Origin of the sequence: Marinagarivorans cellulosilyticus, from assembly GCF_021655555.1 — a bacterium.
Taxonomy (GTDB): domain Bacteria; phylum Pseudomonadota; class Gammaproteobacteria; order Pseudomonadales; family Cellvibrionaceae; genus Marinagarivorans; species Marinagarivorans cellulosilyticus.
Genome location: NZ_AP023086.1, coordinates 2,298,530 through 2,529,215, shown reverse-complemented (window position 1 = coordinate 2,529,215; position 230,686 = coordinate 2,298,530). Strand labels below are relative to the sequence as shown.

Sequence of the window (230,686 nt, the reverse complement as noted above, 5' to 3'; positions counted from 1 at the left end):
CAGGAATGGATAATCCCTCGATGGTTTTTCAGAATGTGGAATCGGCTAGAGACTGGACGGTATCGGTAGTCGGGGAGCGAGAAGTGTCAATGTGTAAAGAGTGTGATCGATTAAAGACAACAATGGGTCAAGGGCTTCGTCTGAAACTTGTTGAAGAGAAAGACGAAATCAGCTCTAAGATGAATAGTGTCTTAAATAGTGCCAACCCCTCGCTTGAAGAACTTAATTCCGTAAGCGTGCCATCTATGGGCTTTGTGATGACAGATTACATGGTTCGATCAATCAAACGCTTAGAAGATTACGAGCGCGAAATATTTACACAAAAGTTGATTAGTGACATTTCAATGATGTCAGTTATCTCAAAAGCATTGACCGCAAGAGATATTCTAAAAGTAGGAATGCAGGAGCCTAACGTTATGGCCAACGAAGAAGCGATGACTAGCCTGCGAGATGCCAAAGGTGTACTCGATGATGAAATTAATAACATCATGTTCGAAAGCGAGGTCCGTAAAAAGCTAATGAGCCAAACCGCGCTCAATCTTAATCAGCTCACAAGCGCAAGGAAAAGCACCCCAGAGCTTCATGAAATTCGAAATCCCACGACGGAGTTAAATGGACTTAAAGCTGGAGCAATGAAAGATGAATAACGTACGGCGCTTAAAAAGCATAAAGTGGTTGATATATGGGATTATTGCGCTACTGACGGCATTAGTTATTTCATTCGGCATTGTAGCTCCAGAGAGCGTAAAAGCCATCTCTGCATTCAACGCCAACCAGTCACTTGCTTTCGTGTTACTACGCCTAGGGCTTTATATTGGGCTTTATGTTAAATGGAAAAGCATTGTGAAATCATTTAAAACTGATGTACCAGAGCATCGAATTGTGCAATCAAGAAAGTCGATGCTAAGTATCATTGTGATCTATGAAATATTGGTTGGGTTCAATATCTTTAAATTGATGGGAGCCTAACAATGCCCGTTGGAAGCATAATTGAGCTGTATACCACAATGCTCGGATGGTATATGTACGATGCACTGTGGGGACTGTTAACCGGCACAGGATTGGTATTAGCGCCGTTCGCCGTTGCTATCATTCAAACACTGATTAAAGGGTCAGAACGGGAAGAGCATAAAACCGGTGATTTTGTTAAAGCGCTCGAAATCCGCATCTACACAATGCTGGCAGTGATGATTATTGCCGCTCAGCCACTGGTAACCCTACAACCGACAAAAATGGTATTTAATGATGTTTACTGCGAGCCTGCCGGAACAGACATTAACCTCATCGATAAAAAGACAGAAGAAACCATCTTTGATGATGCAGGCAACACAGCAGGTAACGCATCAAACCGTTTCATGAGCACAATCAACGGCAGTGTTATTAATATTCCATTATGGTGGTACGTGGTTTCCAATCTATCAAATGCCGTGGCCTACAGTTTAAAGATGGAACTTCCCTGCAATCCCGACTTTAGATTGATGACTTCAGGAATATCAAACGCAAAAATCAAAGACCCCAAGCTTCTACGTGAATTAGAACAGTTTCAGGATGACTGCTGGAAAAAAGCGGTCGTCACGTATTTGAAGGACAGCAAGGACCCAAGCTTCACGATACCTAACACCATCAGTAACGTTGAGCAGGACATAAGCTGGCTAGGCTCTAGGTTATTTTTAACGCAGGCGCAGTATTATCCCAGTGAGCGTTCATCGACACCCAACGAGCATCTCTTTTGGAGGGAGACAGTTGATGGACCAGCGGCTTCCAAAGAGCAAACCGGAGACCGCTGGATTCCTTTCTGTCACGAATGGTGGTCAGAGCAGTACTCAGCTAGTGGTATTGAGAACGGGCTTCGTGAGCGAACTCTTGATCACATCAAAACGGAAGAAAATAGCGATTGGCTTAAATGGCTAGAATACTGGGCTGCGAACGCGACAGGAATGACCTCTACCGCAAGTCTTGATGACTACATACTCCTGCTAGCCTTAAAGAACGATGCCAAGCTCACAAATGGACTCAGTAAAAATTACGAACAACAGAAAAGCTTTATGAATCAAAGCCTTGATACGCTCTCAGACATCGTCGCCTATGGGGGAATCTTCTTCAAGTCTATACCGAACAGAGCCGAGGCCAATACCTATCGCGCAGCAGCACCCGTAATCCAGGCATTGATCATCATGTTATTTGTCATGTTCTTGCCATTACTCATGAACTTTATGCTTTTTGATATTGGAAAGGTACTGGGAATAACGGTGATACTTTTTTCAGTGATTTTTTGGGGCTACTTATTTGAGTTAGCAGAGTACATCGACAACTACTTGATAAGCTCGTTAATCTCTGGGTTTTCCGACACAAGCTTAAACGAAGATGCGCTAGCAGCTGCAAATGGGATCAGCAGCTTAGGAAGTAATATGTCGAGTGATGATAGTCTTGCATTAAGTGTTTTGAAATGGATTTCAAGGATGAGCTACATACTAATCCCTGCTGTATTTACTGGCCTTTTGGGAATGGTAGGGTTCAATTTTTCATCAGCGATCACTGGGGCAATTGGCAACATGGGCAGAGGGAGCGCTAACGCAGCCTCGAGCGGCGCAAGCCAGGCTCAATCGATAGTATCAGGAGGAGTTAGGAAAGCGGGGCGTCGTTGAAGTGAGCATGCCAAAGAGCCCATTAAAAGTGGCTCTTTGGTATAAATATAGTGTAGCTTAAAGCTTATCGTAAGAGTCAAATTTCATGGGGGACTTTTCGCCTGTACGCATATTAACAAAAAGCGTACCGTCCTCATCCGACTCATCGTCGCTAGACTCTTCATTTTCAGAAGCTGCCCCCAAAGATAATACTTTTCCAACAACAATTACCGCAGAGAAAGTCACCGCTATAGCTCCCCAGATAATCCTGAGGGATAACATGGAATATTTATCCCAATCAATGCGTTTCAATAAAGTATATAGACTCAAAAATCTTGAGGTTACAGCCGAAAGCAGAGCTGCAGACGTTTTCATAGTCCCCGTCCTTTCTTTAATTACTAAAAGAATCAAATCCCAAAGCCCAGATTAGCTGCAAATGACATTAATGACAACAACATGATCAAATTTCACCCAAAACAACACCAAAGAGCCTTGCCGTGCATTAATTTATCTCCATAGCGATTTCGACAGAAATCGTATCGAGCTGACTTAAATAAGGCGCTAGAAGGTCTAAAGTGGCCAAGTGTTCGCTTGCGTCAGGATACGAGTAGAACCTTGGCTCAATGAACATATCGTACTGCTCAATAAAACGCTGCCTGATAGATTCGACTTCGGATAATGCATTCTCTAGATAACGATCAGCAACTGTGGAGGCGCCGTAGTCATTATGTATATTGATTATGACCGGCTTCACTTGAACAATAAAAGAGTCCATTTTCTCTATATAATATTTAGCCCACAAATCAACGAGTTCTAGCTCGGTTCGATCTGGAGAATCAGGGATTCTATTAGCATGATCCTCGAAAGATTGAAGGTAAAAGACGTGGCTTTTTTCAAGCGTTACGGCCATCTGCTGGTGCGCAAATGAATCGTAATTTTCCTCATCCCAAACCCAAACTTGTGGGTTTTCACCCACACACTCTTCGTAAGTACCGCCGCAGGACTTCAACGCATCATCAACTGTTCCTGGCACTCCACCTGCACTATCGCCCCCACCGCTACCACAAGCTGTTAATGAACCCGCAATTAAAGCTAGAGCTATCAAATTAACCTTTTTCATGTTTATATCCAAATAATAGAGTGTCAGAATAAAATCTACTTAATTAACGAATTTAACCGGAGCATACCCCGTATCCATAGGGCCAACCAGAGCCCCTGGTGCCACTATCCTCCAGAGAGCGCCGCTTATTGTAACGACCAATACAATATGTCACGAAGCACTCTCAACAAGTTCTTGATCACAGCTTAAACAGGCCAACCTTAACCCTGGCTTACCCCATACATTCGAACTACAACCTTCACAAGAGTACCTTGACTTAACCTTGCCTTTTGCGGGCTTAACATCAGCAAAGACTTCTTCACCAACAACCTGATCAAGTGACGACGAAAGGCGATCCAATGATTCAGGCTCCAACTCCAAAGAATTGATGTAAGACGCGCCCTCCTCGCTCAAAACTGGCGTATAGCTTTCCGCCTGCCGATCTACCCAGGGCAAACCAAAGCCACCTTTCACCAAGACGTCGCACTCACGAATAAAGGCGCCTCCTTTCAGAGGGTAATCATTCATCTTTTGTCCCGTCCGAGCGCCACCGGGCAAGCCTGTAGTAGAGGGCATTAACCCTATGGACTCCATATGATCTGCCCACTCTTTATTGTGATACGCAGTTCTACTGGGGTTGCCATAGCAATGCTGAAAACAGTGCGCCATCTCGTGACAAAGGGTTTGAAACACCTCTAATAGCGCCGCCCTGGCGATATACGCGGGATTGATAGCAATTTCATGGCATCGATCACCGCCAACTGAGGTCCAACGCTCGAGACTAAAATATCCCATTACATTTTTTTGGCGCTGAACAGTAAAAAGTACCTTGGGTAACTTACCCTCAAACAATGTTGCATTAAAATGGTTGTACGCGTGCTCAATAGCACCATATAACGCACTTGTAGGACCTTCATTCATTTCGACACCAACGATCTAGTTAACACAGTAATTATTGTATCGTACGATACAATTTGCAACAACAAAACAAGGCAAATTTGAGAAAGCCGCACGATAAAGGCATTTCAGCCTTACCAGCAGACTCAACTGAATTACCACTAAAAATGAAATATTTACCAGCAAATAGGGCTGCATTACCAGAGATTTCGAGAGCATTACCAAAGAAATCAACAGGATGGTAAGGCTACAGTAAAAACAATTGCTTTTGACCACTACAAAATATGTATCGTACGATACAAATAGAATATAAAAAGAAGCGCTCAACATGAGCGCTTAAAAGTTGAAACCCGAGCAAAGAAACATCACATTGAACTACCTGTCGCAGAAGCAATCGTTGCACAGAAGCTTTCAATGACCGCCTTCTTCGGCGAAGACACACCACCGGATAGCGCGTAACTTAGAGATATCCTTGTACCAGTCTCGGCATTAGGCTCAAAGATGATATTGAGCGGGGCTGTCTTACCCTTACCGTACGATACCGTTTGCGACGCGGTGAGAACACCAGCCTCTTTGTCAGATGAAACAATATTCCATCCATCTTTAGCAATGTGTCGATAGACGCTAGAGTGCGCATCACCTACGGTCACGCCCTCAATATTTGCCCAGGTCTTGAAGGTAGTCCCCTTAAAGAACCCTCCCTCCTTGGTGAAGTTAGTCTCGCATTGGTCAGCGGCGAATACTGGTAACGCCGTGACAACCAAACCCACCATCATCACTATATTTTTCATAACACTTCCTTTTTGTATTTTGGGTATCCAGACAAAGAAAATAAGGCCCTAGAAGCCTCTTCAATGCTATCTGGAAGCTTCTCGAACTCATCCTGCCCATAATCTATATAAACGATGTCAATCAATTCATTCTTAAATAAAGGCTCAATCAGGCCGCCAACAATTTCATCGGCACGGGTATCTTTATAAGAGCACCACTGAGGTACAACTCTAAATAAACCATCACTTAGAAATAACGAACAGTCTAGCGTCGCTTTTACCGCTGAATTCTGATCTGTACGCCTGCCTATATAGATACAATCAATGTCCGCTTTAGAAAGCTTGTCCAAGATAACGTAAAAATCAGGATCTGAAGTATGTTCAATGGCCTCGACACTACCTCCACTCTCCCTAAGCAATCGATTTATTTGATTCGCGAAACCTCTAGGCTGTAGACGCCTTGCAACACTGACTACACCTGCAAACTCTAGACTACAAGACTCCCCTCGAGTATCTATCTCACCAAACAAAACATCTTTTTTTACACCTTTCATAGACTTTCCTTACTTTGTGGAATTATTTTCTTTCAAGCGTTGCTCCGCTCATATTTCAATTTTTTTCAGACACAGACCGCTTTTACCAGCATACCTAGACAGTTCGTTTGGCGCTGTTGTCCCCATCATTGACAATTCAGAGTCTTTAACGAAATCAAAAGACCCATTAAAAGATGAATTGCTAGGTGAGGAAAATGCCACAGGCCAACTCTCCAAATATAGGTGATCAGAATCTTTTGGCTTGATCTTTATTTTCATATCAACTCCAGGTTGACCTGAAAAAAGACCGGACTTCCCCTCTTTGAAAAACATAAAAGTTATTGAGCCATCTTCACTGACATTAGATGGCTTGCTCTCCAAGGGGAACACCCCGCCACCAGACATTTTTGAATTTAATCTTGCCGTATAACTACTGGCGCCATCAGCGCTTGGAAATATAGTAATTATTTCGTTATCCCCATCGAGAACCTCGCAACCCTCTCCTTTTGTTGCCTCAAAAGAACCCGAGTAATCGTACGTTTTTGAGCAGGATGGCAGAGCCATCACCGATATTGCAGCAAGGATTAACTTAAATTTCATTGGATTCTCCTGATTTTACGTGAATATGAATGCCTGCCCATCAAGCTAATTGTGATATTGCGCTAACGATCAGCCTCTCTTTATTCGTTAGCGGCCTGCCTCATTCTTTCAGCTCGTAGCTGAAGCTGCATATCCGCCAAACCATCAAGCGTACTGATAAAACCCTCGCTTATATATATTTTGCTATAGCTCCTTCCATGTCCACCTGCTCCGAGGAAGGGTTTTTGATTGCGTCTAGCGCACGCTCTAGAGTTGCAACAACATGCGCAATATCTTTCTTTATTATCTCTTCGGCCTGCTCGGTTGATATCGGCAACTTCATAGTTTTCCCCTGGTAGCTCGCATCACCTACTTATTTAACACAGGCAACACCTTCAAGCCTTGCCATTGCTGATTGAACGGACTCGAATATATCCCTGTCAAATGATTTACGATCTTGAAACCGCTTAGCAGCAGCGAATGCTTTGCCCTCCTCAAGCTCAAAAGCAACTGACTTCACACCTTCTCCATCCGAACTCCAAGACAATTCGATTGGAAAAAAACCATCTTTCAAACTAAGAACAGTGACTTGCGGAAATCCAGGAAGCGACGAGAGGTTAACTTGAAGGTCGTGGATTATGGCTAACGATACCGCCCCGCCAATTTGGCAGCTAGAGAGACCTTGCTTGGCATAAAAAATAGACATACGACTTATTCTCCTTAATTTAAAAATGACCCATAACTTCGATCGCTTTCTTAAGGTCCAACACGTCAACCCCGACGACGTCAGCGACTTTTCTTTGGATGTCGGCGTCACAGTTATGTAAAAATAGAATGGCTTGGAATTTATCGCAGTCTAATAACGTATCAAGTTTTTCATCAAGATAAGCTTCCGCATACCCCTTACTCACAAAGGCTTCATAAATATGGTAAGCAGCGTAATTTAGGTTTTCTATTTTCCTTTCCTTGTTCATGACTTTTCACCCAAAGAAATAGCGCCTACAATATTTTTCAGAGCGCTTGGGTTATCGCAAAGAAAGTCTGCAACCGTCTGCCTGCGAGCGCCAATTGGAATCTTACTCTCATGCGAGAAATAGAATTCGTGCGCTTTAACTAAGGCAATAGCATCAGCCCTCATAACATCAAGGCCTTTTAGCGTTTCGAGCTCAGGCTTTACAGCAAGGGCGCGAGTGATCCCGCCGTCAATAATAGATTCATCCACAGTATCAACCATCAATATTTGCTCCTAACAATAATAATGAAATTTCACCCATTTTTACTTGCAAGACTTTACACCTGCTTGCGCAATCTCTTAGCTTCTTTAGAAGCCCGCCATGTAGGCTTGGCGAACCCACCTCAAACCGCGCCGCCTACTCACTCTCCTAGCACCTGTTTACCGTACCCCCTTAACTCGCCGTCTGGCCCAACATAGCGATACAGCGTCTGCCTAGAAACACCAAGCTCTCGACATAACTCGCTAGCATTGGTGTTACTGCTACGCATTGAGGCCTGGGCCAAGCGAACCTGGCTCTTAGATAGTTGAAATTTTCGACCACCTTTCCGCCCCCTGGCTCTCGCCGATTTTAATCCAGCGATCGTTCTTTCTCGAATAAGCTCTCTTTCAAATTCGGCCAAAGCCGCAAAGATTCCAAAAACCAATTTGCCGGAGGCTGTCGATGTATCGATATCGGCGCCCTGCCCTGCAATCACTTTAAAGCCTATATTACGCTCAGCTAAATTCTGCACTGTATTAATCAAATGCCTTAAGTCTCGCCCCAAGCGGTCAAGCTTCCAGACCAGCAATGTATCGCCGTCACGTAAAGCCTTCAAGCAAGAGTCAAGACCTGGCCTATCATCTTTCTTACCGGAAGCCCGATCTTGATAAATACTACCCTTATCAACACCAGCCTCAACAAGTGCATCCACCTGCAAATCGAGAAGCTGACTACCGTCAGCCTTAGATACCCGCGCATAGCCTAGCTTCATTATTTAATATTACCCACCATACCTTTACAGCTCCACAGCTCCACAAACGTTCGTTTATGGAGCGGCTGACAACTTTACATAATAAATTCTAAATTGCGCTCCTTAATCCGTAAACTATTCAATGATCCACAAATGTCAGTAATGGCACTTATGGAACCCTATTGACACCAAGAGCCAAGAGATTGACAAAGGTTGAATCAATTGATTGAATTACCTAGTGCTCTTTGCTTTGCAAAAGCCTTTAAAAAAGCTGATCAATAAACCTGAAATTCAGCGCAGTGAAAACTGGGTTTACACATTTTCTACCCATCGGGGCATTTCCCCGACGGGGCTAGTGCCCTCCTTAAATACGGAATTATCTGGAGGCTCTATGCTCACCTTTCAATCACATGATGAAGTTGTTGCCGAAGCGATACGTTTTATTGAACAATCACTTCGACAAAAAACCCAATCAATCACCTGTCACACAAGCGCAAAAAGACTTTTTTTCCAGCTTTTCAATTTAACACTAGGAAGTCTTGAGCATGAGGAAATGCATGTTGCGCTATTGGATGGCCAAAACAAGCTAATAGATACCGTCTGCGTTGGCCGAGGGACCCTTGACCACTGCGCAGTCTACACGCGAGAAATAGCAAAATTGGTTCTAATGAGCAATGCAAAAGGAATCATACTTGCTCATAACCATCCTTCAGGCTTTGAAAAACCAAGCCCTGAAGATATTGCGGTGACAAAACGGATTCAGGAAGCGCTGTCACTTATTGATGCTTATGTATGCGACCACATTATTGTGACTCGCTCGTTTGCAACAACATACAGCATGACTGAAAACGCTGACTTTTAATTCAAGCAATGCGTTCACTAGTAAAACCTTGCGATCAACAGCAGCAAGGTTTTAACCTGAAATTCTCTGCTTACTATTACCGATCTGCAGGAGCTCGCTTGCTTGCTCACCAACTAAAGCAAGGATGCAACTGGGCAGCAAAATGTATGGCCAATGAAATGGTCAAACTTTTGCCCGAGAACGGCATACTTATACCGATCCCGAGTCGAACCGGTAAAGCAACGTCGAACTTGCTTATCGCAAGGCACCTATCAAGCCAAACCGGCCTTCCAGTGTGCAATGTGATAACAGGGAACTCAAGAGAGTCAATCTACCAATTGAAAAAGCAAGGCACTGCCGTGCAGCGCGACTTCTTCGGTTACAGATTAAGCTCAAGGGCAGCAGGTAATATCATCCTGATTGATGGTGTTTGCGCAACAGGAATAACCGCTGGCGCAGCAGCATCTTTGTTTTCAGTACGCCCAACACTGGTCGTTCATTCAATATTATGAAACACCGAGAAAGCGTGCGCACACTGGTCCTGAGAGATTTCCCTCTAGGGCCAGCCTTACCTCAAGCTTCGACTAATAACCTACTTTTTAATCAAGCTGTAAACGACCACGCCCAAAATTCATCAGATATTTCGTTACGATTATAAGAGGATGCAATCGGCGCTTCGCTGGCTTTAAGATCAAATCAATATTCCTATTTTTTACAGGAGTTTAATTGCTTACGGAATACCCTTTCTTCGGTAGAGTTCATCTTTAGCGATGGGTATTCCTTTAAAACTGTTTGCCACAATTCCAAATATTCGCAACGAAATGACTGATTTGGAGGCATCCATTCATTTGGCCCTTTCGCCCCTTTCGCTTGGTTTAATCCGTCGTCCACAGCAAGTAAATTCCTAGGATCGTTGGCAAACCGCTCCTTTTTATTGCGCGGCCAGTCGGCGCCGCCGTGATCATGAGCCCACTTCAATGGGACGATATGGTCAACGTCGAGATCACTGGCGCGATGCAGTGTTTTACCGCTAAATGGGTCTAACCACGTTCCGACAGAGACATAACAACCATCAGGCGATTTTTTTACCTGTCCATCAGCCTGTGCTAAGAGGATTTCGTGACGGGTGTTCATGCAATCACCATCGAAATCAGACCAATGTTGCCAATCGTCTCGATTATAAATATACGAGAATTCTAGCTTTTGGTTTACGGCCTCCTCCACTGCTTCAGTTGATTTATTTTGAACGCTAAAACAAGGCTCCCGGTGGCAATGATAGCCGCCGTTCTTGCGGTCGTTGTGCCCACCATTTGAATCTAGTCCACCACCATGACCAAAAGCAGTAGAAGACAAAATCAGCAGGAGCAATAAACTAACTTTCATTTCCAACCTCGTATTTTCCTATCTATGCATTTTCTCTATAAAATCCACGAAGCAGTGGCTGTGATTCGTAATCTAAATCCAAAACTGATTCATCAACATCAACCACATATTGACCATTAATAACCCCTAGTGCCCGAGAATCAATGACATATTCTGAGCCAGATTCTTCGCGCAAGAGTCGAACCAAGTCTGGTAAAACGGCTAATTTCCAAAGAACTCTGGAAGGAGGACCACTTCCATATTTTTTTCCTTCGCCGTTTAGTGCTGGGCGACCCTCTGCATTAGCTGTGAACATGTGCTGCTTCAAAGTCTTTGCTACGAGGCCCCTGGGTGGTTTTGGGCTAAGGTAATCACCTAGGCGACCAGGGCCGTTGTTATCGAAGCTTTCTGGGCACATGGCGGTATCGGTAGTACTTCCATCTCGAATGATCGACCCACACTCTCTGACAACTACTTTATACAATTTGGTCATTTCCAATGTTCCCCTCTAAGCTTCTGGTTGCTTTTGTAACCACTTCCTCGCAAATAGCGGCGCGAAACCGTAAGAAAGTCCGGCTAGGATGCAAAAGCTCATCGATATTATAAGGAAGGTTGTACCGTGCGTTTTGAAAAAATAGATACTGGTAATCAAAGCTATGCCAGCAAAGATCCACCATAAATTCAGCAATAGCTTACTCATAATTTTTTCCTTTAGTATTTTTGGTATCCAGACATTTTCCATATTCCAATCATCAACTATAAATACGTAAAAAGTCCATCCACAATTGAGTAGACTTTTCGAGGAGATAGCCACAATGCCCCAAAGACGATGTCAACTTAATCGTTCGAAAGTGAACCCCCAAAACCTTTAACTGAATCGACACTGAGATGAGGATGGATACTTTCGAGGAACACCGATAGGGAATACCGTCGCTATGTCACTATCAAAAGTTAAAGACTATTTTGGCAGGCAGATAGCGTAACTCATTTCAAAAAGATATATCGCAGGCACAACAAAAACTGAACGAGTTCTATACTCATTGGTAGCCTTCGCGCTTCAATCCTATTAGCGCGTCGATAATAAAAACCGCTCGAAGTGACATCTGGGAGTAAATGCCACCAAATAACCTTTGAGCCGTGAACCAAAAATGGAACGAGTATGACTATAAATCTTGGGGCGCTTACTCTGCCTCGAAAAGCGCTTCCCCTATTTTTTCGCCCCGCAGTTTGCCTGAGCATAGCAATTACGCCGTGGGCTAATGCAGGCCTTACAGAAGGTAAATATAGCGCCAATCAGAGATCCGGCCGGTAAAAGCGCTGGATTTAGCCACTTCAAGCATAAGTGGTTGATATAATTTAACATTATGGCACTTTTGCTTAACCGGCCGTTGGCTGTATAACGATGATGGTAACCCCTACCAATGCGACCAAAGCCCCCGCCATGTCCCAACGGGTGAGCGCCACTCCGTCAACAATACACAACCAGAAGAGAGCAGCGACCAGATATATGCCCGCATAAGCAGCATAAGTGCGACCTGCCGCCGTTGGGTGAAGCGTCAACAGCCATGCAAATAACGCCAACGAGAGCGCAGCTGGAATTAACAACCACACCGACTTGTTCTGTTTCAGTACTAGCCACGGCAGGTAACAACCTACAATTTCAGCAACCGCAGTAATTACAAATAATGCGAAAATTGACAGCAGATTCATTGGCAAAAGATCCTTGATGTGAAGAAGCACAGAAGCTTCAAGTGGAAGAAATGACAAATTTGATGAGATTCCTCCATTAAGCTGCCGGCTACAGCGAACCCTGGAGCTGTTTAAATTGACCTTGGATCACGGCTTTTTCCTGAAGAATGACCTTATTCTCGTCGGTCAGAAGCGCTGCTTTATCCTGGGTGGTTTTCAATTCGGTTTTTGTGGTCTCCAGAGTTTGGGATAAGACGGCCACTTGCTTATCGACATCAGCTTTCTGAGTGGTAAGCACGGCCATGTTTTCCGCCAATTGATCATTTCTATGCTGGTATTCCCGGCACCTTGTCACGATTTCTTCAAGCTCGTGTTTCAGGTTCTGGATATCTTCTATCTTTCCCTTCAGGTCGCTGTTTAGCGCCGCATTGGCCTGTTTTAATTCATCGGCATGTCGTTGTAACTGCACATTGGCGTCAAACAGCTCTGACGCTCTCGACTCAGCATGGGTTAGCCGGTGTTGCAGATCCTGGATCTGATCCTTCAGCCCCTGGTTAACTGAACGGAATTGTTCGCGCTCCTGCTGGCGATCTTCGGCGGTGCGCTGCTGGTAATGTTCGAAATGATCGCGAATATCCCGGTTTTCTTGCTTGAGTTCACTGACACTCTCCTTCAAGTCGTTGGCTCGCGTAAGAGCGTCGTCCCGCTGAAACTCGGCCTTTGCCAGGCTGACACGTGCGCCTTCCAGGGACTTATCTTGCAGGCTTTTTTCCTCGGTAATTCTTGCTATCTGGTCGTCCAGATCCTGTTGGCGGGAAGTAAGTTGTGCGATGGTGTTGTTGGCATGGGTCAACTCTTTGCGGAGCTCTTCATTTAAAGTATCGAATTCCTGGCGAGCCTGTTCGATACGGTGGTCGGCCATCTGCTGTACCCGCTCATGCAGGGACATTACCATCTCGACGAGGTCGTTCGGCAGTCCACTGACATCGGCCGCCTCCCCATTGTCTGACCGCCAACGCTTGAGCAATGGCGCGATGGTGCTTTTGCTGCCGGTACCCAGGTGTTCGCGCACCCGATCCACCGTGGGTTCCTGGCCGTGTGTTTTAATGGCTTCAGCGGCTTTAGCGATATCGTGATAAGTGACTCCGGCACGGGCCATGGTGATTCCTCTCGGATTATTTAATACCGTATTACATAATACGTAATATAACATTATGTTAGTGTTTTTCAAGATTGTTTGAATTTAAATATCTAACCTACGATAATCATTGTTATCGTAGGTTAATGAATTGAGCCTTAAATTTTCGACCCGTAACATCGGTACATAGCTGCCTTTCCAGCGATTCCAATAGGATTCTTATTTATGAACAGTAAATCGCCAATAATGGTCACTGAACTATCGTTACGTAATGAGGACTCGAACCAGGTTACAGGCCAGGAAGCCGAGTCATTGCAGCAATACCTCCAGGCAGCCACCTCAGACAATACTCGCAAAGCGTATCAATCCGCCATCCGGCAGTTTGAAAAATGGGGTGGCCGCCTGCCCACGGATCGGGATACGGTGGTGCGTTACCTGCTGGCCAGAGCCGAATCACTTAACCCCCGAACCCTGGATCTGCACCTTACCGCAATTAGCCAATGGCATCATTACCAAAGGATCATCGATCCGGTAAGTAATCCGTTTGTGCGCAAAACCATGGAAGGCATTCGTCGTACCCATGGCCAACCCAAGCGCAAAGCCAAGGCATTGCGCTTGGAGCACGTCGCCCAAATGGTGAATCATTTGCGGCAATTGCCAGACACCAAAAAGAAACTGAGGGATATCGCGCTAGTGTTGACCGGTTTTTTTGGCGCCTTTCGTCGTAGCGAATTGGTGGCCATTAAAATTAGTGATCTAGTGTGGGAACCTGAAGGACTTCTCATACGGCTGCCTTGTTCGAAGACTGATCAACACGCCACCGGCTTAGTGCGAGCATTACCTTTCGGTGCACCAAACTGCTGTCCTGCTACGGCCATGAAGAACTGGATAGAATTGGCTGACATCAATGAAGGTCCGGTTTTTCGCCCCATTAATCGCTGGGATAAGATTCAGCCTAAAACGTTGAATCCCGGTGCCGTTAATGAATTACTCAAGACTCTGGGAAGCGCCTGTCAGTTCAATTTCGTACCGGACTTGAGTAGCCATAGCTTTCGGCGTGGTTTATCCACATCGGCAGCCCGAGAGCGAGTCGATTTTGAGTTGATCAAAAAACAAGGTGGATGGAAGAGCGATGCCACCGTCTGGGAGTATATTGAGGAAGGACAGCAACTCTCCAATAACGCTACCCATATATTGATGGAGAAAATGGCGGTTCTTATAGATACCGTTAGGGTAAAAGAGGTATGAACATGACAAGAACTATCAGTAACGTTGCCAAAGAACTGGCTATCAATATAGAAACGGTTCGCTTTTATGAGCGTCGTGGATTAATAGAGCAACCGCCAAAACCCGAGTTGGGCTACCGCCATTATCCCGATGAAACGGTTAATCGCATTCGCTTCATAAAGCGGGCGCAAGAGTTGGGGTTTACCCTGGAAGAGATCGCCAACCTGTTAAGCTTGAATGACCGCCCATGTGCTCAGGTTCAGGAATTGGCTGAATATAAACTTAGCTCCGTCATGGAAAAAATTGACGATCTGACGCGACTCGAAAGTGCACTTAGGGCATTACTGACGCAATGTAAGAGTAATAACGATGACGGACATTGTCCCATTATTGACTCCCTGCAACCTTAATTAGTTTTACACGGATATCACAAAAACGCTTGACTCCGTACATCGGTACGGAGTTTACACTTGCTCCATACGCTGAAATAAGAGGAGTAAGTCGTGTCCCAGAAAGAAACCAATCTACCCCTTATTGGCGGCGTGATTGCCGCTGTTGGCGCTGGCCTGTGCTGCGCTGGTCCTTTCGTCTTGTTGCTGTTAGGAGTGAGTGGCTCCTGGATTGGTAATTTAACCTTGTTAGAACCGTACCGCCCCATTTTTATCCTGCTGGTTTTAGCCTTATTTGGATTTGCTGGCTGGAAGGTCTATCGCCCCGTTGAGCCGTGCGAGCCAGGCACCGCCTGTGCAGTTCCTCAAGTGAGAAAACGACGGCAGGTGATCTTTTGGTTAACGGCGCTGACTGCGTTGGTGTTAGTCACCAGTAATTATTGGATTGTTTGGTTTACCTGAACACTTTCTTACCGCTCACTTTTATTAATGACTTATTACGTTACTGGAGAAAATTATGAAGAAAATTGCCTTGTTGTTTTTGCTAGCTCTGACCAGCCTGACCGCTTTTGCTGCGCCGAAAACAGTTACTTTGGAAGTCCCAACCATGAACTGTGTGACCTGCCCATTTACGGTCAAAAAGGCCTTAAAAAAAGTTGAGGGTGTGAGTAAAGCTGAAGTCACCTTTGAAACAAAATTGGCAGTAGTCACTTTTGACGACGAAAAAACCACGGTAAAAGCACTGACCGAAGCCACCACTAACGCGGGTTATCCGTCAACGCTCAAAGAGTAAAACATGGAAATGCTAATACAGTTACTGACCCGTTTCGGCGATAAAATTAGCTCATTGGGCGCGCTGGTTTCTGCTATGGGATGCGCCATGTGTTTCCCGGCCATCGCCAGCCTGGGCGCTGCGGTCGGGTTGGGTTTTCTGAGCCAATGGGAAGGTTTGTTTGTTAACACACTACTACCACTGTTTGCCTGGATAGCCCTGGTACTCAATGGGCTTGGCTGGTTCAGCCACCGGCAATGGCACCGCAGTGTGCTCGGTATGATCGGCCCGATATTACTACTTCTGTCGCTTTACCCCTGGTTTCAATACGGTTGGAGCAGCTATGTCACCTATTCAGCATTAGGCCTGATGGTTGCCGTATCGATTTGGGATATTTTTTCACCGGCGAATAAACGCTGTGATGATGACAGCTGTGCGGTTTAACACGACGCAATGCCTGACTACTATTTGAGGAAAACGAATGATCTTACTATCGATAGAAGGGATGACCTGTCCAAGTTGCGTCGCCCACGTTAAAGAAGCTCTCGATGCGATCGAAGGCGTGATTAAGGTTGAAATATCTTATGAAAACGCCAGCGCAGCGATCACCGCAAAGGATGGGGTCAGTGTAACCGATCTCATCCGAGCAATTGAATATCTCGGTTATATCGCAAAAGAATCCGCTGACATTGCAAAAGAAAATACTTCACCGAACGACTGCTGTGACAACGAAAATGCAAGCAACACTGAAAGCAACCAAACTCAACACGTGGCGATTATCGGTACGGGTTCCGGCGCTTTTGCCTGTGCTATCAAAGCCGCTGAAGGTGGTGCCAAGGTCACCCTCATCGAAGGCGCCGATGTCATTGGTGGTTGTTGTGTCAATGTCGGCTGCGTGCCCTCAAAAATTCTCATCCGCGCCGCTCAATTGGCTCAGCAGCAACGCATTAATCCTTTTGCCGGACTGGAAAATCATGCGCCCCAATTGAGTCGAGCCTTGTTGACTCAGCAGCAGACCGCTCGGGTCGAAGAGCTGCGCGCGGCAAAGTACCAGAATATTCTGGAGACAAATCCTGCGCTTAGTTTACTTAAAGGTTGGGCGCAATTTAAAAATGCCAGCACCTTGATAGTCAGAAAAAATGATGGAACCGAGCAGGAAGTTCACGCCGATAAAATCCTGATCGCTACGGGCTCCACGCCAACTATTCCTCCTATTGATGGTTTAACTGAAACTCCTTATTGGACGTCTACCGAATCTCTGTTTGCTCAGGAATTGCCGCAGCACTTGGTGGTGATTGGCTCGTCGGTCGTTGCGCTGGAAATTGCCCAGGCTTATCGGCGTTTAGGCAGCGAAGTGACCGTATTGGCAAGGCATACCTTGCTTTATCGGGAAGATCCCTTGCTCGGTGAAAAGCTCACTGGCTGTTTTGAAAAAGAAGGCATTCGAGTATTAAACAATACGCAAGCTACCAAGGTGACCCACGATGGAAGCCAATTTACATTGGAAACTAACGCTGGCGATCTACGCTGCGATCGTTTGCTGGTAAGCACCGGGCGACACGCCAATACCCGCCAACTCAATCTGGACGCGGTGGGTGTCACGACCAACAAAAAGGGAGAAATCGTTGTTAACGAACGCATGGAAACGAATGTGCCCGGTATTTTCGCCGCCGGAGACTGCTGCAACATGTCACAATTCGTCTATGTCGCCGCGGCCGCCGGAAGCCGTGCCGGTATTAATATGACGGGTGGAGACGCCAAACTGGACTTGTCCACCATGCCGGCAGTGATCTTTACCGATCCTCAAGTGGCCACCGTTGGACTCACGGAAGAACAAGCGAAAGCTCAAGGCATTGCAACTGACAGCCGCGTGTTGGAGATGGAAAATGTACCGCGCGCCTTGGCCAATTTCGAAACCGATGGTTTTATCAAACTGGTGGTTGAAAAGGCTAGTGGGCGCCTGATCGGTGCACGGATCCTGGCCCACGAAGGCGGCGAACTGATCCAGAGTGCAGCTTTAGCCATCGGGAACCGTATGACGGTGACCGAATTAGCCGACCAACTTTTCCCTTACCTGACCATGGTGGAAGGCTTAAAACTCTGCGCGCAAACCTTTAACAAGGATGTTAAAGAGTTGTCCTGCTGCGCCGGATAAGTGAGTAAACCATGGGAACGTTACCCGCCGTGCATTCACTGAAAGCCCCAACGGTCATTGCGTTGGCGGATGGATTGAGCAAGGTTGAAATCGTTCCTTCGGCGTGGCCAGCCGATGCAAAAATGACGGAAGCGCTGCGACCAAGCCGCAGTGTATGAAACGAACGGAGACAAACCCATGTCAAAAGCCGCCGTGTCAAAAGATGTGTCACGATACTTTGAGGTGATCCCCGACTTAGCGGCATTCATGGATGCCGATGGGCTGGCACTTGAATTTCCCCTGACGATCTCGCAACTGGCGAAAGCCGCGCTAACCACAGTGCATACCGTCAGGAATTACGTCTTGGAAAATTTGGTACTTTGCCCCGAGCATTCCGCCGGTGGTTTCGGTTTATACGATCAATGCGCTTTAAACCGGCTGCGCTTCATTCGCGCAGCGCGTGCGGCGGGCCTTCTGATCCTAGATATAAAACCCTTGCTCTACGCCATCAACGAAGGCGACCAGCAAGCCTGTAAAGCGGCCATGCGCGAACTGCAATCCAAAATTGATGAACGCCAGGCTTACTTGCAGGCATTGGATTCACAGCTATCGGAGCTGCGTCAACTGGCCTGATCGCCATAACAAAGGAGTATACGATGTCAGAAAAATGTGAAACCGACCCCCACGACTGGGTAGCCAATAAAGGCCGATTTATTCTCACCTGGGTATTGCCAGCGATACTCATAGTGATTACCGGCGTGATGCAACTTGCACCGTGGATAACCGGCAGTATCTGGGCGATCGCTTTAAGTTGGATGGGATATGCCTGTTTAAGAAATGCGCGTCAATGTGGCCGAATGCATTGTTTTTTCAGCGGGCCATTTTTTCTGGGTTCCGCCATGTTGGCATTGGGTGTTGGGATGCAGTGGATACACTGGCCCACCTTTAACGGACTAGGACTCTTTTTACTGATCGGTACACCTCTGGTTTGCGTGTTACCGGAGATGTTCTGGGGAACTTACAAAGTTGCGACACACGGCAAAGAAGAATGAATGCGATAGCGGAGCGCGCGACAAACTCTATAAAACGCCTCTGGTCACTTGTGGTGTATGCATTTCAATCGCCTGCTCAGGATTCTCACTCAAAACGGCGTACCGCGATCCTCTTTAGTCTAGCACTGGTCGTCCACTTGATTGTCCTACCAGCGCATGTTCTGGGTTCCGATATTGGTTTGCGTTCTTTTGCACATCTTAATCTGAGTATTGCACTATTTGCGTTTCTGTTCGCAACACTGGAGAGCGTGCTCATCAATTTATGGGTTCAACTGATAAGCCAGAAGACCCATTGCAGAACGGCACCAGCGGCGGGCGGCATGTTGATCGGGCTCGTGAGCCCACTCTTGTGTTGTACTCCGCTGCTGCCGACCATATTAAGTTTTGTCGCCATACTGTTTCCTTCTGCTGTTTCTGGTATGGGTCTCAAAATTCAGTATGCTGTCAATGTGTATCAAACGGAACTGTTGCTGCTGGCGTTGGTATTACTGCTGTTTGCGATTGCTCAAAATGCTTGGTATCTCAAATCAAGCCACACGATGGCAGGCCATCACAAGGAATAAAGCGATGAAAGCTTGTTGCGGCCAATCCTGGAATACCCAAATGACGACTAAAAACCTGATAACTATAAGGCGATGCTTTTGCCCAATAATGCATCTGTCAGAGAAGATTTAAGTCGATGGCCGCTATCTATCAGACAGCTTATCCACGAATTAAATCTGATATCACGGAAGATGAGTTAGGGGATGTCTATACACCTACGTCGGAAGATAAAAAGTTTGCACTGCGTCACTGTAAACGAACCAGCGCATCCTTTTTGGGGCTCCTGATTCAGCTAAAAATCACACAGCGATTGGGCCGGTTTGTGAACCTGGGTGAAATACCAAAGGTGATCATCACGCACATTAAAAATCAGTGCCGTTCGCGGGTGACACTGAAGGATCTCCAAACCTATTACACATCGGGCGCGAAGGATCGTCACGTAAAGCTGATTCGACGCCATCTTAATATAAAAGCCTACGATGCGGCCAAGACCTCCGAGTTGGCGCAGATTTGGGCATTGGAGGCAGCGACTACCAAAGAAGCATTACCGGATATCGTCAATGTCACGTTGGAATATTTGGTCAAAGAGCGATACGAGTTACCGGCGTTCAGCGTACTTGAGCGGATATGTCAGGCGGCCAGGGCCGAAGTCAACACTCGGTATTACGATCAATTGTGTGGCTTTTTAGAGTCTGAAAGTCGCCAATGTATCAACGACATTCTTCGATCCAGCACAGGGCTGAATGGTTTTGGTTGGAGCACGCTGAAAAATGAACCCAAACGCCCGACCCCTCGTAATATCCACGCGTATATCCAATACCTGGAATGGCTGACGTCCCTGCAAGCACTTTTGCCCACGGATTTGGGTTTGCCTCCAATAAAACACCAGCAGTTTATCAACGAGGCCAAGGCCCTGGATTACGCCGAATTGATGAAACTAAAGCTGAGCAAGCGACTCGCACTCGTCATCGTTTTAATCCGGCACCAATACGCACAAACACTGGATAACGCCGCCGATATTTTTATCAAGTTGCTGTTAAAAATGGATCGCTCGGCGCAGAAGCTGCTGGAGAAATACCTGGCAGACCATCAAAAGCAAACCGATCATTTGATTTCTGTCTTATCTGGGACGGTCAAGGTGTATCTGGATAAACCGGATTCGGTGACGGCTTTTGATCCGGTACTGGGAAAGAACAGTGATCAGTTGCTGCAAATGTGCGAAAAATATATGGCCTTCGCAGGCAATAACTATTTGCCTTTCATGGTACAACTCTACAAAAAGCAACGATCCACTTTATTCCGCACGATTGAAATACTCAACCTGGCATCGGCCACGGAAGACAAGGACTTGCTCAATGCGTTCCAGTTTATTTTGAAGCACAAAAAGCGTCGCACGGAGTTCCTGTCCATTCAAAGCGAACCGGACGATCCATCTTCCAGAAATGTCATTAATATTCGCTGGATTCGCGAAAGCTGGTGGAAATTAGTTACGGGAAAATCAACCAAATCAGCACAGGTGACGGAGGTTAATAAAACCTGTTTTGAGCTGTGTGTGTTTGAACGGATCGCTGAAGAGCTAAGTACCGGTGACTTGTTCATTCCCTACAGTGAAACCTTCGATGATTACCGGGAGCAGATGATCACCTGGGAAGAATACGAAGCGCAGTTGCCTACCTATTGCGAGGAGGTAGGACTCGTCGCAGGTGATACTGAATTTACAACAACGCTGAAGAAGTCCATGGAAACGAGCTGCCGGAAAGCTGACAGCCAATTCCCGGAGGACGAACTGGTTCGTATTGAAAACGGGAATCTGATTATCGGTAAACCAAAGCCTGATCAACCCTTACCTGAAGTCGAAGAAATTGGAGCGCTTTTGCGCGATCGGTTGGACAAAATCAACCTGCTTGATGTGATTATCAATGTCGAAAAGTGGCTGAACCTGAATAAACATTTTGGCCCGTTGTCGGGCTTCGAATCACGTATCAGCGACCCGGAGTTACGTTTTGTCCTGACCGTGTTTTGTTACGGTACCAACATTGGCCCCACCGAAACCGTGCGATCTGTGCAGGGCGTTTCTCGCAAGCAAGTCGCCTGGCTTAACTTAAAACGCACGACCGAAGCCCGTCTCGATAAAGCTATTGCGAAGATTAATAGCGAGTACAAGAAATACCGGCTCATTGAGTGTTGGGGGTCGGGCAACAGTGTGTCCGCTGATGGAAAACTTTGGGATCTCTACGAAGATAATTTGCTATCTGAATACCATATTCGGTATGGCAGCTATGGCGGCATTGCCTATTACCACGTCTCGGACACCTATATTGCATTGTTCAGCCGGTTTATTCCCTGCGGTGTCTACGAGGCGATTTATATCTTGGACGGCCTACTCAACGATGAATCTGATTTTAATCCGGACACCGTTCACGGCGATACACAGGCGCAATCCACACCCGTCTTTGGGCTGGCGTACTTGCTGGGCATAAAGCTCATGCCCCGTATCCGAAATATCAAAGATCTCAGCTTTTATAAGCCTGATCGGTCCATGGTACTCAAGCATATTCAGTCCTTGTTCAAGGAGCCGATCAAGTGGAATCTCATTGAAAAGCACTATGCGGATATGATGCGAACGGCCATGTCAGTTAAAGCAGGGAAAATCACCGCTTCGACAATCCTGCGCCGGTTCGGCACCAAGAACCGGAAAAACAAGCTGTACTTTGCGTTCCGTGAACTCGGGCGAGTGGTCAGAACCATGTTCCTGCTCGAATACATCACCGACGTTGATCTGCGCAAAACAATCCAGGCAGCGACCTGTAAGAGCGAAGAGTTCAATGAGTTTGCCCGGTGGTTGTTTTTTGCTAATGGCGGGAAAATTCCTGCAAACTTGAGACACGAACAAAGCAAAATCGTTAAATACAATCATTTGCTGGCCAACTTCGCTATCTTATACAACGTAAACGCGATGACCGAAGTGTTCAATCAATTGAAGTCGGAAGGGTACAATATTACCCGCGACATTATGGCCGAATTCTCACCGTATCATTCCGAGCATTTGGGGCGGCTAGGAAGTTTTGAGCTGGATCTAACCAAGCAGGTTAAGCCCATGACTTTTGAATTGCTGGTTGATTAATCCATAATATTCAATCGGTTACGTTAGAAGTGGCTAAATTCAACGCTTTTACCGGCCGGACCTCGTCTACCCTTATGAAAGAGACAAGGAAAAGAGTATTTCTATTCTAACCCCTGCAGGATCAGCATTGATTGGATTATCCGTAGGCCAACGTATCGAGTGGTCACTCACACAAAACAGTGCCCCCACCACAGTCACCGTCAAATCGGTCAGCAACTAAGCTGGTGTCGTGCAATAAGCTGAATAATAGAGTGCAGGCCCCTTTTTAACTCAGGGCAGGCAGGGCTATCTATTTTGGTTACCCTGCCTGCTCCGACCCTATGTACATATTTTGAGACCTGAAAATTATGGTTCTGCGGCCTTCGCAATGTTAAAACCCTGTTCGGTGACTATTGCCACGGCTTCATTCTCAAATTTGCGAGTCACAGATTCGAATTGTTCGGCTCGCAGTCATTTCAACACCTGAATAAAGCGAGAGCATTACCTATCATCGACGCCTCCGCTCGCATTAAACACCCCACACAAGCACGCTTTATCATTTCACCCTAGTGGTAGTAAGCCGCCGTAGTGTCGAGCTTCTCATGGCCCGCAAAGCGCTGGACATCCAAAAGCCCTAAGCTCCTTTTAACAAGGTGAGTGATCCGAGTATGCCTGAGACTGTGGGGCGTTAAATGAGACCATTCAGAATAGAATACCTCACCTGCAAGAAGTTCATCACCATCACTTTGCAGTGACACGACAATATCGCGAACGAATCTCTTAAACTGTTCTTGCCAAGTCGAATCAGCGATCGATGACTCGTTAATAGTGCATGCCTTTTTGCTACCTCGGCCACGATAGTTTCCAAAGGGTGCGTGAGGGCGGGCCTACACCAAAGTTCTTTCCTTCTTCGTTTAATATGGCTTCACCTTCTTCATTTGTGGTGTACATGTATCTCTTAAGCGTCTTTGCAACTTTTCCACGCTTTGGTAGCGGAGTAAGATACTCCCCCAAAAGGCCGTACCCATTATCATCAAAGTCGTCTGGAGACATCGCCGTGTTGAAGTTGTCACCGCAGCGAATTATTTTTCCATCTAGATTAGTAACGACCCTATAGCCGTTCTCTAAAGTATCCGCCATATTCCAACCTCAGTTTGTACTAGCTAGCGACTCTGACTTCCCCGCAAAAAATTTAGTCTTTATTCGCAAAATAAATCACGGCGCCCAGAAAAGAGCACCACAAGCGAACCTATAGCAATTTTATAATCACTGGGGATGAATTGGAGCGGCTCTGAAGCCTCGATAACAGTCACGGGTCATTTTACAAGCTCACAATGATGGTGTATTACTAGGCGAACGAGACGGCTTCGCCTTTTGCTTTTCGTAATCATCTTGCCATGCGCTGGCGCGCTTGGAAAATGCAATTAACTTATCACGCTGTTTCTCTAGGTCAGTTATTTCAACTGCCAATGAGAATATTTCTTGTCGATCATTAGACGCTACTTTGCGAAGCTTTTTGTCTTCGATAAGCGTATTGATTTCATCTATTGTCATTTTCAATGATCCTCTATCTGTGAGTCCGATGTGTTCATCTTAGGCGATTGAATGTTCTGGCGTTTATATACCAACCCCCTGCGAGGGTCATGTGAGGGGTTAGGTATTGGCTTCTTAGTCACTAGTTTTGCATTGCACAACTTGGATAGCACTGGCTTGGAAGTACCTAGGGATAATTGATTAACCCATCTATCAGATGGGATCTTCTCCAACACCTCTCTTTCACGTATTGTTAATTCAATCATAGTGGTCTAATTTTTTCGCTTTTTATAACAAATGCCAGTATTTACATCGGGTCATATTCAACCACGATGTTCGTGAGCTACATATTACGGCTTGCTAATTCGATGAGGTATTCAAGGGCGGTTTCAGCGCGTAGCTTGTTTTGATCAAATAGACCATACACAGCACCATATCCGTTTAAATATTTTCCAATTGTGCATAGGCTCCCACCTTTGTAACCATAGTTTCTTAAATACCCAGTACACTCATCTGACCATTTTTCAATCCAAATGGATGGAAGGCCATAGCCATCTTCGTCAGACACGACTCCGAATTTATCCAAGTGGCATGCTACTTTTCGAATCTGATCAATATCCCAGTTGGACAAATACTCTAATGTAGTCATATTCTATTCTCGGAGGCGTTGTCGTTCACCGCTATTAGCGCATTATATTCGGGCGATATTCTAATCTTGCCTCAGGGGAGAGGCTCAATCAATCCGTTGGTTATGTGGCTTCTATTATGGCTGTCTATTAAAAACTTTCACGCCGGAAGGTATTTGATACCAATTTTGCTTTTCACTTACCCAGATGTGAATCGTCGGATTTATGATGCTTGTATCTGATAGATTGCTAGGTTTGAGCTTCAGTGTATCGGGCTCACTTGGATCAAAGTGATAGATTCTGTTACCACAGGTTGGGCAAAACATTGCTCCACTCGTATTGCCGCTGTCGGCAACTCTGCTCCAGCTCTTCATTTTACCCTGAAATTTAACGCTATCCGTTTTAACCATAGCAGTTATGCTAAATGCACTGGTAGATAATTTCTGACACTCTTTACAGTGGCAGGCAGCAAAGAAAAGCGGTGGTTCAAGCAACTCATACTTTATGTTTCCGCACTGGCATGATCCAGTAATTGGGTATTTCGCTTCACTCACGATATTCACCTAATATTCTTGAATAGTTTAACGCAGGTAGAATGCAACACTTTGGCATCTGGCTCCATTGCTTCGGCCTTTTTAGCCATATTCCAATCACTCTCCAAAGCTGGTTTGATAGTAGTATCTGAGCTTAACTCTATCCAGCATACGCAGCGGATCTTTAGGGGAATGCGCTAACAAGCTGTACCAAGTATTTATATTGGCTGTGTTGTTTGGAAAACTACTGAATAATGCATACATGGATTCATTAGGGATAGACTTTGGATGGTGAATATTTTGAATTATATAGTTAAGATTTTCTGTAAGATTCAATCGTGACATAACATGACCATCGATATTGCGCAGATGGTCATAAGCCATGGAGGATAGGATTATCCCATGAATATTTTTGTGATTTTTAAGAACTCCTTCCTTCTCAAATTTAATTCTCCATTCATCAAGCTCTTCTAAAGAACTCAATGAGAATAAGATAACATTCAAGTCACCAACAGTAGACACTTCATTAAACTTATCGGAGCAGCCTTTAAGAAATCCATCATCACCCGATATCTTTGCGATATCGTTTCCAGCCACACCAACATCAAGTCCTTCTGCAACCTTAGCTATAACATTATCAGCTTCTTTTTTACTCGGAAAAGTATCCTGAGTATATAAATTAAATTCACTTTCCTTTAGCCTTTGCAGCCTCTTGCTCGAATCAGGACACTTAATCTCAATGTTTATTTGTTGTTCGTTATATAGATATGAAATGTCAATATCTTTGCTATACTTGCCTTTTCTCCGAGGAAACCTTGGACTTGAAACTTGGCTTTCGGCGAAGTAGATAATCGGAGATAGCTCCGATACTCCTTGCAAATATTCCGAAATATTGGTGTTTTTTTTGGAAATCCTTAAGGAAATTCCTTTGAACTCCTGAGCGTCGACATGCTCTCGCAATTTCTCCAGTGCACTAGAAACCCACTGATCATATGTAGTGATTTCTTGGTTTATTTCCATGGTCAAAAATCCTAATTGAGAGAGCCAACAGAGCCTGTGCACAGCCGTTGTTTTTCGTAATCACTGCATTCAGCTTTCGATTTATTATCCATGATTGTCACCTTTGAAGCTCATAAAGATCCCACGCCATTCCTCATTCTCCAATACCCATTTTAATACCCAGTCGGATTCGCTATCTTTACGACCGACAGTAATTCCACCGAACTCAGGCTCAGGGAATGGAACGGTCATGACCTGCTCGACCTCATCATCAACAACGATCTTTGGAGGTATACCCCAATCAAATCCTTACCAGATTTCAGCTTCTTCCAAACCGCATTTAAGTTTTCTTGAGCAACTTTCACTTCCAATCACCTTATTAATTTTTCTCGGGTTTAAAACACAGCAACTAAAACTTACCGGTTACTCGTACGCCAAGACTGATCTACACCTCGGAAATGTTGAGCATCCCCAAAACTTTCGCCCCACATTAGCGCCTCTTTTTGACTCTCGAACCACCATCTCTGACCCGCACTTAGGGCAGCTATTTGTAAGTGTTGCCGTTGACTTCTCTTTAGACTGGACGATAGCGCTAACGTGGGCAACATGCTCTCTATTGGTGGTGATCCCGCGCTTAAGTCTTCCAGACTCAATTTCCTTAACAATCTCAATCACTAGCGATGGTTCTAACAGTTTAATGTTTTTCGACTTAATAAACGCTATACAACCCCGAGCAAAGGTGACATTTTCAGGCATCTCAGTTTTGAAGGTACTATCGCCAATAAAAACAATAACAGAGTGAATGTGTTCAGGGTCAAGCTTAAGGATGTCTTCAAGCGTTTTGGTGTGTTTATAGTTCTGATGCAGCGGGTTCTGGAACTTGCTAGTATGCTTGTATATCTTCTGCGTCCACATTTTTTGATTAATTGAGCCGAAAATCCACCCCTTCATGTTTTTAGTCTCAAGGACAAAAACCCCATATTTTGAAACTAGAATATGGTCAATTTGAGTTGTGCCGTCTTCAGTCCGCAACGTAACATCCTTCATCAGATGATAATCATCTTTAGGTAAGAATAGTTTAAGTAACAGATTGACTTGAAATTCACCAAAAAACCCCTTAAACCAAGCGCTTTTCACTACCCCAACTAAAATATAGATAGGGATTAAATACCAAAGTGAACTGTAAATCTGACTCAATATTGGTGATAAGTCCATACGGTTACTTTCTCATGCTTATTGTTTTAAAGCGCCCGTTTTCCGTTATTGGCACCATTTTCCAACCACACCTTATTTTCCCTGGGCAAATCTGACATTGTTCAATATTGAACAGCCGCCCATGGCGTACAGCCAATGGCTACGTAAGCTTAAAGAGTTTGTTGAAGCATGCGACCACATCGTTATAACCATGATCAGATGATTTGATTTTAGGGCCCGCTTTTTGCCCGTCTGGAAATACTGTAGTAATAGCAGCATCAGTATTTGCACTAAAAATCATGCCTGTTTCTAAACTATTGGAAGTCCAGACACCAATGTTTGAACCAAAAGATTCACTATTTACTTCTGCAGCAATAAAGTATAGGTTTTTAAAATTATCTGATTTAAAGGCTACTGATTTCTTCGCGTTGACTGTCGCATCAGGAAATCTTAAGCTAGAAGCTATAATTCCAGCAACTTCAGGCGCATAAATACACTCACTGGCTTGAGCCGAAGGTAAAGCATAAAATCCTAGCGTAGTGACTGCCATGGCATTTCGAATGATTTTATGCACGTTATATTTTTTCATAAAATGTCTTCCTACCTATTAGGATCAGAAAAGTTATCGTATTAAAATTTACTAATTATTTTCAAGAATTGTAACTTTTGTCACCACGTTTTTGGAGCAGTCATTTCCAACCTCGCATATTCCAATGTTGCCTGTGACTCACTTTTCAATAACCGCCGCTGGTTAAACTGTTGTACTCATCAGTTTGGAACTACCTGAAAAGCCAAAATGTTCATATAAGGCATGTGCATCATCGGTAGCTAAGAATTGAAATTTAGAGCACCAACGTGGATCATTATGAATTAGTTCGAACATCCATTTACCTATACCCTTATCGCGATGATCTGGATGGATTATTAGATCGGCGATGTAGGCTACAGTTGCAAAATCAGTTACTACTCTGGCAAACCCAACTTGCAACTCATCTGAGAATAGCGAAAAGCATATACTGTTCTCAATTGATACTTTTATAGTTTCAAGAGGCCTGTCACCGGCCCAGTACGACAGCCTCAAAAGCGACTCAACCTTATCCAGCTGAACATCATTTCGATCATCACTTACTCTGTAGCTTTTGCATTCGTAGATCATAACAGCATTAAAAAATTCGTTTAGTTGGATAGTTAATAGTCAACCATTTCTAGCCTTTCCCAATCACCCAAAGCTGGAGCACATTATATTTCTCGTTGGCGACTCAATCTCTTTTAGCCTCCGCCTTTTCTGGAGGATTAATTTGTCTAATTTGATGTAAATCATGCACTGCCAACATAAACCTGCTGCCCATCGACAAAGGCCCATTTGTACTCCATCGAACGGAAATTCCTTGGGATCGAAATGACCCCACTCTCAAGGTGAACAATAGGATCCCCGTGTACTCCTGTAGCATTCGCAGCAGGAAAGATACGCCAATTCTCATATCTACCCACATCCTTTTTTAGGTATGGTGGATGATATTTAAAGACTAACACATGCACTTTGGACTCACATTCTAACGACTCAATTACGCCAAAAACTATTTCATCTAGACCGTCATCATCCAAATCAACCTGAGCCAGAATGTATTGGTTTGATTCCTTTGGGAGACAAACCTCGCTGTCGGTGTCACTCCCAATATCAAAACTCGGGCTGAGATCAACCTTCTCTCCGTCGCTAAAATATACTTCAAGACGCAAGTTTGTTTGCTCGAAAAAAACACGAGCATATACCGGATAATTTGGCACTTTTTGACTTTTAAGCCTAAAACTCAATCCACTTGAGAACTTTGCAAAATCTCCCTCAATCGCATTCATTGGTCCCGAGCCACGGAGGTACTTAAAGCCCTGCTTTTGTAACCGATAGCTGTCCCACCACGGATGTATTTGATGCTGATAGATCGGTACAAAGCCTATAACAAGAAGTAAAAGAACTATGACCGGTTCGAAGTTCGCATCTGGAAAAATCACCCAGCCAATTGCTAAAAAAATTGCTAATGCTGAGAGTGTTGTTTCAATTGCTTCTTTCGTAAATTTCACCATGCCGACTCCGAGGGTAAAGTCCCAGCGATAACTCCAAAAGCCATCACTCAATGCGTTACTCTTATAATTTCAACTTCTATAGTGTAGAGGAGCGTCTTACGAGCCATAGACTTTTTACAAATAAATAAATATAATTCTCGGCCTATGACTTTGTTTCTATATTTTGATATTATTTAGAGCAAGGCAGGCCCTATTACCTTTGCTAATTAGGTACAAATTTTTGAATTGACACTTATCTTTCCAATTTGAAATATTCCCGCTGTCAGTGATAGTTTCAAAGTACTCTAACTTCACGCTACTCGAATCTTCGAATTGATAGACCTCAACTATTTCACCTTCCCATATTCCGGACCAACCGTCGATAGCCCCAACCATTTGGTACAGCTGTTGGTTTTCCTTTTTAAAACCATTTTTTTCTACATCGCTAATACTTAACCCCCCATCAGTGTTTGAACATGCTGCTGTTAGAGACATCAACAATACTGGCCCAATTAATTTCATATCATTTCCCTCAAAGATAATTTAAACGCTCCCGAATCATCTAAACGTTTCCGATTAGCCAGAAAATTTCTCACATTCCAACCTAACCCTCTGCAACAGCTCTCCGCCAGTAACTCTTCGACAATGTAGTCAAATCACGATCATAAACGCTCGGCTTTGCAATATTTTAGATATTCAGCAAGCCCGACCCAAGTACAGGGACAATGTTCTTCTGCTGCGCCCATAACGCCTTCACAAAATCCAGATTGACTGATCAGCTTCAATCGACTCTCGCTAAGCAAGGGGGCAAAAACGTAATGCTTTTCCGTCGGCTTACTATTTATATTTTTGTATGTCTTCTCGGTATGAAAAATAAATGAAAGGCCTGATCCGACATCGATTGTTTTTGGAAGAGTACTGATAGCCTTTTTTATCTCAGACTCACTTAGCTGCAACAACTTCGACGCCTCTCTTGCAATCTGCGCTTTATCTAGCCCCAAGAAAACCACCTCGTCGAAGCCGAGTTTGGCGCGACCTTCATTAATAATGGCGGCTAGCAACTCCCCGCTAACGACATGATCCTTATAATGATCGAATACTTTGTATAGTATTTGCATGTTCTAATATTCCTCGAGTTCAAAAATTCAGATCAAATAGTATGTTATCGCCCGACAATCTCTTCTTATGGCGAATACTTAGTTTACGTGCCACAGAATTATCCATGTAATCTATCCCCAGAGGAATTAGGCTGACATTCTGGATGCGTTCTATTTCATAAAGAGTTGAAGCTAACGTGAGATCGATTAAATGATCATCACTTTGCAACCAGCAATGCACCATATTTGTTGGTCGAACGACTCCTGACTTCCATTTTTTGATATCATCATCTGAAAAGTACCACTTCCGCTCCCCCTTGTATTCAATCCACCCAACACATAGCTCGATATCTTTACCGAGCGCCTCTCTTGCGGAATTAAGCATAGAATAACTAACAGTGGTGCAATTACCAGCCAACTTTCGACCGACTTGAGGTGTGTTTTCCGCTAATGACTTTGCTTGGAGATATAACGCTTTGTATTTATCGGCCACTGTTGTCATTTCCAATGATCCTCACTCTGTGAGTCCGATGTGTTCATCTTAGGCGATTGAGTGTTCTGGCGTTTATATACCAACCCCCTGCGAGGGTCATGTGAGGGGTTAGGTATTGGCTTCTTAGTCACTAGTTTTGCATTGCACAGCTTAGATAGTACTGGCTTGGAGGTGCCTAAGGATAACTGATTAACCCATCTGTCAGATGGAATCTTCTCCAGCACCTCTTTTTCACGCATTGTCAATTCAATCATGTTAGTCTCTTGGGGCCGGCATTTTTCTATATCGCACTCCAGCGCTTTAAGTCACACACTAGGCATTTCTATTACAGAAGATTGCGAGCATGGCAGTTAATTTCATTTGCTAACATCAACTGCTATCTCTTTCTTTTTGCCATCTTTATGATATCCAATGAAATATGTATCGTAGATTGGGCTGGTGCGAAATGCATTTGTTTTAGGGAAAGATAGCAGCATGAATTCAAAGCGGGCGCATTGACTCTCAAGTAATTTAATTTTATAGAAATCATACATTACTTGTTTATCCTTCTCGCTTCCAAGCCCTCTCTGAGGCACATCAGAATGAGATTCAAGAGTGCTGTGATCAGTCACTTCATACTTGCTTTTGCACTCTGGGCTAGAAGCTCTATGTCCGCCCCAAGAAATATGCTCTTCGTCGATGCGGAACGCATGAAATACGGCCATGCTATAAGTACTCGTTGCGGCCCACCTTCCAATATATCTTTTCACTTCTTCGGCAGTACATGCCGAAGAAAAATGACAAATCGAAGTAATCATGATAATTTTAAATGATATTTTCATCTAATTTCCTAGTAAGCTGAATACATCTTTGTCTAGGTACGCATATTCACTAAACACTCTTTGCTTGAGACTGTTTGCGCCTTATCGTCATATCCCAATACTCTTATTTCTGCCGGCAGTGATGATATCAATTGTGAACACTCTCGCTACGAGACAATGCATCGTCCTGCGCCCGCTTACCCAAGCCTGCTAATAATCTCCATTCTTATCAGCATGATCAGGAAAATAAGAAACCTTCAGTTCGCCCATGTGCGTTCCGTAATAACCCCTTCAGAACCTTTATATTCAACCTTTCGATGCTTGCGGACGTCCTAATTGACGCGACTTTCGAATTTTGGCTTTCTAGCTTCCAGGCTTCGGCAAAGTTTTACAGAGTACCTATGATTCATTACATCCTGAACGTTTATTTTTTCAGCTTCATTTATAAGTTCATTAACTCTTTGTATATATTGTTCAGCCATCATGCTTCCAATGCTGTCTGCATACAGGTATAACTTTTTGATATTTTCAGGATCAATATTGGAGGCCAAAGCTGACTGGAGATAATTCCAATAAACGAGTTTATCTCCTTTTTCATACCTACTTTGATACCGATCAAAGTGAGCTCTTCTTCTATTGTCTTCTTCGGAGAATCTAATTTCAATAAGCTTTTTTGATAGCTCGTTAAACATCAGCTCTAAAGACGCCTCTTCGAACTCCATCTTCTTGTAAAAGCTCTGCACTCGACTTTCATTTGCTAGATCTTTTATTTCCTCTTTTTGTAGCTCAAGCTGCTCCCTCTGAAGCTTCAATTCATTTCCTTGTTGCCTGTAGGTAAGAATCAACCAAAAGAAGGCCATTGGGGCACAAGCGCCAGCCAAGAAATCCCCTAGAGAGTTAAGGTCCAGCGTGCCAATATCTTTGATTATTGCATACACGGTTAATACAAAGAGCCATCCAGCCGTGACTATCATTCCATAAAAATTTGTCATAACTCCTCGTAACATTTCAATTTCCAACCTTTAAAACTTTAACTGCATACAGTTAATAGCACTTCTCGAAGGACGCTTATTTACCGATGGTTGCAGCTTGACTATCAGTAACATCTCAAGTGCTAGGCGATCGGCTGAGTTCCCTAGCTGACAAATTCGAATCCTGTCCACCTTTTTCCACCAATCTTTTTCGATATGCTTGCTGGTTGCATACCTAGCCCTCTTCCGCAAGCTTGTTCCAGTTTGCCCTACATATAAAACATCTGTATTGGATTCAAAAACATAAACACAGCCTGCGCCGGTGTCGTACTGCTTACTCTCCTTTTCAGCTTCATTGGTTTCAATAATTCTCTTGGGAACTTCAACTGCCTTATCATCAAAGAAAGAACTCGATTTGGAAAGACATCTTATTAAGGTATCACTCATTTTCCTGCCATTCCCATTTATACATTTATGCCCGCCTTATGAATTTTTAACCCTCTACTTCACTATATTCTATGAGACTAGCTGTTGATTTTTTATTGGCATTCTCGTCATTAGTTTAGAGCCTCGAATTCCACTCACCTTAAATCTAAACCTTTGGCAAAATAGGCGAAGTTCAGCAGGTGGTATGTTAGCAATCTCGCCTAACTCTCCTTACTATATGGCTGCAATATTAAAATTAACAATAGACTTAACCAGCTCACTTTTTTCTAGTATGTTGTCTGCACTTTTACTCCCAACCCCATCGAGATCAACTAATTGTTTTTTTGTTAGAAGGGCAACGTCCTCAGCTGCTTTATAACCCGACGCTATTAATGATTTTTCGATTCTAGCATTAACATCAAAAATCTGTTTTAAATACCCCTCGTCTCGATAGTGAAAAATCACGACATCCTCGAATGAATAACTAACATCGAGCATGAGAATGTCAATTATGGAAACATAATTACTGTAATATTGTAGTAGTTTATCTTCTATATATTTTAACTGTGGATGCTCTTTCTTGAAATCATCAATCAACTTTACACGCTCAAAAATATTGGTGCTCAGAGAATAAAGATCCTTTATCTCGCTTACAAATTTAATATAATCATCGCGATCAGCGCCATATGCATCTGATGCGCCAACATCATTTCTATCATCAAATAAATATTTACTATTTACTTTGGGTAGCCAAACCCCATGTTGTTGATCTTTGAGAAATTCAGGTATGTTTTCTTCTGCGTCTACACACATACCATTTGCTTTGAGTATTTCAGAGGGGGTTCTAAACAAAAACGTTGGTGAGAATTGTAACCCTTCAGTAATATCCTCGAATCCAGAAGCACTATATGAATTGCTAGCCTCACTCGGTTTAATAGATAACTCCTGAGTTTCGTTGTTACTCGAAGACCGATTACCATCAAATAGGCTTAAAATTTTTCTGAACATATTACCTCCAGTGTGAATCATTAAAAGAAGTCATTTTCCAACATTCTCCTTTCGGCCAAAAGCGGACATTAGACCTATAGTTTAACACCATGTAAAAACCAATTATTTCTTCGTTGCTCGCCCTCGCTACTAACGACATTAAAAAATCCTCTGCTAACATCATCAGAAAGATCAATGATGTCTTTTAACGCTGTAAGCGTCTTGAGTTGCTTGCTAGTTAAACCAGCTTTATCAAGCGATAATTGCTCGTCATTTACATCCTTTAAATAGGAACAATACTTTCCTAAAAAACCAGCAATAACATCGGATATTTGAACCGCCTCACAGTCATGGGATCTAACAAATACATGATTCTGAATTGGTACACCATTTTCTGAAAATAGAAATCCATTAACGTCTTCCTGAATACTCTTTTCTTCATCAAAGATATGCTTGGAGTTTTTAAATAGATACAGATTTCTTAAATAAAAAACCATAAAGCTGGAGATCAATTCTCGACCATGAAATCCTGATATGAACGGTAAGTCTTCGATTTTCAGGGATTCTTTAATCAGATCTTCGAGTACATTCGCTCGAAGATCAGGCAATATGCAACCGTGTATGCGTGTAAAATCGATAAGCCATAGGCAAAACTCATGAGCTTTTTCTTCTGGAACATCAGGATAGTTAAATTCGTGTAGAGCATTTAGGAAGACGCTAGGATTGCTATTTGCAAGCTCATAAAAATCGCTCTTAAGTGACATGTGATTTATGATATAAAAGGGATGATGCAGCTCCCCTATAATTGAATCAATAATGTCAATAACAGACCAGTATATGATATTGAGATTAAAATAATGGATGTAGAATTTGTTTTCGATGAGCCAGCTTAGAATAGTGAAAAGCTTATCAGATTTAAGCATATTCAAAAAATCACCCTTAGCAATATGCTTGAGCTTTAGCTCACGGGCACTTTTTTGAAGATTAAGATTTTTAAAGAGAGCTGAATAATCACTATCGGTACTTAACCCTTTATGTAGTATTCCCGCGAGAATGAAGTTATCTGTCTTGTCAACATTAAGGCCCGTATCTTTCAGATATAATTTTCGGATGTTATTCGTTTCATCATAATAAAATGTATAGACATCACCAGTATTTTTAAGACCATGATGCTGGATGAGAATATCTCTACTTTCATTGACATCCATTTAATTCCCCTTATTTAATTCTCAAAAGAAAGTCAATTTTAGCAATCCCCATAAAAATCACCAATTTCTAAAGTCGGTTCTGACTCATCCTGAATGATGGTTTTCGAACATAAAATAGCCATCTCGTAAAATGAGCTGCAAACAATCTCTCCATTCTTTTCAAACCAATGTGTTGTTTCTGGCAGCAGTTCCCGCTTTACAGGATACTTTGCATACGGGTTATGGAAGACTTCAAGTTCAGCACACCATGGCTCATAACCTAGAGGCCATAATGTCCGGTATTCTTGACTTGTAACATCAAGACAAAAAGGTATGCCTTTCAGAGCATTCGGTCTACGATCAAAAAACTCCCCAATACGAGTGTATTTTAAACTCTTTGTTAATGCACCTGCTGACACCCCAACACGATTGAACTTTGCTATTGAACAAGCATTGGTAAAAAGAATTGCTGATAATTCGCTATGTCGATTATCAGCAAACAGTCCTGCTGGGAATGCAGATTCCCCCAGCAAATTTTTTACAAATTCAGCACAGGCAAACTGTACGCCCGCTTCCGTCTTAACAACAGGGTATGCGCCATACAAATAGCAAATCAGTGCCTCACGGCTCCATGTCATTGAGGAAGGGGCATGAAAATCTGCTAAAGCAATAAGAAAAGGCTTCCCATTAACATGCTCCTGCTCGTGATAATTTCTTTTCAGTTTGTTCCCGATAGTTTTTGCAAACCTTTCTGCCGCGCTTCCCAATAGCCGTTCTTTCCGGTCTTTAGGTGGATCAATTGGAGTACTGTTTACATGGTTATAGCGTTTTTGAGGATTGGCTGTTACAGCCTCAACCCATACTTCACCACCATGCCTATTCTCTATAAAAAAGTCTGGTGATGGATAAGACTGGGAAACCATCAAGCCTTGCTCTCTAAAGCTAGCCAGTAGTTGCGCCTCCCATAAACGGGTATGGAAGTTTTCGGTCTGACAATCGCTAACCCAGTTTGCATCTGGGTTTGGCAGTGAAAGATACAATTGATTCAGCATCCATGCAGCCACATGATGAGTTGGCTGTAATAGAAGCCTAAAAATATCAGATGGTTTTCGGTTTCCTACATCATGTAAAAATGGTCGGGGTGCCGTATTAGGTAGAAGCGGCTCAGGAGGAGCTCCCTCTTTTAACAAAGCAGGAATATGAGTGTAAGCCTCCTCATATGAACAAAAGCTATCGTCACAAGATACTATTGCCCATGTTTGATCTATGCGACGCCTAGCTGCTAACAGACCAAATATTACTCTTGAATCATCATGAGTAATAACAGCATATGCCAAGCCATCATCACTTTGCCATGCCCTAATGGGTGGTGCGCTCCCAAAACCATGACCACGGGGTAAGGCAAGAGCATATACGTCAAATAGAGATTGCGGCAATTCTTTCATACACTAAAGACTTTCAATAAAAATAGACATTTACCTACGCTTTCCGAATATTTCATATTTCAGTAACTTGTACGGTGGCCCCACTGGATGAAATATGCTTTGTTAGTCGTTTCGACTGACTTTTGGGACACGCAAATACAAGTAGCTTTTGGGCACGAGAGGCCGCGACATAAAGCTCCCGAGCATCTTCCGCCATGCGATTATCTAGCTCCTCTTCCAAGTGCGTTAATATTCCTTTTGCTGTGGCTGTGGTTAAAACTACACAAACTCCTTGATACTGCTTCCCTTTGACTTCATGGATCGTCCGAGCACTAATGCCGGGAGCAGGCACTGCCCCAAGAATATCATCGAGTTTTGCTTGATTTTGAAGTTTTTGTGCGATGCTGCTTTCTCCTGTAGGCAGAAAAATACCCAATGAGTTTCGTGCACGAGTAATCCACTCAGCTCGTGTGTCTCCTGCTGCGGCATCAAAGCGAAGCTCCCGGATTATTTTTACGACTTGCCCACGCCAACTTAAGATGTCGATATTTTCTTCTGAAATGACTTGATGATAACTTCGGCCATTCAATTTTTCAGAAATCGCCATGGTTATTAGATGCACATCTGTTACCGCATAAAATTGATCCTTTGGATTATCAGAATAATGAAATTTCATGACCGAGTTAGCGAGTTTCAAACTCAGAGATTGTCCAATATTTCCAGTATATGCTCCAATTGCATTCAATCCGCTACTACGTGTTTTGGCAGTAACTCGGCAGTCTTTTGCGGCAATGCCGTTCTTGTTTGCAATATTTGTAAAAGCTGCGCCTATTTTTTTCGATACACCTTTTCCACCGTAGCTAAGAACATGAACATCTAAATCGTAGTCTTTCAACAAACCTAGAGCTTCGTCTTCAACGCCTCGCTGACGTGGTGCTCGAAGTGTATGCACCACCTTACAAATATTTTGAGATGACCTAAAGTTTCCCGTCAATGGTAACCTCTGATCTTCTGTAAAAGTATCAGCATACTTAAATAGTTCGTCAGATACACCGCCACGAAAACCATAGATAGATTGGTGAGGATCACACACGACCTTGATTGGAATCTTTGCCACATCCTTTAACCAATCGATGATCGACAAATCATCTGGGTTACAATCCTGCGCCTCATCTACAACAATCTCCCCGAAACGTGCACTCAAAATGTCACCTAGACGAGTACTGAACGCCTTGTCCGCAAGATTACTATTTGCTATCCGTCTAACATCGTCAAAATCCAATTGCCCATTTTCGAGCAACTGCGCCCGCAAACTCTGTGCAGCCGCTTCGTGTCGGGCAGGATCACGATTGAAACCCACTTTTCTAGCTTCTTCTGGAATAATTTTTCCGTTAGACCGTTCAAAGCAATCTAGTCGAAGACCTTGTGCTCCAGGAAAGGGAGTTACTATAAGTCCACCAGTGTCGGGAATAATCTTGAGAGATTTATCACATCCATCTAATCCGAATGGCTCCACCATATAGTGCCAAATGAAGCTATCAAATGTTCCAACAAAATGTGGAAAGACGTTAGATGAGAGAAGCCGGTCTTCTGTTAAACGTTCTTGTAACTCTGATATAGCAGCATTTGTAAAAGACAAAAAAGAGAGTCCCAGACAAGCACTTGGTTTTGAAAGCACTGCTCGCGCACGCTCTACAATACAGCGGGTTTTGCCAGCTCCTGGGCACGCAGAGATAAATGCTGAGCCTTCATGCCTAACAATAGCGAGTTGTTCATCTGTAAGTGACAATTCAGCCATCTATTTCTATTCCGCTGAAATCGACTTGATCGCATCTGAAAGATATTTCGGCACTTTGAAGTCTTTACCATCTTCGATTAGCTCGGCAAGGACTTGAGCAAAATCACCTTTTCGTGTTTCCTTAAAAAGAGCATGCATGCTTTCTGCAAGCTTATCGCCCTTATAGGAGACAGCGGTGTCCCATTTCTCTTCTGATTGCGGATGGCACACGATATATGCATCTTTGAGTACATCCTGATTCCCCACAGTCAATAGCTCCGTTTCGAGTGAATAATCATTGATGTAGGTTTCGCAAATTGTTGCGGCATTTGCACCTTTTGCGATTCCATCATAGATGCGTTTTCGGTTCTTGCCAGCAGTTAAACCACTATCAAGAGTCTTCGGTCCATCACCATCAGTAACAATCACAATCTTGTCTGCAATTCGAATGTCGTTTTGAGGTGTAATTAGAAGCTTTACATAAGGTTGAAAATCGACACCATCAATCGGCACAAATGTTGTTGATCTGAATCGGCGAAGAGCAGCCTCATCACCCTTCAACACAATTTTTTCGGCAAGAACCGGAAGGAGCAATGCTTCTGCGATTCCCTCAACAAGAAATATTCGTCCGCCAAACATGAAAGATGCCTTCGTCACATCTATGTATCTGTCGATCTTTCGCCGTTCTTTGTCATTTGTCAGAAGCTCAGCGAGAGAAATCGAGCGTGTTTCTCGACGCGATATTGGCGTTATGTTATCAGCTTCCTTTTCTTTCTCAGTAGCTTCAGTCTTGATGGTTGTGACTTCGTCTATGGTTGCAATATCACTCTTATCCCTAGCACCTAAATCAGCAACAGCGTCCGCTTCGAAAGTAACAGCGCGTAAAAAAACCATATTCTTACTTGGTACGCTAGCGGTCAAATTTGGCGAATGTGTCGCTACTACGACTTGAATTTCACCTCCAGGGGAACCGTCTTCTTTTGGAGTTTTTCTTGATTTGACCGCTTGCCCCTTCAAAAAGGCAAGTACAGCAGCCTGTAATTGCGGATGTAGGTGCGCCTCTGGTTCCTCCACTAGGAAAAGTGTTAAATCGGCGTTGCTGACATTTTCTAGTTCGACCGCAATCGTTGCCATATAAAGAAGATTGGCATAGCCATGACCTGAGTAACTGAGGTCTTCTGGTTCAATGCCGTGGTCAGCGAGACTAAATTTTAGGTCTCTTGCTATGTCGATTAGCTTCTCATCCTTTGAAAATCCTAATGATGCTGTTTGTTGCCGGACACCAGCAGTTAAAGCTTCAAGCCCAACATCAACAGAACCGCCTATCGTTTCCAAAATTTTATGATTAGTAGTGCGGGACAATGCCTTGATAAGGTCGGCAGGATCAGTGTCCTTTAGAAAGTGCCTCAGAAGTGCATAAATCCGCGTTGGATTTCCGGAAGCAAGTGCATATTTAGCATCTCGCAAAGCTGGAAGATAGACATGACGGATCATTTCATGGCTTCCTGCCTCGGGCGTCCGTCCCTCTCTGCCAGCCCAGAGTGCAGGGCGAGGAGGAAAACCACCCTTTGTTTCGTCATATGCTAGGCCAAATATGGCATCTGTCATCGTTTTATCAGAGGTAGCAGATACCAAGCGCCCCTGTTGAGCCTCATTTAAATCAGCGTATCGGGCAGACAACTCAAAGCCGGTTCCCGTATCAAAACGGATATCAGTGAGTTGACAGTAAATATCTCTACGACCGCTTAATGGTGGCGTAATAAGTCGTAGAGCATCTATTGCGTTACTCTTTCCGCTATTATTCTCGCCAACGAGAATTGTCAAATCGGATTGAAGCGAAACCATACTTGATTTGAATGAGCGGAAATTATTTAGCGTTAGTTCTTTCAAATACACGTCACGCTCTCCATTTTTTAGTTATGTTTCTCATCACAGAAAATATCTTTGATATTATTTTAATAGTTGGCAAAAATCTTTTTTCGAAAGGTTTGCTAATGTCTGCTTTGGGTCGAATGCAGACAAAATTATTTCAAGTTCTCAGGCATTTTTATGCCTTTCAAAATTGTTTGGTAAGCTTGCTCTATTCGCTTTTGCGAAGGATCAATATATTCAATCGTCATTTCAGGATCTTCATGGTTTAAAATGTACCGAATCAACTCCAAATCACAACCCTTTCTGTCAAGCCAAGTTGCAAGAGTGCGTCGTCCAGAGTGGCTGGACCCGCCCTGAATTCCAGCACCTTTCATAATTTCGCGCATTAGGTTTTCTAATGAACTGCATACCAATACCTCCTTGTCCTCTCCACTTTTCGTTTTGTACTTTTTCGCATTGAACGCGAATTTACGCCACGTTCCTTTTTTAGAAAGAAAAAGCGGGCTATCGCCCCTGAGATTTCCGTAGCTACCATCATCACTTAGCATGGCTTTTTCGTGAACTCGCTGCGCCATCCACTCGTTCAACGCTTGGCGCTGTTGAGCGGCCACAATGTAAGCCACCCGAGACTTGTTTGTCTTGGTGTACTTAGCTGGAATAATGAACGTCTTTTTCAACTCTCCATCAGGTCGGTAAACGTCCTTAACCCTTAGCTGGGCAACTTCATTTATTCGCATTCCAGCACCAAAAAGCATCCAAGTTATCGCGACATTCCTCCGCCCGAGCTCTCCTCTTGATGCGCGCCAAAGAACGTTTGTTAGCTCGCTCGGGCTTTCAACGACCTGTGCCTTTCCTTCGCCAGGCTCATACACATCAATAAGCCGCCTGACAGGCCTGCTTTTCGAAACCATTGGTTATGCGTTACTCTAGTGTTAGTGCCAAATTCCAATATAGCACTGAGCTGGACGCCAACTCTACCGAAAAGCGCGCCAATATTGACTTCATTGGAATGTTCCTCACGGCACCTCCATCACCCGTCTCCCAGACCTCAAACGAAGGCAATTGATCGGATACACCTTACCCGCAATGAAATAATGAACTACTATAGGCTGTACAAATAAACAGTACCAATATAGACCGATCACCCTATGATTATTCAGCCGCTCAACATCAACACTATCGAATCCAGCTTTACACTCCCGCTGGCACTAACGCGTTTGCGCTGCGGCTTCCCGAGCCCCGCCGACGATCATCTGGATGCCCCGCTAGACCTAATTGAGCACCTGATACAACACCCAGCGGCCACCTACTTTGCCCGCGCCGAAGGCGATTCCATGTCCGGCGTAGGGATTATGGATGGTGACCTGCTGATTGTTGATCGCTCGATAACCCCAAAGCACAAGGATATTGTCGTCGCGGCCGTTGATGGGCAACTGACCTGCAAAATACTGGACACCGCCCAACACCAATTATTAAGCGCCAATAACGCCTACCCGCCGATCCACATCGATACTGAACATGCCGACCTGATTATTGAAGGGGTCGTTATTCACGCGATTCATCACCTGCGCAACCAATGATTGCCCTGTGCGACCAGCGCGCTTTTTATGCCAGCTGTGAAAGCGTTTTTCGCCCGGATTTGCGCAGCAAACCTATTGCCGTGCTGAGCAACAACGACGGCTGTATTGTTGCGCTCAATAATGAAGCGAAAACCATCGGGCTACAAAAGTTTGCGCCCTACTTTCAACAACGGGCGATCGCAGAACAAGCCAACGCGCATATATTTTCAAGCAACTACGCGCTCTATGGCGAAATCTCTAAACGCATAATGGCAACCCTTAAAGCACTAACCCCGTGCATTGAGGTGTATTCCATTGACGAATGTTTTTGCGACCTCAGCGGCATACCGGTTAACCAACTAAAAGATTTAGGGCAAAGCTTGCGCTCAACCATCTGGCAACAACAACGCATCCAAATGGGCGTATCGATAGGGGCAACAAAAACGCTGGCTAAACTGGGGCAATTTGCGACCAAGATGCTCCCCTCGATTAATGGCGTTTGCATTCTGGAAAATGACCATCAAATTAGCTGGCTGGCAAAAAGAACGCCGGTGAGTGAAGTGTGGGGCGTGGGCCGCCGCCTAACCGAAACCCTACAAGCCCAAGGCATTACGCATGCCGAAGCACTGCGAAGGCTGCCACTGGGCCTGGCGCGAAAGCTTGGTCATCGGCCCCTGGAGCAAACAGTACGTGAGTTAAACGGCGAGCGGTGCATCCCGTTTGAGTCAACATCAGCCGATAGGCAATCCATTGTTTGCAGTCGCAGCTTTGGCGTAAAAATAGAAACACGCGAAGCCTTGGAGCAAGCATTATGTGAATTTGCCGCACGCGCCTGCGAGAAGCTGCGCAAACAGGGCAGCGTCTGCCGTGCAATCACTGTTTTTATTATGACCAGCCAGCATACAGAACACCGGCGAACAGCCATTGAATCGACACGCCTGCCCTGCCCTAGCGCGTGCTCGTCGACGATGATGAGTAGCGCCAAAGCCCTACTTCGCACACTGTATCGTTCAGGCTATCAATATGCGAAAGCCGGCATTGAACTCAAAGAGATATCACCTGCGGACACTTACCAAAGTGATTTTTGGGCTGGCGACAATACGCAAGTAAATGCACTCATGAAAACAATCGATACCATCAACCATAAGTTCGGAAAAGGCGCTGTCTTTTTGGCCGCACAAGGGGCAACAAAAACACACGCCATGAAACAGGCGCACCTAAGCCCCAAATATTTATCGCTATGGTCAGAAATCCCGCGTATTAAATGTTGATTTACACAAAACCTAAGGCCATCAATATTGAAATGCAAGGTGTCGATATTTGTACTTTTGACTCTCGTTGACGACAACTTACGCATCCATTACCAACGCTTTTAACCCGCTGAAGATTGATTTCACGATCCCAAAATTTACGGTAAGATGGAGTGTAATCCGCCCCGTAAACTTAAGGAATATCCATGAAACTGGAGTATCACAACGGCGTCAGAACAACCAAAATGTATCATGAACTATCACCTTTCGAGGCTGCAATTGCCAGATACGAGGAGATGGCCGAAAAGCACTTTGATAAAATCAAGATCAAAGGGAAATTGAATGCGAAGCAGGCCTCCGAGAAAGCGGAAGCTCTTGCATTTCTGGCCGAAGAACGGCGCAAGCTGGATACGATAGCATCGGTTCAGGGACAGCTGGAGGAGTATCGCGAACGCGGCCTCGATGCAACCAGAGGATATGGAGCAGAAAGAGTTAAGGCGGTGAGACTACTGCGTGAAGAAAAGCATCACCCAACGAAAGTTCTTGAGAAGCACATGTTCGCAGAAGGCCAAATAAAACCGAGTTCACTTCACACGGCACACCACATCGTTCCGGGAACAGGTAAGACAAAAGAGGTAAATGCGAGAACTCGCGCTTACCTCCACAGCTTCGGAATTCGCATTAATGACCCTGCCAATGGCGTCTTTTTACTCCATAAAGACGAATACGCCCCACACTGGTCAATGCCCGAATCGCGCGGACACCTGAAATACCACACGAAAGATTATGAACGCTGGGTTAGTCGCTCCATCAGAGTGTTAAGTCATATTGATACGATAAAAACGCAACTTCAAATCATTGGTAGACTCTTACAACAACATGAACCCAAAACAGTAATCCCAAAAGCCACCGGTGTTAAATAATGTCAAATGTCTACGCTATTCGCGATAATCTTGATGGCCTTAAGTCACTCAATCTCGACATTCTTGACGTTGTTGAGTCAGCGCCACGCGATGCAGACTTCGATCAACTTATGGCGTTTGAGCGCCACAACTTATCGATGAAAGCGTGGTGGCCAGGGTTTGATGTGGAACTATACAGTTCAGATGATTGTGATGATGATGCTAGCCCAGATATTCGAACCTGGGTTGGCCCTTCACTTTGTTTATCGCCGAAAGCGCTTCGACTACTGGCCCCGTCGCTTGAGGGACTTGGTGAGATCCTTCCAATTACTGTTAATGGTGAAGCTTGGGGAATCTTCAACTGCCTTACGATGGTGAATGCCGATCCGTCAAAAACCTATCGACCCCAAATCCTTCATGAGCTGGGCGCCGCTGAGAAAATTGGATTTTTTGATGATGCCGCTGAAAACCGGGTATTTAAATCACCCGACGAACCCTGCTTAACATTATTTTGTAATGATTGGTTCAAGGAGGTTGTTGAATCCAATGACTTAACGGGTATTAGCTTTAGTACAGAGCTGGTTGAGTTTCATAACTAATTGGACCGATGGCAGCAATGATACCTTTCCTTAGGTATCTCTAAGAGCCTTTGCCCTAGTTATCTAGCTTGCAACGCTCAGTCATTATTTTGTTTTTGTTGCCTTGAGTTTTTTCAATGCGGCTAGCTCTTTCGCACTCCCATTCACTTACAGGGTACATTTTGTCCCATCCAGCCATTAACTTTGCCTGTGAGCTACTTATCTTGAAACGCTCGTAAGCGTCCTGCATATATAAATATGTTCTCGCTATTCGACCCCGAGCATCAACAGGCGGCTCTAGTTTACGGTCTGAGATCTTCATATTACAACTGCCAGCCTTACCCCAACCAAGCTCTGATCATTAAGTGTGGAATACACTGCACACGCGCTTCAAGACAGAAAGACTAGCAGTTAAAAGTTAGTCTTTAATTTTAAATAAGTACTCATTTAAGAGCAGTTTACTATCATCTTCTCGAGCTATACCTATCATGAGCTGCGGCATGTCGGGTAGATTGCAACGCGAGATGTCTCTCGGCAGTGCAATAAGCTGACCTTCGCGCTCAACAGTGAGGCAGCCAAAAGACATAAATTTCACTCTATCGCTTTTGATCATATCTGCGCTGTTTCCTAGGTGATCAGTAACGACTACTTTCATGGAGTAAGTACTCCCCCGTTCCAACTGGGGTAACGCCTTTTCCAAAATAGCGCTTTCAATTAGGGGGTTGTCGTTCACCTGTTCGGCTATCTCAACTTCACCGTCAATTGGCTTGTTGTTGAGAAACAATGTCAGTTGGTATTCCTGTGCTGGGCCAGACAGGTCGAGGGTGCTCTCCCCATTACAGCCAATCAAAGCGTAAGTTACAATTAAAAGTCCTATAATACGAAACATTGTCTTCCCTCCAGTCCTAAATCTATCTCGATCGGCTTCATTTGAGCTTCTCTGCTTTTTATGCAGTCGTCTCTGACCGCATTTCTATACATTTTAACCGCTAAGTTGGCAAATCTTGATTCTAAATTGGATAAATTTTCTCTATTGCAGGATTTTATGACATCAAAGACTTGAGACCAGTCACTATCGGTTCCACAGCCGTTCTTGCTTAGTGCAGCGATCAAGTCCTCAGATATGTGGTATCGAGCCATAGCGTTCGCGCACACTTTTTCACTTGCCCAGCCCCAAAAATCAAGACTGGAATCTCTGCAGTCGCTTTCAATCTGCTCCCAGCTTCCATTTTTTTGTATATACGGATCAATGAAGTCTGGAATTACTAGATCGAGCCACTTGCAATTTTCCATTTCACATTTTAAATCGCAAGATTTTTCGGCGATGCATATTTGGTTTTCATGGAAGAGTCTAGTTGGATCGCCGGGCGACTTTTTAGGAAGGCTTTTGATTTCTTTAACGCTTTTACCGCAACCAAAAGTATCACTGTGCTGACACCGCTTAGTCATGATCGGATTGGGTGGCCATGGCGCCCAAACTTCGTTAACGGACCAGTGCTCATAAAAACACTGGGCTAAGCTTCCATTACCAATCAATTCATACTTAACATAACGAAATGTTTCGCTCGGAGCATCATCCCCAAAAACGACATCAGCATGTCCGGACCAAAAAAAATGTTGCTGCTCAATGGCTCCGTACCACTGGCAAAGCTCATCAGGATTGGAGCCTGCGTTTGAATAAGGGCCAAACCATCCTTCCTTTTCAAAGTCGTACCAAGCCCCATATATCGGAGGTGGCGCGTCGTAACTCTCATAGAACTCGGGATATGAAAAATTGTAAGCCATCTTCCATTGTTCCTCTTCTGCCGAAGTTGTCGTAACGATTAGTGACTGGAAAAGTAAAAATATGAGCGTGAGCCTGTAAAAGTTACTTCCGAACATCATAGAAACCTCCTGTTGTGATTCAATCCATTAACGATATTCTAAATTTTCTGTACACCTGAATTTCGTGAAACTTTTTCAAGCACGAGTTTTTGGGGGATAAATATTGGTGTCAGAAATGATAATTTGATGTGGGGCGGGGTTTTTCATCGTTCTGTCATCCTTTGACGTCCTGAAAGTAATATTTTACTTTTAATGAAAGTGGTGCTGACTGCGAGTCGATCAAAACAAAGGGATCTTAATGTAAAGAGTTAATGAGTTTTTTTCAAGGCGCATGTAAAGTTGGCGCTATAAGCCTGTCGGCTTTTTCGTTATGGTGACATATAGGGTTTTACTTTATCAATATTTATGCCTCTACTGAGTCGAACATTAGCCCGCCAAAACCATTTTTTAATACTTCGTTTTTGAAATGCTCGTTGCAATATAAATTCGAGCAGCTATCAAAGTTAGTCTTGCATACCGGGATTGAAAGTTCAGAGCTTGCTTCAAAGCAATCGAGGCGATGATCAGGTATTCGTCGTTAATCGACTTTTGCTCACGATTATCATTATCTACACCAACCATTCTTCAGCAATTGAACATATAATACTGGTCGTCTTCAATTGTAATTGGTAAAAACTCTCCAGCGTTCGAGAGCGGTTTCTTGAGCACACCATGAACTTTCTTCGAAGGTATTAAATAAAAACCGTTCCAAATTGTGATCTCAGGACGTGATGTACGATTCGTAAGTCATATATCGCTGAATTTTCCTTCCACATCAGTCCAGCCTGTTGATTATCGCCAAGCTTCCACTCATGTTTTGGGTCAGGCAGGAAAGTTAGGCGGACGAAAAAAATTACTTTATAGGGTTTATGAAGGGGTGAGTAATCATGAATTTGAATGGAGCGGCCCTGAAGCCTCGATAACGATCATATTACAACTTCAACCCCGTTTGGCTCGCAGTAGTTATTAATGCCGACTTCTCAACGCTGAGGTCAAGATTGAAACGCAATGGCACGGTTAATCTGCCCTCCTCACTGATAATGGCCGAGTAAATATCCCGACTCTCGCGCATGCTAATCGCGTTATCCGACAAGGCGAGCTTTATCATGTTCGTAGTATTATTGCTGGCGCCTGAACTCAAGATATAATTAAGTTGCGCATAGCTTTCAGCGCTGATCTCATCAAAATACATCACCTTAAAGTACCATACGGCGCAGATAGCGCACCCAACAATGAGCCCTAAGGGGAAGGAGAATTGACGGAGGAAAGTGGATCGTTTAAAGCTGTAGTCAGCCTTATCGAGTATTGTAACTGACATAGCTTAGCGTCCTTTTATTCTGCAGTCGGGTTTACTGCCCGCAAAAAACGAGCAAAGCGATAAACAAATTTTTTTCAGCTTGGTCGGGAGCGGTTAATGGTAATCCCATACATTGGAAATCCAAGCCCCTAATTTTTAGTTACGGTTTTTGTGTTTGCAGTGAAAAGAGCGTCATATAAAGCAATTATTACGCTTAAGACGGTTAAGCCCGCGAAACCTAGCACCCCAACGACAACAACCCAAAAAGCGGCCCCAGAGGTCCCAACGCCATCACCTCCAGAGGCTATTGTCGTAAGCAAGGAGACCACTAAAAGTAGCGCAGATATACGTGAAACCCAAGCCCTTCGATGGTTAGAAAAGCAATGAATGAGCGTAATAAATGCAACGACCAGGGCGATTACTGGATACGGCGTTTCAGACCAATTCATAGGATTTACCTTTAAGGTCGGGTGTCAATTCCATTAACGAATGCTCTACTTTTTCTTGCTCGGCAAGCCTGTAACGGCGTCTAAGTCTTTAGGTTTCGGGTTGTTTGCGACCCGACTCATTTGCCGCACGCTAATCTCCCAGCGAGACGCTATTTCTTCTAATAACCAGCCTCTATCCTTGGCCTTTTTATGGAACTCACTGTCTTTACCACTAGCCATATATGTCTAGTCCTTAAATTACACCAACAGGTCAAATATGTCTAGTAGAGTATCGCTTACCGCGCGCGATGTCACCCAAAAAAAAAGCGCTTCTATGAAGGCCTCAGCGCCAACCGCCGCCATTCAGCGCATGCACCCTGCCCTAACTTTTCCCCTAAGTCCTTATCTCACGCGGGCTGGTTGTAAGCAGCCTTCAATCGGTGTAACTTAGGGGAAATTGACCAGCAAGTGAGATTGAATGCCTACAGCTAGGGCCGTGCGCCGATATAGGGAGTCTTCAAAGAAGAAGGCTCCAGCGCTGACACCTAAACAGCTCAAACGATTACTCTATGTTGCCGGAGACACCAGAAACCCCGAAAGAAACCAATTGATTGTATGGCTGTTATTTGGCGCTGGACTGAGAATCAGTGAGGTGGCAGTCATTGAAATAAAAGATGTTCTATGGAAAAGCGGAAAGCTAAAAAATGAAATTATAATTCCTGCAAAATACTGCAAAAATAACAAAGCTGGCCATGTGTTTTTCTATCATAAAAAACTGCTTGAAGCATTAGAGCAATACATTGAGCATAGGGTTAGCAATAAACTTATGATGGGAGAGAACAGCGAGTTTCGCGGCTTGCGCAAAGACTCGAAACTTATTTTGAGTGAGAACAGGCGACCTTACTCACTAAAGAAAAAAGTTAGAGTTAATAAAGACAAGCAGGAAGAAATTTATTGGGCTTGTGACACCTTACAGAGTGTAGTCACCAAGTGGGGTAGAGAAGCTGGGATTGAGCGATTTACCACGCACAGCGGGAGAAGAACCTTAGCGACTCGAGCAGCAAGACGTGGCGCTAGCGAAAGCGAGTTGTGCGCCCTATTGCGTCATGAAACTGACGACCAACCATATGAATATATAGAGCCTGATCATGCAGGCATACGAGCCACCTTAGACGCACTGTATACGTCAGCTAAAGAAAGTATGAATAACGAGATACTATGACCAAAGATCCAAAACAAGACGCTCTGCGAACGCCACTTATGCGCGCTACTCTTACTGACACTGATCAGTGGGAGGGCTATTGATGGCAAAAGATGAAACCGATAAAGCTACGATAGATTTTCTTGCCAAACCCTCAAGGGGTGGATATAGGCCAGGTGCGGGGCGAAAAAAAGGCGACGCAAAGCCGAGAAAGCAGCCTGCATGGCGCGTTTCTGAAGAAGCTATCGAGACCATAAGGAATGCTGCTGAAGAATCAGGACACAAAGCCGGCGACGTACTTGATTGGGTAATGAAAAATCACAAAGAAATCCCCAAAGACATTTGATTTGCGCTTGCGCAAATCAATAATATGTTCGACAATATAAACCACATCAGTAAGGACGGATAACGGTATGAGTAGTGAAATTAGTTTATGGGCTAGAAGCTCGCTATCTGCGCTCATATTAATACTTAAAATATTGCCGATACTATTAGGACTATTTACCCTCTTTGTCACCAGTGCACACTGGGCCATTGATCAAGCGTTCGAGGGGAATACGACTTATGCTCTTTTGGTGCCTACCGCATGGATTTCATTTGGTATATTTTTGAATTTATTACGTCACTTTCGAGAGCAGCAATAGTAAGTAGTTTGAAAACTGTGTTCATTAAGGGGCAAATTATGTCAGAGGTAGTTAAGTATTTTTCTTGCGAAGACAGAGAGTCACGCACAGAGATTTTGTGGTCACTGGGTGCCGCCGAGGCTAACCCAAAACGCTCTCACGCTGGGTCTGTAGAGGCAAGCTTCACTAATGAATATGCATTGGTTGCCTGGGCTGGCACCCATAGAAAATTGTTTGGCTATGTTCCAAGCGAAGTTTAGGAGAAAGTTTATGAGTAAGTTATTGTTGAATTTATGGTGGATCTTTGCTGGCATAGCTTTGATTACCAATATCTATTTTTTCAAAACGGACGGTACAACCTTTCTTATTATATCGATTAGCTTTTGCATCCTAGCCGGACTTTCTTACGGTTTCGCGCCGCTATTTGCGAGAAAGTTGTAGTGGTCAACCCATCTGGTCACGAGTTTAGAGTTTTTTTGTAAATATTTTCTTTTTTAGCCGGTGTCAGGCCATCATTATGCTGGTGAGGTCTGACGCTATTGTAATAACGTAAAATATAATTGTTAACGGCATGCTTCGTCGACAAGAAGTCGGGCCATCCTTTCTTTGGCATGCACTCAGATTTTAAACTACGAAAGAATCGCTCCATAGGGGCATTGTCCCAGCAGTTTCCACGCCGACTCATGCTGTGCTTAATGCCGTAAGCCTTTAATTTTTTGCAGTAGGCTTTACTCGTAAAATGACACCCTTGGTCTGAATGCAGCATAAGATTGCGCGGTTTGCCACGAGCCGTATAAGCCATATTAAGTGCCTTGATCGTCAGGGCTGAATCTGGGCTGCTCGACAGTGCCCAGCCTACAGGTCGGCGCGCAAACAAATCTAAAACGACGGCTAAATAAGACCACCCATCCCCCGTCCAAATATAGGTCACATCTGTGCACCAAACCTTATCGGGTGCATCTACATCAAACTCACGATTAAGGTGGTTGCCCACTGTAACGTGCTCTTTCTTGCCCATCTTCCGTGGAGTCTTGGGTGGCTGACGGCTTTTTAATGACAGCTTATTCATGACTTTAGCGGCTCGATAACGCGATAAATCAAGCTCATCATTACTGACAATCCTAGCAATCGTGCGCGCGCCTGCAGAGCCATAACTCAGGTCAAAGGCTTCCTGAACAGCTTTCGCAAGTTGCGGGCAAAGTGTTTGCGAATGGCGCGTATTAGCCAGCCAGTAAGAGTAACTACTGCGATGCACACCAAAGGTTGAGCATAAAGTTTTAACCGGATAGCTCTCTTGCAAGTCAGTGATTACCGAAAATTTTTCAGTGATCCCGACAGCAAGAGAGCTGAAGCCTTTTTTAAAATTTCATTCTCTTCATTAATGCGGCGTATTTCTTTTTCCAGCTCACGGATTCGCTGCTGATCATTCCCGATTGGTACGCTCAGCTCGCCGGGCTTACTTTGCCGATTATTGCGTAACTGCCGGACCCATTTATCCACTGTGGATTTCCCCACACCCATCGCCTCGGCGGCCTCTCGAATACTATAATCTTGCTGTAACACCAAATTAGCGACTTTCAATCGGAATTCAGCATCATATCGGGGTCGTGTTTGCTTGCTCATGGCGCACCTTTTTAAGTAGTGAGGTGATTTTAACACCTCTTAATGGGTGACCAGATTTAGTGTGCCACTACAAGTGGCGACAAAAGCAACCAGAAACCTAGAAAGGAAAATCGTTCGATGTTGAGGAGTTAAACTAATGGAAGAGCAATTTATATATTCAGCTGGCGGACATAGGAGCCTTGAGGATTTCATTTTGAATTCAGCTAAAACGCTGATTGAAGATATGGGAAGCTATATCCTTGATGACGAATGCTCTATATCCGACGTTCACTCGGCGCTAGATCGCCTTATGGCATTAACAGATATTGGAGCAGCTGAAAATTCGTATTTGTCCGAGTCTGCGAAAAGGCAGTTAAGCATAATCAACCAAGATTCTATGGTGATGATTCGGAACTACAACGACAAGAACAATATATAAGGGGAATAATTAATGTCCCCAAATTTAATTTGTGTTGATTTATCCCATTACGAAGATTTTGATGTGAACGATGAAGATCAAATACTTGAAGTCCTTAATGAAAACATAGAAATAACAAGGGATGCTATAGATTTTAGCGTGATTGATGATAGAGGGTCACGCCATGAAGACACTGAAAGCTTTACAGGCATTGATCATGTTGGCGATAGAGTGCTTGCACGCTGGTCATTTGATTGGTCTGTGTACTCTCCTTGCCAGGATCATTGTTTCGACGGTATTTCTGAAGGTTCAGCTGAGATATGGATACGTAACACTAAACTACTCTTAAAGTCGTTTATATATCCAGAAAAACCATCCACATTTGATGAACTTTAAGTTAGGGGGAAAAAATTATGGACCATATAGAAAATGCTGAATTCAGCAGCAGTGATGCCAAACGATTGACTCACGCAATTGAGTCCGGCGTGTATATCGATGCAATGGGCGATAAGGAATTGATTAAGCCCCTACTGAGGCATCCCGATGTCGCTAAAGCGCTAGAATGCAAAGGCAATAGCTGAGGGAAAAAATGAATTATAAGCCACTCAAAGTATTCATCACCCCTATTCTAACACTGATGGCTGCCTTTATCATTGCGGGAGCGCTGGCAACACTCATTGGTAATTTATTAGCGACGAACCACAAAGAGATTTTGAGCGTTTTGGGAGAGCTAACCGGAATTGGCGCTGGCATTGCTACGATCATAGTTGCGATTTACGCAGGCAGCGCCATTAAACGATGGAAGCAGAAAAGCAACGAGAACTGCCTTCAGTTAATTTGGAGTGCGCGAAAAAATGTCGCCGCAATAAGAGATTACGCTCGGAGGGATATATGCCCAAATGATAATAATGATGTACCTGAGCGAGCTGAAGCATCGGACATTTTATTTGATAGAAAGGGTGGATTTCGCAACAACAGAATTTCCCGTGCAGTAAAGAATGTGATAGAGCTTGAAGACAATTTGATGATGCTTCAGGCCGGAGCAAACACCCCTGAAATACCAAAGGACTGGAACGATCTACATCCTGGGCGCCACCTATTAGATGAGATGATCATTGTAATAGAGATACAGGCTAAAGTTAACGAATATGATCTTTCTGAAATAGTCAAAAGACTAGGCGTGGAAGGTGACAAGGATCAACGATATTATAAGGGTAGCTCGGCCGGAAAAATTAATAAGATCATAGATAAAGTTGATACATTTCTTAATGACTATGAGAAGAATTTATTTTAGGGGAAAATTGTAATGAAAGATCTCTCGTTTGAACCAAAATATTTCGTCAAGTGTGACAACTCCGTTTGGACGTTCAACCAGGGCCAGAAGATTCCTTCAAGCAAGAGTAGTATTGGATCTGAGCTAGTGATCGCAGAAGCAAAACGCATCGAAATTGAAGGGCATTCAATACAGGTCGTCGATCACTGGCTTGAAGGTGGTCATAATGATTCGTTTTTAGAAAAGCTGAAAGAAAAACACTTGTAGGGGAAAAAATCGTGACCGAGACTACTGATGCACTACCTTTCGATGAAGGCGCTAAAGCGTACAAAGATCGGGAGAATCCAGAGTCAAACCCCTACCCAGAAGATGACCAGCGCAGAAAATCGGGTATTCAACCGGCAGCTTAGCGCTTGTGGATCATGAGGGGAAATGTATCATTGCTGCTCGAGAGTTTCGAATTGAAGCCCATATAGCTTTAGGTTTTCTAGTTTCTTTTTGAAGTTTTCGCTGCAGTAAAGGCTCGAGCAGTTGTCGAACTTTGTCTTGCAGACAGTATTTGTGAGCTCTGCGCTGCTCTCAAACCGAATTGACTTCAGTCCCAGATATTCACCATTAATTGTTTCTGTCTCGCTAGCGTTTTCGTCAACATTGACGATACGCCGGCAGTTGAACAGTTGGTATGTTGATCCCGCTAGTGTGATAGGCATAAATTCGCCAGCATCAGCGAGTATTGGATTCAGCTGACCAAAGGCTTCTGCTGACAGAATCAAGTAAATACCATTCCATATCGAAATGTCTGGAGCGCGTGCGCCTTTTGCAAGGCCGGTGTCGTTAAGCGTACCGCCGACGTCGGACCATGCAGAAGTCAGCTCAATATTACTTAACGCAGCGTTGTAAAAAGTATCCTCCCCCAGCTGTGTATCGATGGCATCTTCAACGGCGTATATGTCGATGTCTATATCGTAATAATGCTCAAAATCAGAAGTTAACCTATACATTGTCTTTACCATTCCAATTAGGGTCGGGCTTTTTGAGGACTTTTTCAGGCTGCAGGCCGTGCTTAAGCATCGTTCGAAAGAACGTCAACTTCGCACGTATCGTGAGCTCAGATCTTAGGCCTCGTAGGCCGAGAGAAACCCAACGCTCATAATTATGAGTATGTATTCGGCTGTGAGGGACAGCCTTTGGCATTGCCCAATGCCCTCTATCCGCCTCAGACATTGGCATCCAAACGCCATTGTCTGAATCGTTGATCCTGACGTCATGTCGAAACAGTTGAGCTCGAGCTAGCTTTGTTTCCGCGAGCTTACCTTGACCCTCTACGATATGATGAGCGGTATACCTTGGGCTGGGTTGTGCTCGCCCGGATGCTCGTAGGTTAGACTCTAACACTTCGGTTGGGTGGTGCCCTTCTCGCTCGTATTCGCGTTGGCGCTCTCGGCGTTGAAGGTGTTTAAACTCGTCGCGGTAGGCTTGGAGTTTTCCGTCTACCTGGGCCATTGTGTATAGCTTAAGATATTCTGTATCTAGGTGGGCTTTGGCCTTGCTGAGCTCAAGCAAGCGTTGGTCGCGCTCGGACGGCGTTTCGTTGGTTTTCTTGAGCTTACGGTAGTGATAGTCCTTACACTTGCGCTCATACTCTTGAATAGATAAGTCGAGAGGGCTGAGCTCCCATGTTAGCGGCGTCTGGCGCTCGCCTCTGAATACATCTACCATGTCAGGTAGCTCCTTGTATTACGGTAATCTGTAGCGCAAATATACCGCTCGGTTGCGTGAGTTGCAATTTTTTGCTTTTGAAGGGGCGTCTCAGTCTTTGTTGTTGGGACTATTTTTGAAACTCAATAAGTCCGGAGCTGAAGGTGACCCCTGTTAAGCCATGTGATTCAACCACTTATTTGAACCAATTTGCACAACAAGTAAAAACCTAAAGGAAAGTGCTAAGTAAGTACCCTGCCCTGAAGATGACTAGCGCAGAAAATAGAATATTCAACCGGCAGCTTAGAGCTTGTTGGGTCATACGGGGAAAAATCGTGACCGAAACCACTGATCCACTGCCTTTCGATGAAGGGGCTAAAGCGTACAAAGAACGGAAGACTCCAGAGTCAAACCCCTACCCAGAAGATCACTGGAAGCATAAAGAGTGGCACCTCGGCTGGTCTGATGCGGAAGAATGCGACGGCGAATCCTGGGACTGGACAAGACAAAGCTTCAAGGCTAATTAACGAGGAATAAAGCATGTCAATAAATATTGGGGAAGTAGTCTTCAGGAGTAATGGGTACTCTGTAAAAGAGATCTTTGATGTAGACCCTCAAGGTGAAGAAAAATTAAGCGGGTTCATCGTTACTGGACCTGACGGATATGAAGTGAAGTTCACGACTAAAGAAGAAGCCTGGTGTCATATTGAAAAAATTCTAGGAGACGACAACGATTCGTCCCCAGGGCCTTTTTGAAGGTGTTAGCGACTCTCTTATTATTGGCTTAGGCTTTATCGTGACATGCGTAACCAACTTCTAATTGCTAAGAAGTTGGTTAGAACTAAATCATAAGGGGAATAACCCATGCTTGACGATACGGACATAGATGATACAAGTCATCTTCCACCTAGTGATGAAATTATTGTCCAAGCTGCTAAAGATTTATGTGTTGGTAAGTATAACTGTGACCTAGAAAAACACGTATGGAGACCTGTATTTAACAAAATAATTTCGTCACATATGAAGCTTACAGTTAATCAAAATAAAGTTCACAAATTATGGCATGTTTCAGGTGGTCATCTGCGCAATAAGACCCGTGATGATGCTCTTCTAGCTAGTGTTCTCAGAATTTTATTACCAGGGTATACAGGAGATGGTTTGACCTTATTCAGAGGGGAGTGCCGATCCCTTTATGACTCAGGCCAAATTGGTTTCTGTTGGACGCCTGATATTGAGATCGCCAGATCATTTGCTTCAGGTGTTAACGCTATCAAATCTGGCGGTGGCGTACTATTAAAGGCATTTGCCCCCGGAAATTCTATTCTAGCGCCCCCAAATTCAAGCGGTAGAAGACGTAATGTTGCACAAGAGAATGAATACACTTGTGATCCAGCAGCGCTCGATAACATCACTGTGGTTTCTTATCATCCACATTCAGCTCGACAAGAGAAATAATAATGTCCGAAAATTTAATTTGTGTTGAATCCGGTTGCCCCTAAGGCGACCACAATGTTTGTTGCTATTCTGCCATGTCGGTGGAATAAGGCTTTATATAGACGTAAAAAAAGGGATCTAATAGATCCCTTTTGCGTCATGAAAATTTAATTGCTAGGCACTTGACCGTTATACACAACATCAAATGAATATGCCCAAGAGTCTGTACATCTATCATCATAATCAAGAGGATCAAGCCAAATAACAAGGGGAAGAATAAAAGATACGCTGAAGCGCTCATAAGCGCTGGCACCCAACACCTCTATTTCTTCTTCGTTTTCTGGATTATCGTAATAATTAATAATTTTAAGTGATACTCGTTTAGCGATAAATAGCGAAAACTTAAATGCAGTTAAACGCATCAACGCTATTACATTTGAGTACTTACTGCTCTTAAATTCAATTTCCATCGTATTCCTCCTAACCAAAAAATTATTTGGAATACGCCCCGTAGGGAGTGTATCCCACGGGTGACTTAAAGGTGCCATTTAAGCTTGGCGAGCTACAACTTAAGCGTAACCCAATATCCCTATCGTGACAATTAAAGAAGTAGTTTTCTCAAATGAAATGGCGCTTAATGCGTTCTCGCGTTAATTTCTAGCGATCCCTGGAGCTACCTCAGAATATTCAAATTTCATATAGTCAGGCCTGAAGCCAAAATTGTTAGTAAAGAAGTGGGGGATAGAATTTGACGAAGTGAATCCACCAAAGCCTTATGGCTTCGGTGGTTTTTTTGATTGGCGCCGTCCTGAGCACCAAAAACCAACTAATTGTCCTTGCCAAAACAATTACAGCCGGTGTCCATAACGTGCACAGTCAATTCTGCACAACGAGTCCACGTATTTGACAGCGCGCGCGGTCGCGCCAGGAAGAAAAGTGGCTCAAGAGCCTTACCAAAAACGACTAACTCAATCGATTTTAGTAAGGCGCTTAGTACAATGAGGCCACTTAACGAGAAAAGATTGAGCGAGCCTATAAATAGACTCACTCGCTCATTTGACTGCTTGCGCAGAGGACAAAGTTTCCAACTTTGGGGGAGCCAACAGCAAGAGATCTGAGGAGATCATGAACTAAACGAAAGAACTTGCTGACTACTCCGAGGAGCACTTGAGTAGCTGTTACGCTGCGTCAGTTTAAACTCAATCGAGACGCCAAACCCACAAGGGGCTTAAAGGTTCGCAGAGACAGCTGCGAGACTGGGAACCGTTTTAAAGCTAGACACCCCTTGAGATAACTAGATTTAAAGCGGCTCAAAGATAGGAAAACCTATCTTTGAGCGCCAATTATACACTATGCCGCTTGAACGCTGTTTTGTTTGCTCTTTTGGTACGCTGAGCGCCCAAAAGCCACATTCCAAACACCATTACCACGATCAACATAGCCTAAATGCGCCAAATCACGCTCTTTAACCGCGCGATTTGGGTCATCCTTAGCAACAGAGTACGTCGGCAACTGCCAACACTCTTCGTCACCGTTCCACTTATAACCATCATCTTTAAGATTTTGCTTAATCATCTCAAAATTAGGGTCATCCTTACGTAGCTCAACACGAATCGGCAAGTCCGTAGATTCTCCAGGAACCTCAATAGTAGGACCCTGACCGCTTTGATTGTTCACCGCCACCGTGCCGGCTGGAAGCTCCCAACAAAACTCATCTTTATTCCACTTATAACCATCATCTTTCAGTCTTTGCTTGATCACCTCAAAATGAGGATCACTTTTGCTCAACTTGATTTGACGAGGGCGCTCAGCGGACGATGGAACATGCTTAGCCTTGGATTGCGCTGGTATACCGTAATCCGTCGTTACCTGTGATTCCGACTTAGGCAATTTAATCTCACGATCTGCGACCTTAAGATACATAACCCGAATCAAATTCGACGAGTAATTAACACCCAGTTGACCAGCTTTGGGGCTAGTTTCTGGATACATAAAAGGCTCTGCTCGATACTTCGCAATACGAAGACCACAAAACACTTTTATGTCACGATTGTTAATCTCGTTCCCAAAGGGTTCTAGTATTTCTAACGCTTTGGGACAGCTAATTGTGCAGCTTACGTACAGACTATCGGCATTTGAGGCTTTACCCTCGATCATGCAAAATGTCACAACAGTAAAAGCACCGTTACGACCGTTGCGCTTTTCAAAACCACTCAAATAGCCCATGGCTTCTGTGTGAACATTGAAAAAACGGTCAATATTATTTGAAGTTGTCATAGTGAAGTCCTCTAATTTATAAAAAAAGGGGACGCACTAACCCCATTGGGATAGTTTGTCCCAATGGGTTAACAAGATAGGCACGCGCCTTACGGCGGATTATCAAATGTGCCTTTGGATAATCAATTTATAAAAGTCAGCGTAGAAAGACGCTGGGCTTACAGTGCCATTGTAGCAAAAGTGAACACTTAGAACATTATTTGCGGCGTAAATAGGTTTAAAATGGCGACGAGACTACAGGAATAACAGATGACAATAGAAAAGACCAAGATTGAAAAACGAGGCGGCGCAAGACCAGGGGCGGGTCGCCCACTCACCGGACGCGAACCCAAAAAACCGCTTCCGGCCAAAGTCACAGAGGAGTGCCGAAGCGACGTCAAAGCGTTATCCAAGAAATTAGGCACCTCTCAAGCTGAAGTCATTCAGCGTGCGGTCAAAATATATAAGGATCACATCGATTCAAACCCCTCAGGAAATGATTAAGTATTGCATATATTCAAAAAACGCCTACACTGACCAACACACGCTTTAAATTGAAATTAGCTGTCGTTCTATCGAGAGGAAGAGAAAATGGCTTACAGAGCTTTAGCGGTGGCAGAAAGTGCCGCGATCAATAAGTGGCTTGATCAGCAAGGCCTTTCATCAATTGTTCGATGCCAGATTTGGGAGGCATTTGAGTTCTTCGCAAAAAAAGAACGCAAAGCCGTAATCGATGTTTTCAACGAACGCTCACCAGCCATGTCGCGCAACAACGAAGAAAAAGTGGTCGCAAACGACCCCGATCACAATCTTGGACTCACGTACCTGGGCAGTTTAGAAAACGATGAGAGTAAAGGATTTATGGCCACGGTGTTTGACGGGGCCACAGAAAACGGAACACTTACAGCCATCGATGGCTATGCGCTGTATTTTGGTCCGTTTGAGGCCATCCCAACACACCTGCGCAGCGAACGCATAGAGTTCTTAAACTCATCAGTACGCCGAAAAGAGCTTCTTGCTTACCATCTCGAAAATGGTAGTTTAAAGGACTCTAACGACCTAGAAGAAGTCGCAAGCTTTCTTAAATCACAAGCAAAAAAAACCCAGTTAAGCATCGCTCAGCTGGGTCAACATTTTTAAAATGGGTATTTTTGATTAAGTAAATTAACCACGTTACCGTGATCATTTTCCTTCACAAAATCCACAGCCTCATTGTATTTTTCTAGTGTCAAAGCACAAGAAAAGACTGCATTAGTCCTGAGGTCTGTAACAGTCAAATGACAAGCAATATCAAATTTAACTTTTACTTCGTGGTATGTATTTGCCATAAATGTAACGTTCATTGCGATCTCCAAAATAAAAAAGGAGATCACAACCCAAAGGGAGGATTCTCCCAATGGGTTTCTAGACCAGGCTTAAACGCCTTACTGCGTTAAAGGTCTATCGAGCAGCCTAAATAAAAGGTCAGTGTAGAAAGACACTGGGCTTTGAACTGACAATAATAGCAGGAAAAGAATTGTTTAGTTAGTTCGACCAGTGTCGGGGATGGCGCAAAAAAACTATTGAACGAGAGAGACAAGCCATCCACTCGTATTGAAGATAAACAACCCCGCCAACCCCCCAATAGCCGAAACCACAATGAGTGCACGGATTCTGTCAGGCTCTTCGTGGCTGACCATAGAATCAAGTACACACGCGAGACAATACACACCGATTCCCAAAAAAACGGACAATGTAAAAATCAAAAGAGGCAACTGCCCTCCCCCGCTCGCTATAAACAGGCAAAATCGCATAGGGCCGCGCAGCGCCTAAAAAAACAGTGGCAGTTAAGAAAGTTAGTATGGACAACCATAAGCAAATATTTTCATGTCATATCCACTTCAAAGAGGTTGACGCTCAGAAGTAGAGCATTGCGCGGACCAAGCATCTGCAGCAAAGAACAAAGACTCTAGCTTAAGCTTAAATATCATTAATTGATTTGGCGGCATGCACACGTCGGCCGCCAGTAAACGATGGATATTATCACGAAGCCTGCCCATCTTATCAGCCTGCAGCTGCGCATCACTCTCTTCCAGGTAGCGCGTGAAGGCGATTTTTAATGCGTTCATGCGACGGACAGCGTGTGAAGCAGTCATTGGCACTCTCGGGACCACTGGGCACGCACAACCACGTGCACAGCTTTCTAAAATGTTCGACACGTGGGGCCGAATTAATGACTGCTTAATGTGCGCTGGGGAACCGACATTAAAACCCGCGAGATTAAGATTGTTCACCACATCATCGATGGATAGCGAAAAGAGAAAATCAAATACCTGGGAAGAACGGCCTTTGGCGTAACGTATTTTTTTGACGAGTGGATTAGTTACTATTGCTTGCTGGCTCATCATGGTCACCTAATTCAACGTTATTTTGAAGAACGATAAAGTCGACTTAACCCACGATTTAATCAGTGATGATAGCTTCTCAAGCTTATGCTTCAAGGCACCAATCATGCGGAAGTTTTTTACCCTCTGCCACACCGATTGAGATAGTTGAGAAAGTTCACGTTGAGCAGCATTAGCTTGACGCTGATAAATATCAAGCTGCACTAACGTAGACTTTGCAAGATTCGGTTTACAATATTTCGTAATGACATCGCGATATTGAGCCAAGCCAAATTCAAGGGTAAAAGTGTTTAGTGTACAATGTGAGTTAGCCATGTTCCGTCTCCAAAAGGTTGTATATGGTTAGTGCGAAAAGCGGTGTTCGAGCACCGTTTTTCGTACGCATTGCTTTATATGCCATGTCATCAGTGCGTCATGGTTCTTATTAAAAGCAGCGAGCCCAGTTTAATTAACACTTTGAATAAATGCAATACTTTTTCAAATAGGACATTATTAACTTTTATTTAACAACACTAGGGCGAAAAAAAGCCGGAGAAACCGGCTTGAGATGGGCAATAGTTATGACTTAGCCATCAATCTATTGCAGCGAGAATTAACGCTGCTTCGGCATGACCGAGCGCAAAATCACGCAACTTATGGTAATGATTGACACAACGCTGATCAGTATTTCCCATATGGCAATATACAAATAAGCATGCCACTATCGATAAAGCATCAGCACTGAGTTCAGCGCTAAAGTGATTTCCAAAAGGGACCTCTACTTTAAACACCTCATCTGTGCGTAACGATAAGTAAAAACCACCGCCTTCTATTTCATAAAAATCAAAAAAACCGCCACTGTAAGCTGACGCTATCGTATCGAGATATCGATAAACTAAACTCTCGACCTCAATAAAAGCGCTGCCGAAATGCCTATACAAAGCATTAGAGCGACGCCTTCCATCAACAAGCTTTGCTGCTGGGGCTTTCTGGATTTCTACTGATTCTGCAATACTCATATGTGACTCCTTAGATAATATGCAGGAGCCACATCCCTATGGATATGACTCCAAAGGGAAGTGAAAAAAACCAAATTTAGCTCACGGAGAACAGCCCTGTAGGCACACTAGGTGGCATTACAGGCTTGCGAACTAATGAAGACAAAGCCAAAACACATGCTTCGCGTGGCGTTAATAAGCAGTATTTAGCGTAAATATCGGCACCGGTAAAACCACCAAGCTCGAGCTCGGCGATCGTGGCTGAACGATTTTTAAGTTCTGTCGCAAAACACCCCAGCCACAGCACTTGCTCCATAACCTCATGCCAAAATTTAGCGGTTTGATGGATAAAGCTAAACTCCGCTTCGTATTGAGCAATCTCTGCAACCCAACGCTCAACCAAACTATCAAGGTCATAACCGTGATCTGGATATTGAACACGGTGTTTCTCATACGCTGATAGGAAGCTTGGTAAAACGAGCTGTACTCCACGATCGTTTTCGGTAGCGGGGAGATGCTGCATTAAACAATGCTCCACATCGCTCTCGGGCCACGACCATGACGGGGTATCGTAAGACGGTGAAGATTCACCGAAGAGCCATTGTTGCAGAACAACGATAGACTTTTGTAAGACAGTCACTGGATTTTTCATAGTTGATCTCCTCAGATCTTGAGCAAAAAAAAAGCCCAAGGAGATCGACTATCCCAATGGGAAAGTAAATCCCATTGGGCAGTGAGTGGTACGGCATTAACGCCTGTCGCTTAAAGTACCTTGGCGACATTTAAAGGTATTGAGCAGGGCTCAAAACGCGATAAAAGTTTAGCATAACGAAAATATTATCGGGCAGATTTATCAATCATCATCCCGCTTTTCGTTGAGGGTTTTTATGAAAATGGCGCACATCGTCGTCCCCCTCTATCCAATGACGATATTCGTCACCTGTAGCTTGAACATACTCGACAACAGGATTTTCGTAACCATTAACACCAAGTACTAATGCGCCATCTATTTCATCATGAATCACTCCACAAAAAGCCTCGGTAAAACCAAGCCGTTTCCAAAAAGACAGTGCGTCACTGCCACCTAACGTTACAGCTTTAAGCCGCACTCGTTTAATGTTTGAAGGCAGGCCGATCACCCACTTTCGAAACAGCTCACCACCGATGCCCCTACCGCGCTTATGCGGCGGCACGTACAACATATACACGTGCGCGACTTCACCGGTGGTAGGCTCGTCTGCATCGATGTAGGGCTCATCCTTATGAATGTCTTCATACCCTGCGATTGAATCAAACATACTGACCTCCTCATAAAGCAAAGAAAAACCTCCTTTTGGAGGTTTGAATAAAATGACTTCACACAAGATTTCGCGCTAATGCCATTTCAATACTGTCAGTTCGCTGATTGACCGCGTCCAAGCCCGACTCGGGTATATCACCTGATGTGGACTGAGAAACCGCAATCTTTTCAGACATCAATGCTAAGCACTGGCTCTGAGCTGATTTTTCATAACCAAGAAAAAGCACCTCAACATCGAGCTTTTGACCGATCCTCCATGACCGACGTGCCGCTTGCATAAGTGTGTAAACGTTGTAACCCGTTTGCATAAAAACAATCGAAGGAAACTCCAATAAATCCAAGCCCGTTTTAACCAGCTCGGGATTACAGATTAATACCTCGACGCCCTTATCCACCTGATCAGCAACCCACTCTTCACGTTTGCCAGTGGCCACCGTTGAACGCATAACAGCAACCTTCAGCCCTGCATTGACAAGCAGTTGCTTTAACCTGGCGCAAGTGTCGCGTTTACCGGTGTAGCTGGTATAAACGAGCACTCGACGATCAAGCTTTTGCTGTTCAATACAGTAATCTTTCAACCATGCCTCTTTTGGCATGACATCAGATTCTTCGTATAACGACGGCGTAAACGCCAACGTTGAACCACTGCGCGGATGCACAACGTTCTCCGGCCTAAAACACGTATCCGGCCACGCGAGAAGCGTGTTCAGCACAACCCCCATCAAACTATTATCTCCCCGCGCTAAAGACTCCCTAAGCTCTTTAGACAGGTTATGGCTCAGGCTGTCGTAGTGTTCACGCTGATGGGCATCCATAGCGATTTCAACATAACGTTCCTCATACGGGGGCAGTACTTTTTGCCCTATATCCTTAAGTTTTAAAAATACCGTAAAAGGCAAAATACACTGCGCGATCCCCAATGGACCAAAGCCTGGGGCCTTGGTTGTACTGACGGCCGCACGCTTGCCTTTGGACGTTCGGTGATTACCACCAGTTGTCACTTTATAAGTATCTTTAAGCACTCCGTGCTCGCGCATAAAGCTCATCGATGCCGAGGACATAGAACCACGTTCACTACAACGGTATCCCAGCTCAATCATTCGATTGGGCATGATCCTCCAGAGCAGAAAAAACAAATCCGACGCATAGCCCCCCATCAACGTACCGGTCAGCAACAGCGTTTTCTTAGCTTTTGCCGCTAGTACCCCCATGGCTTGTCCCTGGGCGCTGCCTTCGTTTTTGTACTCATGGCCCTCATCAACAATCAACAAATCGATAAAACCATTGGGTAAATAGCGTTTGATGAACTCCGTTGGCTGATAGCCGCCCTGACCAAAACCAAACTCAGTTACCGCCATCGCACGTTCAAGCCGTGTAGCTTGCCGATCCGAGAAAAACAAATCGCCCTGCTCATCCATAATATTAATAAACTCATAGATGTTATCGGCCAACATGTCCTCAAGCATTTTTGCCCCAAATAATGCGATTAAACGCTCCGCAGTCTTCGGGCCAATTGTGGGCAACTGACATAAGGCTTTTTTTACAACGCCGGAATAATCAGTCACTTTGCTTTTAGGTTTCATCAGCGTCCACAAGGGAGAGTCACATGCCTTACAGACCATTTGACGGGTTTCGCTGAGAAGTGCAGGCTCGGTTAAAAGCTCGCCATCAGGATCACGAACCCACTCACCACAATGACTACAAGACGGATGCCCCGTTGAAATTGCAATGCGCGGTGAATCACCATCCGTTTGATCTTCAAGCGCTAAACGACGGCGCTTGCGAATGCTGTATGCATGACGCCAGTGGTAACCCAATCGCATGCGAACACGACCAATAATGAAAAACTCCGGAACATTACCGGGCTCGATACGAAGTGCCTCTCGAATTTTTAATAGCTTTAATAAACTATCAGGACCATTGAGAACCCACACTCGAGCACCAGGTATCGTTTCTTGAATTTCACGACGCCATTTGTAAACCAAATGTGGCGGACTGATGACCATGCAGTGCTTCATCCCTTCCGCTTTAGCGATCGCAGCAAGAGATATGGACATCATGGTTTTACCGGTACCCATTTCTGCATTCAATACCGCAGCGCGCTCATTCTCATCGAATAACAACGCAGACAATGCTTGAACCGCGTCAGCTTGGGCGGGGAAAGGTTTTCGTATCAATCCGTCTAATACACGTCCACGCAGAGCATTTGGCGTATCGTTGTAAACAGGCGGGTTGTCACGTTCAACGGCAGCTAATAAATCACTGCCAAAATTACTGATAAAGTCATGCAAAGAAATAACGTTCGTTAAATCCTCGGCAATTTCTATTGCGTGATTTTCATCAGTTGGGTCTTGAGGTAATGTCGCTAAGGTATTCATATTTGCTCCTTAAAAAAACAGAAAGAAGCCCACGGAATACCCCAATGGGATAATCCCACTGGGCGAGTTTGATAAAATAAACAACAGCTTTCGCTGCGCTTCCTTGCATTGCTATGGGAAGCTTTTCTAAAGGTGCTATTACTAGCGGTGCCTTTCTTAATGCGCCTCAGCAAAGTCCATTAAGAAAGACCCCGAAGGGTCTAGAATAAAGCCAGCGATTCCTTAGGTTGATTATTAACAGCCTGATTAACCAAGGGCGTCAACGACAACTTTCCACTTCGTAAGCCATCAGTAATCAGCTGTTCAAACAACTCTATACACAGTGAGATCTTAAATGCTGTTACTGCAAAGCATTCAATTTCTACAACCCATTCTCGTTCCAATAAAATTGGCATGAGATAATCGCGCCAGTGTTCAAGCACAGGAACTTGACTCAAGTCCTGCACCTGGTTCCACATGCGATTCATTGTTTCCATTCGACTCTGATCAGGCAAACCAAAAACATATGCCTCACCTGTGGTTCGATTGGGTGAATGTAAAACTGCGTCAAAAATAAACACATGACACAACGGACCTAGAATCGTATTTGGTGGCGTTCGAGCCGTGATTTTTTTTAAATCAGCCGATTTAGGAATAGAAAGCCTGAAGCGCTCCCTACTATTACTCGATAGATTGAGCTCACGGATACCGAACTCACTGGCGGGCAACGTTAAGCGAGCAAAAAACTCTAGTAGCACAGTTTCATTACCCCAAAAGCTACCAAAAACAAAATCGCCTTCATCACCGATAAATGCATCGCAAAACATCGGTGCCGAAGCCTCATCTACTTTCAACAATGTCGTTTCAACCATAAAAAACACCTCATATAAATTATTAAAAAGGCCCCCGATTGGAGGCCAATCGGGAAATGGTTAAAAACCATCATTTAATAGTAAAGATTTCGCCATAGCTTTCGGTTCCCTCAGTAACATCAATCCCCTTAATAACTGGGACAAACCGATCAGTCGCACTATGGGTTTCGATAACTGCACCGTCGTCACCTTCCTGAAACGATGAACTCATCTCCTTGACCTTATGCGTTGAACCTTTCACCAACAGCTTCCTGCCATCGTTAGACGTCACCGTACCGGATAAATGGCCTGCGGCTAACATCAAGGCAAGGTGCCAATCTGAAAGCTTTCTGGCCGGCCTCCTGCGCTCACAAGACTTCTGTGAGAAATGGTTATTAAAGTCTGGCCAAAGGCATCCATGACGCTGTTTAACTTCAAGAACCGATTCAACCGTTGGCTTAACAGACCTAACTTCCAACGGTTTTACCTGTGGCAGTCCTTTTACAGTGTAAAACTGCTCGGGGACTTCCGGTAACTCAGGCGCTAATGAACGGTCCTCACCGACAGCTAACAAATGATTAACGACAGAGCTCATCCCCACCGTGTCACTTCTCCGCCGATAACCTGTGATCACAACTTGCTTAAACCTATCTTCGGGGAGTCGATAGATCGACAACGAATCAAGACTTCTGGCCAGCTGCTTTGACAGATTTTTATCCAAAATGGTATTTGGAATGATGTAGATTAAAAGGCCGCCGTAACACAACATCGGCATAGATCGGGTTAAAAAGTACTTTTCTAACCGATCCCTACCTTGCCTGTTGGCTTCCATATTGGTTTGATCAGTTACTCGATCACCATAAGGGGGATTTAAAAACAGAACATTGAATTGACCCGTTCCAACAACACAATCTTGCATATCAGCATGAACCACATGATCCAGTAATTTTTTTGAGTGCGCTGCGCGCTCCGCATCAAATTCAATACCGGCCGTATTCACCGCCATGCCAGATTCCCTAAAATAGTGAGCCAGCTCAGCTAACGCCGTGCCTTCACCACAACAAGGATCGATCATCTGAACAGTACCCTGTGTGGGTTCTAGCATATGCAAGATGCGCTCAATAGAAAGCTCATCCGTGGGAAAGTAACCATTTTTAATAAAGTTACGAGCCAACCGTGGAAATATTAATGCCATCAGTAGACCCTCCTAGTCTTTAACCCAATGTTGTTGAGCCACCCGAAAGCTGTAGCCATTGTCCTGCAAAAATTTCTTTTGCTGGCGTAAGCGTAAGCGTTCGATAGTTGAGTCCAACCTGACAACAGAACCAAGGGGCCAAAGTACACCAAATAAACAACCGCCATCATTTTCATCAGCGGCAGGTGTTAGGTTTGACGTCTCAGCTTTTGAGTCAACTTTTGCCGACGCCGCTGGAGCTTGAACATCTTTTACTGACTGACATTCCTGCTCTAGTGGGTCTTGTTCATAAGATTCGGGCTCTGAGGGCAAGCTCAATTCATCATCGAGCATAATGCCTTTAAGGCGAGCACGAACCTCCACAACCATGCGACCAGAGGCCACATACGAATCAGGCTTTATGGATTCGATGACAAAAGAACCGGTGTAAACCCCTTCCGAAAACTCATCAATGGCAGGGTCTTTAACCGAAAAAGAACCGATAGAACATTCCAATGTTCCAACGTTAAAGTCGCCAAAGCGACCAGAAATAGTCCGTATATTAATTTTACCAGGGACAGTGATCATAAGGATTCCTCGCAAGAAAAAGAAAACCAGCGAGGACCTATCCCAGCGGGTAGATTCCCGCTGGGTGAATGGATATGTAGACTAAAAGAAACCTATCCCAGACGGGTAGCTCCCTTCTGGGTGGATAATATAAAGATAAACCCGGCGATAGCCGTACTGACTTTCAGGTTTAGTGATCAGTTTTTTTAAAGGCCTTTGCTAAGCAAAGTACTTATTTAAAATTCAACCAGCAATGGATCAATCTGTCAACAAATAGTCGAAGGCCAATGTGTATGGTTTATGGCCGGATTTCGCCTTTCAAGATGCTCATCACTTGATCCAACAAAGCGACTTCCTCAATACCGAGGGCAGCAATTCCATGATCGTGCGCCTTTAAGACAGCTGCAGCTTGATCTTGTGAAAGCATTGCAAGATAAGACCCTCCGGACGTTAAACCACGGTAATAGTCTATGGGCTTAGGACTCATCATTGTAAACACCATTGCTAGCTCCAGAAGAGTTGTGAGCAGTAATATTAATGCAGCGCTCTGATGCGAAGACAAAGCTTTCACCATCATCAATACGTTCATTAACGCATAACCAGAAGGTCGCTGGCCTAACATTGTACTCGCACAGCGCCGGCTGAATGGCAAGCCGATCAACAACGACCATGCAAGCATTCTTTGCCTTTACCTCCTCATTTTCAGCTGCATGACTGGAAAACGGTAGAGCAGACATAATTAGGATCAATGGAAAATTAACTTTCACCGCAACGCCCTCATATTTACAGCATCGATAATTGAATCACTAGCATAGCGACCAGCGACAGCGCGCTAGCCCCCAAAGAAAAAGTGATGACCTTCTTTTTAAGCATAAACAACATCGCAGAGGGTCGGGAGCCTTCAGGCAGATTGTTCCCTAACCCATGATAAAATATGAGAGCAACTACAAAAAATCCCGTAGCTAGACAATTAATGACTAATAAACCTGTATTCATTTCAACTCCCCTTCCCAAACTCTTTGGCCATTTTCATAAAATAATTCAGAAATCACATTGATTCCCATTAGGACACGTTTACGCTCCTCGGCGCTTAAACCTTTATTTTCCCAGGCAAGCACATTAGAGTGCCTTAATAGAGCATCAACGTTTTGATGATGATGTACATCGACCAAGCCTCTCAATGGCAGCGGTCTAGATTGAACATTCTTACGTACGGCCATCATCACGATAACATTAACAGCAACAATGAACGGGAAAACCAAAGCAATACCCACAAGCATTCCCAACACCCTGTTGCCACGTATTGACTCTTCAATAACAAAAACGGCACCATTAATATAGAGCCAGACACATGAAACAGCGCCGACACCGATCAAAAGGTGCTTAACACTACGAATAAAAACACTTAACGAAGTTTTCGGATTAACCAGCATAAATTCTTCCAGTAATAGATTAGTCTTGAGCATTGTATTTTGAGACCATTACCGCAAACGCATGCTTTGCCTGTTCCCAATTTTCTTTGCTGCTAAAATTCAAGTAATAATCCTTAGTGGACTCTTTTTGGTCAGCAGTCAACGATATTCCCCAAAGCCCGTCCTTATAACGCTCTTCAAAACGAATATTTCTTATCGAAGAAGGATCAAGCATTACGCCATAGTCCTCCAAAACAAGTAACTTAACTTCTTCATCAGGGAGTCTAAAATTTGAATTCACTTTCTTGAATTCTGGCATTAACCCCTCGTGACAGAAATCAATGACCCATAAAGGTAAATCCCAATCGTTATCGTGGTAATTTAAAAAACTATCCAATCCCTTATCAATGAATTTTTCGCACCACTGATTCACCAATGGATCGATATCTTCTCGACACTGTTTAAACTGATATCGAGTCGTTTTAACATAATCCTGAAGGTGTGCTGTATACCGCTCATATTGATTAGCATAGGAGTTATACTGGTAATAATCTCGCTCCACCTCAGTGCTCAACAGGGCCGAACAATCAACTGGTTCCCCCTTTCGATCTTTATCTGCCCATGTCTCGAACTCACCCCATCCCGTATAAGGGTCTTCATCAAATACAAAAAGAGCAACCAAGAAGACTAGAAATAACGTAACTAGGATTGCGTGAAACGAGATAAAACCAAACTCTTTAGTATTCATCGAACTGAAACTCCAAAACGAGAGAGGGTTAAACTTGCAAAAAGAATGGATAATGCCAAGCCCTCAAATCCGTTTTTTTGATAAATCCTTTTCCAACAGTGATTGTGCGCTCTTCCTCACTACACGTTATCGGATTCGGGTTTTGCAAGGGGCTAACCATGGTCACAATCAAGTCGCCTTAGAGCTTTCAACAGGCTGCATTAAACCAACCGAAAAAGTACGCTTTTGTTTAACCACACCGGATAGCACTTTAAGCTCATTCAACTCAGTCGTGAGCTCGGCGATACTATCAGACAAAAGCCATTCCCGCTCAAACAGCTGCGCGATATTAAGTCGCTTCAATCTCCGTATTTTTCGTTCAAGTGATTTTTGCTCAGCAACAAGGGACTTTCTTTTGGCAGGCTTAGGTTTGGAATACTCAAGCTCCCCCAAGACTCTACCCAGTGCATGACTCAATTTATTACATTGGCGATGAAACTCGGCAACATCCATCACCAATGCGATATCACTTTTAACATCAGTGAGATCTTGTTGTTTATTCGCGATCGTTTTTTCAACTGACTTTATTGAGCACTCGAAGGGTACTTTATCCATTTTTAACCCGCCCACTTTTGTCGTTATCCAATGCGTATACCTCGCCCTCACTATCCGAAAGTTCCATCAAACCGGCTCCGAGGGCAATGTGGGCATTCGCAACATCTATCACTTGGTCACAGTCCTCTTTTTCGATCCTATGCTCCGTCCCTGCAGAGTCGATAAATTTCAGGATATAGGTAAATGGTTGATTTATAGCGTTCACTTGGATTGCTCTTCAGCCAAGTGCTTTCTTAGGATACGCTCAACACCCAAAGCTGTTGCATACCGGTCTTCGATATTTAGTTGCTGATTAGCTTCGGACTCGATGAGTTCCAGAATGTCATCAACAATTAAACTTAGCTCAACGGTATGGTTTTTTAAGCAAATTACTTGACTGTTTTGTTGCGGCGAATTAGACATAGGGCGAGCTCACTGTGGATTAGTCATAAAAAGTCTAGTGACCTACCGCAGTAATTTAAACGATTAAACCGTTATTGCCCCGCCCATAAAGGATTTAAAGATTTACTGAATTGTCGGCAATAACCGATCACCAAAACCTATCCATTGAAACAGGTCCTTCAAAAATATCGTTATCACTGTATTGATCAAAAAAGGCTTGGTACTTCTCGATATTGTCTTTACAAAACAACTCGAGTTCTGGCTTTGTAAGCCTTGGTGAATATACATGCGTATTGCCACTTTCAAACTCACACAGCATCATCGTTCCGTCCCCGAAATCGCGCAACGATGTGCCAGCCAAATCCATGGCCATAGTGATGTATTTATCATTGCTATTACCAAGCTGGATAATAATAGGCGCAGGCTCTGGCAATACACACGGCACTTCAAGTTTACCGTTTTCGTTTTCAAACGGCATATCGCAGACTAAATACGTCGCATGACCGTTAGAGATGTAATCCCCTTGGCTCAGGTTTTCAAGCGTAGCCTCAATCCACTCATCATGCTTAAAGACTTTAACCGTCATGGTTAGATCTCCCTAGGCTCAAACCATACTTCACGCGTGAGCTCATTCACTTGTAAATTCCACGCCTCACCTACAACAGTGATCAGTGCATCACGTAAACGTACAGGGCCAATATCGCGAACGACAACCGGCAATGACAATCTATTAAGTCGATCATTCTCAGCCATTTCTTTGTTCCACGTGTAACCTGATCCGACCAACAACTCATCGAGTGCTCGACCCACCGAATTTATGTGCTGTGAAAAACTAATTTCAACAATGCTTAACAACGGTGATATTTGCTCCGGTTGAGTCTCAATACTGACTAATGTGTATCGGTCAGTGCGAACATACGGCTCATCATCAATTTGCAATGTTTCCCCTATTGCCATTGCTGGTAACAACATGGCAACACCTAATACTCTTAATTTATACATAACGGTTCTAATCCTAATTAGTTAACCCACTGAAAATGTTTACACGTTGGAAAGGCACTGCATCCAACAAATTCTTTGCCGATAATATCACCGCCTTTCAACGCTTTAATGCTCAGAGTGCCTGACCGACAAGTCGTACATTGAGTCCCAGCTACAAAGCTCGACTTATCCATACCACTGTTCTTTTTCGCTGAACTGAACGCAACAACAGTACCCATCTTTTTTGCTCCACTTTTTTTCGATTTAGATTTAGGCTTTGCTTTCGGTTTTACCTGCCTCATTTTCTCACAGATCACCGTCGGCAACGCCAACGCTTCTAACGTAGAACTATCAAATTCAAGACTTGAATAAACAGCATCCACAACAGGCAGATAACTCATCTCGTGTTTGCGATCTGCAATTTGATCAAACAGTGATTCTAATTCAGCCGTGTATTCGTAATTTAAAAATGAATACTGCCCGTCAAGTACATCGATGACACATTCTCCTAGCGCAGTACTAGTGAGGTTTAATTTAGTATCACGTTCGATATAGCCTTGCTCATTGATTCGCTCAATGATTTGCGCGTAGGTCGCTGGGCGACCGATATTAAGTTTGTCCAGTTTCTCGACTAATGTTTTTTCGCTGAAGACACTGGGTGGCTTCGTGTGTTTTATTTCCAGCGTCGTTGATTCGACGATGGCGGCTTCGCCTTCGGCGAGCATTGGCAGCTTCGCTATTTTTTCTTCCCCCCCTCTTATTTTTTCAGATTCAATGCTGTCATCCTTTGACAGTTTCAGGCTGGCCCTCCAGCCTAATTCTTTTTGTACAGAGCCTTTGGCGATGAATACATCCTCAGTCCCATTTTTCAGAATCACTGTAGTCCGGTCATCAATTGCATTTGCCAGCTGCGACTGCAGCGTTGTAAGCCAGACCAATTGATAAACTTTCATTAACGACTGATCGACGAGCTCTGGTCGCGTATTCGCAATATCCGTCACACGAAGGCATTCATGCCCTTCTTGCGAACCTTGTTTCGCTTTAACCGTTCTTGCGGCTTCTGGCACTGGCAGCCCTTGCTGCCGCGCAAAGGCTCTCACAGCCTCCTGTGCGTCTTTTGACATAACAGGGCTATCAGTGCGATGGTAAGTAATTAAACCTTGCTCAAACAGCTTCTGAGCAGCGTCCATTGAAGCTTTTGTTGTAAGCCTTAGCTTTCCAGACATTAGCCTTACAAAGCTACTCGTTGTCAGCGGTTTGGGTGGCGCTATGGCCACCGCTTTTTTCTGCACCTGAAACACGGTTAACGTATCAGTTCTCGCGTTCACCGCTTCAGCTAATGCTCTGTCAGTGACAAGCCCAGATCCTTGTTTTTTTTCACCATCCTCTGTGCTCGCACAGCCATCATCATTGATGCCAGTTGCAGCCCACTGCGCTTTATAATCGACCCCGTCTTTCAAGCAATGCGCCGTCACACCGTAGTGCTCGACAGGCTTAAAATTTTTGATCGTTCGCTGACGCTCAACAATGAGCTTTAACGCAATCGTTTGAACGCGACCCGCGCTCAAAAAGTGAATTGCACTGACATGCTCTTTAAATTTGTTTGTCAGCACAGGAGACACGATGTAACCGACATAACGGTCAATAACCCGTCGAGCTTCTTGCGCGCGAACCAGCGCCCAATCAATTTGTCTTTTTTGTTTTATTGCATGCTCAATCGATTTTTTATTGACTTCGACATAGGTCACGCGATGAATCTTTGCCTTGTGTTTTTGCCCGAGCAAATTCGCAACATGTGCTGCGATCGCTTCGCCCTCACGGTCGGGATCGGTCGCCAGATAAATCACTGAAGCTTTATTCGCGGCAGCACGGAGATTTTTCTCAACATCCGCTTTGCCCTCCATCGTTACATACTCTGGCTCATGCTTTGGCGGCTCAGCGCCAATTCGATCAACAGGCAGATCACGAAAGTGACCCACCGTTGCGACGACTTTAAAATCAGGGAAATAGTTACGAATGCTCTTAGCTTTATTCGGTGATTCGACAACAAATAAAATGGACATTGGTCACTCCTTAATTGCCACCACTTCCTGGATTCTGACTTTCGCCGGCACTGGGGTGAATCATATCTTGATCAGGATAAGGTGCCTGGCTTGGCGCTACATACTCAGGTTGATTTTGTACTGGTGCCGGTTGATTAACTGGCTGATTCTCACCATTCGGTGCCGCACCATTGTCGCCACGGCCGCCGCTATTGCTGCCGCCCATCATTTGCATTTCATTACCAATGATTTCAGTTGTGTATCGATCAGCCCCGGCTTGATCTTGCCACTTACGGGTTCGCAATGGCCCCTCAATGTAGACTTGGCTGCCTTTGCGTAAATACTCCCCAGCGATTTCCGCAAGGCGATTAAAGAACACAACTCGATGCCACTCGGTACGCTCTTGTTGCTGCCCGCTTTGCTTATCTGTCCAAGTATCACTTGTAGCAACACTGATTGTTGTGACTGCATTGCCACCTTGAGTGTATTTAACGTCTGGGTCCTGACCTAGAAACCCAACTAGCGTCATTTTGTTTATTCCACGTGCCATTACAATTCTCCGGTATTTATGAGTGATGTGTGAATTCACCGGCAGCATGCACGCAGAGAAATATATCGGCGACAATCAAATGAATATTGATCGTGCATAAAAAAAGGGGCGCATGGCGCCCCTAAGGATTGGAAATCTAAACGGAACTTCCTGTGAGCGAAAAACCTGAGGAGATTCACTGCTCATTGCCTATTCTACGGAAAGTTCGTTTACGCTAAAGCGTTTAATCGTACTTAGCCTGAGCAACTTAAAATGTATTTTCAGACTCAATTTCATGCCAAATTTTACCGAGCACATCTTCAGAAATCTTTTGCGCTCGCGGTGAAATTTCACTTTGTTTTTCTGTGCGCTGGACGTGGTGATTCATATAACGCATTGCATTGGTCAATATGATGTGACGAATCGTCAGCTCCTGCGTCACATTATCAATCGCGCGATAGAATGCTCGAGCCTCGGCGCCCAGGCTCCTTAGTACTTGATCGATCACAATGTACTCGTCAGCATCAACACTAAACGGACGAAGACTGGCGGTACGTTTAATTGTGCCATTACTCAGCGCAGCTAAACGGCCGTTTGCTCGCCACTGGAACGAGCTTCCTCGGTTGTGTTTGAGATTAAACAGACCACCACCGTACTCATCGTTTTTTTCTCTCACGAGTTCGACAAGCGCGTCACCGGCTTTTTCAATTTTAAGCGCGGCCCGCTTATGCAACCGGATCATTTCTTCAATTGTCGAACTGCTCCGCCCCTTATCCCTTAAAAGGCCTTTTAAAGGATGATCCATTTTGGACAATTTTTGATCGTGGTTACGCGACAGTATCCCGCGTGGTATGGAGTCAGTGCCACTCACAATTTGTTGAATATCAATCGGGGTTATTATTGTCATCAGTCTCTACTCTCTGTGATCGTTTTCTTGCCTCAGCTTTGTATCTTTCTTTGCGCGCTTTCTTCGCTTCATCAGCTCGTATAGTCATTGGTTTAACAAGTTCTGACATATCCTTATTGGTAAAAGGTCCATTTGCATCCCAAATCTTCTGGCGCTCTGCTTCATTTTTGATGGGCGGGCAAACTTTGGGGCGTCGCTCACCGCTCATAATATCGTCTGGCACATTGGGCATCTCTCGATTGGCAAACCCGTAATGCTTGTACACCTTGGCAATCTTATGTGTCATACCTCTTTCAAACCAGTTGCGATCCATAGGCACAGGGATAAATGCATCCAATGATTGCAGGAATCCGCGAAAGGCCTTACCCACATCGTTAACCAGAATCTTCCAATCTTGATCACCGAGAAAGCCGATGTGTTTGGCCGTCAACGCTAAGCGAATTAGGTCATCGTATTTTTTCAGTAAAGCGCATGCTAGGTATCCCCAAGGGCACGAGAACCTGAGCTCATACGAAAACGGCTTATTGTTGTTCATTACGCCGATGCCATCGAATACGTTTTGGACATCGAGCAATTCTTTAAGAATGGCCGTAGATTCTTCTATCTTTCGGCTCGCCTTCTCGTAACGCTCCTCGACCAATATCAAATACATATCGGCCACTGGATTACTCATTGTTGCCTCGTTCCATGCCTTGCTTGCTTCTTTGGCAAAACGTAAGACACCAGGAATACCATCACGCACTTTTGCAGATGTTGGCTTACGTCCCTTCCACAAATTAACGGCTAGTTTGGTGTGAAGCGTTAATGATGCCTCCATAGACATGCTGGGTCCCACTCGAGCGCCACTACCACTCGCAGCCCAAGGGATAGCTGCACTGTCGAGCATCATTGTGGGGCGTCTAAACGAACTCCCAAACGAACTCCCAAACGAACTCCCAAACCCACTGGTGTTTAGATTCTTCGGTGAAGACTCAGCGCTTTTAACTTGCTCATCATTCGTATTTTTTATGTCGGTCATATTTCCGCCCTTAGTCAATTTGCTAATCCCTTTGCTTTAATAGTAACAATTGTTATCAAATCTGATAATCATCAAGTTGTAGCCAACCTGTTCGCTTAACTCTCGAAGTGCAATCACTGATTGCACCTTGCCACTGGCAGTGACTTAATTTTTGGTCTGTCACCAGTGGTGACAGGCTTACTGTCGAGGCCGATTTAACTCTCGAAGTGCAATCACTGATTGCACCTTGCCACTGGCAGTGACTTAATTTTTGGTCTGTCACCAGTGGTGACAGGCTTACTGTCGGGGCCTATTTAACTCTGGAAGTGTAATCAGTGATTACACTCTGCCATCGGATTCACTCAATTATGCAATTCTTTCCAACGCTCAAACTCAGCGCCGTAATTCTCGATCTCTTGTTTTTTCGCTCGAATCTCATGAGTATCGCAAATCATGGGGGGCGTCTTTTCGTGCAGTGACCGTATCAATTCACCGCAAAACGAGTCTGGAATAAACTCGCCGCTTTTAATTCGAGTACAAAGCTTCTTGATGTAACCAATAGGATTACTGACGTCCTCATGGTGCCAACCGTGGACATAAGCGGCCTTTCTCGCCATGTATTGCAGCAAAACATCTCGCCTTTCTAGGGGTTCAAGACCACCTATGGCGCGCGCGATCACCGGCATTTGAGGCTGTATTCCGAAAAAACCTATGCTCGAATACCGCGATAGAACGGGGTCGGATATTTCAGGAAAAAAGTAATCTAGCTGCGCCTGGAAGCCTCCAGAGTTGTGCGCGTTATCTGGGTCAATGCTCTGGTATTTCCGTACCCCACCGCCATGAGCCTGCGATGGTGCCGACAGTGATTTAATTTTTGTTGATTGGATTTCAAGGTGGCCGCTCTCCGATGTAACGATAGGTTCTACACCGGTTTCAAGCTGCTCAATTTCAACGTCGCTTAACATCCAGTCTGGTTTCTGCTTGGGCTGAGGGTCACCACGTTCGGAATAGCGCGGTAGCTGATCACTGGTGTAATCCTGCTTGTCGTGCAAGTTTTCGATCCAGTCGTCTATGTCAGCGGGTGTTGCTTCTGATATCGCGCGCGCATGTGTACGCGTTTTTATTACTTTGTTATTAATACTCCTACTCCAAAAACTACTACAAAAAACACCATCAGAAACCAGAGCAAAATTTTTGCTCTGGTTAGAATTGGTTATTTTTTGATCCGGAGCAAAATTTTTGCTCTGGTTAAAATCCGCTGTTTTGGCATCATTTGATGAATTAATAACCGCATTGGTTAAAAAGCCATCCGGAGCAAAATTCTTTCTCTGGTTGAAACCCTCGGGGTCAAGGCGTTCCTCTACACCGTAATTGTCGAGCCCTTGCTCGATACGCTCGCCCAAAGCCTGCGATTTAGTTGGTGGTGTTTGACGAACACCGAGGTGATCAATATCTCGCAACACCCGCCCAGCTTCCTTGCGAAGTCGTGATGACTTGTTACCTGACTTGGCCAACGCAACACAAAACTCCAAATAAGTGGAGTCCAGAGATAAAGTGTCTTCTATGCTGAGGGGCTCTTCATGAAGCAGGTACACTTCACCGAGAAACTTACCCTTGTGCCTGACAACGCTACAGAAAGTCATGTAGCGACTCAGACGCAACATTTGTCGAGCGGTTGTTATTGTCGGCGCTGAGCAATTGACCATAACGGCAAGCTCATCGCGGGTGGGGGCTGTTCCAGGTTGCTGGGGACTATTGATCGTTAATCGAATAGCTTGCCAACACACTTTATCAACAGGTGACAAAGTGTTGTTGAGGATCAAATTACGTGGAATAGAGTCATGCCAATTACCGGTGAACAGCACAGCGAAGTCATCCTGCGCTGCACCGGTCTCTTTGGCAAAAACGAGCTCTTGTTCGGCACGTTTAATTTGCCGCTGGAGGAGATCGATTGATGGAACATTCGACATGTTTAATTATCCGAATGTTGGTTCAGTGCAACCCAAGCGCTGTCTATCCTGACTTGCGTCCGATCATGCAGCTCCACTAATTTTGCCAGCGGATCACTGATGTCCTTCAACTTTTCCCACTCACGAATAACGAGGAATTCATCTTCCTCGTTCAACTGTTCAATGCGTCCTTTGGTATGCTCTTGCAACCCCAGACGCTTGCGTCGTTCGTCATACTCACGGCGAGAGGTTCCTTTGAGGGTTTCCAACTGCGATTGACGAATTCCGCCTTTAATGGCCTTGGACACCAGTGCATCCTCTGCGGTTTTTCCAGCAGCGTAATTGATAAATAACTCGATGTTACGCCGATCAATACTGATGCGAGCGAGGGGCGCTCTAAATTCGCCCGTACACGTAATCTCTTGCAACGTGAGTTGCTTAAGTTTCATTGCAAGTGCGTCAGTAAGACCATCTAAACCTAGCTCATTAAGTGTGTTGACGTCATCAGAACGCAGAGCCTCTGCAGCAACGATCAGCGCTTGTTGATTGATACTCGAAAATACATTGTTCATTGTTATCTCCTCAGGTTTTTAGGTGGCTGCTACTTTGGAAGTAGGCCTGCGTGATCGTTGATAACCAGCGCTGTATATTCGATTATTGCCTCGTTCCATCGCACTGCTGCTTCCGCATACTGTGTTAATTCCTCAAACGTCATGCCGTTAATGGTTGCCTTTCGGTTGCCTGTACGCTTAAGCGCTAATCCATACTGCACAGTGACCCGCGCATTCATGATCTTGCCTTGGACCGCCTGATATATCGGCATAAACTCGTCAGCACCTTCGTGAATCAAACACTCGCCAATATTCTTTTCCACTAATGGATTAATCACCCCGAAGTACTCTAGTGCCAACTCAAATGGGATTAAGTAGTAAAGCGTGTCTGGAGTAATGCGATGATAGTATTTGGTACTAAACTGAAAACACATCACGGGATCGTCTGTCGCTTCAACGACATCGTCGTCAAACCCAAAGACACGAAAAATGGCACGTAACCCTTCGATAACCTTCACCCGTTGAGCCTCTAAGGCTTCTTCGATGCCGCCATGCGAGTAATCGCGAGTCGAAGGGTATGCAGCCTGGTTCTGCTGAAGGACGGTTTCTGGCGCGGTAGTTAGTGCTGGCGATGGCGCTTGCTTTGCTGCGAGCTCATTGTGATGCTCAACCTGCGCGTCAAATCCGCCAGTGATTTGCGGCTCTTCCGCATAAGGATTGCCGGAGGGGGTATTGTTTCCTTCTGGTGTGGTTGTTTCAGCATATGAGACCGGCATTGGAGTTTCAGGCCTAGGCGGTGCTACTGGAGTCTGTGGCTCTTGGTCAGGATGTTGAGTAAACGCGTCTTTTGATGGACGCTGAGCTTCAATAGAACTGCCTGATTCGAGTCCTTGAACTTCCGCACGTACAGATGAAAGAGGAATACTCAGCCTCTCAGCCATGGCTTCCTCAAGGCGGTTACGCGCGATGTCAGGAGAAAAAGCTTCTTCTTCATCGAGCTCAACAAAAACTAACTGCCAAACTTCGTCAAAGTTTCCTTCGTCTGGTGTGGCAACGGCATCCCAATACTGCCTGCAAATATTGAGTAGACGTTTGGTACTATTAATGGCTGGACGCCCCATACCGTAATCCAGCGTGCTGGGTAGCCACGGGAGCAATGTTTCAAAGGCATAAATCATCAAAGAAAGATGCTGGTGTTTAAGTGACCAGCCAAGCTTAGTAATTTTTTCAGCGAGAACCCTAGAGCTAAGTGCCTCACCTCCTTCGTGTTCAAGATCCTCTTTAAGCCGCATAGCAGCCCTAGCTCGATCAATGAATGTCATCTTGCCGCGCATTTCGTTTTCGATAATGTGAGCGAGCAATACATCCCGTTCTGACACCCAAGGGTGGAACATGCAATCGATCGTGAAATAGCGAGGATCTTGTGTTTCCTGCCACAACTCCTTCAATGCCATCAGTCGCGTGTTCCCCCCATCTTTAATCATGTAGGGCTTGTCGGGGGACTCCCGCGTTACATTTGGCGGGTGATCAAGCCCGCGATACCGAATCGACTCTTTGATCGCGTCGTACTCGGGGTTCGCGGTTGTACGCGGGTTACCCGCGTAAGGCACCAAGTTATCAATGGTGACAGGTAAGCGAGTTGCTACCCGAGGGTCTGGTGGCAATGTATGGTCGCTCGCAACGATTGGCGCTGTATTGTCACCAAACAAAGCGTTTTCATAATCAATTTTTTTAGACATAGCTATTTCTTCCAGCTTGGCGATACGTCAATCAGTTTGGGTTCGAGTTCATGCACTAGCTTTTTCATAATCTGGAGTGCCGAAAGCGTTGGCCCACCACGGTGCCGCTCGTAACGATGTACAGGTGACTGCGCTGAAAAGGCTTCTTTGTAGCTTTTCAAGTCGGGAATTTGGGTATTGAGGACGGTTATGTGGTGGTCTGCTTCGGCATCGAACCGCTTCCGCAACTGCTTCACGACCCCTTCAGTCATGGTCGTTCTATCAGCCATGTTTATCAGTACCCGAAGTGGCGGTGGCGCAACACGCCCCGTCATATTTGGATATCCTGGCTTTGGAATCAGTTGGTTATAGGAAGCTAAGGTGCCATTTATGAATTCCCTTGCATCCAACCCATTCGGCTGTACAGGGCTCAAAACAACATCGGATGCGATTAAAACGGTCTCTTGTATGATCCCTTTAGAGCCCTGAGTATCAATAATTACGTAATCGTACTGATCACCCAGATTCTCAATCGCTTTTTTTAAGTTGAACGAGTTGTAAAAGCTCTCGCGTAAGAAGGTCGCGATAGCCGGGTCTTTGGAGGGGTCGTCATTTAGGACGATATCTAACCCATCGATCACAGTGCTACTGATACAACCTTCAGCACTTGCTGACTTGTACAGCTGCGTCAATCCAAATGGGGCGGTTTTAGATAGTGGGTACCAGCGGGATAGCGATTGCTGTGGATCACCGTCGATGAGTAATACTTTTTGGTGCATATCCGCAAGAATTGCACCTAAGTTAGCTGCTGTAGTAGACTTCCCGACCCCACCCTTTGTGCAGAATACACCGTATGTTTTTGACATTTTTATCTCCTCATACGGAGAAAAAACGACCTATTTTCCAATCAAAAATGATCCACTACACTCATAATGCTGGGGTCGGGAGTTCAAGTCTCCCCCTAGCCACCATCATGTTTCAAGGCTATATGTTTCGGGGTCAGTTTATCGATACCCGCTCTATGGCGGTTTGGTCCCTTCGCAACAGTTCGCTGCAAACCCCGCCAGGCCCGGAAGGGAGCAACGGTAGTAGTATGACTGTGTGCCGAGGTGCGGCTGAACCGCCACCCAATCTCTGTAATGTATTTTTGCGCTTTAGCAAGCAATCTTATTGTCCACATTTTTTATACATTATTGACCTATTATTTTTCATCCAAAACTAGACACCCACTTTTTAGCGACACTCAACTCAAACCGCAAACGCTCGCAACTATCTATGCTGACTATTCCCAGCGTATTCATTAGCTGTGGCGCGACGTTCTTGCTAGAATTCCCCAGCACAATACAGGAGGTGTACCTTGTCTGATTTTTCTATTCCCAGCGGCATTTGGGTTTTATTGTTGTTTGCAATGGGCGGCTGCTATGTTCATTTTCGCGGCAAAGTCCGCCACCGTTTTTCGCGACAGCTGTTTGATCACTCCACGATTATGTCGCCCATTAATTGCCTGCTATATGCGTTTTCTAAAGCGCCATCTACGCCCTACCACGACCCAAAAGATTACCCGGCACTCAAACTGCTGGAAGACAACTGGGAAATCATTCGCGATGAAGCTCTTGCTCTGCAATCGCAGCAGCGCATTGTTGCCTCACAAAATTTAGATGACGTAGGATTTAACTCGTTTTTCCGCACCGGCTGGAAACGTTTTTATTTAAAGTGGTACGGCAACGACTTAAATTCTGCCAACGATATGTGCCCTAAAACCGTAGCTTTACTCAAACAAGTGCCATCCATTAAAGCCGCAATGTTTGCATCGCTACCACCTGGAGCCAAACTGCAACAACACCGCGACCCTTATGCCGGCTCGCTGCGCTACCACTTAGCGTTAACCGCCCCAGGCGACGAAAAGTGCGCTATTTATGTCGATGGCGAACCTTACGTTTGGCACAATGGTGAATCTGTTATGTTTGATGAAACCTTCATTCACTACGCCAAAAACGATACCGAACAACAGCGCATTGTTTTATTTTGCGATGTCGTTCGCCCCATGTGGTTTGCACCTGCGTCTTGGATCAACGCGCTGTTTTCGCGAGTAGTGATGGGCGCAGCAGTTTCAAAAAATCAGCCGGGCGACAAGGTAGGTGCAATCAATAAGCTATTTGGTTATGTTTACGGGGTGCGTCTGCTAGGTAAAAAAATTAAGGCGAAAAACAAGCCTTTGTATTATCTGCTTAAGTATGTGCTTTTTGCTTTGATTATTTGGGCTTTATTCTTCTAAGATGGCTTGCCGTAATGCAGGCGCATTTTGCGTTTACATTACGGCAGCAATCAAAGCACGCAACCCTAAGAAGGCCCCGCCATTTTCGGCAATCTACTTTTCGCGATTAACAATGTAATGCGCAATAGCCGCCAATAGGTGTGCATCTGGGAATATCTCTAACGCTACCAAAGCCTGCGCGACCAGCTGCTTCGCCTTTTGCTGCGCCCCCTCCAAACCCAACAAACTGACATATGTGGGCTTATTATTTGCCGCATCGGCGCCTTGCTGCTTGCCAAGAACTTGGGTGTCTGCTGTTACATCAAGAATATCGTCCTGCACCTGAAACGCCAAACCGATAGCATTAGCGTATTCAGCCAAGGCATTCAATTGTGCGGGCGAAGCACCCGCCGACATGGCGCCCAGCTGCACACTTACCTCGATGAGCGCACCCGTTTTATGTTTGTGCATATGGCTCAACTGCTCAAGGCTCAGCTGCTGCGCCACTGCAGCAAGGTCAACAGCCTGACCAACAACCATACCGCGCGCACCAGCAGCCTTGGCAAGTGGCGCCACCATGGTTAGCGTTTCGGCCTGCTTGGATAAGCACTCAAAAGCAGAGCATTGAAGCGCATCGCCGGCCAATATGGCCGTAGCCTCATCAAAGGCAATGTGGCAAGTCGGTTTGCCACGACGTAAATCATCGTCATCCATCGCAGGCAAATCGTCGTGAATCAAGCTGTAGGCGTGTATATACTCTACCGCCACCACCGCTGGCCAAGTCGCGCTGCCAATGCCACCGCACGCTTGCGCTGCAGCCAAGGTTAAAATAGGCCGAATACGCTTGCCGCCATTAAGCAGGCTATAGGCCATGGCCTCGCGCAAACGCTCCCCCCCGTTTATAGGCGCAGGCAAGGCGGCCGCGAGATGCTGCTCAATTTCAGGCAGATAGCGGTCCACAAATAGTGTTAATGAGTCATTCACAAAAGCATTCTTTATTCAAAGGTTAAAAACCGCTTTAAGCGTCTGCAGGGCCAGCATCAAAGGGGACAGGTTCAGCAGCAGGACTATCACCGAGCAAAATAGAGACTTTTTGCTCAGCCTCATCCAGCGCCTGCTGGCACTCTTGCGTTAATTTGACACCCTTTTCGAAGGCTTTCAGTGCGTCATCTAAGCTAAGTTCGCCACTTTCCATATCATCAACAACTGACTCTAGGGCCTCCAAAGACTTCTCGAAATGTGCTGTTTTTTTACGCGCGACCATGCCGTCAACCTCGACCATTATAGAAGCGCGCACATTACCCAACTTACACAGACCGGTCAAACCACAAAGCAGCCACATGGTCACCGCTACCCGTAAACCCAACGGTTAAAACCAATAGTAAGTCGACTCCCATCAATTTCACGGAAGACCGGCTAAAACCATCTACACTCAAAGAATGAATAACTTATAACGCTGCAGTTGGAAAATTCAATCTTTAAGAGCACCGGCCGATAACCTAAAAAGCAGGTTTTAAGCGCCGACATTGCCAATTGAAAGCAGTACAGCAGCCGAAACAAGGGAGCACAGTGTGGATTTAGCATCGTTAGTCGGGATTGTGGGTGCGCTCGCCCTTATCGTCATCTCTATGTTGATGAGTGGCCAGTTAGGCATGTTCGTCAACATACCCTCAGTCGTTATCGTAGTTGGGGGTACCATTTTTGCGGTTATGGCCAAGTATGGGCTTGGGCAGTTTTTGGGCGCTATTAAGGTTGCAGGCAAAAGCTTTAAATTCAGCAGCACCGACCCTGTTGAGCTTATTAACGAAGTTGTTGGCCTAGCTGACGAAGCTCGCAAAGGCGGCCTTCTGTCACTAGAAGGCAAAGAAGTCAGTAATGACTTTTTAAAGCGTGGCATTCAGTTATTAGTCGACGGCCACGAACCCGACGTTGTTAAAACATTGCTGTCCAAAGACAAAAGTAAAGCCGAAGAACGCCACGCCGTTGGCGCCTCTATTTTTGCCAACATGGCGGAAATGGCACCAGCGATGGGAATGATAGGCACACTCATTGGCCTTGTGGCCATGCTGGCCAACATGGACGACCCTAAAGCCATCGGCCCTGCAATGGCCGTTGCCCTTCTTACAACGCTGTACGGCGCCATTATTGCCAACGCCATTTGCCAACCCATGGCCGATAAACTTGCCCTGCGCGCCGCGGAGGAAGCCATGATTAAAAGCTTAGTTATCGACGCGCTCATCGCTATTCAGAATGGGCAAAACCCTCGCGTAATCGACGGCATGTTGCGCAACTACCTTCCGGAGGGCAAGCGCGATCCCGGTGAAGAGTAATTCACCAGCGCTAACTCGCTATGAGTGATGAAGATGAGGATAAGTGCAAATGTAAGGCAGGCCTGCCGGCTTGGATGGGCACGTTTGCAGATTTGATGTCTTTGCTAATGTGCTTTTTCGTTTTGCTGTTGTCGTTCTCTGAAATGGACGCGATGAAGTTTAAGCGCTTAGCCGGCTCGATGGCGCAGGCTTTTGGCGTTCAAAACAAAGTGAATGTCACCGACCCACCAAAAGGCACCAGCATTATTGCACAAGAATTTAGCCCAGGAAGGCCAGAGCCAACCCCTATCAACGAGATATTCCAAACCACACAAGATGTGACCGAAATGTCACTCAAGGTTGAATGCTCTGAAGACTTTGATGTTGAACAAGGTGAAGAAGGCTACGATGCCGGCGTAAAAGCGCGTGTAAAAGAAGTGCTAGAAGAACTCGAAAAACAAACCGAGCAAATAGCCTACGAGCTAGCCGATGCGCTAAGCGCACAGATTTTAGCCGGTCAAATTGAAATTGAAACCGAAGGCCGAAAAATAATTATTCGCATTCGGGAAAAAGGCTCGTTCGGCTCTGGATCGGCCACACTCAAACCAGAATACCGCGACGTACTGCAAGAAGTGCAAGCAGTTTTAGCCCTTAAGCCCGGTCACGTTAAGGTCGAAGGGCATACAGACAACATCCCCATAAATACCGCACGTTTTCGCTCAAACTGGGAATTATCTTCCGCGCGGGCAGTATCCGTTGCTCACGAATTAATGCGTGGCAATGTTATTAATTCACGTCGTTTTGAGGTAAGCGGCATGGCAGATACCAAACCTCTAGCCAGCAACAACAGCGCTGATGATCGAGCGAAAAACCGCCGCGTAGAAATTTTAATTTTACAAAGCTTAGACGACGATTTATCCGAAGATGATAAAGCGGTTTTGCAGTCACCCGATGGCGCCGATATTTTGCGCGACTTAAAACTCGAACCCGACTACCTCTTTGAACTACAACCCGAAGAAATATTTTAGGAGCTTATAATGTCATCGGAACGTCGCCGCTATTTTCGTATTAACGATACCGTTAAATTAAGCTACCAAGTCGTTCACTCTAAACAAGAAAGTAGCGCAGACGACACCTTTGAATTAATTGCAGACCAAGACCGGCGCATGGAAATTTTAATTGCCGAGCAAAAGCATGTACATCCAGAGCTTATTGAATTAATCGCATTATTAAACCAAAAGATCGAACGTTTAACCCAAGTCGATAAACACACCAAAACAACACTCGCCTACCGCGCTCGCAAAGTGAATATGAGCGCTTGCGGGTTAGCTTTCGCCGAGGATTCCCCGCTAGATATTGGCGCCCACTTACGCCTATTTTTAGTATTAGACGACGAAGAAAAACTAGAAGTGGATGGCTTGCTTGTAGACTGCCATCAAGGCGAAAGTGATGAGTTTATTTGGCGAGTCGACTTTTTAAATTTACGCGAAGCTGTACAAGAAAAACTTATCCAACATGTGGTACGCCGCCAAAGTACATTATTAGCCGAGCGCCGCAACCAGCCAGCACCTTAATGTTTTGCGAAGCTATAAACCAAAAAAAACATTGCGTTGGCGCAGCTGTTCAATAGCCTGCATGCGTGAAATAGCAACAAAGCTAACCCTTTCACCGGGCCTGCATTGCGCTAAACGCCCGCCCCCAAAACGCGACAAACAACCCAACAACAGGTACCCCCCCATTGTTTGCCTGTCCTTCAATAACGCAATGGGTTGGCCATCAGGTGGCAATTGAATTGCACCATAGGGCATGCCTTGGCTAACGCATTGCGTACCGCCCTCGCCCACCCACTCAATGGCCTGCCCCTCTAGGCGGCAGCCCATGCGATTGGTCGCTGGGGTTACGGTGAAGTACGCGCCCGATAAGCACTTACTCACAGCAACCTTTTCCGCCGGCATAAAAGGAATGTTTTGGCCATGATATTCGGGAATGTAGTGCGCAGGGACAGATCGAATAGGATTAGTTTGATTAGGCACAGAGTAACCAATGCACTGCTTTACTTGCAGTTGACGACCATTAAAAGGGCCAAGCCCTTCGCGTTCACAAATGCTTGTACTGCCGCAAACCCGCTGTACTTTAAAGCCATTTTGAACGGCTAAATAATTAATCAAGCCAAATTTAGGTAACGATAAACGCAAAACATCGCCCGCGGCCACCCGAAAACTTTGCCAGCACGGAATAGGTTTGTCGTTTAAAAAAGCAGGTGTGCTTGCCCCGGTTAAAGCCGCCGTGGTTGCCGCAGTAAAAATTAAGCTTACCTGCCCCAAGGTAATCTCTAAGGTTGTGCTATTGGCCAAGCGATTTGCGACATTACCGACTAAAAAATTCGCCCATAAAAAGGCCATTTCATCAGCGGCGCCACTTTCACAAATACCTAAGTGCAACCAACCTTTGCGACCCAAATCTTGGGTTGTGATTTTACCGCTAGCTTTTAGTATTTGTAATAAACCAAACCCCGACACTACGCGCAGCCCCGCCTGCTAAATTTGTTATTCAAAGCAGCATAATCGCTGCGTGATACCGGCTCAAAACGCACCTTTTGCCCTACCGAAAAAATGCTCGCCTGTGATACTGGCCGCTGAATATCAAAACACACCAGCGGCGTACGACCAATAATATTCCAGCCACCAGGCGATGCGCTCGGATAAACCCCCGTTTGATTATCCGCTATACCAATTGAACCGGCCGCGACATTTTGCCTTGGTGTCGCTAAACGAGGCTTCGCAATGCGCGCATCAACAAAACCTAAATAAGGAAAGCCCGGCGCAAAACCCAAGGCACATACGGTATAAGTCGCTTGGCTGTGTACTGCAATAACCTCATCAATACCCAAGCCTGCGCAACTGGCTAACGCCGGTAAATCAGGCGCCATATCTCGGTGGTAACACACTGGAATAGTTAAAATATCGGTATCATTACTCGCTTTTTCAATAGACCCTAACGCACTATTTTTTAGGCTGTCTAAAATAGCCTTAGCCAGCAACTCAGGGGATTCTACTGAAAAATCAAAGACCAACATCAAGCCGTTATAGGCAGGAATAGTATCGATAACAGCGGCAGCAAACTGCTGCGATATAAGCTGTTGCGCGTAACCTATAACATCCGTTAACGCTATGCTTGGCACTACATTAAAAATAACACTAACTGTATTTTCATTATGCCAAACCAGTTCCAGACTTTGCTGATAAACCGCATAGGTTTGGTTAGTTTTTGGCGCTGTCATTAGTACTATTTTTTGTAGGCTCGGGCGGTGGATATAACTGCTCTAATTCGAGAGGAACTTGTTTATTTTCCGCACGCCCACTGGCATGCGCCTCAAATATTTTATCAACTTCCAACTTAGGTTCTTCCCAACTGCCCGTGACGTTGTAGCGCACGCTGGCTAGCTCATCGACCTGCTCTTTAAACAGTTTACCCACCACGTAAACCCCCACAGCGGCAGGCAAACCCGCAGTAAGTGCTGCTGCAACGGCAAGGTTACCTGCAATAGGTAGCGTCGCAACTAGCTGGCTATCAATCGTTTGCGAAGCTAAACCAATATCGCCCACCAACTGTAAATCGGCTGATGTCGTATCCACAATCAACGGTGTTTGCGCTTTAATTTTTACGGTTTCTTTTTCAAAATACAGTTTACCGCTAACGGAATCGTAACTAAGCCCTTCGGGGCGCAAGTCGGAAAAATCCAACCTCAGCCTGCGCACTAAAGTATCGAAATTTAATAGTGAAATAAGCTTTAATAACGAGCGATCGTCACCGGTTTCGCCCTGAATAAAATGGCCATTATTCAATTGCAATTCGACTGTGCCGGCAAGGCTGTTAAGATTTAACTGATCTGGGTGGCCGGGCCAATTTAAACTAACATCAAAAGTGGCTGTATCACTCACTAACGCGCGCGGGTAATCGAAGTTTTCCAGTACATCGCCAACATTGGCAGTATTAATAGCGCCGCTAAAACTACTTTCCCACTCATTTTCACTACGCTTATATATTGCGAGCGTACCATCGGTTGTTTTTAACCCTCGAATGTTACCGCGTATACGCTTGGCTACAAGGCCTCGGCGCTCTGGGCGATAATCAAATGCAATATGCCCCCAACCTTCCCCCCCAAAAGCTAGTTCATCAATACGTACATCCATCGGCTCTAAATGTTCGAGCGCAACATTCGCCAAAAAGCTTTGTTTTTCACGTTGTGGGTCAGTTTCTTCGCCGGTGCTCGGCAAATGTAAATACTCAAAATGCAACTGATCTGGGCGATCATCATTAAAACGCTGATAATTTGCCACCGCTTTTGGCGTTTCTAAATCGAAGTACCAAGAATCTTCTAACTCTCGCCCCCACAACGCAACATGGTCGACGACCAGCTCGCCCAAGGTCACTGTATTTGCGCGCAAGGCCATGGAGAAAATTGGCGCTTTAGCAGCCTTTGTATTTACCTGCGTTGCTGTGTCTGCTAATACTCCGCCAGGCGGCGATTGAGTTAAGGCATCGATGTATTCCAGTACAAAATCACTCCACGGGCCGGCATCTATATCACCTACATTACCGTGCAACCGAATACTGCCTTCACGCAAGCGATTTGGCTCAGAAAAACTAACATCCATAGCTTTAATAGCACCGCCTTCCATCATCATTTGTGACGATATATCAAAAGCAGAGCGAACAGAGATATAACTTAATGGCGAATGCCTAGGCGCTTCATACTCAACGGTTAATTCATGCGCTTGATGTGCAGGTTTGCTATAAGGTGCGGGGAAGTTAAGCTCGACCCCCTCTAATTGCGATGTTAACTCCAGTGCAACCCCTTGTGTCGGGTGATCAAATGGCAGTGTTAATTCGCCGCTTACATTCGCTTGACCGTGTATATAATTAAAAATGGGACGATTGAGCCAACCCTTTAAATCCACTACATCAGCAACACCTGAGAAAGCCAAATTGAGTACTCGCCCAGCCTCATCACTTTCGGTAATTAAATGCCCCTGTACCGGCTGCTGCCATAAAGTTGCCGTAATATCTTTTGCCGTGAGACCTTCCTTTGTATGGTAACGAATATCACCTTTAACAGCGTTAAAGGTTAAATCTAGCGCGGGCAATTGAAAAACGCCATCATCCAAACTCGCTTGAATATCTTGCCAGCCGTCATTTAAGCCGCCATCTAAAGGTATAAATAATTCCACACTTCCGTTGTACGAACCTGCGGCCTGAAACTGCGCTAAGGCTTCACCGGCGATATCCTGTACAGGGCTAGAGCGCAATAACGCCAAAGCACTTTTTGCATCGCCAGATGCATTACCGGTTATAGAAAGCGCCATTTTGTTATCATCCGATTCGACTAAGGCCACCCGGCCTCCGGTAAGGGTATTGCCTAGCAACTCTCCTTTATCAATGGTGACCGCCAAGCCTAAGTCGTCCACCAGCAATGAGGCATCAGCATTTTTTAGCACGGGCCACGCTGGGTCAAAGGCAAGCTCGCCGCTGTGAATTTTCATGCTCAACTGCAAACTGCGCGGGCGCATTGGTGCACCCAAAAGAGACCCCCGATAAATAAAACCGCCGTCGGTTAAATCGCCATCTTTAATACTTTGCCCTAACCAGTTATACAACGAATCGGGAATGGTGTAAGGCACATAAGCCTCATGATAACGGGCAACGCTTTCGCGCATGCCCACCACAAGCGTCATTTCTGGCTCGATATTATCTAAACGTTTTGTTGGCAAACTTAAATACAAATAACCAGCGCCTTCACCGCTTTCGCCTTTAAGGTTCAATAAGCCCGATGTGACATAAACCATCGACGACTCTAAATTAACAAACCAAGCAACCTCACCAGAGGCCTGATAAAAATCGAGCGGCTTTTTATACACAATGGGATAATGCATCACGAAGCCATCATTCGCATCAATCACCATTCGGCCCTTAAAGGCCGTTGATTCAACAAAGCCTGTGGCATGGCGTACTTGCGGCGCCCCTTGCCAGCTTTCTACTGCGGCATCAAAAACATTAGCCTGCAAATGAAAATAACCCTGCTCTGCAGTTGTTACCGTAACGCCTATATCGCGCAGCGTGCCGCCGGGTTTTAATAAGTCTTGTAATTTAGCAACAACATTATTCAGTTTTAAAGCGCCAACCGCTTGGCTCCATGCAGTAACATCAAGCTCTCGAATACGCAATTGCGCCGGCGTATTTAAACCTGCGCGCAATTCAATATCTAAAGGGGGAATTTCGGCCTGTGGCCACGTTAAGCCTAAATTAGCAATTTGCGCGAATAAGCCATTTTGTTTATCCCAGCGGCCCGTAAATTTAAATTGTGGAATAGCCGGTGCTTCGGCTTCACCAGGCAATTTAAACGGTAAGCCAGAAGCTTTTCCGCCACCACTAAAATCCATACCTTTCGCAGTAGAGCCTTCAAACCACAGCTGGAAATCCATTCGGCTACCGTCACTCCACAAGCCTGGCTCAATATCCAAACCTTTGTGTAGGCCCGTTGCTGCCACAACTTTTTGTAGTGGAAACTGCTGCAACTGCAAATAACCGCGTGCTTCAAAGTTTTTATCATCGCGGGGGTCGCCTTGCCCCTCCACAACCAAATAAAAAGCATTCGAGTCTTTATCAACATCCACCTTGGCTTTTAACCGGTGAAAATTAGCATCATTTTCTAAGGATACAGAAGGAATCGTCATTTCGGCCGTATGGCCTGTGCGAAAGCGCATAACCAATGAGGTTTCGTTTAGCTCTAAGCGGCGGCCAAACAAGAAAATATCCAACGGATCATCGATGGTAAAATTGCTATCGCCGGCAGATGATTGCGGCAAACCCACCACAGCCCAAGAGCCATCTTCCGACTGCACCATCTCGGCACGCAAGCCTTCAAAATCTAATTTACCTAGCGCTAAACGCCAATCTTTAAAGGTTGCCAGCAAATTAATTTGCGCCGACAATTGTTCGGCGTGCAACTGCCCCTCGTAAGGTCCCCCGCTTACGCGAACATTAAGCAATGTAATCGCGGGGCGCAAACCATCCCAACTGGCTTGAATTTCCCCTACTGTGATGGTGGAGTTTAGCCGTAAAGAAAGTTGATCTTCGAGCAACGATTTATAATCGTTTAAATAAGGAAAAGCAGTACGCCCCAGCTGCACACAAACGGCCAGTAAAATAACAAGAAAAACCGTAGTGCCCCAAACAATGCGCACAAACGTTTGCAGCGAGCGGCGCGATACTAACTTCAACGCAGCCCCCTATTGGTAAGTGTTTTCTGTATAGCCGTTTTTATTTTGTACATCACATCAACACTACACCAATACAATATCGTACTGTTCTTGGTTATAAAGCGCCTCGACTTGAAACTGAATTGCGCGCTCAATAAACAGCTCTAAATCAGCAACATTGTCGGACTCTTCATCCAGCAGGCGGTCAATAACAACCTGCGAGGCCAATACTAATAATTTTGTGTCGTCGTAATTACGCGCTTCGCGCAATATTTCTCGAAAAATCTCATAACACACAGTTTCTGCTGATTTCAAAACGCCACGACCATTGCAAACAGCGCAAGGCACACATAGCATTTGCCCTAGCGATTCACTTGTGCGCTTGCGCGTCATTTCAACTAAACCTAGCTGTGAGACCCCCATAACATTGGTTTTTGCACGATCGCGCTCTAGGTGCTTTTCTAGCGTTCTTAAAACTTGGCGCTGGTGCTCGGCATCTGTCATATCAATAAAATCAAGAATGATAATGCCACCTAAATTGCGTAAACGTAGCTGACGCGCAATAGCAGAAGCCGCTTCCAAATTGGTTTTAAAAATGGTTTCTTCTAAGTTTCGATGCCCAACAAAAGCGCCAGTGTTTACATCAATAGTAGACATAGCCTCGGTTTGCTCAACAATAAGATAACCGCCAGACTTTAAAGGCACGCGGGTTTCGAGCGCTTTTTTAAGTTCGTCTTCAACACCGTACAAATCGAAAATGGGGCGAGGCCCTGGGTAATGCTCTATTCGGCCGCCAATTTCTGGCGCGTAGTACTGGGCAAAGTTCTCCATTTTTTGCAGTGATTCACGCGAATCGATACGAACCTTTTCTATAGAGGGTTGCATTAAATCGCGCACAGTGCGCATGTACAGCGGCAAATCTTCGTAGACAAGTTTAGGCGCTTTGGTGGTTTTTATTTTCTCTGCCAAGTTATGCCAAAGCTTATATACAAAAGGGATATCGGCTTTTAGCTCTTCGGTAGAGGCACCCTCAGCAGCAGTGCGCACAATAAAGCCACCGCCGTATTGCTCTTTGTACTCTGAAGTAATTTCGCTAACCGCCGCTTTTAATCGCTCGCGCTCGGCCGCATCCTCAATTCGATTAGAGATACCAATATGTTCACTGCTGGGCATATACACCAAATAACGCGCCGAAACAGAGATATGTGTTGTAAGCCTTGCGCCTTTTGTACTGATAGGGTCTTTTGTAACCTGTACCAACACTTGCTGGCCTTCGCGTAATAAGGTGCGGATATCAGCAGGCTCACTGTTTTTAGTATCTGCGCTGTCGCTGGCAGGGTCGGTATTTTGAGAAGAGATATCGCCAGCATGAATAAAGCCCGCGCGTTCTAAGCCAATATCAACAAAAGCAGCTTGCATACCCGGTAAAACCCGTACAACTTTACCCTTGTAAATGTTGCCAACAATGCCTCGCTTTTGTGTGCGCTCAATGTAAATTTCCTGCACCACACCATTTTCAACTAACGCCGCGCGCGTTTCTGTTGGGCCAAAATTGACTAATATTTCATCTCTCATTGCGGCTCTCCTATTAATTTGGCAGTGCGTTTTTACAGTGCATCGCTATTTTTGATACTTTATACAAGGCAATGTTCACATTAACGCAGTGCTAGCATCCGGTTGCCAGCACGTTATATTTAACGATGCCAACAGCTGCTGAGTTTGAGCGATGGGCAAACCCATTACCCCTGAATAACTTCCAGCTAAGTGCTGAACAAAAACAGCCCCTAAACCTTGAATACCGTAACCGCCGGCTTTATCAGCAGGCTCGCCGGTAAGCCAATAACGGGCTATTTCATCACTCGATAACGCTCGAAAAGTCACTTTGCTGGTGACTAAATCGGTATATAGCTGCTCATTGCAACAAAGAGCAACAGCCGTATGCACAAGGTGCGTTTGATCGCTCAATAAATGTAACATCTCAGCGGCATGGGCTTGATCGCGGGGTTTTTCCAACACGTGGCCTGCGCACTCTACAATGGTATCGGCACCTAACACAGCGCACCCATTTACTAGCGCTGCACCAGCGCGGGCCTTTTCGCGCGCTAAACGCGCAACATAGGTTGCCGGCGCCTCACCTTCTTGGCGATGCTCTGGCACATCAATACTCAAGACCTCAAAAGGAACCCCTATTTGCTGCAGCAACTCGGCGCGACGCGGCGATTTTGAGGCTAAGAATAATTTGGGCTTGGCAGCACCATTCGCTTGCATAAAACGTTCTCTTATTTTTATCGCGTTAAGGCTCGCATGCACAGGCTGTAAGCCACTACCCCTGCCAGATATTACGCGTGGGCTTAAGTAAACCAACCACCAACGGCCAACACAATGCTGTAATGAGTGTCGGTAATATAATCATGACCACTGGCGCAGCATAACCATTTAACCCCTGAACCCAATTAACAAACACTTCGTGAATGCCAACCAATACAAATACCCATAGCATTTGCTGGCCTCGTCGATAACTGCGTAAACGCTGGTAGGAACACAAACATAAGTACGCAATAAAAGCTAACGACAAAGCATGTGCACCCCACACATCGCCCACAACAATATCCTGCAGAAGGCCAATGCACCAAGCCATCACAACCCCAAAACGATACGGGCAAAAGACAGCCCAAAAGATGCACACCAACGCCAGAAACTCTGGGCGAAACCAAGCATAATGGGCGGGTAACGGGTAAATGCTTAGCATCAAGCCTACAAATACCGTCACCGCCAACCAAGGAAGGTAGCCAATGTTGTCACTCATGGCGGCGTTTGCACTTCGGATGAAACATCAGCATCGCCGGCACCAAAAGACACTTTAGAAGATTGCGCAAAAACAAGCAGTACATGGCGGTTTCGGTTGAGTTGGGCCATAGGCACAGCAACAACATCGGCAAACGGCCTACCAGGGTCGTAGACGATTTTTTCAACGGTAGCGACAGGATAACCAGCGGGGTAAATATCCCCCAAGCCAGAGCTGACCAATAAGTCGCCTTCTTTAATATCTAGCGTACTAGAAACATGCCGCAAGCCTAGCTCAAAGACGCTGCCACGCCCTTCTGCTATCAAGCGCACGCCGTTGCGATTAATTTGCACTGGAATGGCGTGGCTAGTATCAGATATCAACAACACGCTGCTATTAGAAGACGATACATTCACCACTTGGCCAATCAAGCCAGAAGCATCAACAACAGGCTGGCCGACATAAACGCCATCCCGCGTGCCGCGATTAATAAAGACTTTATGAATGTTAGGGTCAGGTGCCACCCCTATAAGATCAGCCACCAAGACTCGCTGATTAAGCGTATCGGCTGAATTTAGCAGTTGGCGAAGGCGGGTGTTTTCTGCTGCGAGGAATGCAAGCTGCTGTAATTTGCGCTGATGAACTAACAATTCACTGCGCAGCGATTCATTCTCTTGAATCAGTTTATCGCGACCAATTAAGCGTGTTCGACTCCATTCACTTAAGTTATGCGGCAAGTCGGCTAAATGATAAAGGGGGGCTGCCAAGCCCACCGCTTTATTACGCGCCCCTTCCAAAAACGGCGTGGTGACAAACAGTGCAACAAGCACAGCAGAAACCACAAAGAGCGCAGCCATTTTGGCGCCCAATGATGGTCCTTTGGTAAACAGCAGCTTGATGGTACCGCCCTCTTTAACTTAGCAGCTTAGAAATAGGCCTTAACAAATCCCAGCCTCGCCGCCAAAAGGCAAAGACTGAAGGTATTAACAACATTCATTATCATTAACACCATAGCTCAGGTGCTCGAAAATAGCACACTTAGCGACTGTTATTGGCTTTTCGCGTTTTTTATCAACAGGATTCGCGAATTACGCCACTCTTAAGATAGGGTGATAGTTCGACTGTCCATAAGTTCCATGGCTTTACCGCCACCGCGAGCCACACATGTGAGCGGGTCTTCAGCAATAACTACAGGCAAGCCAGTTTCTTCCATCAACAAATGATCAATGCTACGCAATAGCGCGCCGCCGCCGGTAATCACGATGCCGCTTTCGGCAATATCACTGGCCAATTCGGGTGGGCACTGTTCTAAGGCGCTTTTAACCGCTTGAACAATTCCCGCCAACGGCTCCTGTAAAGACTCTAGCACCTCGTCACTGTTTAACGTAAAGCTACGCGGTACACCTTCGGCAAGATTGCGGCCGCGAACATCAATTTCGAGCACTTCGCTACCTGCAAAGGCGCAGCCAATTTCTTTTTTGATGCGCTCCGCCGTTGCCTCACCAATCACGCTACCGTATTTACGACGCACAAAATTAATGATGGCTTCATCAAAACGGTCACCACCAATGCGTACAGAATCAGAATGAACAACACCATTAAGTGAAATAATCGCGATCTCTGTTGTACCGCCACCAATATCAACAACCATCGAGCCCGTTGCTTCTTCTACATTTAAGCCGGCACCTATTGCTGCAGCCATAGGTTCTTCGATCAAGTGTACTTCGCGCGCGCCAGCACCAATGGCCGACTCGCGAATTGCGCGTTTTTCAACTTCTGTTGATAAACACGGTACGCACACCAATACTCGTGGTGAAGGCTGCAACCAAGCGTGCTCGTGGACCTTTTTAATAAAGTGCTGAAGCATTTTTTCGGTCACTTGGAAGTCGGCAATAACGCCATCTTTTAGGGGGCGGATAGCCATAATATTACCGGGCGTGCGGCCAAGCATGCGTTTTGCAGCCATGCCTACCGCCTCTACGCGCTTTTGGCCATTGTGGTTGCGAATAGCAACCACAGAAGGTTCATTTAAAACAATGCCGCGTTCGCGGACAAAAATAAGTGTATTTGCCGTACCCAAATCGATGGATAGGTCATTTGAAAACAGCCCGCGTAAACGCTTAAACATGTGGACGAAAACCTTTTTAAGAAAGTCTCATATACTGAGAATACTGTAATGTGCGCAATGCAGCCCTTTAGACATGCATCTACTCAAACGCCCGTACATACAACCTCGGACACGCTATAAATTTTTGCGGTACCCATTTGCGCCGCGTTGTGTGCAAGCCTTCACATCCAAAAAGCCGTATCAAGACCTTACTGTCTTATTTGCCAACCCACCACAAAGAACAAAATATAGACAGCCTGCTTATATAGTAGGCCTTAGTTTTGCGCTCGTGTTAAAACTTTTGAATATATGAAGAAACTTTATCACTTGCCGCTTCAGTGCAACACTAAAGTACTGCACAAAAAACATTCAATTGTGATTGCACTCTTAGCAATATGGCTGCACAACAACATTAAAAAGCCGCTTTATTGAGCCCCTTTTAAGTTGGATGGCACTCTAGCAACGCAAGGGATTTAGGGCAAGGCGCAAATGTGGTAACTTAGCGCGCCTATTTTTAACGGTTAGGTTTTAACGGTTAGGGCAGCAATGGCGAGCATTTTACGCCAATGCGGCTCACCATGCCTTTTTATTTATTCCGTAAGCGGAGATCCTCGTGAACCGAGAAGACATTCAACAACTGGCAAAGCTAGCGCGCTTGCAAATTGCCGACGATAAAGCCGACGAAGTGGCCACCAGCATTAGCAATGTTTTGGCATTAGTCGACCAACTAGCTGCCGCCGATACCAACGACGTAAAACCTATGGCGCACCCATTAGATGCCGTACAAATTTTACGCGCCGATGAGGTCAGCGAGCCCAATGTGCGCGAACAAATGCAAGCTATTGCGCCTGCCACCGAAAATGGCCTTTACCTTGTCCCCAAAGTCATCGACTAACTTACAACGGATACCCGCATGCATAACCAAACTGTTGCTCAACTGGTAAAGCAGCTGCAAAGCAAAGCTGTATCCAGTGTCGAGCTTACGCAATTTTTTCTCGACAGAATAAAAAGCCACGATGGCGAGCTAAATAGCTTTATTACCGTCACTGAAGAACAAGCCCTAGCCCAAGCCAAAGCCGCTGATGCCCGCATTGCACAAGGCGATGCCCCCGCGCTGTGTGGTTTACCCATCGCGCACAAAGATATTTTCTGTACGCAAGGCGTGCGCACAAGCTGCGGCTCGAAAATGTTGGATAATTTTATATCCCCTTACGACGCAACCATTGTGGCCAACTACCAACAGCAAGGCGTTGTTTGTTTAGGTAAAACAAACATGGACGAGTTCGCTATGGGCTCCTCCAACGAAACCAGCTACTACGGCCCCGTTAAAAACCCCTGGGCCACTAACTGCGTACCAGGTGGGTCATCAGGTGGCTCTGCCGCTGCGGTAGCAGCACGTTTGGCTCCAGCAGCCACGGCAACAGATACTGGGGGGTCTATTAGGCAACCGGCCGCACTGTGCGGCATCACAGGCCTTAAACCCACTTATGGCCGCGCCTCGCGCTACGGCATGATCGCGTTTGCTAGCAGCTTAGATCAAGCCGGCTTAATGGCTCGCAGCGCAGAAGATGTTGCATTGTTGCTTGGCACTATGTCTGGCTACGACGCCAAAGACTCCACCAGCGTTAACGAGCCGGTAGATGATTACACCCGTTTACTGAACCAACCACTCGCAGGCCTTCGCATTGGTATTCCCGATGAGTATTTCGGTGAAGGCTTAAACCCCGAAACTGAAAAATGTGTACGCGAAGCTATTGCACAGTTCGAAAAGCTGGGCGCAACGACCAAATCCATCAAGCTGCCGCACACTGGGTTATCAGTGCCGGCTTACTATGTGATTGCTCCGGCCGAATGCTCTGCAAACTTGTCCCGTTTTGATGGCGTGCGCTACGGCTACCGCTGTGAAAATCCACAAGACTTAGACGACCTTTATTGTCGCTCGCGCAGCGAAGCCTTTGGCGACGAAGTTAAGCGCCGCATATTGGTCGGTGCCTATGCTCTAAGCGCCGGCTATTACGACGCCTACTTCGCCAAAGCACAAAAAGCCCGCCGCTTAATACAACAAGATTTTGTTGCTGCATTTAACGATGTCGATCTCATTATTGGCCCCACTTCTCCAACACCGGCCTTTGAGTTTGGCAGCAAAGGTGCAGATCCTGTAGCTATGTACCTTGAAGACATCTACACCATTGCAACCAACCTTGCTGGCCTACCCGGTATGTCCGTGCCTTGCGGCTTAGTCGACGGAAAACCCGTGGGCTTGCAGATTATTGGCAATTATTTTGCCGAAGCAAAAATGCTAGGCGCTGCGCATCAATTCCAGCAAGCGACTAACTTCCATACACTGGCACCGGCCAACTACGAATAAGGCAAAGCACTATGGAATGGGAAACCGTTATCGGCCTTGAAATTCACGTTCAATTGGCCACCAAAACCAAAATATTTTCAGGTTCTAGCACCGAATTCGGCGCCGAGCCCAACACCCAAGCTTGCGCGATTGATTTAGCCATGCCCGGCACACTGCCAGTACCCAACCGCCAAGCGTTTAAGTACGCCGCAATGTTTGGCTTAGCTATTGATGCTGAAATTGGCCGCACCTCTGTTTTTGAACGCAAAAACTACTTCTACCCCGACCTACCCAAGGGCTATCAAACCACACAGCTAGACGCCCCTATTGTTGGCGCAGGTAAAATGGAAATCGCGCTCGACGACGGTAGCACTCACACTGTGCGCATTCACCACGCACACTTAGAGGAAGACGCCGGGAAGTCGCTACACGAAGATTTCCACGGCATGAGCGGTATCGACCTTAACCGCGCCGGCACGCCCTTAATCGAAATTGTTACCGAACCCGATATGCGCAATGCTGACCAAGCCGTTGCCTTTGCAAAGAAGCTGCACGGTTTAGTAGTGGCACTAGGGATTTGTGACGGCGAAATGTCGCAAGGCTCTTTGCGTTTTGATGTCAATATTTCCATTCGCCCTAAAGGTGAAGAAAAACTGGGCACCCGAACCGAAACCAAAAACCTTAACTCATTTAAGTTTATGGAAGAGGCCATCGAGCTAGAAGTTGAGCGTCAAATCAGCGTGCTTGAAAGCGGCGGCGAAATTCGTCAAGAAACACGGCTTTACAATGGCGATACTAAAAAAGCCCGCGCCATGCGCAGCAAAGAAGACTCCAACGATTACCGCTACTTCCCTTGTCCCGATTTATTGCCAGTAGAGCTTAGTGATGAGTTCTTAGCTGAAGTAAAAGCGGCTATGCCCGAGCTACCCGAAGATAAGCGCGTACGCTACACCCGAGACATGGGGTTATCCGATTACGATGCACAGGTGCTAACAAGTGATGTAGCAACAGCAGTTTATTTTGATGCTGCGGTAGCCGCTGGCGCGCAACCAAAACTAGCCGCTAACTGGGTAATGGGTGAAATTGCCGCTTTGCTAAATCGCGAAGAGATTACCATTGCTAGCTGTCCTGTATCAGCACAAGCTTTAGCCGGCCTCACTGTTCGCATCGACGATGGCACCATCAACAGTAAAATGGCTAAAACCGTATTTGAAGCGATGGCCGCCGGCGAAGGTGATGCCGATACTATTATCGAGGCTAAAGGCTTAAAGCAAGTCAGCGATAGCGGCGCACTCGAAAAGATTATTGACGAAGTGCTCGCCAACAATCAAAAGCAAGTTGATAACTACCGTGCAGCTGCCGACGATAAGCGCCCCAAAATGCTCGGATTTTTTGTCGGACAATGCATGAAGGCCAGCAAAGGCCAAGCAAACCCCAAACAATTGAACGAACTACTGGTCAACAAGCTTAACGGCTAATAACCAAAGCTTAACGCACAAACGGCGAGTATTTACGAGAGAAGATTATGAGCTTAAAAAAAGATAAACAAAAAGTCTTAGGTGAAACGTTTGATGACGAACGCATCAAATCGTTTCTAGATGTACAAGCACCAGCTGGCATAGATGCTGACTATCACTGCATAGAGGTTGCCTACCGGGGCATGCACCAGGAAAACTTTGCAACCTTCGTACAATTTTTTGTAGCTGCAGGGCGCAACATAAACGCTGTAGGTCCTACAGGCAAAACAATGCCACAGATTATTGCTGGCCACCGTCAGGGCAGCGACTACCTTGCAGCCTTAAATGCAGCAGGCGCAAAGTGATCACGGGCAATTAATTCAAGCGCTAACCGCTCGCAAGATAAAGGCGTTAATATCACTACGAACTTAATGATAGCGTAGAGGTATTAACGCCTTTTTTGTAGCGTATTTTACGGAGTACCCCATGATAAAAACGTTGCCAAATAACAACCTTGCCACTGGTGTCAACTACTATATAGAAGGTGTTAACCTGCTGTGGCGCAAAGAGCTAAGGCTTTACATCCTCGTACCTTTAATCATTAACCTGATTATTTTCTTTACCCTTACGGCAACCATGTTCCACTACTTTAATAGTGGCATGGAATGGATGCTTGATAAGGTTCCCAGCTTTTTGCACTTTTTAAAATGGTTAATGTGGATATTGGTCGGGGCGATACTATTGCTGTGCTACGGCTACCTATTTAATGCCATCACCAATATTGTGGCCGCCCCCTTTTATGGTCTGCTAGCACAAAAAACCGAAGAGCTAGTCACAGGTAAAAAAATGGCCGACGAGCCCATCGGCCAGATGATACCGCGTGTTATTGGCCGAGAATTACGCAAAATATTCTATTTTATTGGGCGAGGTATTTTTGTCTTTTTCGTGCTGATATTGCTAGGCCTTGTTGGCATTACAAGCCCCCTCGTGCCCGTGGTTGCAGCCTTATGGGGATCTTGGTGCATGGCTATTCAATATGTTGACTACGCCTGCGATAACAACCAGCTCGATTTTGGCCCAATGCGCAAGCGCATGCGCGCCAATATATATAGCAGTACTGGTTTTGGTGGAATGGTGATGATTGCCAGCATGGTACCCATTATCAATATCTTTGCCATGCCAGCCGCCGTTACTGGCGGCACAGCCTTTTGGATTAAAGAGCTAAAGTGGCAGCAATAGCAGACAAAAAAATGGCCGCTTAATAGCGGCCATTTTTATCTTACCGGACACCTCTAAAAATGCACTTTTTCCGCGATAACGGCGTCAGCTCCGTCCTCGAGTCCTCACAAATTGGAGGACCAATTTGCACAGTTTGCTGCCCGAAGGGTGAAGCGCAAGGATGCGTTGAATGATTTACACCACGTAAACTGCGGCTCTCGGCTTTGGCTTCCTGCGTCGCTCTACCTCCTGAATCCATTCAGTCGTCCGGGCGGTGCCTCCTTGCTCTCACAAAACAATCACTATTTTTAGAGATGCCCTTACATTTAAATCCAATATGCTATGAAAAATACCGTTGACTAACCTTACCCCACACTTTAGTTAAGGTGCTCTCTACCGCAACAGACACCGAAAGCCCTAACTTTTCAGGCAGTGTTTTCTTTTGCTCAAAGCTAACCTCGAATAAATCAGATTCAGCCGACAAACCATACAAATACTCATCTGATGTACTAATCGCATCAATAAGCTTTTTATCCAATGCACGCGAACCGAACCAAATCTCACCCGTTGCCACATCTTCCACATCGACTTGCTCGCGATGGCTAGATACAAAATCTTTAAACAGAACATGCGTATCTTCTAAGTCTTCAACAAACTTTTTGCGGCCTTCATCCGTATTTTCACCAAGCATTGTTAACGTGCGCTTGTATTTACCTGCCGTTAGCATTTCATAGTCGACATCATGCTTTTTTAACACTTTGTGAAAATTAGGAATTTGAGCAACAACACCAATAGAGCCAATAATTGCAAATGGCGCGGCCAATATTTTATCGGCTACACAGGCCATCATATAACCACCACTGGCCGCCACCTTATCGACACACACGGTTAATGGAATAGACTTATCAGCAATACGCGCCAATTGGCTAGAAGCCAAACCGTAGCTATGAACCATACCACCGCCACTTTCCAACTTAACGACAACCTCGTCTTGCGGCTCGGCAATGGTTAATACCGCTGTCACGGTTTCGCGTAGCTCGTCCGCTGCGGACGCCTTAATATCACCATCAAAATCCAGCACATACACACGCTTTCGGCGTGCTACTTCATCGCCCTTTTTTTCGGCTTTTTCTTTTTGCTTGGCTTCTTTTTTTTCTGTTTTCTCTAATTGTTTAAGTGCCTTTTCAGATAACACAGCATGCTGCAAGGCCTCGCGCATAGAATCATAGCGCTCATTTAAGCGCGCAATGGCTATCTGCCCTTTGTCGCTAGCAGCGCCCTTTACGCTTGATGCGACAATCAAACCAATCACCACGGCTATCGCTACCACCAGCGTAATCGCTTTTGCTAAAAACAGCCCATATTCAAATAAAAATTCCAACAGATAATCTCCAAATACACGTTTAAATATCAACAAAGAAACAACTTAACAAAGCCACCGTAAATACGCTTAAGCATTTACTGGCATAAACTAGAAGTCGAGCTAACTCGTTACTCAACAGACGATTGAAAAAAACTATCAATCAGTTGGCGAGAAATGGTGCCTACTGGCGGCAGCTCCGGCAAGTTATCCATCGAGAACCAAGCCGCATGCTCTATTTCAACACCATCAACACTAATATCGCCGCCAGCATAATCGGCAATATAACCCAGCATCAGCTGCGACGGATATGGCCAGTTTTGGCTGGTCACGTAACGTAAATTTGCAACGTCAAGATCAACCTCCTCTTTCACCTCGCGAATAAATGCCTGCTCTGCCGACTCACCAACTTCTATGAAGCCCGCTAAACAACTATAACGCTGACTTTTTGAACGAGCATGCTTAGCCAATAAGCAACGAGAGCCATCAACAATTAGCCCTATAACACAAGGCGATATGCGAGGGTAAAATAAGGCACGGCAAGCCGTGCACTCTAAAGCAAGGTCAACCGTATGCTGCTCGGTAGCGCTGCCGCAACGACCGCAAAACTGATGATGCAACCACCAGTGTTCCAATTGTGCAGCGCGCGACAATAACGCAAAAGTATCGGCATCCACGACTGCCATTAACTGGCGCAGCGAAATAAGCGCTTGCTGAGGTGCCTGTGCAACAACAGCAACCCCCCAAGACTCGCCACTTAGGTTTCCAACACGCAAAAAAACAGCCGCATTAGGCGGCTGTTCAGTATGACGGTAATCACCATTTTCTTTTGGTAAAAAGTGACCGTTACATGCCACTAACCAAACATCAAAAAGCATATTGATAATCCTTTGATGCCAAAGCCCAAAGCTCTAACTGCTAAGCCGTATGCGCTGATGCAAAGCCAAGCGCGGCAAGGCTATCTTCCGCTAATTTAAGCACAGACTCGTCCGCACGATTGCCGTGCACCGCCGTATCAATGTAATACTCGATACTGATAATGGCATCGGCGAAGGTCTCTAACAACTCTTTTAAGGCTGCCGGCAAGTCGGGCTGCATTAAAACTTCATCGACAAAATCGACACAACTTTGCAAAGCTGCCGCTGCGCGTTTGTGCTCTAGCAAAATCATACCGCCGCGAACGCCCGTTAACGTTTTGGCAATATTACGAATATGGCCTGAGTCGTAGTCAGACTCAGAGTACGAGTTGAGCGCACGCTTAGATAAGCTCAAGCCAGCTTCGGATTCTTTAAGTACAATTCTTTCTGCTTGCGCGAGCTCACTAAGCGCAACAACCTCGCGCTGAACGACCTCATTGGCCATAGCCAATCGGTCGCTCGACAACTTGGCATACTCTAAGCTAAGCGTGGCACTCTCGATGAATAGCAACGTTTTTGCGGCCTCATCTAAATCATCTTCGCTCATCTCGCCATCGTTGTCAGCCCAAGCACGAACCCGGACAATTTCATTTTTAAGGATGGTCGACGGCCCCTTAAGCCCAACAATGCTTAAAATTTCAGCGATTTTACTGAGGGTTTCAGCCAAACCTTCAACATCATCAACCTTGTAAGCACCTTGAGAGGCAATCTCTAATACCTTTTTGGTATTGTTGATTTCGTCTTGCAGAACCTTAACCAAAGAGGCAACCGTGCTGGCACTTGGGCCTTGTAATATTTGGCGCTCCTCTGCAAGTTCTTGGTCTGTATAACCTAAGTCAGGAATAGAATAGAGTGCGCGCAGCTTTTTAAAGGTTTCGCTATCGATACCAGATAACATCAACAAATACAGCAACTCTTTAACCAAGCCTTTGGGCGGCACCGCTTGGTAGGCAATGCTACCGCTTTGCTGCACTTGCCGAATCACCCGATCCAATCGGCTAAAAAGCATTTTGCGAGATTCTAGTAACTCCATATTCTGCTTAACTACCGCCACAATGGCTAAATTACCTAACCACCACAACAATGTTAGAGGCTTATCACTACCGCCCAAACGCTGCAGCCGAATTAATGCTCGGCGCATCAAACCAAGCGCAGGAATAGATTGATCACCGCGCAACACGCCAATCAAACCCATTTGATACATATGGCGCAGGCGAGCCATCAGGGGTTTAAACTCTTCATCGCTAACAACAATTGGCTCGACAGGAGGTATCACCGGAGCATCGCGGAAGGTAATTTTGAAAAAGTGGCTTTCTGGTAGAACAGCTTCTTTGCGCAGTTTGCGCAGCTCGTTAATTTGAGGAATCAACAGTACAGGCAAACGCTTCTCTGCCCGCTGAACATACTCGACATAAGCCGCCATAACCACAAACGCGGAGCTTATTTGCTCTAGCTTTTTAGCGCTGGCCGTTGCTGCCTCTGCAGGCTTAATAGTTGCTGTCGTCAGGTACAGTTCTTCAGCTAATAGGCTTGCACCTTTGAGCTCTAGCAATCGAAAAATGCCAAGTATTTGTTTAATGCCTGCAATGCAGGCCTCTAGTGGTTTGCCATCATCTTTGTCTGAAACGAAAGATTCAAGGTCGTGGCCTGCCTGCTCAATTGTGGCAAGCAACTCCTCTCGAACCATTGACAAGGACTGAACATTGACTGAGTCCGTCGTATTCACTCTGTATTCCTGTTTGCTGATTGTCTGCATATAGCGTTTATATTTATGGTTGTCTGCTTGAAGAATGTCAAAGCGACACTGCAAAAATCGTCGGTTGTTAACTCATTATAACGCCCACGACCATAATCCATTAAGTCGTGAGCTCACTGCAAACGTCCAACAAGATCGAGGCCGCTCAAACAGCAAAACGTAAACTATCTCTGCGAGTGTAACAAAACCTAATGCACTCGCACAGAGGTACATCCCAAATAGGACATTATGTGCCAAATCAAGGTAATTGTGCTGCTTTTTTATGCTTACGCGCCTCTAACGCAACTCGTTGATCCCTCAAAGAATAAAAATTTAAAAAGTACGTTGACGAGTTAAAAACGGTTGCTATAATGCGCGCCTCACTCTGCCAGAGTGGTGAAATTGGTAGACACAGGGGATTCAAAATCCCCCGCCCTTAAAAGCGTGCCGGTTCGAGTCCGGCCTCTGGTACCAAACATAAAAAAACCCGAACGCTTGCGTTCGGGTTTTTTTATGTCTTTCGATTGAGCCGCTGCACGCTAAGCTGGCTCCATCTCAACCTCTGGCTCAGCCTCACCGTCCAACTGAATTAACGTAATATTCTTAAGTGCCGCTAATTGCGAGCACCAGGCTGAATTAGCGCTAATAGGCATGTCAATCATAACAACCTGTGATACTGAAGCGCGATCATTCATGTCGCGCAACGCCGATAGCAAGTCGCCGTCTTTTAATAACATCATGCCTCCGCGCACGCCAAAAGCAGCCCAGCCAGCCCAACTACCGCTGCCGTCGGGCTTTTGCACCACAACCCGCGTAAGGCTTAACCGCTCTGCACGCTTGCGGCGAACTAGCTCTTGTACATCTAAGCGCCCTTGACGCTGCCAGCTGCCAGCGATATAACTTTGGTATACGCCTTCATGCTTCGGAGCACTTAAGCCACACGCCGCAAACAATCGACCAAGCGTTGTCGCGCTACAGGTAACTTCGAAAGTATTCTCGATTTGTTGCAAAAGCTCAGCGCGTGACCACATTTTGGCAGGCTGATCTATAATCCAGCCAAGCACTTCGGCCAGTTGCGACTCGGATAACTGCCGACGACGCCCCTGCTTAGCACTCTGCGCCAAGGCTGTAGCGCCCTCATCTTTATATGTTCGCAGCCATTTGTAGAGCGTTTTATCGCCAAGGCCATAGGCCCTAGTGACTCGCGACACTGGCTCGCCAGAGATAACTCGCGATACAGCCATTTGCCTTAGTAGTGCCTGTTCGTCAGCATTCAGCTTACGCGCATCGTACTTTATTTTTGTTGCCGCAGGTGCTTGCATAGAACTACCTCTTGATCATTCGTTGTGTCGGCTAGACTAATGTGCAATGGTGTTTAGTTCGTACCACTTTTAGCAAAACGCCAACATCGGGTATATATCAATTCAAGGAACCGCTTTTTAAACGTCCCACTTTCTGCAATACTTAAAGTGGGCATACCAAAAAGTCATTAGAATCAGAGCGTTGCATAAACGATGAGCGACCCATTCAAAATCCCGCTATTCAACCTACACGACCTCATCGTTATCACTACTGCTATTGCAGCGGTTTTAATGTTGGTGATGCTGGCGGTTTCGCCGACTAAAAATGCGCGCGCCAATCACTGTTTAACCGTATTTTTTGGCTGTTTATTGGCCCATTCTGCTTGCATTATACTCATGTGGAATGCGCAAATAGCACCAAAATTGAATACCTTTTCTGCAGCCATCGTTGTCACTACCTGCCTGGCAAACCTACTCAAAGGCCCATCGCTATTGCTTTATGTTACCGCTATTACCCAAGCGGGCTTTAGCTTCAACCGAAAACAGTTGATACACCTTGTGCCGGCAATCGCGGTTGTCACCCTTATGCTGGCGCTGAATATTCAGCTTGATGACTTAAAAGGTATTACTCAAACTCAACATCAACGGCTGATTCACGATATGTGGCTGCTAATGAAAGGGCTGCCAGCGGTTTATGCCCTAGCCTGTATTCCCATAGCATTATCGACCTCACACCTAATGCAAAGCTTTTACTCTAGCGACAGTGAAATGGGGAAAAACTGGCTCAGCCTTTTGTGCATCGGCTACGCCGCATACTGGGGGCTAACCTTTTTCAGCCAGCTATTTGGCAACACCCTAACCAAACTTTGGTTAGATAACGGTAGCATGGCCGACATCTTGGGCATCGCGAGCAACTATTTAGCTTTTGGCCTATTACTTACTTTATTTAGCTACAGCGTATCCCTAACACAACAACAACTCGGCCGCGCCCTTACTGCCGCCAAGCCCAAAAGCGCAGCAAAAACTACGCCGCTAAAAGTAGACTCTTTAGCGAACACCATTGAATCCTGCATGAAAAACGAGAAGCTATTTCTTCAAAGTAATCTAACGGCAGAGCAATTTGCAGAGCATGTAGGGCACGCAACACGCGACATATCAACAGTGCTAAACCAGCATTTTGGCAAGAACTTCTTTGAATTTATTAACACTTATCGCGTGGAAGAGGCCCAACGTCTACTAATATCACCCGAACATATCGACACATCAATCACTGACATCCTGTACATGGCAGGCTTTAACAGTAAATCTGCCTTTCAGCGCTTTTTCAAACGCATTACCGAGATGTCACCCAGCGAGTACCGCGCACTACACAAAAAAAACAGCTCAGTTAGCGACTAGGACTACGCTAGGTATGCTCGAGCTTTTTGCTGCAGCTGCAAATATTGCTCACCATCTACGCCTGAGTTATCGCATACGGTTAACAGATCTTCAATAAAAAAGCCCAATGCTCGCCGCTCGATTCGCAGGATACCTCCACGAACAGAATCCGTTAGCCCCCCATAAAACGAAGCAGCACCAAAATCACCAAACAGCACGTGACCAGAACCTTCACTCAACAGCATATTGTGGGCATAAATATCCCCATGGCACAGGTTTCGACTATGCAAATGCTCAACTACCGATTCAATTTGAGCCACCATCGACACAACCAACGCTAGCGGTAATTTAAGTTCAGCAGGGAATCGATCGCGAGTACAACTAGCAAAACTTGGTGGCCCCGCCAGGTTTGTATATTCACCCGGAATTAAACGCATGACCAACCCTTTACCTGCAATACTCGCCAACGGCGACACCAAGTTGTGATGTTGCCCTGCCAACAAGGTGGCACGCAACTCGTCCTGAACATAGCCATCACTGGTGACACCGGATTTAAAACACTTCACTGCAACACCTGCAGGAAAGTTAAACAGGTTCTTTTTCCAGTGTGCGCGCGAAATTACGCCAGAGGCACCACTCCCCAGAACATCGCTTAAGACCAAGTCATCAAACTCAACCTCCGGCAACTCCTGCGGCGGTTCAGTACTTTGGCAAAAAGGGTTTCCCGCGAAAGCCAACCAAGCCAAGCGCGGCAGCTCTAGCAGTTGCTCAGGGAAGTGCTGCAAGCGGTTAGCCGATATACGGACTAATTGTAAGTTTTTACATCGCTTAATCGAGGTGGGTAATTGCTGCAGCTGGTTGCCAGCAAGCATCAATTTTTGCAGCCGCACAAGGCTACCTATGCCTTCGGGTAACGCCGTAATACAGTTGTCCGTTAAAATCAGCCAGCGTGTTTGCTGCGGCAAAGCCCCTTCCGGCACAGACACTATGCGGTTAGATTTAAAGCCAATCATCTCCAAACGCTCACACCGACCAAGTACAGAAGGGAAAACCTCAAATACGTTATTCGATAGAAACAAAACCTTCAGATGCCTAAGCCGATGAAAATCATCCGGCAGCGATGACAACTGGTTCCCCGACAGATCTAAAACCTCTAGAGACTCGGCCAAATTATATATTTCTGTCGGGAATTCACTTAAATCTTCCGATAACGTTAACCGGCTCTCTCCCGCTAACTCGCCAGCCTTAAGCTGTACTAATGTTTGCAACACCTACTCCTTAAAAAACACTTTGCTAAATTTTAGCTCGGCATTGTACGTGACATTTCAACACCCGCTCGGCCCCAAGGAGCCAACAAGCCTAAATTAACGCTCGGCATTTTATCAAAGGTAACCCATAATCTAAGAAGACATCATGCGGCAACAGCTTATAACTTACTGTATGATTCGCCCGTTAGTTAATTCGAGAGGAATTCAGTGTGATCTCTACATCTGCGCTTATTGCTACCAGTATTATTTGCCTTATTGCTGGCGCGGGACTAGGCGCATTAGCTATGCGCATATATAGCAGCGCTCGCCAGCCCAAGGATTTAGAAGCAAGGCATAACACCCTGCAAAACGAGTACAATCAATATCAACAGAATGTTGCTCAACACTTTGTTGATACCTCGCGCCTTATCGCCGAAACACAGCAGCGACAACAACAGTTGCGAGAGCATTTAGTTAAAGGCGCGCTACACCTAACCAGCGCCGATATCAGCCGCGCGATTTTAGCCCAGGGCGATGAAGAGCAACCTCTAACCGAAGGCGCGGCACTCGAAAACCTTGACCCTGCAGACCTTACCCCACCCAAAGACTGGGCCCCTAAAATACCCGGTGAAGGCGGCGTACTTAGTGAAGAGTTCGGCTTAAAAGAAGAGAGCGAAGAAACCGACAGCATTGAAGTGCGCACCGCAACGAAGTCTACCAAAGCGTAATAGTCCGTGCTTTATCAAGCATTTCTTTACGCTCGCTGGCCGCTTGTTATTGGCTTGCTAGCAGCCCTTATCGCCCTTGTTGTTATGCCGCAAATGAACCCTCGCAGCAGCGGAGGGTTTACGCCTAGTAACAGCTGGGGGCAACCCACCTCCTACGCGCAGGCCGTACAAAGAGCTGCGCCAGCGGTGGTTAACATTTATACCCGCAAAAAATTAAAGCGCGCACGCCACCCACTCTTTGACGACCCGTTGTTTCGCCACTTTTTCAATAACGCAGACACATCACGCCAAGAAAGAATGCAATCGGCGTTGGGGTCTGGCGTCATTGTGACCGAGACAGGCTACCTGCTTACCAATAATCACGTTATTCAAGGCGCCGATGAGATTGTTGTACAACTGCAAGACGGCCGAGATGCTCAAGCTGACCTTATAGGTATCGACAAAGAAAACGACCTTGCTGTACTTAAAATCGAGTTAGACCAGCTTACAGCCATTAATATTTCGACTGAGCAAGGCATGTTAGTGGGTGATGTTGTACTGGCCATTGGCAACCCTTTTGGCATGGGCCAAACCGTAACCCAAGGTATTATTTCTGCCGTGGGCCGCTATGGTTTAGGCATCAATACCTTCGAAAACTTTATACAAACAGACGCAGCCATCAACCCTGGCAATAGCGGCGGCGCTCTAATTGATGCCTTCGGCAACCTTGTCGGCATCAATACCGCCATGCTTGATCGCATTGGCGATAACGACCTTAATGGAGTGGGCCTCGCTATCCCAGCAGAAACCGCCCTGCAAAGCCTAAGCGACATCATAGAATTTGGCCGCGTTGTGCGCGGCTGGCTAGGTGTCACCGCGCAACCCATTTCCCCGCAAATTGCTAGCCGCTACCGACTACCATCTCCCCACGGACTGCTCGTCACGGGAGTTTACAGCAATGGGCCAGCCCACATCGCAGGGTTACAACCCGGTGACATTATCGTGAAAGTGAATAATCAGAAGGTCAGCAACGGCTTAAACGGCGGCCTGCGCAGCATGCAAGAGGTTAAAGAGTCTCGCCCTGGCGAAGAAATATTATTGGAAGTTTACCGCGACGGGCAGCGCCACGTTATTAACGCCGTACTGGCTATAAATCCTATTGCCGGTTAACGCTCGCTATGCCCGAAATCATTCTCGCCTCATCATCGCAGTATCGTAAAAAACTGCTCGAGAGCCTCAATATAACGGCTCGCTGCATTGCGCCAAATATTGACGAGGCAGCGCTTGCTGATGAATCACCCAAAGCCACAGCCCTCAGGCTTGCCAAAGCAAAAGCCGCCGCCATCGCCATACAACTACCAAGCGACGAAAAAACTAATAGTATTATTATTGGTAGCGATCAAGTGGCCTGGCTTGACGGTGCGCAGCTAGGCAAGCCCGGAACCCGCGAAAAAGCCATTGCCCAACTCAAACAACAATCTGGTAAGACGGTACGTTTCTATACCGCGCTATGCGTTCAAATGAATTCGCAGCAGTGCAGCGATGTTATTACCACCGAGGTCGCCTTTCGCGATCTTAGCGAACAAGAAATCGCCCACTATATCGAAAAAGACAACCCTATTGACTGCGCAGGCAGCTTTAAAAGTGAAGGCGCCGGCTGCATGTTACTTACCCGCGTTACCAGTGATGATCCTAGCGCGCTTATCGGTTTACCCTTAATTCGAACTACTGAGTATTTGCGCCGCTTTGGGGTAAACCCATTATTGCGCATCAACTAACCCAGCACCTCTCTTTGCTGACACAACCACGGCAGCATTAGCGTTAGGTTATCCACGCACAATTTAGGCTCGTAAGCTTTTAAGCGGTCAATATGGTGAGCGCCATAACTCACCGCCACACGCGGCATGGCAATCGCTTTCGCCATCGCCATATCAAACTCAGTATCGCCAACCATTACAGCACGGCTATGACAGCGATTACTGACCGCTAAAATCTCGTTAAGCATAAGCGGATCGGGCTTGGAAGCCGTTTCGTCTGCGCATCGCGAAAACGAAAACAGCGACGCAACCCCCAACTGAGCCAATACTCGGTCCAACCCTTTGCGGCTTTTACCCGTAGCAATCGCCAGCGAAAAGCCCTCATCATGCAACTGCTCCAACGCTTCTAAAGCACCCTCGTAAAAACCGGGGGTTTCATTGTCGGCAACGTAATGGCGACTATAGGCAGCAGCCAATGCTTCTACCTCAGCCGTATCTAATTGAGGGTATAGCTGAGCCATAGCATTAACTAAGCTCAAGCCAATAATTTCCCTTATGGCCTCAGGTGCTAAAGCTGGCAAAGCCATGTCTTTAGCTGCCGATTGCACACAGCGAACAATTTTGGCCGTCGAATCGCTTACCGTGCCATCCCAATCAAAAATGATCAGCATTTAAAGCCTCCAAGCCAGCAGCCTGCAAGGGCTGTAATAACTCTGCCGGCAGAGGCGCGCGCACAGATAATGGCGCACCATCAGCAAAACGCAGCTGCAAACCGTGCGCATGTAAGCATAAGCGCTTAAAGCCTTTTGCTTTCATACGTTTATTGTCTTCGAGGGCCGTGTATTTTTCGTCCCCTACCAGCGAACAACCAACATGCTGCGCATGCACGCGTATTTGATGGGTCCTGCCGGTTAAGGGTTTAGCCGCAACCAATGTAAAACCATCAAAATACTGCAGCACTTTAAACTCGGTAACCGATGCCTTACCTTCCGAATGAACCCGCACAATGCGCTCGCCGTTGGGATACTCACACCGCTTTAGCGGAGCATCTACTCGCGCGATATGTTTGGGCCAACGACCCACAACCACCGCCACATAATGCTTTTGAATCACACCTTTGTGTCGCAAGGCATCTTGCAAATGCTTTAGTACACTGCGCTTTTTGGCTACCATCACGCAACCCGAGGTATCGCGATCCAAACGGTGCACCAACTCAAGAAACGGCGCACCATACGCCTGCCTTAAAGCCTCGATCAAGCCAACATTAATACCACTGCCGCCATGGACGGCCAACCCCGAAGGCTTGTTAATAATCAGCAAGCCATTGTCGTCATACAGAACTGCATCGCTAAGTGTTTGTATTAACCCCTGCGAAGGTGTAACAACTTCAACTTCCTTTGTTTTAATGGGCGGCACCCTAACAACATCCCCGCCCAACAACTTGCGATCAGGTTTTGCACGGCCTTTATTAACTCGCACCTCACCTTTTCGAATGACCCGATAAATCATCGATTTAGGTACACCCTTTAGGCGTGCTAGCAAAAAGTTATCTAAGCGCTGGCCCTCGTACTCTTCAGGGACTTCTATAAACTTAACTTCACTCATGACGTAACCTAGCGCATAAAACGCGCAATTCTACACGCCCCCTTCGGGCAGCTCTATAAAAGCACCCGAATTAATAACTGCCGAATGTTTGAAAGCCTCATACCTAAGTGCTACACTCCAGCAGCTGTCACACCGCACTAGGCTTATTTACTGCATGCCTACTAGCGAGCGAGCGCTCACCTAGTTCGGACCGATTGAGTGACTGCACCACGGATATAATTAGCGCTTTTAATAAATCTTTATTAGGCGCAACTGGGATGGTGCGTTTACCTGGCAACTTAAAATCCCGCCGAAAAGCCCACCTCCCGCTCGAAATGAGCAAATTGAAAACTAACTTAAACTATAGATAAAAAGCCAACGCGCATCCTACGATGTGCTTGCAGTTTTGGCAGCATAGCGAGCATTAACCGCCATGCGCCATTCCTTCGCTTTCGCAATTGCAACGAAGACCCTGAAGACGCTTCATTTTGCGGCAAAGGCCCAAAAGTACAGCGCTCACGGCATTCAAAAGCCAAGGATACGATAGACGAATTAACAGCAGTGGTTGAGCTAAACTCAACCACTGAAACACAAGTCGCAAGGGTGGCCACATACGCCACTCAACGGAAACCCGCAGGCTCACCTGCGACGTCCTGAGTACTTGATACTGTATGAGTGCACCACAAGGCCTAGCCGTAAATGGCCTTAAGGCGAGCAAACTGAACATCTATTTGCCGCACATATTTGGCAGCACTCATTAAAGCCGCTATCGGCTGTATGCACTTTTTAGGCTTGTGCTTTGCATAATTGCTAAACGCAAAGAGAACACAAATAATGAAAAGAATGCTCATCAATGCCAGCCAGCCAGAAGAAGTCCGCGTGGCGCTTGTCGACGGACAATGGCTATACGATCTTGATATTGAAAACCAACAACGCGAACAAAAAAAATCCAACATCTATAAGGGCAAAATTACCCGCGTAGAGCCCAGCCTAGAAGCTGCCTTTGTCGATTACGGCGCAGAGCGCCACGGCTTCCTTCCCCTTAAAGAAATTTCGCGCGAATACTTTGTCAAACAAGATGGCAAAAGTGATCGCGGGCGCATCAAAGACCTTGTCAAAGAAGGCACCGAAGTTATTGTTCAGGTCGACAAAGAAGAGCGCGGCAACAAAGGTGCCGCACTAACAACCTTTATTAGTCTGGCCGGCCGCTACCTCGTCTTAATGCCCAACAACCCACGCGGCGGCGGCATTTCCCGCCGTATCGACGGTGAAGATCGCTCACAATTAAAAGAAGCCTTAAGCTCTTTGGATATGCCAAAAGGCATGAGCATTATTGTACGCACCGCAGGTGTCGGGCGCAGCGCCATAGACCTGCAAAACGATTTCAACTACCTCGTGCGCGTTTGGCAGTCCATTATTGATGCCTCTAGCGGCGTCAGTGCCCCCAAGTTTTTATTCCAAGAAAGCAACGTTATCATTCGCGCCATTCGCGATTACCTGCGCCCAGATATCGGCGAAGTTATTGTGGATACCAACGAGTCGTTCTCGCGAGCACTGCAATTTGTTCAGCAGGTGATGCCGCAAGAAAAGCACAAAATCAAACACTACAACGATGAAGTCCCCCTTTTTAACCGCTACCAAATCGAAGGCCAAATCGAAACCGCCTTTGAGCGTGAGGTTAAACTCCCATCTGGCGGCTCGATTGTTATTGACCCGACTGAAGCACTGGTCTCTATTGATATTAACTCGGCGCGCGCAACCAAGGGCGGCGACATCGAAGAAACTGCACTCGCAACCAACCTAGAAGCGGCAGATGAAATCGCACGCCAAATGCGCTTGCGCGATATTGGTGGCCTAGTCGTAATCGACTTTATCGATATGCACCCCGACCGCAACCGCCGCGAAGTAGAAAACCGCATGCGCGATGCGTTAGGCATGGACAGAGCTCGCGTGCAAATCGGCAAAATTTCTCGCTTTGGCTTGCTTGAAATGTCTCGCCAACGCTTGCGCCCATCACTAGAAGAAACCACATCAAAAATGTGCCCTCGCTGTACCGGCCAAGGCACCATTCGCAGCACCCGCTCACTAGCACTTTCTATTTTGCGCATTGTGGAAGAGGAAGCTAAAAAAGAGCGCAGCGCTGAGATCCGTACGGTTGTACCTGTACCGGTTGCCACCTACCTACTCAACGAAAAGCGCACCGCGATTAGCAATATCGAGTCTCGCCACTCTACGCGCGTAGTCATTCTGCCAAACGAGCACATGGTTACACCGCACTACGAAGTCACTCGCTTACGCGATGACGAGGTTGAAGGCGCAGATCAAAGCTACAAGATAGAAGTCTCGGACCCGCATGCCAGTGAGCTCGAAGAAGAGAAAAAAGCCGAGAACTTTGTGCCAGCAAAACCACTGGTATCTCAGGTTTCACCGCCGCCGCCAGTAACAACCGTAGCAGACAACAAAGCCCCGGAAGCCAGTAGCGAAAAATCTGAACCAGGGCTTATCGCCAAGCTGCTCGAGCTTGTTATCGGGTTTTTCAAAAGCAAGCCAGAAGAACCAGCGCCAAAAGCCAGCGAAAACCGCGGCCATCAAAAGCGTCGCGGAGGCAATAACCAGCGACGTTCGCGCAACGGTAATCGCAACCAGCGACACAACAACCGTCGCGACCACCGTCAAAACCAAAACGATTCTGATGAAATTGTTGATAACCTCAGCGGCGAAAACATTTATCAAGACACCGAGAAGCAGCAAGATCGCGAGCGCCCACAAAACAAAAACCGCCGCAATCGTCGCCGTGGCGGACAAAACCGTAGCGATAACAACGAGGGCGCAACAAGCGAAACAAACAACACAGAAGGCAACACTAGCGAAAACGAAAACCAACCACCCAAGCGCCCAAGCAATCGACGCGGCCGCACGCAAGAACGCCAGCGCGGGGCAGCCAGCGAAGCCCAAGAAACAGAAACGGCAACGCAAGCGCCCGCAGCTAAAGCGCCAGCCAAGGCGGCCGAGTCGAATAACGATGAAGCCCAAACTGAGCGCCCAGCGCGCCGTCGTCGCAGCCGCGGTAATGGCAACAAGCGCAAAGATGCAGAAACAACATCAAACGACAATGCTGGCAACGATAATCAAAATACTGCCACGCAGGACGACAGCACCACAAAACCTGTTGAGGCTTCCGCCAAAGCAGAAAAAGCGCATGTCGATACTGCTGCGACTAAAGAAGAAGCTAAAAACCTGGAGCCAAAAGCATCAACGCCAGAAAAAGCAGCAGATGCCGTTGCGACACCCGCAGCCGCTCAAGCTGAGGCCGCATTAAAAGAAGCATTAGCTGCCACGCCAAAGGAGAAGGTAAAGGAGCAGGAGCCGGCAGCCAAGGCCACAGAAGAGGTGCAAACAGCTTCAACACCGGAACCTGAAGCAACGACGCCCCCGGAAGAAAAGCCTGCGCCAAAAGCTGAAGAGCCTGAAACAAAAGCAGAGCCCACTGCAACCGCAAAGGAAAGTAGCGAAGCAACAACTTACGTTCGTGCCAATAACGACCCTAGAACTAACCCCAAGCCGGTAGCTAACTTAGCGATTACCACGCTAGAAAGCCAAATCACTAAAGGGTTGCCGCTAGATACCGCTCTCGCCGCTGATATTAAGCGCTCGCCTCGCGCGCTTGGACGCGCAAGCAACGATCCTCGCGGGCCGCTAGCAACAAAAATTAATGAGGAAGAAACAAAAGAAAGCCAGGTTTAAATTTTTTGTAATAAAGGGGTTGCCAGTTATATAAACAAATGTATAATTTGCGCCTCTTCTGGAGGGGTGGCTGAGTGGTCGAAAGCGGCGGTCTTGAAAACCGTTGAGTGTCAAAGCTCCCAGGGTTCGAATCCCTGCCCCTCCGCCACTATATAAGGACTAGCTCCTTATGAAAGGCTCATCGAAAGATGGGCCTTTTTTATGCCTACCTATCCAGCATCAAGACAACAATTCAAGACTTACGTATAAAACGCAAGTACAGCAAAATAGCCACAAAATACTCACTGCACTTACTTGATTTTTCACTGTCTCACCACCAAGATGTGTATTGATATTGGTTACACACATTGTATGATGCAACTTATTGACTCACCCTAGGAGATTCACCATGCAACAGGTTTATTCTGCAAGTTCGATTCAAAATGCAGAGACCCACAAAGTCTTACGCAATACTTACAGTTTATTGGCTGTAACGATGCTAGTGAGTGCTATCTCAGCATTCGTTGGCATGGCTATTGGGTTATCCCACATTATCTCTATTGCATTCTCATTTGGTGCTATAGGCTTGATTTGGTTTGTTTTACCCAAGGTTGCCAACTCACCCAAAGGTATTTTAGTGGTCTTTGCTGTAGCCGCACTAATGGGCGCAGGCCTAGCGCCCACCATTAGTTACTACCTACAGTCTGCCAATGGTGGAATGATCGTAATGCAAGCCCTTGGCGGAACCGCTTTGGTATTCTTTGCGCTATCGGGCTACGTACTAACTACCCGTAAAGACTTCAGCTTTATGGGCGGCTTCTTGATGGTAGGCTTAATCACCGTTGTTGTTGCTGGCCTTGCCTTCATGGTGCTTGGCATGTTTGGCATTCACATGCCAGCGATGAGCCTTGCTTTAAGCGCTGTAGTTGTACTATTAATGTCTGGCTTTATTTTGTACGATACCAGCGCCATTATTCACGGCGGCGAAACCAACTACATCATGGCCACCATAAGACTGTACCTAGACATATTGAATCTATTTACAGCCTTGCTACACATTCTTGGCGTAATGAACGACGACTAAGCTGCAGCAAATTATTAACACCTAAACCGCCAGCCCAGCTGGCGGTTTTTATTTAAGCCCTAGCACTATGCTTTTTTCCCTCGTTATTAACAGCGGCCCGCACTCACTTCACGGTGGCACTAGCTACAACGCCCTTCAGTACGCCCAAGCCTTGGTACGCAACCAACACAAAATACACCGCCTATTTTTTTACGGGGACGGTGTGTACAACCTAAATGCACAAGCCATTACCCCCCAAGGAGAATTCGACCTTGCAGCTGCTTGGAGCACCTTTATTAACGAAAACAACATTGATAGCGTAGTGTGTATTGCAGCAGCGGCGCGACGCGGTGTACTGGACGAAAGCGAAAGCAAGCGACACAACAAAGCCGCACCCAATTTACTGGGCAACTCCGAACTTAGCGGATTAGGGCAATTGATAGAAGCCGCAGCGACCAGCGACCGAGTAATCACCTTTGGATAACGCAACGATGCAGCCTTGCGATCTACTTTTTATTTTTCGCCACTCCCCTTACGGCAGCAGCTTAGGACGAGAAGGCCTTGAAGCAGCACTCGCTGCAGGCGCCTTTGAGCAAAACATGGCCATCCTCTTTTTAGATGACGGCGTATTCCAGCTAATCAGCAACCAAGCAGCCGAAGCCATTCAGCGCAAAAGCCATCAAAAGATGAGCGCCGCCCTACCACTATTTGGCATAGACACCCTATACGCGGCATCCGATAGCTTAAAAGCTCGAAACTTAGATGCCGATGCCACCACGTTAGATGTGCAACTATTATCGACCGATGAAATACGCACCCTAATGAATAGCGCCAAAACCGTATTGAGCTTTTAAAGCCATGACATTACACATTTTAAGCCAACCTCCGTCGCACAGCGCTTATCAAAGTTGCTTACAGCACCTCTCACCGCAAGACACATTAATATTAATTAATGACGGCGTTTACGCATTGCAAGATCCATTATTTTCAGCCGCATGCAAAAGCCAGCAAGTATTCGCCATTGCCGCCGACACCCAAGCTCGCGGCGTTGCCACCAAGCGCAAGCAAACCATTGATTACGATGCCTTTGTCGCCCTAAGCTGCCAGCATTCGCCAATACAAAGCTGGTACTGAGCAATGGATATGAAGTTACCCGCACTGGATGCCGAAGGTTTTTTAATCAATCTTAGTGACTGGAGTGAACCGGTAGCTAATGCACTAGCCAAGAACGAAGGCATCGAACTCACCAACGCTCACTGGGAAATCATTCACTGTTTACAGCAGTTCTATCGCGAGTTTGATTTATCCCCCGCGATGCGCCCACTCATTAAATATATTGGCATTCAGCTGGGCAAAGAAAAGGCGAATAGCATTTATTTACTACAACTGTTCCCTGGTAGCCCAGCAAAAGTTGCTGCAAAAGTTGCGGGGCTACCCAAGCCCGAGAACTGCCTTTAACCTAAAAACCGCAGTTGAACCATCAAAGTCTACGCATCCCCTTGGTGCACCTGACATGTGATAAAAATGATTCATCACCAATAAGGTGACTACACATTTTTACTACACGCCATGCACACCAACGGAATACGCATCTTTTTGACTCTCAACTGCGGTTTCTAGGTTTAACACCAAGTAATAACCTTAGCTACTCGCCATTCAACGTCAATACCAAGCGCCTAGCGCCGCCATAATTTCTGTGTTCACACAAATAAATCCCTTGCCAAGTCCCCACATTCAAGCGGCCGTTTTTAATGGGCAGCGAAACGCTAGCACCCAAAATACTGGCTTTTAAATGGGCTGGCATGTCGTCACTACCTTCATCATCATGCAAGTAGTAGGGCTCGTTTTCTGGCACCGTGCGGTTAAAATAACTTTCAAAATCCTGCCTAACTGTTGGGTCAGCATTTTCATTTACCGTTAAAGAGGCAGATGTATGCTGAATATGGACATGCAACAACCCGACAGCCAAATTGGATATTTCCGGAATTGCATCAAGTACCTCACTCGTCACCAAATGAAACCCTCTATTTCGAGCGCGAAGCTGAATATCTCGCTGTAACCACATACACCACCCCAACTTAATTAGAATTTTAGTAACTATTCAGCCATGCTCAAATAGGCCGGCAAACTGATCATTTTTGGGTGACCATCATGTCGCACCCACCTGAATAATTGCGAATTTTATAACAATAAATAACCAAGGCTAGCCTTTAAACTCGCAACACCTAACAAACCTTAGCGCTGTGCACTCACGACTTTTTGACATAACAGCTTAAAATAACAATTCTCTGCCCTTCTACACGCCCCTCAATATGCTCAGGGTTACTTGTCAAAGAAATACCTCGCACGGCAGTCCCTCGCTTAGCCACTAAACTCGAACCTTTAACGGGCAAATCTTTGATAATAACAACATTGTCACCTGCAGATAAACGCACGCCATTACTGTCACGGCAATCGACGGCATCTTCGTCCTCCTCTTCCAGGCCCGCCGCAGCCCAAGCCTTCAGGTCATCATCTAAATACAGCATGTCTAATAAATCGTGCGCCCAACTTTCACCCTCAAGGCGCGCCAACAAGCGCCACGCCATCACCTGAACCGCAGGCGTTGGGCTCCACATGGTATCGTTTAAGCAGCGCCAGTGATTTGGCTCCAAGGTATTGCCTTCAGGTAATTGTTGTCGGCATTTTTCACAGGCCAAGATAGCACTATCACTTCGCCCTTCAGAGTGCGGCAACTCGTAAGCCTGAAAATTTTCAGTACTACCACACAACTCACACTTGTGATCGGCACGCATCAGCAAACTGCTATCAATACTCATAATTTCTCACTATTGCACATAAAAAATCCCCGCTACGAAGGCGGGGATTAATATCAATATTAAATCAAATACACTTAAGCAATATTTTTTACTTATGTGTCACTAAGCCCGCTATTTACAGACCAGCTAAAGCCGCATTAAACGTTGCACTTGGGCGCATTGCCTTGCTGACTTTATCGGCATCTAAACGATAATAACCACCAAGCTCTTGCTCACTACCTTGCGCAGCGACTAGCTCAGCAACAATGTCATTTTCTTTTTCAATCAGCAGTTGGGCCAAGGGTATAAATTTAGCTTTTAAGCCAGCATCTTCATCTTGCGCCGCCAAAGCCTCTGCCCAATACATGGCCAGATAAAAATGACTGCCACGGTTATCAATGGAGCCCAGTTTGCGCGCAGGCGATTTATTGTTATCAAGAAATTTAGCTGTTGCGACATCTAGCGCTTTTGCAATAACTTTTGCCTGAGCATTCCCGGCCACTTGGCTAAAATGCTCTAGCGAAGGCGATAATGCCAAAAATTCGCCCAGCGAATCCCAACGCAAGTACCCTTCTTTTTCAAATTGCTGCACATGCTTAGGCGCTGAACCACCCGCCCCTGTTTCAAACAAGCCGCCGCCATTCATTAGCGGAACAATCGATAACATCTTCGCCGATGTACCTAGCTCCAAAATCGGAAACAAATCGGTTAAGTAATCGCGCAATACATTGCCCGTAACAGAAATAGTTTCTAAACCCTGCTTAACACGCGCCAAGCTGTAAAGAGTCGCCTCTACCGGCGCAAGCGTTAAGATTTCGAGGCCGCTTGTATCGTGCTCTGGCAAATAAGCCTTCACCTTTTTAATTAATTCAGCATCGTGCGCACGGTTTTCGTCCAACCAGAATACCGCTGGCGAGCCAGTAGCGCGCGCACGGTTAACCGCTAATTTCACCCAATCTTTAATCGGGGCGTCTTTGGTTTGGCACATGCGGAAGATATCGCCGGCCTCTACCGTTTGCTGCAATAAGACTTCGCCACTTTCATTAACCGCGCGAATAACGCCCGCCGCTGGAGCTTCGAATGTTTTATCGTGCGAACCATACTCTTCTGCTTTTTGAGCCATCAAACCAACATTGGGCACAGTGCCCATGGTGGTAGGGTCAAAGGCGCCATGCTCTTTACAAAAGTCAAATACCGCCTGATAAACACCGGCATAACAACGATCTGGGATGATGCACTTGGTATCTTTTTGTTGCCCATCGGCGCCCCACATTTGCCCCGAAGAACGCAACATAGCAGGCATAGAAGCATCAATAATAACATCGCTGGGTACATGCAAGTTGGTGATACCTTTATCGGAATCCACCATTGCTTGTTCGGGCTGCAGACTGTAAACAGCAGTTATATCGGCTTCGATTTCAGCGCGCTGTGCCTCTGGTAGGCTTTGAATTTTTGCGTAAACATCGCCAATACCATTATTCGGCGATACACCTAAATCGGCAAAAATCTGACCATGCTTTTCAAATACGGATTTGTAATACACCGAAACCGCGTGACCAAAAATAATCGGGTCCGACACTTTCATCATTGTTGCTTTCAAATGCAGCGAGAAAAGTACACCCTCTGCTTTTGCTGCAACAATCTGCTCTTCTAAAAAAGCGACTAGGGCTTTTTTACTCATTACACTCGCATCAAGTACTTCACCGACCTGCAAAGGTGCGAAACCTTTAAGTTCGGTGGAAGCGCCAGCGGTATCGACAAACTCAATTTTAAATTTATCAGCTTGCGCCAAAGTGATCGATTTTTCACTCGCGTAAAAATCACCGCCCGTCATTGACGAAACATGAGACCGTGAGTTCGCATCCCATGCACCCATCGAGTGTGGGTTTTTGCGGGCATAGGCTTTAACCGGTACTGGTGCACGACGATCAGAGTTACCTTCGCGCAGCACAGGGTTTACTGCGCTGCCTTTAATTTTGTCGTAGCGCGACTGCACAGATTTTTCTTCATCTGTTTTTGGCTCTTCTGGGTAGTTAGGTAGTGCATACCCTTTAGCCTGCAATTCTTTAATAGCCGCTTTTAACTGCGGTACTGAAGCCGAAATGTTCGGCAATTTGATAATATTCGCTTCAGGCGTTTTCGCCAGTTCGCCTAGCTCAGCCAAGGCATCCGGTTGACGCTGCTCTTCACTCAAGTACTCAGGGAATACCGCCAAGATGCGACCAGCAAGGGAAATATCTTTTAGCTCTACCTCTACTCCTGCCGCCCCTGTAAATGCTTTTACAATGGGCAAGAAGGAATAGGTTGCGAGCGCTGGGGCTTCATCGGTTTCGGTATATATAATTTTGTAATCTGACATCGAGGTAACCTGCCTTGAGAGGAATGTCGTCAATATAAAGAAGGTAAGTAGGCAGTTATACTGCTTAAACTCACCTCCTCTCGTAAGAATCGGCGGCAATTATAGCAGCATGCCCTTGCCGATAACAGGTGATAGAAATCGAGCCATTTGGAAGCACTTTTTACCGAAAATGTCGGACGTTGAACGCTTTTAGGGCACTTTTAGCTGCTAATTTAAGCTTCCCCAGACTACAATACTTTGCCCGCACCCTATAGCTACCCAATACCGCAGGAAAATCATGCCCTCACTATCATTACCCCTAAACTGCGACCTTGGCGAAGGCCTAAGCGCTATTGATGCCGCCATAATGCCGTACATAGACTGGGCCAATATTGCCTGCGGCGGGCATGCCGGCAACGACAGCACGATGATGAAAACACTCACACTGGCCAAACAGCACAACGTTACCATTGGCGCCCACCCGTCGTATCCTGACCGTGAAAACTTTGGCCGCATCAGCATGGATATTTCCGCCAGAGCTCTTGCGCTGAGTCTACTCGAACAAGTCAAAGCGCTGACCCTTAATGCAAGCAAGTTAAACATCCCCATAGGCTACATCAAGCCCCATGGCGCCCTGTATAACGACTGCACAAAGCCACAAGTACTAGAAACAGTCATTAGCGTTGCAAAGCAGCTTGATTTGCCACTAATGCTATTAGCCGGACAAGAAGAAATAAGTAACGCCTGCAAACAAGCCGGCGTAAAGTTAATTCGCGAAGCCTTTGCCGATAGGCGTTATGACGAAAATGGGCGATTAGTCGCGCGCGCGCAGCCAGATGCATTACTCGATTACAACGAAAGCTTACAGCAGGTACGCCAACTGCAATCCCGCCAAGTTGCCACGCCAAGCGGAAAACTACGCCCTTTAATATGCGATACGCTCTGCATTCACAGTGATACCTCTGGTGCCATAGGCACAGCAAAAGCCATCAAACAACAGCTCAGCCTATAGCCGCTGCCGCTATTCAGCGGCAACTCAAGCTTATTTTATTTTCAGGTTTACAAAAGGTGTGATATCGAAGGAATGTTACGGAGCCTTCCTTGGGCTCCACTGGGCTATTAAGCCCACAATTTAATCACCCAACTGCCAGCCATTCGTTACGGGGTAACGACGGTCGCGACCAAAGCCTCGCTGGCTAATGCGAGGACCAATGGCGGCTTGGCGGCGCTTATATTCATTAATATCAACAAGCCGCACAACGCGCTTAACGTCTGCCTCATTAAAACCCTCAGCAATGATGGCCTCTGCACTTTGGTCATGCTCGACATACAAGCGCAGTATTTCATCCAGAATATCGTACGCGGGCAAGGAATCTGAATCGATTTGATCCGGCGCTAGCTCAGCTGACGGTGGCCTTGTGATCACGCGCTCAGGAATGACCGGTGCAATAGTATTGCGGTACCGAGACAACTCAAATACCAGCGTCTTTGGCACATCCTTTAGAACATCAAAACCACCAGCCATATCGCCATATAAGGTGGCGTAACCTACCGCCATTTCACTTTTATTACCGGTTGTTAAGACCAGCGCGCCTTTTTTGTTGGAGATGGCCATCAGCAAGACGCCACGGCTACGAGCCTGTAAATTCTCCTCCGTGGTGTCTGCCGCTAGCCCTTCAAACTCGCCAGCTAAGGCTGCATTAAAAGCATTGAAAATAGCCTCTATACCAATGGAGCGGTAAGTCACTCCCATGCGCTGAGCCTGCTCGGCGGCATCGCTTTGGCTCATTTCCGATGTATATTTAAAGGGCATCATAACCGCCTCTACGCGGCCTGCACCTAAGGCATCTACGGCAATAGCCAAAGTCAAGGCCGAGTCTATACCGCCAGACAAACCGAGCACAACACCTTTAAAGCCATTTTTATTCACATAATCACGCACTCCCGTTACCAAAGCTTGGTAAACACTCGGTAAGTGGCTAGGGTTATCTGCCAGCTCGGCGGTGTCGTAAGCTAGGGGTTGGCGGCTATTGGCAACCACAGCCGTTAGCGATTCTGCAAATAAAGGCGCCCTATGGACCAGTTCACCATCGGCATTAACCACCATTGAGCCGCCATCAAATACAAGCTCGTCTTGGCCGCCCACTTGGTTAACGTAAACTATAGGCATGCCAGCTTGGCGTGCGCGCGCTTTAAGTATGTCTTCGCGCTCACTTTGCTTATTAGCATGAAACGGCGATGCGTTTAGGCTTACCAACATATCGGCGCCTGCTGCTTTTGCTTGCTCAGCAGGCTCGGCATGCCAAATATCTTCACATACAGTTAAAGCAATACGCACGCCTTCGATATCTGCGCAAACCATGCTTTCACCTTCGACGAAATAACGCTTTTCATCAAATACCTGGTAGTTAGGCAAATGCTGTTTGGCATATTCGGCAATTATTTCCCCTTTAAATACCACCCCCGCCATATTCACAAGGCCCTGAGCGGTGTGCTTGGGGTAGCCCACTACAAGGGCAATGTCATGGCTATTTGCACAGAGCGTTTCGAGGGCGCGCTCGATGCGCAGCGTTAAACTTGGCCGCATCAATAAATCTTCCGGCGGGTAACCGGTTAAAGATAATTCAGGAAATACAATAATATTGGCATTTAAGTCTATCCTAGCTCGCTCGGCAGCCTGCAATATCAAACGTGTATTGCCGGGAATATCACCCACTAAAGGGTTGATTTGCGCTAAAGCGGTAACAAGCGTTGACATCTATACTTAAACCTCGAGTATTCTTAGGGCCATCGCCCAAGTATATTAAGTGTTTGCCTCCAGTGTTCTGCAGCCCTTAACAAGCCGCGCGATACTGAAGCCATTGATACAAAGTGGGCGCTATTTTGGTTGAATTACCCAAACAACGCAAAGTGAATAGGTCGCGAACTTACACCGACACTTTTAGCATATCAACAAATGCCAGCCGCTTAATGATTAAAGGCCTGCAACTAGGTACCAGCAACCCTTAGCGCCTCCACCCAATATGCCAAAAAGCAGATTAGCGCAACAGCCATAGGATATACCGTGCTCGAGACCCAACACCCGCCGCATAACACCCGCCTACTTGGCGCTTACCAAGTTATTCGAGTACTTATCGGCCTTTTATTACTCGCCTTACAGCTAACAAGTAATGCCCACTCGGTACTTGGGTCACAAGAGCAAGACACCTATATATGGGCCAGCGCGCTTTATATCGGCGTATGTGTACTCACATTAGTCGTATGGCCACCGGCTAGCCTGCGGCATTCACACCACCGCCTTGTTGGCTCCTTGCTGTTTGATATTTCGATCATGCTGATTTTGCTGCATGCCAGTGGTGGCGTATCCAGCGGGCTGGGTTATCTCATTATTGTGTATGTCGCAATAGCCGCTATTTTTATCCGTGGCCGCCTCGCGATAGGCTACGCCGCCATGGCTAGCGTTATTATTATTGGTGATGCTGTATACGCCATGCTCTCGGAAGCACAACAAGAAAAAGAGCTGTTTGCCTCTGGCGTACTTGGTGCGGTTTTGTTTTTAACAGCCATCAGCTTTCAGCTACTTACCGAAAAAATACGTACCAGCGACTTAGCGGCAGCAACCCATAGCGCCTACGCCGAGCATTTACAAAAACTGGCACAAGCCATTATTACCCGCATGCGCACCGGCATTATTGTGGTTGACGACAACGGTAAAATCGAACTTATCAACGATTCAGCCCTTCAATTAATGGACTTGCCGCAATCAAAGAGCTACCGCCAAACACAACTAGAGGAAATTTCCTCACTTAAAGCGATTGTTGACGAATGGCGCGCCAATCCAATCAGCAAGCCCGCAAAGATCCATACGCTAACTAGCGGCCATGAAGTTCGCATCAGCCCTGCTGTTTTAAAACTAGGGCGCAATCAACGCACGGTACTCTATATTGAGGACAACCGCGCACTCACGCAGCAAGCTCAACACCTTAAACTTGCATCACTGGGCCGCTTAACCGCTAGCATTGCTCACGAAATTAGAAACCCTCTGGGCGCAATCAGCCACGCATCGCAGCTACTTAGGGAATCAGATCAAGTAACCGACGATGATAAGCGCCTTGTAGAAATCATTCTTCAGCACTGCGCGCGCGTAAATCAAATCATCGAGAACACACTGTCCATTTCACGCCGCAAAGAAGTACAAACGGCCATTGTCGATCTCAAACAATGGCTGCCTACATTTGTGGAAACCTACCAACAAGGCAATAATGCACGCATTAAGCTTTCGGTGGCGCCAGATACCTTACTGGTTCGCATTGATACTTCCCACCTCTCACAGGTACTCACGAACCTATGCGACAATGGCGCCCGATACAATGAAAAAGCAACCGGCCAAAAAGAAGTCGAACTCCATGCCGCCCGCAATGACAACAGCGATACGTCATTTATTGAAGTTATTGACCATGGCCCGGGCATAGCCCCGAGTGATTTAGAAGATATTTTTGACCCCTTTTACACAACCGATGCCGAAGGAACCGGGCTTGGTCTCTATATTTGTAAGGAGCTGTGCCAAATTAATCAAGCCAACCTTTTTCACAAAGCCTCCGAAAAGGGCAGCACTTGCTTTCGTATTGATTTTTCACACCATCAGCGAATAAACTAATCCGAGTAATTTAAAATTTATCATGAGCGAACTTTTTACAGCATTAATTATTGACGACGAACCGGATATTTGTGAATTGCTAGAAATGACATTGAATCGCATGGGCGTTCAATGCACGACCGCAAACAATGTCCTTAGCGCTAAAACACTACTCGAACGAAAAGCATTCAATATTTGTTTAACCGATATGCGTCTGCCTGATGGTAACGGCATCGATATTGTTCGGTTTATTCAAAAACATACTCCGCAGTTACCTGTTGCCGTAATTACCGCCCACGGCAATATGGATACTGCCGTTGAGTCGTTAAAAGCTGGAGCCTTTGACTTTTTATCTAAACCCATTGACCTTGCCAACTTGCGCACCCTCGTCAAAAATGCTTTAGCCTCCAACCAGCTCACCGACGATACCGCCCCCAAAACACAGTCGCGCTTATTAGGCGAATCGCCCGCAATAAAACAACTCGAACGGAGTATTGTTAAATTGGCGCGCTCACAAGCCCCTGTATATATCACTGGCGAATCTGGCAGCGGTAAAGAGCTTGTTGCCCGCTCCATGCATGAGCGAGGGCCAAGAGCCAATAGCCCTTTTCTTGCTGTTAACTGTGGCGCAATACCGCGCGAATTAATGGAAAGTGAGTTTTTTGGCCATAAGAAAGGCTCGTTTACCGGTGCCCACCAAGATAAGCAAGGCTTGTTTCGTGCAGCAGAAGGCGGCACGCTTTTTTTGGATGAAGTCGCAGACTTACCGCTCGATATGCAGGTTAAATTACTGCGCGCAATTCAAGAAAAAGCCGTTCGCGCTATCGGGGGTTCCGCCGAAGAACCCTTTAACGTTCGCATACTGTCTGCCACCCATCGCAATTTAGAAGCCGAAGTGGCAGAGGGTAATTTCAGACAGGATTTATTTTATCGACTCAACGTTATTCAACTCAATGTGCCGCCACTGCGCGATCGCAAAGACGATGTAGCGTTGCTAACGCATCACCTTCTTCAAAAATTAGCCGCAGACATGCAACTGGATACGCCCAAAATATCACCAGCAGCATTAAACGAGCTTGAACGCTATAGCTTCCCCGGCAATGTTCGCGAGCTTGAAAACATTCTAGAGCGCGCATTCACCTTGTGCGATACAGACACTATAGAAAGCCACGATTTACAACTCAAGCACGACGCCATCCTTACCGAAAACTTACCAACCTCCAGCATCCCTGTGATTAGCCACTATGAACGCGCGCTGGAATTCCCCAACATTGACGATTATCTCGCCGATATTGAAAAAGATATTATTCTTGGATCACTCGAAAAAGTGCGATGGAATAAAACAATGGCAGCTAAAGAGCTTGGCGTCACTTTCAGGTCGCTGCGTTATCGCATGCAAAAACTAGGTCTTGAAGAAGATTAACAACAAGGGGGCATTTCTAAAAATAGTAATTTTTGTGTGAGAGCAAGGAAGCACCGCCCAGAGAGCCGCAGTTTACGTGGTGTAAATGAGGACTCGAGGACGGAGCTGACGCTGCTACCGCGGAAAAAGTTCATTTTTAGAGATTCCCAAGGGTTAACAAGCCGTAAAACCTCAAAACGAGCTAGCCCTATCATTCCCCCCTAAACAGACAAAGGTAGCGAAAAATAAAAAGTGCTGCCTTTGCCCTTTTCTGATTCGAACCACAATCGTCCTCGGTGCTGGGCAACTACTTTTTGAACAATACTTAAGCCAATACCACTACCACCACCATACTCGGTACTGCCATGTAAACGCTTAAAGACTTCAAAAATCTTATCTCGGTACTCAGGCTCAATACCAATACCATTATCAGCCACATAAAAAACAACTTCATCATGACCGGCGTTACAACCAAGCTCTATTGTGCGCTCAGAGCCTTGACTATATTTCATCGCATTTGAAATAAGGTTTCTAAAAACTTCTTTTATTCGCACGCTATCGCAATAGACTACAGGCATAGGCGTCACATAACTTAAATATACATTTAACTCTGCCATACGGGGCAATAATGATTCCACCACCTCTGAAATAAGCACGTCAGCATTGACGTGCTTAAAAGCCAACTCTGTTCGCCCCAAGCGCGAATAATTCAACAAATCACTGATTAAACGCTCCATATGACCGGTTAATCGAGTAATACTTTGCAGCATGTCTTTACCGTCGCGATCCAACTGCTGGCTGTAGTCTTCTTGCAAAAAGGTTGCGTAATTGGAGATACCCCGCAACGGCTCTTTTAAATCATGACTTGCTATATGGGCAAAATCATCAAGCTCTTTATTTGAACGCTTAAGCGCTTCTGTTTTTTCGGCGTTATCACGTTGCAATAGTGTCTCTTCCGTTGAATCCCAAAGTACTCCTCGCGCACGGACAACTTTCCCATGCTCATCAGCAAAATACCGATATTTACCCGTTACCCAAATCACCTCGCCCGACAATTTAATTACGCGACAACAAAAATCGGTTACTTCTAGGTGACGGCGGGCATGCTCATCAACCATGCGAACATCCGCAATATCATGCGGATGGATCACATCGTCAATATCTTCTGGACGCTCAGAAAATGCACCCTCTGGCATTTCAAGTATTTGATATAAAGTCGCAGAAAAAACCAAACGGTTATCTGTCGCTTGCCACTCCCAACTTCCTAAACCGGCCGCATCCAAGCCCAGGGCAATTAGTTCATTGCGGCGCGCTAGATTTTCTTCGTACTCTAAGCGCGCATGTATATCACTAAATACAACAACCGCACCAAGGTTACTATCGTCGTCCGATAATAGCGGCGTACACACAAAGTCAACAGGCATCGGCGAACCATCGCCACGAAGAAATATCGCACTAGAGCAACGTGTAATTTGCCCCAGTGAACACGCTTTAAATATAGGGTCGCCACCTTCATTATTTCCATCAAAAATAGATTGATAAAAATTGATGTTTTTAATTTCCAATATTTCGTAGCCTAATAGTTCGCAGGCGGCCAAGTTCGCATAAGTAACATTTCCGACTGGGTCGATACCACAAACACCTTCACCCAAATTGGCCATAAGTAACCGCAGTTGGTTTTCACTATCGCGCAACGATTTTTGAGCACTGACTCGATCAGAAATATCTGCGATTAAGACGAGATATCGATAATCGCCTGCCCACCGGGCTCGTTTGAAAGTGACTTCAACAGGAAGCCAAGCCCCCTCGTTATTACACACCTTTGCAATAACTGTAATTGGTTGCGACTGCTCTGTATGCTGGCTAAGCATTTCGCGAATTATCGAAAAATCGCAATCGGGTAATATTTCTTTCAGGGTGGTTTTTTCAATTTGGATAGTAACAAGCTGCTGCGCGCTGCCATTGGCATAAGCGATAATGCCCGTTTCGTCTACCACGACTAGCGACATAGGTAGAGACTCTACAAGACTATCCAAGGTTTCATTTTGCCGGCGTTGCTCAGTGATATCTTCTGATATGCCCAGAATATACCGCGCGCTAGCATTGCTATCGCGAATAACAGTTTTACGCGTAAATAGCCAGCGCATCCCCATGGGGGTATTAATTGATTCCTCACCTACGACCAACGGGCCTTCATGGTCAAGAGCTTTAATATCAGCAGCGGTACGCTTAGCCGCTGTGTCGTCATCAAAAATGTCGTACACCGTTTTACCTTCATAATGGCTACGTGGTACACCCAATACCCGCTCCACATGGCGATTAACGCGTACGAATTTACGTGAAAGAGCGTCCTTCACATAAACAAATAACGGTAAGTTTTCAAAAATAGCATCTAGAAATCGCCGTTCTTCCTCAAGCTCTTTAGAGCGCTCGCTAACGGCATATTCTAAAGACTGCGCACTCACTAAAGCGCTTAAAATTAGCAGGGTAAAAATAGCAATTAAAAATAGCGAAAGCATACTGATATACAGCAATTTCTTTTGTAACCGATACTCCATCCAAACCAAATCGTAAACGGCCGTCAAGCGCCAACTGCGATCACCAAAAGCAATAATCTGGCGATATACTAAGTTACTACGGTTAGAAAATAGCTCACGGCCTCGGGATTGATACAATAAACGCCCAGACAATACATCCTCAATTTTAAATACCTTGTAACCATCTACATACTGCGCCCCAATTTCATACGCTAAATTTGAAACATCGACAGCAGAAGCTAACAATTTTGAAGGGTCATCGGGAAAAAGCTGGTGCAGCAATATAGCAACAAATGAGCCTGCCGATGTTCGCGCCAGGTCCAAACTGGGTAAAGTACGCACTTCCACCCGCGAAGATGCCGCCAATAAAACTCGCAAAGACATATTATCATTCGCTAAGGGCAAGCCTTTAAGCATCGGGAATGCGCTTTCTGGGTGAATGTACTCCAAAATATAATTATCTATTTCTGCTTCGTCACTCTCACTCGACTTAAGCAATGCCGTCGCAAAGTAAGGTGGATCCCGGTCAATCGCTTGATGCGCAGCCATAGCCTTTTCTGCTGCGGTCACATAACGCTCAGCGACTTGAAACCTATCCTCCATTAAAAAAAATCGCAACGTTTGCAGCTGTTGATAAACAGCATTAATTCGATGCTCTAACTCACGTGCGTTGTCATCTAATATTGTTTGATGCTCGAATTCCAACTGTGCGCGCAGCTGATGATACAGTGCGCCATAACACAGGGCCGCAACAGCAAACAAACCGGCAACCGGAATAACAATTCGCAACTTTCGGTAGCGGGATATCAAATGGTTTTTTAAATAAATTAGTAATAAACAAGGTGTGATAATGGCTACCGAGCACAAATTACCCAAGAATACACTTAGCGCCACATCCATACTGGCTTGTAAATCTATCTTGGCATAGAACTGCAAAAAAATAGTCAGGAAGGCTGCACTGATAAAAGCAGGCAATAAACCACCAGCAATAATCAACTGCAATAATTTTCTCGCATCCGCAAAAACCCACAGGTTCGTATCGCAATGCCGCTTAATAATCCAATGGCCAGCGGCAACTTGTATAACGGGCATAAGAATCAGTGCAACTAGCAGTACACTGCCCTTAACCGTTAAATACAGCTCGGTATTCAGCAGGTAGGTAGTGCATAATGCCGCGAATAACGAAAGTAAATGCCACTGCCCCCTCACCAATACCACCGCAAGGGCAACGCCTGCTAATGGCCAAAATACACTTTGGTAGCTGGCAGCAGGGGCTAAGGTTAAACTTAAATAAATACAAAAAGAAAAGGCAACAACAGACCCAAGTAGCTCAACTAAACGCAACCACCATTCATTGGGCATAAAGACACCCTCTATACGAGGGGCCTCGCAAATACGCTAGCGCAAACAAATAATCTTTTATTATCATAGAGGCTGAAGCCGCGTTAGCTAGAAGCATACATCCTCAACAACCCGCTAGGCTTGAGGGTTAACAAGGGGGAAGCGCTTAAAGAAATCTGGCCAGCCATCACCAACAGGCGCCGGCTTGCCAAAATAAAACCCCTGCAATAAATCACACCCAACTTGCGACGCCAATTCCAATTCGGCCGATGTTTCTACACCTTCAGCAATAATCTCTAAACCTAAACTATGCCCTAACGCGGTGACTGCACTAATCACTTTTTTGTTGCGCCCATCGCGTATATTATCGAGGAAGAAGTGCTTATCTATTTTCAAAGTATCCAGTGGTAGCTTTGTTAAATAAGCCATAGAGCTATAGCCTGTACCAAAATCATCAACCGCGATACGCAGGCCTTTTTTGTGCAATTGATTTAACAGTTCAACACTACGATCTGGATACAGCATTAATGTTGATTCAGTAATTTCTAACTCAACACGTCGTGGATCGACCTGGTGGCGCGCCAAAGATTCTTCCACTGCACGGCTGATAGATTTGCTATAACAGTAGTTAGCGGGAATATTCAGGCACAAATCGGCTCTCACGTTACCATCAGCCAACTTACGCGCTTGCGTAAATGCCTCATTAAATAACCAATCATGGAAACCATCAGCCAAACCCAGCCGGTCGATCATTTCGATGAGTTCCAGCGCATAGACATCGTAATCCAAACGCGGCCAGCGCGATAATACTTCTAAACGCTTTAGATCATAGGTTTGAGTGTCTACTATGGGCTGAAAAACAAGCGCCAAGTCTCCATTGGCAATAGCGGCTGGCAGGTCGCGCTCCAAAATTTGTTGCCGCGTCCACTCACGTTTATATTTTGCTGAAAAACTCACAAATTTGAGCGATTCACTACGTCTTGCCCGTTGCAGCGCCTCGTCGGCTTGTTTCAGTAAGTCATCGCCACTACTAGCTGTATCGGGGTATATCGATATCCCAATGGATATTTGAATCGCTTGCTCGCGGCCATTGATTACCATTGGCTGCTCGACAGCATCAACCAATTTTTGCGCGATTTTACTGCACATATCGGTTTCTACTTGTTCTAAAAGTATGGCAAATTCATCAGCCCCTAATCGCGCCGGCGAATCCGTTGCTCGGCAATTTTTGCGAATGCGCTCGGCAACCTCTTGTAATACCGCATCGCCGTACTCTTGGCCATGCGTCTCATTCATTGGTTTAAATTTATTAATATCTAAATGTAAAATAGCGCATTTTTGATTGTAGCGATTGCACCGATGAATAGCCTGCCCCAAACGATTTATTAACAAACTTCGATTGAGCAGCCCAGTTAAGGCATCGTAGTGCGCTAAGCGCGTTAATTGCTTTTGTAAATTAGCCGTTTGCAATGCACTGCGAATAGCGCCATAGAGGCGTGATGCATTAACCTCGCTTTTTACGAGGTAATCCTGCGCACCGTTTTGCAGCATTTCAACCGCAACTTCCTCATCACCTTCGCCGGTAAGCACAATGACAGGTAATACCTCAGCGGGAAATTCACGGCGAATATTTTTAAGTACTACCAAGCCGTTTTGGCCGGGTAATTGATAATCTAGAATGCAGCAACAAGGGTTGTATTGATGAAGCAAGCTTTCTATATCCTGCCCGCTTTCCAACTCAATAACTGAAGGGAAATCATGCTCGTACTTTTTCAAAAAGCGCTTATAAGCTGTGCGATCGTCGGCGTTATCGTCAACAATAAGTACTGGACGTGCAATTTCCAATTCCCCTCCCATTAGACGTCCTCAAAATACGATAACGGCAAACGCGCCGTTCTTAACCAAAAAGACAGCGTCGAATTAATTGCTTCGGTAAACCCCGATGTTGCTACAGGTTTTGTCACAAACGCATTAGCCCCCGCTTGATAACTGCGGCGGATATCCTCCGGCGCATCGGATGTCGTAAACATCACAACCGGAACGCTCATTAAACCGCGATGAGCGCGTAGCTTTTCCAATAGCGATATACCATCTGTGCCCGGCAAATTAATATCCAGCAGCAACAAACCCACATTCGCCAGTCGGCCCTCATCGGAGGTTAAAAATGCCAAAGCACTTTCTGCTTTATCAAACCGTTGTAATGGATTAATGACATTCAATTGCTTCAACGCGCGCTTAAGGACCAATAGATCGTCATCGCTATCGTCTACAACGCAAATACTGGGTGTTTTATATGTCGCTACTACCATATGGCCCGCCAAGCTTCCCATTCATTAATTGCGCATAAATTCATGGCCTACAACCAAAAGCATAGTAGAAGGCGCCAAAGCTGCAACACGCCAACATCACCTCAATAGTCACAGGTGCAGCGATACATAAAGGGCATCATCGCCGTTTAGTCGGTTGGGCCTTTAGGCTACAATGCACGCCAGAATTTATGCCCAACAGCGCATACGCCGCCATTAGCGCCCGACTCAGTATCAGGAGTACCTGCCAAGATGAATCAAGACCAATTGAAACTCGCCGTCGCACAAGCCGCCCTAGACTACATAGCACCAAAACTCGCCGCCAATAGTGTTTTAGGCATAGGCACAGGCTCTACGGCCAATTTTTTTATTGATGGGCTAGCGGCGCTTAAAAGCCAGTTCAAGTCGGCAGTGGCAAGCTCGGAAGCCAGCGCTAAACGCTTGCGCGGCCACGGCATTTTGGTTCAAGACCTTAACGACACCAATGGTTTAGACCTGTATATCGATGGCGCCGACGAGACCAACGCCAACTTAGAGCTGATCAAAGGCGGTGGTGCAGCTTTAACTCGGGAAAAAATTGTTGCCGCAGCAGCCAAAGAATTTGTGTGCATTGCCGACGAAAGCAAACAGGTCGAGACGCTGGGCCAGTTCCCCCTCCCGGTTGAGGTCATCCCTATGGCCCGCGAATATGTTGCCCGCGAGCTTTCTCGCCTAGGCGGCACCCCGATATACCGCGAAGGTGTTATTACCGATAACGGTGGCCTCATTTTAGATGTGGAAGGCCTTAGCATTACCGCGCCTTGCGAGCTAGAACGCCAAATCAACCAAATCACTGGTGTTATCACCAACGGTTTATTCGCCCTTAGGCCAGCCGACATCCTCTTGCTGGGTACCGCAAGCGGCGTTAAAACCTTAAAAGCAAGCGACTAAAAAACACCCAGAAAAGCAAGGGGTTGTGGTAGAATCGCGCCCCATTTTTGACATCAGCGCCAGAGGTTACTTCAACCCTAAGCGGCGCTAGTGCAGCAACCCCAGTTTCACTTTCATCATCTAAACGTTTTATTTTTAGGTAAGAGCATATGAGCGCGGCAAAGAAGTCACTCGATAAGAGCAAAATTAAATTTGTATTGCTAGAAGGCGTACACCAATCGGCAGTCGATACCTTAACGTCCGCCGGCTATACCAATATCGATTACTTGCCTTCTGCCCTCACCGGTGACGAATTGACCGAACGCGTCAAAGACGCGCACTTTATTGGTTTGCGCTCGCGTACCCAGCTGACCCGCGAAGTGTTTGAAAAAGCCGAAAAACTGATTGCTGTAGGCTGTTTTTGCATTGGCACCAACCAAGTAGACTTACAAGCAGCTCAAGAATATGGTGTTGCTGTATTTAACGCACCCTACTCCAATACCCGCAGTGTCGCTGAGCTCGTTATTGCTGAAGCCATCTTATTACTCCGCGGCATTCCTGAAAAAAACGCCGGCTGTCATCGCGGCGAATGGCTAAAGTCAGCCGCAGGTTCCTTCGAAATACGCGGCAAAACTTTAGGCCTTGTGGGTTACGGCTCTATCGGCTCGCAAGTGAGCGTATTGGCTGAGTCACTCGGCATGCGCGTTATCTTTTGCGATGTGGTCAATAAACTGCCTATGGGCAACGCATCTCAAATTCCTACGTTAGACGCCCTGTTGGCCAAATCCGATATCGTAAGCCTTCATGTACCCGAAATCGCAGCCACCAAAAACATGATAGGCGCCGAGCAATTCGCCAAAATGAAGAAAGGAGCCATATTCATTAACGCATCGCGCGGCACAGTGGTAGATATTGATGCACTTGCTGCAGCGCTCGAAAGTGGCCACCTTTCTGGTACAGCCATCGATGTTTTCCCCGTCGAGCCCAAAAGCAATAACGACGAATTCATAAGCCCATTGCGCGCATTTGATAACGCCATTCTAACCCCGCACATCGGTGGCTCTACTGCCGAGGCGCAGGAAAACATTGGCTTAGAAGTCGCAAGCAAGCTGGTGAAATATTCAGACAACGGCACCACCACCAGCTCGGTAAACTTCCCCGAGGTTGCCTTGCCCAGCCAGAATGACGTACACCGTTTATTACACGTACACCGCAACGAGCCCGGTATTCTTGTTGCCATCAACCAAATTTTTAGCCAAAACAACATCAACATCTGCGGCCAGTACCTGCAAACCAACGAAAAAGTCGGTTACGTCGTTGTTGATGTAGAGGCCGCCTACAGTGAGGTCGCCCTCGAGCAACTTCGCAATATCCCAGGCACAATCCGCTGCCGCGTACTGTTTTAAGCTCTGCTGGCCCTAAGTCGTCACCCGACTTAGGGTATGGCTACACCATCGAGACCATCATGGATAATGCTTCGCCAGACGATTTCCTTTTTAGCTTAGAGTTTAAGGTGCGCGACTACGAGTGCGACCTTCAAGGCATCGTTAACAACAGTGTTTACCAAAACTACCTTGAGCATGCACGCCACGAATTCTTTATTGCGAACGGATTTAGCTTTGCCAAACTGGCAAAAGAAGGGGTAAACCTTGTCGTCACGCGGGCAGAACTCGATTACAAAAAGCCTTTGCGTAGCGGCGATAGCTTTTGGGTGGGATTAAAGCTTAAGCAAAAAGGCGCTGCACGCGGGCAGTTTGAACAGCAGATATTCCGCAGCGGCGATAACGCTTTAATATTGAATAGCGTATTTACTTGGGCAGCCATTACACCAGAAGGCAAACCCATGAAAACAGCTTTTATTTTTGAACAGCTGGCGCTTTAGTCTAAATCGCGCTCATTAGTGTTTGGGTCTCGAAACCCGCTCGCATCAGCCCCTGAAGCCGCATGATTAGCTAAAAAGACCCCCACCGCCTTCACCAGCGGCCGGCGATATTCAGGTGACTCGTTCACTAAGTGATGCATGGCCTTATCTATTTGAAGCTGCTCAACATTAGATAACTTGCCACAAAATGCAGGCACATTAAAACGCCAGTCTACTACCCGATCACCCGTTCCTTGCACCAATAGCGCCGGCACATCAAGCTTCGGTTGCTGATCAAAATTAAAAGCCCACTCACGCATGGCCGTCACCCAGCGCACAGAAAGTCGCCGGCTTTGTAAGATATCGCTTGTCGCCAAAAAATGGTTAAACGATTCATTGTGCGAGTTAGTAACAAAAGAACGGTTTATCGAGCGAATAATCGGGGAAAAGGCTCGATAAACCATATTCACCCAGCGCCAGCGCACCGACCTTAATAACGGGGCCAATAAAATAATCGCTTGATATGGGCAGCTGTCGCCACACTTGGCAGCCCTAAAACAGTGATTTAGCACTACCGCGCCGCCAGTGCTTTGCCCTAACCCATAAGCAGGGCCTTGCATGCGGGATTCAAAATAAGCCACGCACTCAGCCAACACATCGGCGTAGCTGTCGAAGCTGTCGATTACCGTCGCTTCGCCATCACTTAGGCCGTGCCCGGGTAAATCAATGGCTACAACCGAATAACCCTGATCCAACAAATAGCGCACCGCAGGCTGATACAACCCCACATGATCAAATAAGCCGTGCACGACAAACACTGTGCCCCGCGCCTCACTCAGGCGCCAATAGTGGGTAGCAATGCGCCCCCAACGCCCCGCTTCGCCTTCTGGTGTGCGGTAGCCGCAATAATACTCAACCGATAAGCCCTTAAGCGTATACAAAAAACCATAAAACTCGAGGTAATGATAAAGTGCAGGCAGGTCAGTATTCGTGGTGCGACACATACGGTCGAGCGAGAACTCGCTAAAGGTCTTTTGTAGGCGTAGCAAATCGTGATGATCAAACATGTATTAAGCGCAACGAAATGAACAACTTGTGGAGCATAATCCCCTCTCTCCAATTTGGCCAGTCCAAAGCCGTATTTTTCAATGATGCAAAGCAAAGCTGTACGCAATAAAACCCAACACAATTACAAACTAGCTTACCGGCGCATGCTTAATGGCAAGCGGCCAATAATCACACTCAACCTTACCCGCAGCCACCCGCACCTGACAAATGCTTCGCGTTTGCCTGTTTGAGCGCATCATATTAATACTGTACGACGGGTTATCCCCCTGCAAACTATGTAACGCGCTAACCACATAATCAGAAAATTCATACCGCGAATAATATTTATACTGCTGAACAAAACCCCGAAACTGCTGCGACCGGAAATCCAGCACCTGCGCCATATTTATAGAAGAAGAGGTATAAAAAAAACCGCCGCTAATAGCGTGCTGCTGTTTTTCCAACTGCTTACCATTCCAGCTAAACTGATGGCATAGGCCACCTATAAATACAAGAAGATCAAAAGGTGAGAAATTTCCGCAATATGCTAACGACAAATGTTGGGCCACTTCATCAGTGCTGCGACATTGTAAAAGCCGTGGAATAATCGCCCCCCGGCTCACTACCGCAGTATTCCCCAATACTTGGCTGTCTTGGTAACGATTTAACAGGGCAAAGACTAGACCGGCACACCCAACCCCAAACCAAGTTCCGCCAGTTGCAGCATCGGTTGGAAACCAGCGTAGTAAATCGCCACTAGGGCTGCGCTTATGCTGCACAACACCCTCAGGCCTATTTACAGCTTCATCGCGATTCATTGTAACGGTTAATAATGGCCCTTCAGCCAAATTACTTTGCGGCCAATAAAAAGCCGTTACCGTACACACTCGCGGGCTCCCTCAGATGCGGCGGCACGCTGGCGCTGGTAACTGGCCGTACTGGGTGCTATGCCCACATGGCTAGGCAGCTCAATACCAACCCCACACAGCAATAGCTTGATATATGCGAGATGGTGAATTGCATGATTCATCAAATAGAGTAACTCACGCGCAATATAGGAATTAAAACTCGCCGAGGTTTGCTGTAAACAATTAACCTCAGAAATAACAACAACAGGATAATTAAATAAAACATCATCTGCGGGCAATTGCTGGCACCATTGTAATAAGGCTGCAAGCGCTTGCTGGGATGCCAATAAATCGCGCTCAATCAGTGCTTCACGGTTGCGTGAATTGTAATCAATCGATACGTCGTTGTTATTGTGCGCGCACAGCGCTGCAGGTTGCGCCGCCAAAAAGTGATCATAGATATGGCGCAGATGCCGGCCAACACCCAACTCAACAAAAGCATCAGGCGCTTGCTCCCAAGCATCTAGCACAGTTTCGACTTGCAATAGGCAATCAAGCAACGCATCACGCAACATTTAAGCAACTCCCGCCAAACAGCTCCAACGCGCTTGAAAAAAACGCGCCCCCTCTACGCCAAGGTAACGCTTAAGGTAGCGCGGAGGCGTTTTACGTAAATCAACATAAATTAAGCCATCCATCGAATGGCTAAAATGTGTATTCACAGAAAAATCAATAAAACGCCCGTTAAGTGCCAAATAATGTCGAATCAAAGCCGGCACGCGAAGCTGGTAATTAGCGCGCCCCAATAATTTATTAATCGCCGTCATGCTTGCCATCGACTCGATAAGCTCGTCACTCCAAAATTTTTCCTTTAAAGCAACCGGCGTATGCGCTTTCACTAAGGTACGCGTATTGTCATCCGCTGCGTGCTTTGTCATTAACGTATCAACCAATAATGCCCGCACCACAGGAGCAAACGCCTGCGAGATACTCACGCAACCAAAAAACGTATGGCATTGCGGGTTGCGTAACATAAAACCGCCTAAACCACACCATAATAAATCTAAGGCGCTACTGTTATTTTGATAATTCTGAGTCACAAAAGAGCGCCCCACTTCTATCGAGCCACCGAGCGACGCCAAAAAGCGTTGGTCATAAGCAAATAAAGAATAGCTGTATAACCCGTTTAACCCAGCCTTGGCTATCACATCGGTAACATTCGCTGCACGGTAGCTACCAACAAGCTGCTGTGCGCTGTGATCCCAAGCAACGATGTGATGGTACAACGGATCAAACCGGTCTTGATCAAACGCTCGTCCAGTCCCTTCACCTGCCGCCCTAAAAGTTTTTTCGCGCTCATTAGCAAGCACTGTACGCAGCGGCCCCAATGCATCATAGGCTAGGCAATACACAGCCAATTCACCTCGCCGAACAATACAGTCACAAGCGCTGCGTGCAAGGTGCTGCTCGACATTGGCGCGTTGCTCGGTATTGGTAACCGCGATAGTTGTTAATGCCTGGCTATTCGCCATTGGCGCATCGGTTTCGGCCAATAGTTCGCACTGCAAGCGCAAGTAATCCGTCGCGGCTTCTGGGGTCAAATCCTCAGCGGCTAGCACTAATGGCTTGCCTACAATCGCACGCACCACTTCACCTTTTTTCGAAATCATAGCCCGCGGCAATAATAATGTTCGCAGCCGCGGGTGAACTAAGCCACTTAAATAAAAGAGCGTGCTGTTTTTACCCGAAACATAAATAGGTAAGCATGTCGCTTTATATTTTAAGGCAAGGCGACCAACAATATCTTGCCAAGGCGCTTCGGTTACAGCCCAATTATTTCGCGTCATTCTTGCAACAGTCCCCGAGGGGAATACAAGTAAAGCACCACCAGAAGATAAATGCTTGGCCACCTGACGCATGCCTTTTGCATTTTGCGCTTGTTTATTGGGGTTCAATACATCAACGCCAATAAATAAATCATTAAACTCTTTAAAGCTTAACAACATTTCATTGGTTAATACTTTTAAATCCTTCCGGTATTGCAATAGCAAGCGGCTTAACAACATACCTTCCAAACCACCTAAAGGATGGTTTGCCACTATAATTAAAGGCGCCTTTTTTGCCCCATCGGTATTAGGTAATGCCGATAATATAGTTTCATTCACAACATCAAAATTAACACCGGTTTTATCCAACGTATAATTCAGAAAAGCCTTCGCATCACCGCCATCACCAGACAGCCATTCTTCATACCAACGGCAAAGCACAGGTAAGCGAGATAATGAATTAACCAACCAACGCGCCGGCTGAGGAACGCGCGCTAAAGTTAATGGATTTGTCATTTTATATCCTAAGTAAGTACTTTAGAGACGCCCTTTAGTCTGTTTCTGGGTAATGCCGCGTCAAGGCTCGCTCATGACGCCAGGCCTTATAAAGCGAGCGCACGCCAGGTGCCTTATGGCCTAAGCGCATTTGATAAACGCCCAGCGAAAATAACGTTCTGTACTGCCATAAAAGAGTTTTAATGGCATCCCATAGGCGAGCATCTTTGTCCCATATATGAATAGACTCAGAGCTAGCGCCATTAATCTCGACAATTTCTAAATCCCGCCCGGCCTTAAGCGCCTCTAAATTCGAATACTTAACATCCATACGACCATAATAAAAATCGGGAAGATCAGCCATAATGGCATTAATTGCTAGGGTTAACTCCGGGGTTATATGCTCGCGCGCATCACAAAATACTGCGCCACGGCAATGACTTGCCGAAAACAATAAACGGTGCCGATGACCTTTAGGCAATACAGCCTGCCACGATGTTTTATTTTTGCTGTGGTATAAATTTAGCAAACCGCTAGCGCGGGCATCTTGCTTAACTAATTGCTCTAATGTGAGTTTGCCATCACCCATAACACTAGGCGTATTTTTAAAAGTTAAAGAAACAATATTGCCTTGCTTTTGTTCTGGCGAGCGGATATAGAAAATACCCACCTCAGGTTCGTATTGCGATAATTTTTGGCACACAAAAGCCGCATTTATAGGGTACTTAGCGATGATTTCCGCCAGCATGGCTTGGCTTGTAACTAATTTGACACCCGCACCGCGGCAGCCGGTATCGGGTTTGCACACAAAAGGAAGCGAAATACCCTTTGTTTTTGCCTGATTAACGCATTGCTTAGCCTGCTGTAAAATACAATCGTCCGTTACCCGAACGTAAAGCCACGGCAATATTGCCTGCCGGCAGCGCCCCGTCGCTTGTGACATCAACTCATGCTTAGACCCGCCAACCATGCCACCCAAAGTGATTTTAGGGTTAGCCAGTAAAGGGGCCGTTAATGAACGGTAACGCACCGCATAGATTAACCACAAAAATACCACCGGCAAGTACATTAACCACGTAGGCCAAAACTCAAAAAACGACGTCGTTTTAGCAGGCGGCCGCGCAGCTTTAATTGAAGCTTCAGGCGATGCTTTTTCATTTAGGTCGTGCAAATCTACCTTGGTATTCAATGGAGTATGCCTTGCTGTTTTACAGAAATACGTAAATGTGCGCCGATTTAACGCGCAAAACCATTGGGCAGCGTAACCATAGAATATTGCGATTTAATAACAGCAGCTAAATATATCGGCAGGTCATTCGATTAAGACCTTAGAATACCCTAGAAATTAACCGCAATTAATCACAATTGTGTAACATTTGGCGCGATATGACGTACTTAGTCAGCAAGGAAAGGGCGTTTGAATAAACACCCTCGATGAGATAACCGCCGATCTTAAATCCAGCCCTTTTCGGCAGCGATGCGTGCCGCATCGATTCGATTGCTTGCATGTAACTTGCTAATAGCTTCCGATAAATAATTGCGAACAGTGCCTTGAGATAAACACATTTTCTGACCGATAGCGGCAGTATTAAGCCCCTGTTGCGCCAGCTTTAATGCTTGACGCTCTTTATCGGTGAGCGGATCTTGGCTCCCCATGGCCGACAAAGCCAATTCGGAATCGATAACCTTCCTTCCAGCGTTAACATCGCGCAATGCCATTGCCAAGCGCTCGGCCGGTGCATCCTTAAGTAAAAAGCCTTCCGCTCCGGCATCGAGGGCACGCTTTAAATAGCCCGCACGCGCAAATGTTGTCAACATAACAACCGGCAAGCCTCGATGATGTTGCCGAATATGCTGGCACAAGCCAATGCCATCAAGCTCGGGCATTTGAATATCCGTTACGACAATATCCACAGCATCTGGCTTAGCCGCTAAAAACGCTGTGGCCTGCACACCATTATTTGCCGTTGCCACCACATCGATATCGTCTTCTAAATTTAACAAGGCCTCTAGTGCACCACGCACCATGGCTTGATCTTCCACCAATAATAATCTCATAGCTCGAATAAACTCATAACCCTAATAATCTCATCGCCCCGCTTAGTTTTAGCACCGCATTGCAGGTAACGCTTAATTAACCAGCACAGATAACGGTAAGGTTAAACATAACTCAGCTTGCCCTTGCGTATTTACACTAAACGCTGCCTGCCCACCCATTGCTTGCGCTCGTTTTGCCATGCTGGTTAAACCTAGGCCTTCTCGACTTAGATCGCGCGCGCCACTAGGGTTAGCAATTCGCCACTGATAATCACTTGCCGTTACGGCATGGCTTATCACAACTTCTTTTGCTCCGGCATGGCGTAACGTATTTGCCATAGCCTCGGTAAAAATAGCGACAATATCAGCACTATAAGCGTTATGGAACAACGGCAACTCGCCATTAGTTTTTACGTCAAAGCCTTGCTCCGTTAATAGATTGGTAAGCTGCTGATACATCTGGCCAACATTGTCGGGCAGCGTACCTTCTATCGCATTGCGAATAGCCGCGCGATTTTGCGCTGCCAAGCCAACTATTGCCTCTAGCTCTTGCGCGGCTTTATCGTATTGGCCTGCCGCTAACTGCCGTTGTGCTAACTGCGCTTTTAAGGCAATAGCCGTAAGGTGGTGCCCGGTTGCATCGTGCAAGTCGTGCGCAATGCGCTCTCGCTCCTCTAAATGACTGGCTCGTTCCGTTTCATAATTCAAGCGGCGCTTTTGTACCTCTAAGCTTGCGGTAAAGATATTCATCACAGCAGGGAATACTGCCGGTAGAACAAAATACCAAGCAAAGTCCACAAACGCCCAAGCCGCAAACACAATAGCCAAACCGGTAGCCATACAAAAGAATACAGCCTGCTTTCGGGACATATAGAAAATAGCAAAGAAGGTAACATAAGCATAAAACGCGGCTGTGCCTGCCGACACCACAGAACCAAAGGTTGCCAAAGCCAACATAGCGACTAACACCGCAACTTTTGCTCGCCCCCGCAGCGACGAAATCATAAAAAACAGTGCGACAAAAACACCGTAAATAGTGAACATCGCCAACCACCAGCCTACACCCAGCGTTCGCAAGTGCTCACCCATAAAAAACAACGGAAAGAAGTAAAAAAGCGAATACACCAAATAAAAAGGATACATTTTGTCTTCCTTTTTAGTGTGCTCCTGCACTTGAAAAGCTTTTGTTTGTATTTTCATAACGCACCTTTGTAAAGCGGCTCGGGCAAATTCGAATAAGAAGAAACTCGCAGCCTGAATAACGAGAGCAGCTAGTATCCACTGCGCGCAAAATATAAGTCATTGTAGTTTGTCACCGATCAAGATGACATTTGTCATGAACACTTGATTAGCTATCGACGAAATAACGTGCCCGCATGACCAATAGCAGCGAGCCAGCAAGGCTTTGCCATCGAATTAGCTATAGTCAATATATCCATACTGCGGTAATAGCTGTGAATACAACAACGCTAACAAGAGCGCTTAAGCTCAGCAAAATCACTGGGGTTATCTTAAGCCTCGGCGCGCTTGTTGTTTACCCGCATATCCCCAACAAAACGATTCAACTTTACCCCAACGATAGTCACCGCTGGGCGGTATTTTCCGATGTGATTATGGGCGGCAATAGCGTGGCCAAACCGACCTCTGAAGCGGGCAATACGGTGCATTGCTACATAGGCTCTAAAAGCACGACAACGCTGTGCGGTAACAACCTTATGTTTTTTCAAACACCGCAGGAGGCCCAGTCGCCCGCGGCGCTTAATTCGCAATCTCATGCGGTAGCCCCCAAAAAGACGCTGGACCTTTCGGGTTACGAAGGCATAGAGATTTCTCTGAAATACACTGGTGATCACCAGCGTTTACGCTTCACCCTTACCAACTACGAGCCGAACACCCAGCCTGCAAACGAAAAAAATAGTGATCGCATTCACCGGTTTATGCACAGCTACGCCTATATTGATGAACTAACAGCGCCCATTTACCTCGATTTTAACGAGTTCAAAGTGGCAGATTGGTGGATCGATACCTTTAAGCTACACCGGCGCCAAACCGTTGTTAAACGCGATAGTGTTCGTGGGCTCTATGTGGAATTAGTTGACGCTAAGCCGGAATCAGAGCACACGCTATCAATAGCCTCGGCCACAGTAATTGGCGACTGGATAAGCAAAGAACAGCTCTATCTCGCCATTATTTTATTGTGGCTTGCGCTGCTATTAACCGAAGGCGCTTGGCGAGCTTTTGTATTTTACAACCGGCAACAAGCCTGCCTGCAGTCGCTTAATACACTTAAACACTTCTACAAAACACTACAAGCAAAAGAACACTTAGACCCCGCGACACAGGTACTTAACCAAAGCGCCATTCAAGCCATCATTAGCGCTGCCTTTAGCAAAGGCGCAGCTGCCAACATAGCAGTACTGATTATGGAGATGGACACCCCCAGCACCGACCATCAGCCCACTAACAATACGCTAGACGAAAAAGCACTCAAGCATATCGCCACCTTACTTAAACAAAATACCCGTAAACACGACAACCTTGGCCGCTGGGAAGATCACCGTTTCATTATTATTACAGAGCAACCCAGCGCTAAAAACGCACTGCAATTCGCCACAAAACTCAACAATATTATTAAGCAGCATCAGCCAGCGCCCCTATTAACCGATGACGGAACAAACCAATACCCAAGTTCAGTAGGACCTAATCAAAGCGCCCCAATAACATTGAGCATTGGTTTGTCGCTCACGCAAAAGCAAGATACCTTCGAAGCCGCATTAGAGCGTGCAGAACAAGCCCTGCAACAGGCCAAAGCACAAGGCCCAAGCAGCTGCCGCGGGCTTTGATTCAGCCTATAACCACTTTGCTCATTACCAGATCATCTAACTAAACACAGACCTATATCAACGCGTTGCATCAGAGCGGCCCTTCTCGGTCTATACCTACAAGACAACCTATTACTCTATTGGGGCACACAATGCTGGCCTTTGCATCAACATTGCTTAAACAGATATTCTCATCAAAATACCAACAACTAGGTGCCACAGCAGCCCCCCGCCGCAGAGCAATAACCGTTAGCATCCAAATAGCGATGGCACTTACCTTGCTCAGTCATATTCACCTTGTTATTGCCGACGACACTGCCCGTGCTAGCTACCCAGAAAAAATGTATTTTCAGCATTTATTTGACAACAAAGACGTCAACATAGGTGAAGTAGAGGTTGTACTGCAAGACTACCAAGGTTATATCTGGCTAGGCGGCCGCAATGCCATTTTACGTTACGATGGCAACGACTTTTTACCTTTTAATATCGAAATAGATGAGCAAGATAGCAGCAAAAATATTCTCGCTTCTCAAGCTGTGGACCTCTTCGAAGATAGCCGGCAACGTTTATGGGTTGCAACAAGAAACGGCGTTTTATGGTTCGACCGCGAAAAACAAGTTTTTAAAAAGTTAATACGTAAACAAGGGCAAGAACACAATATTGATACTGGCACTATCAATAAAATTGTTGAGGCTAAAAGCGGCGAAGTACTCGTGGCCTCCTATGCTGGCTTAGCTGTTATTGAGCCACACAGTGAAAACGTCACCATTTACGATATCACTACAACAAAAGGGGCGCTTAATAATAATGTTATCCACGACATACTGCGGGACCCTAGCGGCAACTTCTGGCTAGCCAACGAAAAAGGCCTTCATTACTTTAATTGGCAAGACAAAAGCTTCGCAACTTATCTGCCCAACCCCAAGGACATCAACAACCTACCCGACAATGATCTCTGGGCAATTGAATTTGACGACGCGGGCAACTTATGGGCAGGGAGCCATAGTGGTATTTATAAATTCAACACCACGAGGCTCTTCTCCGCTTTAGTGAGGTGATCTAGTGGCTTCCATAGAACATGGATTGCTCGTCAGGCATCGATGATTGCCTTATTTTTAGCTTGAAGTACTCGGTATCCTTGATGCCTCTTGCTCGCTTGCGAATCATGCCAATGCTGACATTGCCGGCTTCAATTCTGGCGCTAGTCAGCCCGTGTTTTCCGTAGTTACAAATGCCTACGCTATGCTTCCTTAGTGACTTTGCAAATTTCTTGAGATAGAGCATATTCGTCTGTTCCGCGATGTCGCACCACTGCTCCAATGCATTCATCATGGCGTCATAATTCCCTGCATTCCACAAAGCTTGGAGCTGCTCTTTGAGTATATAAAGTGTATTGATATTGGAATTATTTTCGAGCAATGTCTGGAGTTTATTGGCTTGTTTATCATTTAACTTGTCGGCATTTTTTAACAACAGGTAGTGGGTACCTTTAAGCTGCTCTTTGCCTGCGCGATCCGCCTTTCTGAACTCGATCCTACGCTGATTGCTCATGGCTTTACTGTAGTTTTGCATCACATGAAACCGATCGAAAACAATGTCAGCATTAGGCAAGCATTCGCGTACCGATTTTTGATAGGCTGGCCCCATATCCATGGCTACCGCCTCTATGTTTTCAGCGGTTTGTGCTGGTAAGCGCTTTAGAAACGCTGTCAACACCTCGGCTTTACGGCCTGTCTCAACGCCAATTAAATGACCGGATTCCATGTCATAAATCACCGTCATATAATCATGGCCTTTGGCTCTAGCGACTTCATCGACCCCAAGATATTTTAAGTCAATTAATTTTTCAGGATTAAGTGCAGGCAACGTTTTCTCTAGGTGAAATTTATCCATATTTTTCACCGTTTCCCATCGTAGCTTTAGGTGCCGACTGACCGTGCTGATACTCATATGGCGACACAATCCGCTCACCAACTGGCAAAATCTTTGAGTATAGCGATTGCCTGTATCGACAAATTCGCAAGCCTCCATTAGACGCCTACCGCAAGTCGTCACAACTTGAGCGAGCTCAACTTCCAAATAGCACTCGAAGCCACACAAAGGGACATCACGGATCGTTCTGCGCAAGTATCGGTTGATGTTGGCCGCCTCATTACTTGACGGGTCAATCGCTCTATAACGACGGTCTCGCTTGCAGTGTATAGTCAATCTTTGCAGGGCCAAGTCATGCTGAACTTGTTTGACACGCTGACCAGGAAGGCTCAAAATTTTGCTGGAGATGTTAAGGCTCATATATTCGTTTAAGTGTAGTGGCGTGAGAACCTTACATTTCAACGGATATGGCGGGTCTTAGCATCTCTTTTTACCTCACTAAAGCGGAGAAGACCCCACCACGACAAAAAAATTCAAGAAATATCAGCATGATCCCAGCAATAACTTCTCTATTGGCGCCAATTTAATTAGAGAAGTAATAATTGACTCTAAGGGCTTTAATTGGATTGGCACCGACGGTGGCGGCCTGAACTTATACGACAAAGATAATGACCGTTTCATTCGGTTTTCTCACAAAAAAGGCCAAAAAGGGTCACTAGCCTCGAACTCAACACGCGCCATATTCGAAGATCGCAATGGCGATTTGTGGGTGGGCACCTACCCTGCCGGTATTAATTTTTTCGACCGCTCCTCCGGTGCTATATCCCTATACAACAACGATCCAAACAACAGCAATAGCCTGCCGCATAACTCTGTATTAACACTACAAGAAGATGCCAAAGGCAATTTGTGGTTGGGGACCGATGGTGGCGGCGTAAGCTATTTCAACCGTTTCGATAATACCTTTAAGCATTATCAAGTTAGCAACAACAAGATCAGCAGCAATGCCATATTGTCATCACTGCTCGATTCTAAAGGCAATTTTTGGGTGGGGACTTGGGGCGGCGCAGTCAACCGCTATAATCCTGATCGCGATAGCTTCGACCAAATCCCTTTTGATCTGGACCTAAAAGGCAAGGGCTCTGGTACTTATAATGCCTTAAATGACGAAGCTGTCTGGAATATTTACGAAGATGCTGCGGGAAAAATTTGGATTGGAACACATGGCGGCGGCTTAAGCCTGTACGACCAAAAAGCTGGCACATTCACTAACTACTCCCATGACAGCAATAACCCAAAATCAATCTCCAATCAATTAGTCTGGACAACCTTTGAAGATTCGAGCAATCGCTTTTGGGTCGGCACAGCCAACGGGCTTGATTTGCTCGACAGAACAACAGCGATAGCTCAGCGTTTTATTGCCAGCGATAGCGACCCCAACAGCATCTCGAACAACTCCGTTTTATGCATCTTCGAAGACAGCCAAAAAAGGTTATGGTTTGGCACCGACTGGGGCTTAAACCGGCTTAATGCTGACGGTAAAAGTTTTACCGTTTACGGTACCCGTGAAAATTTCGTCGACAATGGCATTCGCAGCATCACCGAAGATACAAAGGGTAATTTATGGATCGGCACTAACAACGGTATTGTTATGTTTAACCCCGATACAAATACGGTCAACAATTACAAACGCGCCAGTGGTCAACAGCTAGGTGGTTTTAATACTGGCTCAGTCATTACTAGCCAGCGTGGTGAGGTTATTTTTGGCGGTACCAATGGCATACGGTTATTCAATACCAAAGAACTTAGCACTAACACACTCGCCCCACCTGTTGTACTAACCGACTTTAAAGTTTTCACTAAATCCATTGCTATTAATGGGCCCGATAAACTCCTGAGCAAAGCTGTTAACCTTACCGACACCATCACTCTAGATTACAAGAAGAATATGTTTTCGCTAAATTTTGCGGCGCTAAACTATCGAGATTCCGACAAAAACCAGTACGCTTACAAACTAGAAGGGTTTGATGAAAATTGGCGCGAAGTCGGTAATCAGCGCGCAGCGCTTTATACCAACCTCGATGGTGGAAAGTATACTTTTAAAGTAAAAGCCAGTAATAACGATGGCATTTGGAATGAAGAAGGCAAGTCCATTACGATTATTCAACTACCGCCACCGTGGAAGACTTGGTGGGCTTATACATTATATGCGCTAGCCTTTATTGGCATTATTGTTAGATTCGTTTATGCACAACGCAAAAAGCGCAAAATAATCGAGCTACAAAAACAAAAACTAGAAGTAAAGGTCGCAGAGCGCACCAGCGAGCTAAGGGAGAAAAACCATGACATACAAGCCATGCTGGGAAATATGCGCCAAGGGTTATTTACCGTTGAGCCTAGCGGCAATATCCACCCAGAGTACTCCTCATTTTTAGAAGATATTTTTCAAACACAAGAAATTTCCGGCCAAAATGCTATGGATTTGCTTTTTACAGGCGCCAATATTGGTGGCGACAGCCTTAACCAAGCCAAAGAGGCCATTAAATCGATTATTGGCGAAGATGAAATGAACTTCACCTTCAATGCGCACGTACTACCAACCGATTACAGCATTACCCGAGAACAACAGACACAACACCTTTCGTTAGATTGGGACCCGATTATTATTGATGATTGTGTATCAAAACTGATGGTTTCCGTCAGGGATGTTACCGCATTAAAACAAGCGGAAGGCGAAGCCTTAGCCCAAAAACGCGAGTTAGATATTATTGCTCAGCTTATTAAAGTGCCCAATAAAAAATACCTTGCATTCGAAGAATCCGCCAAGAAATTTATCCAAGAGAACCGAGAGAGCATTCAAAAATCAGGCAACAAAGACCCAGACACAATAGCCTTACTATTTAGAAACATGCATACCATTAAAGGCAATTGCCGAACCTATGGTTTTAGCTATTACAGCGATGTTGTACACAACGTCGAGACGACATACAGCAATTTAAAAGCCTCTGACGATTATCCTTGGCAACCAGAAGAACTTCTCAATGACCTGATCAAAGTCGAGCTTATCGCCAAAGAATATGCCGCAGTTTACTATGATGTATTAGGCAGAGGCGATAACAACGCCGATGACATGGAAAAACCTTTACTGGATGTTAGTACCATTGCCCATATTCAAAAATGTGTTTCTGAGGTATCTAAATACTACCCAGAAGCCGGGAAATCGACCCAACTGCAGTCAGCCAATATATTACTGAATATCGCTTTATCGAATACTATGAGCAAAGTCTTAGCCGACATTGTTAACTCTTTGCCTTCTATCGCAAAACAATTAGGCAAAGCCGACCCTAAAATTATTATCGACGACAGTAATATTCGCATTAAATCGAATGCGCACGAGCTGCTCAATAACGTCTTTGCCCACCTATTACGCAATAGCGTTGACCACGGCATAGAGCCCCCCGAAGAACGAGCTAAAACTGGAAAACCCGAACAAGGACGTATCGACGTTTTCACCAGCTTACGGGCAGATAATCTTCGCATTCACGTTAAAGACGACGGCAAAGGCGTAAATATTGATCGTTTATATCAAAAAGGATTAGAAATGGGCGTTTGGAAAACTGGCGATACGCCCCCCACCGCCGCTATTGCAGAGCTTATTTTTGCATCTGGCGCATCCACAAAAGACGAAGTTTCGGCCATTTCTGGCCGCGGAGTGGGCATGGATGCGGTCAAACAGTTTTTGCGGAGCGCAGGTGGCGATATAGAATTGAATTTATTAGACGACAAAGAACCCGGCCACGCCTTCGTCGCTTTCGAGACCATTATCACACTGCCGGCAAGTACATTTACAGCGATTCGGTACGAAGAATAAACCCTAACGTTGCATTAGATATTGAGTTCAGGAGCTTTTAGAGTGGTATTTATAGCGTTGAACGGAGATTTTTTTGGATTGATACTAGTCACTCTAGGTGAGATCCAGAAAAATTGAGTACGACGTTAGAAATACTGCTATAGAAGCAGCGAAGCGATCCTGGGCCAAAAGTTAATGCAACGTTAGGGTAAATAAGCATAGACTTGCCTTGCGGCTCACAAATCCAGCCCTTGATGAGCCTACAAGGCAATACTGCCACCATAAACGAGAAAAACAAGCACTGCCTAACGCCACCTTAGCGGCGCAAAAATTATTAACATATAGACTTTAAGCGATAGACTCTGTACACTGCGGCACAGCAAGAAAGAAAGCCTATAGTTTATAATCTCCAACTCGTTGTTTTATTCGTAATTCCTCGTCCTGTAGTTTTTAAGTTTCAGTCTGTTTTTCCGCTATCAAGCCTATTAAGGCAACCTTACCTATAAATTTTCAGGATATTATTATGTCTAATACAACTACTGGCACCGTAAAATGGTTTAACGAATCTAAAGGCTTTGGCTTCATCGAGCAAGAGTCTGGCCCAGACGTATTTGCGCACTTCAGTGCAATCGCCAGCTCTGGATTCAAAACTTTGGCCGAAGGCCAGCGCGTAGAATTCACTGTAACTTCAGGACAAAAAGGTCCTCAAGCAGAGAACATCGTAGCTCTATAATTTGATTTAGAGCACCTTATAAAAGGCGCTCTAAAACTATAAAAAAGGCAAACTCCTTGGAGCTTGCCTTTTTTATTGCCTAAAAATTGAAAAATGGCGCTTATATACGGGCCACATCAACAGATACATTCAGTATCGGACTTTCACCACCACCAAAAATAACACCCTTCAATGGTGTTACATCGTAATAATCTCGCCCCCACGCCGTTAACACGTGTTGCTCGGCGGCAATGCAATTGTTGGTTGGATCAAACTCTACCCAACCTTGGCCTGGGCAAAAAGCCGATACCCAAGCATGCGTTGCATCACTACCCACCAGTTTCACCTCCCCTGGCGCCGGCAATGTTTCGATATAGCCAGAAACATATTTAGCAGGGATTCCCATCGCCCTTAAACAACCAATTTGCAAGTGAGCAAAATCCTGACAAACCCCCTGCTTCTTCTCTAGCACCTCCTCTAACGGCGTCGCAATTGTAGTAGCTTCAGGGCTGTATTTGAATTCACGAAATATCAGCTGAGTTAACTCCATTACCGCTTGCAGCAATGGCTTTTCTGGCGTGAATAATGGCTCAGCATATTCACGTAAAGCCGACTGCAACTTAATCATCGGCGACTCCAACAAAAATTCGCGAGCAAATAAGAACTCAGCCTCTTTGGCATAGCTCAATAATTGCCAAGCATCAGCGCAGGTTGTGCCGGCATCTAGCTTTGCATCATAAAATTGCTCTCGCGTTTCTACCTTACTGGTAGCCGTTAACACTAATTTTTTATGGCTGCGCTGAATTTCAAAATGATAAGCGCGGTTACCAAAATAGTCATCGCGAATAGATTTAAATGCCGCCGTTGGGTTAATGCTAATATCGGTACTAATGCACTTTTGTCGGTGACTTGTGCGCGGAATAATGTGCGCCAAATTATAACAATGCGATACCGGAGCGTTATAAAGGTATTCCGTAATATGACAAATGCGGTAAAGCACAATTATTCTCCTATGGTATTACGAACCAATTGTTGTGAACTATTTTTATGGTCGAAATACTTATCGCTAACATACCGACTGACCGCACCCATTAATTCTGTAAGCTGCTCCAAATGATTTTTGAGTATTTTTCGCTGACCTTCTTCTCTCAAACTTAACTCTTTTAATAACGACAATTTAACCAGCGCCTCAGCCTGTAAAGCTGCCCGCTCCTCCAAAGCCAACTCATGGCGCGTTTCTGGCAGCTTGGGCAACTCTTTTAAATGCTTACTTAACTCTTCTAGCTGGAATAGCAAAGAACGAGGATTGCTAGTATCAAGCATGACTAAATCCAAGCTAGACTGCACTCCCATGCGCGCACGATAACGCCGACGATAACTAATTAAGTTTTCAAGCATCTGTAATAATGCTTGAATCAAGGCACTTTGATCCTGCTCATTGACCTCCGGCACGATTAAGCTTTCTATAATTGCCGCCGTTTGAACAGTGCGTTCCAAACGCCGACCTATTTGCATAAACCGCCACCCCACACCGCGCAACATACTTTCTTGTGAGAGACCCGATAGCGCCATCAACGCGGTTACCAACGGGTCCAATGCCTCCTCTGGCGCAGAAGCTAAGCCACCGGCTAAATCTTCATCCAACGCGTACAAAGCATCGCGAATATCATTGATAACCCGCAACGTATCACTGGACAAAAGCTCCTTGGATTCATCCGAGCAGTACAGCATCGCATTTAATGTAGAGCGCACACTGCCCATTCGATTACCATCAGCAACGGCAGCAATTAATTCGTCGCCAGGGTTATTAAGCAATGATTCTGGTGCGTCTTTAAAACCAGGCAACATGGATGTCATTTCTGTCACGCTCAGTAGCAGCTGCCTGCGACACACCTCCGAAATAGGCTCTTCACTATTGAGCAGTACAAATACGGTTCGCAATAAACGCAACAAAGACTCTGCCCGCTCGGCATAACGCCCCATCCAAAACAAATTTTCGACGACGCGACTAGGCAAGCTAATTAAATCGGCATCGCGCATTGGCGTTGGTTGCTCACTACCCTTTGCGCTAGCGGCCCGCTCAGGCTCAGAGGCGATAACCCATGTGTCTTTACTAAATGCGCCCGCTTGATTCGATATAACAAACGAGCGCTCACTTAAGCCGACGCGCGTCAGGCCACCGGGCATTACGGTGTAAGAACCTTCGGTAGCCACCGAAAAACTTCGCATAATGGCTGGGCGCGGCGCAATAACGCCATCGCAGTAGCTCGGCAAATGCGTTGTTTCAACCGCAGGTTGCGCCACAAAGTGTTCGGGCTTAGCTTGTACTTTAGCCAAAAAGCTAGCGCGTTCGGCTTTTGATAGCTGCGATACCAATACACTTTTTTGCAGTTCGCCGCGGTAAATAGGTTTGATAACCCAATCATCAAAAGAATGCTTTACCTTGTGGTAGTCGTGATCGTCCCCTAACCAATGGGTAACCACAGACGGCAAGCGCAATTCACGCCCCAACAATGCTTGGCTAATTGCCGGCAAATATTTTATAAAAATTGGATTTTCAAGTACGCCAGAACCCAGCGGGTTAGCAATAACAACTCGGCCCGCGCGTACAACCTCCAATAAATTCGGCACTCCTAACTGGGAATCCCCACGCAATTCTACTGGGTCGCAATAGCTGTCATCTACCCGCCGAAGAATTACATCAACACGGCTAAGGCCGTCTAACGATTTCATCCAAACATAGCCATTGCGTACGATTAAGTCGCCGCTTTGCACCAGATGAAAGCCTAAATAGTTCGCAAGGTAGGCGTGCTCGAAATAGGCTTCGTTATGCGTACCCGGTGTTAACACAACAACACGCGGTTGATCTTGGTTAGCACTAAGCGATGTGAGTTTAGTTCGTAGCTTCTGAAAAAATTGCGCCAACCTGTGAACGTGGCTATCGCGAAACATACTGGGTAATACTCGCGACATAACTGTGCGGTTTTCTAACGCATAACCGGCACCACTGGGCGATTGCGTGCGATCGGTTAAGACACAAAAATTACCGTCATTCGCGCGTACCAAATCTACAGAATGGAGCAGTAACTGGTGATCGCCAGGTAAATTAACGCCTTGGCAAGGGCGCAAAAAACCCCGATGTAAAAATAGCGCTTCTGGCGGGATAACGCCGGTACGAATTAAATCACGGGAGCCGTAAATATCTTTTAAAAAAAGATTGAACAGCTCTGAACGTTCAAGCAAGCCCGCCTCTATCTTCCCCCACTCTTGGCTTGTAATCAGCGAAGGAACAAGGTCGAGCTTCCATGCGTGATCGGGCGCGTTTTGCTCGCTGTATATGTTATAAGTCGCCCCGTCATCGCGCAAAATGCGCTGCGCCTTGTTGTGCCTATCAGCAAAGGCGTCCGCCCCCAACGCAGATAAACCATCTAAAAGATACTGCCAGTGGGGCTTGGTTTCACCATCGGCCGCAAAAGCCTCATCGATGATGTTCGGCTGGGGTGTATAGGTAAATTCAACCACAGATGTTCGCCTGTTTACGCGTATTAATAAGAGGCGCATCGTGCATACGAGCAAAAACTTGCCGTATGAACCACCGCAATGCACCCCAACCATTGTTATTGCCGAGCATTTTCGGGCTATTCCCTAAAAAATGCACGCACTGTGTTAATACTCCGACGAATGCCCGGAGTATCACCTTAGAAATTAACGCCGAAAAAAATGGGGCGCCTTTTAATGCACCCCATTAATCACATTATGCCACGCCCACTAAGGGCTTTCGCTAAGGTATCGCCTTGCGCCGCAAATCCAAAGTATAAGGGTACTCACCGGGCGACTCTTCCGGCGGTGGCCCCATTGGGCGCAACGCTTTTTCACGAGGAAAAAACTCGCGCACAGCGTTAATTTCCGGCTGCGGGGTAAACGCGCCCGGCGTATGCCCCATTCCCTCGTAGCGGTTTACCCGCCGCGATTCTGCCTCGAAGGCATTTACTGGGTAACTGTTATAGCTTAGCCCGCCTGGGTGAGAAACATGATAAGTACAACCGCCCACCGAACGACCCGTCCATGTATCGATCAAGTCAAAGGTTAGCGGAGTATGCACGCCAATCGTTGGGTGCAATGCTGAAGGCGGCGCCCAAGCCCTATAGCGCACACCAGCAACACATTCACCATGGCGCCCAGTTTCGTGTAACGGTACACGGCGGCCATTGCACGCCAACACATACCGCTTGTCGGCAAGGCCTGTCACTCGAACCTGAAGCCGCTCGACTGAGGAATCTACATAGCGCGCCGTACCAAAGCTTCCTACCTCTTCACCTAGCACATGCCAAGGCTCAATTGCCCAGCGCAGTTCAATTTCTATATCATCTAACTTAACCCGCCCATAGTGAGGGAAGCGGAATTCCTCAAACGGCAAGAGCCATTCGGCCTTGAAAGGAAAGCCATGCTCGGTCAGGTCATCACACACCTCTTGAATATCGCGCCAAATAAAATGCGGCAACATAAACTTATCGTGTAGCGCTGTCCCCCAACGCGACAACGGCTTTTTGTAAGGGTCTTTCCAAAAGCGCGCCACCAACGCCCGAATTAACAACGACTGCACTAAGCTCATCCGGCTGTGCGGCGGCATTTCAAAACCGCGAAACTCCAATATCCCCTGTCGGCCACTCGCACTGCCTGGCGCATACAATTTATCAATACAAAACTCGGCGCGATGGGTATTGCCGGTAATATCAATCAATAAATTTCGCATCAAGCGGTCTACCAACCAAGGTTGATCCGCCAAACCATCGGGCATTTGCTGAAAGGCAATTTCCATTTCGTAGAGCATCTCATCGCGCCCTTCGTCCGCTCTAGGAGCTTGGCTGGTAGGGCCAATAAACGTACCCGAAAACAAATAAGACAAACTTGGATGGTGCTGCCAAAAGGTAACAAAGCTGCGCAATAAATCTGGCCGCCGCAACATCGGGCTATCGGCAGGCGTCGCGCCACCGAGCGTCATGTGATTACCGCCACCAGTTCCAGTATGGCGGCCATCTAACATGAATTTTTCGGCAGACAAACGAGACTCCCGCGCCGCCTCATATAGCGCGGTGGTATTAGCCACCAATTCTCGCCAGTTGTTTGCTGGGTGAATATTCACTTCGATTACACCAGGGTCTGGCGTAATTAAAAACTTTTGCAAACGCGGGTCTTTAGGTGGCTCGTACCCTTCAATAATAATGGGGGTTTCAAGCTGTTCGGCCACATGCTCCATGGCACCGACTATCGCCAAATAATCTTCTAGCGCGTAAACCGGCGGCAAAAACACATGAATTTTACCCGCCCGCGCCTCCACACATAATGCTGTGCGAATAACCTCTGTGCCTGAACGGTTTTGTGCTTTACCCCGCGGCGCACCCAGTGCAGGGCCAAAGCCTGGCACATCGTTAGAGGCATAAGCCGCTGGAGGTTCGCCCACCAAGGATGTTCGCTGCCCTTGATGATCCACAGGCTCATCAAAGGGATCGCGCTCAAGCGTGTATTCCGGCTCCGCCGAAACAGGCAAATCGGCCAACGGCAAACGCAACCCCATTGGCGAATCCCCGGGTATTAGCACCAATCGCTCGCGCCTAAACTGCCATCGGCTAGAGCACCAAGCTTTCCCGTCAATATCTCGCTCAATGGGCAATACAAAACCTGTTGGTACATCAAAACCTTGCTCTAATACACGCGCAATGCGTTTGCGCTCTAAGCTTGCTTTAGCGCCAGCCACTAAAGCATCAACATTGCGCGGTAAGCGTTGCTCTTGTAGCAAATAATGCAGCCCATCTTCATAGGCCGGATGCACAAAACGTTTTTCGATACCAAGCACTGCCGCTAGTTGATCTACAAATTTGCGCGCGGTATTCGCGTCGTGGTTATAATTTTTATCAACTCGCGCCAAAAGCCCTTGGTTATTCCAAACAGGCTCACCATCCCTGCGCCAAAAAGCCCCCAACGCCCAACGGGGAACCTCCTCCCCCGGATACCATTTACCTTGGCCATAATGCAGCATCCCACCAACGGCAAATTCATCGCGCAAGCGAAGCAATAGTGTTTTTGCTAAGCGCAGCTTATCCGCGCCCAACGCCTCGGTATTCCACTGCGCAGATTCCATATCATCAATAGAAACAAAGGTCGGCTCGCCGCCCATTGTTAAGCGAACATCTTCACTTTCTAAAACCTTATCGACTTTATCGCCGAGCGCTAAAACCTCAGCCCACTGCGCATCGCTGTATGGCTTGGTAACACGAGGATCCTCATGAAAACGCGTCACCTCATTCACAAAATCAAATTCAACTTCACACTTATCCATCGCGCCCTCAATAGGCGCAGCAGAAGATGGATCGGGAGTGCACGCAAGAGGAATATGCCCCTCACCGGCAAACAAACCCGATGTGGGGTCCAACCCAACCCAGCCCGCCCCCGGCAAAAAGACTTCGCACCACGCATGTAAATCGGTGAAGTCTTTTTCAGTACCCGAAGGGCCGTCTAATGATTTTTCATCGGGCGCTAGCTGCACCAAATAGCCCGACGCAAAACGCGCTGCCAACCCCATATGACGCAACATTTGCACAAGCAGCCAGGCAGAGTCCCGGCACGAACCTTTTGCCAGCTCGAGCGTTTCCTCCGGCGCTTGCACGCCAGGCTCCATTCGAATGGCATACTCAATAGCCTCTTGCACCTGCTGATTCACATCAACTAAGAAATCAATAGTGCGGCGTTTCTCTAGCGACACTTTCGCCAAAAATGCATCAAAAGTTTTACCTCCCTCTAACAATTCAAGGTAAGGCGCTAATTCTTTTTTCAGCTGTTTAGAATAAGTAAAAGGAAATTCTTCGGCATACTCTTCCAAGAAAAAATCAAAAGGGTTAATAACAACCATATCGGCAAGTACTTCAACCTCGACCGATAACTCTTTTGTTTTTTCCGGAAACACAATACTGGCTAGAAAATTACCAAAGGCATCTTGCTGCCAATTAATAAAGTGGTTTTCCGGCTTTACCTTTAAGCTATAACTATGGATAGGAGTACGGCAATGTGGCCCAGGTCGCAAGCGGATAATATGCTTCGACAAATTCACCAAGCGATCAAACTTGTAATAAGTATTGTGATTTAAAGCTACGCGAATGGTCATAAGTCTTCCAGCAATCTTCGGATAATAAATTAAAAGGTAAAAGTAATAACGCTAACTAATCCCAAGCAGGAAACCATGTTTCACTAATATCCTGATGCATCCCTATTATTTGAATTTGTAAGTCATTCAAATAATCACGTAAAGACTGCCCCCAAAGATCAGCAGGGTAATCCACGATAAAGTCTTTTTTTATTGATGAAAGCTTTTTCATTAATGCTTCTGAATTTGGCAATTGCCCGCACGACTCAATAAGCGAGTTAAAGCAATAAGCCACAGATTTAGGAAATTCTGTATTGGCAAGTAAATACTGCACTACCACCTTGCCATGCACTGTATCCCTAGTTGTGCGCCGATAGCAGTGGTCCGCATTCAATGAGCGCAACAAATTCAACCAAATAATTTGATGGCTATTAACAGCCTCATCAACATCCTGCATTTCAATAATGGCAGCAACTGCAGCATCAACGTTGCGTGATGTCATATCGGCACGCTCTAAATTGCGCCCGATGCGCAAAAATTTCCATGCGGCATCACGCGGCATATCACTGTATAAGGTGCCTAAAATTTGTTGGCAGCCACAGATAATTTCACGAAGAAATTCATGCCGTTTACTGCGATTAACACCCCACATAATGTTTTCACTGACATAAAGATTCAGCTCATTAATCATGTACCAGACATCGGCCGGAATAACATCGCGCGTCGTGCGCACATTTTCACGCGCTGCTTTTAAAGACGAAACCACAGAGGATGCATTACTGGTATCACCCAGCAAAAATTTAATAACGTTACGCTCGTCTTGTACCGCGTAACGCTCGCTAAAATCGGCCTGTAAGCCGTTAATGCGAATAAGGTTGTACCAACTTAACTGCACAGACCTAGGCAGATCAAACAGCAGCTTATCGTAGATACTAATGAGCCGCGCGGTGCTTTCAATTCGCTCAAGATAACGGGCCGTCCAATAAACACGTTCTGCAACTTTAGATAGCATCACTTTGTTTCTCCACCTTGTGACTGAGCCTGACTCTTAGCCGTATTCGCCTTGGGAGCAACGCCTTTGTCCCCTTCTGTATCAACAATCCAAGTATCTTTACTGCCGCCGCCTTGCGACGAGTTAACCACCAAAGAGCCCTTCTTCATTGCTACACGCGTTAAACCGCCTGTTGTCACATAAGTGCTTTTGCCTTGTAAAATAAAAGGCCTTAAATCCAGGTGACGCGGCTCAGGAGTACACTTTCCAATAATGGTAGGCGCCGTAGAAAGGTCTAGCGTGGGCTGCGCAATGTAATTACGAGGGTTTGCCTTAATAAGCCCTGCAAAGGTTTCTCGCTCTTTTTTCGTTGAATGTGGCCCCACCAACATGCCATAGCCACCCGATTCGTTCGCAGGCTTTACCACCAACTTATCGAGGTTAGCTAAAACATATTCACGCTGCTTATCTTCGTAACATAAAAATGTTTCAACGTTGGGAATAATCGGGTCCTGATCCAAATAATACTTAATTACCTGCGGCACGTATGCGTAAACCACTTTGTCATCCGCCACGCCTGCGCCAGGCGCATTGGCCAACGCCACTTTACCTGCACGCCAAGCCCGCATAAGCCCTGGCACCCCCAAAACGGAATCTTTATGAAATACCTCAGGGTCTAGAAATAAATCGTCTATGCGGCGGTAAATGACATCCACCATTTCGAGGCCGGCTACGGTCTTCATGTAAACGCAGTCGTCATCGGCAACTACAAGATCACTACCTTCAACAAGCTCAACGCCCATTTGCTGGGCCAAAAAGGCGTGCTCGAAATAAGCCGAGTTAAAAATGCCAGGGGTTAATACTGCAATCACCGGCTTTTTTTGCTTGCGTGGAGCCAATGCACTTAAGGTGTCGAAGAGTCTAGCGGGGTAATCACCAATAGGGGCAATATCGACACTTTCGAAAACCTCGGGAAAAACCCGCTTCATGATCGAGCGGTTTTCTAGCATGTAAGAAACACCAGAAGGTACCCGTAAATTATCTTCTAATACATAAAACTCACCATCGCCCGCACGCACCAAATCGGTGCCGCAGATGTGCGCCCAAACACCATGAGCGGGCGAAACGCCTTCACATTCTTTACGGTAATTCGCCGATTGCTTAAGAACAAACTCAGGAATAACGCCGTCCTTAATGATTTTTTGATCATGATACAAATCATCAATAAACATGTTTAGCGCTTGCAAGCGCTGCTCCAAACCCTTAGCGGCGACATCCCACTGTTTCTTTGCGATAACACGCGGAATGATATCTAACGGCCACGAGCGATCAATATTACCCTCATCGGTATAAACCGTAAAAGTCACGCCCATCGCTTGAATAGTAGACTCTGCAGCGTTTCGCCGAACATCAACATCTTCTGGGCTTAATGATTTGAGATAGGAAATAAGCTTTTTGGCTGGCAATCGCGCGTTGCCCGGGGTACTAATTAGCTCGTCGTAAAAGCCTGCCGGATCGTAATCTTTCCAATATTGTTGCATAATTTTGTGGTGCCCTTATCAATAAGCGCTTCAATCCACCTCTGTAACTTTAAGCACAACCCCTTAAAGCACTCAGTACTGATTTCGCAACCTTGACCTAGAATTAAAAGTCCCCAACGTGCCCTTAGATATAAGCAGTTATCAGACCAATCATGCTAGCTTCGGCTAGCATTTTATATAATAGCGATCAGCAATATACGGCAAAAAAATGACACGCATAATCCACCGCCCCAGCTCACACTCTTTACCACTAAATAACAACGAAGCTCGCTACAATGTTCGACGCATCATCTGCATCGGCCGCAACTACGCCGAGCACGCAAGAGAAATGGGGCACAACCCAAGCGAGGCGCCGCCATTTTTCTTTTACAAGCCTCTAACAGCGCTTTGCGATGCAAGCGAACCTATAAACTGGACGCTACCAGCCTATAGCAAAAATGTACACTACGAACTTGAAGTGGCCATAGCAATTGGCGAAAAAACGACAAGCAATAATCCAGAGCAAGCCATTTTCGCCTGTGGGCTCTCGCTCGATATGACATGCAGAGACACCCAGCAACAAGCAAAAGCTGCCGGGCGCCCATGGGCAACCGCCAAAGGCTTTGATCACTCGGCCCCATGCTCTGCACTACACACCATTAACTGGGAAGAGTTAAAGCACCTTGGCGACTTCACTCTGCACAAAAATCAGCAACAGGTTCAGCAAGGTAACGTAAATCAAATGGTTTGGCCTATCCCTGAGCTTCTGATTGAATTATCAAAATATACCCAGCTCGACGATGGCGACCTGATATTAACAGGGACACCTGCTGGCGTTGGGCCTGTAATAGAGGGAGACCGGCTGGAAGCCAAAATTGACGGACTACCCTGCGCGATGACAATTAATATTCAGCAATAAACACTTGAGACACTCATCACACCTAAGGCACAAGCGCTAAATAACTACGTAGTTTTACCCATAGCAACGTATGAGCGCTCACACTATGATCTTCACACCCGCAAGCACAGCGAGATTAAAGCGCTTGCGTCGGCAAACGGACAGCCGCTCCACTAAAACCCCACACTAAATGCAGCAAAAGTTTTTAGTGGTGAATATTTGCACTCGAAATTTTGGAAAATGTTGTCGATGAGGGTACGAACAACAAAGGAAACGCACGGATGCGTAGGAGCAAGGACGCCCCTATTTTTCTGCACTTGCGCTAACGCAAATGGCGAGTAGCCTTGTATGTTTCTTGAATCAATAATGCATCATGGCTAGCACGATGACGATCAAAGGCAAACAACTCCAGTAATTCGGCTTTCACATCACCCCAAGCTTTTTGCTGCGCCTCTGACTGGATGGATTCAATGGGCGATAGCGAAAAAGATGGATCTATCTGCCCGGCCTGATAAAGCGTATTCAACCACGGCTTATCAACAACCCAGCCATCAGAATAAACAACTTGATCACCCAACAACTGATTCAACCGCATGCAAACATCCACAATAGGAATACCATGGCGGAGCAGGTCTTTTCTGGAAATTTGATGTATTTTTGCGGCTTCCTCATCCCAGTGCTGCCATTGCTCGAGCGGCTGAATTAAGGTGCAAAAACGCTCCCCACCACCCAAAGCAATACCGACCTCTATAGGATAACTTTCATAACCAAAGCCCGAAGCCTCGAAATCAAGGATGGTCGGCAGCATGATATAACCTTATTATTGAACTTACATTTTTAGCCTAGTCGCGACAAAACTACTTAACCACTTTAAGCATTGGCTTTTTGACAGACTTCTCGTTTGGCTTAGTATCTTTTGGCGGCTCAGGCGGCGGGGCCTCTGGCTCAAACATCATGCCTTGGCCATTTTCTTTGGCATAAATACCCATAATCGCGTGACTTGGAACATAGATATCGGTTGGCACACCACCAAAACGTGCACTAAAACTAACAGCAGTGTTTGATATGTCGAACCCCATAATCGCCCTAGGCGCTACATTCAAAATAATTTGACCATCCTTGCCCACTGAATTTTGAGGAACACTAACCCCTTGCTCATTAGCATTCACCAACAAATAAGGTGTCAGTTGATTATCGTTAATCCACTCGTATAGGGCGCGAATCAAATAGGGACGACTAGAAGACATGGACATAAGCAAGGCCTACCAAAAACATACATTAAGACATTTTGCGCACGATGCACGCATTGGGCCGCATAGTATGGAGCGATAACACGCCATCGGCAAGGCACATTAACCACAAAAAAGCCCAGCATTTGCTGGGCTTTTCATATTTACGTAATGTTGTTCAGGGCTGCGCGTTAGTGAATATCTCGCCAGTACTCACGATTCAAGAACCAAACACACACAAACAACAATAGTAAAAAGGCTAGAACATAAACACCTATTGATTGACGCTTAGCGGCGATAGGCTCGGCGACATATTCTAAAAAGTGCACCAAGTCATACATGGCCTGATGATACTCTTCCGGCGTCATACTGCCTTTAACATTTTTAACCTCTAAGCTACCACAAGGATCAACCTCGCCTAGCTCACCAACCGCGTTGCGAACAACATGGCCATGGTCATCATATTTTGGCCCAGGCGCGCACTCTTGAAGCCCTTGCAGCTCAAGCAAAACATGCGGCATACCTACATTCTCAAAAACCTTGTTGTTCATCCCTGTCGGACGAGACTCGTCTTTATAGAAGGTTAGCAGGTAGGTTAATAGCCACTCAGGGTTGCGCGAACGCGCCACCAAGCTTAAATCTGGAGGAGCAGCACCAAACCAAACTTTAGCTTTTTTAGGATCCATGGAGCCGGTCATTAACTGGCCGATTTTTTCGTCACCAAATATCAGCTGCTCCGACATCACATCACGCGGAATACCCAGATCGTCCGCTACGCGGCCATAACGCGAATACTGAATGGCGTGACACCCCATGCAGTAGTTTACAAATGTTGCCGCACCGCGCTGCAACGATTCTTTATCGTCAAAGTCGGCTTGAAAATGCTCACAAGGAACGGCTCCGCATGCTGCACCACCAGCGGCTGATGCTTGAATTGGCACAATAACCAAAACAGCAAACAAAGCCAAACCACCAAACACTAAGGCCTTACTCAAGCCCTTCTGCTGAACGCGCTCGGGCACAGGCTGCACTTTTTCATACTTAGTCCAGAAAGGCATACCTATGAAATAGGCAAAATAAAGTATCGAGCATATTTGCGATAGTACTGTTCGTGCAGGCGTTGACTCTTTAACCCCAAGGTAGCCCAAAATAACAAACACAGCAGCAAACACAATCAATGCCACGCGACTAAACCAACCTTTGTAGCGCATCGATTTAACAGGGCTGCGATCTAGCCACGGTAGAACAAATAAAATGGCAATCGCAGCTCCCATAGCAATAAAGCCTAAGAACTTGGAATTCAAAGGTCCTATGTCAATCGTTACAGCACGCAAGATTGCATAGAACGGCGTGAAATACCAAACCGGCGCAATATGCTCAGGAGTCTTCAATCCGTTCGCCTGCTCAAAGTTCGCAAACTCAAGGAAATAACCACCCATCTCTGGCGCAAAAAAGATAATCGAGCAGAAAACGAACAAAAATACAGTTACGCCAACAAGATCATGCACAGTGTAAAAGGGGTGAAAAGGAACACCGTCTTTTGGTATGCCGTTCTCATCTTTGTTTTTCTTAATTTCGATGCCGTCTGGGTTGTTTGAGCCGACTTCGTGCAACGCTAGAATATGCATAACCACCAAGCCCAACAGAACAATAGGCATAGCGACTACGTGAAGAGCAAAAAAGCGATTTAAAGTAGCACCAGAAATCAGGTAATCACCACGAATCCACTGAACAAGGTCTTCACCAACAACAGGGATCGCACCGAATAGGTTAACAATAACCTGCGCTCCCCAGTAGCTCATCTGACCCCAAGGCAACACATAACCCATAAAGGCTTCGGCCATCAAAACCAAGTAAATCAGCATGCCGAAAATCCACACAAGCTCGCGAGGCGCCTTATACGAGCCATACATCAAACCGCGGAACATATGCAGATAAACAACAACAAAAAAAGCTGATGCGCCCGTGGAGTGCATGTAGCGCAACAACCAACCATAGGGGACATCTCGCATAATGTACTCAACTGATGCAAAAGCGCCCTCTGGGGATGGCTCAAAATGCATTGTCAGCCAAATGCCCGTTAACAGCTGATTCACCAACACTAAAATTGACAACACACCAAAGAAATACCAAAAGTTGAAATTCTTCGGGGCGTAGTACTTCGCCATATGGGTATCCCACGCACGCACTACCGGCAAACGCGCATCAACCCAACCCAACAAATTAGCAAACATATTATTCATGAATTAGGCCTCCTCATTCTGATCAACACCAATAAGAATCACGCTATCGCTAAGATACTTATGAGGCGGCACCTCAAGGTTAGTTGGCGCAGGTACGCCCTGAAATACTCGACCCGCCAAATCATACTTAGAACCATGACACTTACAAAAGAAACCACCTTGCCACTCGGCACCACTTAGCTCGACAGAGCCCACTTTGGGCTGATAGTTTGGCGCGCAACCTAAGTGCGTGCATAAGCCAAGAAGTACAAGATACTCATCTTTTTGAGAGCGCAGCTTAGGGTCAACATAATCCGGCTGAATAGATTCTTCTGAAGATGGATCGCGCAATAAAGGTTCCATTGTTTGAAGGCCAGCCAAAGCTGTTTTGGTACGACGAACAACGTACACCGGTTTACCTCGCCACTCAAAAGTCACCATTTGACCGGGTTCAATTTTGCCGATATTCGCCTCTACTGGTGCACCAGCAGCCTTAGCTCGCTCACTGGGGTTCCAAGACCCCACAAAAGGTACTGCTGCGCCAACCGCACCAACTGCACCAACCGCAGACGTTACCGCTGTTAGTACTCGGCGGCGAACTAAATTTGCACCGTCATCACTCATCAAGAAAATCTCCTGTGACTATTTACTGAAGACCAGTAGGTTTAAAAAAGAAAAACTAGAAACTTGTAGGCACACGCTATTTACTAAATGGCTATCGTATTAACACTACTGAACAGAATTGCCATGTAAGCGAATTCATCAACATTCTAAGCAGAGAGTATAGACCCATATTACTCGTGGCATAAAAACCGCGCCATACTAATGAAATTACCTCTACGCCACAAGGTAAAACCTTGGATTGATTAGGTCTATATCAAAAGAGCATCAATTTGCGATCCGCACTAAAAAACCATCAACCATAAAAAAACCCGAGCAAGCTCGGGTTTTGATATTCCAAATACAGCACAAAGCTGCGAAGGAAATTAACGCTTTGAAAATTGTGGTTTCTTACGCGCTTTGCGAAGACCCACTTTCTTACGCTCAACTTCACGTGCGTCACGCGTAACGTAACCTGCTTTACGCAAGTCGCCACGAGTAGACTCATCATACGCCATCAAGGCACGGGTAAGGCCGTGACGGATCGCACCCGCCTGACCGAAGCTACCACCACCTTTAACAGTGACATTCACATCAAATTTTTCTGAAAAATCCAACAACTCAAGAGGCTGGCGTACGATCATGCGGGCTACTTGACGACCAAAATACTCGTCCAAGCCACGACCGTTAACGACGATATTGCCGCTACCTTGAGTGATGAATACACGTGCGGTCGAAGTTTTACGACGACCCGTACCGTAGAATTGTTCAGCAGACATAATCAGCTTCCGTTAAATGTTAAGCTCTTGTGGTTGTTGGGCTGAATGCGGGTGAGACTCACCGGCGTATACTTTCAGCTTCTTGAACATCGCGCGACCAAGTGGGCCTTTAGGCAACATGCCTTTAACCGCAATTTGGATTGCACTTTCAGGGGCTTTGGCAATTAACTTTTCAAAGCTGATTGACTTGATGCCACCGATGTAACCGGTGTGGTGATAGTACTGCTTATCTTTTGCTTTATTACCGGTAACATGTACTTTCTCGGCATTGATTACAACAATGTAATCGCCGGTATCTACATGCGGGGTAAATTCTGGCTTGTGCTTACCGCGTAAACGGTGCGCAATCTCAGAGGACATGCGTCCAAGAGTTTTGCCAGCTGCATCGATAACGTACCAGTCACGTTTTACTGTTTCAGGTTTGGCACTGTATGTCTTCATGTTTTAGGCCTTCAAACGTATGGGTACAAATATTTAAAACTTGGCAATAGAACATTATCACCAAGCGTTACAAGAGGCTTAGGTACCATTCCAAATACCGCCTCCAAGTTTCGCTTAGCCAATGACTAACGAAACAAGCTGCGCGTCCTGCGCGGCAGACTGCCCAAAGAACAGTCAAAAAAGGAGCGCGGATTCTATAGGAGGGAAATACAAAAAACAAGCGAATTCGACAACATAAATCTAGGGCTTATGAGCCCGCGCCAAATACTCCTCGCTTTGCATCTCAAGCAAACGACTTTGGGTGCGCTGAAACTCAAATGCCAAGCGGCCGCCTTCTTTGTACAATCCGGCAATAGGCCTTGCAGCAGAGACAACCAATTTCACGCCGCGATCATAAAACTCGTCCACCATATAGATAAAGCGACGAGCTTGATCATCATTGGCCACACCAAGCTCAGGCACATCAGAAACAATCACCGCATGGAACTCACGCGCAAGCTCAATGTAATCTCGCTGCGAACGCGGCCCGTCGCACAACGCCTTAAAGCTGAACCAAGCTACATCCTCGGCCACTTGCACAGACTTAATCGGACGCCCTTCGATCATCAAAACGGCACCCACCTCTTTTTTTACTGCATCGGGAGCTAGACGCTCAAAACTCGCAGACATAGCTTGCCTCGCCACTTCATTATGCGGAACATAATAAAGCGAAGCCTGCTTAAGTAGCCGCAGACGATAATCGACACCGCCATCAACATTTAAAACGGTGGTATTTTTGAGCAGCAAATCAATAGCCGGGAGAAAATTGCTGCGCTGCAAGCCATTTTCGTACAACCCCTGCGGAGCAATATTTGAGGTTGCCACCAAAGTCACTCCCCTCATAAACAGGGCATCAAGCAAGCCCGCTAAAAGCATTGCATCGGTAATATCGGTAACAAAAAACTCATCAAAGCAAATCACGCGGGCCTGCGCTGCGATTTTCTCTGCCACTTTTTCGAGCGGGTTTTTCTCTCCAGCGAAGGCTGCCAACTCATCATGAACACGACGCATAAAACGGTGGAAATGCGTGCGCATTTTTTGCTCAAATGGTAAAGCGTCAAAAAAGAGATCCATTAGATACGTTTTACCGCGCCCCACACCTCCCCATAAATACAGGCCTTTTACCGGCTCTTGCGGCCTCTTAAATAGACGGTGCACAAAGCTTTGCTTGGGTGCAGCAAGCAAGCGCTCACACAGGCCATCTAACGCCTCAACCGCCAAAACTTGCGCACTATCCGCCACAAACCCCTCAAGAGACAAATCCTGCTGGTAGCGCTGCTGCGGTGTTAAAACTGAGTGAGGTATAGACACGAAATAAACCTTTTACCAAAAACCAAATTGTAATCCACAGACCAATAAACGCAAAAAGCCGCGCAATGCGCGGCTTTAAAAGACTGTAATTTTAAGGAGCCTAGTTACAACCAACCGGCACACTAGATACAACAAGATTATCAATCAGAGCAGAACCTTCATGCATCCCTATATTAACGCCAGTAATATCAAAATTTCGAAGAGAATCCGGCCACTGAGCATCAAAAGGAGTACTGGGGTTTTCATCAATTGTTAGGCCATCAAGCCTGACACCATTAACCCAAAGCCCAATTTCACGCCCAACCTTATCGACCATCACCTCCATGCAATTCCATTGATTATAAGCATACTTAAACGAAGCATCCCTAGCCTGCTGACCGTTAGGGCCGCCATCATAGACTTTTGGAGTATCACTTTCAGGATTTCCAATATTCCAATTTAGGTAATCAGTCGCTGCGTGCTGAGGCAACCGCAAGCGCATGGATTTATCCGTATCTGTTTGACTAGCCGAATTTTCAAGAAGCAAAAACCAACGTAAATTCCCCTTAGGGTCAGTGACATTGATATCAAACTTAACAAAAAACTTATCCATATTTTCGACACCTGGAGCAGCCAGCCAACCACTACAGTAAGCCTGCTTAGTTTCCACTTTTACGGCATTACCAGTGCTCCCCTGAACAATACTAAATTGCGGCTCAGCAAAGGCGTTATTTGTACATGCAGCCTTCTTTAAGTTATCCGGAACAACCTCAATGTCATCAAAATCATTGCAATAACCAGCTCCATCGCACCCTTGAGCACTAGGCGCACTACTAGACTGACCCGCCGAGGACTGCGAAGACGAAGTCTGAACCTCTCCTTCTCGCGGTTGCTTCTGAGCAAACAACCAAGGCCATAAATCAGGGTTTAGATAGACCCGCTGCCACAATGAGTGACCATGGGCTTTCATACTCTCCTGATCTTCACGCTGATAGCCGTCATAACCCGCAACCCAAGCACAACCCCCATCATTGTGAATTTTGTTAACAGCATTCACTGTATCTTGGAACCTGTTATTAAAGTCGTTTTGCCCGCCATGAGCCCAAATTGGGAGCTTAGACTCCACTGCGACATTAAGTTGATCAACAGCTGGGGTGTGACCAGCCAAGGGAATAGCCGCAGCCAATAATTCAGGGTGCCTAGCCACCATATCCCAAGTGCCACCGCCACCCATAGAGACCCCTGTTACATATATGCGCGCAGGATCGACCTGATAGGTATCCACCATATGCTGAACCAACTCAAGAACAGAAGACATTACACGTGACGGACTATCACCTAACTGGAAGTTAGCTCTGGAGTTAGCAGCCCATTCATGCCCTAAACTCCAGTGACAACCTTCGCTTTGAAGGCAATGCGGGAAAATCATGTAAGTTGGGAAAGCAGCTTGATTAGCCTCCGTCAAAAGCCCATTACTGGACCCCAACATATAAGGAACCCCATCCACAAGAATACTACCCGGCCCGCTTTCATTCCCTCCCGGCTCGCCAGCCCATGCGCCATGCAATGAAATAATTAAAGGAAACAGCTCATCGCTACTCGTCGCTTGAGCAGGCTCCCACATATGCCACGGCAGATCCCACTCCGTTCCATCAAAGACCCCCTTGTCTTCGAGCATAGCGACATATTCGTCTTTAGATATCGTTAAATCATAAGGTCCAACATTTGCAAGGTCGACAGGCTTACTTTCTGGCGGAGCGCTAGGGCAAGAGGTACGAGGAATAATTTCACCCAATACCTCAGGCTCACTTGACGAGCTAGCGGCAAGCGAGCTACTCGACTGCGCCACGCTAGATGAGCTAATAGATGAACTGCTGGATACAACACTAGAAGAGCTATTAACAACAGAGCTTGACGACTCCATTGCACTACTTGAACTTTCAGGTGTGGTTGTTGCGACACAAGCAGATAAACCCACAGACGCTGACGCCAACGCAGCTACGCGCCAATGTCGCGCTATAAGCTGCTTAAGAGTGGTACTAGACATGACTTTCCCTCCAACGAAACGGTACATCGTTAATTGATAGGGCTACAAAAAACAAAACTCATCAGTATATGAATTATGCATACCCAAAAAAGGAGGGATAATAGGTAATAGCTCACTAACTCTCAAGGACGCAAGTACCAAAGTCGGAAGCTCGACAAGGATTTGAGCGACAACTCACCTATATTGTAAAAATAACAGCCTAATGGGCTTGCAATCGCACAAGATTTACGCCGCCAGCTCACCCACCGCCGAAGCCACCGCATCAATCAACGCATCAATTTGATGATGCTTCATTTTCATGCTGGCTTTATTGACAATCAGCCGAGAGCTGACAGTGGCAATTTCCTCTCTAGCCTCCAAGCCATTGGCAATCAAAGTATTGCCAGTATCAACGATATCGACGATTTCATCCGCCAAACCCAGCACGGGCGCTAATTCCATTGCACCGTATAACTTAATGACATCAACCTGGCGCCCCTGCTCGGCGTAGTAACGCTTAGCAATATTAACGAACTTAGTCGCTATTTTGAGGCGCCCTTTGGGTAGCTCTCGGCCTTTCATTCCTGCCGTCATCAAGCGGCAGCGCGCAATATTAAGATCGAGCGGCTCGTAAAAGCTATTGCCGCCGTGCTCCATTAACATATCTTTACCTGAAACACCCACATCTGCCGCACCAAATTCGACATAGGTTGGCACGTCTACACCACGTAAAATCAAAAAGCGCACATCAGGCGAGGTTGTCTCAAAGGTTAACTTACGGCTTTTGCTAATATCTTCTAAGGGCTCGATACCTGCAGCCGCAAACAACGGCAATGTTTCTTTTAATATGCGCCCTTTTGTTAGCGCAATCGTCAACTGTGACATAACATCCTCGAATAGGGGTACCCCCTACGATTTTATTGATACACGCCAAGGCGCAGCAAGTACTGCCCTGATCGATAACTAGCCTTCTACCACGCGACGAATAGTACCGCCGAGCGCTTGTATTTTCTCTTCGATACATTCATAACCGCGATCGATATGGTAGATCCGGTCAACTAGAGTGTCGCCATCAGCAACCAAACCTGCAATAACTAAGCTTGCGGACGCACGCAAGTCGCTAGCCATAACCGGCGCAGCCTTCAAACGCTCGACCCCACGAATAATGCAGGTATTACCTTCTAGCGTGATATCGGCTCCCATTCGGTTTAATTCATGCACCTGAATCAAGCGATTTTCAAAAATGGTTTCAACCACCGTGCCGGTACCCTCTGCAACGGCATTCATCGCGGTAAACTGCGATTGCATATCTGTAGGAAACGCAGGGTAAGGGGCGGTTTTTAAACTAACCGCCTTTGGCCGCTGCCCCTTCATATCCAACTCAATCCAATCGTCGCCCGAAGTAATATGTGCACCGGCTTCTTCTAGCTTCATCAGCACAGCATCAAGAATATTTGCTTGCGTATCACGCAACCTGATACGGCCTCGCGTCGCGGCAGCCGCAACAAGGTATGTCCCTGTCTCAATGCGGTCTGGCATTACTGAGTAGCTGCAACCTTCTAAGCGCTCAACACCGTATACCGTTAAGCGGTCAGAACCTATGCCTTCAATTTTTGCTCCCATAGCCACCAAAAAGTTCGCAAGATCAACAATCTCTGGCTCGCGAGCGGCATTTTCAAGAACGGTTTTACCTTTTGCCAAAGTAGCCGCCATCAGCAAGTTTTCTGTACCGCCGACTGTCACAACATCCATAAAAATATGCGCACCTTTAAGGCCCTCTGGCGCACGAGCACGAATATAACCGCCGTCTACCTCAATTGTGGCGCCCATTGCCTCCAGCCCTTTCAGGTGGATATCAACAGGGCGGCTTCCAATGGCACAGCCGCCAGGGAAAGAAACATCAGCCTTGCCAAAGCGGGCAAGCATAGGGCCAAGTACCAAAATAGAGGCCCGCATCGTACGCACTAAATCATACGGTGCTTCATATTCTGTCATGGTGCTAATATCAATCTCGACCGTCATGCGTTCGGTAATCGTAATACCCACGCCCATACAACGCAGTAACGCCAACATTGTGGTGATATCGTTTAAGTGCGGAAGGTTAAACAAATGCACTGGCGTATCGGCCAGCAATGTCGCTGCCATAATGGGCAGTGCAGCATTTTTAGAGCCAGAAATGCGAATTTCACCGCTGAGGCTGCCGCCTCCGGTAATTAATAATTTATCCATGAAGGGTATCCGAGCATTACGCCCTATGCTTGAGAAGGCCGCTCGGCGGGTGTATAGGTTTTCATGTGTACAGCGTGTATTTCGCCGCTCGCAATAACATCGTTCAAAGCGCCGTATACCAGCTGTTGTCGCTTAACAGCATTCAAGCCTTCAAACGCCTTACTGACGACTATCAAGTGCACGTGGCTCCCGTCAATTGTCACCTCAACATCACAGCCGGCAATCGCTTGATCAATTAGCGCCTTTACATTTTCAACTTGCATAAACCACCTATCCAGTAACGCTGCCAACAGTTTTGCTATCTACCTGGATCGGTAAAAGCCTGTAAGCGCTCGCAAAAAACGCGCTAGTTTAATCAAAACCAGCGCGTCGTGCATCTACGCTATAGCCAGAAAGTGCGTTTAGCGCTATTCGCACCCGATTAACTCGACGATTGCCCCCAGCCGGCGATCACTTTATCAACATCGTTATTGTACTGTCGCATCGCTTGCGCAAACTGGTCACGAAAGCTTTTACCTAAGTTAATACCATTGAGTACTACGTTGATTAGCTTCCACTCGCCGCTCTTGCTTTGCGCCATTGTGTAAGAAACCACATGGGTGCCATCTTTACTCTTGACCTCTTGAATTACTTCAACCTTACGCTGACCATCGGTTTTTTTCTCGGGGGGAATAACGGCAATATCAAAATCGGAATAGTTCGCCATGCCCTTAGCAAAGGTTTCAACCATTGTTGTTTTAAAGACAACGGCAAAGCGCTCTCGCTGAGCTTCGCTTGCACCTTTATAGTGATTAGCCATCACCACCTTGGCAATATATTCAAAGGCAACAACCGGCTCGAGCAAAGCCGACACTTTGCTATAGTACGCATCGGGATCTTTTTTGAGTAAATCTTTACGACTATTGATAAACGCAACCGTTTCATCAGTCACCGCCGCAACAACCTCATGTGCTGTAAGCGCTTGCTCGGCAGCCGGTTTAGGAGTCGCCTCCGCAAAAACCAATGTCCCCCACAAACTCGCCACCAAAACCACCAAAGACCGACATACAGCCGCCATTTTCCTTCTCCTATTTTTAATTCAAATGAAAGTCGCTTACCACCAAGCAGTCTACGCCACTTAAAATGAACACAACCCAAACACGCGCATTGGAACACATCTTCAAGGCAAAGTTTACATCCATTCAGAAAAAGCCACTTGGCCTTTGCAAGGTTTGTCTTTTGAATAGCTGACATTACATGCGCCGACCAGTAACATGTGCGCCCATTTACTTGTGTTATTCAGTCTAGGAGATAGACATGCCAGAATTACTGCCCGCCGCGCTTGCCATTCTTGCGGGTTTTGTTGGTTTGGTTTGGAGCGCCGATCGCTTTGTTGGCGCCAGTGCAGCCATCGCCAAACTTGCAGGCCTATCCCCTTTAATTATTGGTTTAACCATCGTATCACTCGGCACTTCAGCGCCAGAAGTCATGGTCTCGCTTAGCGCAGCTTTAAGAGGTGCCGGCGACCTTGCTGTTGGCAACGCATTAGGTTCTAACCTAGCCAATATCGGCATGGTACTCGGCGCCACGGCGTTAATTGCTCGCCTACCCATACAAAAACACCTACTCACCTGCGAGCTGCCAGTACTTTTATTAGTGACCGCAGCGGCGGGGTTTGTCTTATACGATGCCAAACTCACTTGGGTCGACGGTGTTATTCTCGCAGGGCTGCTGATTCCAGTAATGCTTTTTATTATTCGGGCCAAAACCCGCGACCTAACGCCAGGCGAAGTTGTTGCCGAGGAAGAAGAAATCCCCGACATGTCAAAAGGCCAAGCTTGGTTATGGTTTGTCATTGGCCTTGCCGTTTTAATTGGTAGCGCCGAGCTTCTTGTATTCGGCGCCGAAACCACCGCACTCGCATTTGGCGTAAGCCCACTAATTGTTGGGCTAACCGTTATTGCTATTGGTACAAGCCTGCCAGAATTAGCCGCATCAGTTATGAGCGCCCTTAAAGGCCATCACGATATTGCACTGGGTAATATCATTGGCTCCAATATTTTTAATTTATTAGCAGTCATGGCGGTGCCTGGGCTTATTCAAACAACTCAAATAGACCCTGCTGCATTTTCGCGCGACTATGCCAGCATGGCAGGGCTAACGTTGTTATTAGCACTAGGAATGGCAGCCGCCTTTTTGTTTAGGGCAGATAAAAGCAAGGCCGGTATCGGCTGGCCATTTGGCCTTTCCATGCTAGGCCTTTATGCTGGTTACTATGTAATACTGTATCAAACGACGGCGCAGTAACACTGCAACAGTGAATTATCCACCGCGCTAATTAATACTTAAAAATGCCATGATGTCTTATGAGCCATAAAACAACGCCACAGCAATTTATCGACGCTGGTAAAAGCACCGTCACTATCGAGCAAGATGCCGTAAACGCATTGAGCCACAAAATTGATGACAATTTTGCACAAGCTTGCGAGCGCCTATTCTATTGTAAAGGGCGAATAGTCGTTATGGGCGTAGGAAAATCAGGGCATGTCGGGAAAAAAATTGCTGCCACACTGGCGAGTACTGGCACACCCGCGTTTTTTGTTCACCCAGCAGAAGCCAGCCATGGCGATCTAGGTATGATCACCAAAGACGACATCGTTTTAACACTATCAAATTCTGGCAACTCGGCAGAAATTTTAGCGTTACTCCCAGCCTTAAAACGCCAAGACATTACCGTTATTAGCATGGTTGGCAATACCGACTCAGCATTAGCGAAAGGGGCCGATATCGTACTTGACGCCAGCGTCGAAAAAGAAGCTTGCCCACTCAATTTAGCTCCTACCGCCAGCACCACCGTTGCAATGGTAATGGGTGATGCGCTCGCAGTTGCACTACTCGAGGCAAGGCAATTTACTCGCGACGATTTTGCTCGCTCGCACCCCGGCGGCACCCTTGGGCGCCGTTTGTTGCTGCGGGTACAAGACGTTATGCGTAGCGACGGAGAAATCCCTGCCGTTACACCCGATACGCCACTCACCGAAACTCTGGCCATCATGAGCAGTAAAGGGCTTGGCATGACTACCGTAGTCGACCCGCAGCACAAACTGCTTGGCATATTTACCGACGGTGATTTACGACGTGCAATCGATACTGGCGCCAATATTAGCAATGCCTGTATTGGCGAAATCATGACAAAAAAACCGCAAACAACCAGCGCCGAAACTCTGGCTATTCAGGCGCTCGAAACGATGGAAGAGCGCAAAATTACAACATTGGTTGTTGCCGATGATAAAAATCATATTCTTGGTGTCCTACACCTTCACGACTTACTACGCGCAGGGCTGGTGTAATGACGACAAATACTTTCAATAACGCGGCATTAGCGCGCGCCAAAAAAATCAGCTTATTAGTGTTGGACGTTGATGGCATTTTAAGCGATGGCTGCATTACTTTTAGCGAATCCGGCGAGGAATTAAAAAGCTTTAACACCCTCGACGGCCAAGGCATTCGTTTATTATTGCGCGCGGGTATTCAGGTTGCGGTTATTACCGGCCGCAAAAGCACGATTGTTGCAAAACGCTGTGCCGACTTAGGCATAACATTACTCGCCCAAGGGCGAGAAGATAAATTGGTAGCCCTGCACGAATTGCTAGCCACAATGCCAACGCCACCACGCCTTGAAGAAATAGCCCACATGGGAGACGACCTACCCGATTTACTGATTATGACTCAAGTAGGGCTTGCGCTTACCGTCCCCAATGGACACCCTGAAGTACTCAGCCGATCACATTGGCAAAGTAGCCGCCACGGAGGCAAAGGCGCCGTGCGTGAAGCTTGTGATGCACTGTTAATTGCACAAGATAAATACCAAGCTGTTATCGAATTTTATACAGGTTCTGCCGAGTGAAAAACTGGGTTTATATTTCGCTAATTTGCGTAATTACGATGACAGTCGTTTTGCTATGGGACAGCCGCCCTGAGCTACTGAACCCGCTCGCAAAAGTCGAATCCCCGTTTGAACGGTTTCCTTATGCCGTGCTACACGATGCGCGTACCAGCCACTTTGACGAAAACGGCCAGCTCAGTTACGAATTTGATGCCGTTACGCTCAAACACTTCCGCGCCGATACCCAAAACACGTCAGATGAAGATTACATGCTGATTACTGCACCTAAATTGACGCTCTACGGCGAACCCGAGCCTTGGTTTGTCACCGCTAAACAAGGCAAAGTGATGGCGCACGGAGAAAAGCTTATTTTGTGGGATGACGTGGAAGTTTGGCAAACCGAAAAAGATGCGGCAACCATCACGACAAAACTCAGCACCGAAAGTATTGATATTTTCCCACACCAAAAACGCATCAGCACCGATGCGCATGTACATATCGAAAGCTCAAACGGCACTATTGATGCCGACGGCTTAGAGGTCGATATGATCACCCAACGCATCAAGTTACTGGCCAACGTGCGAGGACAGCATGAACCTATTCAGTAAAATGGTTGCCGCTACACTACTGTGTGTCGGCGCCAATGCCGTCGCCCTGCAAAGCGACCGCAGCCAACCCATTACCATCGACGCAGACAGCGCCGAGCGCGACGAGCTAGCCGGCACAACCACCTACTCCGGCAAGGTTGAAATGGCACAAGGCTCGATGCGTATTAACGCCGACGAAATTGTGATTTACAACACCAAAGATAAAGTCACCAAAATTATTGCCAAAGGCAAGCCTGCCGCCTACCAACAAAAGCCCAGCGATAAAGCCGGCAAGGTAGTCGCTAAGGCCAACATATTGGAATACCGCATCGACCAAGAAACCTTACGGCTATTAGAAGGTGCATCCCTTCAGCAAGAAGGGACTAGCTTGTCGGGAACAACGATTGAATACGATGTGCGCAAGTCTGTTGTGAAAGCGGATAGCAACAATAAAGATAGCGGCCGCGTACGCATGGTTATTCCTCCCAAAGCACTGCGCAGCGAACTGCCCGATAGTGAAGTTAACGATCCGAAAAGCAATCAGACCAACCCAGAAAACGCCACGCAAGGCCAGCTAGACGACAAGCGCGAAACGCCAAATATGCCAACCACACCCGACCAAAGCGCAGTAACAGGAATCGATAATGGCCACTCTTGAGGCAAAAAACCTCGCCAAAAGCTATGGCGCCCGAAAAATCGTTTTAGATGTTTCCATGAGTGTAGACACCCACCAAATTGTCGGCTTGCTCGGCCCCAATGGCGCGGGTAAAACAACCTGTTTTTACATGATTGCCGGCATAGTGCGCGCCGACCATGGGCAAGTGTTTATCGATGGTAAAGACGTTAGCCGCAAGCCCATGCACGAGCGCGCAAGATTGGGCTTAGGCTACCTACCACAAGAGGCCTCCGTTTTTAGGAAGCTGACCGTCACCGAAAACCTGCTAGCTATTTTAGAAACCCGCAAAGACCTCAAGCGCAAAGACCGCATTGCAGAAGCCAATAAACTCTTAGAAGAGTTCCATATTACCCACATCAAAGACAGCCTCGGCATGGCCCTGTCCGGTGGAGAGCGCCGCCGCGTTGAAATCGCCCGCTCTTTAGCGGCCGACCCAAAATTTATTTTGCTCGATGAACCTTTTGCCGGAGTAGACCCTATTTCGGTTTCCGACATTAAGCATATTGTTTCGCACCTTCGGGACCGAGGTATAGGCGTGCTAATTACCGATCACAACGTTCGCGAAACACTGGATATTTGCGAACAAGCCTACATCGTAGGTGAAGGCCACATTATTGCTTCCGGGTCGCCGGATACGGTCTTGGAAAACGAGAAAGTCAAGGAAGTCTACCTTGGGCAAGACTTCAAGCTTTAAGTCAATATTCATTAGACGATTTGAGCGCTAGCACGCAACCATTAGATTTTTTCGATATGGCCTAAAGTTTGCTTTTACAGGCCATTGCAGTACATCGCAGGGATGACTACAATCACTTTAAGACGCTCTCAATTTGTGCAGAGCAAAAAACTTGATGGATTTATTCTTCGATGAAGCACTCTTTGCAACTCAAACTCGGCACTCAGCTGACCATGACGCCTCAGTTGCAGCAGGCAATACGCCTATTGCAACTTTCGACTCTCGATCTGCAAAACGAAATTCAAGAAGCTCTTGAAAATAACCCGATGCTAGAAGTCACTGAAGACAGTGGTGCTAGCGATAGCAGCGGCGATGCCGAACGCGCAAGCAATGCGCAATCAGAATTACCCGCCGATAGCGAGACGCCTGTAAAAGCTGCCGAAACAAGTCCAGAAAATACCAATGATGCCAACGAGCCTGCCGCCAGCGACGATTGGAGCGAAAATATCCCCACAGATTTAGCGGTTGATACCAGCTGGGACGACATCTACCAAAGCGGCTCGAGTGGCAGCGGCCTATCGCGCCCCGAAAACGAAGATTTCGATTACGACTCGCGCAACGCCAGCGCCGAAACCTTACAAGACCACCTGATGTGGCAACTAAACCTCACGCCCATGAGCGATACCGACCGCGAGATTGCAACCGCGATTATTGATGCAGTCGAACCTTCTGGCATGCTAAGCCAAACCTTGGACGACATCTTCGAGGGCATGCAGAAAGTCTTCCCCGACCTTGAAGACGACGAAGTCGCCGCCGTATTGCGCCGCGTACAGCAGTTTGACCCACCAGGGGTTGCCAGCCGTAACATTAGCGAATGCCTGTACCTACAACTGTTACAACTACCGGAATCCACCCCCGGCTTTGCCACAGCCAAAGCGCTCGTCGCCGATTACCTGCCGCTACTCGGCAGCCGCGACTTCAAACAATTAATGCGCAAGCTCAAAGTCAAAGAACCCGAGCTTCAAGCCGCTATTGCTTTAATTCAAAGCTTAAACCCCAAACCCGGCGACGCCATCAGCGAATCAAGCACTGAATATGTCGTACCCGATGTATTTGTTACAAAGGCTAATAACCGCTGGCAAGTGCAACTTAACCCAGACATTGCGCCAAAATTAAAAATCAACTCTGATTACGCCTCACTGGTTAAGCGTGCCGATAGCAGCAGCGACAACACCTATTTAAAAGACAACCTACAAGAAGCGCGCTGGTTTTTAAAAAGCCTACAAAGCCGCAACGAAACACTGCTTAAGGTTGCCACTTGTATTGTCGAACGCCAGCAGGGCTTCTTGGAGCATGGTGCCGAAGGCATGAAGCCAATGGTTTTGCATGACGTTGCCGAAATGGTCGAAATGCATGAATCGACAATTTCACGCGTAACAACACAAAAATACATGCACACTCCGCAAGGTATTTTCGAGCTTAAATACTTTTTTTCCAGCCACGTGGCAACCGAATCCGGCGGCGAGTGCTCATCTACAGCCATTCGCGCCATTATTAAAAAATTAGTCGCTGCCGAAAATACCCGAAAACCCTTAAGCGACTCTAAAATTACAGAATTACTGGCCGATCAAGGTATTAAGGTTGCGCGACGAACCATTGCAAAATACCGAGAATCATTACAAATTCCACCCTCGAACGAGCGCAAGCAACTTGTATAATAGTTGGCTTTAAGTGCTATAAGGCTGAGTTATCTATGCCACTAGAGAAAATGCTATCGGCGAACCGTGTACTGTGCGGCACCGAATGTACCAGTAAAAAGCGCGCCCTTGAGGCGCTGGCTGAATTAATATCCAGCAGTGTACCTGCGTTAAAAGCAGATGATTTGTTCCAACAATTAATTACACGAGAAAGGCTTGGCTCGACCGGCATTGGCGAGGGTATTGCCATCCCTCATTGCCGTTTTCCAACCGGTGGCGTTTCTATTTGTGCCGTAATGACGCTCAATAACGCCATTGATTTCGACTCGGTAGATAACACACCGGTTGATTTGATCTTTGCCATGCTAGTCCCAGAGGACGCAGACAACGATCATTTACAAAATTTAGCTGCGCTGGCTGAGGCACTGCAAGGCACCGATTACGCAAAAACATTACGCGGTGCCGGTAGCAATAATGCCCTATACACTGCAGCCGTCGCGCCATTCAAAGAAAGTTAAAAGAACGGCTATAGGGCACCTGAAGGTCATAATTGTACTCTACACTGTGAAGCAAAAAATTAATTGACCAACCGTGGCGCCAGACTATTTTCATGTTTACCATTATTTCACGAGGAGGTTACCATGCAGTTTGTTGTTGTTAGCGGGCGCTCTGGCTCAGGCAAATCAACGGCTTTACAGCTTTTGGAAGATTGCGGCTATACCTGTATCGACAACCTGCCAGTGAGCTTACTACCCGCATTAATCACTCAAATGAAAAGCGTGGATAACGGTAAATTGTTTTTAGCCGTAGGTATTGATGCCCGCAATATTGGTGGAGATTTAAGCCGATACCCAAGCATTATCCAGGCCTGCCAGCTCGAGGCCTCACAATTTACCACCATCTTCCTAGACGCCAGCAATACCGTATTACTTAAACGCTTTAGCGAAACACGACGCAAACACCCGCTCTCTAACGACAAAACAGGCCTGCAGCAGGCTATCGATAGCGAGCGCGCCATTCTAGAACCCGTCGCCGCACTTGCCGATATTACGCTAGATACCAGCACTCTAACCTTGCACGAATTGCGCAGTGTGATTCGCAAAAAAGTGGTTGGCGAAGACAGTAAAAGTGCCGCTTTAAGCTTTGAATCTTTTGGTTTTAAATACGGCATGCCAGTAGATGCAGACTTTGTTTTTGATGTGCGCTGTTTGCCTAATCCATTTTGGAAACCCGAGCTTAGAGGTTTTACCGGCCTAGAAGAGCCCGTACAGACCTTCTTATCAGAACAGCCCGAGGTTATGGCAATGGCAGATGATATTGCTGCATATTTATCAAAGTGGCTGCCCTCTTTTCAGGCCAATAACCGAAGCTACCTTACTGTTGCCATTGGCTGTACCGGTGGCATGCACCGCTCAGTATTTTTGGCAGAACACCTGACGAAAGTGTTTAAAAATACCTATGGCAATGTACAAGTGCGTCACCGTCAATTAGCAGGACAAGCGCAACCCATAGCGCATTTAGTGGCCAAACAATGAGCGAACAAACAACAACGATTTGCAACAAGCTAGGCCTACACGCAAGAGCAGCCAGCAAACTAGCCAATACAGCCAATCAATTCAGTAGCAAAGTTACCGTTAGCTGCAATGGCAAAGCGATTGATGCCAAAAGCATTATGTCGCTTATGCTTTTGGCGGCTTGTAAAGGAACCGACATTACCATAACTGCCGAAGGTAGCGATGCTGACCTCGCTGTAGCCTCTGTAGTAGAGCTTATTAACAACCGCTTTGATGAGGACGAATAAAAAACTCGCTTTACGCCAATCAATATCAGCAATTAATAATAGCCGTGCCTACAAAGGCGCGCCGAATCGTCTACCTTTGCGTAGCCACGTCGTGACCATCGAGCTGTAGTCAATGCCAAAGAGCAATAGCCACTCAAGTACCGAAAAACATTTCGGCCATATTCACAATCTACTGCAAAGCGGCACGCTAAAACAGGTTAAGCATTCGCTGCGCGTGCTAACGCCTGTGCAACTAGCGCGCGTTATCGAATCCTCCCCGCCGCATACACGCAGCGTGATATGGGAGCTTATTGGTAAAAGCGCACGCACCGAACTAATCGAAGAGCTGCCAGAAGATATTCAATCGTTTTACCTGGCGCAAATGAATACCGAGGATCTCGTTGAGTTAACAGAAACTCTCGAAACCGATGACATCGTTGATATTCTACAAAACTTGCCAGACCAAATTACTCAGCAAGTTTTAGAAGCCATGAGCGATCAAGATCGCGAGCGCGTAACAGCGGTTTTGGCCTACCCAGAAAATACCGCCGGCGGCTTAACAAATACCGATACCATCACCGTCCGGCCAAAATTTACACTCGATGTTGTACTGCGCTACCTGCGCCGGCACAACGAATTGCCACCATCAACAGACAGCCTGATTGTCGTCAATAAAAAAGATATGTATCTCGGGTTATTACCGCTGGCAACACTGCTTACAAAACCCGGTGATACCACTGTGCGCGAAGTGATGGTAACCGATGCAAACCCTATATCAGCCGATTTAGACGAAAGCGATGTCGCGAAATTATTTGAACAAAACGACTGGGTATCAGCCCCTGTTGTTGACGAGCAAGGCAAACTTATTGGCCGAATCACAATCGATGACGTAGTCGACGTAATTCGTGAAACAGCCGATCACTCATTTATGGGTGCCGCAGGTCTTGATGAAGAAGAAGACACGTTCGCGACCACAGCAAGAACAACCCCCCGCCGAGCATTGTGGCTTGGCATAAACCTTATAACCGCTCTACTCGCCTCAAGCGTCATTAATTTATTCCAAGACACCATTGATAAGGTCGTCGCGCTTGCAGTACTCATGCCCATCGTAGCTAGCATGGGCGGCGTTGCCGGTTCGCAAACTTTAACCGTCGTGATTCGCGGCATGGCATTAGGCCATATTAGCCGCAATAACTTAGGCTGGCTGATGAGCAGGGAAGTGCGCGTTGGCATTATCAACGGTCTATTATGGGCTTTAGTCATGGCAGGTATTGCCGGTTTATGGTTTGGCGATTGGCGGATCTCGTTTATTATTGCCGCCGCGATGATTATTAACCTTATTACCGCAGCACTGGCAGGCGCACTACTCCCAATTGGCCTAAAGGCCATGCGCATAGACCCAGCCTTAGCCGGCGGCGTTACACTAACAACCATTACCGATGTGGTAGGCTTTTTTGCATTCTTAGGTTTAGCTACCTATTTTTATGCTTAATGCGCGCACACGTTTTTAATATTGGCACCAAAGAATAGGTTTGAGTTATGCAAGATAAACCCGAGCACGATACTGATTATGACGATGAAATCGTCAGTAAAACGGCGATTAAAAAAGAGTGTCTTGCGTTACAAGACCTTGGTGAAGCACTCACCGAATTGAAAGATGATTTGCTCGCAAGAATACCGCTAGAAGAAACCCTCTACGATGCCATCATAGAAACACGCAACATTCGAAAAAATGGCGCCAAAAAGCGCCACATGCAATTTATTGGAAAGTTAATGCGCGCCGCCGACCACGAAGCGATTCAGGCTGCCTACCAAGAAATAGAAGACGAGCAACAAGGTGACGCAAGACGACTACACATTGTAGAGGGCTGGCGCGATCGCCTTCTGGACAGCAACGACACCAGTGCCCTCTCCGACTTTTATAACGAATTTCCATTTGCAGACCGCCAGCAAATTAGGCAAGTGTGTAAAAATGCGCAAACAGAAAAACTAAACAACAAACCGCCAACCAATGCGCGTAAGTTGTTTAAATTATTGCGGGAAACTTTGCGCCAAGCCACTTAATCTGGATCTAATCCCAGCTCGAAATAGCGGTTCGCGTTATGAAAGCAAACGTTAGCAATTAAACCACTCAGAAGCGCCCAATCATTGGGGGCTTCGCCTGCGACTACCCAGCCGCCGACCATTTCACATAAAATACGCCGAAAATATTCATGCCGCGTGTAGGATAAAAAACTGCGGCTATCCGTTAGCATGCCCACAAAGTGGCTCAACATTCCCAGCTGGGATAGCTGCATTAACTGCCGCTGCATGCCATCTTTTTGATCGTTAAACCACCAGCCAGAACCAAATTGTACCTTACTGGCAATATTTACTCCTTGAAAATTACCCGCCATAGTCGCTAACACTTCGTTATCGCTCGGGTTAATACAATACAAAATTGTTTTAGGTAATTCGCCGGTGGCTTCCATTGCATTTAGCAAGCCAGCCAAAGGGGCTGCTAAAGGGCTATCACCAATTGAATCAAACCCACTATTGGGACCAATTCGATTTAACATGCGGGTATTATTATCGCGTTGCGCCCCCATATGAAGCTGCATAACCCAATTGCGCTTGGCATACTGCTGCCCCAAAAAAATATTAACGGCAGTAAAAAATTGCGCAATGTCTAATTCACTAACAGCTTCATTGTTTAAGCGTTTCGCCAATATGATATCTAACGCCGCTTCATTTACAGGCTCGGCAAAACGCAGTATTTCAATACCGTGATCCGCTATTGTACAACCGTGCTCCGCAAAGTAATCCAAACGCTGAGTGAGGGCATCTAACAAATGGTGAAACCGAGTAATAACAGTATTCGTCGCCTCCCCCAAACTTGTCATATATTCAGCAAACCCATCCAACTCTATTTTATACGCTCGGTCAGGGCGAAAACTTGGCAGTACTTTTACCCCAAAAGGGTTTGCCGTAATATGTTTATGGTGCTGCAAGTCGTGAATAGGGTCGTCTGTTGTACCCACCATTTTAACCTGCATCTGCTGCATAATGCCTTGCGCCGAGAACCCCGGTTGGGAAAGCATTTCTTGTGTGAGCGTCCATATTTTATCAGCTGTATTTCGGCCAAATACGGTATCGCAAATGCCAAATGGGCGACGCAGCTCTAAATGCGTCCACGTATAAAGTGGATTACCCAAACACTGAGGAACCACAGCAGCCCATGCATCGTATTTTTCGCGCTCACTGGCCGCCCCAGTAATCAAACGCTCCTCTACCCCAGCGGCTCTTAAAGCTCGCCATTTGTAATGATCACCTTCCAACCAAATTTGAGCCATATTGTCATAGCGGCGATCTTGTGCAATTTCGCTCGGGGGTAAATGACAGTGGTAATCGATAATAGGCAAACCTGCCGCTACCTCGTGGTATAAACGGCGCGACACATCATTCGTTAATAAGAAGTGATCACCAAAGAAAGTCGTCATACATTCCTCACAATATCAAAGCTGCCTTTATTCAAAGTCACTTTAAATATTTATACGTTAAAATCTATACTTGAAAAAATTGGGGCTTCGTTAGCTAATGCGAAAAAGTTGAACGCACATCACGATGCAACAAAGTGATAAAGTGAACGATACTTTTAACCACATCAGGAAAGGCAGCCAAGTCAAATTTAGCTAATGCCGGCTGTTGTAAAAATGCTATAACGCCGGCCATGGAATTAGCTTGCACCGCCAACGGAACTAGAGTTTCAGCAAGTGGGTCGTCTACGGTATAGCCATCTTGAGCTAAGCTATTTTGTAAATACACAATCCAAGCTGCCAACCCCAATGCTGTTATTTTGGGGTGCGTGCCGCGCCGCAAATTGACACAAGCGCCCTGCAACCACCGTTGCGGTATTTTTTGAGAGCCATCCATAGCAATTTGACGAGTCTGATGCTGCAAACTACTGTTTGAAAAGCGCACCAATAGAGCTTCTGCATAAGTACTAAGGTTCACATCCGCTGGCATATTTAACGTAGGCGCAGCCTCTTCGAGCATGTAGGCTTTTATTAATTTCACTAAAGCATCGTCGGTCATGCAATCCGCGACCGTTTGGTAACCCGCTAAACACCCTAAGTAAGCAATTAACGAATGGCTGCCATTCAACATGCGCAGTTTCATTTCTTCCCAAGGTGCTACATCGTCAACAAAATTCGCCCCGACTAGTGAAAAATCTGGCCGTCCTTTACTAAAGGTATCTTCAATAACCCACTGCGAAAAGCTTTCGCAAGCAATAGGAACTTGATCATATGGCTGTATCCAAGGCGCTTTTGCTTGCACTAACAAGTTATTAATTTGAATAATAGATTCTTCCGTCGCTGCAGGCACAATCCTATCAACCATCGTTGAAGGAAAAGCAACCGTTGCTTCGACCCACTTCGAAAACTGACTATCCCATTTAGCCGCCAACTGAACAACAGCACTTCGTGTTGATTGGCCATTGTGAGGCATATTGTCGCAGCTAAGAATAGTGAATGGCGGTAGATGCCTATCGTAATAATAACGCAAGCTTGCGACTAAAATTCCAATAGCCGTTTTAGGTGTATTTGGGTTAGCAATATCATGCTGTATTTCTTCAGCGTCCAATTTCAGCAACTGTTGTGACGCATCAAAAAAATACCCCTTCTCTGTAACCGTTAAACTTACAATGCTTACAGCTGGGCTTTTTAATCGTTCCAACAGGGCTTGTACATGCCCAGAGCCGGCATACAGTACTTCACATATGCTACTCACTTGGCGCAATACAATACTACCATCGGCGTCATGCTCGGCCACGGTATAACTCTGCTGGCGATTTAATTGCTCAACGATTTCCGCATTAGAGCGGATATTTGCAGCGCACATGCCATAGGAAGCCTGCCCCGCATTAAGTAGTTTTTCCAAATACACAGCAAAATGCGCACGCACAAACGCACCTAAACCAATATGTACAATGCCTGCCGGCAATTCAGCGGCTGCATATTGTGTAGCGCTTAAGCACAAATCATTTTCATTAATCATTAAAAACTACCCTTTAGGGTACCTCTAAAAATAGTAATTTTTGTGTGAGGGCAAGGAAGCACCGCCCGGAGAGCCGCAGTTTACGTGGTGTAAATGAGGACTTGAGGACGGAGCTGACGCCGCTATCGCGGAAAAAGTGCATTTTTAGAGATGCCCTTTAGCAAACACTGCATAACCATAACTACCAATGCCACAAAGTACCATCTTCTAAGCGGTTAACAGGCAAACACTTGCGTTGATAGGGGTATTTAGCGGCAAGCTTCTCATCAATATCAACGCCATGCCCTGGACTTTCGCCAGGCGTAAAATAGCCTTTATCAAAAGTATAGGCATGGGGAAATACCTCTTCGGTTACCTCCGCATGCGCCATATGTTCTTGAATACCAAAATTGGGGACCCAATAATCAAAATGCAGCGCCGCTCCCATGCACACAGGTGATAAATCCGTCGCGCCGTGGCACCCTGTACGTACATGGTAAAGCGAAGCGAAATCGGCGATGCGCCGCAAATGGGTAATACCGCCAGCATGAACCACTGTCGAACGAATATAATCAATCAATTGATTTTGTATTAATTCACGGCAATCATGAATACTGCTAAAAACCTCACCGACTGCGATGGGTGTTGTTGTATGTTGGCGAATTAATTTAAAACCTTCTTGGTTTTCCGCAGGCACGGGGTCTTCCATCCAAAAAAGGTTGTACTGCTCAATTTCTTTGCCCAAGCGCGCGGCCTCTATGGGAGTAAGACGATGGTGAACGTCGTGAAGAATATGTAAGTCACCCCCCATTTGATCACGCACAGCTTCGAATAATTTTGGCACATGATTTAAATATTTCTCTGTTGACCAGACATGCTCTGCTGGCAAATCAGAATCCGCCGGTTCATAGCGCGTGCCATCGGGGCCTTTTTTTCCCACGCCATAAACATGGTCTAGCCCTGGCACGCCACACTGTACTCGAATGGCTTTATACCCTTCCTCAGATAACTGATGGACCTGCTCTAGCGTTTCACCAATATCACTACCATTTGCATGAGCGTAGACCATCACACCGTCACGGCTGCGACCACCAAGCAGCTCATACAATGGCATATTCGCCATTTTGGCTTTTATATCCCACAGGGCGGTATCTACTGCGGCAATCGCTGTCATATTTACCGCACCACGACGCCAGTAAATACCGCGGTAAAAAAATTGCCAAATATCTTCAATGCGGCGCGGATCTTTACCAATCAACATTGGGCAGAGGTAATCCTCTAAAAAAGCGACAACCGCTTTTTCTCTGCCATTTAATGTTGCATCACCAACACCATAAACGCCTTGATCCGTTGTAATTTTTAAAGTCACAAAATTACGACCTGGGCAACATACAATAACTTTTGCTTCAACGATTTTCATCGCAGTACTCCTCATTCCAAATTAACGCAACCTTATGACTAAGCACTAAGCACTAAGCACTAAGCACTAGATCCTTTGGCATATTAATTTCAGGCACAATAGCCCCTTCAAATTGAATAACAGCAGCAGCTAAGCGATGCCCCGCTTGCGCCGCCATACACACATCTCCGCCAGCCATACGAGAGGCCAAATAGCCCGCACCAAAAGAATCACCCGCTGCGGTAGTATCTATCGGAGTATCAATGCGCTGGGCATTAACACTTACCTTGCTACCTAAACGGGCAATAATGCATGCATCTTTGCCTTGCTTAATAACTATTTCCGGTATATTTAACGGGGCTAAGCGCTCCAAAACCGCTTCTGCTGTATTACAGCCAAACAGCAATGCTTCATCATCCAAAGTTAGCAACGCAACATCAGCCTGTCTTAACACTTTTTCATAGACTGCACGGGCTCTGACTAAATCAGGCCAAAGTCTAGGCCGAAAATTATTATCAAAATAGATAGCGCCACCATTGGCCTTGATGCTATCGATCAGATCAAATAGGCGAGAAAGGCCAGCATCAGGCAATATTGCCAAACTAATACCGCTCAAATACAACGCATCTAGCTGGCTAAGTGCTTGAAATATTTGCGCATTTAAATGCTCATCAAAATAAAACTTAGCCGCAGCTTGGTCGCGCCAATAGCTGAAGCTACGCTCACCATTAGCATCGACATTAATAGCGTAAATGCCCGGCAGCTTGTCTTTGTGGCGCAGCACAAAATCCGTTTTAATATCTTCGTATTGAATAAACTCCAACATATGGCAACTAAACGCATCAATACCCAACGCTGTAATGTACTGCGTCTTTACGCCTGTGGCTTTCAGTAAACGGTTAAAGTAAAGTGCTGTATTTAGAGTATCGCCAGCATAACCCTGAGTAATACCCTTTTGCGGGGAGCCTTTCAGCTCAACCATACACTCGCCTAAAAAACCTACTGTTTTATCAAGCATATACACTACCTATGGCATTAAACCGTTGGGCAAAAACAAAACTACACTGGGGAAAAGCGCTAAAAACAGTACCAACAGTAAAACTGCTGCAATTAAAGGAATAGACTCAACCACATAACGCTCTGTTGGACACTTCAAAATACCGCAAACCGCATACATCGCTACACCTACCGGCGGCGTCATTCCACCTAAGGTAACTACTATCATCATTAAAATACCAAAATGTACAGGGTCTATGCCCAGCGCTATAACTATGGGCACCAAAATTGGTGTTAACAACAGTACAATAACTGTTGCCTCCATAAACATGCCCATCAGCGTTAAAAATGCCAGTATCATAAGCAGCATAAGCGTTGGACTTTCGGTGGTTGCTACCAGGGCCTGTGTCATTGTTTGTGGTAGCTGCTCAAAGGCAATAGCATATGCCACGATATTAGCAAATAGGATAATCAACATAATCATCCCTATATCGTTAACACTTTTTTTCAATGCTTGAAATATCTTATCGAGCGTTAAATTCCGATACGCAAAGTGGCCTACACCCAGAGCATAAATAACCGCAAAAGCTCCCGCTTCTGACGGCGTAAAAATCCCCCAGCGAATAGTGACAATTAATAGAACGGGGAATAACACCGCCCACTTGGCATCAAGCAAACCTTTCAAAATCGCTTTGCCTGAAGGCTTTTGTGATGTTTGCGCACCAATTCCCCGCCGCCTAGCAACAATATAAACCGCAGCCATTAAGACCAACGTCATCAAAACGCCAGGAATCAAGCCTGCTATAAACAACTTTCCAATCGAAACATTACCCATAAAACCATAAAGGATTAACCCAATGCTTGGAGGAATAGTTGCCGTTATTAATGCACCCACCGCAATCGAAGCGCTGGTAAACCCTTTTGATAAACCAGAGTCAATCATTGCCGGACCTAATACGCGAGCTTGCATAGAAGCATCAGCCACTGCAGAACCCGAAACCCCGCCCATCATAGCGCTTAGCACAATAGAGACATGCGCCAAGCCACCACTGATCCAAGACACCAATAGCTGAGAAAAACGAATAAGATGCGAGGTAATCCCACTGATATTCATTAGCTGGCCAGCTAAGATAAAAAAGGGCAAAGCTAAAAGAGGAAAGCTTTGGCTAGCACTGGCGATACGCTGTACTGCAACCGTCAGCGGTAAGAATTCTGACCCAATAAAATAACTGGCCCCAGCAATACCTACCGCAAATGCCAAAGGCATACGAATTACAAGTAAAACAAAAAAAACAACCACAACCGTAATCATGCCGCCGCCTTTGCTGCTGGAGCGCTATCGTTATCGCCGACAAACTTTTGCATAAATGGTAACGAATAATCTGGCACCAAATTGCCAACACATACCCGAAAAAGGTAAAGACCTTGAGCAATAACTGTACATAACATCAAGCCTCCGCCAACGGGAATTGCAATGGTTACCAGACTATAAGGCAGTTGGGCGGCACCGAGCTCACGCTCAGGATTTAATAACGTTAACTTAATACCATATACAATTAGCATCGTTAAAAATGCAGCCATCAATATATACACAACAGCATCAATGCTTAACTGAAGCCTTAGTGGTAAGCGCTTTACAAAGTAATCAACACCTACATGATCGCCATCTCGCATCGCTTGGTTACCACCTATAATACAAACCCAAACAAACAAAAGCTGAGCAATATCAACAGACCAAATAACAGGGAAACCTGCTGTTCGCATTAACGCCGCAAAAAAAACACACAAGACAATTAAAGCAAGCATAATCGCTGCAACCGATCGTTCAAGCTTTACCCAAAGGCTAATTAATGCCATGTTTGCCCTCCTCGCGTTGAATAACTGGCTGGCTTAGCGCATTTGCGACTTGCTCACGCAAATCCTCATAACCAAGTTTTTTATAAACAGCCGCGGTTGCTTGTATAAATGGAGTGCGGTCTATATCGGTAATTACAGTACCATGTTCACGCATCTTTTTTTCGAAACCCGCTTGCCGTTGCGCAGTAAGATTACTGGCAACATCACCAGCTTCAACCGCTACATCGCGTACAAGTTTTCTCAGCGGTGTAGGTAAAGCATCAAACCATTGCGTAGACACAACAATGCCTGTCATCAAATGAATATGCCCTGTTTTGCTGATATGGCTAACAACCTCATACAATCTAGAACTATAGGTGCCTTGATGCTGCGCTTCCCCACCATCAATCACACCTTGCTGCAATGCGGGATAAACTTCAGCCCACGACATCGGTGTTGGCGTCGCTCCCATCGCTCGCATTGTTTCAATAAATACCGGAGCGCCAATGGTGCGCAGGCGCACACCCTGCAAATCACTAGGTGTGGCCACAGCTTTCTGCGCTAACACATGCCGCTCACCTTGCCACCAATTAAACGACAGCACTTGCAAGTGCGCTGCGTCTCTAAGTTGTTGCTCCCATGTATTAAATAGTGAAGAAGTCACTAAGGCTCTAGCCTGATGCCTATCTTTAACTAAATAAGGTGCAGCTAAAATACCAAAGGGCGGGGCATAAAAAGACAAGCGGCCACCATCAATAACCACCGCAACATTAGCGCCGGCGCGCGCCTGCTCAAGAATATCTTCGTCACTACCTAGTTGTGAGCCATAAAAAATACGTACTGAAATTTGACCATTACTGCGTTCGGCGATCTCTTTTTGAAAATGCAGCAACCCTTTATAAAGCGGATCATCTTTTGCGAGAGCAGTAATAACATTCAATGGCCACTGCGCATTAGCTAACGGCAAGAAAAATAGCGTCAAGCAATAGGCAACCGTGCACTTAAAGAAAAAACGTAAATAACGCGACATGCACCAGGACTCCTTTAATATCATTATGTTTGAAAAAGCCATTGCTCGGTCGCTACAAGGCTAATCGCTGGGCAAAGCCGTCGATTGTGACGGGAAAAAGCCGATAACAAATAACCCTAAATTAACACGCTAATGCGTGTTTTTTACCAGCACAGCAATAACGCCAACTAGCCGAAGATTAAAAGCCACAAGACCACTCTATGACTGTCATACTTTTAAGCTATCAGCATTGCCACATCGCTTGCGGCCCGTTACTGTAAAACTATTCCTGCTAACTACACACTTGAGATGACGACATAATGCTTAACCTGCCAGCCGCCACCAAAAATCATGTTGAAGCGATAATTTCCACAAAAAAATGCAGCGCTTGGCGCATGATGGCAGTAAGTATTGCCATCGCCTTGTGCGCTAGCAGCTGCAGCACGACCAAAACAACGACATACCAAGTACCGCCCTATAAGAACACAGCACTCACAACAGAAGAACGCGTCGATGATTTAATCCAGCGCATGACGCTGGAAGAAAAAGCACTGCAAATGCAAAACCAATCCCCTGCCATTGAACGCTTGGGGATTCCCGAATACAACTGGTGGACCGAGGGGTTGCACGGGGTGGCGCGTGCTGGTTTGGCCACTGTATTCCCGCAAGCCATTGGCCTTGCTGCCACTTGGGACGAAGACCTTATGCATGATGTTGCGGGCGCAATTGGTGATGAAGCAAGAGCCAAGCATCACGCCTTTGCCGCCAAAGGCAAGCGTAATATTTATCAGGGCCTTACTATTTGGTCACCCAATATCAATATTTTTCGCGACCCTCGCTGGGGGCGCGGCCAAGAAACCTACGGCGAGGACCCATTTTTAACCGGCAAACTGGCCGTGCAATTTATTCAAGGATTACAAGGCGATGACGAGCAGTACTTAAAGACCGTTGCAACCGTCAAACACTTTGCTGTGCATAACGGGCCGGAACCGGAACGACACAGCTTTAATGCAGTTATAAACACCCGCGAGCTTTATCAAAATTACCTCCCGCAGTTTGAAATGGCATTAAAAGAAGGTGGCGCTCAGTCGGTTATGTGCGCATACAACCGCTTTAATGGCGAGCCAGCGTGCGCCAGCCCAACGCTGCTTAAAAAAATACTGCGAGAAGATTGGAAGTTTGAAGGCTTTGTCGTTTCGGACTGCGGCGCGATTGAAGACATTCACAAACACCACAAAGTTACACAAACGGAACAACAAAGCGCTGCCGTTAGCGTGCAAGCCGGCACAGACCTAAATTGCGGGAAAATGTACAAAAGCTTGCCGCTAGCCGTCAGCGAAGGGTTAATTACGGAAGCCGAAATTGACGTAGCATTAAAGCGCCTAATGACCGCACGAATGCAGTTAGGCATGTTCGACGCCCCAGAAACCGTGAAATATGCCAACACCCCATACGATGTCGTTAATAGTGAAAAACATCAGGCGCTGGCATTAAAAGCCGCACGCCATTCAATAGTATTGCTCAAGAACGACAACAACACCCTACCTTTAAAAAAGGATTTGAAATCTATTGCCGTTATAGGCCTAACGCCAACCAGTGGCTTACCCTGCTCGGCAATTACAATGGCGTACCCGAAAAAGCTATAACCCCGCTAGAAGGTATACAGCAAGCCGTATCAAAAAATACCACCGTCACTTATGCACAAGGCTCCGAATTAGCTGACGGCATCCCAATGTTCTATACAATACCTAGTCATGTTTTTAGCCATGAAGATAAGCCAGGTCTCGCGGTAGATTTTTTTAATCAAGCCAACATTAAGGGCACACCACTCTATTCTTCGCAACACCCCCTTATTGATATTAACTGGCAAGATAAAGCTCCTCGGCAAGATATGGACGATGACGACTTTGCCGTTCGCTGGCGTGGGCAACTCACCCCAGATGTCAGTGGTGCTTATAAACTCGGTGTACGAAGTACCTGCAATACGAATGTCTATTTAAACGGCGAGAAAGTCGTTAATACCGCTTACCATTTTCGCGATGAATATGGCGACCCACGACACAAAAGCTCTGACTGGATTCAGCTTGAAGCGGGTCAAAGCTACAACATTGAAATAACTGCACGCGAAACCTATGCCGATGCTTCAGTGCAATTGGTATGGGCAGCCCCTAAAACCAAACTACAAGAGAACGCCATCGCTTTAGCAAAACAGTCAGATGCCATTGTGCTTGTCATGGGCTTAACACCACAAATGGAAGGCGAAGAAATGGATGTGGATGTCGACGGATTTCGCGGTGGAGACCGCACAAAAATATCACTTCCGGGCCCCCAGCAAGAATTAATTAAAGCCGTTTCGGCCCTAAACAAACCCACTGTTCTCGTCGCTTTAAATGGCAGTGCACTCGCAATTAATTGGGCGCAAGAACATATACCAGCAATCGTGGAAGCTTGGTACCCAGGGCAAGCCGCCGGCACGGCAATTGCCGATATTTTATTTGGCGATTACAACCCAGCAGGCAGGCTACCAGTAACGTTTTATAAAAGCGTAGCCGACCTTCCCCCTTTTGAAGACTACACAATGAGCAGTCAAACTTACCGCTATTATAAAAAAGAACCACTCTACCCATTTGGCTACGGCTTAAGCTTTAGCCGCTTTGAATATAGTCAACTGAATATTCCAACAACAACTAACACACAGTCAAATATAGAAGTTTCGGTCACACTTGAAAACCAATCCAATTCCGCCGGCGAGGAGGTGCTTCAAGTTTATGTGTCTAGAAAAAACAGAGAACAACATGAACCCCTTAGAAGCTTAGCCGCCTTTAAACGAATTCATTTGGAACCCAATACTCCACAAACAATAACACTCAATATCGAAAAAGAAGCTTTTTCGATATTGAGTGACGCGGGCCAACGCATATACCCCGAAGGGGAATTTATCATTAGTGTCGGTGGCGGCCAGCCAGATCAAAACCTACAAACATCGAGTAATGTTTTAACTAAAACATTATTAGTTAAAGATTAATCATTTTAAAACCAGCATAGTTTTTATGCTGGTTTTTCTACTACAAAACAATAATTGCAACCACCCTAGAGATTAATAGACTCCAGCTCAGCCGCTGTTAACAAGAATACGCCGTGTCCTCCCGCCTCAAACTCTACCCATGTGAAAGCCACATCGGGAAATGCATACTCTAGGGCGTTCCAGCTATTACCCACCTCTACAATGAGCACGCCATCATCGGTTAAAAAATCGCGGGCTTCACGCAATAAGCGCCGAGTAAAATCGAGGCCATCATCGCCAGAACCTAACGCCAGCGCAGGCTCATGCTGAAATTCCGCCGGCATAGAGGCTAAATCAGTCACATCGACATAAGGCGGATTGCTCACTATTAAATCGTACTTACGGCCCTGTAAATTATCAAAAAGGTCCGATTCAATAGCCGTCACACGCTCCGCCAAGTGATACCGCTCGATGTTACGCTCTGCCACCGCTAACGCTGGAGCAGATATATCACTCAAATCGACTTCAGCCTCTTCAAACAACAACGCACACGCGATTCCAATACAGCCACTACCGGTGCACAAATCGAGTAATGCACGCGGCGGCATCGCCAGCCAAGGCTGAAAACCGTTTTCAATTAGCTCTGCAAATGGTGAACGTGGAATTAAAGTATCCTCACTGACTTCAAATGGAAGCTCAGCAAAATAGGCTTGCCGCGTAATATAAGGCAGCGGCAAACGCTCCCCTACACGCTTGGCAATGGCCTCGCACAAAGCGGCTTTTTCCGTTGTTGTAAAACGCGCAGCCAAAACATGCTCATGCTTACCCCACGGCACCCCAGCTTGCCACACAACCAATTGCACGGCTTCATCCCAAGCGTTGTCTGTACCATGACCATAAAAAAGATTCGCATCATCAAAAACCTTGGCGGTAAAACGCAACCAATCCTGCACAGATGATAATTCCGCCTTGGCTTCGGCCAAGCGGCTAAGTAACGTGTCATTTTGCATAAAGCACACCAGAATCAGACATTATTGAATGACGCACAGATTAAAGCTCAAGCCGCTAAATGGCTAGCGGATTATTAAGCCCTACCCACCCAGTCGATGCTCGCGAAAGCTGTAGCGCTGTGGCCTCGACTCAATTGGCGCGGCCACCCTCATTGATATCTTTCATTTTTTAGTTAGCATGTACTTGCCGGAAAGACTACAGGGTTAACATGCGACGTCAATAATGAGACTCAAAGCTACCGAGCGTGCAGGCTTCATCAACACTAAATGTAAATGGGAAACTATAAGAAGGATTTAAAACGGGAACCTTACAACCAATTCAAGCGGCCAACTTACCTGCTGATGCAGCAGCTTATGGAAAAATCTCACAATGAGGCAACCCGGGCTGTACGCGGGATAACGGCGTAAAATAACGAGTTTAAGAAAAACAAAAAAGGCGGCAACCAACGGTTACCGCCTTTTTAACACAACACAAAGAACTTAGTGTGCGCGTGATTCCAGCACTTGAACAGCCGGTAACTTTTTACCTTCTACATACTCAAGGAAAGCACCGCCACCAGTAGAGATATAAGAAATCCCGTCGGCCAAATCAAATTTATCAATAGCCGCTAGAGTATCGCCACCACCGGCAATAGAAAAGGCTTCGCTAGCCGCGATTGCACGCGCAACCACTTCGGTGCCTTTAGCGAACGCGTCAAATTCAAAAACACCACAAGGGCCATTCCAAATAACTGTTTTTGCATTTTTGATAATTTCGGCAACACGAGCAGCCGTTTCTGGGCCATAGTCGATAATTTCTTCGTCGGCGCTAATTTCTGAAGGTTTACGCACTTCAGTTTTAGAACTATGGCTCCACTCTTTAAAGCCTTCTTTTGTTGTGCGAACATCGGTGGCATAAACAACTTCTGTTTCTTTACACAAACGCTGCGCTTCTGGAATTAAATCTTTTTCATAAAGCGAATTACCGACTTCATTACCGGCTGCAGCAACAAATGTATTTGAAATACCGCCACCCACTACTAGAGTGTCTGCAATTTTAGACAGCGCATCTAAAACCGTTAATTTCGAAGACACTTTCGAACCACCAACGATGGCAACCACTGGGCGGGCGGGCTTGGCCATAGACTTTTCTAAGGCATCTAGCTCAGCCGCTAACAATGGGCCAGCGCAAGCAACTGGGGCAAAGCGTGCAACGCCATGGGTTGAAGCTTGCGCGCGGTGTGCAGTACCAAAAGCATCCATAACATAGATATCACAAAGGTTCGCATAGGCTTTCGACAAGCCTTCGTCATCGCCCTTTTCACCCAAATTAAAGCGCACATTTTCCAATAAAATTAATTCACCTTCGGCAACATCTACACCGCTTTTCCAATCGCGCACTACAGGTACATCTTTACCTAATAGCTCGCCTAAGTATGTAGCCACAGGCTTCAACGAATACTGTTCTTCGTATTCACCTTCTGTGGGGCGGCCCAAGTGGCTCATCACTATCACTTTAGCACCGGCTTCTAGAGCCATTTTAATGGTCGGAAGCGCCGCGCGGATGCGCACGTCGGACGTAATTTTTCCATCCATACTTGGCACATTTAAATCTTCACGAATAAGTACACGCTTGCCTTTAAGGTCGAGGTTTGCCATTAATTTGATGGTCATAGTGATTCTCCAACGAACCGGATAAAACGGTGATTAAATAAAAACTTAATAAGCTAAATACAGTTCTAAATACTCAGGTTCTCCGCACTTGCGGAGACTGACATCATAGGTATTCGACACACTAAATTGTTAGAGCTGAATTCAGGAAAACAAAGGGTAAAAAGGCGCCCGTAGGCGCCCTTACGAATTAATCTAATAATTCTAATGTAGTGTTCACAACATTTTCAGCAGTAAAACCAAAGTGCTCAAGTAATACATTACCAGGAGCAGACTCACCGAAAGAGCTCATGCCAACAACCGCGCCCTCAAGGCCAACATATTTAGCCCAGTAATCAACATGTGCCGCTTCAATAGCAACACGTGCAGTCACTTCAACAGGCAATACACTTTGCTTGTATTCCGCATCTTGCTGGTCAAAGATGTTAGTACAAGGCATTGAAACAACGCGAACTTTCTTGCCTTTAGCCGCTAATGCTTCGGCAGATTTCATCGCCAAGCCTACTTCAGAACCTGTCGCGATCAAAATAGCTTCTGGGGTGCCTTCGCAATCGCTTAGGATATAACCACCTTTAGCTACATTAGCCAATTGCTCTTCGGTACGCGCCATAGCCGGCAAACCTTGACGGCTAAAGATAAGCGCCGATGGGCCATCTTTATACTGAATAGCCGATTTCCAAGATACAGCGGTTTCAGCCGCATCACATGGACGCCAGGTGTGTAGTTTTGGCGTTAAACGTAAAGTTGCTAGTTGCTCGATTGGCTGGTGCGTAGGGCCATCTTCGCCTTGGCCGATTGAATCGTGCGTGTAAACAAAAATGTTTTGCGCACCCATCAAAGCAGACATACGCACAGCGTTGCGTGCATATTCCATAAACATTAAGAAGGTTGCGCCGTAGTTAATAAAACCACCGTGCAAAGAAATACCGTTCATTAATGCGCTCATACCAAACTCGCGCACTCCGTAGAACAAGTAGTTGCCGCTAGCGTCTTCTTTAGTAATGCCTTTTGAACCGCTCCACAATGTTAGGTTGGAGCCAGCCAAATCGGCAGAACCACCCAACAGCTCGGGCAAGATTGCACCAAAGACACCAATTGAGTTTTGCGAAGCCTTACGACTTGCAATGTTCTCGCCTTTGTCTTGGCATTCTTTGATCCACGCTGTCGCTTTCTCTTCGAAGTCTGCAGGTAAATCACCCTTAACTACTCGGCGCTCGTATTCGGCTGCCAACTCAGGATGTGCGGCTTGATAAGCTGCAAACTTTTTATCCCAAGCGCTTTCAGCGCTTGCACCAGCTTCTTTGCAATCCCAGCCAGCATAAACCTCAGCAGGAATTTCAAAAGGTGCGTGCGGCCAGCTCAAGAATTCACGAGCAGCTGCAATTTCTTCATCACCTAAAGGTGCGCCGTGACAATCGTGGCTGCCAGACTTGTTAGGTGAACCAAAACCAATAATGGTTTTAGTACAAATTAAAGTGGGCTTGCCGGTTTCAGCTTTAGCCGCTTCAATAGCTGCTTTAATCGCTTCAGGGTCGTGACCATCAACCGCAGGAATCACATGCCAGCCGTAAGACTCAAAACGCGCCGGTGTATTATCGGTAAACCAACCTTCTACGTGACCATCAATTGAGATGCCGTTGTCATCCCAGAAAGCAATTAATTTGCCCAAACCTAGAGTACCCGCCAAAGAACAAGCTTCGTGCGAAATACCTTCCATCAAACAACCGTCGCCCATAAAGGCATAGGTGTTGTGATCAACAACTTCGTGGCCTTCACGGTTAAACTGCGCCGCTAAGGTTTTCTCGGCGATGGCCATACCTACGGCATTAGCAATACCCTGCCCCAAAGGACCTGTCGTGGTTTCTACGCCTACGGTATAACCGTACTCAGGGTGGCCGGGTGTTTTTGAGTGCAATTGACGGAATTGCTTCAGCTCATCAATTGGCAAGTCGTAACCAGAAAGGTGAAGCAAAGAGTAAATCAACATAGAGCCGTGACCGTTTGATAATACAAAGCGATCGCGATCTGTCCAAGAAGGGTTTGAAGGGTTGTGCTTTAAAAAGTCACACCACAAAACTTGTGCAATATCTGCCATGCCCATTGGCGCACCAGGGTGGCCACTTTTGGCTTTTTGTACAGCATCCATGCTCAAAGCACGGATTGCATTGGCGAGGTCTTTTCTAGATGGCATTAGAGCACTCCTAAGAATTTATCAGGTGAGTTAATGGGCAGGTCACGGGTTTGCAGTACCGCCCATTTGTAGTATTTGTCGATTGACCTGCAAACGGAAGGCATCGATAGCTTTAATGGCCTCTTCGTTTGCATTAACACGACTGCTTAGATCAGTTTTAAGCGCCTGTAGCTGAGCCGATATATTACGGCTTTGGCTTAAGGCTGATTGCTGCGACTCTTGCACTTCGCTCAACACCGCCAGTTCGCCCTGCAAGTCAGCAATCGCCGCTTGTAGTGCTTTTTGGTCTTTCTGCTGGGCTGCTTTTAGGTTTGCGACAGCTTTTTCAACTGTTTCCACCGTTTTTTTGTTTTCTTCGATAGCTTTGCGGTTTCGATCATACGCGACCCCCCAAAGTTTGCGAATTTCGGAGCTATTTTCTTTAACGTCAGCATCCAACGTTTTGACTCCTGCCCCAAGAGTGGTCAGCGATTGCTCAGACGCATCCCCAGTAACAGTAAGTTTTTGCTCAAGTTCAGCAATGCGGGCATCAGCACTGCCGAGCTGTTGAATTAAGTTTTTCCGCTCGTCATCCAGCGTGGTTACCTGCCAAAACAGCAACCCAACAAAACCTAAAGAGACGATCGAGGCGACCAGCGCAAGTGGTGCCAAAGGCGATTTCACCTCAACGACACGCTGGCTAACCGGTGCCGGACGCGCTGTTTTTCTGGAGCTGGCCTTAGATGCAATAGCCTGCGGCTCATCAAGCACAGCCTGATCAGATAAGTTTGAAGCAGATAAGGTCGGTTCGCGGCGTTCAGTCATTGATACTATAAGGCAGGTGAAAAGGCGCCAGTATACAAAAAAAAGGAGGCGAAAGCCTCCTTTTAAAAACAGCTTAGAAATTAAGCGAAGTTTTGATTTGCAAAATCCCAGTTTACAAGCGCCCAGAAGGCGTTCATGTAAGTAGGACGAGCATTGCGGTAATCGATGTAGTAAGCGTGCTCCCACAAGTCAACAGTTAACAGCGGCGTCACGCCCTTTTCTGTTAATGGTGTAGCCGCATTGCTGGTATTAACAATTTTCAAAGAGCCATCTTCGCTTTTCACCAACCAAGTCCACGAAGAACCAAAGTTGTTGATAGCCGATGTAGTGAAAGCCTCTTTAAAAGCATCGAATGAACCGAATTCAGCTGTGATAGCGTCACCCAAAGCACCCGAAGCTGCGCCGCCGCCATTTGGGCTTAAGCAGTTCCAGTAGAAAGTGTGGTTCCAAATTTGAGCTGCGTTATTAAAAACACCACCAGAAGATGTCTTAACGATATCTTCAAGGCTTTTGCCTTCAAATTCGGTACCAGGAATTAAGCCGTTAAGCTTAGTCACGTAAGTTTGATGATGCTTGCCGTAGTGAAATTCTAGCGTTTCCTCAGAAATGTGAGGCGCCAACGCATCTTTAGCGTAAGGCAAAGCAGGTAATTCAATCGCCATAATATTTCTTCCTATTGCTGGTTGGATTAGAAGCACACTAACGGTGCTTTTTTGTTGAGTTTAACGTATTACATGAAAAGACCTAAAACAGCTTACCCCCAACAAACATAGGGCCTTTAGCGCTGTTTGATACGTCGTTTAACGGCATGCACAGTACCAGATAGTGCCGCTAGTCGCCAGCGGCCATGAAACAACATTTGCCACCATTAAACCGATTAAGCGCAACTTTTAAGTGGCCGCGCCGTACAGGAAGTCACCAAAGCAACACGACTCACCCAACAAGGAAATGCATAATGCACCCACACTCCATCACACGGTTTCTTGGCGGCGCTCTTGCGGTCTCGGCGCTCGGTTTACTGCAGGCTTGCGGCAGTGACGGCTCCAGTTACAGCACCCCGTCGCCCAGCAACAACGATAACTCCTCTCTAACCGGCGCAGAGCTTTACAGCACCCAATGCGCTGGCTGTCACGGAGAAACCGGCAACGGCAATACACCAATAAACAATGCGCGCCCAGCAAATGAATTAAGCGCTTATATCGCCAGCAATATGCCCAAGGATAATACCAGCGCTTGCGATAGCGTGTGCGCCGATAAGGTTTCAGCCTTTATCGTCGGCGGCTATGGCATTACAGCCACAGCCATTAGCCGCCCTACATTCAAACTGGATCAACACGAATATGGCAATAGTTATAAAGTGCTGGCAGGTTTTAGCAGCCTGCAATGGGAAAACGGCAATGCCCTTTCAACAACCGTGGACAGCTGGCAGTGGCTATACACCTATACAAACGACACGCCAGAACAAAGCACATGCAATACAGAAGCCTGCTTAAACCAATGGCAACCCTTACTGACCGCCGAAGATAAAGTGCTAGAGGCTCCGTTTGGCAAATTCGAGCGCGATGATGATTATTGGCAGGCAAGCCTTTACGGCATGCCTTTATATACCAAAAGCGTGGCTGCCAACCCGCCCGTTAAAAGCCCCAATTGGCCAATAGCCACAGCAACACCCACCTTGAACAGCAATAACTGGCTACAGGTTTCTGGTTTATTGAATACCCAAACCCAACACGCAACCACATTAGATGCCTTAAGCTTGCGCACCACCTATATCAAAACAAGCGACGGACCTTGTACCGGCGCCTGCCTTGATAACTGGCCAGCCATCCTTATCCCTGCGGACGTTAACCTGCCAAAACCTTACTCACTTCAAACTACAGACAACGAAGCACTTGCACAGCTCACCTACCAAGGGCAAGCGCTACATTTATTTAGCGCCGATACCCGTGGCGATGCCATAGGTGCCGATATTAATGGCTGGCAACGCACTGCCATTACACCGATACACTGGCAACCAACCACACAAGGCAACGCTTTAGCTATCGACGGTTCTGCACTAGTGTGGCGCAAAACCGATAACAGCTGGGAAAGCCGCGAAGAAAACGTTAATGGTTACAGTTTGTATGTGTTTGCCAATGACGGCGACTTTAGCACCAATCCCGATACCGCAATGCTAGCGTGCAACGGCGCATGTGCCGAAGCTTGGCCACCGCTGATGGCGCATGCAAACAGCTATGCAAGTGGTAAGTTCGGCTTAGTGGCACGCGCAGACGGTATGCAATGGAGCTGGAACGGAAAGCCACTCTATTTGCATTCTGGCGATACCGGTGCCGCACAAACGACAGGGCATAACCCGCAAGGCTTGTGGACACTTGCCGGCTGGCAAGCACCGGAAACATCCCCTGCCGACTCACCAATGAACGACAGAGATTACTGAATACCAGCAACCACTAAGGCGCTCTATTAAGGGCGCCTTACCGCTTCCCCCCTCCCGGCACCAAGACAAACACCAACAATACCCTGAACACTTTCCGACCACTGACCGGCAAAGCTCCAAGCCCTGTGCTAGCGTTAAAGTAACGAGAGTAACGATGTTTTTCATTTCTTTGAATCACTATTCGTATGAGGAGACGGTATGAAATGGGAAAAGCTATCTTGGGCGCGGGCAATCATCTTATTAGCTGCATCTTGCTTACTTGCCGTAACCGTTACACTTAGACATGCGCAAGCAGCACACGAAACCCACCTTAGCGGCTACACCAGCCACTCTGAGCGCGTAACTGAATACCTTTTTAACGGTAGCGAAGACAAATATGTGTGGGTATAAGTTTGACCAAGGAAATACGCAAGCCTCCCTTTCCTATATTTATGCTGCAAGTATAAAGCTTAGCCATCCATAACAAACCGACCATTCACAAGCCAGTTGAGTAATCCACGCATTTGCCGACTGTTTCACTCGATCGCAACAAAACCTCGATATACTGTTGAAATAAACCCTGCCCTCCCCAACAAAGGGAAGGCACCCATTAATGCCTTTGGGCTAAGTAGCAACACATGAATAACGCCCCCAAAGCGAGCTTTTTAGACGACGTTAAGTGGACGCCCGACGGGCTAGTACCCGCTATCGCTCAAGATGCCAAAACTGGCCGCATATTGATGATGGCCTGGATGAACCGCGATGCACTAGCGGAAACAGCACGCACCGGATATGCCGTATACTGGTCTCGTTCGCGCCAAGCGCTGTGGCGCAAAGGCGAATCTTCTGGGCACCAACAAAAAGTCTTTGAAATTCGCCTAGACTGCGACGCAGACGTGGTAACCCTACAAATTGAACAATGTGGCGGCATTGCTTGTCACACTGGACGCGAGTCTTGCTTTTACCGCGTGCTTGATGGCGAGCAGTGGCAAACAAAAGATCCCGTATTGAAAGACCCTAAAGAGATTTACTCATGAGCGATGTACTCCGCCAACTTAGCGAAGTGTTAAACGAGCGCAAAACAAGTGCAAACCCCGAGCAATCCTACGTTGCGCTTTTGCATCAAAAGGGCTTAAATAAGATCCTTGAGAAGGTTGGGGAGGAATGTACAGAGACATTACTCGCAGCAAAAGACGCCGCAGTTAGCGGTAATAATCAAGAGGTTATCTACGAAACCGCCGACTTATGGTTTCACTCCTTGGTGATGCTTTCTCACCTAGGTGAAGATGCAAATGCCGTTGTTGATGAACTTGCTCGACGTTTTGATCTTTCCGGCCTAGAAGAAAAAGCACAACGCGATAAATAATAACGACTTAAAGCCTAAAATAACGATAAGGCTATAACTCAACAATAACTGCATAACATGCATAGATGCAGAACCAAGGCTTCATGTTATAGCAGTAGAACTCACCGCAAAGAAAAGGTTTTTGATATGTTAAGTGGCATTGGTATTTGGCAGCTCCTCATTGTATTGGTCATTGTATTGCTATTGTTTGGCACTAAGCGGCTTAAAGGCTTAGGCGGCGACCTTGGTGGCGCCATTAAAGGCTTTAAAAAAGCCATTACAGACGACAAAACTGAAGCTACCGAAGAGCAAAAGCGTGTAGACGACGAAACCACCGCAGCCCCCAGTGCCGATACCAAAAGCACAGAGGCCCCTGTAGAAAAAACTCAAACCGACAGCAAGCAGTAATCCCTCGTGTTTGATATTGGTTTATTCGAGCTACTCGTCGTTGGCGGCGTGGGCCTTGTCGTTATTGGCCCCGACAAACTGCCTGGCGCCATTCGTACCGGCGCCCTATGGATTGGCCGCATAAAGCGCTCAATTGGCGACACCCGCCGTGAAATTGAGCAGCATATTGGCGCTGATGAAATTCGCCGAGAGCTACGCAACGAAGAGATCATGGCCTCCTTGGAAAAGCTTCGCGAAGCGAGAACCCAGCTAGAGCAAGATATAAAATCACATACCTCTGGCGAGGCGCTTGAACACAAATCGTTCGATGAGGATTATGATCGTAGCCAAGAAAATCATCATCCAGAAAACAGTACCCACGATGATAATCCGCACGCCCATGATGACAACACGCACAACGAAGAGATACATCACGAGCAACACGAAATAGAATCCCCCAAAGCCCCCTTGACAAGCAATCAACGCACCGACGATGCAGATGGCGTATTAATTGAGTCTGAAGACGACCAAACCAAGGAAGCCGGCACTCCACCGAGCAAAACTTAACCTCCTATGACCGACGAGTTTGAAGAAGAGCAAGAAACCCAACCCTTAGTTGAGCATTTGACCGAATTGCGCGACCGCCTTGTGCGTGCAGTACTTGCCGTGGTCATCATTTTTATTTCGCTCATTTACTTTGCTAGGGATATTTACAATTTCGTAGCCCAACCATTGATGCAGGCGCTAGAAGGCACCAGCACAATGATCGCTACCGATGTTACCGCCACCTTTTTAACCCCTTTTAAACTGACATTCTTCGTGTCTGTTTTTATTGCTATGCCTTTTTTGCTTTATCAAATATGGGCGTTTATTGCTCCGGCTCTTTATCGCAATGAAAAGCGGCTCGCAAAACCTATTTTCGCCTCTAGCATAGTGCTGTTTTACCTTGGTATTGCCTTCGCATACTTTATTGTGCTGCCGCCAATATTTATGTTTTTTAATGCCATTACGCCTGACGATGTAGCCTTAATGCCCGACATCACAACTTTTTTAAGTTTGGTTATAAAGCTATTTTTTGCCTTTGGTTTAGCGTTTGAAATACCCGTTGCAACAGTCATCCTTGTTACTGCAGGCGTTATTTCGCCAGAAGGCTTAGCGCAAAAACGCCCCTATGTGATCGTTGCTTGCTTTGTTATTGCCATGCTAATGACACCACCGGATGTAGTAAGCCAATCTTTACTCGCATTTCCGATGTGGGGACTTTTTGAAATTGGTATATTTTTCGGCAAGTTAGCCATAAAAAATAGACCCGCACAAACAGAAGAAAGCGAAGAAGCTTAAGCTAAAATGAATAGACATAAAAAAAGGAGAGCATTGCCTCTCCTTTTTTTATGTCACACGATTACGCTTTAAGTTACAAAAGTAACGCTGCCAACGCTTGGTAGTCTGCCCCGCCACTTTTTACCTTAACCCCCCTCACCCCTGCAGCTTGGGCCGCAGCTATATCACTTTGATTGTCACCCAGCATCAAGCACTGTTCAGCTGTTAGCCCGAATTCGCCAATAGCTTGATTTAACATACCTGGCTTGGGTTTACGACACTCACAGTCCTGTAAATAATTGCCCCGCCCCGCAGTAGGATGGTGAGGGCAATAAAAAACTTTTTGAATCGGAGCCCCCTTATCCGCAAACGCATCAAGCATCCACTGTGTTAACGTGCGAAAATCTTGCTCGGTGTAATACCCTCGCCCAATACCAGACTGGTTCGTTACCACAATAAGCTGGTAACCCTGCTCAACCGCTTGACGGCAGAATTCAAAAATACCGGGCACAAAATCAAAATCATCAATCTTATGCACATAACCTTTATCGATATTAATGACCCCATCGCGATCTAAAAATAATGCGCGCCTAGTCATTTATTAGGCTCGCTTGCGAACAAACCGCATCAAACATTTGTACAACACTTTCAACGGAAATATCCGCCATAAGATCCGCACCTTTAACCCTCACCCCCCAGCGGTGCGGAGGACTGCCTTTTTGCCTAAGAAGATGTTGATGGTAAACCTCAACCACCCACTGCAACGAATTGTAAGGCCCCGTTCGCGCAGGGTTACTGTGCGCATATAAACCAATCACAGGCGTGCCTTGTGTGGTTGCCATATGTGCTGGGCCAGAATCTGGACTTACAACAATATCAGCGCGTTTCAGCAAAGCTAACAGCTGCAGCAAGCTTGTTTGTCCAATCACATTGATTAAAGGGCTTACACTTTGCTGTTCAATAGCCAAACCCAGTGCTTTTTCGTGATCTGCCGGGCCGCCACACAATAAAACAGCGAACCCTTTGGAAACGGCATAATCAGCAACCTGAGCATAACGCTCCGGCAACCAATTACGCTCTGCATTGCTTGCCGACGGGGAAATTACCAAGATTTTTTGTTGCTCCAGTGCATGCTCAGAACAAAATACATCGAGCCAATCCAAAACTTCGGGCTGCAGCGGAATATTCCAAGCAGGAGTAAACTCAGGTACGCCAATAGCATGAGCGAAGGCCGCAAAACCATCAAGCACATGAGGCTGGGGCAAAGCCCGAACCCGCTCATTGACCACAAGGCCGTGCCCCTCTTTAGATAAATGCTTAGGAAAGCCAATTTTACGAGTCGCACGCACACAAGCGGCAGCAATATTCGCTCGTAAGGCAACCTGCATATGCAAAAGCACATCAAACTGTTCTGGCAGCTGCTTGCGCAATTGGCGATAGGCCGAAAAACCTTGCTGCTTATCAAAAACCACAAACCTGACATTAGGCAATTGCTTTAATAAAGCCGCCTCTACCCGGCCAATAATCCAAGTGATTTTTGCTTCAGGATAATAAGCTTGTATTGCCTGCACAACGGCGACGGCATGGCATACATCACCAATCGCCGACAAACGCAAAACGCAGATAGACTGAATGGAACTCACTAGCCACCTTAATCAACAAAGGCGCGAATAACGCGCAGAATAACGCGCTAGTGTAACGAATCAGGCCATTAAACCCAAACCCTTGAGTTTAAGCTAAAACGCGCTACCAAGACTTATAAGGCAAAAATTTCCCGTTTAGAGTCAGCACCACTCGGTCACCTTTTGGGCACTCCTCTTTCGCGACATCCATTGAAAAATCAATTGCACTCATAATCCCATCGCCAAACTTTTCTTGAATCACTTCTTTTAGCGTTTCGCCATATACGCCCACCACTTCGTACAGGCGATAAATTAAAGGGTCTGTCGGTACCGCTTGATCCCATATTTTCGTGGGGTAAGCCTCTAAAGCTGCAACAACTTCCTCACCCAAAGAAAAATACTCAGCAATGGCAGCCGCGGTTTTAGCCGGAGCAGAATTCATACCCAAGCAGGCAGATGCCAACCATACGGGAGATGCGCCAATCGCACTTCCCGCCTCTTCCCAGGTTACCGACATAGAGGATTTTGCCGTCATAATGGCTTCTGTCATTTCGAGTTTGTTCATAGTTATCTCGCATATTGATGAATAAAAACGTACACAGCTTTCGCGACCAAAGGTTCGCCATCATGGTGCGGCGCTCCATCGAACCTGCACCATTGCAATTCAATGTACGGCAAGAAAAAACCTTCTACACCGCAATACCGAACCAATAAGGGAATCGTTAGCGAACATCGTGCCACCGCCGCCGGCACAGGAATCATCATTTATAGCAATTTTTGAACAAACACAGAAAACCTTACAAACAGCAGTTCAGCCCCTTAAAGCCCTACCGGAAAGACTGGAGTATTAATTGGTAACAGAAGATGAGATCTAAGCAGCCGACTTCGGGAGGAATAACGGAGGAGACCAATTAAGCAACGCCAGCTACGACACTTTATAAATAGGATGTAGGGCCGACTTTAATCAATAAAAAATCTAGGGCTCTTCTAAAAATAGTAATTTTTTTGTGAGAAGCTGAAGAGTTTATAACCTTAAATTGGCCATCATTACATTCAAAAGACGCTTGCTGCGGCTCACTATCACCCTAGGTGTAATTAACCGTGGTTGAATCCATTGGCAATTGAAATATTACCCACTCACCAGCAGAAGGAGCATCGCCCGGATGACGACACGCATTTGAGCGCTTGCTCAATGTAGACTTCAGGGGTGGCCCCCGAAGGTATTTAGCTTTCGTCGTATGACAGTAAAACCAGTGGTACTAGAAGGGCCAGTAACGCCCCATGTATCAAGCCTTGTGGAGTTTTCTGGCTCGCCATATTGTGTACCCTTGTTTATTCGAGGACTTATAGTGTGTTTCATGACGGTATCGAATGCGGGCTCTTCTCCGCTTTAGTGAGGTAAAAAGAGATGCTAAGACCCGGCATATCCGTTGAAATGTAAGGTTCTCACGCCACTACACTTAAACGAATATATGAGCCTTAACATCTCCAGCAAAATTTTGAGCCTTCCTGGTCAGCGTGTCAAACAAGTTCAGCATGACTTGGCCCTGCAAAGATTGACTATACACTGCAAGCGAGACCGTCGTTATAGAGCGATTGACCCGTCAAGTAATGAGGCGGCCAACATCAACCGATACTTGCGCAGAACGATCCGTGATGTCCCTTTGTGTGGCTTCGAGTGCTATTTGGAAGTTGAGCTCGCTCAAGTTGTGACGACTTGCGGTAGGCGTCTAATGGAGGCTTGCGAATTTGTCGATACAGGCAATCGCTATACTCAAAGATTTTGCCAGTTGGTGAGCGGATTGTGTCGCCATATGAGTATCAGCACGGTCAGTCGGCACCTAAAGCTACGATGGGAAACGGTGAAAAATATGGATAAATTTCACCTAGAGAAAACGTTGCCTGCACTTAATCCTGAAAAATTAATTGACTTAAAATATCTTGGGGTCGATGAAGTCGCTAGAGCCAAAGGCCATGATTATATGACGGTGATTTATGACATGGAATCCGGTCATTTAATTGGCGTTGAGACAGGCCGTAAAGCCGAGGTGTTGACAGCGTTTCTAAAGCGCTTACCAGCACAAACCGCTGAAAACATAGAGGCGGTAGCCATGGATATGGGGCCAGCCTATCAAAAATCGGTACGCGAATGCTTGCCTAATGCTGACATTGTTTTCGATCGGTTTCATGTGATGCAAAACTACAGTAAAGCCATGAGCAATCAGCGTAGGATCGAGTTCAGAAAGGCGGATCGCGCAGGCAAAGAGCAGCTTAAAGGTACCCACTACCTGTTGTTAAAAAATGCCGACAAGTTAAATGATAAACAAGCCAATAAACTCCAGACATTGCTCGAAAATAATTCCAATATCAATACACTTTATATACTCAAAGAGCAGCTCCAAGCTTTGTGGAATGCAGGGAATTATGACGCCATGATGAATGCATTGGAGCAGTGGTGCGACATCGCGGAACAGACGAATATGCTCTATCTCAAGAAATTTGCAAAGTCACTAAGGAAGCATAGCGTAGGCATTTGTAACTACGGAAAACACGGGCTGACTAGCGCCAGAATTGAAGCCGGCAATGTCAGCATTGGCATGATTCGCAAGCGAGCAAGAGGCATCAAGGATACCGAGTACTTCAAGCTAAAAATAAGGCAATCATCGATGCCTGACGAGCAATCCATGTTCTATGGAAGCCACTAGATCACCTCACTAAAGCGGAGAAGAGCCCGAATGCGGGTAATAACCGCAACAATAGACAGAGGTTTGCTATTAAAAAGCAGCAAGCCAAATCACACAACAGGCCTAACAAGTCTCCCAAATACCCTTCCCCATACCTTGTTAAAGCTGTTTCGCAGCGTCTAAGGGTTCATTCGCTCGCGAGCACGCTCAGATAAATCCTTATCCGTCGTCTTTTCAAGAATATCTAGCTTATGGTGCATGGCGGTTTTAGCCAGCATATGGGCGGTAACTGGTGCTGTAATTAGCAAAAACAACGTAATCAAAAGCTCATGTAAGCTTAAGTAGCCTTGCTGAGAGGTCACTAGAATCATTGAGGCAATGAGAAAACACCCCATACCCAAGGTTGTCGCCTTAGTTGGGCCATGCAAGCGCGTATAAAAATCGGGCAATTTAGCAAGGCCCAAGGAACCAACAAAAACAAAAACCGCCCCAGCCACTAAAAGTATTGATGCAATTAACTCAACCCAAAATACCATTATCAAACCCTAACTATATTTCTACCCAAAATAAGAAGCGCTTACTCAATCAAGTCGCCACGTAGAATGTATTTACACATTGCAGCAGTACTCACAAACCCCAGCATGGCAATTAACAATGCCGCTTCAAAATAGAGTGCAGTACCGGCAGAAATGCCAAACAAAATGATTAATGCAATGCTGTTTATGTACATTGTGTCTAATGCCAATATTCGATCGGGCCTGCTAGGCCCTTTAAATAGCCGCCATAAATTAAGCATCAAGGACGAACAAACCAATACAGTCGCCACCATTATTGCCGCGTTTAACATTCAAAAATCTCCATAAGCGGTTGCTCATAACGCTGTTTGATTAATGCAATAAGCGCAGCTTTATCCGAGAGTTTAAGTACATGCACATACAGCCATTTTTTATCTTCGGAAACTTCTGCACTCACCGTGCCTGGCGTTAAAGATACTGTACTAGAGAGTATGGTGATGGGTAGATCATGCTCAAGGCTTAAAGGGACAGCGATAAAAGCCGGGCGCAATTTTTTTGCAGGGCCAACCACCAATACCGCCACCTCAAAATTTGCCACAACGATATCGCCCAAAACCATTAGAGCATAGCGGATAGTCACCATAGGTTTGTGAAACCTTGGCTGGGGATCTTGCATACCCGATGTAAGCAAAGGGATAACAAAAGCTAAAAAAGCACCTAAAACAATATGCCCCGGCGCTACAGTGTTGTTAAGCAGCAACCAAACAACAAAAAGCAGCAAAGAATGCACCGGCATAGGTAGCAAACGAAAACGCGGTTTAGTATTCATTAGCGCCCTCCTGCGGCAGGGTTACCTCGGTTTGCGGCCCCCTTTCGTGCAGCTGCACCGCAGCTAGCTGGGTGTAGTGAGTAACGGGACCTCCAAAAATCACTAACAACGGAGACATAAACAGTAGCAGCGCAACAGCAATAAATTTTAACGGGGATACACGATCCTCATTCCCGCCATCACCTCCAGCTGCTCGCCAAAAAATAGTAGTGCCTGCACGCGATAAGGCCACTAGACTTGCCAACCCAGCCAATAAAACAACCGGCCACACCCAAACCATTTCCTGCATACCTTGCGCAGCTTGCAGTATGAGCACCTTGCCGACAAAACCCGATAAAGGCGGCATACCTACAACCGTCAATGCAGCAATAAAAAATGCTATACCAATGACTTTTGCGTGCTTCATTTCACGCGCAATAACATATCGATCCTCAGCTTTGCCACGTTGCTTGCCGATAATATCCGAGAGCAAGAATAAGGCACCTGTAATCAAAGTGGAGTGGAGCATATAGTAAAGGGCTGCAGAAGTAGCCGCTTCGCGCTGCATAGCAACGGCCAATAAAAGCGAACCCACCGAAACAACCACCAAGTTAGAAGTTGTTAAACGTAAGCTGGGGCTTGCAAGCACACCCACTGCACCAAAGGCTACAGTGAGCAGCGCCAAGGGCCACAACCAAGGTATGGTAATATCCGCCAAGGCTCCCGCACCCTCTCCAAAAATCGTCGTATGCACCCTTAAAATACTATAGACACCAACCTTAGTCATAATGGCAAATAATGCAGCCACTGGCGCGCTCGCTGCCGCGTAAGTTTTGGGTAACCAAAAATGCAAAGGTAACAATGCGGCTTTTAAGCCGAAGACAACCAATAACAATAGTCCACCGGCTTTAGCTAAAGATTGCTCCTGCTCACCTAACAGAGGGACTTTATTAGCCATATCTTCAATATTTAATGAACCAACCGTCCCATATAAAGTACCAAGCGCAAACAAGAAAATGCTCGAACCCACTAAATTCAAAACTACATAATGCACATTGGCTTTCGTTTTTTGCTTACCGCCGCCATGTATTAGTAATGCGTATGATGCGATCAGCAATACTTCAAAGAAAACAAAAAGGTTAAAAATGTCGCCCGTCAAAAATGCGCCATTGACCCCCATTATTTGAAACATAAACAACGGGTGAAAATACATCCCCTCTTTATCGTCGCCAGCACAGGCGTAAAGTTGCGCCCCTAACCCCAGCACAGAGGTTAACAATACCATTAACGCCGACAGCCTATCCGCCACCAAAACTATGCCAAAAGGCGGTTGCCAACCACCTAACACATACATTTGCCCCCCATTGTGATGACATTTAAGTAACAGCAAAGCAGACGAAACGACAAGCAAAAGCATAACAGGAACCGCAAAAAGACGGTGCCGGTCAATTGAATGACTTAATGGCGGCAACAGCATTACAACAGCCGCCAGCATCGGAATTAAAATTGGAAGAATAGGCAAATGCTGCATTAATTCCCCCTCTTGTCTTTAGCGCTATATTTAGGCAACTGCTCAGGGGGGTTCCCGTCAACATGATCATTACCCTGATCAGCCCGCGAACGCATCGCCAAAATCACCACAAATGCAGTCATGGCAAAACCAATAACAATCGCCGTTAGTACCAACGCTTGCGGCAATGGATCACTGTATTCGGCTGACTGCCCAAGCACGGCAGCACCATTAAGTTTAAGGCGGCCGCTAGCAAATAAGAATAGGTTTACCGCATAAGACAGCAACGTTAACCCAATAACAACGGTAAACGTGCGCCCCCTTAAAACAAGGAAGAACCCGCACGTGGTCAATATGCCAACACAAAAGGCATAAATGGCTTCCATTAATCGTTCTCCTGAACGTCAACACGTTCACTGGTGGTTAACCTACCCAAATTAGCCAATATCAGCATAACGGCACCAACCACCGTCAGGTACACCCCTAAATCAAATAGCAATGCGCTGGCGAGTTCAAATTTGCCAACCCAGGGTAATTCAAAATAATCGAACCACGTTGATAGAAACGGTTCGCCAAAGATCCAGCTACCCAACCCTGTCACCGTAGCAATGAGTATCCCGCTAGCAATAACCCACTGATAGTCGATATTAACTCTTGGCTTTATCCACTGAACCCCGTGCGCTATATATTGCTGAATAATGGCTACGGCCGTTATTAAGCCCGCAATAAAGCCGCCGCCAGGCATATTGTGGCCACGCAAGAAAATATACGCTGAAACGAGCAGCGCCAAAGGTAAAAGGCTCTGCGATACCATTTCTAGCATCATTGGGCGCGGATCATTACTCCATGCACGGCCTTTATCATCACGTGTCGACATAGAAATGCGCATTTTGGCAATCAGCTTAAAAATACCTAATGCCGCTATACCTAACACAACAATCTCACCAAGGGTATCAAAGCCCCTGAAGTCAACCAGAATGACGTTAACGACATTCGTACCGCCACCACCGGTTTTACTATTGGTAATAAAGAAGTCTGAAATAGTATTCAAAGGTGTCGTTAACATGGCATAACAGATGGTTCCCATTACGCAGCCAATCAAACCAGAAACTAATAGATCTACGCTTAAACGCCGGTTTGTCGACTCCTTTTGTGTACTTTGCGGCAAAAAGAATAACGCCAACAGCAACAAAATAATGGTAACGATTTCGACAGACAGCTGCGTAAGGGCTAAATCAGGCGCGGAGAATAACGCAAACGCTAAGGATACAAACAAACCAACCACAGACAGGTATATTAGCGCCAGAAAGCGTCGCCTGTGCCATATCACCGTGGCTACAGCACTTAGCACCATTAATAAAGCGCCGATTATTGCCGCACCGTTATAGGGGGTTAACGGTAAAGAACCTGCATTTTTCGTTAAATCCAATAGCGGGTACGAAGCCATAACCAGCGTGGATATCAACAGTAAAAAAACGTACCGCTGTAACGAACCGTTTTCAAACATTTTGATTATGCGCTGGCAATAATTAACTACCGCTTGAACCGCACCTTCAAAAATATACTTTGCATCCGGCTGATGAAAATGTGACTGAAACTCAAAAAGGTGGCGCCGGTTGTAGTAAATGATAATGCCGCCCACCATGGCTAATAAACTCATCAACAAAGGGATATTAAACCCGTGCCATATTGCCAAATTGTGTACCGGAACATAATCAATAAGCATGGCTAAGGACGCTATATTTAACAAATCCTCAATAACAAACGCAGGGAATATGCCGACCAACAAACAAAGCGCTACAAGAACTTCGACCGGTATTCTCACGTAACGAGGTGGTTCTTTTGGCGTCTTTGGTAAACCTATAGGTTGACCATTAAAAAATACATCGTGAATAAAGCGCAAAGAATAAGCAACTGAAAAAGCAGCGCCGATAGTCGCCAGCATAGGAATAACCCAAGACAACGACCCCAACACGCTTTGATTCAGCGTTTCAGCAAAGAACATTTCTTTTGATAAAAAGCCGTTAAGTAACGGCACGCCTGCCATCGAAAGCGCCGCCACAATAGCCAACGTCGCAGTATAAGGCATATATTTCCATAGCCCATTGAGCTTGCGCATATCTCGCGAGCCTGACTCATGATCAATAATACCCGCAGCCATAAACAATGAGGCCTTAAAAATTGCATGGTTGATAATATGAAATACCGCGGCTACGGCTGCGAGGTCTGAGTTCAACCCTAATAGCAGCGTAATTAAGCCAAGATGGCTAATCGTAGAATAGGCAAGTAACCCCTTGAGGTCATGCTTAAATAAAGCAATATAAGCCCCCAGAAGCAATGTAGTTAAACCTGTAAGGCTAACAACAATAAACCAAAGGTCGGTGCCAGCTAGCGCAGGGTAAAAGCGAGCCATCAAGAAAATGCCAGCCTTTACCATTGTGGCCGAATGCAAGTAAGCACTGACAGGCGTGGGCGCTGCCATGGCATGCGGTAGCCAAAAATGAAAAGGAAATTGCGCAGATTTAGTGAACGCACCTAGTAATACTAATATCAAAGCGATGGGGTAATAACCGTGCGAGCGAATAAGATCCCCGCTAGCTAATACCGTATCTAAGTCGTAACTGCCTACAATATTACCAATCAGTAACAGCCCACCCAGTAGCGCTAACCCTCCAGCACCTGTCACTGTTAACGCCATTCTCGCACCCTTTCGGGCTTCAGTGGTATGCGACCAAAAGCTAATCAACAAGAACGAGCTAATACTTGTTAGCTCCCAAAACATCCACAATTGAATCAAGTTGTTTGATAGAACAATGCCAACCATGGCTGACATAAAAAGGATAAGGTAAGCATAGAATCGCCCCATCGAGTCTTTCGGCGAGAGGTAATAGCGGGCATACAAAATTACCAATAACCCGATACCCAGTATCAGCAACAAAAACAGCAGTGATAAGCCATCGATTCGAAAGGCTAGCTCCAGTCCCATCGACGGGATCCACTCAATGGTTTGCCGAATAAATTCGCCATTAAATATATCTGGTGCGTGCATCAACACTAAAATTAATGACCAAGCAGGCAAAAGTGCAACACTAAACGCACAAATATTGCGACCAAAACGCTCTGTTAATAACGGGACCAGTGTGCCCAGTAGCGGCAATAGTACGACCCATAGAAGGTTCATATAAGGGGGCGACTCCAGATTCAGTACGATGCATCAAATAATAGACTGATTTATCAGCCTTGTATCAGTGGGCGTTACTATACACAATGTATTGTTTTTGTAGAAAAGCAATACCACTGCACTTAACTATATCGCTGTCTTTTTAAGCTCCACCTTCTATTTTTTGTTTGTTTTTTGGCCACTCACCATCACAATAAGCCTATGGATTCGCACATTGCGCGGCGCCCTCAAGGCAACTACTTTAAGTACAACATGCCAGAACACGGAAAACGACTGTGCTCGTAAGTGCTCGTTTTACAACATTCTTGTTTAGCGGTACGCTGGCGTCCAGCGCAAGCGTCATGAAAAATTCCTTCACAAGCGCTTATTGCAATGCAAGCTGTGGCTTTGAGCCAACTGCCAGCAGCAATAAGCCCCTTTTATATGGATAAGTATGAAAAACCTTGAAGACTCTGACCCGTTAATATCTCGCCTTTATCAAGTTGTGCGAATTTGTGTTAAAGGCTTAGCTATATTAATGGTGTTTGTGATTATCATGGGCGTCGTCGATGTCGGCTGGACACTCTACCAGCGCCTAGTTACACCCCCATTCTTGATACTCACAATATCCGATATGTTAGCTACTTTTGGCGCCTTTATGGCCGTGCTTATTGCGATAGAAATCTTAATCAACATCACAATTTACCTACGTGACGACGCTATACACGTCAAGATCGTATTGGCTACCGCTTTAATGGCTATAGCGCGAAAAGTGATTATCTTAGATATTAATACCGTAGAGCCCCAATACATTTATGCCATAGCAGCAGTCACCTTAGCGATGAGCATTGGCTATTGGCTAATTCATAAACTGCCCCGCGAAAACCATGTGGATTGATGGGCAACTTTCTTGCGTGTATTTTTTGCTATTACAAACGATTTAGTATTAACAACAGGCGCAATAGCTCTTATTAGTTTCTCATATTGCAGGGGTATTATCTTACTGCTTTTTGCTTTGACGACAGCCCAACAACTGAAAAGCCAAAAGCGGTATTCCCCCTACATGGCGAGCCCTAGAGTGACTAAGCACGTACTGTATGGTTTTAACCGTGGCATTCACGTTACTGCTGTGCTCCCGCTTCCTTTACCGTATTATAGGCATTGGCGGTGCCAGCTACGAGCCGCCTAATGGGCAGTATTTTAGCCTCACTGGCGGCAACTCCAGTATCAACCCGCATCAGCACATGTATTAAGCTGCAATAGGATTACCAAGTGCCTAGTATTGCCAAACTCTCACGAAACCTTCACCTGCTGGACTGCACCAATGGCGCAGTAGATATAACTCAAGATTGGTTTTCGCCCCGTTACTGGCAACAGCAAAAAGCCATTACCGGCCAAAGCTCCGGCCGTAGCACGACCTACTTCATCCAGAACAACAGTGATCATTACGTGCTACGGCATTATTATCGCGGTGGCATGGTACGCCATATCATGCGCGACACTTACGCTTTTAGCGGCCTCAAAAACACTCGGGTTTATGCTGAATTGGAAATTCTTCAGAAACTTAACAATTGGGGGTTGCCCGCGCCGACGCCCATTGCTGGGCTAATTGCCAGAAAAGGTCTCTGGTATCGCGCCGATATCCTTATGAAGCAAATCCCCAACGCCAGAGACTTATTCCAACACTTGCAAAAGCACCGCTTGAGCGCACAAGAATGGCGCAATGTGGGTATGACTATTGGCTATTTTCACCAACACGGGGTTTATCACGCCGATTTAAACTGTCATAACATCATGCGCGACAAGCAAGGAAAGATTTGGCTTATTGATTTTGACCGCGCCAAGTTACAAACAGATGCACAAAATAAAACAAGCTGGACAGCTCAAAACCTCGGGCGCCTTTTTCGCTCACTCAATAAAGAGCTTGGGCGCTGCTCCCAGTTTGCTTTTGAACAACAAGATTGGGAGCAATTACTCATAGGGTATGACAGCATAAAATAGCGCAATAAAGCGCTGCATTAAGCCATTAAATCGTCAAATTGAGCCTTAAGATCTAAAAATGCAGCCTTTAGCTCCGCAAGCTCACCTTCCAACGACTCGACCCTAGCTGATAGTGTCGTATTAGGCAGTGCAACCTCATCAGAGCCTGCTCGAGCATCAACATTTAGCTCAGCACTAAACAAATGGGCCCAGCGGTTCTCACGCTTCCCTGGTTCACGAGGTAACTTTTGAACAAATGGACCTCCAGCATGATCAGACAGCTTTGTTAATACCAACTCCACATCACTAACATCTTTAAAGGAGCATAATCGTGCAGAGCGAGTTCGTAGCTCCCCAGGAGTTTGCGCGCCACGCAAAAAAAGCAAACACAACACAGCAATTTCTTTATCGTTATAACGCACCTCTGCAAATTCACTAGTACCAAAGCGATGTTGATACTTGGCAACACGCGCGCCGGAACGAACCTCAGAAGCCAAGTTCTGAGCAATCAGGCTATCCAGAGCCTCTTGCACATCAACCTCTTCAAACTCAACAACAGGGTCTCGATTACTTTTTTGATTACAAGCATTAGTTAAACTATTTAAAGACAACGGATACTGATCCGGTGTTGTAATGGCTTTTTCAATTAAACAACCAACAACGCGGGTTTCGATCAAACTGAGCTCTTGCATACTTACCCCTCTCATTTTTTATAGGATTAAGCCAGATAAACAGGCCCTTTGGCAAGCGCCCCGCAAAAGCGCATAATTGCACCTTAGCCAAAAGCCCTAAACCATTCATATGCCAGCATTCTTAGAGTCCACCTTACAATCCCCCGCCTTTATTCCTAGCGTCATGCTACTGCTTGGCATACTTATAGGCACTATAGTTCATGCGTTATGGGCAATTAAACGCAGGCAATCCGACTTACAGGTTCTACAAGGCTTAGAAACAAGTGCCGCACAACTTAATACCGAAAACCAACTATTGAACAAACAGTGCGAACAGCAGTATACGCAAATCACCACATTAACGACTCGACTGGAACAAAAAAGCCATCAAGTCGTTCAGTTACACACCCAGCAACAAGAAAGAGAGCGCGCCCATCAACAGCAACTACTGCAATTTGAAAAACAACAACAAGCCCTAAGCACACAATTCGAACATTTAGCACAAAAAATATTTAATGCGAACGGCGCCGAGTTTTCAAAAAAACAAGAACAATCGGTAAAGCTACTATTAGAGCCTTTTCAACAGCAGCTCGGGCACTTTAGCCAACAAGTAGAGCAATTTCAGCATACCCAAGTATCCTCTCATGCCAGCTTAAATACAGAACTCAAACACCTAAAAGCCCTTAACCAAGAAATAACCCAAGAGGCACACAGCCTAAGCAAAGCCCTAAAAGGGGATAAAAAACTCACAGGCACATGGGGCGAAATACAGCTTGAACGCTGCCTGCAGGTTTCCGGTTTAACCAGCGGTGTGCATTATCAACGCGAAGCCAATTTTGTAACCACGCAAGGCCAGAATAGACGGCCAGACTTTATCATCAACCTACCCGACAATAAGCATATTATTGTCGATAGCAAAATGAGCTTAGTCGCATATGATGCTGCCGTATCAGCAGACACAGAACAAGCGCAAAACACCGCATTAGGGCAGCATGTAAAAGCATTACGCAAACACATGGATGACTTAGCCCACAAAGATTACAGCACATTAAACGGCGCAAATAGCCCGCACTTTGTCTTGATGTACCTTGCAATCGAACCCGCCTTTATAGAAGCGCTAAAACACGACACTACACTCTATGAGTATGGCGCACAGAAAAATATTATTTTAGTTAGCAATACAACACTCATGCCCGTACTCAAAACAATATCGAACCTTTGGTTATTGGAAAGAAGCCACTCCCAAGCCTTTGCCTTAGCCGAGCGCGCCGGTGACATTTACCAACAAGTGTCGGTTATCGCACAACGCCTCAGTAAACTTGGGCGAAGCTTACAAACAGTGACCAACCACTATAATGACTCTATAACTGCTATTGTGGGTAAGCAGGGCTTATATGGAAAGGTAGAACGCTTTGGTGAGCTCGCCAAAAATAGTGAGGCGCTACCCGATATAGAAGAGATTCATCAAGATATAGAAGCCCACAAATTATTAGCTCTGACTGAAGAGAAATTGTAAGTATACAAATATGACAAAAAACACCCTTTGCCACTGTTGTTCACGATTAGAATACGAAAATTGCTGCGGCCCTATTCTGGCTGGCAAGCAAAAAGCTGAAACGCCTGAGGCGTTAATGCGCTCGCGCTATAGCGCATTCAAAACTCAAAACATTGATTACCTACTGAATACCACACACCCCAACCATCGAACTAGCGACGACAGGGCAGCATTAGATAAAACGATTGCATCAACGCTCTGGCTAGGGCTAAAGGTTTTACACAGTGAATTCAACAGCGGTAGTGGTACAGTAGAATTTTGTGCCTTTTACAGAGATGTACTGCCTGCAGGAAAAGTAAGCAAAGCTGCTGTTTTACAACTACATGAAGTATCACGTTTTATTCAAGTGGATGAACGCTGGCTCTATAGCCAAGGGCAACATTTACCTGCCATTAAATTAGGGCGTAACGACCTATGCTATTGCGGAAGCGGGGAAAAGCTAAAAAAATGCTGCGCTTAGTTTATCGAGAAAGCAGCTCTTGAAGAACAGCCATAAATCTTTCACGCCCAGCAGGAACTGCATATGCAGGCTTTACAGTTTCGCACTTTAAACTGCGTATAATCGACTCTTCAGATAATTCGGCCTTAAGGGTAAGCCCTTCCTGAGCAATTGCCTTAACTCTTGCGGGCTGATCTTTGGCAACCGCGATTGCAACCGAGGGGACTTTTAACGCTACCGCCTGAGACAGCATATCTCCGCCGCCCAGCACTGCAACCCTAGCACCTTTAATTAATGCCATTAAATCAGCATTTTTTAATTGCTTATGCAGGTAAACACCCGTGTTCGCAAGGGCATCGCCTTGGTAGTTAGGGCCGAGTAAAACATGACATTCTTCACCCGATGCCTCACACCACCGGTTTGCTGCTCGAATAAAAACATCAGTCGCTCTAACCCCATTAATCTGATGGCCGCCACCTCCAGCAGAAAAAACCACATACGAGCTAGCGGTTGCAAAGGGCAGCGTAGCGCTAGGCTCGCTAAATACTGGCCCAATAAAATGGGGGGCAGGCTTTTTTGCCAACAATAGTTTGAATCGCTCAAGCCAGGAAATATCTCCATCGACAAATTTAAACTGCGTAATGCAATGGGCATCAATATTACCAATGCGATTCAAAGCAAATGCACGTTTGCGCTTTTTTTTATGCTGGCTAATAAAAATAACTTTAGCGCCAAGCGACTGAGCAATTTTGTACTGTGCCGCGCGACCAGAGCAATCAAAAACCACAACATCAGGACGGCAATCATGCAAAATAGTGGCAACCTGAGAAGAGCACTTTGTTGGCGATTCATCGGTTAAAAAAACAGGGTAAGAACACTCGCCAGCATAAGGCGCCTGCCGACTCAAAACAAAAGAAATACTTATGTTAGGAAGAGAAGCACTTACCGCATCAGCCAATATAAGTGAGCGCATATACTCACCAACGCCTTCTGGGCCGGAGACGGGGATAAAAAGGATTTTAGATTTAGACATTACACAGCAATCTTATGGCGTCACCAATCGTGAGGGCTTCCGACTATCCGCAACTTGCACCGTACTACCTTCTGGCGCAAAGACTCTTTCAGCTAACTCTAAGTAACGGCTGGCGGCTTTGTCATTTTGGACCTCACTTAGTATCTCAGGATGATAATACTCTGGAGGTTCATCAACATAATTGTTTATTTTTTCAGCTAATGCACTTGAATCACCAGTTTCAACAAGCCATTTAGCTAAGGGGCCTGTTAGTATCTCTCTTGGACCGTAATCACAATCTGAACTAATAACACCAACCCCCAAACTAAGAGCTTCAACAAGCACCATCGCAAAGCCTTCAAAATCAGAACTTAATACCAACGCCTTTGCCTGCTTTATCCACGGGTAAGGGTTTTGCTTAAAACCAGGCAATATAACTCGGTCTTCCACACCATACTTTTCTGCAAGTTTGCGGGCCTTGTTGACATTGCGGCACAAACAAACCAGTTTGATCGGCTTTTTGACTTTAGCAAGCGCTTCAAATAAAACATCGTGACGCTTTTGCTTCGCTACGCGTCCTACGTGTATCAAGTAAGGCTCTTGAGGAATTTCATCATCTAACGCATCCGCTAAAGTCGACGTCTCGCTTAACGCTAGAGGGTTGTATATTGTCGTTAGTTTTTGGGGGTTAAGTAGGGCTGACCCGACAATACCGTCCTTAACACCTTGTGATACAGCCACAACACTTTTACCGGTTAGCGACCGAATTGACTGCCGAGTCATCCACCACTTAAACGGCTGCCACCACCGAGGCTTAAGCGTATGCTTAACCGAATTGTGAATTACATATAAGGTACGAGGCAAATTAAGCTTAGCAACAGCTAAGTTGGTTTTTTCAAGGTTTGAGATATGTAAATCGAAGGAACCAATAGATTGACTTAGTGTTGCCAGCAAGCTAGCAATGGCTTTACTGGGGAAAAGCTTTTCATAGCCAGTACGCAGCGGAACGGCATAAATTGGGATCTCACGCGGTAAATCATGCTCACGCACATCATCCAAAACAAGAATACAGCATTCATGCCCTTGGCGAATAAAGGTCTGCGCCAAGGTGAGCATCACCCTTTCGGCGCCCCCTCCGGCTAAACTGTCAATCAAGATTGCAATATTCTTAGAAGATGTTTTCATTAAGTTACTCAGCGCTAGTTATTTCCGCTTAAACCATGAAAACTTTTTGTTGTGCAACGACGAAGAGTAATGACAACGCGAAAGCAATGGAGGGCTCGATTCGACACTCGCTTCTTTAGACGTCACCAGCAACCAAAAACCTTTTGAGTCTTCACTGGCTTGCATGTGATGAAATTCAAAATAGGGGGTCATACGCCGCACCCACCATTCAAAAGGTTGTTGAATTAAATGTGCATTTCGACCGTCAGCTAAGACTTTCTGCGCAGGCCCCGTATGAACAGTTAGGAACCCATACCTTGGCATTTTATTCGCGAGTTCTGTAAGAACATTATCCAAGCATGGGTCTTCAATATGCTCAAGTACATCAATACAGCAAACCAAGTCAGCCGACCGAAAAGAACCATAATCAGGAAAAGCTGGGTCGTAGGGAAAATAATCGAAGTTCTTGACCCCCGCAGCAATCAACCCCTTACGCAAATTACACTTCCCCGCACCATAATCGGCAACACTCTCCAGCTTATTAGTTTCGAAATAATCTGCAACTATTGGCGCATAACCAAGCGAAGCGACGCCATAATTAGGGTTCTTATGCATTTCAACTTGAAGCGCCAAATACTCATCACTAATTACACTACTCATAACACCCCTGAATACGATATCTTTTGTATTTATAATTCACATAGCATACTGCTATGACTTGAAAAATGTATTTCCAACCCTTTCTTTCACCAGCAGCTCGCCTATGAGGAGGGACAAACCCCTTATCAAGCAACTTACAAATCCGATAAATTTTCTTATCGGAAAACTTTTTGTATCGCGAAGACCGAAATAAATCAACAAACAAAGATGGGCGCAACTCCTGATTGCGTATACCACTAACAACGCTACCCAAATCAATTGCCCCCTCGATGATAGCCTCACGCAACTCGTCAACCCAAACTTTGAGATACTTATTTTTTCTAGAAATCCAAGGCTGAATATTCATATCAGTATAATGAAGTAACTTTGTTAACCCCTCTTGATAAGACTCCAGAGAATTCCACTCGGGCTCCAATACAACGCCGACATCAGCAACAGCCATATCCTGCATCAACTGGCTATATGAGTAACGTCCCAAATCCAGCCCATCAACCACATGTTGCGCATCCCAATTTAGACTCCCACAATCTAGCAACATCACACTAAATTGCGGCTTTCGAGCCCCCTCATCCGACGAATAAGCAGACAATAAATTTTTACCTACGAAATCACGAGAATTCAAATCCCGGATATCAAAAAATACCTGCATATCAGAGTCAAGATAAATAGCCCTTCCTTTATAGTTATTCAGCTTAGGGATAAGGAACCGCTGAAAAGAAAACGGGGTTCTTGGACGATTTTCTTTATTGGTTGGTAAAGATATCTCAAAACCTGAACTGTACAAAGGAGTTACCTTAACAGTGCTGTTTGTATTCTTTAAAATGGAATACTCCAGCACTTTTAAAGCCAAAGATTGCTCAATTTCTGCGCCAACATATACCCGAATATAATCATCCATAATAAGGGGGAGTATTTCCACTCCGGTATTCATAATAGTTGCAGCAATCGCACGAAACTGCTTATCAAAAGAAGATTGGCCATTCGATAAGCGCGTTTTTTCGCTTAGCCCTGAGAAATTTTTATTATACTCAGTAGCACCATCAATACCTGCAGTTCGAATTCGTTTAACGCCATTCGATGCGAGTAAAGCGACGGCAGCGTCCGCGCTAAAGTATTTAACAGCAACAACCGGATACTCCTGATTAACTCTGCCAGCCAAACTTGAGTTGTACCAGAGCAGCCGCCCTGCCTCATTCATTTTTCGAAGTAAAGGGATCTTCTCTATGAAATGATCTAACGTAGACAATGAAGGTTTATTATTTTCATGCGGATAAAGAGGCATCAACAAATACCTAGCCTTTTTCTCAATCGCCCCCCCAGCATCATCTAACACATCAATATCAGCGACATGCAATACATCAACATCTATAAGAGATACAACATGATTAATTCCCATTGTAATATAGTCGCCGAGATTAACACTCAGCACTTTTTCAAACGTAGGGCCCTTACCAACAAGCAACCAGTCCTTTTCCTTTAAAGTCAACTGTTCTAAAACACAAGAAAAATGCTTCATAAAACAGTCCAAATCACACAAAGAAGCAGAATAACAAAAAGCAATGGCGATGCGAGGGTATAACACAACTTAATTTTTGCCCTTATTAACTCCTTTCGGATTGTCATGAATAATAAAGAGCGCATTTTAATGCCTAAGCGCTGGTGATGCTCAAAAAAGAAACTTCGATACTCCTCGACCCGAGCATCATTCGACATTTTTGCATTCATCCAATCGGTCAATACATTTAATATCGTTGTCGTTTTACCTCGCCCCTCCTCAAACGCTTTAAAGCGCTCAAAATGCTCAAGACACTCCTGCCCCCACTTAACTGGCCTAACCGTTTTATCATAAATAAAACGCTTGGAATATCGGCTAAGCTTTCTCCTTAGATACTGTTTTAGGTTACGCTTCTTTATTCGGTATGATATTCCAATCGTGTTATTGGCATGCATTCTATACCCCATCAAACGATCAGCAGTATGAGCCAACCGACCATCAAATGCTGCAATATAAGAAAGCCACCAATCATGCGGAACATCAATAGGGAACGGAGCTGCCTGATCAAACAACTCTCGACGAAACAATGCAGTACACCCATTTACCGTATTAAGGAGGTAAAACTTTTCATACTCACCGCCATCTATAGGCCCTGTTGGCGAATGACTCAAAAGATTCATTCCTATCTTTGAATTATCCGCTGCTATTA

243 protein-coding genes, 2 tRNA genes, 1 other RNA gene and 1 pseudogene (2 of these 247 cut by a window edge) are annotated in these 230,686 nt (G+C 46.1%); 96 read left to right on the top strand and 151 right to left on the bottom strand.

Annotated features, from left to right (window positions below; genetic code table 11):
- The 3 genes in view from MARGE09_RS10210 to MARGE09_RS10200 are tightly spaced (at most 2 nt apart) and all read left to right on the top strand, a layout consistent with a single transcriptional unit that may run on beyond the window.
- Positions 1–647: the 3' end of a hypothetical protein gene (locus tag MARGE09_RS10210; protein ID WP_236987230.1), read on the top strand. 724 nt of this gene lie to the left of the window's left edge; the window shows 647 of its 1,371 coding nt (coding positions 725–1,371); its start codon lies off the left edge, out of view; its stop codon occupies positions 645–647.
- A complete protein-coding gene (locus MARGE09_RS10205; RefSeq protein ID WP_236987229.1) occupies positions 640–969 on the top strand; it encodes a hypothetical protein in 330 nt (109 codons plus the stop codon). The genes MARGE09_RS10210 and MARGE09_RS10205 overlap by 8 nt, the downstream gene beginning before the upstream one ends.
- Positions 970–971: 2 nt before the next feature.
- Entirely contained in the window at positions 972–2,645 is a 1,674-nt protein-coding gene (locus MARGE09_RS10200) for a conjugal transfer protein TraG N-terminal domain-containing protein (protein WP_255711970.1), read from the top strand.
- A 57-nt stretch (positions 2,646–2,702) separates the two neighbouring features.
- Here the strand turns inward: MARGE09_RS10200 and MARGE09_RS10195 are convergent, their stop codons facing one another.
- From MARGE09_RS10195 to MARGE09_RS10185, 3 genes are all read right to left on the bottom strand, one after another.
- On the bottom strand, positions 2,703–2,999 hold the full coding sequence (locus MARGE09_RS10195) for a hypothetical protein (protein WP_236987227.1): 297 nt from the start codon (positions 2,997–2,999) through the stop codon (positions 2,703–2,705).
- A gap of 127 nt (positions 3,000–3,126) precedes the next feature.
- Positions 3,127–3,744, bottom strand: coding sequence for a hypothetical protein (locus tag MARGE09_RS10190; protein ID WP_236987226.1), 618 nt, complete (start codon positions 3,742–3,744; stop codon positions 3,127–3,129).
- A 150-nt stretch (positions 3,745–3,894) separates the two neighbouring features.
- Positions 3,895–4,644 carry a SprT-like domain-containing protein gene (locus MARGE09_RS10185; protein ID WP_236987225.1) on the bottom strand — a complete coding sequence of 250 codons (750 nt, stop codon included), beginning with the start codon at positions 4,642–4,644 and terminating at the stop codon, positions 3,895–3,897.
- Between the two features lie 53 nt (positions 4,645–4,697).
- Between MARGE09_RS10185 and MARGE09_RS10180 the strand changes: the two genes are divergently transcribed.
- Positions 4,698–4,865, top strand: coding sequence for a hypothetical protein (locus tag MARGE09_RS10180; protein ID WP_236987224.1), 168 nt, complete (start codon positions 4,698–4,700; stop codon positions 4,863–4,865).
- A 120-nt stretch (positions 4,866–4,985) separates the two neighbouring features.
- Here the strand turns inward: MARGE09_RS10180 and MARGE09_RS10175 are convergent, their stop codons facing one another.
- The 8 genes from MARGE09_RS10175 to MARGE09_RS10140 all read right to left on the bottom strand — a co-directional run bounded on the left by MARGE09_RS10175 (position 4,986) and on the right by MARGE09_RS10140 (position 8,488).
- Positions 4,986–5,411: a hypothetical protein gene (locus MARGE09_RS10175; RefSeq protein WP_236987223.1), complete on the bottom strand. Its 426-nt coding sequence runs from the start codon at positions 5,409–5,411 to the stop codon at positions 4,986–4,988.
- Complete coding sequence (locus MARGE09_RS10170) at positions 5,408–5,944, bottom strand: hypothetical protein (RefSeq protein WP_236987222.1); 537 nt, start codon at positions 5,942–5,944, stop codon at positions 5,408–5,410. The genes MARGE09_RS10175 and MARGE09_RS10170 overlap by 4 nt, the downstream gene beginning before the upstream one ends.
- 48 nt (positions 5,945–5,992) lie before the next feature.
- Positions 5,993–6,523, bottom strand: coding sequence for a hypothetical protein (locus MARGE09_RS10165; protein WP_236987221.1), 531 nt, complete (start codon positions 6,521–6,523; stop codon positions 5,993–5,995).
- Positions 6,524–6,692: 169 nt separating this feature from the next.
- Positions 6,693–6,845, bottom strand: a complete 153-nt coding sequence (locus MARGE09_RS10160; protein ID WP_236987220.1) for a hypothetical protein — start codon at positions 6,843–6,845, stop codon at positions 6,693–6,695.
- A 30-nt stretch (positions 6,846–6,875) separates the two neighbouring features.
- The gene (locus tag MARGE09_RS10155) at positions 6,876–7,208 is read right to left on the bottom strand and encodes a hypothetical protein (RefSeq protein ID WP_236987219.1); all 333 of its coding nucleotides are present in this window, start codon (positions 7,206–7,208) and stop codon (positions 6,876–6,878) included.
- Positions 7,209–7,227: 19 nt separating this feature from the next.
- Positions 7,228–7,476 (bottom strand): hypothetical protein, encoded by a 249-nt coding sequence (locus MARGE09_RS10150; protein ID WP_236987218.1) that lies wholly within the window; start codon positions 7,474–7,476, stop codon positions 7,228–7,230.
- The gene (locus tag MARGE09_RS10145) at positions 7,473–7,739 is read right to left on the bottom strand and encodes a hypothetical protein (RefSeq protein WP_236987217.1); all 267 of its coding nucleotides are present in this window, start codon (positions 7,737–7,739) and stop codon (positions 7,473–7,475) included. Before MARGE09_RS10145 ends, MARGE09_RS10150 begins: the two co-directional genes overlap by 4 nt.
- Positions 7,740–7,876: 137 nt before the next feature.
- Complete coding sequence (locus MARGE09_RS10140; protein WP_236987216.1) at positions 7,877–8,488, bottom strand: recombinase family protein; 612 nt, start codon at positions 8,486–8,488, stop codon at positions 7,877–7,879.
- A gap of 205 nt (positions 8,489–8,693) precedes the next feature.
- Between MARGE09_RS10140 and MARGE09_RS10135 the strand changes: the two genes are divergently transcribed.
- Entirely contained in the window at positions 8,694–9,329 is a 636-nt protein-coding gene (locus MARGE09_RS10135; RefSeq protein ID WP_236987215.1) for a JAB domain-containing protein, read from the top strand.
- 8 nt (positions 9,330–9,337) lie between these two features.
- Positions 9,338–9,820, top strand: coding sequence for a hypothetical protein (locus MARGE09_RS10130; RefSeq protein ID WP_236987214.1), 483 nt, complete (start codon positions 9,338–9,340; stop codon positions 9,818–9,820).
- 193 nt (positions 9,821–10,013) lie between these two features.
- On the opposite strand, the gene MARGE09_RS10125 is transcribed toward MARGE09_RS10130, so the two are convergent.
- The 4 genes from MARGE09_RS10125 to MARGE09_RS10110 all read right to left on the bottom strand — a co-directional run bounded on the left by MARGE09_RS10125 (position 10,014) and on the right by MARGE09_RS10110 (position 13,518).
- Positions 10,014–10,691, bottom strand: coding sequence for an HNH endonuclease (locus MARGE09_RS10125; RefSeq protein ID WP_236987213.1), 678 nt, complete (start codon positions 10,689–10,691; stop codon positions 10,014–10,016).
- A 22-nt stretch (positions 10,692–10,713) separates the two neighbouring features.
- Entirely contained in the window at positions 10,714–11,163 is a 450-nt protein-coding gene (locus tag MARGE09_RS10120; protein ID WP_236987212.1) for a hypothetical protein, read from the bottom strand.
- 884 nt (positions 11,164–12,047) lie between these two features.
- Positions 12,048–12,380, bottom strand: coding sequence for a YnfA family protein (locus tag MARGE09_RS10115; RefSeq protein ID WP_236987353.1), 333 nt, complete (start codon positions 12,378–12,380; stop codon positions 12,048–12,050).
- 88 nt (positions 12,381–12,468) lie between these two features.
- Positions 12,469–13,518: a DNA-binding protein gene (locus tag MARGE09_RS10110; protein ID WP_236987211.1), complete on the bottom strand. Its 1,050-nt coding sequence runs from the start codon at positions 13,516–13,518 to the stop codon at positions 12,469–12,471.
- A 204-nt stretch (positions 13,519–13,722) separates the two neighbouring features.
- Here MARGE09_RS10110 and MARGE09_RS10105 point away from each other — a divergent pair, with 204 nt between their 5' ends.
- The 12 genes from MARGE09_RS10105 to MARGE09_RS21745 all read left to right on the top strand — a co-directional run bounded on the left by MARGE09_RS10105 (position 13,723) and on the right by MARGE09_RS21745 (position 22,958).
- A complete protein-coding gene (locus MARGE09_RS10105) occupies positions 13,723–14,745 on the top strand; it encodes a tyrosine-type recombinase/integrase (protein WP_236987210.1) in 1,023 nt (340 codons plus the stop codon).
- A 2-nt stretch (positions 14,746–14,747) separates the two neighbouring features.
- A complete protein-coding gene (gene merR, locus MARGE09_RS10100) occupies positions 14,748–15,134 on the top strand; it encodes an Hg(II)-responsive transcriptional regulator (RefSeq protein ID WP_275068747.1) in 387 nt (128 codons plus the stop codon).
- A gap of 93 nt (positions 15,135–15,227) precedes the next feature.
- The gene (locus MARGE09_RS10095; protein ID WP_236987208.1) at positions 15,228–15,575 is read left to right on the top strand and encodes a mercuric transporter MerT family protein; all 348 of its coding nucleotides are present in this window, start codon (positions 15,228–15,230) and stop codon (positions 15,573–15,575) included.
- A 55-nt stretch (positions 15,576–15,630) separates the two neighbouring features.
- Positions 15,631–15,906, top strand: coding sequence for a mercury resistance system periplasmic binding protein MerP (gene merP / locus MARGE09_RS10090; protein ID WP_236987207.1), 276 nt, complete (start codon positions 15,631–15,633; stop codon positions 15,904–15,906).
- 3 nt (positions 15,907–15,909) lie between these two features.
- The gene (merC, locus tag MARGE09_RS10085; RefSeq protein ID WP_476703463.1) at positions 15,910–16,329 is read left to right on the top strand and encodes an organomercurial transporter MerC; all 420 of its coding nucleotides are present in this window, start codon (positions 15,910–15,912) and stop codon (positions 16,327–16,329) included.
- Positions 16,330–16,366: 37 nt separating this feature from the next.
- Positions 16,367–18,040, top strand: coding sequence for a mercury(II) reductase (gene merA / locus MARGE09_RS10080; RefSeq protein ID WP_236987206.1), 1,674 nt, complete (start codon positions 16,367–16,369; stop codon positions 18,038–18,040).
- 11 nt (positions 18,041–18,051) lie between these two features.
- On the top strand, positions 18,052–18,198 hold the full coding sequence (locus MARGE09_RS10075) for a hypothetical protein (RefSeq protein ID WP_236987205.1): 147 nt from the start codon (positions 18,052–18,054) through the stop codon (positions 18,196–18,198).
- A gap of 19 nt (positions 18,199–18,217) precedes the next feature.
- Positions 18,218–18,652, top strand: coding sequence for a MerR family transcriptional regulator (locus MARGE09_RS10070; RefSeq protein WP_236987204.1), 435 nt, complete (start codon positions 18,218–18,220; stop codon positions 18,650–18,652).
- Between the two features lie 23 nt (positions 18,653–18,675).
- On the top strand, positions 18,676–19,071 hold the full coding sequence (locus MARGE09_RS10065; protein ID WP_236987203.1) for a hypothetical protein: 396 nt from the start codon (positions 18,676–18,678) through the stop codon (positions 19,069–19,071).
- Positions 19,068–19,634 carry a hypothetical protein gene (locus tag MARGE09_RS10060; RefSeq protein ID WP_236987202.1) on the top strand — a complete coding sequence of 189 codons (567 nt, stop codon included), beginning with the start codon at positions 19,068–19,070 and terminating at the stop codon, positions 19,632–19,634. The genes MARGE09_RS10065 and MARGE09_RS10060 overlap by 4 nt, the downstream gene beginning before the upstream one ends.
- Before the next feature lie 116 nt (positions 19,635–19,750).
- Positions 19,751–22,738, top strand: a complete 2,988-nt coding sequence (locus tag MARGE09_RS10055) for a Tn3 family transposase (RefSeq protein ID WP_236987201.1) — start codon at positions 19,751–19,753, stop codon at positions 22,736–22,738.
- Between the two features lie 37 nt (positions 22,739–22,775).
- Entirely contained in the window at positions 22,776–22,958 is a 183-nt protein-coding gene (locus MARGE09_RS21745; protein ID WP_420828098.1) for a GreA/GreB family elongation factor, read from the top strand.
- A gap of 325 nt (positions 22,959–23,283) precedes the next feature.
- Here the strand turns inward: MARGE09_RS21745 and MARGE09_RS21740 are convergent, their stop codons facing one another.
- From MARGE09_RS21740 to MARGE09_RS09955, 22 genes are all read right to left on the bottom strand, one after another.
- Positions 23,284–23,475, bottom strand: a complete 192-nt coding sequence (locus tag MARGE09_RS21740) for a tyrosine-type recombinase/integrase (RefSeq protein WP_420828093.1) — start codon at positions 23,473–23,475, stop codon at positions 23,284–23,286.
- An 85-nt stretch (positions 23,476–23,560) separates the two neighbouring features.
- On the bottom strand, positions 23,561–23,857 hold the full coding sequence (locus MARGE09_RS10050) for a hypothetical protein (RefSeq protein ID WP_236987200.1): 297 nt from the start codon (positions 23,855–23,857) through the stop codon (positions 23,561–23,563).
- A 189-nt stretch (positions 23,858–24,046) separates the two neighbouring features.
- A complete protein-coding gene (locus MARGE09_RS10045) occupies positions 24,047–24,271 on the bottom strand; it encodes a hypothetical protein (RefSeq protein ID WP_236987199.1) in 225 nt (74 codons plus the stop codon).
- 322 nt (positions 24,272–24,593) lie between these two features.
- Positions 24,594–24,899, bottom strand: coding sequence for a hypothetical protein (locus MARGE09_RS10040; RefSeq protein ID WP_236987198.1), 306 nt, complete (start codon positions 24,897–24,899; stop codon positions 24,594–24,596).
- A gap of 114 nt (positions 24,900–25,013) precedes the next feature.
- On the bottom strand, positions 25,014–25,430 hold the full coding sequence (locus MARGE09_RS10035; protein WP_236987197.1) for a GFA family protein: 417 nt from the start codon (positions 25,428–25,430) through the stop codon (positions 25,014–25,016).
- 96 nt (positions 25,431–25,526) lie between these two features.
- The gene (locus tag MARGE09_RS10030; RefSeq protein ID WP_236987196.1) at positions 25,527–26,429 is read right to left on the bottom strand and encodes a hypothetical protein; all 903 of its coding nucleotides are present in this window, start codon (positions 26,427–26,429) and stop codon (positions 25,527–25,529) included.
- 402 nt (positions 26,430–26,831) lie between these two features.
- Positions 26,832–27,623 carry an NERD domain-containing protein gene (locus MARGE09_RS10025; RefSeq protein WP_236987195.1) on the bottom strand — a complete coding sequence of 264 codons (792 nt, stop codon included), beginning with the start codon at positions 27,621–27,623 and terminating at the stop codon, positions 26,832–26,834.
- A 139-nt stretch (positions 27,624–27,762) separates the two neighbouring features.
- Positions 27,763–28,191: a hypothetical protein gene (locus tag MARGE09_RS10020; protein ID WP_236987194.1), complete on the bottom strand. Its 429-nt coding sequence runs from the start codon at positions 28,189–28,191 to the stop codon at positions 27,763–27,765.
- Between the two features lie 162 nt (positions 28,192–28,353).
- A complete protein-coding gene (locus tag MARGE09_RS21735; protein ID WP_420828092.1) occupies positions 28,354–28,758 on the bottom strand; it encodes a GNAT family N-acetyltransferase in 405 nt (134 codons plus the stop codon).
- A gap of 161 nt (positions 28,759–28,919) precedes the next feature.
- Positions 28,920–29,732, bottom strand: a complete 813-nt coding sequence (locus tag MARGE09_RS10015; RefSeq protein WP_236987193.1) for a hypothetical protein — start codon at positions 29,730–29,732, stop codon at positions 28,920–28,922.
- A gap of 105 nt (positions 29,733–29,837) precedes the next feature.
- Complete coding sequence (locus MARGE09_RS10010; RefSeq protein WP_236987192.1) at positions 29,838–30,182, bottom strand: hypothetical protein; 345 nt, start codon at positions 30,180–30,182, stop codon at positions 29,838–29,840.
- A gap of 140 nt (positions 30,183–30,322) precedes the next feature.
- The gene (locus MARGE09_RS10005) at positions 30,323–30,778 is read right to left on the bottom strand and encodes a hypothetical protein (RefSeq protein ID WP_236987191.1); all 456 of its coding nucleotides are present in this window, start codon (positions 30,776–30,778) and stop codon (positions 30,323–30,325) included.
- A gap of 19 nt (positions 30,779–30,797) precedes the next feature.
- Entirely contained in the window at positions 30,798–31,259 is a 462-nt protein-coding gene (locus tag MARGE09_RS10000) for a hypothetical protein (protein ID WP_236987190.1), read from the bottom strand.
- Between the two features lie 347 nt (positions 31,260–31,606).
- Entirely contained in the window at positions 31,607–32,071 is a 465-nt protein-coding gene (locus tag MARGE09_RS09995) for a hypothetical protein (RefSeq protein ID WP_236987189.1), read from the bottom strand.
- Positions 32,072–32,382: 311 nt separating this feature from the next.
- Positions 32,383–33,042 (bottom strand): hypothetical protein, encoded by a 660-nt coding sequence (locus MARGE09_RS09990; RefSeq protein ID WP_236987188.1) that lies wholly within the window; start codon positions 33,040–33,042, stop codon positions 32,383–32,385.
- A gap of 30 nt (positions 33,043–33,072) precedes the next feature.
- Complete coding sequence (locus tag MARGE09_RS09985; protein ID WP_236987187.1) at positions 33,073–33,468, bottom strand: hypothetical protein; 396 nt, start codon at positions 33,466–33,468, stop codon at positions 33,073–33,075.
- Between the two features lie 213 nt (positions 33,469–33,681).
- Positions 33,682–34,455: a helix-hairpin-helix domain-containing protein gene (locus MARGE09_RS09980; protein ID WP_236987186.1), complete on the bottom strand. Its 774-nt coding sequence runs from the start codon at positions 34,453–34,455 to the stop codon at positions 33,682–33,684.
- A gap of 74 nt (positions 34,456–34,529) precedes the next feature.
- Positions 34,530–35,642 (bottom strand): DUF3800 domain-containing protein, encoded by a 1,113-nt coding sequence (locus MARGE09_RS09975; RefSeq protein ID WP_236987185.1) that lies wholly within the window; start codon positions 35,640–35,642, stop codon positions 34,530–34,532.
- Between the two features lie 38 nt (positions 35,643–35,680).
- Entirely contained in the window at positions 35,681–37,066 is a 1,386-nt protein-coding gene (locus tag MARGE09_RS09970) for a hypothetical protein (RefSeq protein ID WP_236987184.1), read from the bottom strand.
- A 52-nt stretch (positions 37,067–37,118) separates the two neighbouring features.
- A complete protein-coding gene (locus MARGE09_RS09965; protein WP_236987183.1) occupies positions 37,119–38,843 on the bottom strand; it encodes an ATP-dependent helicase in 1,725 nt (574 codons plus the stop codon).
- 6 nt (positions 38,844–38,849) lie between these two features.
- Positions 38,850–40,718, bottom strand: coding sequence for an ATP-dependent nuclease (locus MARGE09_RS09960; protein ID WP_236987182.1), 1,869 nt, complete (start codon positions 40,716–40,718; stop codon positions 38,850–38,852).
- A gap of 128 nt (positions 40,719–40,846) precedes the next feature.
- Positions 40,847–41,605: a tyrosine-type recombinase/integrase gene (locus tag MARGE09_RS09955; RefSeq protein ID WP_236987181.1), complete on the bottom strand. Its 759-nt coding sequence runs from the start codon at positions 41,603–41,605 to the stop codon at positions 40,847–40,849.
- A gap of 237 nt (positions 41,606–41,842) precedes the next feature.
- On the opposite strand from MARGE09_RS09955, the gene MARGE09_RS09950 reads away from it, so the two are divergent.
- The 4 genes from MARGE09_RS09950 (at position 41,843) to MARGE09_RS09935 (ending at position 45,004) form a co-directional block, all read left to right on the top strand.
- Positions 41,843–42,274 carry a LexA family protein gene (locus tag MARGE09_RS09950; protein ID WP_236987180.1) on the top strand — a complete coding sequence of 144 codons (432 nt, stop codon included), beginning with the start codon at positions 41,843–41,845 and terminating at the stop codon, positions 42,272–42,274.
- Positions 42,271–43,524 carry a Y-family DNA polymerase gene (locus tag MARGE09_RS09945; protein ID WP_236987179.1) on the top strand — a complete coding sequence of 418 codons (1,254 nt, stop codon included), beginning with the start codon at positions 42,271–42,273 and terminating at the stop codon, positions 43,522–43,524. The genes MARGE09_RS09950 and MARGE09_RS09945 overlap by 4 nt, the downstream gene beginning before the upstream one ends.
- Before the next feature lie 185 nt (positions 43,525–43,709).
- Positions 43,710–44,426, top strand: coding sequence for an AHH domain-containing protein (locus MARGE09_RS09940; protein WP_236987178.1), 717 nt, complete (start codon positions 43,710–43,712; stop codon positions 44,424–44,426).
- The gene (locus tag MARGE09_RS09935; protein ID WP_236987177.1) at positions 44,426–45,004 is read left to right on the top strand and encodes a hypothetical protein; all 579 of its coding nucleotides are present in this window, start codon (positions 44,426–44,428) and stop codon (positions 45,002–45,004) included. The genes MARGE09_RS09940 and MARGE09_RS09935 overlap by 1 nt, the downstream gene beginning before the upstream one ends.
- A gap of 55 nt (positions 45,005–45,059) precedes the next feature.
- Here MARGE09_RS09935 and MARGE09_RS21730 read toward each other — a convergent pair.
- The 5 genes and pseudogenes from MARGE09_RS21730 to MARGE09_RS09915 all read right to left on the bottom strand — a co-directional run.
- A pseudogene (locus MARGE09_RS21730) lies at positions 45,060–45,311 on the bottom strand (endonuclease); the annotation flags it as partial.
- A gap of 90 nt (positions 45,312–45,401) precedes the next feature.
- Complete coding sequence (locus tag MARGE09_RS09930; RefSeq protein WP_236987176.1) at positions 45,402–45,872, bottom strand: hypothetical protein; 471 nt, start codon at positions 45,870–45,872, stop codon at positions 45,402–45,404.
- Positions 45,857–46,867, bottom strand: a complete 1,011-nt coding sequence (locus MARGE09_RS09925) for a hypothetical protein (protein ID WP_236987175.1) — start codon at positions 46,865–46,867, stop codon at positions 45,857–45,859. Before MARGE09_RS09925 ends, MARGE09_RS09930 begins: the two co-directional genes overlap by 16 nt.
- Positions 46,868–47,777: 910 nt before the next feature.
- Entirely contained in the window at positions 47,778–48,164 is a 387-nt protein-coding gene (locus MARGE09_RS09920) for a hypothetical protein (RefSeq protein ID WP_236987174.1), read from the bottom strand.
- 473 nt (positions 48,165–48,637) lie between these two features.
- Entirely contained in the window at positions 48,638–48,811 is a 174-nt protein-coding gene (locus tag MARGE09_RS09915) for a hypothetical protein (RefSeq protein ID WP_236987173.1), read from the bottom strand.
- A gap of 238 nt (positions 48,812–49,049) precedes the next feature.
- Between MARGE09_RS09915 and MARGE09_RS09910 the strand changes: the two genes are divergently transcribed.
- The 4 genes from MARGE09_RS09910 (at position 49,050) to MARGE09_RS09895 (ending at position 50,655) form a co-directional block, all read left to right on the top strand.
- Positions 49,050–49,793, top strand: a complete 744-nt coding sequence (locus MARGE09_RS09910) for a tyrosine-type recombinase/integrase (RefSeq protein WP_236987172.1) — start codon at positions 49,050–49,052, stop codon at positions 49,791–49,793.
- Between the two features lie 82 nt (positions 49,794–49,875).
- Positions 49,876–50,118 (top strand): hypothetical protein, encoded by a 243-nt coding sequence (locus tag MARGE09_RS09905; protein WP_236987171.1) that lies wholly within the window; start codon positions 49,876–49,878, stop codon positions 50,116–50,118.
- 67 nt (positions 50,119–50,185) lie between these two features.
- Positions 50,186–50,416: a hypothetical protein gene (locus MARGE09_RS09900; protein ID WP_236987170.1), complete on the top strand. Its 231-nt coding sequence runs from the start codon at positions 50,186–50,188 to the stop codon at positions 50,414–50,416.
- Positions 50,417–50,454: 38 nt separating this feature from the next.
- Positions 50,455–50,655 carry a hypothetical protein gene (locus MARGE09_RS09895; RefSeq protein WP_236987169.1) on the top strand — a complete coding sequence of 67 codons (201 nt, stop codon included), beginning with the start codon at positions 50,455–50,457 and terminating at the stop codon, positions 50,653–50,655.
- 197 nt (positions 50,656–50,852) lie between these two features.
- Here the strand turns inward: MARGE09_RS09895 and MARGE09_RS09890 are convergent.
- Positions 50,853–52,018, bottom strand: a protein-coding gene (locus MARGE09_RS09890; RefSeq protein ID WP_236987168.1) for an IS3 family transposase whose coding sequence is annotated in 2 segments (ribosomal slippage) — positions 50,853–51,757 and positions 51,757–52,018 — 1,167 coding nt in all. Because the reading frame shifts where the segments join, the coding sequence is not laid out codon by codon here.
- Between the two features lie 136 nt (positions 52,019–52,154).
- Between MARGE09_RS09890 and MARGE09_RS09885 the strand changes: the two genes are divergently transcribed.
- The 6 genes from MARGE09_RS09885 to MARGE09_RS21565 are packed head-to-tail and all read left to right on the top strand — an operon-like array spanning position 52,155 to position 54,098.
- Positions 52,155–52,436 carry a hypothetical protein gene (locus MARGE09_RS09885; RefSeq protein ID WP_236987167.1) on the top strand — a complete coding sequence of 94 codons (282 nt, stop codon included), beginning with the start codon at positions 52,155–52,157 and terminating at the stop codon, positions 52,434–52,436.
- 12 nt (positions 52,437–52,448) lie between these two features.
- Positions 52,449–52,811, top strand: coding sequence for a hypothetical protein (locus MARGE09_RS09880; RefSeq protein ID WP_236987166.1), 363 nt, complete (start codon positions 52,449–52,451; stop codon positions 52,809–52,811).
- A gap of 17 nt (positions 52,812–52,828) precedes the next feature.
- Positions 52,829–52,996 (top strand): hypothetical protein, encoded by a 168-nt coding sequence (locus MARGE09_RS09875; protein ID WP_236987165.1) that lies wholly within the window; start codon positions 52,829–52,831, stop codon positions 52,994–52,996.
- Positions 52,997–53,004: 8 nt separating this feature from the next.
- The gene (locus MARGE09_RS09870) at positions 53,005–53,709 is read left to right on the top strand and encodes a hypothetical protein (RefSeq protein ID WP_236987164.1); all 705 of its coding nucleotides are present in this window, start codon (positions 53,005–53,007) and stop codon (positions 53,707–53,709) included.
- A 12-nt stretch (positions 53,710–53,721) separates the two neighbouring features.
- On the top strand, positions 53,722–53,955 hold the full coding sequence (locus MARGE09_RS09865; protein WP_236987163.1) for a hypothetical protein: 234 nt from the start codon (positions 53,722–53,724) through the stop codon (positions 53,953–53,955).
- Positions 53,956–53,966: 11 nt separating this feature from the next.
- Positions 53,967–54,098 (top strand): hypothetical protein, encoded by a 132-nt coding sequence (locus tag MARGE09_RS21565; RefSeq protein WP_255711968.1) that lies wholly within the window; start codon positions 53,967–53,969, stop codon positions 54,096–54,098.
- Between the two features lie 27 nt (positions 54,099–54,125).
- Here MARGE09_RS21565 and MARGE09_RS09860 read toward each other — a convergent pair whose 3' ends face one another.
- Positions 54,126–54,689, bottom strand: coding sequence for a hypothetical protein (locus MARGE09_RS09860; protein WP_236987162.1), 564 nt, complete (start codon positions 54,687–54,689; stop codon positions 54,126–54,128).
- Positions 54,682–55,407 carry an AHH domain-containing protein gene (locus tag MARGE09_RS09855; protein ID WP_236987161.1) on the bottom strand — a complete coding sequence of 242 codons (726 nt, stop codon included), beginning with the start codon at positions 55,405–55,407 and terminating at the stop codon, positions 54,682–54,684. The genes MARGE09_RS09860 and MARGE09_RS09855 overlap by 8 nt, the downstream gene beginning before the upstream one ends.
- Before the next feature lie 218 nt (positions 55,408–55,625).
- Here MARGE09_RS09855 and MARGE09_RS09850 point away from each other — a divergent pair, with 218 nt between their 5' ends.
- The 3 genes from MARGE09_RS09850 (at position 55,626) to MARGE09_RS09840 (ending at position 56,841) form a co-directional block, all read left to right on the top strand.
- The gene (locus tag MARGE09_RS09850) at positions 55,626–55,913 is read left to right on the top strand and encodes a hypothetical protein (RefSeq protein ID WP_236987160.1); all 288 of its coding nucleotides are present in this window, start codon (positions 55,626–55,628) and stop codon (positions 55,911–55,913) included.
- Positions 55,914–55,926: 13 nt separating this feature from the next.
- The gene (locus MARGE09_RS09845; protein ID WP_236987159.1) at positions 55,927–56,142 is read left to right on the top strand and encodes a hypothetical protein; all 216 of its coding nucleotides are present in this window, start codon (positions 55,927–55,929) and stop codon (positions 56,140–56,142) included.
- A gap of 108 nt (positions 56,143–56,250) precedes the next feature.
- Positions 56,251–56,841, top strand: coding sequence for a hypothetical protein (locus MARGE09_RS09840; protein ID WP_236987158.1), 591 nt, complete (start codon positions 56,251–56,253; stop codon positions 56,839–56,841).
- Between the two features lie 146 nt (positions 56,842–56,987).
- Here the strand turns inward: MARGE09_RS09840 and MARGE09_RS09835 are convergent, their stop codons facing one another.
- Together MARGE09_RS09835 and MARGE09_RS09830 are read right to left on the bottom strand one after the other, a co-directional pair.
- Positions 56,988–57,290 (bottom strand): hypothetical protein, encoded by a 303-nt coding sequence (locus MARGE09_RS09835; protein ID WP_236987157.1) that lies wholly within the window; start codon positions 57,288–57,290, stop codon positions 56,988–56,990.
- Between the two features lie 880 nt (positions 57,291–58,170).
- Positions 58,171–59,097 carry a DUF3577 domain-containing protein gene (locus MARGE09_RS09830; RefSeq protein WP_236987156.1) on the bottom strand — a complete coding sequence of 309 codons (927 nt, stop codon included), beginning with the start codon at positions 59,095–59,097 and terminating at the stop codon, positions 58,171–58,173.
- 249 nt (positions 59,098–59,346) lie between these two features.
- Here MARGE09_RS09830 and MARGE09_RS09825 point away from each other — a divergent pair, with 249 nt between their 5' ends.
- On the top strand, positions 59,347–59,580 hold the full coding sequence (locus MARGE09_RS09825) for a ribbon-helix-helix domain-containing protein (RefSeq protein ID WP_236987155.1): 234 nt from the start codon (positions 59,347–59,349) through the stop codon (positions 59,578–59,580).
- Between the two features lie 87 nt (positions 59,581–59,667).
- Positions 59,668–60,216 carry a hypothetical protein gene (locus MARGE09_RS09820; protein ID WP_236987154.1) on the top strand — a complete coding sequence of 183 codons (549 nt, stop codon included), beginning with the start codon at positions 59,668–59,670 and terminating at the stop codon, positions 60,214–60,216.
- Here the strand turns inward: MARGE09_RS09820 and MARGE09_RS09815 are convergent.
- The 28 genes from MARGE09_RS09815 to MARGE09_RS09680 all read right to left on the bottom strand — a co-directional run bounded on the left by MARGE09_RS09815 (position 60,213) and on the right by MARGE09_RS09680 (position 82,361).
- Entirely contained in the window at positions 60,213–60,419 is a 207-nt protein-coding gene (locus MARGE09_RS09815) for a hypothetical protein (RefSeq protein WP_236987153.1), read from the bottom strand. The genes MARGE09_RS09820 and MARGE09_RS09815 overlap by 4 nt on opposite strands.
- 537 nt (positions 60,420–60,956) lie before the next feature.
- A complete protein-coding gene (locus MARGE09_RS09810) occupies positions 60,957–61,463 on the bottom strand; it encodes a hypothetical protein (RefSeq protein WP_236987152.1) in 507 nt (168 codons plus the stop codon).
- Between the two features lie 6 nt (positions 61,464–61,469).
- Complete coding sequence (locus MARGE09_RS09805) at positions 61,470–61,775, bottom strand: hypothetical protein (protein WP_236987151.1); 306 nt, start codon at positions 61,773–61,775, stop codon at positions 61,470–61,472.
- A gap of 257 nt (positions 61,776–62,032) precedes the next feature.
- Positions 62,033–62,458, bottom strand: coding sequence for an antirestriction protein (locus MARGE09_RS09800; protein WP_236987150.1), 426 nt, complete (start codon positions 62,456–62,458; stop codon positions 62,033–62,035).
- Positions 62,459–62,534: 76 nt separating this feature from the next.
- Positions 62,535–63,089 (bottom strand): hypothetical protein, encoded by a 555-nt coding sequence (locus MARGE09_RS09795; RefSeq protein ID WP_236987149.1) that lies wholly within the window; start codon positions 63,087–63,089, stop codon positions 62,535–62,537.
- A gap of 208 nt (positions 63,090–63,297) precedes the next feature.
- Positions 63,298–63,735 carry a GNAT family N-acetyltransferase gene (locus MARGE09_RS09790; RefSeq protein ID WP_236987148.1) on the bottom strand — a complete coding sequence of 146 codons (438 nt, stop codon included), beginning with the start codon at positions 63,733–63,735 and terminating at the stop codon, positions 63,298–63,300.
- Between the two features lie 58 nt (positions 63,736–63,793).
- Positions 63,794–66,115, bottom strand: coding sequence for an SNF2-related protein (locus tag MARGE09_RS09785; RefSeq protein WP_236987147.1), 2,322 nt, complete (start codon positions 66,113–66,115; stop codon positions 63,794–63,796).
- Positions 66,116–66,315: 200 nt separating this feature from the next.
- The gene (locus MARGE09_RS09780) at positions 66,316–66,966 is read right to left on the bottom strand and encodes a hypothetical protein (protein WP_236987146.1); all 651 of its coding nucleotides are present in this window, start codon (positions 66,964–66,966) and stop codon (positions 66,316–66,318) included.
- 70 nt (positions 66,967–67,036) lie between these two features.
- Complete coding sequence (locus MARGE09_RS09775; protein ID WP_236987145.1) at positions 67,037–68,140, bottom strand: DUF6094 domain-containing protein; 1,104 nt, start codon at positions 68,138–68,140, stop codon at positions 67,037–67,039.
- 12 nt (positions 68,141–68,152) lie between these two features.
- A complete protein-coding gene (locus MARGE09_RS09770) occupies positions 68,153–68,707 on the bottom strand; it encodes a DUF3275 family protein (protein WP_236987144.1) in 555 nt (184 codons plus the stop codon).
- A 277-nt stretch (positions 68,708–68,984) separates the two neighbouring features.
- Complete coding sequence (locus tag MARGE09_RS09765; protein ID WP_236987143.1) at positions 68,985–69,176, bottom strand: hypothetical protein; 192 nt, start codon at positions 69,174–69,176, stop codon at positions 68,985–68,987.
- Positions 69,163–69,453: a hypothetical protein gene (locus MARGE09_RS09760; protein ID WP_236987142.1), complete on the bottom strand. Its 291-nt coding sequence runs from the start codon at positions 69,451–69,453 to the stop codon at positions 69,163–69,165. The genes MARGE09_RS09765 and MARGE09_RS09760 overlap by 14 nt, the downstream gene beginning before the upstream one ends.
- A 16-nt stretch (positions 69,454–69,469) precedes the next feature.
- A complete protein-coding gene (locus MARGE09_RS09755) occupies positions 69,470–69,682 on the bottom strand; it encodes a hypothetical protein (RefSeq protein ID WP_236987141.1) in 213 nt (70 codons plus the stop codon).
- Positions 69,679–70,119: a hypothetical protein gene (locus MARGE09_RS09750; protein ID WP_236987140.1), complete on the bottom strand. Its 441-nt coding sequence runs from the start codon at positions 70,117–70,119 to the stop codon at positions 69,679–69,681. Before MARGE09_RS09750 ends, MARGE09_RS09755 begins: the two co-directional genes overlap by 4 nt.
- Positions 70,120–70,138: 19 nt before the next feature.
- Positions 70,139–70,846, bottom strand: a complete 708-nt coding sequence (locus MARGE09_RS09745; RefSeq protein ID WP_236987139.1) for a hypothetical protein — start codon at positions 70,844–70,846, stop codon at positions 70,139–70,141.
- Between the two features lie 168 nt (positions 70,847–71,014).
- Positions 71,015–71,440 (bottom strand): hypothetical protein, encoded by a 426-nt coding sequence (locus MARGE09_RS09740; protein WP_236987138.1) that lies wholly within the window; start codon positions 71,438–71,440, stop codon positions 71,015–71,017.
- Positions 71,433–71,645, bottom strand: a complete 213-nt coding sequence (locus MARGE09_RS09735; RefSeq protein WP_236987137.1) for a hypothetical protein — start codon at positions 71,643–71,645, stop codon at positions 71,433–71,435. Before MARGE09_RS09735 ends, MARGE09_RS09740 begins: the two co-directional genes overlap by 8 nt.
- The gene (locus MARGE09_RS09730) at positions 71,642–71,842 is read right to left on the bottom strand and encodes a hypothetical protein (protein WP_236987136.1); all 201 of its coding nucleotides are present in this window, start codon (positions 71,840–71,842) and stop codon (positions 71,642–71,644) included. The genes MARGE09_RS09735 and MARGE09_RS09730 overlap by 4 nt, the downstream gene beginning before the upstream one ends.
- A gap of 127 nt (positions 71,843–71,969) precedes the next feature.
- Positions 71,970–72,407, bottom strand: coding sequence for a hypothetical protein (locus tag MARGE09_RS09725; protein WP_236987135.1), 438 nt, complete (start codon positions 72,405–72,407; stop codon positions 71,970–71,972).
- Between the two features lie 2 nt (positions 72,408–72,409).
- Complete coding sequence (gene pilL2 / locus MARGE09_RS09720) at positions 72,410–72,823, bottom strand: PFGI-1 class ICE element type IV pilus protein PilL2 (protein WP_236987134.1); 414 nt, start codon at positions 72,821–72,823, stop codon at positions 72,410–72,412.
- A gap of 17 nt (positions 72,824–72,840) precedes the next feature.
- The gene (locus MARGE09_RS09715; protein ID WP_236987133.1) at positions 72,841–74,865 is read right to left on the bottom strand and encodes a type IA DNA topoisomerase; all 2,025 of its coding nucleotides are present in this window, start codon (positions 74,863–74,865) and stop codon (positions 72,841–72,843) included.
- A gap of 10 nt (positions 74,866–74,875) precedes the next feature.
- Positions 74,876–75,394, bottom strand: a complete 519-nt coding sequence (ssb, locus tag MARGE09_RS09710) for a single-stranded DNA-binding protein (protein WP_236987132.1) — start codon at positions 75,392–75,394, stop codon at positions 74,876–74,878.
- A gap of 247 nt (positions 75,395–75,641) precedes the next feature.
- Positions 75,642–76,280, bottom strand: a complete 639-nt coding sequence (locus tag MARGE09_RS09705) for a hypothetical protein (protein ID WP_236987131.1) — start codon at positions 76,278–76,280, stop codon at positions 75,642–75,644.
- Positions 76,258–77,298: a PFL_4669 family integrating conjugative element protein gene (locus tag MARGE09_RS09700; protein WP_236987130.1), complete on the bottom strand. Its 1,041-nt coding sequence runs from the start codon at positions 77,296–77,298 to the stop codon at positions 76,258–76,260. Before MARGE09_RS09700 ends, MARGE09_RS09705 begins: the two co-directional genes overlap by 23 nt.
- A gap of 341 nt (positions 77,299–77,639) precedes the next feature.
- On the bottom strand, positions 77,640–79,247 hold the full coding sequence (locus tag MARGE09_RS09695; protein ID WP_236987129.1) for a hypothetical protein: 1,608 nt from the start codon (positions 79,245–79,247) through the stop codon (positions 77,640–77,642).
- 2 nt (positions 79,248–79,249) lie between these two features.
- Positions 79,250–79,798, bottom strand: coding sequence for an STY4526/YPO1902 family pathogenicity island replication protein (locus tag MARGE09_RS09690; RefSeq protein WP_236987128.1), 549 nt, complete (start codon positions 79,796–79,798; stop codon positions 79,250–79,252).
- 29 nt (positions 79,799–79,827) lie between these two features.
- Complete coding sequence (locus MARGE09_RS09685; RefSeq protein WP_236987127.1) at positions 79,828–81,516, bottom strand: ParB family protein; 1,689 nt, start codon at positions 81,514–81,516, stop codon at positions 79,828–79,830.
- A 2-nt stretch (positions 81,517–81,518) separates the two neighbouring features.
- A complete protein-coding gene (locus MARGE09_RS09680) occupies positions 81,519–82,361 on the bottom strand; it encodes a ParA family protein (protein WP_236987126.1) in 843 nt (280 codons plus the stop codon).
- A 161-nt stretch (positions 82,362–82,522) separates the two neighbouring features.
- Between MARGE09_RS09680 and ffs the strand changes: the two genes are divergently transcribed.
- Both ffs and MARGE09_RS09670 read left to right on the top strand, forming a co-directional pair.
- Positions 82,523–82,619: signal recognition particle sRNA small type (gene ffs / locus MARGE09_RS09675), an RNA gene on the top strand.
- 233 nt (positions 82,620–82,852) lie between these two features.
- The gene (locus MARGE09_RS09670) at positions 82,853–83,770 is read left to right on the top strand and encodes an aspartyl/asparaginyl beta-hydroxylase domain-containing protein (RefSeq protein ID WP_236987125.1); all 918 of its coding nucleotides are present in this window, start codon (positions 82,853–82,855) and stop codon (positions 83,768–83,770) included.
- Between the two features lie 93 nt (positions 83,771–83,863).
- On the opposite strand, the gene MARGE09_RS09665 is transcribed toward MARGE09_RS09670, so the two are convergent.
- Positions 83,864–84,733 carry a polyprenyl synthetase family protein gene (locus MARGE09_RS09665; protein ID WP_236987124.1) on the bottom strand — a complete coding sequence of 290 codons (870 nt, stop codon included), beginning with the start codon at positions 84,731–84,733 and terminating at the stop codon, positions 83,864–83,866.
- A 34-nt stretch (positions 84,734–84,767) separates the two neighbouring features.
- On the bottom strand, positions 84,768–85,091 hold the full coding sequence (locus tag MARGE09_RS09660; RefSeq protein WP_420828091.1) for an exodeoxyribonuclease VII small subunit: 324 nt from the start codon (positions 85,089–85,091) through the stop codon (positions 84,768–84,770).
- Positions 85,092–85,320: 229 nt separating this feature from the next.
- Here MARGE09_RS09660 and pomA point away from each other — a divergent pair, with 229 nt between their 5' ends.
- Genes pomA through MARGE09_RS09645 form a run of 3 tightly spaced genes read left to right on the top strand, consistent with a single transcriptional unit; the run spans position 85,321 to position 87,632 of the window.
- On the top strand, positions 85,321–86,079 hold the full coding sequence (gene pomA / locus MARGE09_RS09655) for a flagellar motor protein PomA (protein WP_236987123.1): 759 nt from the start codon (positions 85,321–85,323) through the stop codon (positions 86,077–86,079).
- Positions 86,080–86,099: 20 nt separating this feature from the next.
- Entirely contained in the window at positions 86,100–87,086 is a 987-nt protein-coding gene (locus MARGE09_RS09650) for a flagellar motor protein MotB (protein ID WP_236987122.1), read from the top strand.
- 9 nt (positions 87,087–87,095) lie between these two features.
- A complete protein-coding gene (locus tag MARGE09_RS09645) occupies positions 87,096–87,632 on the top strand; it encodes a PilZ domain-containing protein (protein ID WP_236987121.1) in 537 nt (178 codons plus the stop codon).
- Positions 87,633–87,644: 12 nt separating this feature from the next.
- On the opposite strand, the gene MARGE09_RS09640 is transcribed toward MARGE09_RS09645, so the two are convergent.
- From MARGE09_RS09640 to MARGE09_RS09605, 8 genes are all read right to left on the bottom strand, one after another.
- Positions 87,645–88,577, bottom strand: coding sequence for a 5-oxoprolinase subunit C family protein (locus MARGE09_RS09640; RefSeq protein ID WP_236987120.1), 933 nt, complete (start codon positions 88,575–88,577; stop codon positions 87,645–87,647).
- On the bottom strand, positions 88,577–89,338 hold the full coding sequence (pxpB, locus tag MARGE09_RS09635; protein ID WP_236987119.1) for a 5-oxoprolinase subunit PxpB: 762 nt from the start codon (positions 89,336–89,338) through the stop codon (positions 88,577–88,579). Before pxpB ends, MARGE09_RS09640 begins: the two co-directional genes overlap by 1 nt.
- The gene (locus MARGE09_RS09630; protein ID WP_236987118.1) at positions 89,319–93,338 is read right to left on the bottom strand and encodes a YhdP family phospholipid transporter; all 4,020 of its coding nucleotides are present in this window, start codon (positions 93,336–93,338) and stop codon (positions 89,319–89,321) included. The genes pxpB and MARGE09_RS09630 overlap by 20 nt, the downstream gene beginning before the upstream one ends.
- Before the next feature lie 63 nt (positions 93,339–93,401).
- Positions 93,402–94,892, bottom strand: a complete 1,491-nt coding sequence (rng, locus tag MARGE09_RS09625; protein WP_236987117.1) for a ribonuclease G — start codon at positions 94,890–94,892, stop codon at positions 93,402–93,404.
- A 75-nt stretch (positions 94,893–94,967) separates the two neighbouring features.
- Positions 94,968–95,585, bottom strand: a complete 618-nt coding sequence (locus MARGE09_RS09620) for a Maf family protein (protein ID WP_236987116.1) — start codon at positions 95,583–95,585, stop codon at positions 94,968–94,970.
- A gap of 55 nt (positions 95,586–95,640) precedes the next feature.
- On the bottom strand, positions 95,641–96,123 hold the full coding sequence (mreD, locus tag MARGE09_RS09615; RefSeq protein ID WP_236987115.1) for a rod shape-determining protein MreD: 483 nt from the start codon (positions 96,121–96,123) through the stop codon (positions 95,641–95,643).
- On the bottom strand, positions 96,120–96,992 hold the full coding sequence (mreC, locus tag MARGE09_RS09610; RefSeq protein ID WP_255711985.1) for a rod shape-determining protein MreC: 873 nt from the start codon (positions 96,990–96,992) through the stop codon (positions 96,120–96,122). Before mreC ends, mreD begins: the two co-directional genes overlap by 4 nt.
- 209 nt (positions 96,993–97,201) lie before the next feature.
- Positions 97,202–98,230, bottom strand: a complete 1,029-nt coding sequence (locus MARGE09_RS09605; protein ID WP_236987113.1) for a rod shape-determining protein — start codon at positions 98,228–98,230, stop codon at positions 97,202–97,204.
- A 592-nt stretch (positions 98,231–98,822) separates the two neighbouring features.
- Between MARGE09_RS09605 and gatC the strand changes: the two genes are divergently transcribed.
- The 5 genes from gatC to cysZ all read left to right on the top strand — a co-directional run bounded on the left by gatC (position 98,823) and on the right by cysZ (position 103,252).
- Complete coding sequence (gatC, locus tag MARGE09_RS09600) at positions 98,823–99,104, top strand: Asp-tRNA(Asn)/Glu-tRNA(Gln) amidotransferase subunit GatC (RefSeq protein ID WP_236987112.1); 282 nt, start codon at positions 98,823–98,825, stop codon at positions 99,102–99,104.
- Between the two features lie 18 nt (positions 99,105–99,122).
- Positions 99,123–100,577, top strand: a complete 1,455-nt coding sequence (gene gatA / locus MARGE09_RS09595) for an Asp-tRNA(Asn)/Glu-tRNA(Gln) amidotransferase subunit GatA (RefSeq protein WP_236987111.1) — start codon at positions 99,123–99,125, stop codon at positions 100,575–100,577.
- An 11-nt stretch (positions 100,578–100,588) separates the two neighbouring features.
- Positions 100,589–102,034: an Asp-tRNA(Asn)/Glu-tRNA(Gln) amidotransferase subunit GatB gene (gene gatB, locus MARGE09_RS09590; RefSeq protein WP_236987110.1), complete on the top strand. Its 1,446-nt coding sequence runs from the start codon at positions 100,589–100,591 to the stop codon at positions 102,032–102,034.
- Positions 102,035–102,081: 47 nt separating this feature from the next.
- The gene (locus tag MARGE09_RS09585; RefSeq protein WP_236987109.1) at positions 102,082–102,378 is read left to right on the top strand and encodes a PA4642 family protein; all 297 of its coding nucleotides are present in this window, start codon (positions 102,082–102,084) and stop codon (positions 102,376–102,378) included.
- Between the two features lie 121 nt (positions 102,379–102,499).
- Entirely contained in the window at positions 102,500–103,252 is a 753-nt protein-coding gene (cysZ, locus tag MARGE09_RS09580) for a sulfate transporter CysZ (protein ID WP_236987108.1), read from the top strand.
- 319 nt (positions 103,253–103,571) lie between these two features.
- Here cysZ and sohB read toward each other — a convergent pair whose 3' ends face one another.
- From sohB to MARGE09_RS09565, 3 genes are all read right to left on the bottom strand, one after another.
- Positions 103,572–104,612, bottom strand: coding sequence for a protease SohB (gene sohB / locus MARGE09_RS09575; RefSeq protein WP_236987350.1), 1,041 nt, complete (start codon positions 104,610–104,612; stop codon positions 103,572–103,574).
- 110 nt (positions 104,613–104,722) lie between these two features.
- Entirely contained in the window at positions 104,723–105,469 is a 747-nt protein-coding gene (gene nudC / locus MARGE09_RS09570) for an NAD(+) diphosphatase (RefSeq protein WP_236987107.1), read from the bottom strand.
- Between the two features lie 40 nt (positions 105,470–105,509).
- Entirely contained in the window at positions 105,510–107,234 is a 1,725-nt protein-coding gene (locus MARGE09_RS09565; RefSeq protein ID WP_236987106.1) for a FimL-related protein, read from the bottom strand.
- Between the two features lie 396 nt (positions 107,235–107,630).
- On the opposite strand from MARGE09_RS09565, the gene MARGE09_RS09560 reads away from it, so the two are divergent.
- Positions 107,631–107,717 (top strand) — tRNA-Leu (locus MARGE09_RS09560).
- 65 nt (positions 107,718–107,782) lie between these two features.
- Here MARGE09_RS09560 and MARGE09_RS09555 read toward each other — a convergent pair.
- Positions 107,783–108,565, bottom strand: coding sequence for a helix-turn-helix domain-containing protein (locus MARGE09_RS09555; RefSeq protein ID WP_236987105.1), 783 nt, complete (start codon positions 108,563–108,565; stop codon positions 107,783–107,785).
- Between the two features lie 192 nt (positions 108,566–108,757).
- Here MARGE09_RS09555 and MARGE09_RS09550 point away from each other — a divergent pair, with 192 nt between their 5' ends.
- Positions 108,758–109,942 (top strand): helix-turn-helix domain-containing protein, encoded by a 1,185-nt coding sequence (locus tag MARGE09_RS09550; protein WP_236987104.1) that lies wholly within the window; start codon positions 108,758–108,760, stop codon positions 109,940–109,942.
- Between the two features lie 2 nt (positions 109,943–109,944).
- On the opposite strand, the gene MARGE09_RS09545 is transcribed toward MARGE09_RS09550, so the two are convergent.
- Complete coding sequence (locus tag MARGE09_RS09545) at positions 109,945–111,189, bottom strand: leucine-rich repeat-containing protein kinase family protein (protein ID WP_236987103.1); 1,245 nt, start codon at positions 111,187–111,189, stop codon at positions 109,945–109,947.
- Between the two features lie 209 nt (positions 111,190–111,398).
- Between MARGE09_RS09545 and MARGE09_RS09540 the strand changes: the two genes are divergently transcribed.
- Genes MARGE09_RS09540 through MARGE09_RS09530 form a run of 3 tightly spaced genes read left to right on the top strand, consistent with a single transcriptional unit; the run spans position 111,399 to position 113,653 of the window.
- The gene (locus tag MARGE09_RS09540) at positions 111,399–111,896 is read left to right on the top strand and encodes a Z-ring associated ZapG family protein (RefSeq protein ID WP_236987102.1); all 498 of its coding nucleotides are present in this window, start codon (positions 111,399–111,401) and stop codon (positions 111,894–111,896) included.
- A gap of 6 nt (positions 111,897–111,902) precedes the next feature.
- On the top strand, positions 111,903–113,045 hold the full coding sequence (locus tag MARGE09_RS09535) for a trypsin-like peptidase domain-containing protein (protein WP_236987101.1): 1,143 nt from the start codon (positions 111,903–111,905) through the stop codon (positions 113,043–113,045).
- A gap of 8 nt (positions 113,046–113,053) precedes the next feature.
- A complete protein-coding gene (locus MARGE09_RS09530) occupies positions 113,054–113,653 on the top strand; it encodes a Maf family protein (RefSeq protein ID WP_236987100.1) in 600 nt (199 codons plus the stop codon).
- Here MARGE09_RS09530 and MARGE09_RS09525 read toward each other — a convergent pair.
- Both MARGE09_RS09525 and MARGE09_RS09520 read right to left on the bottom strand, forming a co-directional pair.
- Complete coding sequence (locus tag MARGE09_RS09525; RefSeq protein WP_236987099.1) at positions 113,650–114,303, bottom strand: HAD family hydrolase; 654 nt, start codon at positions 114,301–114,303, stop codon at positions 113,650–113,652. The genes MARGE09_RS09530 and MARGE09_RS09525 overlap by 4 nt on opposite strands.
- A complete protein-coding gene (locus MARGE09_RS09520; protein WP_236987098.1) occupies positions 114,287–115,237 on the bottom strand; it encodes an RluA family pseudouridine synthase in 951 nt (316 codons plus the stop codon). The genes MARGE09_RS09525 and MARGE09_RS09520 overlap by 17 nt, the downstream gene beginning before the upstream one ends.
- An 813-nt stretch (positions 115,238–116,050) precedes the next feature.
- On the opposite strand from MARGE09_RS09520, the gene rne reads away from it, so the two are divergent.
- The 7 genes from rne to MARGE09_RS09485 all read left to right on the top strand — a co-directional run bounded on the left by rne (position 116,051) and on the right by MARGE09_RS09485 (position 121,460).
- Complete coding sequence (gene rne / locus MARGE09_RS09515) at positions 116,051–118,960, top strand: ribonuclease E (protein ID WP_236987097.1); 2,910 nt, start codon at positions 116,051–116,053, stop codon at positions 118,958–118,960.
- A gap of 60 nt (positions 118,961–119,020) precedes the next feature.
- Positions 119,021–119,108: transfer RNA gene (locus MARGE09_RS09510), tRNA-Ser, on the top strand.
- Positions 119,109–119,348: 240 nt separating this feature from the next.
- Positions 119,349–120,023 carry a Bax inhibitor-1/YccA family protein gene (locus MARGE09_RS09505; RefSeq protein WP_236987096.1) on the top strand — a complete coding sequence of 225 codons (675 nt, stop codon included), beginning with the start codon at positions 119,349–119,351 and terminating at the stop codon, positions 120,021–120,023.
- Positions 120,024–120,090: 67 nt separating this feature from the next.
- Positions 120,091–120,486, top strand: a complete 396-nt coding sequence (gene tusD, locus MARGE09_RS09500; protein WP_236987095.1) for a sulfurtransferase complex subunit TusD — start codon at positions 120,091–120,093, stop codon at positions 120,484–120,486.
- Between the two features lie 7 nt (positions 120,487–120,493).
- Positions 120,494–120,856 carry a sulfurtransferase complex subunit TusC gene (gene tusC / locus MARGE09_RS09495; RefSeq protein ID WP_236987094.1) on the top strand — a complete coding sequence of 121 codons (363 nt, stop codon included), beginning with the start codon at positions 120,494–120,496 and terminating at the stop codon, positions 120,854–120,856.
- A gap of 4 nt (positions 120,857–120,860) precedes the next feature.
- Positions 120,861–121,136: a sulfurtransferase complex subunit TusB gene (gene tusB, locus MARGE09_RS09490; RefSeq protein ID WP_236987093.1), complete on the top strand. Its 276-nt coding sequence runs from the start codon at positions 120,861–120,863 to the stop codon at positions 121,134–121,136.
- Between the two features lie 9 nt (positions 121,137–121,145).
- Positions 121,146–121,460 (top strand): TusE/DsrC/DsvC family sulfur relay protein, encoded by a 315-nt coding sequence (locus MARGE09_RS09485; RefSeq protein WP_236987349.1) that lies wholly within the window; start codon positions 121,146–121,148, stop codon positions 121,458–121,460.
- A 187-nt stretch (positions 121,461–121,647) separates the two neighbouring features.
- Here MARGE09_RS09485 and MARGE09_RS09480 read toward each other — a convergent pair whose 3' ends face one another.
- The 3 genes from MARGE09_RS09480 to MARGE09_RS09470 form a co-directional block, all read right to left on the bottom strand.
- Positions 121,648–122,067, bottom strand: a complete 420-nt coding sequence (locus tag MARGE09_RS09480) for a secondary thiamine-phosphate synthase enzyme YjbQ (protein WP_236987092.1) — start codon at positions 122,065–122,067, stop codon at positions 121,648–121,650.
- Positions 122,068–122,251: 184 nt separating this feature from the next.
- Positions 122,252–122,821, bottom strand: coding sequence for a PhnA domain-containing protein (locus MARGE09_RS09475; protein WP_236987091.1), 570 nt, complete (start codon positions 122,819–122,821; stop codon positions 122,252–122,254).
- Positions 122,822–122,936: 115 nt separating this feature from the next.
- Positions 122,937–125,159 (bottom strand): NADP-dependent isocitrate dehydrogenase, encoded by a 2,223-nt coding sequence (locus MARGE09_RS09470; RefSeq protein WP_236987090.1) that lies wholly within the window; start codon positions 125,157–125,159, stop codon positions 122,937–122,939.
- 277 nt (positions 125,160–125,436) lie between these two features.
- Here MARGE09_RS09470 and pxpA point away from each other — a divergent pair, with 277 nt between their 5' ends.
- Positions 125,437–126,150, top strand: coding sequence for a 5-oxoprolinase subunit PxpA (pxpA, locus tag MARGE09_RS09465; protein WP_236987089.1), 714 nt, complete (start codon positions 125,437–125,439; stop codon positions 126,148–126,150).
- Between the two features lie 120 nt (positions 126,151–126,270).
- Here the strand turns inward: pxpA and MARGE09_RS09460 are convergent, their stop codons facing one another.
- Positions 126,271–127,896 carry an NAD+ synthase gene (locus MARGE09_RS09460; RefSeq protein ID WP_236987088.1) on the bottom strand — a complete coding sequence of 542 codons (1,626 nt, stop codon included), beginning with the start codon at positions 127,894–127,896 and terminating at the stop codon, positions 126,271–126,273.
- Positions 127,897–128,202: 306 nt separating this feature from the next.
- Here MARGE09_RS09460 and MARGE09_RS09455 point away from each other — a divergent pair, with 306 nt between their 5' ends.
- Entirely contained in the window at positions 128,203–129,795 is a 1,593-nt protein-coding gene (locus MARGE09_RS09455; protein WP_236987087.1) for a sensor histidine kinase, read from the top strand.
- A gap of 22 nt (positions 129,796–129,817) precedes the next feature.
- Positions 129,818–131,197 carry a sigma-54-dependent transcriptional regulator gene (locus MARGE09_RS09450; RefSeq protein ID WP_236987086.1) on the top strand — a complete coding sequence of 460 codons (1,380 nt, stop codon included), beginning with the start codon at positions 129,818–129,820 and terminating at the stop codon, positions 131,195–131,197.
- 200 nt (positions 131,198–131,397) lie between these two features.
- Here MARGE09_RS09450 and MARGE09_RS09445 read toward each other — a convergent pair whose 3' ends face one another.
- The 3 genes from MARGE09_RS09445 to MARGE09_RS09435 all read right to left on the bottom strand — a co-directional run bounded on the left by MARGE09_RS09445 (position 131,398) and on the right by MARGE09_RS09435 (position 137,363).
- On the bottom strand, positions 131,398–135,075 hold the full coding sequence (locus MARGE09_RS09445) for a PAS domain S-box protein (protein ID WP_236987085.1): 3,678 nt from the start codon (positions 135,073–135,075) through the stop codon (positions 131,398–131,400).
- Between the two features lie 114 nt (positions 135,076–135,189).
- Positions 135,190–136,911, bottom strand: a complete 1,722-nt coding sequence (locus tag MARGE09_RS09440; RefSeq protein ID WP_236987084.1) for a GGDEF domain-containing response regulator — start codon at positions 136,909–136,911, stop codon at positions 135,190–135,192.
- Positions 136,911–137,363 (bottom strand): response regulator, encoded by a 453-nt coding sequence (locus MARGE09_RS09435; RefSeq protein ID WP_236987083.1) that lies wholly within the window; start codon positions 137,361–137,363, stop codon positions 136,911–136,913. The genes MARGE09_RS09440 and MARGE09_RS09435 overlap by 1 nt, the downstream gene beginning before the upstream one ends.
- A gap of 249 nt (positions 137,364–137,612) precedes the next feature.
- Here MARGE09_RS09435 and rpiA point away from each other — a divergent pair, with 249 nt between their 5' ends.
- From rpiA to MARGE09_RS09420, 3 genes are all read left to right on the top strand, one after another.
- The gene (gene rpiA, locus MARGE09_RS09430; protein WP_236987082.1) at positions 137,613–138,290 is read left to right on the top strand and encodes a ribose-5-phosphate isomerase RpiA; all 678 of its coding nucleotides are present in this window, start codon (positions 137,613–137,615) and stop codon (positions 138,288–138,290) included.
- 149 nt (positions 138,291–138,439) lie between these two features.
- Complete coding sequence (gene serA / locus MARGE09_RS09425; RefSeq protein ID WP_236987081.1) at positions 138,440–139,675, top strand: phosphoglycerate dehydrogenase; 1,236 nt, start codon at positions 138,440–138,442, stop codon at positions 139,673–139,675.
- Between the two features lie 59 nt (positions 139,676–139,734).
- Positions 139,735–140,151: an acyl-CoA thioesterase gene (locus MARGE09_RS09420; protein ID WP_236987080.1), complete on the top strand. Its 417-nt coding sequence runs from the start codon at positions 139,735–139,737 to the stop codon at positions 140,149–140,151.
- Here the strand turns inward: MARGE09_RS09420 and MARGE09_RS09415 are convergent.
- From MARGE09_RS09415 to MARGE09_RS09385, 7 genes are all read right to left on the bottom strand, one after another.
- Positions 140,148–141,197 carry an alpha/beta hydrolase gene (locus MARGE09_RS09415; RefSeq protein WP_236987079.1) on the bottom strand — a complete coding sequence of 350 codons (1,050 nt, stop codon included), beginning with the start codon at positions 141,195–141,197 and terminating at the stop codon, positions 140,148–140,150. The two genes, MARGE09_RS09420 and MARGE09_RS09415, sit on opposite strands and share 4 nt — an antisense overlap.
- Positions 141,198–141,326: 129 nt before the next feature.
- The gene (locus MARGE09_RS09410) at positions 141,327–142,064 is read right to left on the bottom strand and encodes an NRDE family protein (RefSeq protein WP_236987078.1); all 738 of its coding nucleotides are present in this window, start codon (positions 142,062–142,064) and stop codon (positions 141,327–141,329) included.
- Positions 142,052–142,600: a hypothetical protein gene (locus MARGE09_RS09405; protein ID WP_236987077.1), complete on the bottom strand. Its 549-nt coding sequence runs from the start codon at positions 142,598–142,600 to the stop codon at positions 142,052–142,054. Before MARGE09_RS09405 ends, MARGE09_RS09410 begins: the two co-directional genes overlap by 13 nt.
- Positions 142,601–144,367 (bottom strand): lysophospholipid acyltransferase family protein, encoded by a 1,767-nt coding sequence (locus tag MARGE09_RS09400; RefSeq protein ID WP_236987076.1) that lies wholly within the window; start codon positions 144,365–144,367, stop codon positions 142,601–142,603.
- 34 nt (positions 144,368–144,401) lie between these two features.
- Positions 144,402–145,535 carry a D-alanine--D-alanine ligase gene (locus MARGE09_RS09395; protein WP_236987075.1) on the bottom strand — a complete coding sequence of 378 codons (1,134 nt, stop codon included), beginning with the start codon at positions 145,533–145,535 and terminating at the stop codon, positions 144,402–144,404.
- 263 nt (positions 145,536–145,798) lie between these two features.
- Positions 145,799–146,404 (bottom strand): response regulator transcription factor, encoded by a 606-nt coding sequence (locus MARGE09_RS09390; protein WP_236987074.1) that lies wholly within the window; start codon positions 146,402–146,404, stop codon positions 145,799–145,801.
- A 72-nt stretch (positions 146,405–146,476) separates the two neighbouring features.
- The gene (locus MARGE09_RS09385; protein ID WP_236987073.1) at positions 146,477–147,583 is read right to left on the bottom strand and encodes a sensor histidine kinase; all 1,107 of its coding nucleotides are present in this window, start codon (positions 147,581–147,583) and stop codon (positions 146,477–146,479) included.
- Positions 147,584–147,759: 176 nt separating this feature from the next.
- Here MARGE09_RS09385 and MARGE09_RS09380 point away from each other — a divergent pair, with 176 nt between their 5' ends.
- Entirely contained in the window at positions 147,760–149,226 is a 1,467-nt protein-coding gene (locus tag MARGE09_RS09380; protein WP_236987072.1) for a diguanylate cyclase domain-containing protein, read from the top strand.
- A gap of 131 nt (positions 149,227–149,357) precedes the next feature.
- Complete coding sequence (locus tag MARGE09_RS09375; protein ID WP_236987071.1) at positions 149,358–150,263, top strand: ligand-binding sensor domain-containing protein; 906 nt, start codon at positions 149,358–149,360, stop codon at positions 150,261–150,263.
- A 1-nt stretch (position 150,264) separates the two neighbouring features.
- On the opposite strand, the gene MARGE09_RS09370 is transcribed toward MARGE09_RS09375, so the two are convergent.
- Positions 150,265–151,497 (bottom strand): ISL3 family transposase, encoded by a 1,233-nt coding sequence (locus MARGE09_RS09370; protein WP_236981837.1) that lies wholly within the window; start codon positions 151,495–151,497, stop codon positions 150,265–150,267.
- Between the two features lie 151 nt (positions 151,498–151,648).
- On the opposite strand from MARGE09_RS09370, the gene MARGE09_RS09365 reads away from it, so the two are divergent.
- Positions 151,649–154,948 carry a two-component regulator propeller domain-containing protein gene (locus MARGE09_RS09365; protein WP_420828097.1) on the top strand — a complete coding sequence of 1,100 codons (3,300 nt, stop codon included), beginning with the start codon at positions 151,649–151,651 and terminating at the stop codon, positions 154,946–154,948.
- A 502-nt stretch (positions 154,949–155,450) separates the two neighbouring features.
- Positions 155,451–155,660 carry a cold-shock protein gene (locus MARGE09_RS09360; protein WP_236987069.1) on the top strand — a complete coding sequence of 70 codons (210 nt, stop codon included), beginning with the start codon at positions 155,451–155,453 and terminating at the stop codon, positions 155,658–155,660.
- Positions 155,661–155,760: 100 nt separating this feature from the next.
- Here the strand turns inward: MARGE09_RS09360 and MARGE09_RS09355 are convergent, their stop codons facing one another.
- The 5 genes from MARGE09_RS09355 to MARGE09_RS09335 form a co-directional block, all read right to left on the bottom strand.
- The gene (locus tag MARGE09_RS09355) at positions 155,761–156,639 is read right to left on the bottom strand and encodes a transglutaminase family protein (protein WP_236987068.1); all 879 of its coding nucleotides are present in this window, start codon (positions 156,637–156,639) and stop codon (positions 155,761–155,763) included.
- A 2-nt stretch (positions 156,640–156,641) separates the two neighbouring features.
- Positions 156,642–159,161: a circularly permuted type 2 ATP-grasp protein gene (locus MARGE09_RS09350; protein WP_236987067.1), complete on the bottom strand. Its 2,520-nt coding sequence runs from the start codon at positions 159,159–159,161 to the stop codon at positions 156,642–156,644.
- 259 nt (positions 159,162–159,420) lie between these two features.
- The gene (locus tag MARGE09_RS09345; protein ID WP_236987066.1) at positions 159,421–162,798 is read right to left on the bottom strand and encodes a transglutaminase family protein; all 3,378 of its coding nucleotides are present in this window, start codon (positions 162,796–162,798) and stop codon (positions 159,421–159,423) included.
- A 55-nt stretch (positions 162,799–162,853) separates the two neighbouring features.
- Complete coding sequence (locus tag MARGE09_RS09340; RefSeq protein WP_236987348.1) at positions 162,854–163,789, bottom strand: alpha-E domain-containing protein; 936 nt, start codon at positions 163,787–163,789, stop codon at positions 162,854–162,856.
- On the bottom strand, positions 163,789–165,309 hold the full coding sequence (locus MARGE09_RS09335) for a circularly permuted type 2 ATP-grasp protein (protein WP_236987065.1): 1,521 nt from the start codon (positions 165,307–165,309) through the stop codon (positions 163,789–163,791). The genes MARGE09_RS09340 and MARGE09_RS09335 overlap by 1 nt, the downstream gene beginning before the upstream one ends.
- Before the next feature lie 208 nt (positions 165,310–165,517).
- Here MARGE09_RS09335 and MARGE09_RS09330 point away from each other — a divergent pair, with 208 nt between their 5' ends.
- Positions 165,518–166,207 (top strand): fumarylacetoacetate hydrolase family protein, encoded by a 690-nt coding sequence (locus tag MARGE09_RS09330; RefSeq protein WP_236987064.1) that lies wholly within the window; start codon positions 165,518–165,520, stop codon positions 166,205–166,207.
- A gap of 301 nt (positions 166,208–166,508) precedes the next feature.
- Here MARGE09_RS09330 and MARGE09_RS09325 read toward each other — a convergent pair whose 3' ends face one another.
- The 12 genes from MARGE09_RS09325 to MARGE09_RS09270 all read right to left on the bottom strand — a co-directional run bounded on the left by MARGE09_RS09325 (position 166,509) and on the right by MARGE09_RS09270 (position 178,098).
- Complete coding sequence (locus MARGE09_RS09325; RefSeq protein ID WP_236987063.1) at positions 166,509–166,994, bottom strand: 3'-5' exonuclease; 486 nt, start codon at positions 166,992–166,994, stop codon at positions 166,509–166,511.
- A gap of 49 nt (positions 166,995–167,043) precedes the next feature.
- Complete coding sequence (locus MARGE09_RS09320; RefSeq protein ID WP_236987062.1) at positions 167,044–167,439, bottom strand: ClpXP protease specificity-enhancing factor; 396 nt, start codon at positions 167,437–167,439, stop codon at positions 167,044–167,046.
- A gap of 167 nt (positions 167,440–167,606) precedes the next feature.
- Positions 167,607–169,658: a ubiquinol-cytochrome c reductase gene (locus MARGE09_RS09315; protein ID WP_236987061.1), complete on the bottom strand. Its 2,052-nt coding sequence runs from the start codon at positions 169,656–169,658 to the stop codon at positions 167,607–167,609.
- Between the two features lie 3 nt (positions 169,659–169,661).
- The gene (gene petA / locus MARGE09_RS09310; protein WP_236987060.1) at positions 169,662–170,261 is read right to left on the bottom strand and encodes a ubiquinol-cytochrome c reductase iron-sulfur subunit; all 600 of its coding nucleotides are present in this window, start codon (positions 170,259–170,261) and stop codon (positions 169,662–169,664) included.
- A 362-nt stretch (positions 170,262–170,623) separates the two neighbouring features.
- A complete protein-coding gene (rpsI, locus tag MARGE09_RS09305; protein ID WP_236987059.1) occupies positions 170,624–171,016 on the bottom strand; it encodes a 30S ribosomal protein S9 in 393 nt (130 codons plus the stop codon).
- Between the two features lie 12 nt (positions 171,017–171,028).
- Positions 171,029–171,457 (bottom strand): 50S ribosomal protein L13, encoded by a 429-nt coding sequence (gene rplM / locus MARGE09_RS09300; RefSeq protein WP_236987058.1) that lies wholly within the window; start codon positions 171,455–171,457, stop codon positions 171,029–171,031.
- 240 nt (positions 171,458–171,697) lie between these two features.
- The gene (gene zapE, locus MARGE09_RS09295) at positions 171,698–172,807 is read right to left on the bottom strand and encodes a cell division protein ZapE (RefSeq protein ID WP_236987057.1); all 1,110 of its coding nucleotides are present in this window, start codon (positions 172,805–172,807) and stop codon (positions 171,698–171,700) included.
- A 100-nt stretch (positions 172,808–172,907) separates the two neighbouring features.
- Positions 172,908–174,833 carry a carboxylesterase family protein gene (locus MARGE09_RS09290; protein ID WP_236987056.1) on the bottom strand — a complete coding sequence of 642 codons (1,926 nt, stop codon included), beginning with the start codon at positions 174,831–174,833 and terminating at the stop codon, positions 172,908–172,910.
- 225 nt (positions 174,834–175,058) lie between these two features.
- Positions 175,059–175,697: an ATP phosphoribosyltransferase gene (gene hisG, locus MARGE09_RS09285; protein WP_236987055.1), complete on the bottom strand. Its 639-nt coding sequence runs from the start codon at positions 175,695–175,697 to the stop codon at positions 175,059–175,061.
- Positions 175,698–175,775: 78 nt separating this feature from the next.
- Positions 175,776–177,041, bottom strand: a complete 1,266-nt coding sequence (gene murA / locus MARGE09_RS09280; protein WP_236987054.1) for a UDP-N-acetylglucosamine 1-carboxyvinyltransferase — start codon at positions 177,039–177,041, stop codon at positions 175,776–175,778.
- Positions 177,042–177,064: 23 nt separating this feature from the next.
- Positions 177,065–177,304 (bottom strand): BolA family protein, encoded by a 240-nt coding sequence (locus MARGE09_RS09275; RefSeq protein ID WP_236987053.1) that lies wholly within the window; start codon positions 177,302–177,304, stop codon positions 177,065–177,067.
- A 158-nt stretch (positions 177,305–177,462) separates the two neighbouring features.
- On the bottom strand, positions 177,463–178,098 hold the full coding sequence (locus tag MARGE09_RS09270) for an MlaC/ttg2D family ABC transporter substrate-binding protein (RefSeq protein WP_236987052.1): 636 nt from the start codon (positions 178,096–178,098) through the stop codon (positions 177,463–177,465).
- 239 nt (positions 178,099–178,337) lie between these two features.
- On the opposite strand from MARGE09_RS09270, the gene MARGE09_RS09265 reads away from it, so the two are divergent.
- The 12 genes from MARGE09_RS09265 (at position 178,338) to yjgA (ending at position 188,383) form a co-directional block, all read left to right on the top strand.
- Entirely contained in the window at positions 178,338–179,327 is a 990-nt protein-coding gene (locus MARGE09_RS09265; protein WP_236987051.1) for a calcium/sodium antiporter, read from the top strand.
- Between the two features lie 59 nt (positions 179,328–179,386).
- Positions 179,387–180,370 carry a KpsF/GutQ family sugar-phosphate isomerase gene (locus MARGE09_RS09260; protein ID WP_236987050.1) on the top strand — a complete coding sequence of 328 codons (984 nt, stop codon included), beginning with the start codon at positions 179,387–179,389 and terminating at the stop codon, positions 180,368–180,370.
- A complete protein-coding gene (locus MARGE09_RS09255) occupies positions 180,370–180,927 on the top strand; it encodes a KdsC family phosphatase (protein WP_236987049.1) in 558 nt (185 codons plus the stop codon). The genes MARGE09_RS09260 and MARGE09_RS09255 overlap by 1 nt, the downstream gene beginning before the upstream one ends.
- The gene (lptC, locus tag MARGE09_RS09250; protein WP_236987048.1) at positions 180,924–181,514 is read left to right on the top strand and encodes an LPS export ABC transporter periplasmic protein LptC; all 591 of its coding nucleotides are present in this window, start codon (positions 180,924–180,926) and stop codon (positions 181,512–181,514) included. Before MARGE09_RS09255 ends, lptC begins: the two co-directional genes overlap by 4 nt.
- Complete coding sequence (gene lptA, locus MARGE09_RS09245; protein ID WP_236987047.1) at positions 181,498–182,151, top strand: lipopolysaccharide transport periplasmic protein LptA; 654 nt, start codon at positions 181,498–181,500, stop codon at positions 182,149–182,151. The genes lptC and lptA overlap by 17 nt, the downstream gene beginning before the upstream one ends.
- Positions 182,138–182,863, top strand: a complete 726-nt coding sequence (gene lptB, locus MARGE09_RS09240) for an LPS export ABC transporter ATP-binding protein (RefSeq protein WP_236987046.1) — start codon at positions 182,138–182,140, stop codon at positions 182,861–182,863. The genes lptA and lptB overlap by 14 nt, the downstream gene beginning before the upstream one ends.
- 170 nt (positions 182,864–183,033) lie before the next feature.
- Positions 183,034–184,560, top strand: a complete 1,527-nt coding sequence (locus MARGE09_RS09235; RefSeq protein WP_236987045.1) for an RNA polymerase factor sigma-54 — start codon at positions 183,034–183,036, stop codon at positions 184,558–184,560.
- Positions 184,561–184,595: 35 nt separating this feature from the next.
- Positions 184,596–185,057: a PTS sugar transporter subunit IIA gene (locus tag MARGE09_RS09230; RefSeq protein ID WP_236987044.1), complete on the top strand. Its 462-nt coding sequence runs from the start codon at positions 184,596–184,598 to the stop codon at positions 185,055–185,057.
- 123 nt (positions 185,058–185,180) lie between these two features.
- The gene (rapZ, locus tag MARGE09_RS09225; RefSeq protein ID WP_236987043.1) at positions 185,181–186,074 is read left to right on the top strand and encodes an RNase adapter RapZ; all 894 of its coding nucleotides are present in this window, start codon (positions 185,181–185,183) and stop codon (positions 186,072–186,074) included.
- Positions 186,071–186,340: an HPr family phosphocarrier protein gene (locus MARGE09_RS09220; protein ID WP_236987042.1), complete on the top strand. Its 270-nt coding sequence runs from the start codon at positions 186,071–186,073 to the stop codon at positions 186,338–186,340. The genes rapZ and MARGE09_RS09220 overlap by 4 nt, the downstream gene beginning before the upstream one ends.
- A 112-nt stretch (positions 186,341–186,452) precedes the next feature.
- A complete protein-coding gene (gene mgtE / locus MARGE09_RS09215; RefSeq protein ID WP_236987041.1) occupies positions 186,453–187,811 on the top strand; it encodes a magnesium transporter in 1,359 nt (452 codons plus the stop codon).
- A gap of 47 nt (positions 187,812–187,858) precedes the next feature.
- A complete protein-coding gene (gene yjgA, locus MARGE09_RS09210; RefSeq protein WP_236987040.1) occupies positions 187,859–188,383 on the top strand; it encodes a ribosome biogenesis factor YjgA in 525 nt (174 codons plus the stop codon).
- On the opposite strand, the gene uxaC is transcribed toward yjgA, so the two are convergent.
- The 7 genes from uxaC to MARGE09_RS09175 form a co-directional block, all read right to left on the bottom strand.
- The gene (uxaC, locus tag MARGE09_RS09205; RefSeq protein WP_236987039.1) at positions 188,380–189,798 is read right to left on the bottom strand and encodes a glucuronate isomerase; all 1,419 of its coding nucleotides are present in this window, start codon (positions 189,796–189,798) and stop codon (positions 188,380–188,382) included. The genes yjgA and uxaC overlap by 4 nt on opposite strands.
- 94 nt (positions 189,799–189,892) lie before the next feature.
- Positions 189,893–191,356, bottom strand: a complete 1,464-nt coding sequence (locus tag MARGE09_RS09200) for a mannitol dehydrogenase family protein (protein WP_236987038.1) — start codon at positions 191,354–191,356, stop codon at positions 189,893–189,895.
- A 181-nt stretch (positions 191,357–191,537) separates the two neighbouring features.
- Positions 191,538–192,755 (bottom strand): D-mannonate dehydratase ManD, encoded by a 1,218-nt coding sequence (gene manD, locus MARGE09_RS09195; RefSeq protein ID WP_236987037.1) that lies wholly within the window; start codon positions 192,753–192,755, stop codon positions 191,538–191,540.
- Positions 192,756–192,807: 52 nt separating this feature from the next.
- Positions 192,808–193,752, bottom strand: coding sequence for a sugar kinase (locus MARGE09_RS09190; protein WP_236987036.1), 945 nt, complete (start codon positions 193,750–193,752; stop codon positions 192,808–192,810).
- Between the two features lie 9 nt (positions 193,753–193,761).
- Positions 193,762–195,042: a TRAP transporter large permease gene (locus tag MARGE09_RS09185; protein ID WP_236987035.1), complete on the bottom strand. Its 1,281-nt coding sequence runs from the start codon at positions 195,040–195,042 to the stop codon at positions 193,762–193,764.
- Positions 195,039–195,587 (bottom strand): TRAP transporter small permease, encoded by a 549-nt coding sequence (locus MARGE09_RS09180; protein ID WP_236987034.1) that lies wholly within the window; start codon positions 195,585–195,587, stop codon positions 195,039–195,041. The genes MARGE09_RS09185 and MARGE09_RS09180 overlap by 4 nt, the downstream gene beginning before the upstream one ends.
- Positions 195,574–196,596 (bottom strand): C4-dicarboxylate TRAP transporter substrate-binding protein, encoded by a 1,023-nt coding sequence (locus tag MARGE09_RS09175; protein ID WP_236987033.1) that lies wholly within the window; start codon positions 196,594–196,596, stop codon positions 195,574–195,576. Before MARGE09_RS09175 ends, MARGE09_RS09180 begins: the two co-directional genes overlap by 14 nt.
- Positions 196,597–196,895: 299 nt before the next feature.
- Between MARGE09_RS09175 and MARGE09_RS09170 the strand changes: the two genes are divergently transcribed.
- Together MARGE09_RS09170 and MARGE09_RS09165 are read left to right on the top strand one after the other, a co-directional pair.
- Positions 196,896–198,221, top strand: a complete 1,326-nt coding sequence (locus MARGE09_RS09170; RefSeq protein WP_236987032.1) for a glycoside hydrolase family 3 protein — start codon at positions 196,896–196,898, stop codon at positions 198,219–198,221.
- Entirely contained in the window at positions 198,140–199,600 is a 1,461-nt protein-coding gene (locus MARGE09_RS09165) for a glycoside hydrolase family 3 C-terminal domain-containing protein (protein WP_338040762.1), read from the top strand. Before MARGE09_RS09170 ends, MARGE09_RS09165 begins: the two co-directional genes overlap by 82 nt.
- 65 nt (positions 199,601–199,665) lie before the next feature.
- On the opposite strand, the gene prmB is transcribed toward MARGE09_RS09165, so the two are convergent.
- From prmB to MARGE09_RS09140, 5 genes are all read right to left on the bottom strand, one after another.
- Entirely contained in the window at positions 199,666–200,589 is a 924-nt protein-coding gene (gene prmB / locus MARGE09_RS09160) for a 50S ribosomal protein L3 N(5)-glutamine methyltransferase (RefSeq protein WP_236987031.1), read from the bottom strand.
- Between the two features lie 480 nt (positions 200,590–201,069).
- A complete protein-coding gene (locus tag MARGE09_RS09155; protein ID WP_236987030.1) occupies positions 201,070–202,242 on the bottom strand; it encodes a phosphoglycerate kinase in 1,173 nt (390 codons plus the stop codon).
- Positions 202,243–202,429: 187 nt separating this feature from the next.
- Entirely contained in the window at positions 202,430–204,430 is a 2,001-nt protein-coding gene (gene tkt, locus MARGE09_RS09150) for a transketolase (RefSeq protein WP_236987029.1), read from the bottom strand.
- Between the two features lie 42 nt (positions 204,431–204,472).
- Entirely contained in the window at positions 204,473–205,234 is a 762-nt protein-coding gene (locus MARGE09_RS09145) for a coiled-coil domain-containing protein (protein ID WP_236987028.1), read from the bottom strand.
- 80 nt (positions 205,235–205,314) lie between these two features.
- Positions 205,315–205,896, bottom strand: coding sequence for a Fe-Mn family superoxide dismutase (locus MARGE09_RS09140; protein WP_236987027.1), 582 nt, complete (start codon positions 205,894–205,896; stop codon positions 205,315–205,317).
- Positions 205,897–206,189: 293 nt separating this feature from the next.
- Between MARGE09_RS09140 and MARGE09_RS09135 the strand changes: the two genes are divergently transcribed.
- The 7 genes from MARGE09_RS09135 (at position 206,190) to tatC (ending at position 210,723) form a co-directional block, all read left to right on the top strand.
- On the top strand, positions 206,190–207,671 hold the full coding sequence (locus MARGE09_RS09135) for a c-type cytochrome (RefSeq protein ID WP_236987026.1): 1,482 nt from the start codon (positions 206,190–206,192) through the stop codon (positions 207,669–207,671).
- Positions 207,672–207,869: 198 nt separating this feature from the next.
- Positions 207,870–208,061: a hypothetical protein gene (locus MARGE09_RS09130; protein ID WP_236987025.1), complete on the top strand. Its 192-nt coding sequence runs from the start codon at positions 207,870–207,872 to the stop codon at positions 208,059–208,061.
- A gap of 227 nt (positions 208,062–208,288) precedes the next feature.
- Positions 208,289–208,687 carry a phosphoribosyl-AMP cyclohydrolase gene (gene hisI / locus MARGE09_RS09125; RefSeq protein WP_236987024.1) on the top strand — a complete coding sequence of 133 codons (399 nt, stop codon included), beginning with the start codon at positions 208,289–208,291 and terminating at the stop codon, positions 208,685–208,687.
- The gene (locus MARGE09_RS09120) at positions 208,684–209,016 is read left to right on the top strand and encodes a phosphoribosyl-ATP diphosphatase (RefSeq protein ID WP_236987023.1); all 333 of its coding nucleotides are present in this window, start codon (positions 208,684–208,686) and stop codon (positions 209,014–209,016) included. The genes hisI and MARGE09_RS09120 overlap by 4 nt, the downstream gene beginning before the upstream one ends.
- A 126-nt stretch (positions 209,017–209,142) precedes the next feature.
- Complete coding sequence (gene tatA, locus MARGE09_RS09115; protein WP_236987022.1) at positions 209,143–209,403, top strand: twin-arginine translocase TatA/TatE family subunit; 261 nt, start codon at positions 209,143–209,145, stop codon at positions 209,401–209,403.
- Positions 209,404–209,409: 6 nt separating this feature from the next.
- Positions 209,410–209,949 (top strand): Sec-independent protein translocase protein TatB, encoded by a 540-nt coding sequence (gene tatB, locus MARGE09_RS09110; RefSeq protein WP_236987021.1) that lies wholly within the window; start codon positions 209,410–209,412, stop codon positions 209,947–209,949.
- Between the two features lie 6 nt (positions 209,950–209,955).
- Positions 209,956–210,723 (top strand): twin-arginine translocase subunit TatC, encoded by a 768-nt coding sequence (tatC, locus tag MARGE09_RS09105; protein ID WP_236987020.1) that lies wholly within the window; start codon positions 209,956–209,958, stop codon positions 210,721–210,723.
- Between the two features lie 73 nt (positions 210,724–210,796).
- Here the strand turns inward: tatC and gmhB are convergent, their stop codons facing one another.
- The 3 genes from gmhB to cynS form a co-directional block, all read right to left on the bottom strand.
- Complete coding sequence (gmhB, locus tag MARGE09_RS09100) at positions 210,797–211,300, bottom strand: D-glycero-beta-D-manno-heptose 1,7-bisphosphate 7-phosphatase (protein WP_236987019.1); 504 nt, start codon at positions 211,298–211,300, stop codon at positions 210,797–210,799.
- Positions 211,293–212,345: a glycosyltransferase family 9 protein gene (locus MARGE09_RS09095; RefSeq protein ID WP_236987018.1), complete on the bottom strand. Its 1,053-nt coding sequence runs from the start codon at positions 212,343–212,345 to the stop codon at positions 211,293–211,295. Before MARGE09_RS09095 ends, gmhB begins: the two co-directional genes overlap by 8 nt.
- Before the next feature lie 103 nt (positions 212,346–212,448).
- Positions 212,449–212,889 carry a cyanase gene (cynS, locus tag MARGE09_RS09090; protein WP_236987017.1) on the bottom strand — a complete coding sequence of 147 codons (441 nt, stop codon included), beginning with the start codon at positions 212,887–212,889 and terminating at the stop codon, positions 212,449–212,451.
- Between the two features lie 907 nt (positions 212,890–213,796).
- On the opposite strand from cynS, the gene MARGE09_RS09085 reads away from it, so the two are divergent.
- A complete protein-coding gene (locus tag MARGE09_RS09085) occupies positions 213,797–215,029 on the top strand; it encodes an ISL3 family transposase (protein ID WP_236981837.1) in 1,233 nt (410 codons plus the stop codon).
- A 158-nt stretch (positions 215,030–215,187) separates the two neighbouring features.
- On the opposite strand, the gene MARGE09_RS09080 is transcribed toward MARGE09_RS09085, so the two are convergent.
- The 6 genes from MARGE09_RS09080 to MARGE09_RS09055 are packed head-to-tail and all read right to left on the bottom strand — an operon-like array spanning position 215,188 to position 221,022.
- Positions 215,188–215,544 (bottom strand): Na+/H+ antiporter subunit G, encoded by a 357-nt coding sequence (locus MARGE09_RS09080; protein ID WP_236987016.1) that lies wholly within the window; start codon positions 215,542–215,544, stop codon positions 215,188–215,190.
- Positions 215,545–215,585: 41 nt separating this feature from the next.
- A complete protein-coding gene (locus MARGE09_RS09075; RefSeq protein ID WP_236987015.1) occupies positions 215,586–215,855 on the bottom strand; it encodes a K+/H+ antiporter subunit F in 270 nt (89 codons plus the stop codon).
- Positions 215,849–216,352 (bottom strand): Na+/H+ antiporter subunit E, encoded by a 504-nt coding sequence (locus MARGE09_RS09070; RefSeq protein WP_236987014.1) that lies wholly within the window; start codon positions 216,350–216,352, stop codon positions 215,849–215,851. Before MARGE09_RS09070 ends, MARGE09_RS09075 begins: the two co-directional genes overlap by 7 nt.
- Complete coding sequence (locus MARGE09_RS09065; protein WP_236987013.1) at positions 216,342–217,862, bottom strand: monovalent cation/H+ antiporter subunit D; 1,521 nt, start codon at positions 217,860–217,862, stop codon at positions 216,342–216,344. The genes MARGE09_RS09070 and MARGE09_RS09065 overlap by 11 nt, the downstream gene beginning before the upstream one ends.
- A complete protein-coding gene (locus tag MARGE09_RS09060; protein ID WP_236987012.1) occupies positions 217,862–218,227 on the bottom strand; it encodes a Na+/H+ antiporter subunit C in 366 nt (121 codons plus the stop codon). Before MARGE09_RS09060 ends, MARGE09_RS09065 begins: the two co-directional genes overlap by 1 nt.
- Positions 218,227–221,022: a monovalent cation/H+ antiporter subunit A gene (locus MARGE09_RS09055; RefSeq protein ID WP_236987011.1), complete on the bottom strand. Its 2,796-nt coding sequence runs from the start codon at positions 221,020–221,022 to the stop codon at positions 218,227–218,229. The genes MARGE09_RS09060 and MARGE09_RS09055 overlap by 1 nt, the downstream gene beginning before the upstream one ends.
- A 433-nt stretch (positions 221,023–221,455) precedes the next feature.
- Between MARGE09_RS09055 and MARGE09_RS09050 the strand changes: the two genes are divergently transcribed.
- Positions 221,456–221,899: a phosphate-starvation-inducible PsiE family protein gene (locus tag MARGE09_RS09050; protein ID WP_236987010.1), complete on the top strand. Its 444-nt coding sequence runs from the start codon at positions 221,456–221,458 to the stop codon at positions 221,897–221,899.
- A 374-nt stretch (positions 221,900–222,273) separates the two neighbouring features.
- The gene (locus tag MARGE09_RS09045; protein WP_236987009.1) at positions 222,274–223,002 is read left to right on the top strand and encodes a 3-deoxy-D-manno-octulosonic acid kinase; all 729 of its coding nucleotides are present in this window, start codon (positions 222,274–222,276) and stop codon (positions 223,000–223,002) included.
- Positions 223,003–223,019: 17 nt separating this feature from the next.
- On the opposite strand, the gene MARGE09_RS09040 is transcribed toward MARGE09_RS09045, so the two are convergent.
- Positions 223,020–223,673 (bottom strand): YceH family protein, encoded by a 654-nt coding sequence (locus tag MARGE09_RS09040; protein WP_236987008.1) that lies wholly within the window; start codon positions 223,671–223,673, stop codon positions 223,020–223,022.
- Positions 223,674–223,782: 109 nt separating this feature from the next.
- Here MARGE09_RS09040 and MARGE09_RS09035 point away from each other — a divergent pair, with 109 nt between their 5' ends.
- Together MARGE09_RS09035 and MARGE09_RS09030 are read left to right on the top strand one after the other, a co-directional pair.
- Positions 223,783–225,168 carry a DNA recombination protein RmuC gene (locus MARGE09_RS09035; RefSeq protein WP_236987007.1) on the top strand — a complete coding sequence of 462 codons (1,386 nt, stop codon included), beginning with the start codon at positions 223,783–223,785 and terminating at the stop codon, positions 225,166–225,168.
- A gap of 10 nt (positions 225,169–225,178) precedes the next feature.
- Positions 225,179–225,667 carry a YchJ family protein gene (locus MARGE09_RS09030; RefSeq protein WP_236987006.1) on the top strand — a complete coding sequence of 163 codons (489 nt, stop codon included), beginning with the start codon at positions 225,179–225,181 and terminating at the stop codon, positions 225,665–225,667.
- A gap of 1 nt (position 225,668) precedes the next feature.
- Here the strand turns inward: MARGE09_RS09030 and MARGE09_RS09025 are convergent, their stop codons facing one another.
- The 5 genes in view from MARGE09_RS09025 to MARGE09_RS09005 are tightly spaced (at most 18 nt apart) and all read right to left on the bottom strand, a layout consistent with a single transcriptional unit that may run on beyond the window.
- Entirely contained in the window at positions 225,669–226,679 is a 1,011-nt protein-coding gene (locus MARGE09_RS09025) for a hypothetical protein (protein ID WP_236987005.1), read from the bottom strand.
- A gap of 12 nt (positions 226,680–226,691) precedes the next feature.
- Positions 226,692–227,843, bottom strand: a complete 1,152-nt coding sequence (locus MARGE09_RS09020) for a glycosyltransferase (protein WP_236987004.1) — start codon at positions 227,841–227,843, stop codon at positions 226,692–226,694.
- Between the two features lie 18 nt (positions 227,844–227,861).
- Complete coding sequence (locus tag MARGE09_RS09015) at positions 227,862–228,482, bottom strand: class I SAM-dependent methyltransferase (RefSeq protein ID WP_236987003.1); 621 nt, start codon at positions 228,480–228,482, stop codon at positions 227,862–227,864.
- A complete protein-coding gene (locus tag MARGE09_RS09010; protein ID WP_236987002.1) occupies positions 228,475–229,998 on the bottom strand; it encodes a glycosyltransferase family protein in 1,524 nt (507 codons plus the stop codon). Before MARGE09_RS09010 ends, MARGE09_RS09015 begins: the two co-directional genes overlap by 8 nt.
- On the bottom strand, positions 229,995–230,686 hold the 3' portion of the coding sequence (locus MARGE09_RS09005; RefSeq protein ID WP_236987001.1) for a glycosyltransferase family 2 protein. 370 nt of this gene lie beyond the right edge of the window; the window shows 692 of its 1,062 coding nt (coding positions 371–1,062); the start codon falls outside the window, past its right edge; the stop codon is at positions 229,995–229,997. The genes MARGE09_RS09010 and MARGE09_RS09005 overlap by 4 nt, the downstream gene beginning before the upstream one ends.

What these genes read in the sequence shown, in the direction of transcription:
- MARGE09_RS10205 (WP_236987229.1), top strand. Translation starts at nt 640, where the DNA reads ATGAATAACGTACGGCGCTTAAAAAGCATAAAGTGGTTGATATATGGG.
- MARGE09_RS10200 (WP_255711970.1), top strand. Translation starts at nt 972, where the DNA reads ATGCCCGTTGGAAGCATAATTGAGCTGTATACCACAATGCTCGGATGG.
- MARGE09_RS10195 (WP_236987227.1), bottom strand. Translation starts at nt 2,999, where the DNA reads ATGAAAACGTCTGCAGCTCTGCTTTCGGCTGTAACCTCAAGATTTTTG.
- MARGE09_RS10190 (WP_236987226.1), bottom strand. Translation starts at nt 3,744, where the DNA reads ATGAAAAAGGTTAATTTGATAGCTCTAGCTTTAATTGCGGGTTCATTA.
- MARGE09_RS10185 (WP_236987225.1), bottom strand. Translation starts at nt 4,644, where the DNA reads ATGAATGAAGGTCCTACAAGTGCGTTATATGGTGCTATTGAGCACGCG.
- MARGE09_RS10175 (WP_236987223.1), bottom strand. Translation starts at nt 5,411, where the DNA reads ATGAAAAATATAGTGATGATGGTGGGTTTGGTTGTCACGGCGTTACCA.
- MARGE09_RS10170 (WP_236987222.1), bottom strand. Translation starts at nt 5,944, where the DNA reads ATGAAAGGTGTAAAAAAAGATGTTTTGTTTGGTGAGATAGATACTCGA.
- MARGE09_RS10165 (WP_236987221.1), bottom strand. Translation starts at nt 6,523, where the DNA reads ATGAAATTTAAGTTAATCCTTGCTGCAATATCGGTGATGGCTCTGCCA.
- MARGE09_RS10160 (WP_236987220.1), bottom strand. Translation starts at nt 6,845, where the DNA reads ATGAAGTTGCCGATATCAACCGAGCAGGCCGAAGAGATAATAAAGAAA.
- MARGE09_RS10155 (WP_236987219.1), bottom strand. Translation starts at nt 7,208, where the DNA reads ATGTCTATTTTTTATGCCAAGCAAGGTCTCTCTAGCTGCCAAATTGGC.
- MARGE09_RS10150 (WP_236987218.1), bottom strand. Translation starts at nt 7,476, where the DNA reads ATGAACAAGGAAAGGAAAATAGAAAACCTAAATTACGCTGCTTACCAT.
- MARGE09_RS10140 (WP_236987216.1), bottom strand. Translation starts at nt 8,488, where the DNA reads ATGAAGCTAGGCTATGCGCGGGTATCTAAGGCTGACGGTAGTCAGCTT.
- MARGE09_RS10130 (WP_236987214.1), top strand. Translation starts at nt 9,338, where the DNA reads ATGCGTTCACTAGTAAAACCTTGCGATCAACAGCAGCAAGGTTTTAAC.
- MARGE09_RS10125 (WP_236987213.1), bottom strand. Translation starts at nt 10,691, where the DNA reads ATGAAAGTTAGTTTATTGCTCCTGCTGATTTTGTCTTCTACTGCTTTT.
- MARGE09_RS10120 (WP_236987212.1), bottom strand. Translation starts at nt 11,163, where the DNA reads ATGACCAAATTGTATAAAGTAGTTGTCAGAGAGTGTGGGTCGATCATT.
- MARGE09_RS10115 (WP_236987353.1), bottom strand. Translation starts at nt 12,380, where the DNA reads ATGAATCTGCTGTCAATTTTCGCATTATTTGTAATTACTGCGGTTGCT.
- MARGE09_RS10110 (WP_236987211.1), bottom strand. Translation starts at nt 13,518, where the DNA reads ATGGCCCGTGCCGGAGTCACTTATCACGATATCGCTAAAGCCGCTGAA.
- MARGE09_RS10105 (WP_236987210.1), top strand. Translation starts at nt 13,723, where the DNA reads ATGAACAGTAAATCGCCAATAATGGTCACTGAACTATCGTTACGTAAT.
- merR (WP_275068747.1), top strand. Translation starts at nt 14,748, where the DNA reads ATGACAAGAACTATCAGTAACGTTGCCAAAGAACTGGCTATCAATATA.
- merP (WP_236987207.1), top strand. Translation starts at nt 15,631, where the DNA reads ATGAAGAAAATTGCCTTGTTGTTTTTGCTAGCTCTGACCAGCCTGACC.
- merC (WP_476703463.1), top strand. Translation starts at nt 15,910, where the DNA reads ATGGAAATGCTAATACAGTTACTGACCCGTTTCGGCGATAAAATTAGC.
- merA (WP_236987206.1), top strand. Translation starts at nt 16,367, where the DNA reads ATGATCTTACTATCGATAGAAGGGATGACCTGTCCAAGTTGCGTCGCC.
- MARGE09_RS10075 (WP_236987205.1), top strand. Translation starts at nt 18,052, where the DNA reads ATGGGAACGTTACCCGCCGTGCATTCACTGAAAGCCCCAACGGTCATT.
- MARGE09_RS10070 (WP_236987204.1), top strand. Translation starts at nt 18,218, where the DNA reads ATGTCAAAAGCCGCCGTGTCAAAAGATGTGTCACGATACTTTGAGGTG.
- MARGE09_RS10065 (WP_236987203.1), top strand. Translation starts at nt 18,676, where the DNA reads ATGTCAGAAAAATGTGAAACCGACCCCCACGACTGGGTAGCCAATAAA.
- MARGE09_RS10060 (WP_236987202.1), top strand. Translation starts at nt 19,068, where the DNA reads ATGAATGCGATAGCGGAGCGCGCGACAAACTCTATAAAACGCCTCTGG.
- MARGE09_RS10055 (WP_236987201.1), top strand. Translation starts at nt 19,751, where the DNA reads ATGGCCGCTATCTATCAGACAGCTTATCCACGAATTAAATCTGATATC.
- MARGE09_RS10050 (WP_236987200.1), bottom strand. Translation starts at nt 23,857, where the DNA reads ATGGCGGATACTTTAGAGAACGGCTATAGGGTCGTTACTAATCTAGAT.
- MARGE09_RS10045 (WP_236987199.1), bottom strand. Translation starts at nt 24,271, where the DNA reads ATGACAATAGATGAAATCAATACGCTTATCGAAGACAAAAAGCTTCGC.
- MARGE09_RS10040 (WP_236987198.1), bottom strand. Translation starts at nt 24,899, where the DNA reads ATGACTACATTAGAGTATTTGTCCAACTGGGATATTGATCAGATTCGA.
- MARGE09_RS10030 (WP_236987196.1), bottom strand. Translation starts at nt 26,429, where the DNA reads ATGGAAATAAACCAAGAAATCACTACATATGATCAGTGGGTTTCTAGT.
- MARGE09_RS10025 (WP_236987195.1), bottom strand. Translation starts at nt 27,623, where the DNA reads ATGGACTTATCACCAATATTGAGTCAGATTTACAGTTCACTTTGGTAT.
- MARGE09_RS10020 (WP_236987194.1), bottom strand. Translation starts at nt 28,191, where the DNA reads ATGAAAAAATATAACGTGCATAAAATCATTCGAAATGCCATGGCAGTC.
- MARGE09_RS21735 (WP_420828092.1), bottom strand. Translation starts at nt 28,758, where the DNA reads ATGATCTACGAATGCAAAAGCTACAGAGTAAGTGATGATCGAAATGAT.
- MARGE09_RS10010 (WP_236987192.1), bottom strand. Translation starts at nt 30,182, where the DNA reads ATGAAATTAATTGGGCCAGTATTGTTGATGTCTCTAACAGCAGCATGT.
- MARGE09_RS10005 (WP_236987191.1), bottom strand. Translation starts at nt 30,778, where the DNA reads ATGCAAATACTATACAAAGTATTCGATCATTATAAGGATCATGTCGTT.
- MARGE09_RS10000 (WP_236987190.1), bottom strand. Translation starts at nt 31,259, where the DNA reads ATGACAACAGTGGCCGATAAATACAAAGCGTTATATCTCCAAGCAAAG.
- MARGE09_RS09995 (WP_236987189.1), bottom strand. Translation starts at nt 32,071, where the DNA reads ATGAAAATATCATTTAAAATTATCATGATTACTTCGATTTGTCATTTT.
- MARGE09_RS09990 (WP_236987188.1), bottom strand. Translation starts at nt 33,042, where the DNA reads ATGACAAATTTTTATGGAATGATAGTCACGGCTGGATGGCTCTTTGTA.
- MARGE09_RS09985 (WP_236987187.1), bottom strand. Translation starts at nt 33,468, where the DNA reads ATGAGTGATACCTTAATAAGATGTCTTTCCAAATCGAGTTCTTTCTTT.
- MARGE09_RS09980 (WP_236987186.1), bottom strand. Translation starts at nt 34,455, where the DNA reads ATGTTCAGAAAAATTTTAAGCCTATTTGATGGTAATCGGTCTTCGAGT.
- MARGE09_RS09975 (WP_236987185.1), bottom strand. Translation starts at nt 35,642, where the DNA reads ATGGATGTCAATGAAAGTAGAGATATTCTCATCCAGCATCATGGTCTT.
- MARGE09_RS09970 (WP_236987184.1), bottom strand. Translation starts at nt 37,066, where the DNA reads ATGAAAGAATTGCCGCAATCTCTATTTGACGTATATGCTCTTGCCTTA.
- MARGE09_RS09965 (WP_236987183.1), bottom strand. Translation starts at nt 38,843, where the DNA reads ATGGCTGAATTGTCACTTACAGATGAACAACTCGCTATTGTTAGGCAT.
- MARGE09_RS09955 (WP_236987181.1), bottom strand. Translation starts at nt 41,605, where the DNA reads ATGGTTTCGAAAAGCAGGCCTGTCAGGCGGCTTATTGATGTGTATGAG.
- MARGE09_RS09950 (WP_236987180.1), top strand. Translation starts at nt 41,843, where the DNA reads ATGATTATTCAGCCGCTCAACATCAACACTATCGAATCCAGCTTTACA.
- MARGE09_RS09945 (WP_236987179.1), top strand. Translation starts at nt 42,271, where the DNA reads ATGATTGCCCTGTGCGACCAGCGCGCTTTTTATGCCAGCTGTGAAAGC.
- MARGE09_RS09940 (WP_236987178.1), top strand. Translation starts at nt 43,710, where the DNA reads ATGAAACTGGAGTATCACAACGGCGTCAGAACAACCAAAATGTATCAT.
- MARGE09_RS09935 (WP_236987177.1), top strand. Translation starts at nt 44,426, where the DNA reads ATGTCAAATGTCTACGCTATTCGCGATAATCTTGATGGCCTTAAGTCA.
- MARGE09_RS09930 (WP_236987176.1), bottom strand. Translation starts at nt 45,872, where the DNA reads ATGTTTCGTATTATAGGACTTTTAATTGTAACTTACGCTTTGATTGGC.
- MARGE09_RS09925 (WP_236987175.1), bottom strand. Translation starts at nt 46,867, where the DNA reads ATGATGTTCGGAAGTAACTTTTACAGGCTCACGCTCATATTTTTACTT.
- MARGE09_RS09920 (WP_236987174.1), bottom strand. Translation starts at nt 48,164, where the DNA reads ATGTCAGTTACAATACTCGATAAGGCTGACTACAGCTTTAAACGATCC.
- MARGE09_RS09915 (WP_236987173.1), bottom strand. Translation starts at nt 48,811, where the DNA reads ATGGCTAGTGGTAAAGACAGTGAGTTCCATAAAAAGGCCAAGGATAGA.
- MARGE09_RS09910 (WP_236987172.1), top strand. Translation starts at nt 49,050, where the DNA reads ATGCCTACAGCTAGGGCCGTGCGCCGATATAGGGAGTCTTCAAAGAAG.
- MARGE09_RS09905 (WP_236987171.1), top strand. Translation starts at nt 49,876, where the DNA reads ATGGCAAAAGATGAAACCGATAAAGCTACGATAGATTTTCTTGCCAAA.
- MARGE09_RS09900 (WP_236987170.1), top strand. Translation starts at nt 50,186, where the DNA reads ATGAGTAGTGAAATTAGTTTATGGGCTAGAAGCTCGCTATCTGCGCTC.
- MARGE09_RS09895 (WP_236987169.1), top strand. Translation starts at nt 50,455, where the DNA reads ATGTCAGAGGTAGTTAAGTATTTTTCTTGCGAAGACAGAGAGTCACGC.
- MARGE09_RS09885 (WP_236987167.1), top strand. Translation starts at nt 52,155, where the DNA reads ATGGAAGAGCAATTTATATATTCAGCTGGCGGACATAGGAGCCTTGAG.
- MARGE09_RS09880 (WP_236987166.1), top strand. Translation starts at nt 52,449, where the DNA reads ATGTCCCCAAATTTAATTTGTGTTGATTTATCCCATTACGAAGATTTT.
- MARGE09_RS09875 (WP_236987165.1), top strand. Translation starts at nt 52,829, where the DNA reads ATGGACCATATAGAAAATGCTGAATTCAGCAGCAGTGATGCCAAACGA.
- MARGE09_RS09870 (WP_236987164.1), top strand. Translation starts at nt 53,005, where the DNA reads ATGAATTATAAGCCACTCAAAGTATTCATCACCCCTATTCTAACACTG.
- MARGE09_RS09865 (WP_236987163.1), top strand. Translation starts at nt 53,722, where the DNA reads ATGAAAGATCTCTCGTTTGAACCAAAATATTTCGTCAAGTGTGACAAC.
- MARGE09_RS09860 (WP_236987162.1), bottom strand. Translation starts at nt 54,689, where the DNA reads ATGTATAGGTTAACTTCTGATTTTGAGCATTATTACGATATAGACATC.
- MARGE09_RS09855 (WP_236987161.1), bottom strand. Translation starts at nt 55,407, where the DNA reads ATGGTAGATGTATTCAGAGGCGAGCGCCAGACGCCGCTAACATGGGAG.
- MARGE09_RS09845 (WP_236987159.1), top strand. Translation starts at nt 55,927, where the DNA reads ATGTCAATAAATATTGGGGAAGTAGTCTTCAGGAGTAATGGGTACTCT.
- MARGE09_RS09840 (WP_236987158.1), top strand. Translation starts at nt 56,251, where the DNA reads ATGCTTGACGATACGGACATAGATGATACAAGTCATCTTCCACCTAGT.
- MARGE09_RS09835 (WP_236987157.1), bottom strand. Translation starts at nt 57,290, where the DNA reads ATGGAAATTGAATTTAAGAGCAGTAAGTACTCAAATGTAATAGCGTTG.
- MARGE09_RS09830 (WP_236987156.1), bottom strand. Translation starts at nt 59,097, where the DNA reads ATGACAACTTCAAATAATATTGACCGTTTTTTCAATGTTCACACAGAA.
- MARGE09_RS09825 (WP_236987155.1), top strand. Translation starts at nt 59,347, where the DNA reads ATGACAATAGAAAAGACCAAGATTGAAAAACGAGGCGGCGCAAGACCA.
- MARGE09_RS09820 (WP_236987154.1), top strand. Translation starts at nt 59,668, where the DNA reads ATGGCTTACAGAGCTTTAGCGGTGGCAGAAAGTGCCGCGATCAATAAG.
- MARGE09_RS09815 (WP_236987153.1), bottom strand. Translation starts at nt 60,419, where the DNA reads ATGAACGTTACATTTATGGCAAATACATACCACGAAGTAAAAGTTAAA.
- MARGE09_RS09810 (WP_236987152.1), bottom strand. Translation starts at nt 61,463, where the DNA reads ATGATGAGCCAGCAAGCAATAGTAACTAATCCACTCGTCAAAAAAATA.
- MARGE09_RS09805 (WP_236987151.1), bottom strand. Translation starts at nt 61,775, where the DNA reads ATGGCTAACTCACATTGTACACTAAACACTTTTACCCTTGAATTTGGC.
- MARGE09_RS09800 (WP_236987150.1), bottom strand. Translation starts at nt 62,458, where the DNA reads ATGAGTATTGCAGAATCAGTAGAAATCCAGAAAGCCCCAGCAGCAAAG.
- MARGE09_RS09795 (WP_236987149.1), bottom strand. Translation starts at nt 63,089, where the DNA reads ATGAAAAATCCAGTGACTGTCTTACAAAAGTCTATCGTTGTTCTGCAA.
- MARGE09_RS09790 (WP_236987148.1), bottom strand. Translation starts at nt 63,735, where the DNA reads ATGTTTGATTCAATCGCAGGGTATGAAGACATTCATAAGGATGAGCCC.
- MARGE09_RS09785 (WP_236987147.1), bottom strand. Translation starts at nt 66,115, where the DNA reads ATGAATACCTTAGCGACATTACCTCAAGACCCAACTGATGAAAATCAC.
- MARGE09_RS09780 (WP_236987146.1), bottom strand. Translation starts at nt 66,966, where the DNA reads ATGGTTGAAACGACATTGTTGAAAGTAGATGAGGCTTCGGCACCGATG.
- MARGE09_RS09775 (WP_236987145.1), bottom strand. Translation starts at nt 68,140, where the DNA reads ATGGCATTAATATTTCCACGGTTGGCTCGTAACTTTATTAAAAATGGT.
- MARGE09_RS09770 (WP_236987144.1), bottom strand. Translation starts at nt 68,707, where the DNA reads ATGATCACTGTCCCTGGTAAAATTAATATACGGACTATTTCTGGTCGC.
- MARGE09_RS09765 (WP_236987143.1), bottom strand. Translation starts at nt 69,176, where the DNA reads ATGATGAGTCCTAAGCCCATAGACTATTACCGTGGTTTAACGTCCGGA.
- MARGE09_RS09755 (WP_236987141.1), bottom strand. Translation starts at nt 69,682, where the DNA reads ATGAATACAGGTTTATTAGTCATTAATTGTCTAGCTACGGGATTTTTT.
- MARGE09_RS09750 (WP_236987140.1), bottom strand. Translation starts at nt 70,119, where the DNA reads ATGCTGGTTAATCCGAAAACTTCGTTAAGTGTTTTTATTCGTAGTGTT.
- MARGE09_RS09745 (WP_236987139.1), bottom strand. Translation starts at nt 70,846, where the DNA reads ATGAATACTAAAGAGTTTGGTTTTATCTCGTTTCACGCAATCCTAGTT.
- MARGE09_RS09740 (WP_236987138.1), bottom strand. Translation starts at nt 71,440, where the DNA reads ATGGATAAAGTACCCTTCGAGTGCTCAATAAAGTCAGTTGAAAAAACG.
- MARGE09_RS09730 (WP_236987136.1), bottom strand. Translation starts at nt 71,842, where the DNA reads ATGTCTAATTCGCCGCAACAAAACAGTCAAGTAATTTGCTTAAAAAAC.
- MARGE09_RS09725 (WP_236987135.1), bottom strand. Translation starts at nt 72,407, where the DNA reads ATGACGGTTAAAGTCTTTAAGCATGATGAGTGGATTGAGGCTACGCTT.
- pilL2 (WP_236987134.1), bottom strand. Translation starts at nt 72,823, where the DNA reads ATGTATAAATTAAGAGTATTAGGTGTTGCCATGTTGTTACCAGCAATG.
- MARGE09_RS09715 (WP_236987133.1), bottom strand. Translation starts at nt 74,865, where the DNA reads ATGTCCATTTTATTTGTTGTCGAATCACCGAATAAAGCTAAGAGCATT.
- ssb (WP_236987132.1), bottom strand. Translation starts at nt 75,394, where the DNA reads ATGGCACGTGGAATAAACAAAATGACGCTAGTTGGGTTTCTAGGTCAG.
- MARGE09_RS09705 (WP_236987131.1), bottom strand. Translation starts at nt 76,280, where the DNA reads ATGACAATAATAACCCCGATTGATATTCAACAAATTGTGAGTGGCACT.
- MARGE09_RS09700 (WP_236987130.1), bottom strand. Translation starts at nt 77,298, where the DNA reads ATGACCGACATAAAAAATACGAATGATGAGCAAGTTAAAAGCGCTGAG.
- MARGE09_RS09695 (WP_236987129.1), bottom strand. Translation starts at nt 79,247, where the DNA reads ATGTCGAATGTTCCATCAATCGATCTCCTCCAGCGGCAAATTAAACGT.
- MARGE09_RS09690 (WP_236987128.1), bottom strand. Translation starts at nt 79,798, where the DNA reads ATGAACAATGTATTTTCGAGTATCAATCAACAAGCGCTGATCGTTGCT.
- MARGE09_RS09685 (WP_236987127.1), bottom strand. Translation starts at nt 81,516, where the DNA reads ATGTCTAAAAAAATTGATTATGAAAACGCTTTGTTTGGTGACAATACA.
- MARGE09_RS09680 (WP_236987126.1), bottom strand. Translation starts at nt 82,361, where the DNA reads ATGTCAAAAACATACGGTGTATTCTGCACAAAGGGTGGGGTCGGGAAG.
- MARGE09_RS09660 (WP_420828091.1), bottom strand. Translation starts at nt 85,091, where the DNA reads ATGTGGCTGCTTTGTGGTTTGACCGGTCTGTGTAAGTTGGGTAATGTG.
- MARGE09_RS09650 (WP_236987122.1), top strand. Translation starts at nt 86,100, where the DNA reads ATGAGTGATGAAGATGAGGATAAGTGCAAATGTAAGGCAGGCCTGCCG.
- MARGE09_RS09645 (WP_236987121.1), top strand. Translation starts at nt 87,096, where the DNA reads ATGTCATCGGAACGTCGCCGCTATTTTCGTATTAACGATACCGTTAAA.
- pxpB (WP_236987119.1), bottom strand. Translation starts at nt 89,338, where the DNA reads ATGACAGCGCCAAAAACTAACCAAACCTATGCGGTTTATCAGCAAAGT.
- rng (WP_236987117.1), bottom strand. Translation starts at nt 94,892, where the DNA reads ATGAGAGATGAAATATTAGTCAATTTTGGCCCAACAGAAACGCGCGCG.
- MARGE09_RS09620 (WP_236987116.1), bottom strand. Translation starts at nt 95,585, where the DNA reads ATGCAAGCGAATGGTGCTGCCAAGCCCAAATTATTCTTAGCCTCAAAA.
- mreD (WP_236987115.1), bottom strand. Translation starts at nt 96,123, where the DNA reads ATGAGTGACAACATTGGCTACCTTCCTTGGTTGGCGGTGACGGTATTT.
- MARGE09_RS09605 (WP_236987113.1), bottom strand. Translation starts at nt 98,230, where the DNA reads ATGTTTAAGCGTTTACGCGGGCTGTTTTCAAATGACCTATCCATCGAT.
- gatA (WP_236987111.1), top strand. Translation starts at nt 99,123, where the DNA reads ATGCATAACCAAACTGTTGCTCAACTGGTAAAGCAGCTGCAAAGCAAA.
- gatB (WP_236987110.1), top strand. Translation starts at nt 100,589, where the DNA reads ATGGAATGGGAAACCGTTATCGGCCTTGAAATTCACGTTCAATTGGCC.
- MARGE09_RS09585 (WP_236987109.1), top strand. Translation starts at nt 102,082, where the DNA reads ATGAGCTTAAAAAAAGATAAACAAAAAGTCTTAGGTGAAACGTTTGAT.
- cysZ (WP_236987108.1), top strand. Translation starts at nt 102,500, where the DNA reads ATGATAAAAACGTTGCCAAATAACAACCTTGCCACTGGTGTCAACTAC.
- nudC (WP_236987107.1), bottom strand. Translation starts at nt 105,469, where the DNA reads ATGCTTTTTGATGTTTGGTTAGTGGCATGTAACGGTCACTTTTTACCA.
- MARGE09_RS09555 (WP_236987105.1), bottom strand. Translation starts at nt 108,565, where the DNA reads ATGCAAGCACCTGCGGCAACAAAAATAAAGTACGATGCGCGTAAGCTG.
- MARGE09_RS09550 (WP_236987104.1), top strand. Translation starts at nt 108,758, where the DNA reads ATGAGCGACCCATTCAAAATCCCGCTATTCAACCTACACGACCTCATC.
- MARGE09_RS09530 (WP_236987100.1), top strand. Translation starts at nt 113,054, where the DNA reads ATGCCCGAAATCATTCTCGCCTCATCATCGCAGTATCGTAAAAAACTG.
- MARGE09_RS09525 (WP_236987099.1), bottom strand. Translation starts at nt 114,303, where the DNA reads ATGCTGATCATTTTTGATTGGGATGGCACGGTAAGCGATTCGACGGCC.
- MARGE09_RS09520 (WP_236987098.1), bottom strand. Translation starts at nt 115,237, where the DNA reads ATGAGTGAAGTTAAGTTTATAGAAGTCCCTGAAGAGTACGAGGGCCAG.
- rne (WP_236987097.1), top strand. Translation starts at nt 116,051, where the DNA reads ATGAAAAGAATGCTCATCAATGCCAGCCAGCCAGAAGAAGTCCGCGTG.
- MARGE09_RS09505 (WP_236987096.1), top strand. Translation starts at nt 119,349, where the DNA reads ATGCAACAGGTTTATTCTGCAAGTTCGATTCAAAATGCAGAGACCCAC.
- tusD (WP_236987095.1), top strand. Translation starts at nt 120,091, where the DNA reads ATGCTTTTTTCCCTCGTTATTAACAGCGGCCCGCACTCACTTCACGGT.
- tusC (WP_236987094.1), top strand. Translation starts at nt 120,494, where the DNA reads ATGCAGCCTTGCGATCTACTTTTTATTTTTCGCCACTCCCCTTACGGC.
- tusB (WP_236987093.1), top strand. Translation starts at nt 120,861, where the DNA reads ATGACATTACACATTTTAAGCCAACCTCCGTCGCACAGCGCTTATCAA.
- MARGE09_RS09485 (WP_236987349.1), top strand. Translation starts at nt 121,146, where the DNA reads ATGAAGTTACCCGCACTGGATGCCGAAGGTTTTTTAATCAATCTTAGT.
- MARGE09_RS09480 (WP_236987092.1), bottom strand. Translation starts at nt 122,067, where the DNA reads ATGTGGTTACAGCGAGATATTCAGCTTCGCGCTCGAAATAGAGGGTTT.
- MARGE09_RS09475 (WP_236987091.1), bottom strand. Translation starts at nt 122,821, where the DNA reads ATGAGTATTGATAGCAGTTTGCTGATGCGTGCCGATCACAAGTGTGAG.
- MARGE09_RS09470 (WP_236987090.1), bottom strand. Translation starts at nt 125,159, where the DNA reads ATGTCAGATTACAAAATTATATATACCGAAACCGATGAAGCCCCAGCG.
- pxpA (WP_236987089.1), top strand. Translation starts at nt 125,437, where the DNA reads ATGCCCTCACTATCATTACCCCTAAACTGCGACCTTGGCGAAGGCCTA.
- MARGE09_RS09460 (WP_236987088.1), bottom strand. Translation starts at nt 127,896, where the DNA reads ATGTCAACGCTTGTTACCGCTTTAGCGCAAATCAACCCTTTAGTGGGT.
- MARGE09_RS09450 (WP_236987086.1), top strand. Translation starts at nt 129,818, where the DNA reads ATGAGCGAACTTTTTACAGCATTAATTATTGACGACGAACCGGATATT.
- MARGE09_RS09445 (WP_236987085.1), bottom strand. Translation starts at nt 135,075, where the DNA reads ATGCCCAATGAATGGTGGTTGCGTTTAGTTGAGCTACTTGGGTCTGTT.
- MARGE09_RS09440 (WP_236987084.1), bottom strand. Translation starts at nt 136,911, where the DNA reads ATGGGAGGGGAATTGGAAATTGCACGTCCAGTACTTATTGTTGACGAT.
- MARGE09_RS09435 (WP_236987083.1), bottom strand. Translation starts at nt 137,363, where the DNA reads ATGGTAGTAGCGACATATAAAACACCCAGTATTTGCGTTGTAGACGAT.
- rpiA (WP_236987082.1), top strand. Translation starts at nt 137,613, where the DNA reads ATGAATCAAGACCAATTGAAACTCGCCGTCGCACAAGCCGCCCTAGAC.
- serA (WP_236987081.1), top strand. Translation starts at nt 138,440, where the DNA reads ATGAGCGCGGCAAAGAAGTCACTCGATAAGAGCAAAATTAAATTTGTA.
- MARGE09_RS09420 (WP_236987080.1), top strand. Translation starts at nt 139,735, where the DNA reads ATGGATAATGCTTCGCCAGACGATTTCCTTTTTAGCTTAGAGTTTAAG.
- MARGE09_RS09415 (WP_236987079.1), bottom strand. Translation starts at nt 141,197, where the DNA reads ATGTTTGATCATCACGATTTGCTACGCCTACAAAAGACCTTTAGCGAG.
- MARGE09_RS09405 (WP_236987077.1), bottom strand. Translation starts at nt 142,600, where the DNA reads ATGTTGCGTGATGCGTTGCTTGATTGCCTATTGCAAGTCGAAACTGTG.
- MARGE09_RS09400 (WP_236987076.1), bottom strand. Translation starts at nt 144,367, where the DNA reads ATGACAAATCCATTAACTTTAGCGCGCGTTCCTCAGCCGGCGCGTTGG.
- MARGE09_RS09390 (WP_236987074.1), bottom strand. Translation starts at nt 146,404, where the DNA reads ATGAGATTATTATTGGTGGAAGATCAAGCCATGGTGCGTGGTGCACTA.
- MARGE09_RS09385 (WP_236987073.1), bottom strand. Translation starts at nt 147,583, where the DNA reads ATGAAAATACAAACAAAAGCTTTTCAAGTGCAGGAGCACACTAAAAAG.
- MARGE09_RS09380 (WP_236987072.1), top strand. Translation starts at nt 147,760, where the DNA reads ATGACCAATAGCAGCGAGCCAGCAAGGCTTTGCCATCGAATTAGCTAT.
- MARGE09_RS09375 (WP_236987071.1), top strand. Translation starts at nt 149,358, where the DNA reads ATGCTGGCCTTTGCATCAACATTGCTTAAACAGATATTCTCATCAAAA.
- MARGE09_RS09370 (WP_236981837.1), bottom strand. Translation starts at nt 151,497, where the DNA reads ATGAGCCTTAACATCTCCAGCAAAATTTTGAGCCTTCCTGGTCAGCGT.
- MARGE09_RS09360 (WP_236987069.1), top strand. Translation starts at nt 155,451, where the DNA reads ATGTCTAATACAACTACTGGCACCGTAAAATGGTTTAACGAATCTAAA.
- MARGE09_RS09345 (WP_236987066.1), bottom strand. Translation starts at nt 162,798, where the DNA reads ATGACCATTCGCGTAGCTTTAAATCACAATACTTATTACAAGTTTGAT.
- MARGE09_RS09340 (WP_236987348.1), bottom strand. Translation starts at nt 163,789, where the DNA reads ATGCTATCTAAAGTTGCAGAACGTGTTTATTGGACGGCCCGTTATCTT.
- MARGE09_RS09335 (WP_236987065.1), bottom strand. Translation starts at nt 165,309, where the DNA reads ATGCAACAATATTGGAAAGATTACGATCCGGCAGGCTTTTACGACGAG.
- MARGE09_RS09330 (WP_236987064.1), top strand. Translation starts at nt 165,518, where the DNA reads ATGACACGCATAATCCACCGCCCCAGCTCACACTCTTTACCACTAAAT.
- MARGE09_RS09325 (WP_236987063.1), bottom strand. Translation starts at nt 166,994, where the DNA reads ATGCTGCCGACCATCCTTGATTTCGAGGCTTCGGGCTTTGGTTATGAA.
- MARGE09_RS09320 (WP_236987062.1), bottom strand. Translation starts at nt 167,439, where the DNA reads ATGTCCATGTCTTCTAGTCGTCCCTATTTGATTCGCGCCCTATACGAG.
- MARGE09_RS09315 (WP_236987061.1), bottom strand. Translation starts at nt 169,658, where the DNA reads ATGAATAATATGTTTGCTAATTTGTTGGGTTGGGTTGATGCGCGTTTG.
- petA (WP_236987060.1), bottom strand. Translation starts at nt 170,261, where the DNA reads ATGAGTGATGACGGTGCAAATTTAGTTCGCCGCCGAGTACTAACAGCG.
- rpsI (WP_236987059.1), bottom strand. Translation starts at nt 171,016, where the DNA reads ATGTCTGCTGAACAATTCTACGGTACGGGTCGTCGTAAAACTTCGACC.
- rplM (WP_236987058.1), bottom strand. Translation starts at nt 171,457, where the DNA reads ATGAAGACATACAGTGCCAAACCTGAAACAGTAAAACGTGACTGGTAC.
- MARGE09_RS09290 (WP_236987056.1), bottom strand. Translation starts at nt 174,833, where the DNA reads ATGTCTAGTACCACTCTTAAGCAGCTTATAGCGCGACATTGGCGCGTA.
- hisG (WP_236987055.1), bottom strand. Translation starts at nt 175,697, where the DNA reads ATGTCACAGTTGACGATTGCGCTAACAAAAGGGCGCATATTAAAAGAA.
- murA (WP_236987054.1), bottom strand. Translation starts at nt 177,041, where the DNA reads ATGGATAAATTATTAATTACCGGAGGCGGCAGCCTCAGCGGTGAAATT.
- MARGE09_RS09275 (WP_236987053.1), bottom strand. Translation starts at nt 177,304, where the DNA reads ATGCAAGTTGAAAATGTAAAGGCGCTAATTGATCAAGCGATTGCCGGC.
- MARGE09_RS09270 (WP_236987052.1), bottom strand. Translation starts at nt 178,098, where the DNA reads ATGGCGGCTGTATGTCGGTCTTTGGTGGTTTTGGTGGCGAGTTTGTGG.
- MARGE09_RS09265 (WP_236987051.1), top strand. Translation starts at nt 178,338, where the DNA reads ATGCCAGAATTACTGCCCGCCGCGCTTGCCATTCTTGCGGGTTTTGTT.
- MARGE09_RS09260 (WP_236987050.1), top strand. Translation starts at nt 179,387, where the DNA reads ATGAGCCATAAAACAACGCCACAGCAATTTATCGACGCTGGTAAAAGC.
- MARGE09_RS09255 (WP_236987049.1), top strand. Translation starts at nt 180,370, where the DNA reads ATGACGACAAATACTTTCAATAACGCGGCATTAGCGCGCGCCAAAAAA.
- lptA (WP_236987047.1), top strand. Translation starts at nt 181,498, where the DNA reads ATGAACCTATTCAGTAAAATGGTTGCCGCTACACTACTGTGTGTCGGC.
- lptB (WP_236987046.1), top strand. Translation starts at nt 182,138, where the DNA reads ATGGCCACTCTTGAGGCAAAAAACCTCGCCAAAAGCTATGGCGCCCGA.
- MARGE09_RS09235 (WP_236987045.1), top strand. Translation starts at nt 183,034, where the DNA reads ATGAAGCACTCTTTGCAACTCAAACTCGGCACTCAGCTGACCATGACG.
- MARGE09_RS09230 (WP_236987044.1), top strand. Translation starts at nt 184,596, where the DNA reads ATGCCACTAGAGAAAATGCTATCGGCGAACCGTGTACTGTGCGGCACC.
- rapZ (WP_236987043.1), top strand. Translation starts at nt 185,181, where the DNA reads ATGCAGTTTGTTGTTGTTAGCGGGCGCTCTGGCTCAGGCAAATCAACG.
- MARGE09_RS09220 (WP_236987042.1), top strand. Translation starts at nt 186,071, where the DNA reads ATGAGCGAACAAACAACAACGATTTGCAACAAGCTAGGCCTACACGCA.
- mgtE (WP_236987041.1), top strand. Translation starts at nt 186,453, where the DNA reads ATGCCAAAGAGCAATAGCCACTCAAGTACCGAAAAACATTTCGGCCAT.
- yjgA (WP_236987040.1), top strand. Translation starts at nt 187,859, where the DNA reads ATGCAAGATAAACCCGAGCACGATACTGATTATGACGATGAAATCGTC.
- uxaC (WP_236987039.1), bottom strand. Translation starts at nt 189,798, where the DNA reads ATGACGACTTTCTTTGGTGATCACTTCTTATTAACGAATGATGTGTCG.
- MARGE09_RS09200 (WP_236987038.1), bottom strand. Translation starts at nt 191,356, where the DNA reads ATGATTAATGAAAATGATTTGTGCTTAAGCGCTACACAATATGCAGCC.
- manD (WP_236987037.1), bottom strand. Translation starts at nt 192,755, where the DNA reads ATGAAAATCGTTGAAGCAAAAGTTATTGTATGTTGCCCAGGTCGTAAT.
- MARGE09_RS09190 (WP_236987036.1), bottom strand. Translation starts at nt 193,752, where the DNA reads ATGCTTGATAAAACAGTAGGTTTTTTAGGCGAGTGTATGGTTGAGCTG.
- MARGE09_RS09185 (WP_236987035.1), bottom strand. Translation starts at nt 195,042, where the DNA reads ATGATTACGGTTGTGGTTGTTTTTTTTGTTTTACTTGTAATTCGTATG.
- MARGE09_RS09180 (WP_236987034.1), bottom strand. Translation starts at nt 195,587, where the DNA reads ATGGCATTAATTAGCCTTTGGGTAAAGCTTGAACGATCGGTTGCAGCG.
- MARGE09_RS09175 (WP_236987033.1), bottom strand. Translation starts at nt 196,596, where the DNA reads ATGTCGCGTTATTTACGTTTTTTCTTTAAGTGCACGGTTGCCTATTGC.
- MARGE09_RS09170 (WP_236987032.1), top strand. Translation starts at nt 196,896, where the DNA reads ATGCTTAACCTGCCAGCCGCCACCAAAAATCATGTTGAAGCGATAATT.
- prmB (WP_236987031.1), bottom strand. Translation starts at nt 200,589, where the DNA reads ATGCAAAATGACACGTTACTTAGCCGCTTGGCCGAAGCCAAGGCGGAA.
- MARGE09_RS09155 (WP_236987030.1), bottom strand. Translation starts at nt 202,242, where the DNA reads ATGACCATCAAATTAATGGCAAACCTCGACCTTAAAGGCAAGCGTGTA.
- tkt (WP_236987029.1), bottom strand. Translation starts at nt 204,430, where the DNA reads ATGCCATCTAGAAAAGACCTCGCCAATGCAATCCGTGCTTTGAGCATG.
- MARGE09_RS09145 (WP_236987028.1), bottom strand. Translation starts at nt 205,234, where the DNA reads ATGACTGAACGCCGCGAACCGACCTTATCTGCTTCAAACTTATCTGAT.
- MARGE09_RS09140 (WP_236987027.1), bottom strand. Translation starts at nt 205,896, where the DNA reads ATGGCGATTGAATTACCTGCTTTGCCTTACGCTAAAGATGCGTTGGCG.
- MARGE09_RS09135 (WP_236987026.1), top strand. Translation starts at nt 206,190, where the DNA reads ATGCACCCACACTCCATCACACGGTTTCTTGGCGGCGCTCTTGCGGTC.
- MARGE09_RS09130 (WP_236987025.1), top strand. Translation starts at nt 207,870, where the DNA reads ATGAAATGGGAAAAGCTATCTTGGGCGCGGGCAATCATCTTATTAGCT.
- hisI (WP_236987024.1), top strand. Translation starts at nt 208,289, where the DNA reads ATGAATAACGCCCCCAAAGCGAGCTTTTTAGACGACGTTAAGTGGACG.
- MARGE09_RS09120 (WP_236987023.1), top strand. Translation starts at nt 208,684, where the DNA reads ATGAGCGATGTACTCCGCCAACTTAGCGAAGTGTTAAACGAGCGCAAA.
- tatA (WP_236987022.1), top strand. Translation starts at nt 209,143, where the DNA reads ATGTTAAGTGGCATTGGTATTTGGCAGCTCCTCATTGTATTGGTCATT.
- tatC (WP_236987020.1), top strand. Translation starts at nt 209,956, where the DNA reads ATGACCGACGAGTTTGAAGAAGAGCAAGAAACCCAACCCTTAGTTGAG.
- gmhB (WP_236987019.1), bottom strand. Translation starts at nt 211,300, where the DNA reads ATGACTAGGCGCGCATTATTTTTAGATCGCGATGGGGTCATTAATATC.
- cynS (WP_236987017.1), bottom strand. Translation starts at nt 212,889, where the DNA reads ATGAACAAACTCGAAATGACAGAAGCCATTATGACGGCAAAATCCTCT.
- MARGE09_RS09085 (WP_236981837.1), top strand. Translation starts at nt 213,797, where the DNA reads ATGAGCCTTAACATCTCCAGCAAAATTTTGAGCCTTCCTGGTCAGCGT.
- MARGE09_RS09080 (WP_236987016.1), bottom strand. Translation starts at nt 215,544, where the DNA reads ATGGTATTTTGGGTTGAGTTAATTGCATCAATACTTTTAGTGGCTGGG.
- MARGE09_RS09075 (WP_236987015.1), bottom strand. Translation starts at nt 215,855, where the DNA reads ATGTTAAACGCGGCAATAATGGTGGCGACTGTATTGGTTTGTTCGTCC.
- MARGE09_RS09070 (WP_236987014.1), bottom strand. Translation starts at nt 216,352, where the DNA reads ATGAATACTAAACCGCGTTTTCGTTTGCTACCTATGCCGGTGCATTCT.
- MARGE09_RS09065 (WP_236987013.1), bottom strand. Translation starts at nt 217,862, where the DNA reads ATGCAGCATTTGCCTATTCTTCCAATTTTAATTCCGATGCTGGCGGCT.
- MARGE09_RS09060 (WP_236987012.1), bottom strand. Translation starts at nt 218,227, where the DNA reads ATGGAAGCCATTTATGCCTTTTGTGTTGGCATATTGACCACGTGCGGG.
- MARGE09_RS09055 (WP_236987011.1), bottom strand. Translation starts at nt 221,022, where the DNA reads ATGAACCTTCTATGGGTCGTACTATTGCCGCTACTGGGCACACTGGTC.
- MARGE09_RS09050 (WP_236987010.1), top strand. Translation starts at nt 221,456, where the DNA reads ATGAAAAACCTTGAAGACTCTGACCCGTTAATATCTCGCCTTTATCAA.
- MARGE09_RS09040 (WP_236987008.1), bottom strand. Translation starts at nt 223,673, where the DNA reads ATGCAAGAGCTCAGTTTGATCGAAACCCGCGTTGTTGGTTGTTTAATT.
- MARGE09_RS09035 (WP_236987007.1), top strand. Translation starts at nt 223,783, where the DNA reads ATGCCAGCATTCTTAGAGTCCACCTTACAATCCCCCGCCTTTATTCCT.
- MARGE09_RS09030 (WP_236987006.1), top strand. Translation starts at nt 225,179, where the DNA reads ATGACAAAAAACACCCTTTGCCACTGTTGTTCACGATTAGAATACGAA.
- MARGE09_RS09025 (WP_236987005.1), bottom strand. Translation starts at nt 226,679, where the DNA reads ATGTCTAAATCTAAAATCCTTTTTATCCCCGTCTCCGGCCCAGAAGGC.
- MARGE09_RS09020 (WP_236987004.1), bottom strand. Translation starts at nt 227,843, where the DNA reads ATGAAAACATCTTCTAAGAATATTGCAATCTTGATTGACAGTTTAGCC.
- MARGE09_RS09015 (WP_236987003.1), bottom strand. Translation starts at nt 228,482, where the DNA reads ATGAGTAGTGTAATTAGTGATGAGTATTTGGCGCTTCAAGTTGAAATG.
- MARGE09_RS09010 (WP_236987002.1), bottom strand. Translation starts at nt 229,998, where the DNA reads ATGAAGCATTTTTCTTGTGTTTTAGAACAGTTGACTTTAAAGGAAAAG.